This window comes from Labilibaculum antarcticum (genome assembly GCF_002356295.1).
GTDB lineage: Bacteria > Bacteroidota > Bacteroidia > Bacteroidales > Marinifilaceae > Labilibaculum > Labilibaculum antarcticum.
In genome coordinates this window covers 2,364,531-2,595,216 of record NZ_AP018042.1, presented here as the reverse complement: position 1 = coordinate 2,595,216, position 230,686 = coordinate 2,364,531, and the positions used below count along the sequence as shown (strand labels likewise).

Sequence of the window (230,686 nt, the reverse complement as noted above, 5' to 3'; positions counted from 1 at the left end):
GAGTAGCCTGACTTACACGTGCACGGGCTTTTAAAGTCTTCAACTCATTCTCGTAACGGGTAATGGTCGATTTCAATTTCTTAACATTCGAATCTAATTGGCTAATGTTGCCATCAAATTTAACAACTTCTTCCTGCGATCTTGCTACCGTAGAAATTGCATCTTCTTTTTTTGCCAAGGCCTCGGTTGCCAAACGCTCCGCTTCCGACATTTCAATCTCGCCTTTTTCAGCTTTTTGCAATAATAACATTGCCTTTTGCTCGTAGTTTTTCGCTACTGATTTTTGTTCATTCAGTTCTCTCTTGCTACGAATTGCCATCGCTTTAACTTCAGCTAAAGCCTGCAAACTTTTATCCAAATCATTTTTTAGATCTCTGATTCCCTGTTCGGTCATCTTAATCGGATCTTCTAATTTATCTATAGCGGCATGAGCTTCTGATTTACCCACGTTGAATAATCTACTAAAAATTCCCATTTGTATATTGGTTTATTTGGTTATAATTTTGAATATGAAATAATCTCTTCCGAATACTCACTTAATAACAATTCTAATGAGTTAAGTGTTGCCTCTAATTCATTCTGATCTAAATTCTCCAACGGTAGAGTATCTCTAAAAAGAACTTTTTTCCCAGATTCATCCAGAACAAATGCACCATGAACTATTTCTCTGTTCTTTTGAAGTAATGCTTTATAAACTTCAGGTTTCTCAGCATTCAATTCAAATAATACTCCTTCAATAATCAAAATTGGATCCTCACAATCAACAATTAGATTTGCAATTCCACCTTCGGGATTTTCAACCACAAACAGCTCTTCTGCAATATCTTCTTTTACAATATTGAATTCTAAATTCAACAAATAATCTTTAACCTTGTTATAGTATGTGCTCATTTTTCTTTGCTTTTTAATTTACGGATTAAAAATAAAACAATCTGTCAACATAATAAAATATTTATCTTCATTGGCCACACTCAATAAACAAGTTTCTACTATGGTCTTTTTGCTTTGAGTTTGAAATTACTAAATATGATAGTCTCTTCCCACATTTTATCGGGAGAATCTTCATTTTATTCGATAAATGGAAGTTTTTACATGTTTTTCGGTTCGCAAACAGTAAATCATCCGATTTTCATCCCCTCCAGACATCTCAATATTTCAGAAAAATAAAAGATTCAAAACTCTTTTGAATTTACAGCAAATGCCCTTTTTATTTCATGCAGATATTTATATATTTAGGTTCGTCAAAAAACTAAGCATTTAAATAGTAATTGTTACCGACCTGCTTACTTGTTCAAAAACGATAAACACAGATCATTAGCATGTCTTTTCCAAGCCTAACAAAAAATTAGTAAGAATGAAGATTCACGAATATCAAGCAAAGGAAATTTTACGATCGTTTGGTGTACCTGTTCCAGAAAGCAAAATTGCTTTTTCTGTTCAGGAAGCTGAAAAGGCTGCAGCCGAAATTGGTCTGCCCGTAGTAGTAAAAGCCCAAATCCACGCAGGTGGAAGAGGAAAAGGTGGAGGTGTTAAATTTGCACCTACAGCTCAAGATGTAACTCGTTACGCAAACGATATCCTGGGGATGACTCTAATAACACACCAAACTGGTCCGGAAGGAAATTTGGTAAAAAAAGTTTTAATAGAAGCCGCTTCGAATATCGATCGCGAGTTGTATGCCGGAATTGTAATGGACCGAGCTACCTCAAAAGTTACCTTTATGGTATCTACTGAAGGTGGAATGGAAATCGAAAAGGTTGCTGAAGAAACTCCTGAAAAAATTATGAAGGTTGCAGTTGATACAGCTGTTGGTTTACAAGCATTTCAAGCCAGACAAATGGCATTTTCTCTCGGTTTAACCGGAGATGCTTTTAAAAATGGGGTTAAATTCCTAATGGCTCTTTACAATGCATACATAGGAACTGATGCTTCCATCTTTGAAATCAACCCATTGGTTGTAACCAAAGAAGGTGATGTAATTGCTTTAGATGCTAAAGCCAATTTCGATGACAATGCATTATATCGTCATAAAGATATAAGTGCTTTGCGCGATTTAGATGAAGAAGAGCCTTTGGAAATTGAAGCTGGCAGATCGGGCTTAAATTACATTAAATTGGATGGTAATATTGGTTGTATGGTAAACGGAGCCGGACTGGCAATGGGAACTATGGATATTATTAAACTACAAGGTGGTGAACCAGCTAACTTTCTTGATGTTGGAGGAGCTGCTTCAGCAGAAACAGTTGAAAAAGGCTTTCGAATTATCCTTTCGGATGGTAGCGTAAAAGCTGTTCTAATTAATATTTTTGGTGGTATTGTACGTTGCGACCGTGTTGCAAAAGGAGTTATTGAAGCCATTAAGAATATTGATACTAAAGTGCCAATTGTGGTTCGCTTACAAGGAACTAATGCTGAAGAAGGTAAAAAGCTTTTGGAAGAATCAGGAATGAATATTATTGCAGCAACAGAATTGAAAGATGCTGCCGAAAAAGTAGTAGCCACCCTTAAAACAATTTAAGCATAATGAGTGTATTAGTAGATAAAAACACAAAGCTGGTGGTTCAGGGAATCACTGGTTCCGAAGGGACTTACCATACCCAACAAATGATAGAATATGGGACTAATGTTGTAGCTGGAGTTACTCCTGGTAAAGGCGGACAGCTATTTATGGATAAAATACCCATTCACAACACCATGAAAGGTGCTGTTGCAAAAACCGGTGCAAATGCATCTGTAATATTTGTTCCGCCACCATTTGCAGCCGATGCAATTATGGAAGCGGCAGAAGCAGGTATTTCTTTGGTTGTCTGTATTACCGAAGGCATTCCTACTTTGGATATGTTGAAAGTTCATGAATACTTGAAGAAATTTCCTAAAACAACACTGATCGGTCCTAACTGTCCGGGAGTTATTACTCCGGGTGAGGCAAAAATTGGAATTATGCCAGGATTTATTCACAAACCAGGTACAATTGGTATTATTTCCCGATCGGGAACTTTAACCTACGAAGCTGTTCATCAGTTGGGCGAAGCTGGATTAGGTCAATCAACTGCAATTGGTATTGGTGGCGATCCAATTATTGGCACCAAGCACATTGATGCGGTTAAACTTTTAAATGCAGATCCTAAAACTGAAGCCATTGTTTTAATTGGTGAGATTGGTGGATCGGATGAAGAAGATGCTGCGGCTTACATCGCTAAACACGTAGACAAGCCAGTTGTTGCATTTATCGCAGGCCAGACAGCTCCTCCGGGCAAACGCATGGGCCATGCCGGTGCTATTATTGCTGGTGGTAAAGGAACTGCCGAAGAAAAGATGAAAGCTTTGACTGCTGCCGGAATTCATGTGGTAAAATCGCCTGCGGATATTGGTAAAAAAATGAAAGAAGTTTTGGGTAGATAAAGCCTAACTAAAATAAAAAAGGAGTTTGATTCATGTCTGAATCAAGCTCTTTTTTTGCATTATCCTTTTCTACCAAATGAACTTTAGTCTTGGCCATAAAGCTAAATGGTATAATGCCGATGTATGTTGAGTTGGGGGCGTAGATGAGCTCGCGAATTTAGGATTCAAACGAAACAACAATCGGCACGACTTATAATTCAAACAATTTTAAGTATTCCCACAAATAAAAAACTCTATTTCTGCGGGCACCTGCGTATTCCTTAAGCAAACCATGAGTCTCAAATTCCTTCACCAATAAGTTCGCAGATTGAAAGCTCAATTGCAACTTATCCTTAACATCACTTACCGACATAAAAGGATTCGAATAAAACTCAGACAGCAATTGTTTGGCCGACTGTTTCCTTTTTTTGCCCATATTGTCTTCAATAACCGACTCGTAATGCTTAGTGAGGCTTTCAACATTTCCCAAAAGATCCTTACTATGAATTGCTGTTTCCTTTATCCCCGCGAGGAAAAATCTAATCCACTGCTCAATATCATTCTTAGTTCTGATTAAATTCAAACGATGATAATATTCCAAGCGGTTTTTTTCAAAGAAAATTGACAGACAAAATATAGGACGAGCCACAAATTTTAAGCTGATGATTTCAAACAAGATCAATGTTCGGGCTGTTCTCCCATTCCCATCCAAAAAAGGCAGTATATTTTCAAACTGATACAAGGAAATGGCCATTTTAATTAATTGTGGTAATTCCAAATCATCATTTCGCCAGAATTTTTTACCATCATTAATTAATATTTTCAATTCATGTTTATTGGGTGGCGTATAATTCGACTCTTCTTTAAAAGGATTCTCATGAGCCTGAAAAAAAGATCTAATTTTCCCACCAAATTCTTCTTTAGCAGGAAGATCAGCACATAGAATTTTATGTGCCTCTTTTATCAAACGAACAGACAATGGAAACTTTTGCAGTTCATTTACACCCCAACGTATCGCCTTAATATGATTTGCGATTTCCTTTTGTGCGTATTGACTTTTAAACGATTGCGAAATATCTGGAACGAAAGCTTGATACAAATCACTCTTATTGCCTTCGATAAGATTTGATGCAATAACTTCCTGAGCCACAAACAACGGAACATGTTTATCGATTCCAGGAAAAAATTTGGAATAGGCATTTAGCTCCCCTAATTCAAGCATGGCAGCTTCTAAAAGTATATTGATTTGTTTATCGTTCCATTCAAACGAACGATTAATTAAAGAGGGCGTAATACTTTTGTAGCCTTCTTTAAAACTTTGATAAACAAAATCACCTCCCGTTTTTTTATTCACGTTTACGCTCATATAATTGAATAAGGAATTATTATTCAGGTTAAAAGTATTAATAATTTAATAAAAACTAACACGAGTACCAAACCCGATCGTCTTACTTATAAATTTAGATACATCCATACATACTATAATCATTGGTGCACATTAGATTTAAAGTCCTACAAATACAATGTCTTACTTGCAATACATATAAATTGGATTATATTTCCCCCGAATTAATTAATCATCTACTTATGATAAGAAAAATATGTTTAGCTCTTGCAATACTTGCAATGGCGGTAAATGTAAAAGCTGAAGGTTACGCTGTTAACGTTCAAGGCAATAAACAAACTGGTATGGGCCATGTTGGTACTGCATTAAATTTTGATGCTAGTAGTATGCAATGGAATCCCGGGGCTTTAGCCACACTGGATCAAAAATATAGTTTCTCGGTAGGAGGATTTGCTACGATAATTAAGACTGAATTTACTGGAGCTCTAGGAAAAGAAGAAACAGATAACCCAACAGGAACTCCATTCTATTTATATGGATCGATGAAAGTAAATGAAAAGCTTGCTTTTGGTTTAGGTGTTTACACCCCATTCGGTAACAAAGTTGACTTTGGTAAAACCTGGTCTGGAAAATACTTGATTCAGGATATTAGTTTAAAAGCTATTTACATTCAGCCTACAGTTTCTTATCAACTTACTGACTGGATTAGTGTTGGTGCCGGTCTTAATATTGTATACGGCAGTGTAGAATTAAATAGAGCTCTTCCCTTAGCTTCACTTGGAGCTCCAGACGGAGAAGTAAATATTAGCGGTAGTAACATTCAGTATGGCTACAATTTAGGTATCTTCCTTCAACCAACAGAAAAATTAAACATTGGACTTTCATATCGATCTCAAGTAGATGTAGAATTAGAATACTCTGATGGAGACGTTGATTTCACTGTAATTGATCCTGTTTCTCCTTTATTTCCTGACGGTGGTGTAGCTGCAACTCTTCCTTTACCTGCAAGTTTTAATCTTGGTTTAGCGTATCAAATTAATGAAAAATGGTTGGTATCTGCCGATGTAAATTTTGTACAATGGGATGAATACAAATCACTGGATTTTGATTTCGAAACAAATACAACTACTATGGTTTCAACTCCTGGAGGTCCTGTTGAAGTGCCTGTTCTTACAGACTCAAAAAGCACAAGAAATTGGAGTAATTCAGCAACATACAGAATTGGAGCTCAATATTCTGCAAATGAAAAATTAGACATTCGTGCAGGTTTCTATTATGATGAAACTCCAACAAACAAGGCATTTTATACACCTGAAACTCCAGGTGCCAACAAAATTGGTATCTCAGCAGGTTTATCTTATATGCTAACAGATAAATTAAGCGTGGATGCTTCTTTGTTGTATATCAAAGGAGAAAAAATTACTGCTGTTGATGGAAATTCTGGATTTGGCGGAGAATATCAAAACACTGGGTTTTTACCAGGAATCGGTGTTTCGTATAATTTCTAAGTTTAAAATCACAAAATATAGTTACAAAGCCTGATCGTTTGATCAGGCTTTTTTTAGTGCATGTAAAACCTAATACACCAAAGAATAAGTATTGCATACTCCTTACTGATCTGATTTTGATTCATTTTAATTAAAACATTAGTATTAATTATTTAAACAATTTCTTTAATTTACGCAGGAATGAAATCGATAATAACTATTGATTTCCATCACCACAAATTCATAATTATGAAGCTATTGCGTGCTACTCTGATTTTTATATTGATTTCTTGTTATTCCTCTACATTCGCCAATGTATTTAGTCCAAATAATAAGCAAGAAGAAAATCCTGCTACTCAACAAATAACCCACTTTTTAGACTCATCTGTCTATTTACGCAACAGTTCCATAGATAAGAGTATTGCTATTTGCCAAAAGGCCATTGAAATGGCAGAAGAGACTCAGGATCCGAAGCTTCTTTCAAAAGCTTATAAAACACAAGGAATCAATTATTACATTTCCGGAACAACCGATTCAGCTTTCCTTTATTACAATAAAGCAATTCCGCAATTTGAAGCTCTTAATTCAAAATCGGATATTGGAAAAGTATTGGGAAATATTGGCCTGTTATATAAAAGACAAGCCAAGTATGACATGGCTCTGGAGTATTACCTGCGAAACCTAAACATCTATAAAGAAATTGATTACCGCGAAGGTCTAGGAAGTGTTTTCAACAATCTGGGTAACCTTTACTACTTGCAAGAGAATTTAACTACAGCCGAAAGCTATTATCAATTAGCTCTTTCTAACTTTAAAAATTTCAAAAACTCCAAAGAAATAGCGAATGCCTACTGCAACCTTGGCGCAATAGCTGAACAAAACAAGAACTTCACAAAAAGCTTAGACCTTTATACCCAATCACTTCATGAGAATTCTAAAGTTGGGGATGTTTTATTCGACTCCAAATTACTTTTCAATATTGGCTATTTATATCACTCTCAAAACATACTGGATTCTGCCACTGTTTATGTGAAAAAAGCTGAGAAAATTAGAATTCAGATTGGAGATAAGCATGGTTTAATTAGTGCGAAATTAGAACTGGCCAGAATCGCAATGAGCGAAAGAAATACCTATTTGGCGGAAAAATACCTTCAGGAAGCTGACCAATTAGCAGTTAAAAATAACATGCTTAAATGGCGATCTGAAATTCTAAATTCCTTAACGAACATATATCGTGAAAAACAAGATTTTAAAGAGGCATTTGTTAGTCAAAGCAAGATGATTCAAGTAAATGATTCTTTAAATAAGATCTCTTCAAATAATCGTTTTTCAGAACTTTCCATAGCATATGAGACAGAGAAAAGTCAACAAGAGTTGGAACTTTTACAACAAAAAAGCCAAATACAGCATCTTGAATTAGCCAAGAAAAATTCTTGGCTTATTATTCTAACGATAGTCATGATATTGGGTGCTCTTGCCATCATGGTTTCTTTACGAATTAACCGATTAAGAGCAGATCATAAGATCATGGATTTGCGCCAAAAGGTGCTTTTAACTCAAATGAATCCGCACTTTCTATTCAATTCATTAACCGCAATTCAGAGTTTTATTCTTGATAAAAAGAATGAAGAGGCCAACAATTACCTTTCCAGATTGGCCAGTTTGGTAAGAGGTATTTTAGAGAATTCCAGAGAAGAATTTGTATCACTTAGAACAGAGCTTGAAACTTTAAGAGACTACATCGGTCTGCAAAAGTTGCGATTTGAGAATGAAATAAGTTATGAATTTGAAATTGATAAAAATATTGATCAAGATCAGGTTCTTGTTCCACCGATGCTTGCACAACCATTTGTAGAAAACGCTTTAGTTCATGGAATGCTAAGAACCAATCCCAACGCCCAAATACAGGTGAAGATCTCACTTAACAAGAATATGGATTTGCTTCGATTTCAAATTAAAGACAATGGAATTGGTATTGATGAAGCCAAAAAGAACAGACAAAATAGAAACCACAAATCTGTTGCCACATCAATTGCCTTAGACCGAGTTAAGATTTATAATTTTAAATCAGCCAAAAAAATGAAGTTTGAAATCATCGATTTAAAACATCAAGATCCAAAATTACAAGGAACACTTGTCTGTTATTCTATTCCAATAAACCTAAATGGCTACAAAAGCTGATTCCCCAAATTAAATGAGACGCAAAATAAACTCTTGTTGTAACAACTTTTTATAGCACTTTCTATGTTCAACGATATAAAAATAATGCAATAAATATTGTACTTTTTCCTGTAACACCCTTATTTTTACGGCATGAAACATCTACTTCTTCTGGCTCTCATATACTGTTTATCACCAAATCAACTATTCTCAAGCAATTTAAGCTCTGATGATTTAAAAAAGCAAACCTTACAAGAGAAACAGGTAGCGGAAACAGTAAAAAAAGCAGAACACTTACGCGATTCATCTTACGATGCAAGTATTAAAGTTGGAAAACAAGCCCTCGAATTAGCTCTAAAAACTGACAATGCAAATATTTTAGCCGCTACCTACAAGTCTTTGGGAGTTAGCTACTTTTATCAGGGTGTTTTTGATTCATCAGAATATTATTACAAAGAAGCTATAGCACAATATAAAATAGTAGGTGATACACTAAATATTGGTAAAGTAACCGCAAATATTGGAATTATATGCCGCAGAACAAGAAGATACAACGAAGCTTTACAAGAATACATCAAAGCCTTAAACATATACAAATCTGAGCATTATGAAAAAGGAATAGGAAGTGCCTACTTAAATATTGGAGGAGTACATCAAACCTTAGCTGATTTTGACAGAGCTTTAGAGTACTACCAATATGCCCAACAAATTTATGAGAAATTGGGCGACAAGAAAAGACTAACAAACATCTATATTAATATGGGTGTTCTGCATAGTGAACTCGGAAATCAAGATTTAGCACTTTCTTATCGGCTTCGAGCTTTAGACTTAAATAAAAAAACAGGCGATACACAACTCCAGTCAACCATTCTTATGAACATTGGTCAATCGTATCAGGCAATTAACCAAACTAATCAAGCATTGGATTATTACGACCTTTGTGAAGAACTTCGAATTCAACTCAACGACCAATGGGGACTCAGTAAAATATTTTTACTAAAAGCTACTGCTTACGATGAGATTGAGGAAAATAAGAAAGCTGAAGAGTATTATCAAAAATCCATTCAATTAAGCAAAGAAAACCACTTGCCAAACGATTTACTAGAAAACTATTTCTACTACTCGCGTTTTTTAGAAAAAAGGAATCAGCCTGTTCTAGCAATTAATTATCTAAAAAAGCATCATTTAATTAAAGATTCTTTGATTGCGATTTTTCAAAACAGTGCTGTAAAAGAATTAACAGCAAAATATGAGTCGGAACAGAAAGAAAAAGAACTAGAAGTTCTTCAGCAGAAAAGTCAAATACAGCATCTTGAATTGGGGAAAAAAAATTCGTGGATTATCCTTCTAATAGTAGTGATGATTTTGGGCGTTGTTGCCATCCTGTTCTCTTTACGGATTAATCGATTACGAGCAGACCATAAAATTATGGATTTGCGCCAGAAGGTACTGTTAACACAAATGAATCCGCACTTTTTATTCAATTCGTTAACGGCCATTCAGAGTTTCATCTTGGATAAAAAAAATGAAGAAGCGAATAACTATCTTTCACGATTGGCAAGTTTGGTTAGGGGTATTTTAGAGAACTCACGAGAAGAATTTGTCTCGCTTAGAACAGAGCTTGAAACATTAAAAGACTACATCGGTCTGCAAAAACTACGATTCGAAAATGACATTAGTTACAAATTTAAACTTGACCAAAATATAGATCAAGATCAGGTACTTGTTCCACCGATGCTTGCCCAACCTTTTGTTGAGAATGCCTTAATTCATGGAATGTTACGAAACAATCCGAATGCCCAAATACAGATTAATATATCGCTTACTGCCAATAAGGATTTATTACAATTTCAAATTAGAGACAATGGCATCGGTATTGATGAAGCCAAAAAGAACAGCGTAAATAAGAATCACCAATCTATTGCAACCTCAATTGCTATGGACCGGGTTAAGATCTATAATTTTAAATCAGCTAAAAAAATGAAGTTCGAAATCATTGATTTAAAAAATACAGATCCAAAACTAAATGGAACCCAAGTAACTTATAGTATTCCTTTAAATATTGCCTAATACCGATTGTAGTTTCATTTGGGATAAAATAATTTATTACTATTTTTCATTCTCATAAACCGTCACTATATCATATCCCTTTTCCAACAAAAAATCTTTTGTGGTGGAATAATTTCTGGTAAAACCCAGCAAATAACCACCTCCACCAGAGCCACAGAGTTTCAGCCAAAATCTTTTCGTGATTAATCCCTCCTCCCACAAATCCAGAAAATTATCAGGAATCATTGATTTAAAATTGGTCAACTGAAATTTTGATAGTTTACTCAAGTCAGAAAAAAACGAATCAGCATTTCCACTCACCAATTCCTGAATACACTTATCATTCATTGGAATTAATTTTTCTTCCATTAAATTGGAAAACTCTTTATTTTCACAATTCTTCAAAAATGAACGAACCAATGGTTCCGTATTTCCAGATTTCTGTGTATTAATTAAGAATATTGCACTGTCTTCACCAAATTTTTTCCCAGGCAAGCTAACTTGTTCAATTTCATTTTGATTGTGAATTAACAAAGGAACCTTTAGATAGGAATTAAGAGGATCAAGACCTGAGCTTTTACCATGAAAACCAGCTTCCAACTGTGCTAACACAGTCTTTAAGCGAATTATTTCTCCATTTTTCAGTTTCTTACTATTCCCAATTGGTTTGATTCCATATTTCTTGTAAACAGAAGCACACAAGGCACCTGAACTCCCTAAACCATAACTCTCCGGAATACTCGATTCAAAATACAATCCATTTTGTATGTCTTTTTCAAAAGCAAGCAAATCAATTAAGGCATCATATTGACAAGCATTGTCATTAAGGTATTTTAAGAACTTAAGCAGTTCCAAATTTGATCGTTTGGCAAAATTTCGATCGGTATATTTATCATCACCAATAAAACTCAGCTCTCCATTAAAATGAGTATAAGGAATACTTAAACCCATAGAGTTTAGTAAAACACTGTACTCCCCAAAGAGTAATATTTTCGCATAAAATAAGTCAGGATGTATTCTCACAGCGCTCTAAATTTTTATTTTTTGTGGGCCATCCCCTTTTTCATCAACAATATACTTTCCCTTTTCCAGAAACTGAGATAATTCTGAATCAATAAAAGGCACTACTTTTCCCTCTTCCGATTTAGGATACATCAAGTGTATATTTGGTCCAGCATCTAAAGTAAATCCGATAGGAATATGACTACTCAACCGAAAAGATCTAATTCTCTCAATTAATTCAAGAGTATTAGGTTTCAACAAAGTAAACGAAGGTGTGGAATTCATCATTAATCCGTGTAAACTTAAAGCTTCATTTTCCATTATTTCAACAAACTCCTCCAAATCGCCTGATTTTAATACACCCAACATTCTTTCAAAATGTGAATTTGCCTGAGCAAAACGAGCTGTTGCATAAGGATGATTTACCATTAACTGATGACCTGCTGAACTGGAAACTTCTTTCTTTTTAGAACTAACCAATAGAATTGCATCTTGAAAATCCTGAAAAACAGGATGAGTATATTCCGAAAAAGGAACCGCATACTCATCGGAAGATTTGGGAAAAGAATTACTTTCTCCCCAAGCAACAAAACCTCCATAAACAGATCGGGAGGCACTTCCTGAACCTAATCGTGCAATTAGGCTGGCTTTCCGATAAAACTCCGCATTCTCCACTTGCACTCCTGTAATTTCCTCCTCCATGCTACACAAACAAAGAGCCACCGAACTCATTGCTGAAGCAGAACTTGCAATTCCTGTAGAGTGAGGAAAGGTATTTTCTGAAGAAATGGACAATTGAAAATCTTTCAAGAATTTAAATTGACTGGGCAAACTTTCAAAGAATTTAGCAATTCGCTGTTCAAATAACACTTGCCTTTTGCCTTCAAATAAAAAACTCAAATGATCTCCATCACCCATTGTCTTATAGGTAAGCTTTGTACGAGTTAACGAGTTTTTTAGAGACATGCTAATGGAAGGATTGCAAGGCAGCTGATAGCCTTTCTTTCCCCAATATTTAATTAGAGCAATATTTGAAGGACTTTCCCAGCTAACAGATCCTGAATTATTAGTATTTTTCATCGCTTAACAGCAAATAGATTAGTTTGTTCCCAGTATCATTTCTTTCCAGGAAAAAATGGTTCTTAATCCGGCTCTATAAAAATAGGAATGAATTTCTTTTGTACTCAAATCACTTCTTACCATAACAAAATCACCTCCCCAAGCTCCAAGTGATTTTATGGAACCTTCAAAATCAGGAAATAATTTTTCTTTAACACATTCTTGCCCCAACAATTCAGATACTAAAAACTCGTGGAGCTTAATCACCTTATCGAATTCCTGTGAATTTTTAGCTGAAAGCATATCTTTACTCAGTTGAGTTAGCTCGTCCAGTTTTTCTTGCTCACACGTACTATCATTCAAAAAAGCATGAACAGAATCACGGCTCTTTTGCTTTTTACCCAAATAGACAAAGTACAACTGACTCATGAATTTTTCGGGGAAAACGACAGGATATATTAACGGATGACTACCATATCGCCGAAACAGAATCGGTTTGCAGTAATTAGCACAGGCAATATCAAAACCAGATCCATTTGAAACCAAAGAATGCAAATCGTATGGATTTACTTCTGCCCATTGTGCAACATTATTTATTAAAGTGGAACTGCTTCCTAAACCCCAACTTCGATCAAAATCCATTTCAGTCCTTATTTTTAAACGGCTTAGATTCAGAAAGGACGGATTTAATTTCTTGGCTTTATTCAAAAGAAAACAAACAAAATCTTTTTCAGTTTTCCCTTCGTTAGTTTGAATCTCAATTTCCTGATCCGAAATTGAAAATTTCAGCCATAATTTTCCTTTTTCGTAAGCAAGCCATTCCAAATCCGTTTCTTCAGATTCAAAAACTTCCAATACTTGTCCATACTTTAAAGGGATAGCAAGTGCCAAAGCTCCGTGCAATACAAGGTATTCACCTGTAAGCAAAAATTTAGCGTTCGAATAATATTTAAATAAAGGTTTCAAATTCTATTGTAGCTTAGTTCGTAGTGACTTTATAAAGGCTTCCACTTCGCTGTAAGAAACTGTCTTGTGAGCAAAATATTCCAATGCCTGTTTCTTTTCTTCGTAATCGGCTTTTAAAGAATTTAGCAAATTCGACAAATGCATTTTCATATGTCCTTGCTGAATTCCCGTTGTGACCAATGATCGCAAAGCGCCAAAATTATTAGCCAATCCGGCAGCAGCCGTAATCATCATTAATTCTTTAGCCGAAGGTTTCCCAAGCAATTCCAATCCAAACTTTGCCAACGGATGTAAGCTTGTTAATCCACCAACTGTTCCTAATGACAAAGGCATCGTTAACTGATATCGAAATCGGTTATGAGATATACTGGCATGTGTTAAACTCTTATATTTCCCGCTTTGAGATGCATAAACATGTCCGTTTGCTTCAATGGCCCGAAAATCATTTCCCGTGGCCAAGGCTACAGCATCAATTCCATTAAATATTCCTTTGTTATGAGTCGCCGCCCGATAAACATCCAGTTCAGCTATTTTCGAAGCTTTTTGAAATTTAGCTGCAAATTCTTTTCCGCTTAAACCCGGATGAATTTCATCTAACTCATCAAGACTGCATTCCACAGAACACTCAACAAGACAGTCTGGAGTATAATTAGAAAGAATGGACATGATAACTTCACATTCCCGTTCCAGATCTGAAAGACCTTCGTACTGTTTAAAGAATCGTTTCATTTGCTGGGCCATTTTCTCTAAACAAGAGTTGATAAAATTGGCTCCCATTGAGTCGGCAGTATCAAAAGTAACATGCAATTGATAGTAGCTTTCCATTTCATCGGTGCGATTCACCAACTGAATACCTTGAATACCACCACCTCTTTGGCGCATGTTTCTGGTTATTTCTTTCGTTGCCTGATACAAATCGAATTTTAATTCAGGCAATAAATCATTCAACTTTTCCGAATCACCTTTCCAAATAAAATGAACTTGCCCTGATTTCACGACTGAAACAACCCGAGCAGTAAATCCGCCATGACTGGCCCAAAATTTAGCCGATCTTGAAGCTGCTGCGATCACAGAACTTTCCTCAATAACCATTGGGATATGATACAAATGGTTATTTATCAGAAAGTTAGGCGCCACACCAAAAGGAAGATAGAAATTAGAAAGAGTGTTCTCACTAATATCATCCAATAAATCTTGTTGTTCTTTATTTTGCAGACGAAAACTATCTAACTGAGTCTTAATTTGCTCAGCACTACCCGTTAACTCGCCCATTTTCTCCATCTTCTCTTCACGAGATAATTTAGAAAATCCTGAAATGATTGCTTTCCGCTTCATATCTTTTTCATTAACTCTTTCGCTGATTTAGAACAAACCAACAAAATAATAAAATACTTCGAAGTCCTAAATTACATTTTTTCTATCGCTGTCCCAAAAAACAAGCACCTTTTTAGGTGAAACTCTATTTTCTGATGCGCAAGAAACTCTTGGCAAGCTGTAATCCTTTCCTTTGTGATTCTAAATACGCTCTTAATTCTTCATATGATTCTTTGGCATACTTTAACAGAACAGAAGCCTGTCCGTAAATGGCAGGGAGATTAGATTTCTCCATAAGATAGTACCCATCCAGAAAATTTTGAATTCCTCCTGAAATGATTACCTCCTTGCATTTCACCTGATCATCGGTAGCAAGAATCTCATTCACCCAATCCATCATTTGGCTAGCCGAATGACCTATTTGGGCCAAAGGTTCGAATAATTGAGTTTGAGAATCGGGATTACGCATCAACTCAATTTTTGCAAAATTAGTTCCTCCAAATGCCGCAAATTCAATTGCCTGAAGAGGAAGGTGCAGTAATGCCCGTAAACTTTCAGGCCCCATTCCCTGCCCAACTTCTTTTACTATAATTGGAAAATCAACTTCCTCGAGCAAGTATTCCAGACTTTCTATTGGAGATTGCTTTATTTGATCGCCTTCAGGCTGCAACCATTCCTGTAAGGGATTAACATGAATAATCAAACCATCAGCACGTAAACGACCAACAAGCCCAATAATCTTACTTACTTTTTTCTTTTGAATTAATTCTTCGAGTTGACAGATTCCTAAATTTGCATACAAAGGAAGATCATCTCCAATGATTGAACGAACATCAAAATCAGAAAAATTCTCATCACTATTCAAAAGAGACCTGCAAGAACCGAGTCCCATTCCCATTCCAAATTCAGCACAAGCACGAGCCAAATTTTGATTGATTTTGCCAGCCAATTCAGTTCCTCCAGTCATGCTGGAAACCCATATTGGTGTTTGCAGATCTTTTCCTAAGAAAGTAAAAGTGGTATCATCTTCTTTAGGATGAGAACTGAGCATGGGCTCATAATTAAATCGTTCATCCATCAAAGCGTCCTTCATCTGAGAACGAAAAGCCAACTCAATGTGATCTTTTTTTCTGTCTGTCATAATTTAAAATTAACAACCAATATGTCTTGAAATCACCAATCGAAGAATTTCTGATGTTCCTTCGCCTATTTGCAGTATTCGTTGATCGCGATAAAAACGTTCCACTTCTGATTCTTTAATTAATCCGTGTGCACCATGAATCTGAACAGCCTCATTCGCAACTTCCTGTGCCACTTCAGAGCAAAATAGTTTAGCCATGGCAGCTTCTTTTCCAAAAGAATAACCATTATCTTTTAACCAGCATGCATGATATAATAAATGTCGGGCCGCTTCAATCTTTGTTGCCATATCAGCCAATTTAAAACCAATTGCCTGAAATTTTGAAATCGGTTTACCGAATTGTTCTCTCTTTTTTGAGTAGGACAAAGCCATTTCGTATGCTCCCTGCGCCAAACCCAATCCCATTGCCGCAATTGTTAGTCGACCAGAATCCAAAGTTTGAAGCATTATTTTAGCTCCCTCGCCCAAATTACCCAACAAATTTTCCTTCGGAACTTTACAGTTCTCAAAAGTTAACTCCGCAGTATCGGAAGCTCGCCACATCATTTTACCTTTTAATGGCTTCGCCTTAAATCCATCTGTGCTTCGTTCTACTAATATAGCAGATAATTCCTTTTTTCCATTATCATTAGCAGTTACAACCTGCAAAGTTACGCCTAAAGACAAATCGGACGATGCATTTGAAATAAACTTCTTGCGTCCATTAATCCACCAATCCTCACCCTCCAAAATACCACTCGACTCTGTTCCCCTTGAATCTGAACCCGCATTGTCTTCCGTTAATCCAAAAGCCCAAATATTTTCTCCACTTGTTAATTTAGGCAGATATTTTTGTTTTTGCTCTTCACTACCAAAATAATAAATCGGACCAATTCCTAAAGAATTATGAGCGGCCAATGTAGATGCCTGCGATGCATCAACCTTTGCAATCTCCTCAACTGCTATTAATAGGGAAAGATAATCTTTTGCTTGTCCTCCATACTCCTTGGGTAAGTAAATCCCAAACAATCCCAACTCACCCATTCTATTGGTAAGATGAGAACTGAATTTTTCTTCTTCATCCAATTCAAAAGCCAAAGGTTTTACCTCTTTCTGGGCAAATTCCCTTACTTTTTCCCGAATTTTTTCGTGTTCTATTGTTATGTATGGGTTCATCATTCTTTACTTAGTTATGCATTTAGGATCTATAAGTCTTTAATAAGAGCGCAAACCTAATTAAAAAGTTCATTTTATCGAAATTATTTAGAATCATTTTCAATAACGAACTCCTAAGTCAAGTTTACCCGATAGATCAAAAACTTCAGCATCGCAGTAAAACCGCACATTTTCATTCAAAATAAAATTAGAAGTGTTGAATCAACCAAACTTGGCACACTTGACACTTGTTATTAACATATTCGCACCCTAAATTTATGCTTGCATTAAAAAGAATAAAATGGAATTAGAACTTTGGCATATTTGGTTATTACTGGCAGTAGGTCTATTCGTTATTGAAATATTTATTTCGACGTTCGTATCTGTCTGTTTTGGAATAGCTTCCCTAATAACCGGAATAGTCACCTATTGGGGATTTATTATTCCTGAACAATTACTTGTATTTATAGGATGCTCAGCATTGGGACTGCTTATTATTAAACCATATATTAAAAAGCACTTCATAAGTAACAAATACCAACCAGATAACGATTACCAAAAATTGATTGGTAAGGAAACCATTGTTATGGAAGAAATCAACGAGCGCAAAAACACGGGTAGAATAGTTCTTTCCGGATCGACCTGGAAAGCCAAATCTCAGTTCGGTGAAATAATTCCCAAAGATTCATTTGTAAAAGTATTGAATATAGACTACTCAGTTATTACGGTGAAAAATTTATAACAAAAAAACACCCTAAAACCCTAAAGGTTGGATGCTTGCATTCAGCCTTTTTATCATTTTGCCAGGTTCGCAATATTGACTAATTTATTGGATTCAATAATAATTCATAAATCGCAATACCTTATGGAAGAAGGATTTTTATTTAAGGATGTATATAACAAACACCTAATTGAAAATATGGCTTCCAATATGCAGAATTCATGGAGTGAATTCAATATCTCATCATTCGTAAATTCAATTGCACCAAAACTAGATGCTCTAAGCTTATCCAAACGTTCTCAACTGATATGCATAGAATTGTATAATCATCTTCCCAAGGATTACCCTAAAGCTTTGAAGATTCTTTTAAATTCGTTTAATCCGGAAATGGGAACAACCAAAATTCAAGGATTCGAAGGTTTTTACTATATGCCAATTGCCGATTATGTGTCTCGATTTGGATTAGAAAAAGAAGATTTTCAACTTTCTATAAATGCACTGATCGAAATAACAAAAAGATTTACATCTGAGAATGCAATTCGTCCGTTTATTAGAAAATTTCCAGAAGAAACATTTCAATATCTTCATCAATGGACCAATAATGAGAATGTACATGTTCGCAGGTTAGTATCAGAAGGAACCCGCCCAAAATTACCATGGGCATCACCACTCAGAGAATTTCAGAAAGATCCCTCTCCTGTGTTGGAGTTATTAGAAAAATTAAAGGAAGATGATGAACTCTATGTTCGAAGATCTGTCGCCAATAATTTGAATGACATCGCGAAAGATCATCCTGATTTAGTGGTAGAAACATTAACCCGATGGAATAAAACAAATAACAAAGGCACTCAATGGATTATTGGGCACGCTTCCAGAACTTTACTTAAACAAGGTCATCCAAAAGCATTAACTCTTTTAGGATATCTACAAAATATTAAAATTAGAGTAAACAATCTAAGAGTTAACCGCCCTACATGTCAATTAGGCGATGAAATAGAATTCTCTTTTGAGCTTGAATCTTTATCTGCTGACAAGCAAAATTTGATGATTGATTTTATAGTTCATTACATGAAAGCAAATGGCAGGACAGCACCTAAGGTTTTCAAGCTTTCGAAAAAATCAATTCCTGAAAATGGATGTCTTACTTTTAAAAAGAAAATATCTTTTAAACCAATCACAACAAGAAAACACTATTTGGGACAACATGAAATTGAGATCCAGATTAATGGTATGAAGTATGGAAAGGTGAGTTTTGTAGTAGAATGAGATTTTTTTTCCAGATCAATATTTCACAAAATCCTCCCACGATTTAAATTAGTATTACTATTACGCAACCAATCAAATTATTTATATCAATTAAATATAACAGTTATTCTTTGCATCTCGACATGTTCATACTGTATAATTATAGCCTCTGGCGATCTATTATAAATTACTCATCAATAATTCCTTATTTATAAACTTTAAATATTACTTTTAGTCAACCCGTTAATTAAACCTCTAACCTAATGTCCCCTTTCAAACTATTATTTTGTTGTGCTTTGCCATTAATACTGCTAAACACATCTTGTACAGAAAAATTCTATCCGGAAACTGACTCTGATGTTTCAACTTTAGTTGTTGATGGGAAAATTACAAATGAATCAGGCCCTTACGAGCTTAGATTATTCCGAACTGTTGATCTTATAAGAGTTGACAGTTTAAAACCAGAGGTAAATGCTGAAATTATACTGAAAGATGGCTTAGGAAATAGTGAATTTTTTCAGGAGGTTCGACCGGGTATATATCAAACGGAAAACAATATAATCAGAGGAACAGTTGGGCAAACATATTGGATCGAAATTGAAACCCAAACAGGAAAAAAATATGAATCAACTCCTGAAAAAATGCCACCACCTTATGATATTGAAAATATCTATGGAAAAGAAGAAGAAAAAATTACTAGTGCCACAGAAAAACAAAAAGTTGTAAATTTCTACTTCAATGCAAAATCCAATAGTCAGGATGCAAATTTCATTAGATGGGAATATAGAGAAAGTTATGAATGGAGATCTCCTGAAAATTTGAATACTGAAAAATTTACTGAAAACCCAAGTAAAATTTGTTTCCCAGTAACGAATTTCCCCTTAGTAAATATCTACGATGCGTCAGGGTTAAATTCAAAGATAATTTCAAAACAAGCTACCTCAACCATATATACCAATCAAGTAAAACTGTTATACAATTACTTAATTGATATGGCACTCTTTTCAACAACTCCAGAAAATTACAAGTTTTGGGAAAATATCAAATCTGTAAACTTTTCTGAAGGAGGTCTTTTTAGCGCAATGACGGCAAACATAACTGGTAATATGATTGCATGTGATGAAAACTGTCAAATAATTGGATACTTTGAAGTTTCCTCTGTTTCTCGATTACAAAAATTCTTTACAGCTAATGATTTCACTTTAGGTTTCGCAAAATATCCCGAAGAATGTGAAACTATGGAAATTAGAGAGTATCCTCCTGATCCAGCAAAATTTTATATACTCTCAAAAAAAAGAGTACAGGAAACTAACATTTATACAGTTCGCAGAAAGGAATGTTACGAATGTAATGTTGTTCATCCAGTAAACAAACCATCATTTTGGCCATAAATTAAATCCTATTTAAATTAAATGATACCAAAAACACGATACATAGTATTAATCAGTCTTCTTATTCTGAACTCCTGTACAGAAAAGTTTTTTCTTGATAGTAAATCAGAAAATACAATTCTTGTGGTTGATGGGAAAATTACGAACCAATCAGGACCATACGAGCTGAGACTTTTTAGAACTGTAGATTTAATAAAGGCAGATAGCCTGAACCCTGAGATAGATGCAATCATTATTTTAAATGATGCTTCAGGAAACAGTGAACTTTTTCAGGAAATTAGACCCGGTGTTTATCAAACTGTAAACAATATAATCAAAGGAACTGTTGGCCAAACATATTGGATCGAAATAGAAACTATTACAGGAGAAAAGTACGAATCAACTCCTGAAAAAATGCCACCACCTTTTGAAGTGGAATCGATCTACGGAAAAGAAGAAGAGGTGATTATTAGTGCCACGGAAAAACAAAAAGTAGTAAAAATATATTTTAATGCAGAGACTAATAATAAAAATGCCAACTATTTAAGATGGGAATACCGGGAAAGTTATGAATGGAGATCTCCTGAAAATTTAAATACTGAAACATTTACTGAAAATCCAAGTAAAATCTGCTACCCTGTTACTACTTTTCCATCAGTAAATATTTACGATGCCGCAAACTTGGATCTAAAATTTATTTCTCACCAACCAACCTCCACTATATTTACTAATGAGGTGAAATTATTATACAACTATCTAATTGATATCACCCTGTTTTCAACATCACAAAACAATTATGAGTTCTGGGAAAAAATTAAGTCGGTTAACTTCTCTGAAGGTGCTCTTTACGATATCACTCCCGCAAATATTGAAGGTAATATAACTGGATGTAACGAGGAATGCATGGCTATTGGATACTTCGAAGTATCATCCACAAGCAGAAAGCATCAATTTTTCACGGAAAATAATTTCACCCTTGAATTTGCAAATTATCCTGAAGAATGCGAATCTTTCGAAATAAGAATGGAAGAAGATTCTCCTGATCCCGCCAAATTTCACATACTATCAAGCAAGTCTGATGGGCAAGTCATAATATATACCATTCGCAGAAACGAATGTTATGAATGTAATGTTGTTCATCCTGCAAACAAACCATCATTTTGGCCATAAATCAAATCTGATTTCGATTAAATGATACCAAAAACACGATACATAGTATTAATCAGTCTTCTAATTCTGAGTTCCTGTACAGAAAAGTTTTTTCTTGATAGTATATCAGAAGATACAATTCTTGTGGTTGATGGGAAAATTACGAACCAATCAGGACCATACGAGCTGAGACTTTTTAGAACTGTCGGTTTATTAAAGGCAGATAGCCTGAATCCTGAGATAGATGCAATCATTATTTTAAATGATGCTTCAGGAAACAGTGAACTTTTTCAGGAAATTAGACCCGGTGTTTATCAAACTGTAAATAATATTATAAAAGGAACTGTTGGCCAAACATATTGGATCGAAATAGAAACTATTACAGGAGAAAAGTACGAATCAACTCCTGAAAAAATGCCCCCACCTTTTGAAGTAGAATCGATCTACGGAAAAGAAGAAGAGGTGATTATTAGTGTCACGGAAAAACAAAAAGCAGTAAAAATATATTTTAATGCAGAGACTAATAATAAAAAAGCCAACTATTTAAGATGGGAATACCGGGAAAGTTACGAATGGAGATCTCCTGAAAATTTAAATACTGAAACATTTACTGAAAATCCAAGTAAAATCTGCTACCCTGTTACTACTTTTCCATTAGTAAATATTTACGATGCCTCAAACTTGGATCTAAAATTTATTTCTCACCAACCAACCTCAACCATATTTATTAATGAGGTGAAATTATTATACAACTATCTAATTGATATCACCCTGTTTTCAACATCACAAAGCAATTATGAGTTCTGGGAAAAGATTAAGTCGGTTAACTTCTCAGAAGGTGCTCTTTACGATATTACCCCCGCAAATATTGAGGGGAATATAACTGGGTGTAATGAAGAATGCATGGCTATTGGATACTTCGAAGTATCATCCACAAGCAGAAAGCATCAATTTTTCACGGAAAATAATTTCACCCTTGAATTTGCAAATTATCCCGAAGAATGTAATGTTGTCGAATTTAGAGTGTATCCTCCTGATCCCGCGATATTTCATGTACTCAGAGAAATGTCTGATAATGGAACTGCAATTTTTATAGCTCGCAGAAATGAATGCTACGAATGTAATATTGTTCATCCAGTAAATAAACCTTCATTTTGGCCCTAAAAAAAATATCATGAAAACTAAATTACTAAACTTACTCACACTTATTCTGCTACTTGCAGGAATTTGCCCCAATACATTTGGTCAACCCAAATTGTCTACTGACAGTGAAAATATTATAAATGGAAAGATTTGGATACCTAACTACTCGATAGCACAAGCAGAACAATTTTTTCTGAAAAAACTTGAGCTTAATGGGAGCATGGTATTTAAGGGACAAACCTATACTAATTTGAATTTTTTCTATGACATCTCAATAGATCAAATAATAACTCCCATTCAAACAGAGAACAACACGACATGTAATATTGTTGTAAATCCTTATTTATTAGAAGGATTTACTGTATTTGATAACAATATAAATTATCATTTTAAAAGAGGAGATTTAATTCACGAAGAGTTATCCCCAACCAGCTACTATCAGGTTTTCACAAGTTCAAAAATAACCTATGTCGTTAAATATAATCAACTGAGAATTCTTGACTCAAAAAATGGTTCAAAACACTTCAACTATATAGATGACACTAGTATGTATAGTATATACGAAGGCAAGTTGAATAGCGTAAGAAACAAAAATGACATCATTTCTTTCTTTCCTTCCAAAAAGAAAGAAATGAACCAATACCTTCGACTTAAACGGCTAAAAATAAATAGACACAAACCATTAGACGCAATATTTCTACTAATCAAATTTGACCAATAAAATTACGGAAAATGAAAAAAGCACTCCTATTAGTATATAGTTTGTTCATACTTTTCCCATGTTTGGCAATAGGCGAACAAGAAATTAGTATTGGTCATAAAGGAATGACATTCATTGAATTCACAAATGACCTGAATGAAAAATATCAAATAAAAATATTTTTTGATAAAACTTGGATTGAAAATATTCGACTTAAAAAGTCTTATTCAAATGAAAATATCACAGATATTCTCACAGACATTTTCGCTGGCACACAATTAAGGTTCATTGCAAAAGACAATTTAATTGTACTTACCAAATATGAAAATATCAAACAAGAATTCAGTCTTCAGGAAAAAGTGGCTAATACAACAAAAGAAGTCGAATACGTTGAGGAAAATAAAGATATTTCAAACTTGCAGGAACAAGAGTATAAAATTCATGAAATTGGAACTGCCCTTGGCAAGAAAAAAGTAAAATTATTTGGTGAGGTGAGCCATTTTGAAAGCTCTCAACCCCTTAAAGGTGTTGAAATATATCTTCTGAATCTAACAAAAGGAGTAACATCTGATAAGAATGGTTATTTTGAATTAGATCTTCCCCCAGGGTTTTACACTTTACACTTTAAATTTATGGGACTAAAATCCAGTTCCCGAAAAATTAATCTTCGGGGTGATGGTCGAATTGACATTCAGTTAATCAGTGAAACCCAAACTATTAATGAAATACGTGTCTTAGCAAAAGACGACAAAGTAAAGCGAACATCAATGGGTTTAGAATATATTCAGGCAAAAGATATTGAATCTTTACCTTCGGCCCTTGGAGAACCGGATATAATAAAAAGTACAACGATGTTGCCTGGCGTGGAAAGCGCTGGAGAAGGATCAATTGGGTTTAATGTTAGAGGAGGCTCTGCCGATCAAAACCTAATACTTATTGACAATGCTCCTATTTATTATCCAGCTCACTTTTTTGGATTCTTTTCAGCATTTAATAATGACATGATACAGGATGCAAGTTTATATAAATCAAGTATTCCTGTTCAGTTTGGCGGAAGAATTTCTTCAACCTATGATATTCATTCGAATAATCAAATAGATAATAAAATAAATGGTAAAGTTGGAATTAGTCCTATTACAACGAAAGCATTTTTGAATGTGCCATTACTCAAAAACAAACTTTCAATAATGAATTCTTTCCGATTCACCTATTCCGACTGGATAGTGGATAAAATAGACTCAAAAGAATTAGTGGACTCAAAAGCGAACTTTTACGACCTGCATGGAAAAATAAATTATAAACCCAACCCGAACAATCAATTCGAACTTAGTTACTATAATAGTAAAGATGAATTCCAATTGCATTCCGACACTATATATAACTTCAATAATTTTGTTAGCTCATTAAATTGGAGACATCGTTTTTCTGAAAAGCTAAAGATGAATAACAGTGGATACTTCACAAGTTTCTCTTATGACATGAGTGCCACTGAAATTGCAAACAATGCCTTTAAATTAACGCATCGGGTAAATGAAGGTGGTTTTAAGGCTTTCCTCAATTACGAGAAGGATCTATATACAAATATAGACATGGGAACAGAATTGAAATATTACAATATAAGTCCGGGAGACATGAAACCTTATTCTGAAAGTTCTGTTGTGAGTAAAAACAATTTGCCAGAAGAAAGCGGTCTTGAGTCTGCGTTATTCGTAGGTATTAAACACGAATTTATAGGGAGTATTACTGCAGAAGCAGGAATTAGATATTCCTTATATGGTAATATGGGCAAAAGGGAAGAATTAACATATTTGGATGGAATTACAAGTCGTTACAATATTCTAGACACACTAAGCACGTCTGCAGGTTTGAATAATATATATCATGGTCCTGAATATCGTATTTCTATTAATTACGCATTAAATCCAAGCACATCAATAAAAGCAAGTTATAATAGGACACGTCAATACATTCATCTTTTATCAAACACCACTTCTATCTCGCCAACAGATACCTGGAAACTCTCCGACAAGTACTTAAAACCTCAAATTGGAGATCAGGTTTCTTTAGGATTTTATAAAAATATTTTTAATTCCACAATGGAATTTTCAGCTGAAACTTATTACAAAAAGGTTCAAAATGCTAAAGATTACAAAGATGGAGCGCAATTATTTTTAAATAAATACGCTGAAAATGAAGTATTGAATGCCGAAGGGAAAAATTATGGACTTGAATTATTTCTTCGAAAAAACAAAGGCCGTTTCAACGCCATGGTCAGTTATACTTATTCCAGAAGTTATTTAAAATCGAAAGATAAAACCGGCGAGTTTGCGGTGAGTGATGGGGATTGGTATAAGGCACCGTATGACAAACCACATAATATCAAAGCCTTTTTCAGCTTTAAACTCTCCAGAAGATTTATATTCTCGACCAATTTAGTGTATCACACGGGTCGACCTGCTACCTATCCTATCGCCAAATACAGGCTACAAGGAATTCCAATTATTTACTATTCTGAACGAAATGAATATCGTCTTCCAAATTACTTTAGAACCGATATCTCTTTGTTAGTTGAAGGTAATTTGAAAAAGAACAAAGCATATCATACGTCCTGGACCTTTGGTTTGTATAATCTTACAGCGCGTAATAATGCTTACTCCGTTTATTTTAGATCGGAAGATTCTTTTGTAGTCGGATATAAACTATCAATATTTGGAAACGCGATCCCTACCATTTCATATAACATTGAATTTTAAAGCTATGAAAAATAAAATCTCAATATATATAGTTCTTATTTTAATAGCTTCCCAAGCTATTAATTTTACAAGCAAAGCCGAAAATACAAGCCATGAAAGTGAACAAATCCATGTTCATGTTCAAAAAAATGTATTTATAGCCGGAGAATCTGTGCTGTTTAAATTGTACTGTTTAAATTCTGTCACAAAAAAATTATCCAAACTAAGTAAAGTTGCCTATCTGGAGTTAATAGACGAAAATGGTTATGCTGTTGCTCAAAAAGAGGTAATCTTAAATCAAGGAATGGGAAACGGTGGTTTTTTAATTACAGATCAACTATCAACGGGAAACTATGCGATTAATGCATACACACATTGGATGAACACCACCTCAAGAGAACTGACAAGTGTAACGCCAATTTTCGTGTTTAATAACTACAACCTGATAAATAACAGAGTCGATAGTCTAAAATCTACAAAAGGATCAACTCATTTCTATGATTTGAAAGATAATAAGAGAACCCTGCTACAACCTAAAAGCAATACGAGTGAGGAGAATCAATTTACAATTACTTCTTCAGTTGAAGATCTGGATCGATACATCCGATTCACAGTTTCATCAAACAATGATTCATCAGTATCACCTAAAGGCCTTAAATTTCAAATCTGCACAAGTAAAGGAGATATTGTTGATCAGACAATTGAATTAAAAGACAACAAATGGGAGTTTCTAATTCACAAAAAGGAAATTAATTCTCCTAATTGTGGTGTTTCTGTGAAAAATTTAGATGGAGAGATTTTAGCTCAAGCAGTTATTCATTTATCGAACTATGATAAAGGTAGGTTTTTTGAGAACCCACCCATTAATACTAAATCACAGGAAAAAATAAAACTTAATTTAGATCTTACTGATTTTACAAATGATTCCGAAATTGTCTCTCTCTCTGCAAGCATTAAATTAAAAGAACCTTTCCAATTATCGTCAACTATAATCGACTACTTTAATTTATACTCCGCCTTTGGAGCTTCGATGAGCAAATATTTTGACCAATTAAAAAAAATTCCTAAACAAGATTGGATTGAAAAAAATGAATTACAATCTATTTGGGTGAAAATAGAACCCAATTATGTTGTTAATTCTGATCAATATCCTGAAGAGGAAGCTTATATTCTAGAAGGTCAAATTAAAAACCGAAATACTAAAAAGGCTATTGCTGAACAAAATACATATCTGGCAAAAATTGGTGAGTATGCTGACATAAGTACCTTCAGAACAAATCAAGACGGAAAATTTTTCTTTCAACTTCCTTTACAAAAAGGCTTGCATGACATTTCGATTCAGCTTAATGACGGAGTCACTGAAGATTGTACTATTGAATTAAAAGAGAAATTTAATCAAAAAGGTTTTGCTCCTGCTCATTGGAATAAAAAAGATCTTAATGCAGAACAACTCGATTTTCTTAAAAATATTTATGAAAGTTCAAGAATTAGAAACATTTATAATCAAGAAACATTTAACGAATCCAAGGATACCATTTTGTACCGTAGCCAGAGCAATTTCTTTGGGAAGCCTTACTCTTCAATAAAAATTGACAACTTTATTCGTTTGGACTCTTTAGAGGAATATTTTCATGAATTTATTGCGCCTGTAAAAATAAGCTACCACAAGAAAAAAACTTTTTTCAATGTCTATAGTCCTGATCAATTGACTGTGATGAATTCTGCACCACTAGTTCTTTATGATGGATTAATTATATCTGACCCAAGAATTATTCTAAACAAAAGACCCTCGGAAATTGATAAAATTGAAGTAATGCCATATGAATACTATTATGGGAAGGCTCATTTCTATGGAATAATACATGTCATTTCCAATGACAAAGATTGTAAGATAAATCAATTGCCACTAAATACAGAACGATATTATCTTCCATTATTTACCACAAATTATTCTTTAAATAAAAAACCAGATTCTTACGAGCAATATACTCCTGATTTCAGGACTGATTTACTTTGGGAGCCAAATATAACCCTAAAAAAAGATCAGAATTTTGAGTTGGAATTTATTGCCAGTGATGTTAAGGGAGAATATGAATTAACTATTGAAGGTATATCAGACAATGGAGAACCTATCGTGCTAAAGCAAAGTATTTTTATTAAATAAAATCAGCCCCATTTAAATTCAAATGGGGCTACTTTTTTCTATCGATACCTCTGAACCTTTGGATCAACCTCTACCGACCAACGATCGATGCCTCCTTTTAGATTAAATGCACGTGAGAATCCATTTTTTCGCAAATAATTCATAACCTGTTTGCTGCGAACCCCCATATGACAAAAAACGATTAAGTCCTTATTCTTAGGTAAGTCTTCTAATTTATTAGGAATCTGGCCCATGGGAACATGTATTGCATTTTCCAGATGACAAATTTTAATTTCCGTGTGTTCACGGACATCAAGCATCAGAAAATCCTTCCTTTTCTCCATTTCCTGCACCAATTCCAATGGTGTAAAGTCTAATTTATCTGATGGATCATTTTTTAAAAAAATACTCACAGCGCCTCCTTTTATTTGTAATTAATCTTAATAAAGATAAAAAGAATAAACTAAAAAAAGGAAACCTATTAAAAGATCTGTTGCTCCAATTAATAATTTAAATTTTATTTCCCTACCAGTTAGGGAATCTCACAAAAACTCAATTCTCAAAAGAAAGAAGATTAATTTGGCAAAATCTGTAACCTATTCTTCTCATTTCTTGTCTCATACTTTGTATAGAACAGGTAAACTATCCTGTTTGTCGAAAAACGAATTAATGGACTAGTATTGTTAACCATAAATTGTAAATTTGATTGATAGACTATAATTAAACCTTTTCTATTGTCCATAGTCTAATATTCGTCTGCCTTATTTACTTTGAAACCACTATATAGATGCAAATCAATATTCACGACCTAAGTAAAATCTATCCAAACGGTAAAAAAGCTCTGGATACTATTAATCTGGAAATTGGTACTGGAATGTTTGGTTTGCTTGGTCCAAATGGTGCAGGGAAATCAAGCTTAATGCGAATTTTGGTTACGCTAATGAAGCCTAGCGTGGGTTCTGTTTCAATTGATTCATTTGATTTAGAAAAAAACAGGAAAGAAATTAGAAGCATGTTGGGCTATCTACCTCAGGATTTTAGATTTTTCTCACAACTAAAAACATGGGAATTTTTAGACTATGCGGCCTCTCTTTCCGGGATAAGAAAAAAAAGTATTAGAAGAGATAAAGTTGACGAATGGCTTGATAAGGTAGGTTTATTCGATGTTCGGGAAAGAGATGCGAATAAGCTGTCTGGAGGAATGAAACGCCGACTGGGAATTGCCCAAACATTAATCGGCTCTCCAAAAATTATCGTTGTTGATGAACCAACAACTGGTCTTGATCCAGAGGAAAGAATACGATTTAGAAATATATTATCAGAACTGAGTCAACAAGATGTGATCATCATACTATCTACTCATATTGTTGGAGATATTTCAAGCATTTGTAACAATCTGGCCTTACTAAACAACGGACAGCTTGCTTTTAAAGGAAGCCCGGAGGCTCTTATTGAAAAAGCCCGCGGACATGTTTGGCAAGTGAGTACTTCAGGCTACGAATACGATCTGATTAAAGATAAATATGCCGTGGTTTCAACGATTCCAACGCAAGAAGGATGGGATGTTCAGTTAATTGGAGACGGCAGTCAATTTGCCAATGCAATTGAGCTGGAACCAACTTTGGAACATGCATACGTTTATTTCATGGAAATGTCTTCGGCACTAATCTAGCAATTTGAAAATGATCTCTATCCACACCATACGCACTGTAGCCAAATACGAAACCCGAACTCTTCTTCGATCATGGTTTTTTAGGATATTTGCAGGACTTTCCGTCTTATTTATTGGAATTTTTAACGTTGCTGCATTTGTCGAAAATAGTAACGCTCCTTGGATATACAGGGCACTACCCGCAGCAATTCCTTATGCCAACCTCATTATTCTAAATTTAGGCCAGGCAATTGTTGCTGTATTTTTAGCCTCCGAGTTCTTAAAGCAGGACAGTAAAAACGATACGGTAGAAGTAATCTATGCGCGCTCGATGACAAACAGCGAATACATTCTGGGAAAAACTATCGGAATCACAGGTGTTTTCGTCATCCTCAATTTTATTATTCTATTAATGGGAATTGGGTTCTCATTTTTAAGTAATGACTCTTCACAAAGCGCCTGGGTTGTATTTTATTATCCTCTTTTAATATCCATACCAACACTGGTTTATATTCTTGGATTGGCTTTCTTTCTAATGATCCTCTTGAAAAACCAAGCCATCACTTTTATCATTTTGTTAGGATACATTGCGTTAAGTATCTTCTATTTAAACACAAAATTCTATCACCTGTTCGATTACATTGCCTATCAGGTACCAATGATGAATTCTACCATTGGAGGGTTTGGAAATATAGCCGAAGTAGCTATTCACCGAGGAATATATTTCTTTCTGGGAATTGGTTTTATTCTCTTCACTATATCCAAATTAAATCGCCTGCCTCAATCGAAAAGATTGGTTTCACTTCCCATCTATTTGGCAATAATCAGTTTTTTAATCGGAGGGGTTTTAGCCAAGACTTACATCGATATTAATATCGACAATCAGGAGTTTAAAGATGAACTGATTAGCCTGAATAACAAATACGTTTCATTCCCTAAGTCAGAAGTTACATCTTGTGTTATTGATCTTACGCATACCGGTGAAGAAATATCAGTGAAAGCCGAACTTGAAATTTGCAATAATTCAGGTTCGAATTTAGATACTCTTCTTTTCAGTTTAAATCCAAACTTGACTGTAAGTTCGGTTCTTCAAAACGGCAAAGATGTAGATTTCACAAGACAAACTCATTTACTAAAAATAATTCCAAGCAAACCCATTCTGAAAAAAGACAGTTCAAAACTGTATATCATTTACAGGGGCTCAATTGATGAACGAACACATTTTCTAGATTTAAATCCGGAGTTGACAGAAGACAACTTTACAGCACAAATGTTTCGAATCCGTAAGCGGTTCTCTTACTTACAAGATAATTTTGTCTGTCTTACAAGCGATGCTTTATGGTATCCTATTTCAGGAGTTGGCTATTCTTCCAGCAATCCGGCTTTACATTCGCCCGATTTTACAAATTATACTTTAAAAGTTCAAACATCGAAGAATCTGATTCCCGTTTCTCAAGGCGAGTCACGCAAAATTGAAGACGGAGTTTTTGAATTTCAGCCAGAATACGCTCTCCCAAAAATTAGTTTGCTAATTGGTGATTATCGGAAACATAGCATCGAGGTCGATTCGTTAGAATACTCAATTTACAGCATTAGTGGAAATGAATTTTATCTGAAGCATTTTGATGTTATTCAAGATAGTTTGCCTGCCCTTATTCGAGAATTGAAAAATGAGTACGAAAGCCAAATAGATCTGGAATATCCGTTCAAACGATTCGCTTTAGCCGAAGTTCCTATTCAATTTGCATTGGATAAACACATTTGGTCGATAAGCAGTGATGCTGTTCAGCCCGAAATCATTTTCTATCCTGAAAAAGGAGTTGTGATGGAGGAAACTGATTTTAAAAAGCGAAAGAATCGATTCGAAAAAAGGATGAAACGGGATAACGAAGAAGTCTCGGATGAAGAATTGCAAGCTCGTATTTTCAAACGATTTGTGCGCGGAAATTTTATGCCACCCCCAAACGAATGGTATCAATTCGACAATGTTGATAGAAATACCTATTCGCCTTTTCCGAATTACTATGGCTTCTCAACACAAATGTATTCTCAGGAATATCCGGCTCTAAATATTGCTTTGGGTGTCTATCTGCAAGAAAAAAATGCCAGCTCATCGTCACAAAATCGTTGGCAATTTGATGGAATCAGTAAAGAAGAACGCATTAATCTTGAATTAAAGAAAGCGTCATTAATAGACATCACAAAATCAGGAATCAGAGCGTCGAAGGACGATAATGAGCAAATCTATTTAAATGATATTTTTAGAGCCAAAGGGATTCATCTGTTCTCTCTGTTTCAAGCAAGATACGGTGAGGACAATTTCAATTCCCTGCTAAAAGCTTATATCGAAGAAAACCAACATCGCAAATTTAGCTTTAGCAATTTCGACAGTTTACTTCTGGCTCGTAATGGGGAATCAGTTCAGGCTGATGTGAAAAATTGGTATACAACGAACAAACTACCTGGCTTTTTAATTAAAGATCTGGAAACCTATAAAGTAAAAGAAGGCGACCATATTAAATACCAAATTCGATATAAGATCTCAAATCCGGAACCGGTGGATGGAATTGTTTCGGTTAGCATTGAATTAAATGATCAAAATCGAAGACGAAACCGGAGAAATTCAGGGGACGACAAACCTGCTTTTACAAAAAGTATTTTCATCCCTGCGAATTCAGCTCGAGAAGTAGGCTTTGTATTTCCTTCTCAACCAGGAAGAATGAATGTGTCTACACATATTTCGGAAAATTTACCCAATAGTTTGATTTATGATTTCTCCTCATTTGATGAGACCAAAAAAGGCAATTTCTTTAATGATATAAAAGACAGTGAACCTTTCGACGGAATTTTATCATCGAATGAATTCGTGGTTGATAATGAGGACAAAGGCTTTGAATATGTACAGGTATCAAACAAAAGTTATCTGAAACAATGGATTGATGACAAACGAATTACCGAGCATGAATATTCAAGATTGCGTACCTGGAATCCACCTAATGAATGGAAAAACGTTTTACGTTCCGGCTTCTTCGGAAAATACGTAAAATCTGCATTCTTCACCAAATCCGGACAAGGGAATCGTTCTGCAATTTGGACCGCTGAGCTTACAAATAGTGCACAGTATGATGTGTATTGTCACATCGAGAAAGTAGAACATTGGGGAAGAAGAGGAAATCAACAAAAAAAGACTGATTATAATTTTAAAGTATATCATGAATCCGGAGTCGAAGAAATAAATAAAAATGATCAGGAATTAGAAAATGGCTGGAATTACCTGGGTACTTTCTTTATAAATCCGGAAAACGCAAAAGTAGAATTGACAAACAAATCGGCAGGCGCTTTTCTGTTTGCTGATGCAATTAAATGGGTTGAAAACAAATAAAATTTACAAATTATAGAAGGCATGATTACAACTAGACCACAACAAAAATTGTTACGAATATTAATATGTGCCGGAGCAATTCTATTTAGCTCTTTATATACTCAGGCTCAAAAAGATATTACTCTGAATGAAGCTCTTCTCATCGCCTTTGAAAATAGTCCCGATATTAAAAAATCGAGAATCAACATGCAACAAAACAAGGAGCAACTGAATGCCCAATTGGCTTCTCTACGTTCTCGTTTTTCCTTTGATGTCACACCAATATCCTACGACAAAACAGAATCGTACAATGATTATTTCTCTACTTGGAATACCTCCGAAAATAAAAAAGCCAGCGGAACATTTACCGTTTCCCAGCCTATCAAGTTTTCCGATGGTAGATTATCATTGCAGAATGAATTCGGGTATCAGGATAATTATTCAGAGGCAAGCAACTCCAACTATGCCGGATATAACAACTCGCTTTATTTGCAGTATGATCAGCCACTTTTCACCTTCAACAAAACCAAAATGGATTTGTCCCGAAATGAGTTAAATCTTGAAAATGCAACTTTGGCTTACTCCATACAAATGCTAAATATTGAAAGGCAGGTAAATCAGGCATTTTATTCCATTTATCAGAAACAAATGGCCTTAAAAATATCTGAAGAAGAATTTGCAAACCAAATAGTAAGCAAAGATATTATCGCAAGTAAAGTTGAAGGTGGATTATCTGCAAGAGAAGAACTCTATCAGGCCGAATTAAATTACGCAACCAGTAAATCGAATCTCGACAACAATCGGGTAAACCTGGAAAATGCCAAAGATGAATTTAAACTTTTGCTGGGAATTTCCTTGTACGATGACATCGCAGTAAATACAGATATTAAATACGTTCCTGTAGTTGTAAATCTTGAAAAAGCCATTGAAAATGGATTGAGCCAACGATTAGAATTATCACAAAGAGAGATCGATTTAAACAACGCAAAATTTGATTTAATACAAACCTCATCGGTAAACGAATTCAGAGGTAACGTGAGCCTTTCGATTGGTATTATGGGCAATAATGAAAATCTGGCCGATGTTTACGACAAACCAACCAAAAGTCCTCGCGTTGGTGTTACTTTTTCCATTCCTATTTTCGATTGGGGAGAACGCAGAGCACGAATCAGAGCTGCCGAACTGGAAATAGAAAGTCGCGAGATTGACAAAAACAGCCTGCGCAACGACATTACCATTAACATTCGAAAAATCTTCCGAAATCTTCAAAACCTAATACAACAAATAGATATTGCCAAGCAAAATGAAAAGAATGCTAAGCTGACTTACGATATCAATTTAGAGCGATATAAAAACGGTGATTTAACCAGTATTGATTTGGAGCGATTTCAAAATCAATTATCCGAAAAGAAAATGAATATGGCTAACTCTCTGATCAACTACAAATTGGAATTACTAAACCTGAAAATTCAATCGCTCTGGGATTTTGAAAACGACAGATCCTTTGTGCCACAGGAATTACAAGAAAATTTGATCATCGAATAAATACAAACTCAATCATGATATACCATACTAAGTCTATAAATATGAAACGAATCGCATTTTTCATTCTAAGCATTGCTCTATTTTCTGCTTGTAATGATAGGGAAACTGATCTGAACAAAGACATCGCAGTTCAGGTATCCGTTCAGGAAATTACATCCAGGAGTATTGAAAAATTCATCAGCACAACAGGAACCGTAAATCCGATAAAAACAGTTAGTATTAAAAGTACCGTGGCTGGAAAATACCACTTGCAAATTAATCCAACAACCGGTCGTCAATTTGCCCTGGGCGATTTCGTAAAAGAGGGAACCAATGTTATTGTTCTTGAAGACAAAGAATACGAGAACAACATTAAAATTAAGGCTTTGGAACTTCGCTTAGAAATATCACAGCAAGTATCGGAAAAGCAACTATCGCTATATGAAAAAGGTGGTGTTACTCTTTCGGAAGTGAAAAATGCTGAAATCGATCTGATTAATGCCAAATATTCTTACGAAGATGCCATATTCCGATTGGCTAAACTAAAGGTGAAAGCCCCATTTTCCGGAACAATCACCAACCTAATCTACCATACTGATAATACCCGAATTGAAGCCTCATCTGACTTGTTAGACATTATGGATTACAGCAAGCTTCACATGGAGATAAATTTAGCGGAAAAGAACATGACTTCAGTTAAAAAAGGACAACAGGTTAATATAATCAATTACACCATTCCCGGTGATACTTTAATAGGTGTTCTTGCTCAATTATCTCCTGCCATCGATTCGGAAACCAGATCTTTTAAAGCTGTTATCAATATCAACAACTCTAAACTTTTGTTGCGCCCGGGCATGTTTGCCAAAGGTGAAATTGTAGTTGCGAGAGCTGACACGACCATTGTGATTCCAAAGGATGTGATTCTGAACAAACAAAAAGGAAATACCGTTTTTGTAGTAAACAAAGGATTGGCCGAGGAACGTGTCATTGAATTTGGATTGGAAAATCCTAAGGAAGTACAGGTGATTTCCGGATTAAAAAAGAAAGATCGATTGGTTGTGAAAGGCTTTGAAACTCTTCGAAACAGATCAAAGATAAAGGTGATAAAATAATCCGCCACAAATTTCAATTCGCATCCAACATCAAATGGCAGCCTCTGCCATTCAATTATAAATTGCTTTCAAAATGAAGAAAATTACTCAATTTTCAGTCAATTACCCGGTAACAGTATCCATGATTGTTATGGGAATATTGCTTTTGGGATATGTGTCGCTCGGCAAATTAAATGTTGACTTGTTCCCGGAAATGAACGCTCCCCGCATATTTGTGGAAATAAAAGCCGGCGAACGTCCTCCTGAAGAGATCGAAAAGCAATTTATTGAAAATATTGAAGCCCAATCCATCCGACAAAAAGGCGTGAGTCAGGTTTCATCGGTTTGCATGGTTGGCTCGGCAAGGGTGACCGTAGAGTATACATGGGGAAGCGATATGGATGAAGCTTTTCTGGATTTGCAAAAAGCACTTACCTCCTACAGTCAGAACACCGAAATTGATGAATTCACCATTACACAGCACGATCCCAATGCATCCCCGATTTTAATCATCGGAATGCTTCATCCGGAAATTAAAGACATGGATGAATTGCGAAAGGTTGGTGAAAATTATATCCGTAACGAGTTGATTCGTTTAGAGGGAATCGCCGAAGTAGAATTGACTGGTACACAGGAAAAGGAAGTGCGCATAGAAACCAACCAATATCTTTTGGATGCCCACCAAATAACCATCGATCAAATTGTTCAGAAAATAAGAAGCCTGAACCAAAATGTTTCAGGTGGAAGCATTGTTGAGATGGGAACCAAATACATCATTAAAGGGGCAGGTTTAATTCGCAGCGTTCAGGAAATTGAAAATGTAATCGTCGGAACAAAAACAGCCTCATCTCCAACATCAATGAGTGCAGGCAATCAAATTCTGATAAAAGACAAAGTACCCATCCTTTTAAAAGATGTTGCCAAAGTAAGTTTTGTAGCAAAAAAGGCACAAAATATTGTTCGAATCAACGGTGAAAGATGCATTGGTTTATCCATTTACAAAGAAACAGGTTCGAATACAGTTCAGGCAGTTGAAGATTTCGAAAAAACAATGGTTTCTATCCGCAAAGCCTTGCCGGGATATCAGTTTATCGTGGTGCAAAATCAAGGTCTGTTCATTCAGAAAGCAATTGATGAAGTAGAAGAAACAGCACTAATAGGAATTCTAATCGCCATTTTGGTTCTTTTTGTCTTTTTACGAAGAATAAAAGTAACAGCGATTGTCAGTTTTGCAATACCAGTTTCTATCATCGCCACCTTTAATCTAATGTATTTTAACGGACTAAGTCTCAATATCATGACATTGGGTGGTCTGGCTTTAGGCGCCGGTATGTTGGTAGATAATGCCATTGTAGTCATCGAAAACATCTTTCGGAAGATGGAGCTCGGTCTCTCGGTGAAAGATGCGGCCATAGAAGGAACATCGGAAGTTGGAGGTGCTATTGTCGCCTCCACTCTTACCACAATTGTTGTATTTCTGCCAATTGTGTATATGCATGGTGCTTCGGGTGCTTTGTTTAAAGATCAGGCATGGACCGTTGCCTTTTCGTTAATCGCATCGCTTTTTGTAGCCATTTTAATGATTCCCATGTTATTTCATTACGCCTATAAGGGAAAGGGGAAAAACATAAAATTTAAATCAGTAAAAATTGGTTGGTACGGAAGCTTACTGGGCAATTTGCTAAACAAACGAAGCTTGGTAATTGGTGCTGCAGGTATATTGATTGTACTCACAGGTCTTATTTTCCCCTATGTTGGAAATGAATACTTACCCAAAAGCGGAATCGGCGAATTCAGTCTGAATATTCAATTGAAGGAAGGAACTCAACTGGAAAGAACATCTGAAACTGTTGAAGCCATTGAATCCATGCTAAAACAATCCATGGGAGATTATTTCGAAACTGTTTACACGCAAATTGGTCCGGGAAGTAGTTCTGCTACCGATAAAGCTGTATTTCAAAACGAAAATACGGCCAGCATCAAGGTTCGTTTAAAGAGCGAATACACCGCTCAATCGGAAGCCATTCTCGAAAATGTAAGTCAATTAGTCAGTGATATTCCTGATGCTGAAATTTCCATTATTCGTGATGAAACAGCTCTGCAATCGACCATTGGAACAGAAAGTGCTCCAATTGAAGTTGAAGTGAAAGGAAAAGACATGAAAGTTCTGGAACAGCTCTCTATTGAAATTAAGGACCTACTGACTCAGGTTCCCGATTTGACAAATGTAAAAACCAATATTGAAGAAGGAGCTCCTGAAGTAAATGTGGTAATTGATCGCTACAAAGCAGGCATGTTTAACTTGAGCACAGAAGGGATTGCCGGTCAGTTACAAGATGTTTTGATGGGCAAAAATGCAGGTAAATTCGAAAAAGGAGGAGAAATGAATGACATTACCATTCAAATGCCTGAAACAAGTCTTTCCGAATTGCCTACGCTTCTGCTTAAAAGTGGTGAAAAGGAAATCCCACTCTACGAAGTTGCACACATCGAAAAATCATCTTCACCAAAACAAATGATAAGAAGAAATCAGACCAGAATTGGGAAGATAAGTGCCGACATTCGTGGCGAAATTGCTTTTGATCAGGTGATTGACAAAATAAACACAAAACTCTCAAATATTGATTTGCCACAAGGCTATCAGGTAAGTCTTATTGGTGAAGAACAAAAAAGACAGGAAGCACTTTCCAATTTAAGCTTTGCCTTGATGCTTTCTATTATATTGGTATACATGGTTTTGGCTTCTCAGTTTGAATCCCTCATTCACCCATTCACCATTCTTCTAACCATTCCGTTGGCTGGTGTTGGTGCTGTGTGGGCATTTTTCCTTTTGGGAATGCCTCTAAATATCATGGCCTATATTGGTATAATAATGCTCGGAGGAATAGCAGTGAACGACTCCATAATTCTTGTAGATGCCATTAACCAATTCAAAGAACAAGGAAATTCCTTACGCGATTCGATAATTATGGCTGGAGAAAACAGGATTCGCCCAATCATAATGACCAGTATCACCACAATTTTGGCCTTACTGCCACTAACCATTGGTTTTGGTGAAAGTGCTGCTTTACGGGCTCCAATGGCCATAGCGGTAATTGCCGGTTTGGTTACCTCAACGCTTCTAAGCTTAGTTGTTATTCCTTGTGTTTACTATATTTTCGATAACATGCAAAGCTATTTTTCGAAATCGGGGAATAGAACATCAAACAACACAATGGAATAAACAGATTTAGACAATAATACACCCCTCTGTCCTTCGGACATATCCCCTGGAAAGGGAGAACGCCAGAACAAAGGAGTTACTATATATAAGAAAAGAATTTTTAAAAGTCCCCCTTTCAAGGGGGATTTAGGGGGATGTTCATTACATAAAAACACTCCCCTGTATCCCCTCTCAAGAGGGGACTTTAACAGGACTGATTAAAAAGAATAAAATGAACTTCATTATAAAAAGAAAGGTTTTAATTGCAATGCTCTTCACAGCACTTAGCATGTTGGGGTTTTTCTCCTACAAGCAATTGCCTGTTGAATTGCTTCCAAACGCAACACTTCCTATGCTGTTTGTGCAGGTGGGAACTAGTATGGAGGTGGATCCACGCTATATGGAGAGTGAAGCAATTATTCCTTTAGAAGGAGTGGTTGGAGGAATGGAAGGCGTTGAAAAGATAGTCTCTACTGCCGGTCAACAAAGAGGAAGCATCCAAATCTCTTTCGAACAGGGAACCAATCTTAAATATGCTTATTTAAAACTGGCCGAAAAAGTTGCGGCAAAAAGGAAAGATCTTCCACAGGAATTCGGAGTGCAGGTGCATAAAGTCGATATGGAACAACTCACCAACATGTTCATGAATATTCAGGTTCGTGGAGGTGGAGGTGTTGACCGGGTTCGCCAAGTTACCGAAAATGAAATAGTCGATAAAATTCAAAACATTAATGGCATTGCCAATGTTGCTGTTTTTGGAGGGCGCGAAAAATCCGTCGAGATCATCCTAAAAGATGATGTTTGCAAGAGTTATGGCATCAGTCCCTCGGATGTTCGCTCCGTTCTTAATCAAAACAAAAACATGCGGAGTTTTGCTGGGAATGTTATCGAAAACGACAAGATGCACTTTGTTAATGTTGTCTCCGAATTTTCCAACATTTCAGAATTGAATGAACTCGTTGTTAAAGAAGCTGGCAATATCAAACTGAAAGACATTGCAAACATTCATTTTGGAGTTAAAGAAGAAACCTCTTACAGCCGGGTGAACGGAAAAGAAGCCGTTACCCTTCAACTAACACAAGATTCTCAATCGAACATTATCGATTTAGCAGACAATGTAATTGAAAAAATTGAAGAGATAAACGAGGAGTTCGCAGGCAAAGATATTAGCATGGTGGTGCAAACGAACAGTGCCGAAACCATGAAAACAAATATCGATTTAATTATCGAGCTGGCCTTAATTGGGGGAATATTGGCAATTTTCGTTCTTTGGATATTCCTTAAAAATATTCGTTTGGTAGCTGTAATTGCCCTGGCGATACCGATTTCGGTTTATACCGCATTTAATTTTTTCTATGCCTACGATATTAGCATCAACACCCTTACCCTTTTGGGAATGGCGCTCGCAATTGGTATGCTGCTCGATAACAGCATTGTGGTTCTCGAAAACATTTACCGCTTGGCTGGTCAAAATAAAGATCCGGACACGGCAGTTATTCAGGGAACCAGAGAAGTTTGGCGATCCATTTTTGCAGCGACACTAACAACAATCACCGTATTTTTACCCTTTCTGTTTTCATCCAACTTCTTGATCGGATTAATGGGAAAACACATAGGAGTTTCCATCATCTCCACTTTGCTGGTATCCTTAGTCGTTGCTCTGCTTCTGATTCCAATGATTACCCACTCTTTCCTGAAAAGAAAAAAAGCTTCACGTACCCTTAATTTCGAAAACATTTCATTACACAACCGACTGGTACAAATCTATTTAGTAACACTTAAATCGTGCATGCGATTTCCCGGGAAAACTATTCTCGCCGCCTTAGGACTGTTTTTCATTACTTTACTGATCAGTTTAGGCTTAAGCATGATTTCGAACACGGAAGCTGAGACTGAAGATTTGAAACTTTACGTGACACTTCCTGCGGGAACCACACTCGAAAACACCGATTTATTAATTCGGGAAGTAGAACAAAGATTGGATTCAATTCAAGAGAAAAAAGACATCACCAGTCAGGTTTACGAAGAGGAAGCAATCTTAACCATCAAACTTGTTGATGATTACAGGGACAAACAGAATCTTTCGGTGCCTGGAATTAAGAAAAATATTCTGGAACGTGTTGATAATCTACCACGGGCATCCTTTAGTTGGGATCCTCCGGCCACTAGCCGCCGATTTGGCGGAGGAGGTGGTGGAGGATTTGGTGGCGACAATGCTTTCATGCAAATGTTGGGCATGGGAACCCAGAAAGAAAAGCTGATTATTAAAGGTCAGGATTTCGATAAAATGCTCGACGTTTCGGAAGATTTAGAGTACTATTTAGGTCAACTAAGCTCCATTCAAAATGTTTCGGTCAGAAATCCAGCCAAACGTCCCGAATTGGTTCTGGAATTGGACAAACAAATAATGGCTATTTACGATATTCCGGTCAACTCGGTATTGTCGGAATTGAACTCCTTCCAAAAAGAATTTTCAAGTGGTGTAAAATTCAAACAAGGCACCGAAGAGTACGATATCATCATAAAAACACTAGGTGATACGGAGCAGGAAACAAGAGATGCTGCCGATCTGCGTAAGCTTGTGGTAAGAGGAACGCAAGGTGCCGAATTCGAATTGCAAAATATCAGCAATCTGAATTTTACCGACGGCTTGTCGACTATAAAAAGAACAAATCAGGAAAAACAACTCGAAGTTGAATATCGATTTATTGATGAAATAAACGACGAAAAAGATCTCCTAACTGCCTCGCGGGTAGAAATTGACGAATTGGTGGCGCGTATGAATATTCCTTCGGGCATTGCGCTCGAGATTGTTCATGAAGAAAACACATTGGCTGAATTTGGCTTTCTTTTTCTGATGGCGATTATTTTGATATTTATGATCTTAGCTTCCGTATTCGAATCGTTTACGATGCCAATTGTCATGATGTTTTCCATTCCTATGGCCGCCATCGGATCGCTGATAGCATTAATTTTAACCGGAACTCCGCTGATGAACGCGAATGTTTTTATCGGATTAATCATTCTTTTAGGCATTGTGGTGAACAACGGAATTATCATGATCGATTATTCCAATGTGCTTCAAAAAAGAGGATATCGGGAATCTAGAGCTTTAATGATGGCCGGATTGGCACGAATCCGCCCTATTCTGATTACAGCCATCACCACCATTATTGCATTGCTGCCGCTGGCTCTTGGGCGTGGAGAATATGTAACACAATTGGGAGCTCCTTTTGCCATTACCGTTATTGGTGGCCTAAGCTTAAGTACAGTTCTCACCCTGGTTTTTATCCCAACTCTTTACGTAGGCTTGCGAACCAGCTTAAACTGGATACAGAGTCAGCCCGTTTTGGTAAAAGCTGTTCAAATGGCCATTTGGATCATCGGAACGTATTTTATTTACACCGAAGTGGATAGCAAGATTTGGCAGATAATTACTTTCTTACTCCTTCTTTTATCGGTACCGGCATGCATCTATTTTATTCAGACCAGTTTGCGAAAAGCCAACGAAAAGCTGATCGATCCTGATGAAGCACTGCACATCGAGATCAGAAATTTGGTAAAAATATACGAGTGGGATGGTCGTTTTACCCGTGAATGGAAATCGGGACTTAAAATAAGAGAACGATTGGGCTTAAAAGAATCCTATTCTTCCCTGCGTGATTTCGTTACCTTAATTTGGCAATTGCCTCTGGCTGGTTTCTTCATCTTTTTTATTTACTATCATCTCGAAAACAAGTATTGGTTACTGGGCTTGTCTATCCTATTCCAAATTATGCTTTTGCATTTTATGGCGCCGGTTATGGAGTACCGTAATCATCTAAAAAAAGAAAGCAGTAAGCAATGGATACGGCGATTTATTTATGCAATTCATAAAATCATTTACTGGATATTCCCAGTATTCGTATTCGGGTATTTTTATCAGAAATACGAGCTGCTTGGACTCATTATTCCTCTGGCCTTTTTCTGGTATCTGGCTTTGCTGATAAAAGTATCTTCGAATAAAATTTATCGCGAAAAGATAAATGTTAACCGGGTTAAAGGTCGATTCAGCGGGATTCGTAAATTCTTCTACCGCTTCGTTTTAATCATCCCAATCATCGGGAAAAAGAAAATTCCGTTTAAAGCAGTTAAGGGAGTATCCTTCAATATCGAAAACGGAATGTTCGGATTACTTGGGCCGAATGGTGCTGGTAAATCTACCCTGATGAGAATTATTTGTGGTATTCTGGAACAGAGCTACGGACAAATTACCATTAACGGCATTGATGTAATCGAAAAGCGGGAAGAGTTACAAGGACTAATAGGTTATCTGCCACAGGAATTTGGTATGTATGAAAATATGAGTGCCTGGGATTTCTTAAATTACATGGGAATTCTGAAAAAACTGAATAACAATGCCGAAAGAAGGGAACGTGTGGAATATGTTCTGAAAGCCGTTCACATGATCGATCAGAAAGACAATAAGATCGGTTCCTTTTCAGGGGGAATGAAGCAACGAATCGGGATTGCTCAAATTCTTCTTCACCTGCCAAGAATATTGGTGGTTGATGAGCCTACTGCCGGACTTGATCCTCGGGAGCGAATTCGATTCAGAAACCTATTGGTTGAACTTAGTAAAGACAGAATCGTGATTTTCTCAACCCATATTATCGAAGATGTTGCCAGTTCGTGTAACCGCGTTGGTGTAATGAAAAAAGGGGAACTGAAATATTTAGGCGAACCGATTCACATGGCCGGAATTGCCGATAAAAAAGTGTGGATGCTAACAGTATCTCTGGAAGAGTTCGAGGAGTTAAAAACCAAGCACGTCATCATTCATCATATGCGCGACAAAGATCAGATTCGTGTTCGCTGCTTGGCCGATGAATATCCAGGATACAATGCTGTAAATACAAAAGCAAATTTGGAAGATGCTTATTTGTGTTTGCTAAACGAGAAAGAAGAAAAAGCTTAACCACAAAGGCAAACGAAGGATATCACGAAGAACACAAAGGATAATAAGAGATAGGTGAAACAGCTAAAAAAGAATTAATAAAGATGATTTGATCACTAAGAATATTTACAATACAACAAAAAACTTTGTGTGACTTTGCGCCGTACTTTGGGTTCCCTTTGTGGTGAAAAATTAAAAAAGGGTTAACCACGAAGGTAAACGAAGGAATTCATGAAGAACACAAAGGAAAACAAGAAATAAGTCAAACAGCTAAAAAAGAATTAATAAAGATGATTTGATCACTAAGAATATTTACAATACAACAAAAAACTTTGTGTGACTTTGCGCCGTACTTTGGGTTCCCTTTGTGGTGAAAAATTAAAAAAGGGTTAACCACGAAGGTAAACGAAGGAATTCATGAAGAACACAAAGGAAAACAAGAAATAAGTCAAACAGCTAAAAAAGAATTAATAAAGATGATTTGATCACTAAGAATATTTACAATACAACAAAAAACTTTGTGTGACTTTGCGCCGTACTTTGGGCTCCCTTTGTGGTGAAAAATTAAAAAAGGGTTAACCACGAAGGTAAACGAAGGATATCACGAAGTACACAAAGAAAAACAGGCAAGTTCATGGGAAACACATAAAAATAAAGCGTTGCGGTCACACTATTGTGGATACAAAAACTAAAATGACAAAAAACTTTGTGCGACTTTGTGTCGTACTTTGGGTTCCCTTTGTGGTAAAAAAACAATAACAATGAAAGAAAAACTGATACTTACAGCCGATTTTATACGCTATAACATCAAAATTATATTTGCGAATAAATTCATCTATTTCCTGATTGCCGCCTTTGCCTTTTACCTGATGGTGACAGGCATCATGCTGTTTACTGATTCAAGTCCGGATGAAGCAGACATTTACGGAAGCTTAATATTTCCGGGAATTCTGATTTTATTCTACCCCGTTATCTACAACATACAAAGCGATAAGGATAGCCGAATGCTCGAAATTCTATTCGGTATTCCCAACTATAGGTATAAAGTGTATTTGGTCCGTTTTGCACTTAGCGTGTTACTTTTGTTTTTATTAATGTGTCTGATGTCATGGATCACAGTATTTACCCTTATTCGCATATCGGTATTTCATATGGTTTACGAACTGATGTACTGCCTACTTTTTTTAGCCAGTCTGGCATTTTTATTGGCCACTCTTATTAAAAATGCGAGTGGGGCCGCAGTTGTGATGATAATTATCGGCCTCGTCTTTTTTATCCTCTCAGAAACTCTCCAAGCAAGCAAATGGAACATTTTCTTAAACCCCTTCGATGTTCCCGGAGATATGAGTTACAGCATTTGGCAAAATGTACTCTCTCAAAACCGAATGATGCTTGTTGCCGGCTCTGTCATTTCAATTCTTTGGAGTTTAATCAACATGCAAAAACGAGAACGATTTGTGTAAAATTTTTACCACAAAGGCTACTCAAAGTACCTCGATAAGGTACAATAAGCTCATATTACTTTGTGATCTTTGGGGTTTATTTTATTGCCCTTGTTAAAAAGAAAAAAGGCTCAACAACCTAAGTTATTGAGCCTCTATTATATCTTATCCAAGTACTATTCCACCTCAGCAAGTTGGCTTTGATTCTTTTTCATTTCACGATTCCAACGATTCAATCCACCTTTTAGGTTCGCCGCTCTGTGATATCCTACTTTATGCAGATAGTTTCTTACCTGCTTGCTTCTAAATCCTAAATGGCAGAAAATCACCATGTCCTTATCCTTTGGTAAAAGCGGAAGTCTATCTTGAATTTCTCCCATGGGAATGTGCATTGCATTTTCGATACCAGCTTTGGCCAATTCATTTGTTTCTCGAACATCAATCAGCAGGATATCATCACGTTTCGCCATCTCGGTCATTAACTCAAGAGGTGTGTAACTTGTTTTGGGGCCGTTATCGTTATTTTTGAAAAAAATCATATTTCTGATATTTAAATTAGACATTCACTATGAACCAGACTTTACTACTGGCTCCATTCGTGTTGGTTCTAACAAATATAAAAAAATATGTAATTACAGCTTCTTTAAAATCAAAAATATGATCGATTCTAAACTTAAAGTTTGTTAAATAAATCATAAAAAGCACTAGCACAATAACATAAAGCCTTGTCTCAAAAAGTATAGCTCACTCACTTTTCAGCAAATGAGCTATTCATTTTTATAAACTCAGCAGCTACTTATTTTTAAGCCAAGCAGGATTTGGTGTTTTTATTACCAAAATTCGCAATGTAGCATCACTCTCATTCCTCCATCCATGACCAGCATTTGCAGGACTCTCAATTAGGGTATTCGCTTCTACTTCTTTGCTTTCATCACCAATTTGAACAATTCCCTGGCCTTCCAAAACCAAAAAGCAAATATCTAAAGGGGCAGCATGCTTGCTTATTACATCACCCGGCTTTAAATTCAGGTGTATCATCATCATGTGTTCATTTTGGTAAAACTTTCTAGCTTCAACCCCATGATTGTTTATAAAAGCTTCTGTTTCAAATATCTTTCTTATCTCCATGATTTACTGTTTTAACTTGGTTTTGTGTTACTATCTACAAATATCTACCTTCCCAATTGGCTAACTAGTACCAATTTTATTCCAACAGCATCCTATTCGTATTTTATTACCTCAACCGGACAAGCATCCGCGGCCGCTTTTATTCCTGATGCGTACTCATTAAAATCAACATTCAATTTCACGTTAGACACATCGTCTACCACAAAAACTTCAGGACAAATCTCCTCACAAATACCGCAGGCAATACAACCATCTTCAATCCAAACCTTAGCTATCGTCATTTTTTACTCCTTTTTTTATCCGCCACTTTCGTGATCTGTTCACTAGCTAGCTATTTTAATTTTCTCTTTTATTTTGTTTGATCTTTAACAAAGATCTGGCTTTCAAATTAAAAAAACTGTACCATATGGTACAAGTGCCAATAAAAAACCCAAGTGTGTAATTCGATTTGTCTTTTCAAATCATTACTAACCGGATAAATTCGCCATTATATTATTTTCTTTCGTGCTTACAGACCTAGCCTATTTACATCCCTACGGGATTATTAACAGCTCCAGAGGAGCGATAATAGGGTAGATAACGGACAATCAACAAAAAAGAGCCCCGTAGGTGGCGATACCATGCAAAAACAAGCGAATAGAACTCTTTGCTCATGCGGTTTACAGGAAGCAGTATAAAGGCTGTCGATTATAGCATGCAAATTGCAGGAAGGTTTACACAGAGCAACTAAAGTCTAACCCTGGAAATACCACTTACACACTTTGCGGGACAGTGTCTAAAAAAGCAAAAGCCACATAGTTTTAGTAACTGTGTGGCTATATTTCATATTCCTGTAAAGAAGAAGTTCTATTGGAGTAAAATAAAGAAACCGTCAGGCATAAAAAACAAAACGCTTAACTTTTAGCAAGTTAAGCGTTTTTATAGAGGTCTCTGGCGGATTCGAACCGCCGTAGACGGTTTTGCAGACCGTTGCCTAGCCACTCGGCCAAGAGACCTTATTTCCTGTTAAGGCGTTGCAAAGATATAAATTTCTGTTTTACTCCCGCAAACTTTTTTCAGCTTTTGTAATAAAAATATCACTATATTTTGCAATACAGACCTAATCAAAGAATTAACGAGACAAAGTTAGGCTCACTTTTTCAATTTGGCCTCCCATTGGAGGATTCATTTTAGATACTTTTACTGTTGCATGCTCTAATTCGTCGAAATTTTTATACAAAACATCTAAAATTCTCTCGCCAACATGTTCCAGCAAATGAGATTTAATTTGCAATTGCTCCTTAATCATTTCGTAAGCACGCTGATAATTTAAGGCATCACCAATAGAATCTGATTTTACGGCCTTTTCGGCGTTATACTCCATGCGGACATACACGATAAACTTATTACCGACAATTTGCTCTGCCTTAAAACAACCATGATAGGCATAAAATTCCATGCCTTCTAATTCAATAATTCCCATTTTTTTTTGTTGTGTTATTCTTTGGCGAAAATAAGAGATTAAATTACAAGTACAAAATCGCAATTTTTTGTGCTCTTAACGAAACATAGCTAAGTAATATTGAGGGAATTTCTATACTTTTGTTTTTCGTTTAAAAATATAGCTGATCAATCAAATTATTGTAAATTTATTGAATCGCATTTCGAAACGAAAAGCAAGGCAAGATTCATTTCTGAATCTTAGGCAAATACATGTATCATTTAAAATTGAGTAGTATGGATAACAAAAATGTAAAAGAAGAGAATGTTAAAGAAAGCAAATCTCTTAATTTTATCCAGCAGATTATCGAAGAAGATCTGAAAAACAATGTGAATGATGGTAGAGTACACACACGATTCCCACCAGAACCAAACGGGTACTTACACATCGGACACGCTAAGTCGATATGCCTAAATTTTAGCCTTGCCCAGCAATATCAGGGAAAATGTAATTTACGTTTCGACGATACAAATCCTGTTAAAGAAGACACCGAGTATGTAGATTCTATTATGAATGACATCAAGTGGCTAGGATTTAAGTGGGATGGCGAGCCTATGTATACTTCCGATTATTTCCAACAATTGTATGATTGGGCTGTGAAGTTGATTACGGATGGCAAAGCCTATGTGGATGATCAGTCTGCGGCTCAAATTGCTGAGCAAAAAGGAACACCAACTGTTCCTGGAACTGAAAGCCAGTTTCGCAGCCGTAGCGTTGAAGAGAATCTTGACTTATTTCAAAGAATGAAGAATGGCGAATTTAAGGATGGAGAAAAAGTTCTTCGTGCAAAAATCGACATGACTTCATCAAATATGCACCTCCGCGATCCATTGATGTATCGTATCATGCATGCACATCATCACCGTACAGGCGACCAATGGTGCATTTACCCAATGTATGATTATGCTCATGGTGAGTCGGATTATATTGAAGGCATTACACACTCTATATGCACTTTAGAATTTGAAGTTCACCGTCCCTTATACGAATGGTTTGTAAATAATTTAACAGAAACTGAATACCGACCAAAACAGCGTGAATTTGCTCGTTTGAACTTAAGCTACACCGTAATGAGTAAGCGTAAGTTACTCGAATTGGTAAAGGACAATCACGTTAAAGGATGGGATGATCCACGTATGCCAACCGTTTCGGGATTACGAAGAAGAGGATATACTGCTGCTTCAATTCGCAATTTTGCAGATACCATTGGTGTTGCAAAACGCAACAACGTAATTGAGGTATCCTTATTGGAACATTGTGTTCGTGAAGATTTAAACAAGATTGCAACTCGTGTGATGGGTGTTTTAAATCCTGTTAAGCTGATCATCGACAACTATGCTGAAGGCGAAGAAGAATGGCTACGCATCGATAACAATCCTGAAGATGAAAATGGAGGAACCCGCGAAATTCCATTCTCCCGTGAATTGTACATCGAGCGTGATGATTTTATGGAAGATGCTCCAAAGAAATTCTTTAGAATGACTCCTGGTCGCGAAGTTCGTTTAAAAGCTGGCTACATTGTAATGTGCGAGAATGCAGTTAAAGATGCTGATGGAAACATCACCGAAATTCATTGTACTTACGATCCAAAATCGAAAAGTGGTAGTGGTTCGGAAGAAAGCAATCGTAAAGTCAAAGGAACTCTTCACTGGGTTTCTGCAAAGCATGCAGCTAAAGCAGAAGTACGTATCTATGATCGTTTGTTCAATCATGAAGCTCCGGATGCTCAGAAAGAAACAGACTTTAAAGAGTTTATTAATCCTGATTCTTTACAAATTTTGAGCGAGTGTTACGTTGAACCAAGCTTGAAAAGCAGTAACTCTGAAGATCATTTTCAGTTTACCCGATTGGGTTATTTCTCAGTAGATAAAGATTCTACCGCAGAAAAATTGGTTTTCAACCGTACGGTTTCTTTAAAAGATTCCTGGTCTAAAAACCAGAAGAAGTAAATTAAGATAATTGATTATATATAAACCTGTTGGGATTTTCCCGACAGGTTTTTTGTTTCGTAAATCTTTTTACGCCAAATAGAAAAGGCAACATTTACATTTCAAACACCCCTCTAAATCTCCCCTGAAAGGGAGACTTTAAAAAAATCTGTCAGTTTTATTTTATGAATTCCAACAGTCCAAATAATTGCGGTATCACTAAGGACCTCACTTAAAGTGAGACTCTCAGTTTAAGACTCCAACTGTTTTACCGTTTAACTTTTGGTCCCTTCAAAACCTTACTTGACTTTCCTAAAAACAAAAAACCACTCCCCGAAGGAAGTGGTTGAGATATGAGAATTTGTCTCGTTTATTTTTTAATGTTCTCCATTGCGTAATCCAAACGGGCAATGGTTTCCTTTTTTCCAAGTATTTCGATGATATCGAACATGTGAGGACCTTTAGCGGCACCCACCATAGCCAAACGGAAAGGATTCATCACTTTTCCAAAACCAATTTCTTTAGCAGTGATCCATTCTTTTACAATTTCTTCCGAATTAGCAGACGAAAAATCTTCAATTCCTTCCAGAATGCCTTTCAATTCCGCAACCAAAGCCGGTGTATCCTCTTTCCAGCCTTTTTTTACTGTCTTTGCATCAAACTCAGTCGGTGCTTCAAAAAAGTAATTTACATGCTCCCAAAGCTCCGAAACAAAGTCTACACGATCTTTAACCATCCCACAAACCCTATTCACAGTTTCCTGATCAGCCTCAATTCCTTTTACCTTCAATACTTGCTCTGCAAATAATCCACCTATCTCCTCATCCGATTTGTTTACTAAATACTGACGATTGAACCATTTGGTTTTTTCCGGATCGAACTTAGAACCCGATTTACCAACACGTTCCAATGAGAATGCCTGAGAAAGCTCTTCCATGGAGAAGATCTCTTGCTCTGTTCCCGGATTCCAACCTAAAAACGCCAGCATATTTATGAAAGCTTCAGGAAAATATCCGCCTTCGCGATATCCTGATGCAATCTCATTTGTTTTAGGATCGGTCCATTCCAATGGAAATACCGGGAATCCTAATTTATCACCGTCACGCTTGCTCAATTTTCCTTTTCCAACTGGCTTTAAAATCAATGGAAGGTGAGCGAATTTTGGCATATCAACTGTCCAACCAAAAGATCTGTACAACAAAACATGCAAAGGCATAGATGGCAACCATTCTTCCCCACGAATTACGTGAGAAATCTTCATTAGGTAATCATCCACCACATTGGCCAGATGATAAGTCGGCATTCCGTCTGATTTGAACAACACTTTATCGTCTAAAGCGGAAGTATTGAATACCACATGACCACGAATTTCATCATCCAAATGCAATTCTTCACCAACAGGCATTTTAAATCTCACGACATAAGCTTCGCCAGCATCAATTTTCGCTTTTACCTCATCATCTGATAAAGCCAAAGAATTATTTAAGCCACCACGAGTTTCGGTATTGTATGTAAAAGTTTTCTTTTCTTCTTCGTGTTGATTACGAATAGCGTCCAATTCTTCGGGTGTATCGAAAGCATAATATGCATTTCCCGAAGCAATCAGTTGATCGGCATATTCACGATACATTGGCTTACGCTCTGACTGACGATAAGGCCCGTATTCACCACCCACAGTTGCTCCTTCATCAATCTGAATTCCACACCATTTTAATGACTCTGCAATGTAATTTTCCGCACCGGGAACATATCTTGTTTGATCTGTATCCTCTATGCGCAATAGAAAATCACCATTGTGCTTTCTGGCAAATAAATAGTTGAAAAGGGCTGTTCTAACACCACCCATATGAAGAGGCCCCGTAGGACTAGGAGCAAATCGAACTCTTACTTTCTTATCGTTCATCGTAATATCCATTAATTTGGCAACAAAGATAAGAAATAAGAGGAAAAAAGAAGGGGAGAAAAATCAGAATATAAACTTAAAATAAGAATCGATCAATCATATCCTTTAAACCACCAATATCAATTGGTTTAGATACAAAATCATCGCAGCCAGCAGCCATTATTTCCTCATAAGCTTCGCCGTAATGATAGGCTGTTTGAGCAATTATTGGCATATCCTTATTTATTTTTTTGATATTTCGGGTTGCATCATAACCGTTCATTATAGGCATTTGCATGTCCATTAGCACAAGATCTATCTCTGGATCAGATAGAATAAAATCAAGCGCTTCCTGCCCATCTCTGGCACGAATAATCCTGGCTTTGGTATCCATGAGTATTTCTTCCAAAAATATGAAATTAAAATCCTCATCTTCAGCAACCAACAGCACTTTACCTTCCCAGTTATAATTTGTCGAAAAATCCATAAATAACTAAATATATAATCTCACAGTGATTTAAACTCTAAGGTAATTCATTTATCAGTAACATAAAAAGGAAATTCCAAAGATCTAATCCTTTTGTATAAAAAGATGAGTAAGTACGTTCCTTTTAGGGATAACTATGTAATTCTCAATATTAGATTAAAAAAATGGGAAACTTCAATTGAAGTTTCCCAAATAAATAAGTCTTTATTATAATAGATCGGTTATCCACATTTAGATGTACCACAGGATTGACAAATCAAACATCCTTCCTGATAGATGATATGTTCTGACCCACAACTGGCACATACACCTCCCTTAACTTTGGTTCCATTTGGAATGTATTTTTTAAGAGCACGCTCAACACCATTCTTCCATGTATTGATATTCTCACTATCCAACTGCAAACCTGCAACCAAGTTCACAACACCTTCAATTGGCATTCCGTGGCGAAGCACACCAGAAATTAACTTGGCATAATTCCAAAACTCCTTATCAAATTTGTATGATAATCCTTCGAAAGTCGTTTTAAAACCACGCTTATTGCAAAATTGGAAGTCATAACGAGAACTTCCGTCCTCTTCTCTTCTTTTGATAATTACGCCCTTATTTACCGATTTAGGCAATAAGATACCTTCCTCATCGTCAACAATACCCGTAAATACCTCATATGGTTGTCCTTTATACAATCCAATAAAAGCAATCCATTTTTCCTTGTTGTTTTGGAATCGAACAACTTCAGCTTCCAATTCTTCAGGACGCTTTTCCGGCATGCCTAAATTTTCCTCTTTGGCATCATTAGCAAGCAAAACACCCGAACGAGAACCATCGCGGTAAACAGTACAACCTTTACATCCACTCTTCCAAGCTTCAATGTACAATTCACCCACAAGAGATTCAGGCACATCATTTGGAAGATTAACGGTTACACTAATTGAGTGATCAACCCACTTTTGTACTTTTCCTTGCATGCGAACTTTCTGCAACCAATCCACATCGTTAGAAGTAGCTTTGTAGTAAGGCGATTTTTTCACCAATTCTTCAATCTCTTCATTTGTAAAATGCTGTGCTGCATTAATTCCATTAGCCTCCATCCAGGTAACAAACTTGTGATGAAAAACCACAAACTCTTCCCAGCTATCACCAATTTCATCAACGAAATCGATACGAACATTTTTATCGTTAGGATTTACCTTTCTTCTTCTTTTATAAACAGGCATAAACACAGGCTCGATACCCGAAGTAGTTTGAGTCATCAAACTAGTGGTTCCTGTAGGTGCAATCGTTAAACAGGCAATGTTACGTCGACCGTATTTCACCATTTCCTTATAAAGGCCTTCATCCGCTTTTTTTAAGCGTAAGATAAATGGATTTTTACTTTCGCGCTCTTTATTGTAGATTTTGAATGCACCTCTGTCTTTTGCCATATATACAGAAGAACGGTACGCTTCAACAGCAATTGTCTTATGAACTTCTACTGAAAAATCGATAGCTTCATCAGTTCCATAACGTAAATTTAAACCGGCAAGCATATCTCCCTCTGCAGTAATACCAACACCGGTTCTTCTTCCTTCTTCTGCTTTTGATCGTATGTTTCTCCAAAGATTAAGTTCTACTCTCTTGATCTCCGCATCTTCTGGATCATCAATGATCTTTTCGACAATTGCATCAATTTTCTCCAACTCCAAATCAATGATGTCATCCATCATTCTTTGTGCCATTGCTACATGCTTACGAAACAGTTCGAAATTAAACTCAGCCTTCTCAGAAAATGGATTTTCCACATAACTGTATAAATTAATGGCCAACAAACGACAACTATCGTAAGGACACAATGGAATTTCGCCACAAGGATTCGTAGAAACAGTTTTGTATCCTAAATCGGCATAACAATCGGGAACCGACTCTCTTTCGATAGTATCCCAGAATAGAATTCCCGGCTCAGCCGATTTCCAGGCATTGTGAACAATTTTACTCCAAAGTTTGCCCGCATCAACACTTTTGCTGTAGGTAGGATTCTCTGAATTGATTGGATATTGTTGAGTAAATTCGGTTCCATCAACAACCGCCTGCATAAACTCATCGTGCATTTTTACAGAAACGTTAGCTCCGGTAACTTTGCCTTGCTCCATTTTCGCATCAATGAAATCTTCCGAATCAGGATGGCGAACAGAAACACTTAACATTAGGGCACCGCGACGACCATCTTGAGCAACTTCACGGGTTGAATTGGAATAACGCTCCATAAAAGGAACAATTCCTGTCGAAGTCAATGCAGAATTCTTTACAGGTGAGCCTTTAGGACGAATATGGGAAAGATCGTGTCCTACACCACCTCTTCGCTTCATCAGCTGCACTTGTTCCTGATCGATTTTCATAATTCCTCCGTAAGAATCAGAATCACCATCGTTTCCAATTACAAAGCAGTTCGATAAGGATGCAATTTGGAATTTATTTCCAATTCCAGACATAGGGCTTCCTTGCGGTACGATGTATTTAAAATTTTTCAGAACAGCAAAGATTTCCTCTTCGCTTAGTGGGTTTGGGTAGTTTTTTTCAACTCTTGCAATTTCGCTTGCAATTCGTCGATGCATATCATCCGGAGTCTTTTCATAAATATTTCCATAAGAGTCCTTCAACGCATATTTGTTTAACCAAACACGTGCTGCAAGTTCGTCTCCATTGAAATATTGAAATGTTGCCTGAAATGCTTCTTCGGGGTTGAAGGTTTCGTTCATTTCCGTTGCCTGTTGCTTTTGTTCCTGTACTTCCATCAAGATCGTAAAAAATGGGGTTGTTTTATATAAGTTTCTTTGCTTCACTATCAACAATTTACCCTTTCTAACAGGGTCAATTTCGTAATATGCAAGTTACACAAACACATCACATCGAGCAACAATAAATTTAATATTTAAATGAAAGTTATTCACAATGACATGTTAATATATTGAGATACAATAACTTGACTTTTTCAAAATAACAAAAAGTTTTCCAAAAAGAAAATAACAAGCATTTTCTACATAGGGAAACCAATTGATATAACAAAGAATTTAGTCACCACAAAACAACCGTTTATAAAAACAATTCGAACAAAACGTGGCACCCTCAATAAACATTGAGTATTCAGAAATTGGACCCACTGTTATTTAAAATATGATTAAATAAGGGAAAGAATTTGAGCACTTGCTCCTCTTTTTGAGTCAACGTATTTTTTTGATTTCTGACCGGATAATTGGCGCTCGTTTTCATTTTCGAAGTAGTTATCCAATAGGATTTTCAAATCCTCATACTTTTCATAATAAGAGGAAGAGCCCAATTTAATAAGATCTTTTGCCTCTTGAAATTTGCGGTAATTAGGACCAAAAATAATAGGCAAACCAAAGGTAGCCGCCTCTAAAGTATTGTGAATTCCCCGACCAAAACCACCTCCAATATATGAAACATCACCATATCTGTACAATGATGAAAGAACTCCAATACAATCAATCACCAAAACTTCAGCAGCATCAATTTCCTCTTTCGAGGCATTGGTGTAACGAACCCAAGGCTTCTCAATCTGAGCAACAATATTATTTATGTGATTTTCATCTACCTCGTGGGCTGCAATAATGTATTTGTAATTATTTTCAGAGGTATTGATATACTTAATCAGGAACTCTTCATCTTTTGGCCAGGTGCTTCCAGCTATTAAAACCAGTCTCCCCTGACTAAAGCCTTCCACTTCAGGTAAACTTTTAGATCCGGTGGCAATTGAATACACTCTATCGAATCGTGTGTCGCCTGCTATCGACACATTTTTGAATCCAATGCCATTCAATAAATCTTCTGACTCCTGATTCTGTACGAAAAAGTGCGTAAAAGCGGAGAGCATTCTTCTATGAAATCCGCCCCAAGGCTTAAAAAACAGTTGACTAGGTCTGAAAATAGTGGAAAATATGTAAGTTGGAACATTTCTTTTTTTCAATTCTTTCAAGTAATGATTCCAAAACTCATACTTAATAAAGAATGCCATTTTTGGATTTATCAAATCGACAAACTTTCGTGCATACGAAGGGAAATCGGCTGGCAAATAGAAAATAAAATCCGCGCCAGCGTAATTATTACGAACCTCGTAACCCGATGGGGAAAAGAAAGTCAGTACAATTTTATATTCAGGATGCTCCTCTTTGAACTTTTCGATGACCGGACGACCTTGCTCAAACTCACCCAAAGATGCAGAATGAAACCAAACCAGATTCTCTTCATCTTTAACTGCGGCTTCAATTTTGGAAAACAAATTCTTTCTGCCATCAACCCATTGCTTTGCTTTTGGGTTAAAAAAAGCAGCAATTCGCACCACTAAAACATAGAATCGTATCGAAAGGTTGTAAAAGAGAACCATAATTGAAATTTGTTACTGTTAACCGGAATAGCTTCCTTATATTTATTCTCTGCAAAACTAATAATTTTAGGTGTAGAATTTCGTTTTAGCACCAAGCGATTTCATTTTTACAGGCCAGAAACAATTACTAAAAAGACAAACTCATTTGAGATTCCAAATCCTTTTCATATTGCTGATTTTATCTGGTTTTAAAATGCTTGGTCAGACTCAAAGCAATTTAAGAAGCCAAATCGTACATCTGAACCGCGATACAATTCAATTGGATTCGATGATGATATTACCCGGAACCCTTAAGGTGTATCAGCAGAATGAACTGGTAAATAATGATTTGTATCAGATTATTGTCGGCAAAGGAACTTTTATCCCTTCGCAAGAACTAAAACAAAAAAGCGAATCGGTAAAAATAGAATACCGGATATTCGATTACAATATTACACAGCCAAGATACAATCGGGATTTATCGCAACTAAATCTCTCGGGAAACAACCGACCCAATAGCTTTGCAATTAGTCCATCCTATAACAGAAGAGAGTCGTTTTCGGGCGGGCAACTGGAAAAACAAGGCAATTACACCCGCGGTATCTCTTACGGTAACAATCAGGATGTGGTAGTCAACTCGAACCTGAATCTGCAACTATCAGGGAAACTGACTAATGAAATAAGCATTTTAGCGGCCATCTCAGACAATAACATCCCGATACAACCCGACGGAAACACACAAACCATTAATGATTTTGATCGGATTTACATTCAATTGTACGACGACACAAAAGAACTAACGCTGGGTGATTTTGAAATACAATCTCCCACAGGAAAATTCATGCGCTTCTACAAAAAAGTGCAGGGAGGGAAATTCTCCGGTCTACTGGCAAAAGGAAAAAAGAGCAAAACTGAATTCCGTTCGACCATTAGTGCTTCCATTGCCAAAGGGAAGTTCAACAGAATGGAAGTACAGGGTTCGGAAGGAATTCAAGGTCCTTACCGAATGATTGGCAGCAACAACGAAAGCTATATTATTGTTTTGGCAGGAACCGAAAAGGTTTTTGTAGATGGAAAGCTCTTGAGCAGAGGAGAACAAAACGATTACGTGATTAATTACAACACTGCAGAGCTTACTTTTACCACCAAACAACCAATCACCCGAAACTCAAGAATCATTATTGAATTTGAATACTCAGAAGAAAATTATTCGAGGTATTTGCTTTTTAACGGCAATGAACTGAAAACCAGAACGGGAAAATTTTGGTTCAATCTCTACCACGAACAGGACAGCAAAAGTCAATCAATCGATCAATCGTTAAACGATGAAAGCAAACTGCTGCTTAGTGAGATAGGAGATAATCTGGAATTAGCCAAAGTTCCCAATATTGAAGAAGTTGAATACTCGAACGACTTTGTTTTGTACAAAAAAATTACGCGAAGCATCGGGAGCATTGAATACGACATTTACCAATACTCAACCAATGCCGACAGTGCCATTTACCGGGCCAACTTTTCTTATGCCGGAGTAAATAATGGAAACTACCAGCAAGTTAATGGTGCCGCCAATGGTCGGGTTTACCAATGGATTGATCCGGTAAACGGAATTCCGCAAGGAGAATTTGAGCCTCTTGTGCAATTGATCGCTCCTCAAAAACAAGAATTATTTTCCTTTGGCGGAGATGTGAACCTGACCGAAAACCTGAATTCGAAATTTGAATTGGCGCTAAGCAATCGTGACCTAAACACCTTTTCGACGCTTGATGATGGCGATAATCAAGGCATTGCTGTGGATTTTTCGCTGGAAAAAAACTCCACCTTTACGGATACTCTCAAACTTCTGAAAACGAAACTAAGTTTTCATCACATCAACCAAAACTTTTCGGAAATAGAGCCATTCCGATCGACAGAATTTATACGGGACTGGAATTTACAGGATGACTTTACAGATTCGAACGAGAATTTTTATTCGCTAAGCAATGTTTTTTCGAACCAAAATTGGGGACAGGCTGCATACGAATTCTCTGTTTTGAAAAAGGACAGCGATTATCAGGGAAACAAACATTCTTTGGGTTTGCAGTTTTCAAAAAAGAATCTGGCAATTGATTTTACCGGAAATGCTTTAGCTACCGATCAGGAAAGCCTTGAAACAAAATTTTATCGGCACCAGCTGAATACTTCTTATGCACTTGGCTTTGCCAAAATTGGTGTGCAGACCGAAAGCGAAAACAATCAGTGGGAAGATAAAACCAGTCATGATCTGTTGACAAACAGTTCTTCTTTTAATTCCTATAAAGTATATATCACCAACCGTGATTCATCCGAAAATCAATTTCAGGTCTACTATCAGAAAAGAAAAGATTTTCTGCCCAAGGGAAATGACCTGAAAGCACAAAGCGAATCGCAGGATTTTGGTGCACAAGTCTGGCTGAAGAAGAACAGGAATAATCAGCTGAAAGTAGAAACCATTTACCGGAAACTATCCATTTTGGATAACAGCTACACCGACGAGAAGCCCGAAAATACTTTTTTAGGAAAATTGGAACATCGGGCACGAATTAAAAAAGGATTGCTGCAAACTTCAACCTACTACGAACTGGGATCAGGTTTGGAGAGCGAAAAAGAATTTTCTTTTATAGAGGTAAACGAAGGACAGGGAATTTATCGCTGGACGGATTACAACGGAAATGAAGTGAAAGAGATTAATGAATTTGAGATTGCCAGTTTTAAAGACGAAGCCAATTACATTCGTGTTGGCACCAACACCAACAATTATCAAAAGGTGTTTACCAGCGAATTCCGACAGACATTCAATTTGAGATTGAGTCGACTTAAATCAGAACAGAAATTTGTCTCTTTTTTAAAACGATTCAACAACCGCTTTGCCTACCGCATTTCGAAAAAGAGTTTGGTAAATGATTTTAATCTGTATGCGAATCCTTTCCTGGCTCATGCCTCCAACGAAAACCTCATCACCATCAATTCAAGTTTTCAGAATACCTTTTCGTATCGTAAACCCAAATCGAAAACCAATTGGGACATTATTCATTTAAGCAGCAACGGCAAACAATTGCTTACCCAGGGTTTCGAACGCCGAAAATACATGCAGAACGGATTTCGTTTTCAATGGAAAATTGGAGATTCGAACCAGCTGAGCAACCGAACCGATTTTGGCGAGAAGAACTTAAACAACGAATCGTTTACCGATAAAAATTACTCTTTGAAGGAAATTAAAAACGAATTGAAACTTCAGTTTCAACCAACATTGGCCTTTCAGTTCGGATTGAACTACACCTACAACAGCAAGGAAAACGATTTAGCCACTGAAAAATCGAACACGCACAACATAGGCGCCGACTGTCAATATTCCTTGGCCAAAACCGGCCAATTAATGGCCACGCTTAACTATTTACTGGTTGATTTTAATTCCGAATCGAACAGCTCGATAGCCTACGAAATGCTGGAAGGTTTTTTACCGGGCAACAACACAACCTGGAGCCTGGGCTACAACCAACAACTTAGCAAACTATTTCAATTGAGCGTTTCGTACAATGGCCGCAACAGCGAAGGCGGCAAAACCATTCATGTGGGCAGTATGGAGGTGAGGGCTTATTTTTAGGGCTTAACCTTACCCCTGGACTTCTCCACTTTTCTACCCCTAAATGGACTTCATCGATTTCCGCTTCGCTTCAATCCCCTAAAGGGGACTTTTCCAAACGTGCTATATTTAATTTGAGAGAACTCTAAAAAAACGACTACCCTTAAGCCCCTTTAGGGGTTTGGGGTAAGTGGACGAAACATCTAAAATTAACAACAATTTAAGAAGAGCAATAGTTAGGCGCTTAAAATATGCCATAATAAAAGATGAAGAGAATTTCCTTTTAACCTACCCCTAAATCCCTTTAGCGATTTCAAGATAAGCCCCTCAGGGACACAAAGAGGGTCATCCCGGACAAGATGGAGTGTTTCAGGGACAAGAAGTAGATCATCCCGGACAAGACGGAGTGCTTCAGGGACAAGAAATAGGTCTTCCCGGACAGTGGAAAAGCGCTTCACGGACAGAATGGTGGTGCTCAGGGACAGCGGGCAGGCCATCACGGACAGGAATGTTGTACTCATTTTGGGTAGGGAGAAGGTGAAACCTGGTAGAGAACAATATAAATAGGAACCTAACGTACTTCCCTTAGTGTGGACTCAACCACCTCCAGGATGTCTGTGACTTGTGGTCTAAACTAACTCAACTTCTATTAATCTTTTTCCTTTGGCATAATCTCTTGCACTGCTATATTTGTAATGATGCGACTCAGAACTACTTTACAAGTAAGAAAACCCAATGCAATAAGAATTTGTGTAATTGAGATTATTACGTCTCGCTAATCGCCACAGGTCGCAGACTTGCGGGAGGTGGGAGTCTTCTTTTTGAAAATCAAGAAAATGCATTTCCCTATATAACCATCATCTCTTTTCGAATTGTCAATCTAAATCGGTAAATTGAGAATTCTTCCAAAACTTTCGTTTATGACTCCAAAAATAAAAATCGTAGTTACTGATTTAGATGGCACTTTGCTTCCTTCGCAGGGAAGCATTAGCAAAAAAGATTACGATACTCTGGTGAGTCTTCATGATAAAGAGATTATAAGGGTGATTGCCACGGGAAGAACCCTTTATTCAGCTTTGGCGGTATTGCCCGAAGATTTTCCGATTGATTATCTTATTTTCTCATCGGGAGCGGGCATCATGCAATGGGACACCAAGGAATTGATCTACTCTCAACAAATTGAAGCGGAAGAAGTTTTGGAGTTATCGAAAATTTTAATCGATCATGAGATTGATTTTATGATTCTAGATCCCATTCCATTGAATCATCAATTCTGGTACTATCAAACTGGAAATAAAAATTTAGATTTTGACAGAAGACTGGCTCTCTACAAGCAATTTTCTACACCGGTAGGTAAACTGGAAGACACCAAACGGGATGCTTGTCAGATATTAGCCATACTTCCTAATAGAGTAGATTGGTTTGAAGAGTTAAAGACAAAATTTACTGATATCAAGATTATTCGTGCCACATCACCACTCGATCATGAATCCATTTGGATGGAGATTTTCCCTGAGCACATTTCGAAAGGGCAAGGATGCCAATGGCTATGCAACAAATTACAAATTAAAGCCACTGAATCGCTTGCAATAGGCAATGATTACAATGATTTTGATCTGCTCGATTGGGGTGAACACAGTTTTGTTGTAGCCAATGCTCCCAAAGAATTACGATTAAAATATCAGGTAACTGATAGTGTTATTGAAGATGGATTTGCGAAAGCTGTTGAAAGAATCTTAGAAACACCAACTACATCGCAGCAAGCAACAAATCGATATCTTTAGCCAAAATTCCAAACGAATCGCCCAATCGGCGATTGGTTAAGATTCCCCGGTAAATATATGTTCCATGACGCAAGCCAACATCGTATTTAATAAACTGATGAACGCCTCCGTTATGTCCAATTTGCAACAACAAAGGAGAACAAATATTGCTTAAAGCAAGTGAGGCAGTTCGGGCAACATGAGAAGGTACGTTGGGTACACAATAATGCAAAACACCAAACTTTTTAAATACCGGATCTTTATGAGTGGTCATCATTGAGGTTTCGAAACAACCGCCCTGATCGATACTCAGGTCGATAATAATTGAGCCAGGCTTCATCTTGGCAACCATATCCTCGGTAACGATAAAACCACTTATATTTTTTTCGTAGCGCAAGGCTCCAATTACCACATCGGCAGAAGCCAATGCCTTTTCAAGAACATGAGGATGAAAAATTGAGGTGAAAACACGATGTCCTAAATGATCTTCCAATCTGCGAAGGCGATAAATTGAATCGTCGAACACTTTCACCATTGCACCCAATCCGCTGGCAGCTCTCGTTGCATATTCAGCAGCGGTTCCTGCTCCCAAAACAATCACTTCGGTTGGTGTTATTCCAGTAATTCCCCCCAGCATGACCCCTTTTCCTCCATGAGACTTGCTTAAATATTCACCAGCAATCATTACGGCTGAAATTCCTGCAATCTCGGACATGGAACGAACAACCGGGAAAAAATCATGCTCATCCTTCACCAATTCCAGCGCAATCGCAGTCACTTTCTTTTGCATTAACTTGCGAATGTTCTCACCACATTGACTCTTTATTTGGAGAGCAGAAAAAAGGATTTGATTTCCTCGGAGCATATCAATTTCGGCAGACGAAAAAGGTGAAACCTGCATGATCACATCACATTGATAAATCTCGCTCTTTGCATTAACTATTAGAGCTCCATTATCGCTGTACTCTTTATCTGTATAATTTGAAGCAAGACCAGCGCCTCGCTCAACCATTACATCATGGCCATTATTCACCAAAACTTCGACAGACTGAGGTGTTAAACAAATTCGATTTTCGCCTTTATTCTCTTCTTTTGGGATACCGATTGCTAACTGTTTCCGTCGGCGTTCAACTTCCAACATTTCTTCTTTAGGCTGATAAAATTCTTGCCCAATCGGAAAATTCCTTGATCCTTGACTTCGTGGCGCCATATGCAAAATTGTAATATTAAAAGAGATTTTAACAAGTTAATGAATCTACAATTTAAACAATTTTTTGCTATTATGCATATCCCTTGATTAACGAATGGTAATGGTGCGACTACCATCACTTTCTTCTTCAAAAAGAACCGCTACAGCATCATTCGGCAGAATAGATTCAATTTTTTCGGGCCATTCGATAAAGCACATGGCATTACTGTAGAAATAATCCTCGTACCCAAAATCATAAGCTTCTTTCACATCTTCAATCCGATAAAAATCGAAATGATAAATGATATCCTCTTTTGAAGTATGATACTCGTTCACAATCGAAAATGTAGGACTATTGATGGTGTCTTCTACACCCATTTCATCACAAATGGCTTTTACAAAGGTCGTTTTCCCCACTCCCATTGCTCCATAAAGAGCAAATACACGCTTACTTCCCACCAGTGAAAGAAATTCCTTTGCCACGGCATTAATCTCTTTCAGGGAGTTAATTTTTAATACACTCATTTTTAAAATAATTGATATCTAATTTCTAGCGTGGAGTCAGAGTTATCAATGGAACCAAAACTTCCTCGAGTGAAATTCCTCCATGCTGAAAGGTATTTCGATAATAGGAACTGTAGTGGTTAAAGTTGTTCGGATAAACCAAAAAGTCCTCGCCATGTGCAAAGATATAAGAAGAACTTACATTTACCTGAGGCAGAAGTGCTTTTCGTGGATCCGTTACTTCAAAAACATGTTTTGGATTGTAATTCAGATTCTTACCCATCTTGTATCGAAGGTTTGCATTCGTTTGTCTGTCGCCAATTACCTTAACAGCATTTTGAACCCGTATTGAACCATGATCAGTAGTAATTATCAGCTTCACATTCTTCTCGGCCAGCTTCTTAATCAATTCCAATAACATCGAGTGTTCGAACCACGAAAGGGTTAAAGAACGATAAGCAGCCTCATCAGGAGCCAGATCACGTATCATATCGCTTTCTGTACGAGCATGCGAAAGCATATCCACAAAATTGTAAACAAAAACACTCAATTGAGATTCCAGAATAGCGCTAATGTTCTCCATCACTTTAGCGCCCATTTTTTCGTTATTTATTTTCTCGTAATTGTAGCTTACGTCCTTGTAATCACGTTTCAACTGAAAACCAATAAATTCCTCTTCATGAAGATTTTTACTTGTATCCTCATCTTCATGAATCCAATAACCAGGATGCTTCTTTTGAATGTCCAATGGCATTAAACCTGCGAACATAGAATTTCTGGCATATTGCGTTGCCGTGGGTAAGATGGAATAATACATATCATCATCAACCACCGAATAGTAATTGTTAATTACCGGATATAGTGTTTGCCACTGATCGTAGCGTAAATTATCGATAAGAATAAAAGCTACTTTTTGTCCTTTTTCAAGCAAAGGGTAAACTTTTTCTTTGAATACGGAAGGTGTTAACAGTGGCTTTTCTTTACAATCTGGCTCAAGCCATGTCAGATAATTCTTCTTTATAAATCGGGAAAAAAGATTGTTGGCCTCATTCTTTTGCATGCGCAGAATTTCGTCCATTCCCGTCTCTTCAATATTGGAGAGTTCCAACTCCCAGAACACCAGTTTCCGGTACATTTTCATCCAATCGGTAAAATTGCGGCAATCATTAATCTCCATTCCCAACTGTCCGAATCGCGACTGATAAGCTGTGGTTGTTTTTTCCGAAACCAATCTCTTTTTATCAAGATTTTTTTTAATGGCAAGCAATATTTGCTTTGGATTCACAGGTTTTATCAGGTAATCAGAAATTTGCTTTCCAATCGCATCATCCATAATATCCTCTTCCTCATTCTTGGTAATCATCACAACAGGAAGTGCCGAATCGATCGATTTTATTTCACCCAAGGCTTCCAGACCACTCATGCCTGGCATGTTTTCATCAAGCAGAATCAAATCGAAATGATCCTCCCGAACCATGTCTATAGCATCATGAGCGTTATTACATGATTTTACAATGTATCCTTTCCCTTCTAAAAAAATAATATGAGGTTTCAACAACTCAATCTCATCATCCACCCAAAGTATCGTAATATCTTTCACAAACGTTCATTTTAATTTCATCCAGGAAACAACCTGGCTTACTACTAGTGGTAACGAAAAGCACCTGCTTTTATTTCACCAAATTTACCTAAGATACCACTTCTTAAAGAATTCCAGGTAGATAGCAGGATCGCCATCCTTCATAAAAACATCTAAATTTTCATCAGAAATCACAAAATTTCGATAGTTGACCTTCTCTACCGGTTCAAAAAGCATACGATTCGTAACAATTGCTCTGAAATACATCATGGCCTGTTTTTTATTTCGCATGTTGGTAACCAAAAGAATTTCCCGATTCTCATCCAAGCTGCGAACCTCTATTTTTAAGGTTTTTATGTTGTATTTTTTAATTCCGTTTAAAAGCAGTTTTTTATCAACATTATCAGTCGAATAAACCAATGCAAAATAGTGTGGCGTATCCTCTTTATAAGTATAAATACCTTCCTGAACTAATTCTTCAATAGGCTTAACCTCTGAAACCGTCTCATCATTCAGGTAATTTTCTTTGAAGAAATCAAGATATGGAAATAGTGTTTTACTGATATAAAATTTATTAAAATTTTCCTCGGTAATTACAAAATTTCGATATTCCACATTTGCCAATTGAGCATACACTGACTCATCCTTTATCAAATTTCTAAAATAATTCATTGCCTCCGACTTAGAGCCAACATTATTCACAACAATCATATTTAGATCGGTATCATACTGATCTCTTATGACCGTAAAATCTTTATCATGATTAAAAATATCTGTTCGTAATTTGCCAATATTCACTTTTCGTACCGGCACCAAAAGAATAAATTTATGATTGTCGTTAGAATTAACAGCAAACTTTGTTGAATCCAAGTTAGAATTTACGGATACTAATTTATCATTTCTTCTAACGGTAGTTTTGCTTTCTTGTCTGGCAATATTAAAATAGCTTTTGGTATAAAAATCCAGATAACCTTCAACGTCCTGATTTTTTTTGAAGATCTTAAAGTTGGCACCCGAAATCACAAAATTTCGATAATCTACATCCTCTAAGCCAGCAAAAGCCTTATCATTCGTAATTACTCCGTGAAAGTAATTTAAAGCATCTTGTTTGCCCGTTAAACCTTTCACCATAACCATGATTTGATCTTTGTTTAAAGAGAGTCTGTCCACTTTAAATACACGGTCATTGTAACTTTCCGAATTGTATTTTGAGATATTAAATAGAATCCGGTTAGGATCCGCATCTTTCTTATCAAACAGCAATACAAAGTAATGTTCCTCTGTTTCTGCAAATTTATAAATGGGCTTCTCTTTTACATCTTTCTTTGTATCAGCAACTGCAACAGTAGCCTGTTCAGCTTCCATTCGCCAGTTTCTAAGCAAACGATTTTGTCGGGCCTGTTCCATATCCAATTCAGAATACTGCATAGGAACCGCGCCATAATCAAGCGCTTTAAGAATGGCTTTTGCCGTATTTGCAATTTCAGCTGTTGGTTTCGACTCAATCAACTGATCCAGTGATTGTCTAAATTGCGACATGTCTTTTGTTCGGCCAATGCACAAGGCTCTCAAAAATAAAAAGTTAGGACGCAAATCACTTTCCGGATATCTTAATAAACCTTCATTACAGCTCTTTATCACTCTCAGATAGTAGAAATTCTGAAAATCCTCATATGCTGATGCATACAATTGATTTGCCTTTTGACCTTCAGCTTCAATTTTTGCAAAGAAATTAGGATCACTAAGCGCTTTTGCATAATCGCTCCCCTTAAATTCACTTAATATTTTATTTTTATAGTCCTTGGCTTTCGCAGAGTTTCCTAGTGTATTGTTTAACGAATAAGCATGGTAGTAGGCCGATAATAGATATGGATTATCAGGGAATCTATTAATAAGAATTTCCATTGTTTCCAATGCCTTCTCCATATTATCCAATTTCTCTTCGTATACCAGCGCTGCCTGATACAAGCCCATCATGATTCTCTCATTGGATTTTCCGATTCCAGCCTTTGTCATTGGCAAATCAACCAGATAATAATCTTTCGATTTTGGATCTTTTTTTAATGACGGATCCATTGGATCAGCACCTGTATTATCTTCCAAGGTCAATTCGACATCTTCCAGACTCATTGCCGATTTATTTTTCCGTCTCCAATTATCTTCTAACTTTCGTCGTCCCCATTTACGCTGGAAATCTGATTTTCCCAAACCAATATTAGTCGGATTATAAAAGTACCAGTTCCCCTGAGTTGTTGTTCCTCTATTGGAGTTTCCCAACATATTATTCTGACTAAAAAATGCTCTGTCGGAAACCGCCTCTGATTCCTTCAATTTTTGTTCTCTTTCCTTATCTTTAATTTTTTGAATGAATCCCTGAATCAGTTTATCCCTATCTTCAGAACTCATGGAAGCAACATTTTGCAAACTATCTTCTCTTTCAACCAAATTAAGATTGTTCACTAATTCGGTCAAATTTCCAATCCTTACTGATATTTCAGAATAATTTGGATAATCTTTTCCCAGATAGGTCATGGAACTATCATAACACATTTGAGATTTTGGATAATTCAAATCTTCAAAATAGTAATCACCTAATTTTAAAAATGATATTGCTTTTTGATTTTCATTGTAAACCGTCCGTTTCGTCGATTCCCAATAATTAGGGATTGCAGAATCCATGTTCCCATCCTTCACGTCCATTTCCGCAAGAGCGTAGTAAATCTGATCCTGATATTCCGTATTTTTTTCATCACGAAGCATTTTCCTCAAACTCTTCCTGATTTCTGCCCCATTCTCATTGCCTGTGTATGACAATGCTCTGCTAATTTTAGCATTAAAAGTCATCTCGTAAGATGCATTTAAGTCAATCACTTCTTGCAGCGTGCGCGAAGCGGCATCTGGCTCCCCAAGCTTTTGATAAAGTTGTGCTGTTAGATAGTAGTATCGTGCCTTTTTAACTTTAGAATTTACAAGTATAATCGCTCTTCCCAATTCATCAATTGCCCTCCCGTATTCTTCTTTTTGAATTGCACTACTTGCACGCAAGCTTGATATTTCAAGTCTAAAACCTTTAGGTAGTTTGGGATCATCAGCCAAGCGATCCAATATTTCTCCTCCTGCGATCAGCTCTCCTCTGTCGATTAAACTACGGGCTAAACCAAGTTTTGCCTCTGGTATTAATTCTGATTCCGGATATTCTTTCAAAATAAATTCGAATGCTTTTTCGGACACCCGATGTTCCCCTTTGTAAAATTTTGCCTTTCCAATTAACAGGTAACAATCATCTATCCAGTCATTGTATTCCTTCTTTTTTCTAAACTCCTTATATTTTTCCGATTGATTGCCTCTTTTTCGTTTAGGCTTTCGGGTAATTGAATGAATTTTTATTGCCTTAGCAGCTTTTTCAATGGTTCTGTCCATATCGGAAGTCGACAAAGCTCTGGCATTTGGGTCTTGATACTCAAAAACAGGAAGAAGCAAAGAATAATTCTCGATAATTCCGTCTTCAATTTTCTTTTCACCTTTCTTCAGGCTTTCTTTCCCATTAAAATAAACATTGTAATGCGTGGTCATTGCATGATATTGTCTACTTACAAATGTGTTTTTCTGATTGGAACAAGCAAACACAAATAGTAGACAAAAAACAACTACAAACCCTTTTTGAAAAAATTTACTATCCAAGACTTATCGTTTTGTTAGATAACAGTTAAAATCAAGAAATTAGTATACAAAGAAACAATAAAAAGTAAGAATTAACTTCATAATTTCTTCATAAAGTATAATAATCAAACAGTTAATCTAAATCTGATTACTAAAATTAATATACTTGAAAATTATTAAAACTTTCTGAATATAAGCTTATTTAGCCAAAAATAAAAAAGGAGCATCAGATGCTCCTTTTTAAATCATAATATATAATCTCTATCGAGTTATTTCTACACGTTTTGTAGGATCCTTATCGGCATTTCTTTTATCAACAACCGACATTAGCTTAGATGCCAAATCGGCGAAAGCCATACCCGTTACTGTATCTGTATTAACAGCAGCAGGAATTCCATTATCGCCACCTTCTCTAATACTCTGTACAATTGGAATTTGTCCCAACAGATCAATTCCTTTTTCTTCCGCAAGTTTTTTACAACCATCCTTGCCAAAAATGTAATATTTATTCTCAGGTAATTCAGCAGGAGTAAACCATGCCATGTTTTCAACCATTCCCAAAACAGGAACATTTACGCCAGCACCTTCAAACATGCTAATCGCTTTAATTGCATCAGCCAAAGCTACTTCCTGAGGTGTACTAACAATAATAGCACCTGTAACCGGAACTGTTTGCACCAAAGTAAGGTGAATATCACTTGTCCCTGGAGGCAAATCGATCAATACAAAATCAAGATCGCCCCAGTTTCCTTCTTCAATCAGTTGTTTTAATGCATTCGAAGCCATTGGTCCACGCCAAACGGTTGCCTGTGCAGGATCAACAAAGAATCCTATTGACAACATTTTCACACCAAATTTTTCGTGTGGCTCAATTCTATCCTTATCGTCAATCTTTATCAAACTCGGACGGGCAGATTCAGAACCAAACATTTTAGGAATCGATGGACCAAAAATATCTGCATCAATCAAACCCACCTTAGCGCCGGCATTGGCCAAAGCCACAGCCAGATTCGTAGCAACAGTCGATTTTCCAACACCACCTTTACCCGAAGCAATTGCAATAATATTTTTCACATTCGGAAGAACACCCGGTTCATCAACAATATGAACCGCCTTAACTTTAATATTTCCTTTTATTTCAGCCTCTTTATCAACAAATTTCAAAATAGCCGAAACACAAAGTTTCTTTAAAGTAATGATCTGAGGATCATCCGATTTTTGAAAAACCAGATCAAAACCTATTTTCTTACCTTCAATCTTAATGTTACGAACCATATCCAGGGCCATGATATCCTTATCGGAACCTGGAAACTTCACCAAATGCAAAGCATCTGTAACCTGTTTTTGAGTATAACTCATGATATATTAAATTTTAAGTCTTTGAATTTATTACAAAGCACAAATGTATGTATTTAGATTCTATTTAAATAGCATTCCAGTTGAGTTCTTTAAATGGATCCCAAAAAACCTGATCAAAATTTTGAATTTGGTCGTCGAGAACCACAAGTCCTTCACTTTCGAGCAATTCCTGCATTAAATTCTCACCTGGAAAGTGATGTTTTCCTGAAAGTATTCCCAATCGATTTACTACACGATGTGCCGGAGTATATTCTTCATGAGCATGACACTGATTCATTGCCCATCCAACCATTCTTGAACCACGAGGTGAACCCACAAAACGGGCAATTGCACCATAGCTGGTAGCACGTCCTGCTGGAATTAAGCGTACTACATCGTAAATTCGGGAATACAAATCAGACATTTATTATTCTTTTTTTACCCTGCCATAGCTTCGGTACCAATCCAATTCAATTTCTACATCAGGTTCAACAAACTCGGTTTTTCCCTCAAGCATAAATTTATGATACTTAATCGGAATTCCCCGGTTCAAAAACTGTTGCTCGTAGAAAGTTCTGATGGAGAGAATTTCATCCGCTTTGCCGGAAGTATACAAATCGTCGGTATCAACAATAACTTTTAGATTGTTCTCCTTGATTACGTATTTAGTGTATTCATACAGAAAGTTACTATCCGATTTCAAGTGAATAATTCCATCTATAGAAAGGAGTTCACTGTAGAGCTTTAAAAATCGGGTTCCTGTCAATCTTTTGCGCGTTTTTTTCATCTGAGGATCAGGAAAAGTAATCCATATTTCGGCAATTTCTCCTTCTTCAAATATCGATTGAAGCAACTCTGCATAGTTTCTGATGAAAGCAACATTACCCAGACCATTATCAAGTGCTTCTTTTGCACCACAGTAGATACGAGCTCCCTTAATGTCTATGCCAATAAAATTTTTATTTGGAAATTGCTTTGCCAAACCGACTGTATATTCACCCTTTCCGCAACCCACTTCAAGAACGATCGGATTGCTATTCTTAAATACATCCTTATTCCACTTTCCTTTGTATTGATAGTTAGTTTTCCAAACTTCGCTGTGGGTAGGTTCAAAAACATTATCAAAAGACTTCATTTCAGCAAAGCGCTCTAATTTATTTTTCACTAGTAATACCTCTTATATTATTTATCTTCCTTCTCAATGCGAATTCCAACATTCACAATCCCCTGTAATTTCAGGTCGTACATTCCCTGACCAATTTCAAACACATATTTTCCCGATTTCGGGAAAACAACCTTTTGTTTAAACGGTACCTGTAAATCAAAAATATCACCAAATCCTGTACCATACCAATCTCCGGCATCATCCGCTAGGTTGATCTCAATTTTCTTCTCTTCCACCTCATTATCCGGACTTATTATTTTTACAAACAGCCACAAATTACTGTATGCATAATCTCCTGAATTGCGCAAATTAATAAATACATTGTGTGCCTGAATTGTATCTGTAATTTCCACTTCGAAGCGAAGAATATTTTCCTGATTCCACTCGAAATCAGGAATATCCTCATACTGTTCGTACACCCTGTTTGAATCACAGGAAAATGCAGAAATCGCTATTAGCAAAGCACAAATAATTCTTCCTAGTTTCATGATCAAGAAGGGTTATTGTTTTTTCTTGGTTTGCGACGAAATTTTCTCTTCGACTTTTTCGCAGCTGGCTTTTCGACCGAATCGAATCGATTCAAACTATCCTGACCCACTACATTTTCGTATTCCAATGTGTCCTTAGGCTCTTCAACAAATTCCGTTACCAATTTATCAACCTTAATTCCTTTTTTATTTTGACTGATAATATTCTTAACGGTATCAACCGAAAGTTGAACCATATTTATCGTATTGTATTTATCGTACGAATACCACATTAACCTCTTGAAAATATCGGTCTTCTGATGATAAGCAGTACCATCTATTGTTTCCAACTGAATATTTGTGTGTGGAAAATCTTTTTGAGCATCAATGTAACAATCCAATTCGAAATTCAGACAACACTTCAACTTTCCACACTGACCCGCCAATTTTTGGGGGTTCAGTGAAATTTCCTGATAACGTGCTGCATTTGTAGTTACTGACACAAAATTGGTAATCCAGGTAGAGCAACAAAGCTCTCTTCCACAAGGTCCAATACCGCCAATTCGACCAGCCTCTTGCCTTGCTCCAATCTGGCGCATTTCAATTCGGATTTTAAACTGTTCGGCAAGCACTTTAATCAATTGACGAAAATCAACCCGATCATCAGCTATATAGTAAAAAATGGCTTTGGTTTTATCGCCTTGATATTCAACATCACCAATCTTCATATTGAGTTTTAGTTCTGCAGATAACTGACGAGCCTTAATCATTGTTTTGTGTTCCAAAGCAATGGCTTCATGCCATTTTTCAATATCTACCGGCTTTGCCTTTCGATATATTTTTTTAGCCTCGTATGTTTTTGGATTCAGCTTCTGCTTGCGCATTTGCTCAAAAACTAAATCTCCTGTTAATGTAACAATTCCTATATCATGTCCGGGCGATGCTTCCAAAGCAATAATATCACCTCTTTTTAATCTTAATTGATTTGAATTTGAGAAGAATCCCTTTCGGGTATTTTTAAATTTTACCTCAACAATATCTGGACATAATACACTCTCAGGAACATCACCCAACCAATCATAAACATCTAGTTTTCCATCCAGAAGTCTATCATCCTTTTTATTGGATCCACAACTCCCGCACTTCCCTTTTGGTTCCTTATCTTCTATCATATGTATATTGATTATTAGTCGATAACCGACCGCAAAAATAATGAATTTAATTTATAAACCTTTAAAGGTAATAATTCGCCGAATTAATAGCCCCTTATGGTCTTAATAATTTAACTAGCTTCAAACTCAAATCGAGAAAAACAATTTTCGAATTGGCATTTCTTTCAATATCTGAATGCGCTTTTGAGAGCTCATCAGCAAGAATCCAAACATTTTCCTCATTAATAAAAGGGGAAAATCGTTGGGAAAAATTCATTTCTTCACCATTCAAAAAGACCATTTCAGGTTGTTTTAAATTTAAAATAAAATTTTCTCTTACCATACGAACACAGTAGTTCAAAAAACTCTTTTGACGCTCACGACCAATTCCTGCAACCAACTCCGACCATTCCATTATTTCCATCACCTTACGTGCATAGCTTAATCTCATAATGGTAACAAAGTTCTCAAAATTGAAAGCATTCTCATCTGAGTTCTTAATTAATATTCTGGCTTTACGATAGCTTCCCCCGGCCAAACGCACCACATTAGTCAATTCTGTTCCCGACAAATCAAATTCTGAGGTAAGTGCCTTTGACAAATCAGCATCGTCAATTTTAGAAACATTTACAATTTGCGTTCTGGAAAGAATTGTCTGAATAATTTTTTCCGGCTCCTCCGAAACCATTAAAAACAGAGTTTTATTAGGCGGTTCCTCAATCATTTTCAGAAGTTTATTGGCACAAGAGCGATGCATTTTCTCTGGCAACCAAACCACCATTATCTTGTAATCAGACTCGTAAGTCTTCAAGTTTAACTTGCGTATAATCTCATTACTCTCCGAGGAATAAATTAAGCCTTGAGCATTATCCACCCCCAGAGTTTTGTACCATTCACCCAAATCAAAATATTGATCACTTTCAATTTGAGATCTCCAACTGGCAATAAAATTATCACTCACCGGATTTGTAAAACCTTTCCCCGTTACGACTGGAAAAACAAAATGTAAATCGGGATGAATTAATTTCTGATATTTTTTGCAAGACGAACAAACTCCACATGAATCATTCTCTTTTCGATCCAAACAGGACACATATTGTGCAAATGCAATCGCCAAAGGAAGTTTCCCAACTCCAGCCGGTCCAACCAGTAATTGAGCGTGACTAATTCTATTTTCGGTAACTGTTTGTATGAACTGACTCTTAACAGATTCAAGTCCAATTATATCTTTAAATTGCATGAAATTAATTTCGATTCTATTACAGGTATGCTAATGTCATCAACAACTTATCTATTGATTTTTTGGCTGTCGCTAAATCGCAGTGCTTAGCGACAAAAATACATTAGGATATCCAAAGTTAAAAAAATATCCAAGTGCTTTGCTAAAATTAGTCATCTTGAAATTAAGAAGTAATGAAATATGACGTTTTAGCACTTATAATTGGAATTCATTTTTTTACGCAATCGTTTCAAAACAAACATCGAATAGCACCTAAACACCTGTATTAATTGGAGATACAATAGTTACAAGTATCTTTTTTGCACTCATTTACAGAAAAAGCTATCTTTGCTTACACGAAAAAAAAACCTAAAGACAATTATATCATGCAAAGTATTGACACTTACAATTTTTCAGGTAAAAAGGCTATTATCCGAGTAGATTTCAATGTGCCTTTAAACGAGCAATTCGAAATTACTGATGACACACGAATTCGTGCAGCCATTCCTACTATCAAAAAAGTATTAGATGGTAATGGTTCTGCTATTTTGATGTCTCACCTAGGTCGTCCAAAAGGTGTAGATGCGAAATTTTCATTAAAGCACATTGTTGCTCACCTTACAAAATCAATTGGTGTTGAAGTTAAATTTGCTGATGATTGTATTGGTGAAAGTGCAAAAACTATGGCTGCTAATTTGAAGCCAGGTGAAGTTCTTTTACTTGAAAACCTACGTTACTACAAAGAAGAAGAAAAAGGTGATGAAGAATTTGCTAAGAAATTAGCTGGTTTGGCTGACCTTTGGATCAACGACGCATTTGGAACAGCTCACCGTGCTCATGCATCTACTGCTGTTATCGCTAAATTTTTCCCGGAAGCTAAAATGTTCGGATATGTAATGGAAAGCGAATTATCAAGCGTTGATAAAGTATTAAAAGATACTAAGCGTCCATTAACTGCAATTATGGGTGGAGCTAAGGTTTCTTCAAAAATTGAAATCATCAAAACATTAATGTCACAAGTTGATCATTTAATTATTGGTGGTGGAATGACTTACACTTTCGTGAAAGCGATGGGTGGAACCATTGGAAACTCATTGGTTGAAGATGATAAATTAGAGACTGCAAGAGAAATTCTTCAGAAAGCAAAAGAGAACAATGTGAAACTTCACCTTGCTACCGATGCTTTAATTGCTGATGCTTTTTCTAATGATGCGAACACTAAGGTGTGTGATGTAAATGCAATTCCTGAAGGTTGGATGGGATTAGATGTTGCAGATGCGACTATCGAAAGCTTCAAAAAAGTGATCGAAGAATCGAAAACTATTCTTTGGAATGGACCTGTTGGCGTATTCGAAATGGATAATTTTGCCAAAGGAACTAAAGCAATTGCTGATGCTATTGTAACTGCTACTGAAAAAGGTGCTTTCTCATTAATTGGTGGTGGTGATTCTGTTGCTGCAATCAACAAATACGGTCTTGCTGATAAAGTAAGTTACGTTTCTACTGGAGGTGGTGCTTTATTAGAATACATCGAAGGAAAAGAACTTCCTGGTGTAACAGCTATTAGAGGATAATTTAACCAAAAATACTTTCCTTAGGGAAATTCAACGCAGTTCTGTAATGGGGCTGCGTTTTTTTATTCAATGATTTAAAATCCAAAATAATCTGTCAAGCTATTTCAGGAGAAGACACCTGAAACACCTAATTTTATTAGTCCCGAGGCAGGTCACACCCTCCCCTTAGTACTTTCTCGTCTCCAATCAGTAGTTTGAGTGCGTCAATCGGCAACAATTACCCTCCAATTAGCAATTTGATGGCTTCCCGAGGCAATAAGTACCCGTCCATTGGCAATTTGGTCCTTATTATTAGTAGCTACTAAAAGCACGTTCATCTTAAAGTTTTCAATTATCTTTGCTGATAAATCTACTATTTAAGATATCAAGGTAATGAATTGGGAAGAGGAAATATTTAACATTGCGAATGAAAATGATTTTGAAAAAACAGCACTGCGGGTTTTTCAATATCAGGCAACGAATAATAGCGTATACAAAGAATATCTGGAGCATTTAAAATTTGATATTTCTAATGTTAAAACCCTTACTCAAATTCCTTTTCTTCCCATTAATTTCTTTAAATCACACAAAGTGGTTTCTACCGATAAAAAAGAGCAAACCATTTTCACCAGCAGCGGAACAACTGGAAATTTAACCAGCCGACATTATGTGCCGGATCTGAAAATTTATGAAGCCAGCTTTACAAAAGGGTTTGAACAATACTACGGAGCTGTAAGCGATTACTGCATTCTGGCTCTCCTGCCATCTTATTTGGAGCGGGAAGGTTCTTCTCTTATTTATATGATGGAGAAGCTTATAAAGGATAGTAAGCATGAAAAAAGTGGCTTTTACCTTCACAATCATGAAGAATTGATTGCTACGATTACTAATCTAAAAAAACAGAAACAAAAAATCCTTCTTTTAGGTGTCAGTTTTGCTTTGCTCGATTTGGCAGAAAAATTTCAATTGGATTTGGATGACGTAATTGTTATGGAAACCGGTGGAATGAAAGGTCGCCGAAAAGAAATTACGCGTGAGGAATTGCATGCTTTTCTGACCAAACGATTGGGTGTTGAGAAAATTCATTCAGAATATGGAATGACAGAATTGTTATCGCAAGCTTATTCAAAAGGAGACAGTTTGTTTTTCACGCCAAGCTGGATGAAGATTTTAATTCGGGATACTTATGATCCTTTTTCTTACGAACAGCAAGGTAGAAGCGGAGGTGTTAACGTTATTGATCTGGCCAACATTAATTCTTGTTCCTTTATCGAAACTCAGGATTTAGGAAGGATCCACACCGATGGCAGCTTCGAAATTCTGGGTCGCTTTGACCATTCAGATATAAGAGGTTGTAATTTGCTGGTAAATGAATAAAAAAGAAAACACCAAATAGAGTTTAATGAATGTAAACCAACTCTATTTGATGTTTAGAAATTCCCCTACCAAAAGGAATCCAACATTGTATTTTTATAACTTATTGCCCAATATGCCTTGCCTCTTTTATTCGAAAGGCAAGGCTTTATCGAGATTTTTTTAGCAGAACTTATAAATACAAACGTGCTTATATTTCTCTCCTGGCTTTAAAGTAGCATTAGGGAAATGGGCATAGTTTGGAGAATTCGGGAAAATTTGAGTTTCCATAGCTATGCCAGCAGTCTGTTTAATCGGACTTCCATTTTTTCCAATTTCAGAACCATCAAAATGACTCCCTGTATATATCTGAATACCTGGCTGATTGGTATAAACTTCTATTTTCCGACCCGATTCTGGATCTAAAAGTACACCAGCAAGTTTTACAGAACCATCAAAATCATCAATTACAAAATTATGGTCGATTCCATCAACCATATTGATTTGCTCATGATCAGTCTTACAGGCTACTTTTACTTCCTTAGCACTTGTAAAATCAAAAGGAGTATCCTTTACAGGAACAATTTCTCCAGATGTAGTACCCAATTCAGCTGAAATTGGTGTGTATTTAGAAGCATTTAACTGCAGCTTGTGATTCTCTGCTGAAGCTTTCCCTGCTCCACGCAAATTGAAGTAAGAATGACTGGTCATATTAATTACAGTAGGCTTTGTTGTTTCTGCCTCGTACTCAATAACAAACTGATTGTCTGCCGTCAGACCATAAATCACAGATACATCCAATTTTCCAGGATATTTTTCCTCACCATCTTCACTTGTTAGGCTTAATTGATAAGCCTGCACAAATTTATCAAGTACAATTGGACTAACAGCCCAATTTTTAGAATTAAAACCTTCTGCACCACCATGCAAGTGATTGGTTTCATTGTTACAGTCTAATTGAAATTTTTTCCCATCAATTTCAAATTTACCCCCAACAATTCTATTGGCATAACGACCGCATAATGCTCCAAAATATCCATCACCTGCAAGAATTTCATCCATGCTGTCGTAACCAACTACAACATCCTCAATGTTACCTTTTGCATCAGGTACTTTTATTGATGTAATTTGTCCTCCTCTTTCGATGAAGGTAATTTCTATATTATTGTTCTTAAGTGTGTAAGCGCGCATTTTATATTTTTTTTAGTTAATACCAAATTAACATCAAAACTCATTTTATAAAACGTTTCTTTTCAGCTATATCTTCGTTAAAAAAGATCCAAGGTAACTTAGCTATCTTTTACTTTTTTCACCTTGATATATCTAAAAATCTTAGCATTTTAGTAAAGATCCTTTTGAAATTAAATTGGTATAATAATCCGTAAAAAATTAAGCTACTTGTTTTCTGATTTTAGCACCTTTTAATGCAAAGAAAATAATGTATGCATAAAAGAAGAAGAAAAATAGATAAGCAGCGCTGTAATTACATGAAGCAGCATCAATGGTTCCATCAGGCAACAAAGTACCAGTAGCATCTACAACTTTCCCCATAATAAACATCCAAATACCAACAAATACAACACCAGTACAGATAATACCAGAACCTAGTTTTGCAGCAGCGGCAGGAATATCTTTCATCGAAAGATCGAAAAGAACCGACCACATGATTGATAAGAATAATCCCTGAGCAATTAATGGCCAAATTGAGAATGAAGAACCTCTGGTTACAAAGAATACACCTAATAAAGCGACACAAATAATAGAGTTAACGAGCAGTACTTTTGATGATTCGTACTTCTTTAAAAGACCAGCTCCTAATAGACGTCCCACAAAGAAACCCGCAGGATAAAAACCTAAGATCATTGTAGCATATGCCATTGTTTTACCATCAACATTGTACTCTACATAGTTTAAGAAGTAGTTACCAACACCAACTTCAAGTCCCATATACATACCAATGGCTAGAAATCCCAAGATTAAGTGAGGAAAACTCCAGGCACTACGTCCGGCACTTGCATCAGAAGCATCCTCTTCATCACCTTCAATAGAAGGAAGGTGCATGAAAACTAAGATAACTGCTGTTAAAATAGAAATACCAGCCAAAACAAGAAACATTATTTTTGCCATGTTTTCATGAACAACAATATTTCCATCGTTTGATTCAATAATAAATCCGCCAATAATTGGAGCCAATACTGCAGCACTCGAGTTAATAGCCATTGCTAAGGTTAAACGAGAAGCTGAAGTTTCTGGAGTTCCTAAAGCAATCACATAAGGGTTAGCAGCAACTTGCAATACAACCACACCAATAGCTGTGATAAAAAGACCTGCCAGCACCATGTTGTAACCAATTGATAAAGCTGGAATAAAAATAGCACAACCAATACCTGTAATCACCGAACCAATGATTACACTCTTTTTGTAACCAATTTTTTTAACGACTCCTCCAACGGGGATGGATATGATATATGCACTAAAGAAAGCAGCACTTACCAACTGAGCTTGACTTTCAGTGATAGAAAACTGTGTTTTCATAAATGGCACCAAGATGTTATTAATCCAGGTTACAAATCCCAAAAGGAAAAGTAGAAAGGACATAATAGCAAAAGGAACCGCAAAATTCGTTTTTGAATTTCCCATAATATTAGATTTGAATATTTGATAAATTATTTAAGAAGTAAGAACTCAAGAAAGCACTTAGCGTACTTTCTCGAAAACAACTATTTATAAATCCACTTTTACAGAACCTTCTGATCTAATGAAAAGTTTATGACAATTACCTTCTCCAAATACTGATTCAAGCGTTGAGATGTACTCCTCTAATGAATCGTTTGGAACAAAAGCCTGAATAGTTCCAGCAAATCCACCACCATGAACACGCCATGCACCTTTACCCTTAAGAACTTGTTCACTTAGAGCTAATGCAAGAGCCACACTTTGATATTGTGGTTGTCCACCAACATAGATATTTTGGTTGTACATGTATGAGCTATTTCCTGATTCAATTACAAGACCTAAGAATTTTTGGAATTCGTTAGCCTCCAAAGCAGCAACTTGATCAACCACACGAGCATTGTCTCCCTGGAAGTGAATAGAACGTAGAATAGCACGATCACCAACTTTTTCACGAATAGTTGGAATTCCTTTTATAACATCTTCCATAGAAAGCGGACGAAGAACTTCTTGACCTAGTTCCTTAGCTACTGCTTTCATTTCAGCTGGAAGAGAATTGTATTCTGCATCCAATCCTCCATGACTACCACCAGTATTAGTAATTACCAATGAGTATCCTGTTTTAGCAAAATCGAAATCCAAAGCCTTTACAATAGGACTTGCTGGATTTTCAAAATCGATAGTAATGAAACCACCAACTGCACATGCTGTTTGATCCATTAATCCACAGAACTTTTTACAAGCATGCTCTGCTTTCTGACCAATTTTTGCGTTATCTACCGGATCTAATTTTCCATCATTAAATAAATGACTAAAAATAGCACCTATCAAAACTTCAATTGAAGCTGATGAACTTAAGCCAGATCCTTCTGGAACTGCACCATCAATAACTGCATCGAAACCAGCTACTTTTAATCCCAATTCCTTAATACCTGAAGCAATTGAACGAACTAAATTTGTTGGTGTCACCTGAAACTCAGTAACCTCAAGATTAGCTAAATCAACCTCGAATGGAGGAAAACCAACCGAATTAATACGAACTACATTTGTTCCATTAGCTGCAGCAACTGCAATATTATCCAAATTTACAGCACCGGCCAACACTCTTCCAAGTTGATGATCAGTATGATTACCACCAACTTCAGTACGACCTGGCGCACTAAACAATGTTGCATCATCACAGCTAAAAGCAGTTTTAAAATCTGCCAATTGTTTTGTATAACGATCTGCTTGTTGTTTTAATACAGCAGCATCATTACCATATAAAGCATTAAATGCTTTATTATCGCCACCATTAATTTTTTCAATTATTGCACTTATTTTCATCGTATTATATTTAAAAAATTTGTGTTGAATCTATTATTTAATTGATGCTCTATAGTTATTCTCCCAATCCCATGCAGATTTGGTCATTTCATCAAGCGTTTTTTCAGCTTTCCAACCTAAAACGGTATTTCCAATGGTTGTATCAGCCCAAATTTTAACAATATCGCCAGCTCTTCGTGGAGCAACTACATAGTTCAACTTCTTACCGGATGTTTTTTCGAAAGATTTAATAACTTCAAATACCGAAAACCCATTACCTGTGCCGATATTAAACATCTCGTAAGAGGCATTATTTTTACCATTCATCATACGCTCGATAGCAATAATATGAGCCTTAGCCAAATCAACAACATGAATATAATCACGAACACAAGAACCATCTGTAGTATCATAATCGTCACCAAATACACTTAACTGATCACGTAAACCAAAAGCTGTTTGAGTAATGAATGGCATTAAATTAGCAGGAACACCAATTGGCAATTCTCCGATAAGCCCCGAATGATGAGCTCCAATAGGATTAAAATAACGTAAAGCAATTCCTTTAATTTTCGCACCAGATGCAATAGTATCTTTCAAAATACTTTCGTTCACCTGCTTGGTATATCCATAAGGAGATTCTGCGGGTTTAATAGGAGCATTTTCTGTTACTGGCAATTCATCTGGCTGACCATAAACAGTACAAGATGATGAGAATACAAAATTTTCGATTTCATACTTCTTCATTCCCTCCAATAAATTTAGCATGGTAACCAAGTTATTGCGGTAATAATGCAATGGGATTTGCACCGATTCACCTACAGCTTTTGCTGCTGCGAAATGAATAATCCCCTGTAAATCATTATTTTCTGCAAAGAAACCATCCAATTTAACTTGATCAAGCAAATCCATTTCATAGAACTTTGGGCGAGTTCCACTTATTTTTTCGATGCTATCAATAACACCTGCTTTAGAGTTTGATAAATTGTCAATAATAACAACTTCGTACCCCTTATTGATTAACTCAACTGTTGTATGCGAACCAATATACCCAGTTCCACCAGTTACTAATATTTTTCCCTTCATGGTCTATTTTTGTTTGTAGTGTTGCAAAGACAAATCCTTCAATCTTTTAGCTGCACCTTCGGCAGTTATATCTCTTTGTGGAGTACCCAACATTTCATATCCAACCATAAACTTTTTAACGCTAGCCGAGCGTAATAATGGTGGATAGAAATGCATGTGTAAGTGCCATTCAGGGTGCTCTTCTCCATCGGTAGGAGCCTGATGCAATCCTGCTGAATAAGCGAAAGAAACTTCAAATAAATTATCATACATTATTGTCAGTTTCTTATAGATATCTGCTAAATCAGTTCTCTCCTCGTCGGTTAATTCCAATAAGTCAGAAACTGCTCTTTTACTTATAATCATGGTTTCGAAAGGCCAAACAGCCCAAAATGGAACCAAAGCAACAAAAGAATCATTTTCAGCTAAAATTCTTTCCTTTTTTTCCAATTCGCTATTTAAATAATCCAATAGCATTGTTCTGCCATGTTTTTCGAAATATTCTTTCTGAGTTTCAGATTCTTTCGACGTTTCTAAAGGAACTAATCCTGATGCCCAAATTTGTCCATGTGGGTGTGGATTTGAACATCCCATGATAGAACCCTTATTTTCAAAGATTTGCACATAACCAATATCTTCGCGATCTCCCAATTCCTTATATTCCTTGCACCAAAGATCAACTACCTTGCGGATATTCTCCACCTTCATTTCCGGAACGGTTAAGCTATGATCAGGACTAAAGCAAATTACTTTACAAACACCTGATTCGCTTTCTGCTTTGAAAAGATCACCATCTTCAAATTTTCCTTTTGGAGTATCTTGTAATAAAGCACTGAAATCATTCTGAAAAGAGTAAACATCCTCGTAGTTAGGATTTTTCTCCCCACCAATTCTATCGTTTCCGGGACACAAAAAACATTTCGGATCATGAGATGGACGAACATCTTCAATAACTTTCTCAACTTGTCCTTGCCAAGGACGTTTCGATCTGTGTGGTGAAACAAGCACCCATTCTCCAGTTAAAGGATTGTACCTTCTGTGAGGATTCTCGATATAATCAAACTTACTCATAGCTACTTTATTTAATATTTTCGATTCATTTCCCTCCGCTGCCAATTTCTGTAAAAAGGTAACAGACTCTTTAAGAACCATTTTATTTCTATTTTATCTGACTAAAAATTGAATTATGCCGGGCCTAATTCACCCAATTGTGCAATTAACTTTGAGGGGGTAATTGCGTCAACAGCAGCCCGACATTCTTCAACTCGTTCATTGTATCTTTCTGCATCTAAACGATACCAATTACATATGTATTCTTTACTTACCTCAATCCTATTCAAAACAAATCCACAATTAAGTCTCTTACATTTTAAATGTATTGAGTAAACTTTTTTTCCCTTCTCAAAATCTATAAAGAGTAAATAAATTACTCCACTTAAAATAAATCCTGATTTAATAAACAAAACAATCGTTAGCAGTCCATTAAATCAAACAACAAATTTTTACGTTAACAAGTATGAAAATATAACATTAAAACCTGATCAACAGAACATTACATACTAAATTAACATCTTAAACATGATTTACCGACTGGTTGGTACTGGTTGGTGTCCGTAAATATAGTTTTTTTTCATTAAATCCCAAAAAACTATTCGCAAATTGGGCTTAATTCGATCAATTCCAGATTATAAGGATCCTCTCCTTATTAATTCACACTTGTTTTGTATCAATTTTTTTTCACCGCCTAAAACCATTCTTGCTAACAATTCTCCCATTTCCTTAAAATCAGTGCTTATGGTAGTTATTCCACTGGCAACAATTTCTTTAAGTGGAGTGTCGTTATAGGAAATAATCCCTAATTCCTCACCTATTTTAAACTGATTGGCATTCGCTTCTTTAACCAAAGAAACCATATCAATATCATTGGGAACAATATACGCCTCCAATTTATTAATTGTATGCCCCTTTAAACTAGGTATTACATCAAACTCCCACTCGCCTGCAAATTGCTCTGCAAATTTTTTAAATCCCAATAACTGCCCTTCGGGTTCCTTTCCTCCAGGGTAAACCATATACACCTTCTTATATTTCTTTAACAAATCAATCCCAGACGAAAGAGCCTCAAACACATCTTTCTTAAAATTTTGATAAACCGCAGGATAATGCTTTTTTAAAGTAAGGTTTGTTTGATCCAAAATATAAACCTTTTCCTGAGGAAGTTGTTTTAAAACGGAGTAAACATCTTTAAATTTTGCAGGCATTATAACATAGGAAGTATACTTGCCATTATTATTTTCAATCAACTCTTTAAATACTCTTTCATTAAAATGATGAAAATAAATATCAACAGTAGCCTGTCCTTGAAGACTTTCCAAAAATGAATTGTACAGAATTTCTTTAAATACATTAAATTCTTCGAAAAGCAAGAAAATATTGTGCTTAAGCTGAGTAATATTGCTCTCCAAATAGTAACCTTTCCCAGGAACTGATGAGATAACTCCACGTGCTTTTAATTCATTAAAAGCAACCAGTACAGTATCTCTGGACAACTTAAATTCTTTACAAATTGCATTAATTGAAGGCAACTGATCACCAATGGTAACATCCCCATTTTCAATGGAATGATACAAAGAATTTATTAGTTGCTTGTATTTTGGAACTCCTGACTCGCTAGAGACTGCAAAGAGGCTTGAAGGCATATAGTATTGATATTTAAATCGTAATTGAAAAAAACAAATGTAATCATTTTTTCAACTGTTAGGTACTGGTTGGGTTTTAACCGATTGAAAAATAAAAAATGTTGTGAAAAAAAAGAGTATCCATTTTTTGAACAGCCTATTAATTATTGTCTTGTTCAAACACAACTTCAGATACTATTGTTCTGTTGTTCCAATTCTTTATCCCTTTCTCTGAGTTCAGGAGTTCTCGGAGTTTTTGTGTGTATACAAAATTTTAAAACCTCGAATCTAGCACAACAAAAAATCCAGTGAAGCTAGCCTCACTGGATCATATAATAATTTATAAAGATTGTCAGCCTATTTAAGGACGACTCATAATGCCTTATTTTTTCAAAACCCAGCAAAAAGCTTTTGGATTTTTGCCAATAACTTTCTTTTTAAATGAATCTGCATCTGCTCTTTTTTCAAACTGATTGATAGCAACGGAATACAAATTCTTATTTTTAATTATCAGCGCAGGATATGATTTACTAACCAATTCCTGTTTCAATATTTCCGCATTTTGTATCGATGTGAAACTTCCTGAAATTAAATAGAATTTTCCCTCTTGTACCAGATTCACCTCAGTATCAAGCTTTATCTTAGGTTCGAATGCTACCAACTCCTCTAGTGGAGAAATAACAGGTTTTAATTGAACTATTTTCTCAGTTATTTCCTTTTTACTTTCCATCATTCCCATGGAAGCCTCGTTACCCAAAAATGAACGTTCCGAATTCATTGGTAGTAAAGCTATTGTCAATACAAAAGGAATAGTAGCTGCTGCATACCACAATCGTTTTGCAGTAAATAGAGATCTCACCTTAGTCTGAGAAATAACTACCGGATTATTTTTTTCTGCTCCTAATACTGAAAGTTTAGGTAGCTCAAGCTGTTCCAATCCAAATGCATCTGCTAAATAATTTAATTCCTTGGATGGTTCAAAAAGAAGATTATGCCTTCTATCATTATAAAAGCAACCAAGCTGAGCAAGATTTACTCTTTCTCCGCGTTGAATTCTAACACCTATATCTTCCGTAAAAAACTGAACTGACTTTTCAGCTTCTGAATAACTCAAATTTTCCGATTCAGCCAATCTATTAATCAGTAATCCATCATTTTTAGACAAATTACGATTGAATCCAATAGCTTTGGATGGCGGGAAACCCACATTCAAATTATCATCAATATTAGCTGGCTTATAATTGGCAACGAAACCACCAAACCCAGGCAATATCACACAATCGTGAATAAATAAAAGTTCTTTTATATATTTTGATACATCAAGCATAGTAGACAAATATAATCAAAAATACACACCACTCAAATCGAATTCACGGTAAAAAAATTAATCAGCTATAAACCAAGCTTTTCGAAATGCAAAAAGAAATATCTGTCCCCTTATTCCGATCGGTTATCGTGGAAATAATTGTATTTTTGATATATAGTGCATCTCAACTTGTTTTAATTACGAAATGATTTAACAAGAAACTGTTTACTTATTTTAACTCTTTACTAATTATGAGTATTTTAAGATAGAAAACAACAATTAATTTAACCGAACGTGAAAAAAAATATATTAATTACAGGAGGAGCCGGATTTATAGGTTCACATGTAGTTCGTTTGTTTGTAAACAAATATCCTAACTATCAAATCATTAATCTGGATGCCCTTACTTATGCCGGCAATTTAGAAAATTTAAAAGATATCGACACCGAATCGAATTACACTTTTATTAAAGGTGATATTACAGATTTGGCATTTGTTTCGCGCTTATTCAAAAAATTCAAATTTGAAGGAGTTTTACATTTAGCGGCTGAGTCGCATGTAGACAGATCAATTTCTGATCCTTTAGCCTTTATCATGACAAATATTGTGGGAACCGTAAACCTTCTTAATGTGGCTAAAGAATGCTGGGAAAATGATATGGAGGGTAAAAAGTTCTACCATATTTCTACCGATGAAGTATATGGTTCTTTAGGAAAAACAGGGAAGTTTACAGAAGAAACATCCTACGATCCAAGAAGTCCTTACTCCGCTTCAAAAGCTAGTTCTGATCATTTGGTCCGAGCTTATTTTCACACCTACAAACTGCCTGTTGTCTTGTCGAATTGCTCTAATAATTATGGCGCAAATCAGTTTCCCGAAAAACTCATTCCTTTGGTAATTAACAACATTAAAAATTCCAAACCATTGCCTATTTATGGCAAAGGGGATAACATCAGAGATTGGCTGTTTGTTGAAGATCATGCTTTAGCAATTGATTCAATTTATCATGATGGGAAAATTGGTGAGACCTATAATATCGGTGGAAATAATGAATGGTCTAACCTCGATTTGGTGAAAAAGTTATGCGATATAATGGATCATAAATTAAATCGGCAAATGGGTAGCTCTCGGCAATTAATCTCTTTCGTTAAAGACCGGGCAGGTCATGACCAACGTTATGCCATTGATGCTTCAAAAATTGAGAAAGAATTGGGTTGGAAACCAAGCATACGATTCGAAGAAGGATTTGAACAAACAGTTGATTGGTATTTGAAGAACTTGGACTGGCTGGAAAATATCCTGTCGGGCGACTACGAAAAATTTTACGAACAACAATATACCAACCGATAAAAAGAAAAGCGATGTGAATTAATCACATCGCTCTTTTTATAGTATTTCAAAACTTACATTACTCTACAGTAACAGATTTAGCTAAATTTCTTGGTTGATCAACATTACACTCTCTGTAAACAGCAATGTAATAGGATAGTAACTGGAAAGGAATTACAGTTAACAATGGAGCCAATGCTTCCAAAGTCTCAGGAATTTCAATTACGTGATTGGCCATTTTACTAATCACGGTATCACCTTCAGTTACAATAGCAATTACATGACCTTTTCTGGCTTTTACTTCCTGAATATTGCTTACTATTTTATCGTAAGATTTATCCTTTGTTGCAACAACGAAAACTGGCATTTGCTCATCAATAAGTGCAATTGGTCCGTGTTTCATTTCCGCGGCAGGATATCCTTCAGCATGTATATATGAAATCTCTTTTAATTTTAGAGCACCCTCCAGAGCTACAGGAAACAAGAAACCACGTCCTAAGTAAAGTGCATTAGTCGAATTCATATACTTCTTCGACAATTCTTTAATATCATCAGCCTTATCTAAAATCCTCATGATCTTCTTAGGAAGATTCGCGATCTCTGCAATCAACTCTTCATACAAATCTTTAGCTAATGTTCCTTTACGGTATCCAACTAGCATTGCCATCATAGTAAGAACAGTTACCTGAGCTGTAAATGCTTTTGTAGAAGCAACTCCAATTTCTGGTCCGGCATGAGTATAAACTCCTGCATGTGTTTCACGAGGAATACTTGAACCAACAACATTACAAATACCTATAACGGTAGCTCCAGCCTCTTTGGCTAATTTAATAGCAGCCAAGGTATCAGCAGTTTCACCACTCTGACTGATTGCCAAAACGATATCATCCTTAAATATTACAGGGTTTCTGTAACGAAACTCTGATGCGTATTCAACTTCAACAGGAATTCTGGCAAATTCTTCAAACAAATACTCACCTACCATTCCCGCATGCCATGATGTTCCACATCCAATAATTAATATTCGACGCGCATTCACCAATTGGGGAATAACATCATTTATCCCACCTAAAAAGACTTCTTTATTTGTTGTTGAAATTCTTCCTCGAATTGTATCGTGTATAGAACTGGTTTGCTCAAAAATTTCTTTTAACATGAAATGATCGTAACCACCTTTTTCAATTTGCTCGATATCCAAATCCAATTGTTGAATGTGTGGAGTCAACTTATCATTCTGTATGGTTTTCAAAACCAACTCATCCCTGCTTATAATAGCAACATCATTATCATTCAGATAGATAACGCTATTGGTATATTCAATAATCGGAGTAGCATCCGATGCAAGAAAGTATTCTCCATTACCAACTCCAACTACTAAAGGACTTCCTTTTCTGGCAGCAATCAATTTATCAGGTTCGTCTTCACAAATAACAACCAAACCATAAGCCCCAACCACTTTTGTTAAAGCCAGTCGAACAGCAATTTCTGCAGAAACTTCACCTTTCAAATAGATATACTCAATCAAATTTGCAAGAACTTCCGTATCAGTATCACTTTGAAAGGTATATCCCCTTTTAGTAAGCTTCTCTTTTAAAAGTGAGTAATTTTCAATAATACCGTTATGAATAATTACAAACTTATTATTCATCGAACTATGAGGATGAGCATTTTCATCATTAGGCTCTCCGTGAGTCGCCCAACGCGTATGTCCAATTCCAATTGTTCCTGAAACATCATTTCCTTTAACATGATTTTCCAAGTCCTGAACTTTTCCCTTGCACTTAAATACCTTAGTTTGATTTGTACGAAGGGCAACTCCGGCAGAATCATACCCTCTGTATTCCAATCTTTTCAGACCATTTATAAGTATAGGATAAGCTTGCTTATTCCCAATGTAACCAACTATTCCACACATAATAATACAAATATTTCAGTTTCGGTACCACTCGAAACTTGTTAAAACAATTCATTCAACAAGACACTAGTTTTACTTTCAATACGTTAACACCATACCAGTATCATCGATTGAATTATTATAAATTCAGCTAAAAATACTATAAGTTAGAAAGCTCTCCAAACTTCTTGAAGAATATTGCAAAAAGGATAAAAAATAAAAGGTGTAAATAAGCCAACGCTTACTTACACCTTTTTATAATATTGTAATCAGTAACTATTGTGCTACTAATTCATCGTAAAGTTCTGAATAAGCTGAAACATATTCATCCTTGTTCTTATACTCAACCAAAGGCTTCCCTGAAGCAATGGCATAAGCCATAACTTCTTCATTTATTTGAGGACTACCCATAATCAAAGCATCAGACTGATCAATTGCTAATTTATGAAGTGCTACATAATTTGCATCTTCTAAAATACTTACATCTTCCAGGCTAACTCCTTCAATAATTGATTTTTCTCTAAACTGACTACTGAAATGAGTCGGGAATTCATCATCATACATCGAGAAAACCACTTTTGTATCTGTAAATAATGGATCCTCATTAAATGCTTTTTTCATGTACAAAGGTACTAAGCCAGTAAACCAGCCTTGACAATGCACAACATCTGGTGCCCATCTCAATTTTTTTACCGTTTCAAGCACACCTCTAGCAAAGAAAATAGCTCTTTCATCATTATCTTCGAATGCATTGCCATTTCCATCTATCAGAATCTCTTTTCTATGAAAATAATCCTCATTATCAATGAAGTAAACTTGCATGCGAGCCGCTTGAATAGAGGCAACTTTAATAATTAACGGATGATCAGTATCATCAATTATTAAATTCATTCCAGAAAGACGGATTACCTCATGTAACTGATTTCTTCTCTCGTTGATACAGCCATATCGAGGCATAAAAGTTCTGATCTCTTTTCCTTTTTCTTGGATTCCTTGAGGTAGATGCCTACCTATTTCAGACATTTCAGTTTCAGGAAGATAAGGGGTAATTTCTTGTGAAACAAACAATACTTTTGTCTTTTCCATAGTCGCTAATAATTTATCTGCGCAAAATTAATAAAAATAATTAACAAAACTGTTCGAAACTGAGCCTTAAAGATCCTACAAAACAATTAAATGCAATAATAATTTCTCAATTTGTATTTATTTATTTTATTTGCAGTCTCAAATGAAAATCAATCAGATTTTACAGAACACAATTAAAGAAATGGAAATAGTAAAACTTGTTGCTGAAATTAAAAGTAAAATCAGCAAGTTTAAGTCGGAAGGAAAGACAATCGGATTTGTTCCAACAATGGGAGCACTTCATCAGGGACACTTGTCTCTAGCCGATGCGTCTGTAAAAAACAACGACATAACTGTTGTTAGTATTTTTGTGAACCCCACTCAGTTCAATAATCCAGAGGATTTATCATCTTATCCTAGAACTATTGAAAATGATTTAGAAAAACTTTCAGTCTACAAACCAGACCTGATTTTTATTCCTGATGTGAGTGAGATTTATCCTGAACAAGACACAAGAATATTTGAATTCGGATTACTGGATAAAGTAATGGAAGGAAAAAATCGTCCAGGGCATTTCAATGGTGTTGCACAAGTTGTCAGCAAACTTTTTGACATTGTAAGCCCTAACAACGCCTATTTTGGACAAAAAGATTTCCAACAAATAGCTGTTATTAAGCAGATGACAAAAGACCTTAAGTTAAGTGTAAACATTGTGTCCTGCCCTATTATAAGGGAGAAAGACGGTTTAGCAATGAGCTCACGAAATGTTTTACTTACTGAGGAGCAACGAAAAAATGCTTGCAAAATCTCTGAAACTTTATTTAAAGCTCGTAACTTAGCACCAGAATTAAGTGTATCTCAATTGAAAGAATGGGTTGTTGACGAAATCAATAAAAACATTTATCTTTCGGTCGAGTATTTTGAGATTGTTAACGATACAACTCTTGAGGTGATTAAAGACTGGAATGAGTCAAATAATAAAATAGGTTGTATTACGGTTCAGGTTGGAAAAACCCGCCTGATAGATAATGTTACTTTTAAATATTAGTAAAAAACGATATGTACATTGAAGTTTGTAAATCGAAAATTCACAAAGCGTCAGTAACTGGTGCTAATCTTCAGTATGTTGGAAGCATAACCATTGATGAAGACTTAATGGATGCAGCCAATTTGATTGAAAATGAAAAGGTTCAAATTGTTAACGTAAACAATGGAGAACGTTTAGAAACCTACGTTATTCGTGGTGAAAGAGGATCGGGAATCATTTGTTTAAATGGGCCTGCTGCCAGAAAATGTGCTGCTGGTGATGTTGTTATCATCATCTCTTATGCATCTATGGATTTTGAGGAGGCAAAATCATGGGAACCAAGTTTGGTTTTTCCAGATACTGCCACTAACAAATTGATTTAAACTAACTTATTTTATAAGTGCAGGGCTGTTCTAACCGATCAGCCCTTTTTTTATGGCCTTGTGTCAAAAATATTTAATTCAAAATAATGTTGAAACAATTTCATCCCGAATCTTGATCCTTTATTTCAGTTACTTTATACTTGTAAATTACTACCTTCAAAAAAATCAGTTAAATGAATAAACTTGATATTGTAAAAAATAAAATCATTACAGAGAAAGAAAATGCTTTTAACTTACTGCAAACTTGGCGTTTTAAAGAAAAGAAAATTGTTTTCACTAATGGTTGTTTTGATCTTGTTCACCGAGGTCATTTAGATTATTTAGCTACTGCAGCCTCAATGGGTAACAAACTTGTTATTGGTTTAAATACCGATGCCTCCGTTCAAAAACTTAAAGGTCCTGACCGACCAATAATTGATGAATATTCAAGAGCCTTTCTATTAGCATCATTGGGCTTTGTTGACATGGTAATTTACTTTGGTGAACAAACACCTTATGAATTAATTAATTTTGTACAGCCTGATATTCTTGTGAAGGGAAGCGATTACGATGCTGAAGATATTGTTGGGTACGATATTGTTAAAGCTAAAGGCGGGGAAATTAAAACTCTTGATTTCCTAGAAGGATTCTCGTCAACAGGAATCATTAAAAAAATAATCAACTCAACCAATAAATAATAATTCAGATTTATGGCCACCAAAGCAAAAACAAAAAGTGCCTGGTTTTGTCAAACTTGTGGAGTAGAATCTGCAAAATGGGTAGGGAAATGTCCTTCATGCGGAGAATGGAATTCCTTTGTCGAGGAAGTTGTGGTAAAATCAAGCCCCTCACAAATTATTGGATCCAATGGACAAGGCAAGAAAAACAAGCCACAAAAAATATCTGAAATATCTTCATCTGAAGCATCAAGATTCGACACCAAAAATGAGGAATTAAATAGAGTTTTAGGAGGAGGATTAGTTCCCGGATCATTAATATTAATTGGCGGTGAACCTGGAATTGGGAAATCAACACTTGCGCTTCAAATTGCTTTAAACTTAAAAAATTACACCACTTTATATGTTTCAGGCGAAGAGAGCGCTCAACAAATAAAACTTCGTGGCAATCGCATTAACTCGGATAACGAAAACTGTCTGATTGTAAGCGAAACCTCAATGGAGAATATTTTTTCTCATGTGAAAAATACCTCTCCGGATATCATCGTTATTGATTCCATTCAGACACTTGCAACCGAATCGATAGAAGCGGGCCCTGGCAGTGTATCGCAAATTAGAGAATGTACATCTCAGTTACTGCGCTTTGCTAAAGAATCGTCTACACCCGTTATTCTCATTGGTCACATCACCAAAGATGGAAATTTAGCAGGTCCAAAGATTCTGGAACACATGGTAGATACTGTTCTTCAATTCGAAGGAGATCAAAACCACATGTATCGAATTTTGCGATCCACAAAAAATCGATTTGGCTCTACCTCTGAAATGGGAATTTACGAAATGCAACACAACGGACTTCGAGAAGTCTCGAACCCATCCGAGCTTTTGCTTTCTCAAGATGATGAAAGCCTAAGTGGTGTTACTATTTCGGCATCAATAGAAGGAATGCGCCCTTTTCTTATAGAGACACAAGCATTAGTTAGTTCTGCTGCTTACGGGACTCCTCAGCGCTCTTCAACAGGTTTCGATCTTCGTCGATTAAATATGCTTTTAGCCGTATTGGAAAAAAGAGCAGGCTTTAAACTATCAACCAAGGACGTATTTTTGAATATTGCCGGAGGAATCAAAGTAAATGATCCAGCCATCGATTTGGCTGTAATTTTGGCCGTATTATCTTCAAGTACAGATATCTCTATTCCAAAGGAGGTCTGTTTTTCCGGAGAAATCGGATTATCAGGAGAAATCCGACCTGTTAGTAGAATTGATCAGCGAATTAGTGAGGCTGAGAAACTGGGATTCAAACAAATTTTCATTCCAAAGCACAATTCCAAAGGACTTGACACTTCAAAATTTAAAATAAAAATTCATTTGGTTAGCAAGGTCGGGGAAGTATTTCAGACCCTTTTCAGATAAAAATAAAGGCCGAAACTTAAGTCTCGGCCTTATAAACAGTTACTATGAATTTTGTCGATTCGAGTATGGCAGCTCGAACCAGATAGCGTCGGAATAGAAAGAAATAAACTGAATCTTTCCGCTTTTTCCACCGAAAGCTAAAATCCATGATCTCAGGCAGGTCTTCTGGCTTATTCCAATTTTAAGTGCCTTCCCATTCTACAGAACAGTGGTCTAATGACTTAAAATATTGATTCGAAAAACGAACCGGAATCTACAGCTGCGGGGACAGCTCCTGCTTTAAACAGGATTCCCTATTATTCCCTTTCGGGAACCTAAACATCTTTGCAATTTTAAGAAAATATATCGATCTTCCAACTATAATTTTAAAAGAAATCGTCATTCTCCGACTCAATTAATTCATTCGTATTTGAGTCGTCATCACAATCAAGATTTATACTTACACCTCTTGGTTTTTCAAAATCTCCCTGAGTAAGTCCTAAACTTTTATCGGCATAAACCTTCTGCATATAAAGAGCCCAAATTGGCAATGCCATATTCGCTCCCTGTCCCAGTCTAATCCCCTCAAAATGAACAGAACGATCTTCTGCACCAACCCATACGCCGGATACTAATTCGGGAGTAATCCCCATGAACCAGCCATCTGACTGATTCTGAGTAGTTCCGGTTTTACCCCCAATCGGATTATTTAAACCGTAAGTAAACCGTAATCTCACCCCTGTACCTCTCTGAACCACACCTTCCAATAAATTCGTCATTAAATAGGCTGTTCGTTCATCCATCACCTCGCGTTTTCGAGGAACCGATTGAGCAAGCAAATTTCCCTTGTGATCTTCTACTTTTGTAATGAAACTTGGTTTGATGTAAACCCCTTTATTTACAAAAGTTGAGTACGCACCAACCATCTCATATACCGTAATCTCTGAGGTTCCTAAAAAGATAGATGGAACCGGATCAATTTCACTAATAATACCCATTTTATGAGCCATTTCAACAACCGATTCTGGTGTGGTTTGCTTCAACACCCAACCGGATATATAATTCACCGAATGAGCCAATCCCCACTTTAAAGTCACCATTTCACCGCTCCTGGCATCAGTAGAATTTTTTGCTGTCCATGGAGAACCGTCAGGCAAAATAAATGTTTGTGGAATGTTTGGCACCCTATCACAAGGACTTAGACCTTCCTTCATCGCGAGTGTATACAAAAACGGTTTTATCACTGATCCTACCTGGCGTTTACCAACATTAACCATATCGTACATAAAGTGCTCAAAATTCGGTCCTCCTACATACGCCCGTACTTCTCCGGTCTGAGGTTCCATTGACATAAATCCGGCACGTAAAAATCCTTTCATGTAAAGCATGGAATCATTAGGGCTCAAAATGGTATCTCTTTCTCCTTTCCATGTGAAAATTTTCATTTTCGTTGGATCCTTAAATACCAATCGAATGGAATCCATACTCATGCCATTTTTCTTTAAAACACGATATCTTTCACTTCTTCTCATGGAAGTTTCAATATTTTGCGCGACATCCTCGTCAGTTAAATCATCAGAAAAAGGAGGATTCTTATGATTCTCTTTCTCGCGGTTAAATGCCATCTGTAAATCCAAGCCCAGATGCTCAACCACAGCCTCTTCCGCATATCGCTGCATTCTGGAATCAAGGGTTGTATATATTTTCAGTCCATCCGTATATATATTGTATGGAGTTCCATCTACTTTCACATTTTTATTGCACCATCCATAAAAAGGATTACTTTCCCATTCTAAAGAATCTTTATGAAATTGCTGATATGCATAGGATGGATATTGATTTCTTAACGGTTTATTTGCTGTAAAAGAAGCACGTAAGTACTCTCTAAAATAGGGTGCCATTCCTCTTTTATGATCCACTTTCTGGAAATCTATTTCTAATGGAATATTTTTTAAAGAATCGAACTCCATCTCCGATAAGTAATCATACTTGACCATCTGCGATAAAACAACATTTCTTCTATCCAATGTCAATTCAGGCCTACGTAAGGGATTAAAATAGGATGGATTCTTTGCCATGCCCACAAGCATAGCAGCCTGTTCAACACGAAGAGAATCGGGTGTCGTATTAAAATATACGTTCGCAGCCGATTTAATTCCCACAGCCAGGTTTAAAAAATCAAATTTATTAAAATACATTGTCATGATTTCCTCTTTAGTATAGCTTCGCTCCAACTTTACCGCAATCACCCATTCACGAAATTTTCTAAAAACGATATCAAATTTTTTCTCAAAACTCTCACGTGGAAACAACATTTTCGCCAATTGCTGAGAAATTGTACTTCCCCCTCCCGCACTTCTATTTCCAGTTACCAATCCGATAGCAACACGACCTAAACCGCGAATATCAATTCCTGAATGATCATTAAACCGAACATCCTCTGTAGCTATCAAGGCATCTACTAAAAATGAAGATAAATCAGGATATTCAACAAAAGATCTATTTTCAAAATAGAACTTACCAATCAGGTTACCATCTACGGTATACACTTCGGTAGCCAAACTATTATCTGGATTTTCCAGCTCTTCAAATGAAGGCATAAAACCAAATGTACCATTTGAAACACCGGCAAAAAATAAAATAACTAGTAAGACACCAATCAAAAAAACCGACCAGAATATAATGAGAGGTTTTTTAAAAGTTCTTAATTTCGATTCCTGTTCGATAATCGGATTAGTCTCGATATTGTTTTCTGACATTTTAAATCAATTAATTTAATTGTGCTGTAAAAATAGCAAATATTATTCGAACAATTAAAGGAGGTACATCATCTAATTATATCAAATTATTTAAGATATCTGAAATAGCTAATTTCAAAATAATCATCATAAATTTTGAAATTAGAATCCTTATTGTTTTACTTTGCAAAAATTTAAACCTAAACTTTCCAAAGTAAAGATACAAGTATGGTAGAGAATTTAGTTATAGTTGAGTCCCCAGCAAAAGCAAAAACTATCGAAAAGTTTTTAGGTGAAAACTTTGTGGTAAAGTCTAGCTTTGGGCACATTAGAGACTTAGAGAAGAAAGATTTTGGAATTGATATCAAGAATAATTTCGCCCCAAATTATATCGTATCCACTGATAAAAAAAAGGTGGTTGCCGAATTGAAAAAATTAGCAAAAGAAGCAACTACTGTATGGATCGCATCTGATGAGGATCGCGAGGGAGAAGCAATTGCTTGGCACTTATTCGAAGTCCTTAAGCTTAAAAAAGAAAACACAAAACGGATTGTTTTCCATGAAATCACAAAAGATGCAATCTTAAATGCAATCAAAAGTCCACGTGATATCGATGTGAATCTGGTTAATGCTCAGCAGGCACGAAGAATTCTAGACAGATTAGTTGGTTTTGAGGTTTCTCCTGTTTTGTGGAAAAAAGTCAAACCTCAATTATCTGCTGGACGAGTACAATCGGTAGCTGTTCGATTGATTGTTGAAAGAGAAAGAGAAATTATTGACTTTAAATCTGAATCTTACTTCAAAGTTGTTGCACATCTTACAGTCACGGATAATAATGGTGATGAAAGAACACTAAAAGCAGAACTCCCTAAAAGATTTTCAACAAAAGAAGAGACTCTTGCTTTTTTAAACAGTTGTAAAAATGGTGAATACCGAGTTAGCGATATCGAGAAAAAACCCTCGACGCGTAAACCGGCAGCACCTTTTACAACTTCTACATTACAGCAGGAGGCAAGTAGAAAACTTGGCTTTTCTGTTGCACAAACAATGACCGTTGCTCAACGCTTGTATGAAGCGGGAAATATTACATACATGAGAACTGACTCCTTGAATCTATCTGAAACTGCACTTAATGGAGCAGAGGAAGAAATCACCAGACGTCATGGTTCTGAATATGTAAAAATTAGAAGATATAAAACAAAAAACAAGGGAGCGCAAGAAGCTCACGAGGCTATTCGTCCAACAAATTTAAATAAGGATAGTGTTTCTGGAGAATCAAATGAAATTCGTTTATACAATTTAATTTGGAAGCGAACCATAGCCTCTCAAATGGCTGATGCTAAATTAGAAAAAACAAACATCAAAATTAGCATCTCTACGAACGACAAATTACTTGTAGCATCGGGTGAAATGATTAAGTTCGATGGATTCTTCAAAGTATATATGGAATCTTCGGATGATGAAAATCAAAAAGAAGAAGAAGCTCTTCTGCCAACTGTTACAGTTGGTGATTTGCTAAGCGAAGAAGTAATGAATGCCACTCAGAACTTCACCTACCGTCCTGCAAGATATACCGAGGCGAGTTTGGTGAAAAAACTGGAAGAATTAGGAATTGGCCGACCATCTACCTACGCACCAACAATTACAACCGTTCAAAATCGGGGATATGTTGTTAAGGAATCTAGAGATGGAATAGAAAGAAACTTTGAAGTACTTACTCTTCAGGAAAATAATATTTCAGAAGAAACCAAGACTCAAATTACCGGAGCCGAAAACAAAAAACTTTTTCCTTCGGATATAGGAATGGTTGTTACTGACTTTTTAAATAAGCATTTTACAAAAATCATGAATTATAATTTCACTGCTGACGTGGAAAAAGAATTTGATGATATCGCTATTGGGAAATTGGTATGGTACGAAATGATCGGGAAATTTTACAATCCATTTCATGCTAACGTAGAGAAAACTCTTGCGGAATCTGAAAGAGAAACAGGAGAACGAATTATTGGAAATGATCCAGTAACTGGAAAAGTAATATTGGTACGTATTGGAAGATATGGTCCAATGGCGCAATTAGGTGAAAGCTCGGAAGATAAGGAAGCAGAAGCACCAAAATTTGCAAGCCTACGCACTGGTCAGCACTTGGAAACAATCACTCTTGAAGAAGTTATCGATTTATTTAAACTTCCCAGAGACCTTGGTCTGTATGAAGATAAGAAAGTTGTGGTTGCTATCGGTCGATTTGGCCCTTACGTTCGTCACGATGGGAAATTTGCATCTTTACAGAAAGATGTAGATGATCCAATGGAAATTGATTTGGAGCGGGCAATTGTCCTTATAGAGGAAAAAAAGGAAAAAGATCGTTTAAAGCATATCAAATCCTTTGATGAAGATGCAGAATTGCAAATTCTTAACGGACGCTGGGGACCATACATATCATTTCAAAAGGAAAATTACCGACTTGCTAAAGATATTGAAGATCCTAAAACGCTTACCTACGAGGATTGTTTGAAAATCATTAAATCAGCACCAAAAAAGAAAACTACTAAAAAGGCGCCAGTTACAAAGAAAGCGCCTGTTAAGAAGAAAGCAACAACTGCAAAAAAGACCTCCACAGCAAAGAAGGCAAAAAAATAAAAATATCTAAAAAAAAAGTTAAGGGTTGTCTATCTACACAGACAGCCCTTTTTTATTGCTTTACAATTGAAATCAAACCCTCCATAATCCGTCCTTATTGTTAACCCCTCATTAAAAAACCTGAAAATTCTTAACAAAACAATAAAACCCTCGTAAATAAGACTTACAATTAAGTACCTGAATCAACGATTAACTAGTTAAGTCTGATTTCATGTTATTTAATCTAATATTATAAGTCCTAAAATTAAGTTTCAAATAGAAACATCAAAATTAATGATTAATGTACCTGAACCTCTGATAAAACTTGTAAGGAACGTTTATTTTTATTTACTTTACTTTTCACAGTTTTTGACCGTTACTGAACCATAATGTTATACATGAAAAAATTTATTTTCTTCATATTCCTAGCTTGTTTTTCCTTATCAATAAAGGCTCAACAGGATCCACAGTTCAGTCAAAACATGTTTAATATTCTTTCTGTAAACCCTGCTTTTGCTGGTGCAGACAAGGATATAGTTGTATCGGCGATTAATCGTCAACAATGGGTTGGTTTCGAAAATGCACCCGTTACCACAGTGTTTAATATAAGCACACCCATTACATTTATGGGAGCAGATCATGGAGTTGGCTTAACTATATTAAGTGATAAATTAGGCTTCGAAAAGAATACCGGCATGCGTTTTAGTTATGCATATCAAAAAAAAATAGGTGAAAGTTCTTTAAATATTGGGTTTAGTTTCGGGTTTCAAAATAATTCCTTAAAAGGAGAATGGTTTGTTCCAGATGGAGATGGTTTCTCAAGTCCTGAAGACGATCTTGGCTCTGCTAGCGTAGACGATAGTAAAATGGTTTTTGATTTAGGATTAGGAATTTATTATAAAACAGACAACTTTTATGTTGGAACTTCCGTAAGCCATCTGAACAAACCAAATATTGGATATAATGAAAATATTGAAACCTATCTTGCTCGTCATTATTATGCCATGGCAGGATATCGATACGAATTAGATGAATCGTGGGAAGTTTTACCATCGATTTTTTATAAAACTGATGCCGTAGTATCTCAATTTGATATAAATACGAACATCAGATACAATAAAAAGATTTGGGGAGGCGTTTCATATAGGGTTGATGACGCCATTGTCGGATTGTTGGGCGTTTTGTTTAATAATGGTATCCAAATTGGATATGCTTACGACATTTCAACCTCAAAAATTGCAAAAGGATCGCATGAGTTTTTATTAGCTTATCGATTCAATACGAAATTGGAAAAACGAAACCAGAAATATAAGAGTATTCGATTTTTATAATAATTAACAAGAAATCTATACAATTAGTATAATCTATAAAACCACTATGAATAAACTACTTACAACACTTTGTGTAATTGTTTTATTGTTCTTGTCCGGTTGTGGTAAAAACACTGGAAATGGAGAACTTATTGGTGCAGGTCAAAGAGGCAAATGGTTTGAACCTAAACCTTACGGGATGGTGTTGATTCCACGTGGAAGCTTTACCGTAGGTCCAAATGATCAAGATGTAGCTTGGGCACTTAACGCTACTGCTAAAACTGTATCTGTTGAATCCTATTGGATGGATGAAACTGAAATTACAAACAATGAGTATCGTCAATTTGTTTATTGGGTAAGAGATTCAATGGCGCGTGAATTACTAGGACAACAATTCGAAGAATTCTTAATTGCCGAAGATATAAATGGCAATCCTATAGATCCTCCTTTTCTTAATTGGGAAGAAAGATTGGAATGGGATAATGAAGAATATTCTGAAATTCTTGAGGACATGTTTCTGCCTGTTCACGAAAGATTTTTCAGAAATAAAGAAATTGATTCTCGTAAATTAAAGTATCAGTACGAATGGGTTGATCTTCAACAAGCAGCAAAAAAATCGAATCGTTACAATTACGAAACGGGAGAATATGAAGGTATGGTTGATGATTACAAAGGTGGTCACAAACAAATTGAAGACCGTTCTTCTTTTATCATGAAAGAAGCCCTTAATATTTACCCTGACACATTGTGCTGGATTCAGGATTTCACCTATTCATATAATGAACCCTGGACAAAACAATATTTTTGGCATCCTGGTTACGATGATTATCCTGTAGTTGGCGTTTCCTGGAAACAAGCATCTGCATTTTCTATATGGAGAACCCGCTTTCACAATTCGGCATTAAAAGCTGAAGGGGATTATCCTGTTCAGGATTATCGATTACCTACCGAATCAGAATGGGAATATGCCGCTAGAGGAGGAATCGCATTAAACATGTATCCTTGGGGTGGTCCTTATACTAGAAACGACCAAGGATGTTTCCTTGCAAATTTCAAACCTCTACGAGGAAATTATGTAGATGATGGAGGACTTGTAACCCTACCTGTTGGTAGTTATGAACCTAATGAATTTGGACTATATGACATGGCTGGTAATGTTGCGGAATGGACTTCTGGAGCTTATGATGAGTCAGCCTATTCATTTACACATGATATGAATCCGAATTATGAATACAATGCATTACCAGATGATCCTCCAGCTTTAAAAAGAAAGGTTACCAGAGGAGGATCATGGAAAGATATAGGATACTATTTACAATGTGCAACCCGAACTTACGAGTATCAGGATACTGCAAAATCCTATATTGGCTTCCGTTGTGTTAGAACTCACTTAGGTAGATAATATATCACCTGTAAACAATTTATTTTAGACCTTTTTTCAAACTTAACTGATCATGAATATTACCGAACTTGTTCAATCTCCTAGATGGAAGAAATTTATGGGCTATGTGTATGGCTGGGGTGCTTCCGTAGTTTTGATTGGGGCACTATTTAAAATACAACATTACCCATTTGCTGGAGAACTACTTACCGTTGGTATGTCTGTGGAGGCTATAATCTTTTTCTTCTCAGCATTTGAGCCACCACACGAACAACCAGACTGGAGTTTGGTTTATCCTGAATTAATTGGATTGGAACCAAGAGAAGGTAGTTTTGGAGGTGGTGTTCAAGTTGAAGGACTGGAGCAGTTACAATCACTCTTAGAGAAAATGAGTGTGCAACCTGATAAACTATCAAATTTAAGTCAAGGTCTTGCAAAATTAACCAATGCAGCAGAAAACCTTTCCAACTTATCAGAAGCCGCTGTTGCTACTAATGGTTATATAGAAAATATTCAAAAAGCATCCACCTCTGTTGGTGAATTCTCTAATAAATATGCTGAGTCAAGTGAAGAGATAGCAAATTCAGCTCAAAAATTGAGTAATTCTTATCAGGAAACAGCAAATATTGTTTCTTCATCAGGTGAAGGATTTGCTAACAACGTAAACGAATCAGGAAATAAATTGGTAGAGTCTTATCAAGAAACTGCAAAATCAATTTCCTTATCCGGTGAAGGATTCGCTAAAAACGTGAACGATTCAGGAAATAAGTTGTTAGATTCTTATAAAAATATGGATAAATATTTGCAAAGCGGATTTGATAAAATCTCTGAAAACAGCAATACATTTAATGGATCAATGACTTCCTTGAATGACAACCTGTCTTCCTTAAATGCGATTTACGAGTTGCAACTAAAACAAAGTAACGAGCAAATAACTAATTCGAAAACTGTACAACAGGATTTGAGTAAAGTTCTTGAAACGCTGACTACAACACTACAAAACGCACAAGCTTACAAGAAAGAAACAGAACAGTTAAACGAAAACCTTTCGGCACTTAATACCATTTACGGTAACATGCTAAGCGCTATGGATGTAAAAAAGAAAAATTAATTTAACTGTCAAGCTGAAATGGGAGCATCGAATTGTAAAGAAACGCCACGGCAAAAAATGATTGGAATGATGTATTTATTCCTAACAGCAATGTTAGCGATAAATGTATCAAACGAAGTGCTTAATGCGTTTACGATTATTGATAATGGTTTAGCAAAAACCATTCAAACATTTGAAGATAAAAATGAGTCCAAATATTCTGAATTTGAAAATGCATTGGACGCAAACCCCACTAAAGTTCAGGACTCCTGGGATAAAGCGAACATCATAAAATCAGAATCAAATGAATTGTCAGATTTAATTGATTCTCTAAAACATCGAATTGTAAAATCAGCAGATGGCATTGAATATGACATGGATAACATTGAGAGTAAAGACAATTTGGATGTTCCTGCTGAAATTATGATTGTGTTAGGTCAAGGAGAAAGATTAAGAAAATCGATAGATACTTATCGTAATTTGGTTTTAAGTCAAATTGCAGAAAAGGACTCAACTCTTCGCAGAGCGATTTTAAAAACTCTGAATACTGAAAAGCCGAAAAAGCAGACCAAAGGTGATCCTAATTATTCGTGGGAATCAATACAATTTTCACACACACCATTAATTGGGGCAATCACTCTACTCTCTAAAATTCAAACAGATATCCGAAGTACAGAATCAGATATTGTAAGCTATTTGTTTAATCAAATTGAGGCTGAGTCTTTTAAATTCAATAAATTAAGAGCTGAAGTTTTCTCACCGTCAAACTATATTTTAAAAGGTGACACATACCAAGCTCAGGTTTTCCTTGCTGCGATTGACACAACGCAAAATCCTAAAATAGTTGTTGATAGAAGAGGTGCAATTACAACTTTTAAAGATGGCAGAGGAATTTATTCTGCAAAAGCGGATCAGGTTGGTGAAGTAAAATGGGGAGGGATTATCACATATAAAAGTCCATCTGGAATAGAAACACCATACGAATTTGAATCAAGTTATATTGTAGCAGAACCTAATGTAGTTGTATCGGCCACTAAAATGAATGTGTTTTATGTTGGTGTTGATAATCCCGTAAGCGTTTCAGCTCCTGGATTTTCTTCAGATAGAGTTCGAGCTACCATGAATAATGGCCGTTTGATTAAAAAGGGAGATGCTTATGTTGCCAGACCTAAAGTAGCATTTAAGAATGCTAAAGTACTTGTTGAAGCGCAATTTGAGGACGGTTGGAGACCATTACGAACTGTAGATTTTAGGGTGAAACCAATTCCTGATCCAATTGCAAAAGTTGCTGATTTAAGTGGAGGAAAGATTAAAAAGAATTTACTGATGGCACAAACCGGTGTAGATGCCGTAATGGATAATTTTGATTTTGACTTAAAATTTAAAATTACCGCTTTTACAGTTTCAACACTCGTTAAAGGTTTTACGGTAGATCAAGAATCCCGATCAGATATGTTTTCAACTGAACAGCTAAGGATGTTCAGAAATTTAAAAAGAAGTCAAAAAGTATATATTGAAGATATTAGGGCAGTTGGTCCGGATGGCGTGACTAGAAACTTACCTACAATTTCATTTAGAATAGAGTAATAAAATTTATATATGATGAAAAAAAGCTTATTACTAATAATTGGTCTTGTTTTGATTTGTACTTCATATTCGGGTGCACAAACAAATGCTACAAGTGTTTATTCAAAAGATCACATTAAAAACAGAAAGCCTATTCCTTATTCGAATATACGTGAGTCGGATGTAATGTGGTCGAAGTTGGTGTGGAGGTTTATGGATTTACGTGAAAAAATGAACCTTCCCATGTATTATCCAACAACACCTGAAGATGATCGTTACAGTTTGATCGATCTTTTGATGTATGGCATTGAAAACGAAGGCTTAACTGCTTACGAAACGAATGACGATGAATTTAAGGTTCCTATGACCATTGATCAGATACGTTCGAAGTTTGATGCACAAAACGATACCATTATGCAACGAAACAGATTGACTGGAGAGCTGGAGCAAAAGATTCTTCCAGGTGAGATGCATACTGATGATGTAAAAAGATACATGGTAAAAGAACAATGGTTCTTTGATAAACAAACATCTACTTTACAGGTTCGAATTATTGGGATTTGTCCAATTCGTGAATACGTTAAAGATGGTGATTCGGATTTAGATGGTATCCAACAGAAAAAACTATTTTGGATCTATTTCCCTGAAGTTAGACCTTTGCTTGCTTCTCATGAGGTATTTAATCCAAATAACGATGCCGCTCGTTATTCATTCGATGATCTCTTCTTAAAAAGACATTTTTCCAGTTTTATTTCTCAGGTTTCTAATGTGCACAACAATCGTCAGATTAGCGAGTATACTGTTGGTTTAAATTCAATGCTTGAAGCTGAACGTATTAAGAATGATATATTCATATTTGAACACGATCTTTGGGAATACTAAAGAAAATATATGCCACAAAAAAAGGACCTCTTGAGGTCCTTTTTTTTATATAAACTTTTTCCCTTTTGTTATTTTAACATCATTTACAATTTTCTTGATTTCCTGTTCATCCCGTTTAGGACAAATAAGTAAAGTATTATCCGTTTCTACAACAATATAATCCTTCAATCCCTGTACAACAACTAATTTGCCATTAGATACGTTTACCAAACAATTTTTCGATTCGTAAAGCATCACATTTTCGCCCTGAATTGCATTCTGGTTACTATCCTTAGCCGTATGCTCGTAAAGTGAACCCCAAGTTCCTAGATCGGACCAGCCAAACTCAGAACAGTAAACAAATACATTTTCTGATTTCTCTAAAATTCCATAATCAATAGATATATTCTGACATTCCGGATAAATTTCATCAATCACCTCTTGCTCCTGTGGAGTATCCAACTTTTCGAAGATACTCTCAAATAATGCATTAACATCTGGCAAATACTTATTAAATTCCTCCTGAATCGCAGACAATTTCCAAATAAAAATTCCCGAATTCCAGAAAAACTCCCCTGATTCCTGAAAAATTTTAGCCAATTCCAGATGTGGTTTTTCCGTAAAGGTTTTTACTGGATAAACATTTGTGTAATCCTTAACCGCTTTATTTGCAACCTGAATATATCCATAACCTGTTTCTGGTCTGGAAGGATGTATCCCCAAGGTTAATAATTGATTTCCAGCTTGCACAAATTGAATTCCTTCAGACAAAACACTTAAAAACTTAGTCTCATTTAATATTAAATGATCTGCAGGCGTTACAATAATCGATGCCTTTGGGTTTCGTTTCTGAATTTTATGATTGGCATACGCAATGCATGGAGCCGTATTTCGCCTAATTGGTTCCAATAAAACCTGATCCTCTTTAATATTAGGAAGTTGTTGCAATACAAGATCTTTGTAGTTTGCATTGGTAACAATGAAAAAGTTCTCAACAGGACAAATAGAAGCAAAGCGTTCAAAGGTCATCTGAATTAAAGTTTTTCCTGTTCCAAGAATATCAAGAAATTGTTTGGGCTGTTTGTGTTTACTTAAAGGCCAAAATCGAGAACCGACGCCGCCAGCCATTATTACACAATAATTATTTTTATCCATTGGGAAATATTTATCTGAACTCATACTTTTAGCTTCGAATTCAAGAGTAGTAAAATTATACTCTAAAATACAGAAAAGCCTTCTCAATTCAAAAAAGAATAGAATATTCAATAGATACAATTAAGCTAGAAGATGCTAAACAAATAATTTGTAATTTTATCGTAAATAAAATAACTATGAATCTGTTTGAAAACGTAGGTAAATTCTCTAGATTTCTTGTACTGGTATTTTCAAAGCCAGAAAAAGGCAAGACTTTATTTTCGCAAATATTACGTGAAATTGATAAACTCGGAATCAATTCCATTGGAATTGTTGTAATTATATCTTTGTTTATGGGTGCTGTAATAACCTTACAGACTGCGTATAATATGCAGAATCCATTACTCCCTGATTATTTGGTTGGTTATACAACCAGAGAATCGATGATTCTTGAATTCTCATCAACGATAGTTGGTTTAATATTAGCAGGAAAGGTAGGCTCCAATATTGCTTCAGAAATTGGCTCGATGCGGGTAACTGAGCAAATTGATGCATTGGAGATTATGGGTGTGAATTCTGCGAATCATTTAGTCTTACCTAAAATTATAGCGGCAATATTTATTAATCCTTTTCTATATGTGCTAAGTGTATTTGTTGGTATTACAGGAGGTTTACTGGCTGGTTACTTATCAGGCACCGTTAATTTCACTGATTATATTGATGGTGTGCAATTTGCTTTTGTACCTTATTACATTACCTATTCTCTGATAAAAACAGCAGTATTTGCGTTTATTATTACTGCAATACCATCTTTCTACGGATACTATGTAAAAGGTGGCGCGCTGGAAGTAGGTAAAGCCAGTACAAAAGCAGTTGTAAACAGTAGTATTCTTATTCTTCTCGCGAATGTGATACTCACACAAATCCTTTTAAAATGATCACTCTAAATAATGTCAATAAATCTTTTGCCAACTTACAGGTATTAAATGATATCTCGATTACTTTTGAAGCTGGCAAAACCAATCTTATTATAGGACAAAGTGGTTCTGGTAAAACAGTTTTGTTGAAATCCATTATTGGTTTGCATGATGTTGATTCAGGCAGCATCTTTTACAATGACAGAGATTTTACATCGATGAATTTGAAAGCGAAAAAAGAAATTCGCAAAGAAATGGGTATGGTTTTTCAGGGTGGTGCATTATTTGATTCAATGAGTGTCGAAGAAAATGTACTTTTTCCATTGCAGATGTTTTCAGATTTGAGTGAAAAAGAAAAAATAAATCGTGCAAACTTTTGTTTAGATCGTGTAAATATTCAAAATTCGAATCATTTGTTTCCTGCCGAAATTAGTGGTGGTATGCAAAAGCGTGTAGCAATCGCAAGAGCAATTGCTCTTAATCCAAAATACCTATTCTGTGATGAACCTAATTCTGGTTTAGATCCCGTAACCGCAATTGTAATTGATAATTTGATTCACGAAATTACAAAAGAGTACAATATGACTACCATTATTAATACTCACGATATGAATTCGGTTATAGAAAATGGTGAAAAGATCATTTTTATAAGCAATGGGTACAAGGCTTGGGAAGGAAATAAAGACGAAATTTTTAATACTGATAATACTGAATTAAATAATTTTGTTTTTGCTTCGGAATTGTATAAAAAGATTAAAAGTCTCAGCTAAAAACAAACTACTACATTCTATTCGATTTATTATCTTTGCTACCAGATAAACAAGAAAAAATTTCATGAATAAACTACTAATTTTCTTTATTTGCTGTGGATTCACATTTTTAATTTCCTGCAAAGACAACAAAAAGAACACTCCACCACTTAATGAAGATCAATTCACTAAGATGCTTATTGATATTCATATTATTGATGGCACATTAAGCTCCCAGAATATATATCGGTCGGGTGATAATTATCGACCAAGCTATTATTACAATTCGATATACAAGAAATACAATATTACACGCGAACAGTTCGACTCATGCATATCATATTACTCTTACGACACTAATAAATTCACCCAAATTTATGATGTTATTATCGATTCGTTAAACCATCTTGAAACAAAATATCACATTGAAATTAAGAATAAACGACTGGAACTGGATACAGTGAATCTTTGGAAGAAAAAACAAAATTGGAGAGTGACTGAAAGAGCTAAAAATAACCTTGAATTTGCTATTCCAATTAAGGAACAAGGAATCTACACTCTTAAAGCTTCCATTAAAATATTTAAAGATGATCAGACCGACAATCCTAAAATAGAAGCCTATTTTTGGAAAAAAGATAGTTTAGGAGAAGAGCAGATTGTTAGTTTCAGGCCACAACCGATTGCCCAAGACATGAAATTCAACACCTATGAATTAATAATGGAATATCCGGATTCCACCTATACTGAATTACGTGGCAATTTATTTACCGGAGAAAACGACCTTGTTGACTTTACGCAACATTTCGAAATTAAAGACATTATGATTTTTAATCCGCAAATAAGACCTGATTCTTTACAAGTAATGAAAGAATTAAAGGAGGAGGAACAAATGCAACTTAGAAGGCGATGAGAAAAATAGCTGCAAACTATATTTTTCCTGTTAGCTCTACTCCATTAAAAAATGGAATTATTGTTCTTGATGAGAAAAACTATATCGTTGATATTATAGATACCAAAGGCGAAATTAAAGAAATTCAGAATCTCGAATTCTACAGTGGCTTAATCGTTCCTGGTTTTATTGATGTATTTACATTACTAAATTTTTCCTCCTTTTCTAAAAAGGATTTTGAAAACTGTTTGCATGCTAACTTTGGTTCTGCCCTTAGAGAGAACCTATTGCATAAACCAACAACTCCTGAAACCATACAGAGAGGAATTAATCAATTAGAAGCATATGGAACTGTTGCGGCCGTTGACTTTTATTTTAAAAATACTCTCGTTGAACAGAAGCAAAAGTCTAGAATTACTTTTTCAGATATAAATTTATCCCTGCGTAGTTCGTCACTCCAAATACCTTCCATTGGGGCACAGTTTAAAAGGGAAGAATCCATTCTACTTAATCGACTGATCCTTGAAAACAGAACAGATTTTAAGCCTTTGGAGAGTGAAATGAATAGATATTGTGTTGGAACAGGATCTCTTGGAACACATTTGAAGCTATCAGTTTTTGATGAGTTAAAAGCTCTGCAAGGACTTCTTCCAGAATTCACTTTCTGGGAATTAATTAAATGGGGAACAATTAACGGAGCAAAACATTTACAGATTGAAAAAGAATTTGGAAGTATTGAAATCGGTAAGAAACCAGGCCTAAATCTACTTACAAATCTTGACTATCCAAACCAGAAGTTTAGCGCGAATAGTGAGTTAAAAGTACTCGTTTAAACCGGCTAATTTAAGAAATGAAGAATTGTATAAATGACAACTGGTTTCCTTAATAAAAACAAAATCAGTCTTGCATGAAGTATAATTAGGTAGTGAGTTATTGCCATTTTTTAGGCGATAGAAGCTAGTGAAAAAGCTGTTACAATCGTTTAGTTCTAGCGGTTTCAACTGCACTTCTACGTCTACAAATCTCTTTTGTTCCTCCATTTCAGGAGTTTTTTTCCAATTAGAGTATATATTTCTTTTTTGTTTGCATTCTATACCTAAAAGTATAACTTTAAGTTTATTACATCTTAAAACCTAAGAGAAAACAATAAATCTATGTTTAAAACATCTATCAAAATAAGCTGTTTCATTCTTTTTTTCACCACATCGTTACTAACTTTTGGTTGTCAAAATAAGAAACCATCTGTCGAAAAACAAACTGAGGTTGAAGCGCCACAGCAACAAAAATTAAAATCGGTTAAAACATTGTTTTACAATGTTCCAAGTCCTCTTGAAGTAACGGAAATCATTAAAAAAATGGATCTGCCATACCAACGAGACTTGATGAATTCTGTTAGTAATGCTGATAATTATTTATCTCAAGCTGATATTGCCATCAACATTGGAATTTATGGTGCCGATTTAAGTTACATTCGAATTTATAACCAGTTTCAGGATGCTGCAAGATATTTAGCCATAATCAAGAAATTCACCCGTGAATTAGGGATTCCTGAAGAGCAGGAAAAAATTACAGCTCGAAGAATGGAAGCGAATATTGAAAACCAAGATTCCTTACTCAATATCATTACCGATACGTTTACAAAATCAGACAGTTATCTGAAAGAAAACCAAAGAGGTGGGGTTGCCGCTTTAATTATTTTTGGTGGATGGGTTGAGACCTTGTATTTGGCCACAAATATTGTAGATTTAAAAAATCCTCAAAAAGAAATGGTTAATTTGATTACACAGCAAAAACATTCTGTGAAAAATTTAATTGGCTTACTAAATCAGTACCGAGACAATTATAAAATAAATCAGATTCTTCCAGATTTAAAGAGACTGGACGCAAAATTTCAGGAAATATCTCAAACGAAAGGGACAGCTACAAAAATTAAAACAAAAAATGGTAAGACGATAATTAAAAATCAAGTTACATTAACTGCTTCAAATCAAACCTTGAAAGAAATAAAAGAAATTAACAACAAAATAAGAGAAACCATTACTCAATTATAGGTTTTTAGTGAATTTAAAATGATAGAATGAAAACGACTATAAAAACCATTTTAATTATATTTTACTTGACTGCATTGCCAGCTATTTTGTTTGCGCAGTGTAACGAATACACCAAAAATGAATGTATTCCTCAACTTACACCCTACACATTTAACGGACAGATCAATAATGCGGTTCTTTCAGAAGGTGAAACAGCTGAATTGCAACTTACCTTTTATAAGGATCAGGAATATCGAATTCTAGTTGAAGGTGAAAACAATCTTGGAAAAATTCAATTTCAGCTATTTGATACTGATTACAACTTATTGTATGACAATTCGGAAGAAGATCACACCAACCTTTGGGACTTTATGGTTGAAAACACAGATGACTTTATAATTCGTATAGTGATACCTGAAGATCAACAAAAGAACAAAGTTGAAAGTGGTTGTGTTTCAATATTAATAGGCTTTAGAGCATTTGGATCGAGAACAATTTTCAATTAATCATTTTACTGAAAGGAAATTACAAAATACAAAAAAAACCATCCCGCAAAGGATGGTTTTTTCATTCCTATATTTTCATCAATTATTTCAGCAAAAATTTAACTGAACCAATATGGTTTCCTTCTGCAAAAACATCCACTTTATATTCTCCCTCAATAAGACTTCCATCGTTATCCCAAAATATGGCAACTTCAAGTTGTTGGCCTTCATACTCAACTTCACGTTTAGCAGTATAGCTTAATTTCGTATTCTCATAATCGAATAAAAGATTTTGCGGATTTCCCAATACAATTTCATCTGGCCGGGCAATGCGAATAAATATTTCTTTTACTCCTGTAGATGCAGTTATATTCTTTTGCAGGGTAAAATTGGCTACTAATTTCTCTGTTTTGGAAATCTTTTTCACCTCCTTGCCTTTTCTATTTATTGGTGTACAGGTAAGGTCTGTAAGAGAAAGAGTAGCCGCCTTACTGATCACCTCCTTCATCGATTCGCTTGATTCCTCCAGTTTAGTATTACGGTTTTTCACCCAATCGATTTGTTTTTTAACCCTTTGATTTTCTGCCGTTAACAACTGGTTACGCGTATTTAAGGAATCAATTTGAACAATATAATCTCTTAGAACTCCTTTTAGTGTTCCTAATTCCCTTTTGTATTTATTGATTTCGAAATAAGAATTGTTTCTAAAAACTTTCATTCTCTCTAAAAGCTCTGAAATCTTTTCCTGTTCCATTTTTAGCTGAACATTCAAGGTATCATTACTTGTTTGTAAAGAATCGTAATCCTGGGAAAGCAATTTCAATTCATTTTCCAAATTTACTTTCTCAGTAGTAATTTCAGATATATAGCGTTTATTATCTCGATGCTCCATGTAATACATTACTGCTACAATCACAAGAATTACTCCTAAAGATGCCAACACTCCAATATAAATGTTGTCTTTTTTACCGTTCCCTATACTCTCAGCCATAAAAAATCTACTTATTTAATTCGCACAAATTTACTTATCTTTTTTTTAAATAGTATTCTCTGATTCATATTAGTTTGAACACATACTACTCATCAATAATAAAATGAACACAATGCATTGAGAAATTAAATACAATGATTTGGTAACAGTAGCAATAAGTAAACCAAAAACTGAATATTACAAATACTTAACAAAAATAATGGGGCTAACATTCTGTTAAAGAATGCGCCCCGTTTTAAAACTAAGCCTACTGCTTATTTTTTATGACGTAGATTTTTTCTACAATATGTTTCCCAATTTCACACCCAAATAAATTGTTCGTGGGTTTAAAGGACCGTATACATAACCTGCATCGCGGGCAGATCCGTAATCAAAATCATCCTGAAAAGAATTGAAAATATTTTTTACGCCTAAATCGAACTGTAACTTAACATCTTTTCCCAGGTCAAAATGATAGGAAATATTAACTCCCAAATCCATAAAGTCAGTTGTCTTTACTAAACTTTCCGGAATCTCGTTTCCATATTGATCCAATGCACCCACAATTTTATTGCCACCATCATCTAAACCTGCTCCTAAATGAACCAAGGTCATTGGACCTGTGTACGAACCAGACAGAGTTGCTGTAAATTCATGAAGAGGTTTCCAGTTCATGGCAAAATACCCGTAATGATGCGGTGTTCTTAATATTTCATCGGTAGTTGTACTTAGCTTATCAGCATCATTTCCCTGATCAACAGCGTCGTCATATTTGCTCGATTGAATCGTCATTCCCATCTGGAAATCGAGCTTATAAGAAGGAGCTAACTTGAACTCAAAATTCATTCCCTTAACAACTGCTCCATTGGCATTTTTTCGAATCATGACCATATTTCCAGCCTCATCAACATCACTAAACTCATTAAAAAATGGATTTATTAATTGGGTATAGAATCCTTCGGCAAGGAAGTAAGCCTGCATTTTCCCAAAAGATTTGGAGTAATCCCATGATGCAGTGTAACTATTAGAGGTTTCCTCGGTTAAATCATCAGCCAATTCGTGAGTAATTCTTCTGGCTGTAGAAGCTTCGATGTGCAAATCCTCATCGAAAATTTGCGGCGCTCTAAAACCTCTTGCATAGCTCATGCGAAACTGAGCAGCTTCAGTGATGTTTACTAATACATTAGTCCTTGGACTAAATACTGTATTTGAATAATTAGAGCCATCAGCAGAGTTTTCGATCTTATAAGAATCCATTCTTACGCCCAAAAGGAATTTAACGGCACCCAGGTCCCATTTACTTTGAGCAAAAGCACCTAGAGTATTCGATGTTTGATCGGCAATATTGGTTGTCTCCACAAACTCACTGCTTGTAAAATCGTAATAGCCCAATTTATTATCTTTCAGACTGTTGTAAACATTCTCTACGCCAAGCGTGATATCCGCAGGAGCGAACAGTAAGTTATTAGCTTTTGTGAAGAACTGTACGCCAGTTGAAATGGCCAAATCATCGGTTTGACCGTAAGCGCCATAATCTGGAAGTGGTGTAGATAACTCAATACCGTTTTCATCTAGAGTAGTGGCGGCACCATAATAACTGTTTCTGTCGATGCTTTGTCCTGATGCATAAATTGACAGCTTACTGATTCGTTCTTGACTAAAGAATTGATCCCAGGACAATCCTCCTGAATTAATACGATGACTCACCTCTTCGGCAACTGTTGCTTCATGCGCTTTCACGTTCAACTGATCTCCACCCCTTCTGTACTCATCAACTACATGGTATTCAATAGTCAATTTAGCCAAATCGGAAACCCGATGATAGGCACGCAAACCGGCACTTAAATTCTCCATTTCAACCAATTCGGAATAGCCATCATTATTAGCATCCCAAGCATCCCGCTGACGGTTCATACCAAAAATAAATATTCCACTTTTGTGATCTTCGGATACAACGGATGCGTTAAAATCTGCAGTAATGTCCCTCGCACTGCTTCCACTACCCTTTGTCCCAAATCCTACGGCTCCGTATTTTACACCTGCCTTAAATGAGTTGGTAATCGGATCTTTTGTAATGATATTAATTGTTCCGGCAATTGCATTTCCTCCAAAAAGAGCAGAACCTCCGCCACGCACAACCTCAACCCGTTGAATCATACTGGCAGGAATGTGTTCCAAACCATAAACGCCGGCCAAGCCACTAAAAATAGCCCTACTATTAATCAAGATCTGAGTGTATGGTCCTTCCAGTCCATTCATTCTTACTTGTGAAAAGCCACAATTTCCGCAATCATTCTCAACCCGCAAACCGGGTGAGAAAACCAAGCCATCAGCTAAAGTGATAGCCGAAGTTTGTTCCAATAATTTGGTAGATATCGAATTCACAACAACCGGAGCATCTTTGCGCTGAATTTTGTTTCGGTCGGCAGTAACTACCACCTGATCCAATCCGATAAAATCTTCGGCTATTTTAAATTCGAGAACAGAGTTCTTTCCACCCTTTAGTTCCAATTCTTTCTTGTCCAATTTGTATCCCACACAAGTAGCAATTATATGATAGTGTCCAATAGGAACATTTTCGATTACAAATTCGCCGTCGAAATTTGTTACCGCTCCCATACTCGATCCTTCGAGAGCAACACTTGCATAAGGAATGGGTTGCTTACTATTGCTGTCAATAACTATTCCCTTTACGCTGGAAGTAATATTTTCGGCCGAAACAGAAAATGCAAGACCAATTAGCATAGCAATGCTAACAGATAAATGAGTTAATAACCTCATAGTCAGATGTGTTTTTTTGATGTTTGTTGATATACATATCACTCCCTACTACTATCAACTAGTACCAGGAAACAATAATACATTCTAATTTGAAGAGAACCTTTTCAGGTGATAATAAAGGGATTACGAGAAGGCAGGCGGGGCCCGCTTTGGTAGAAGAGTATCCAGAACTCCTCCTTTTACAAAAAGATGATAGAGATTAGTGATCTTAAAAGCTTTCCCAATTAAGCCTGCCAAATAGAATATCGAAGCGAGCGCAAACAGGAAGCCTGTTATTTGATGCAGTGAAAAACATTCGTGAGAAGAATGATGATGATTTGCAGTACCATTGGTGCTCCCCGATTTTTGATAAGGGTGAGCGTGAACCATTACAGTTCCGTCAGCTTGTTTATGAACGTGCCAATTAAAAACAGTATTACTTGCCAACAATATCATTGCTGGAAATAATATACTTAAAACTGCTATTTTTATTTTTCTGAAACCGTTCATGTACAAATCAAAATGATAGTAAGATTACGGTTCAAAAGTAGTTTGTGTGTATTTATTTAACAATACCTAAATGTTGGTATACGGTAAGGATAATGGTGTTACTTAACATGTTTACCCGCACACAAATCAAAATATTTTTGAATGTCATCGTCTGAAGCAACTAAGTCTGAATCTATTATCGGTTTTTCTCCCCGAATTCGTGAAATGTAATCTTCTTTTGTACAAATCATCTCATTTTGATACAAATACCAAAATTGCACATAAACCCACAAATCATTTCCGGGTCCGAATTCAGGTCTTAATTCGTATGCTTTTTCGGTAAGCTCTTCTATTTCGGAACCAAATCGGTAAAACATATTTTTGAACGGAGTTGGATGCACTCCTGTTTGTTTTGCCTCATCGAAACGGTAATCTCCAAATTCGATTAGTTGCTGTATTTCCGTTTTCCCTTCAAAATTACCATCAAAAACGGGAATTGAAGCTATTTGTTTAAGCAGTTGAGACGATGACATTGAAAGCTTATTTTTAACAATTTCAGCAAGCGTTTCCAATTGATTTATTAATGAATCAGTACCAGTTGTCTCCACTATTTTTGAACTGATGATGTCATCTTCACTAAATTCATCGTCCCATTTCACCAATCGGTTTATTTCCTGAATAAGCTCTCGAACAAATAGTTGGTTGTTTGTCTGAGAATCACAAACAATCAAAAAGTAATCCTGATACCGTACCATTCTCACCAAAACCCCATCGATCATGAACTTTAAACTTCTTTTTAAAAACAGGCCTTTTTTACTCAGGTAGAAATGAATCTCTTTCTTTCGTTCTGTTTCCTTTATCTCTGAAAAAGAGAGCAATGAATTATAGTTTAGGCTATGCGAGTTAGAATTTGGATTGAACTTATCGCTGAGCACAAGTTCGGTCTTGCTTTGTACTTCCCAATCTACATGATTTAAAACCACGGCACCTTGTTGAACGGCACTTTTTATCAGCGAAAGCAGCAAACGATTTGTTGAGATTTTAAATTCCTTATCGATATAAACAGCATCTTCCTCTTCTGTTGTAAGAGCTGATTCATATTTAGCAATGTCCTTATCGCGCACACTTCCGGGAAGCATTTTTTTCCATTTCGAAGTATTTCGTTTTACATTCAAATATTCATCGGGCAAAATTAAATGAGGAAATTGATTTCGAAATGCAAGGACTAATGAGCTGTTGCTCGCTGAAGCATCAACAATTGGGTGTAAAAATTCTTGAAAATCGTTTGCAGCTAAAACAGCACATTTATATCCTTTAGAAATAGCCAAAAGAGCAAACAATACCTCCTTTACACCAACATTCAACATCACAAAATCGAAGTGAGTATTTGCTGCAGTTTCAAGAAATTTATTTCTTTTTAACACGGAAAATAGCAAGGAGTCATCCATTTTAGTTTTATTAACTTATTTTTGTTTTGATTCTTTGTAATTTTGTTGTCAATAATCAATTATCAAAACCGATCCACTTGAAAAAATTAGCTTTTAAGATCCTTCTAGGATTTGCAGTTTCAACTTTACTATATGCTTGTGCCCGAAGAGGAATACCTACTGGAGGACCACTTGATTACACTGCGCCTAAGGTTACACTTACAAAACCCCTTAATTTCTCAACAAATTTTAAAGGTGGAAAAGTAGAAATTTTCTTTGATGAATTTGTTCAATTTAAAGAGATAAGTGAAAATTTCACAATTTCGCCACCACTAAAAAAGAAACCTTTGGTAAAATTAAAAGGTCGCTCTATTTATGTGAAATTAGAGGAGAAACTTCGCGAAAACACAACCTATACCCTCGATTTTGGGAAAGGTATTGCCGATAATAATGAAGGAAATCCTTTGGGAGAATATCAATTTGTTTTCTCAACCGGCGATCTTCTGGATTCACTAAGCATTAAAGGGAAATTAGATAATTCCTTCAATCAGTTACCCGTTGAAAAGGCGATGGTAATGGCTTATTTAAATACGAATGATTCTGTTCCCTACTCGGTAATTCCAAGTTATGTTGCCAAAACTGATTCTGCAGGTTATTTTCAACTAAATAATCTGAGTCCGGGAGACTACAAACTATTTTCAATTGTTGATGGAAACCGAGATTTCTTTTACAATGGTCCGGGCGAAATGATTGGTTTTAACGATGACCTAATTACCCCATCGATTCACACTTTTGAACAATTGGACAGCATTACTGCTGATTCTGTAGCTGTGCGACAGGTAATGACAACGGAACCTACAAATATTTACATTAGAATGTTTGATGAAGAAAATCCGCTTCAATACCTCACCACCTACAAAAGAGATCGCAGAGAAAAAGTGTATTTCGAATTTAATTCGAAAAGAACTGATAGTCTGACAATCGATTTTATTGATGTGGATGAAAATCCGGATTGGTTTCTGCTTGAAAAAAACAGAACAAATGACACTCTTTCCTACTGGATTACTGATTCGACGATCTACATGAGAGATACTCTGCTGGCCAAGCTGGAATACTTAAAAACAGACTCGCTAGGACAACTAACAAATTTTATCGATACACTAAAGTTAAACTATAAGGATCCTAAAAAAGCAAAGGTCTCGAAACACAAAAAGAATCAGATACAAATCAAAATTCCGATGTATGGCTTTAGTTTAAAAACCAGTAGTTCTCAGGATTTAAATAAGGATGTTCTTCTTGATTTTAATGAGCCTCTTGCCAAAATGAATACCGATAGCATTCACTTTTATCAACTGCAGGACACCATTCAAATACCCATTGAGTATACGATGGAACAAGATTCAGCTAACCTTCTTCGTTATCATGTGAAAATTGATTGGAAATCGGATACTCAATATAAAGTAGAGTTTGATTCCACCGCATTTCTCAATATATACGGATTATACAGCGATAAATACACAGGGAAAATTAAAACCCGAGAGCAAGAATATTACGGAAGAATATTACTGAATGTAAGCAATGTAAAAAAGCCAACACTCGTTCGACTCTTAAAATTTAGTAAGAGTGAAACCGTTGTTCAAACAAAAAAGATTTATTCCGACCAGACGGTTATATTTGATTATTTAGATCCCGAGACCTATATGATAAAACTAGTAGTTGATGAGAATGACAACGGGAAATGGGACACGGGTAACTACAAAGAAGGACTCCAGCCGGAAATGGTTCACTATTTCAGAAAAGAAATTAAAGTTCGTTCGTACTGGGATGTTGAAGATCGAATTTTTATTCCGGAAGGTGGACCAGAAGTTAATTTCAATCAGCATTTAATTGATCTTGAAATCAAACGAGAAAAGGAGCTAAAAAAAGCATTGCTGAAAGATGCTGAAAAAAATAAGAAGAAAACAAGAACCAAAAAGAACAACTAGATATGTCAGTACTTATGGAATTTGCTATTTTCCCAACCGACAAAGGGGATAGCGTAAGCAAACAAGTTAGTAAGGTTATTGGGCTGATCCGCGAAAGCGGTATTAACTACCAGCTAACAGCAATGGGAACACTGATTGAGACTGATGAGTTACCGGAAGCTTTAGCGCTTGTAAATAGCTGCTACGAAGTTTTAGAGAAAGACTCGGATCGTGTTTATTGCACCCTAACAATGGACATTCAAAAAAACAAACACAATCGCCTAACAAGCAAAGTAGAATCTATCGAAAATAAGATTGGTAAGGTTAAGAAGTAAGGGACAAGTGACAAGTTTCAAGGAATAACAAGGGTCAAGGACAAGGAATAAGGGACAAGTTTCAAGGAACAAGGATTAAGGAACAAGTAAAAAGTTAAGGGACAAGGATTAAGGAACAAGTAGTAAGTATCAAGAAAATTCACGAATGAAATTTTTAGCCTCACTTAAGTATCGTATTTTTTCAAGAAGAACATTTATGGTTCTGCTTTTGCTGATGGGAACATTTGGTACGAATGCACAATGTGTGGTAAAAAATTTCGCCTTTCAATCGGGTGAAAAATTAGTATTTAGAGGATACTACAACTGGGGATTTATTTGGGTGGCTGCCGGTGAAGTAGAGCTGTCGGTTGAAACGGATCAATTTCAAAACAAAGAGGTTTATAAAATAAAAGGAGAAGGCCGAAATACAAAAGCATTTGACTGGTTCTTTAAACTTAGAGATACCTTAACCTGCTATACCGATATTAAAACTCTTGCTCCCATCTACTTCGACAGGCGAACACATGAGGCCAAATACGATGCGCATCATGAGTACTGGTTCGATTACGGAAAAAATCAAATCACCTCTAAAATTCAGAAAAGAGACAAGCCAGTCAAGCTGGATACCCTAAGCAATAAGCCTTGTACTTTCGATATTTTATCGGTGGCTTACTATGTGCGGAATATCGATTTTTCGAAATACAAGAAAGGTGACAAAATCCCTCTTTCGATGTTGGTTGATAACGAAGTTCACTCCCTGTACATCCGATATCTTGGATTGGAAACCATCAAAGCAAATTCGGGCGAACGTTTCGAATGCCTCAAATTCTCTCCCCTTTTGGTGGAAGGCACCATGTTTAATGGCGGCGAAGACATGACCGTATGGCTAAGCAATGACGACAACCGAATTCCGATTATGGTGGAAGCAAAAGTATTGGTTGGCAGCGTTAAGGGACTTTTGGAAAGCTACGACGGCTTGCGAAACACCAAAAATTCTTTCTTTAAGGATAATAAAGGGAATCTGGATATTGCGGAGTAAAAAGTGGGTAACTAAAAAAATCACGAGCTAAACTTGCAGTAGACTAGGTGTTTCTCTACATCCACGATGCCTTATTTTTACAGAAGTGATACCCTTTCGGTACTTGCAATGCACTACTTTTCCAAAAGTGATACCCTTTCAGTACTTGCAATGCACTACTTTTCCAGAAGTGATGCCCTTCGTGTAACTTACAATGCGTCTACACCTACTGCAAATACACGACTTGTAGTAATGGCTACATACAATCCTGATATCAGGACCCATTAGAAATAAGTCAGAGCCTGACGAGTTTTAGATTTTAAGAAACTAAATTTGAATTTTGCGGCGGCATTGTACAACTCTGTTTATCCTTTATTCGGAACTATTTTGAGAAGAAAAAATCAGTGTTCTAAATAATGTTTTATTAATTTTAAAAAACGAAAAGATAAAATACTTTTACCTTATATGGCATTCCCCACATCTCGCAGAATTAACAAGATTAAATTCTTAAGCTAACGATAGATTTTAAAGGGAATAAGAAATTTAAAATTTGACCTTAGTCACAATCTTAAAAGACAAAACTAGCATAATTAGTATTCAATATTAAAGTGATAAATTATGAAAATTAAAAATTTACTATTAACCACATCTTTACTGATATTATCGACCATTTTATCCATTGCTCAGAGTAGAGAGAATAAAGTAACCGTTCAATTTAGCTCAAAATCTGAAAAATTGACTGAAGCGACTGGTTGGGCACAAAATAAAGAGACAGGAAAATGGATTGAAAATAAAAACGTAATAAACGATAGAGATTGTCCATCCGATTGGGTTAGTCATATTTCACAAAATTTCAAATGGATTCAATTTGCAACAATATTAAATAGCGGACAAAAATACTATGTATTCCTATATGAAAGATTAGGCGGAGAATACAAAAACCCTAACATGCAAGAAAATTGGGAAGCTGATAAACGCACTTATTTTTTGATACAAACATCGACAGAATACGAAAATCTTAAACAGAAAATTGACTTAAAATCTGCGGAAAATATAAAAGTTACAAGTAAAATGAGCGGATATATAACAGACAAAAACGAAATTTTAGGTGGAGAACATGTATATAACGAAGAAAATTTATTAGCTAAAATAACCAACACAATAGAAAAACCAGGATATTTAGAAACTTGTTTCATTCTAAACTCCCAAGTTATAGATGGACAAGAAATAGTAAGATTTCGGCTTCCTGGAAGTTGTTATTTAGCAGAAGATCATATGAAAACAACATACTTTGAGGTTAAGACAACTGCTTTTAAAACTATCTTGACTGAATAAAAACAAAACAATTAAATACCCATAGAGTTCCGGCGGCATTGTCCCCCCACCTACCGCAAGTCTGTGACTTGTGGCATTGTCTACATCCAGTTCTGATATCAGACCCAATTAGAAATAAGTCATAGCCTGACTTTTACAGCTTGCTTACAATCGGAGCATGATTGGCTTGAGATTTTAAGAAAAGAACCCCCTTTCAAAATTCTCAAACACCAGCTCTACTTGGGCATAACGCTCTGTAAGATATTGTTGGGTATTATTCCCATTTCTTAATAATTAAATCCAATTAAATTGTAATACATCAACCAAGGAATAAAAAGCAAAGCTGCAACAAGAATTACAGATTGATAAATTAAACCTAAAGTTTTCAGCTCCTTATATCTAAAGGCTTTTATCAATAAGTATACTGAAACAAATTCCAATGGAATAATTAAAAAAGGCAATACTAATGCCATTTTAATGAGCAAAGGTATACCATAGAAAAATTCTTGGGGATCTGTCTTTATTAAAACAAAAGCAAGCATTGCAAGGAAAAGAACGATTAAAGAGGCAAGCGAAAAATTAATTTTTTTAAGCAAATGACTATTTCTTTTGCGCACAAATAGTTTACGCACTACACTGGTAATTATAAAAATTAACAAAATTAGGATAATACCACCCATCCAATAAATCTGAAATTTAACAGGCTCATACCACTTTAATTTATTAAATGAAAAGGTGTCAACAAAGAAATAAGAAATTTCTCCTTTCGTATTTCTGCCAAAAGCTAAGTATCTGTCATATTTTGAATGAAATGTTAAATCGGAGATAGGAACAAGTTTATCGTTCCATTCTACTACCTCAAGTGTACTATCATTTGATACAATCTCTATCTCGAGAGAAAATCCTATCAAAGTAGCCAATTTACCTAAAGTTGTATGTGCATATCTAGTAGACCTATACTTACCGGTGAACATCTCCAACGGTTCATCTACAGAACCTATCTTAGTTGATACTTTTGTCCTTTCTTTTTCGACAATACTACCTGGCATAAGGCGTGGTAGTAGATCATAAATAAATTTGTCAATAAATACTCGACTATTACTATTTGGCATACTCGAAGAATTAGCACAAATAAAGAAACCTATGTTTTTTTCAGGAATCAATATTAATTCACTAACAAAACCCTGAATAGCACCAGCGTGTCTTACCAGTCTTATTCCATTCCATTGCGATTCATAAAAACCTAAAAGCCATCCATTCTCAGATTTTTCATATTGTCTAAATGCTGTTTGATGCATTTTAACTACCGTTGAGGAATCTAAAATTTGAATTCCTTTAAAATGGCCATTATTCAGGAACATAGATATATAGTGTCCCATGTCTGATGCTGTTGAGCTCATTGAACCTGCGGGATAATAGAGTTGAAAATTAGGTTTGTATGGGATTAATTGCTCATCCTTTTGCAAGTAACTGGTAACGTAGTTTTCTTTGAGTTCGGCTTGGCTTCTATAACCACTATAATTCATTTCTAATGGTTGCAAAATCTTTTTTCTGACGTACTCATGAAAAGGCAATCCGGATACTTCTTCAACAATAAGCCCCAGTAAGGCATAACCATGATTGGAGTAGGTTATGACTTCACCAGCTGGTCTTATTTGTGGTGGCATTCTTTTTTTTAAATATCGAGATAAGGAAATTACATCTTTCTCAGTCCGAACTGCAGTGCCAATATTGCGTTCATCAAAACCAGCCGTATGCGTTAAAAGATGTTTTACAGTAATTGAATCGTTGAATTTATACCTAAGTTGAAATGTTTTGAGATAATTATTAACATCACGATCAAGTTCTAACTGTCCATCCTCAACTAATTGCATAATTGCTGTACCCACAAAAGTTTTTGAAATAGAGGCTATTCCAAATATAGAAGAGCTACTACCCACAGGAATATTGGATTCAATATTTTGTACTCCATAACCGTTCATATGAAGAATAGAATCTCCCTGCATTAAAACAATGGAAGCCCCTGCAATATGAACAGAATTCAATGCTTCTGTAAATGTAGAATCGATCCAGGCATTTAATTCAGATGTTTGTGTATCTATATTTTGAGAATATATTTTAGTCTCAGATGAAATAAAAGAACATATTGTTAAAAATATAAGGAGTAAATGTTTCATATAATTTGATTTGAATATTAAATGGCAAGTAACGTACGTCGGATCAAGGCAAGATATAGTTCATAACCGTAGTTGGGTGCTATTTTTATTCTTTCGTAAATTTAATTCGCCTGCCATCATGAAATAATATCATTGTTTTTTCTGTTGGATTAAATTCAAATTTTGCTCCTACTTGGTCAACCTTAAATTTGTCTTTATCTGTTGCTTCAAGTGGAAATGCTGGTTGTCCTGTTCCTTGTGCAATTAAAGTGTTTCCGTCTTTTGTGGTTATAATTTTCAAAGGGATTTCGTTAGAAGTGTAAACGCCCAAATATTTATCTAAGTCTTCCGAAGTCAAGTTGTAAGTTGTGAATACCGGAATTTCGTATGGTTTGTCGTAAACTGCACTTAAAACCGCGATAGAAATATCGTTGTTATTTGTATTTATTCCGTTTGAAGTTAAGGCATACGAAATATTGTCGTCAGGAAAGTGAGAATATGCAGAACTAAAACCGTCTATTCCGCCTGTGTGGCCGAAGCCAACACTATCGTAAAAAGGAATTTGAAACAACCCACTTCCGTAACCTTCTTGTACGGTTTTCATTATTTCAAGACTTTCAGTAGTCAAAAGTTGTCCACCAAACAAAGCGTTAGCAAATTTTGTCAAGTCGCTTGGTGTAGACGTAATAGCACCTGCACCTAACGGAATTGTAAAGTCTGTTTCGGGTTGTTCTTTCCAGGAACCAACAAATCTGTATGATTTACATTCGTTATTGCTTGTATTGATTTTTCCAAAAACATAAGTGTTTGTCAAACCAATTGGTTTAACAATGTGTTCTTGCAACAATTCTGAATACGATTTTATAAAAGTCTTTTCAAGAATGTAAGTCAACAGTACAAAATTTGAATTGCTGTATTCTGCTTTGCTGTCTGGATCAAAATCGCTACCGCCTTTTTCAATTATTTCAACCATTTCTTTTTCAGTCTTTGGTTGCGTATTCCAAGTCACGTAGTCAGAGTCATTTGTAAAGTTGTGTATTCCACTTCTATGGCTTAGCAATTGTTTTACAGCTATTTTCTTTGCGTTTGTGATTGTAGGAAACCATTTGTCAATAGTTTGATTTAAATCTAACTTTTTTTCTTCAACTGCTTTTAAAACTAAAACTGCCGTGAAGGATTTAGAAATTGAACCAATTTTATATTTAGTATTTTCAGATGCTTTCACGTTGTTTTCAACATCAGCAAGTCCTATTGATTTTGTATAAATAATTTCTCCGTTTTTTGAAACGGCAATGCTTCCCATAAACTTATTATTTTCTTCAAGCACTTTGAAGTATTCGTCCAACTTTACTTTGTCAAAGTGTGTTTGAGTAAAGCCAATTTGGCTTAATGTCAAAAATAGAAAGGTTATTAAGATTGCTTGTGTTATTTTCATTTTAATTTGTTGTTAAGGATTGTTCTAAAATTCTGACTAACGATAAAATTTTAAACTTCATTTTCCCACTAAAACTTCTGCCGTTTGCTTGAAAAATAAATGGTTTCACTATAGGGCGAATAGCACCCAAAATTTAGCTTCAGCCAAGTAAAATAATTAGGAAAGTAAGATCTTGTAACTTTTCATTATACAGATTCAGTTGCTTTGAAATTAAATCTTAAATAGCTATTGGATATAACTATACTTTTATCAACATAATGATCTAATTGTCCTGTTTTTTTGCATTTAAATATCGTAAGATAAACCAGTATATCCCAGCGATTGAGAATAGGATGGCACCTGTTAAAGGAGCGATCATACTAACTCTTATTCCTCTAGCAACTGCTGCTGGTGAGACACTAGATAAACCTTGAATGGATTCAAAAGCATCTGTTAAACCAATGCCTTGTCCAAGAATACCGATGAAAAAACTTAGACTACCTAGGAATAAAATGGCATCAAGGTGTCGTTTTGTAATAAAACCGACTTTTATGAATTTAATTAATGAGAATAAAGACCATAAAATAGCAGCAATTCCAGTAAGCATGACAACTGTCATGAATGAAACACCACCCTGAAAGAAAAGATCGATCATGTTTTATAAAGTTTAGGTTAAACAAAAATACAAATCAAACCTATCGATTGTTAATTTATTTTCAAATTTATTGCGTTTAACCGTTCAGGAATTAAGTTGAATGACATTTAGATAAGGCTAAGTCGTTTTTTATATCAAGCCAATCGTGTTTATTGCAGAGCTGGTATCATGAAGGTCTGTTTTAAGTCTCTGTTTTATTGATATTTGTATGTGAGGTATGTAAAAGGCATTTTTAATTAAGTGAATAAGATTGATTTGTCGTTGAGCTTATAATTTGGTTTGTTTGTCGTATATCATAAGTAAAAGGTTTTAGCTTCAGACTAAAATATCTATTTTCGTAACTGCTATGAAGAAAATATCAAATTTGGCTAAAATAGTTTTTGGAGACTGGAGGAGATCTGCATTATCAGTTCTGACTTGGTCTATGGCTTTATTTTTTATTTCTATCTTTTTCAGATTGTATAGCCAAGACTATTACAGTGCTTTTATATTCTGTCTTTGTTTTGTTCCTCTTGCTTATGCTTGTACTCGTGTTCTAAACGATTTTTTAATACCTCGCTATTTATTAACAAAGCGTTATTTTCGGTTTTGGTTGTACTTAGCCTACTTGTTATTTTTGTCTCTAAGTATAGAGACAATGATTATAACAGGACTTCTTGTTTTAGTATGGAATTGTTCACTTGAGGGAATAGATCCAGCTACAATCGATGTGCGTTTTCTGCAAGTGGGTTTGTTTTTTATTATTCTTGTTGGGGTTGCCTATCGCCAACTTCAACGAAGTTTAAAGGAACAAAATTTAAGGGAACAACAAGATAAAATAAAGATAGAGACTGAATTGCGATTAAAAGAAGCCGAACTGAGTTTGCTAAAAGCCCAAGTTAATCCTCATTTTTTATTCAACTCTTTGAATAGTATATACGGTTTGAGTCTTGAGAAATCGGAAGAGACTCCTCGTATGATTATGCTCTTGTCCGAAATTCTAGATTACACCTTATATGGTTGCAGTAGCGAATTTGTACCCATCTATAAGGAACTTGAATTGGTTGAGAATTATGCAGCTATTCAGAAAGGTCGTTTTGGAGATACTATTGATTTGAATATCAACTTAGAAAAAGGTAAGTTGATACATGAGCTTATATCACCTTTGCTGCTTTTGCCTTTGGTAGAAAATGCTTTTAAGTATACTGATAGAAAGGATAACGAGGCAAGTGTTATCTCTATAAGCCTTAATTTGGATGAAGATTTCTGTTTTAGGATTAAAAATCCAATTAACTATACTGAGGAATCAAAACGACATGGTGGAATTGGTCTAGAGAATCTTAGAAAACGCCTCGAATTGATTTACCCCAATAAGTTTAATCTGACCATTAAAAAGGATGAAAGGTATTTTGAAGTGGAATTGAGATTGATGATTTTAAATAGAGAGTTATGCGAAAAATAAAATGCCTTCTACTAGATGATGAACCCATTGCCATTCGCATAATCGAAAGGCATTTGGAGAACTTCCCAGAAATGGAAATTGTGGGGTGCTTTAATTCTGCCCCTGCGGCTATGAGTTTTCTTAGAGAGAATGAGGTTGACTTAATCTTTTCAGATATTGAAATGCCTCAGATGAATGGTTTGCAGTTTTTAAAGTCTTTAACCAAAGCGCCAGCTCTTATTTTCACTACGGCTTATCGAAATTATGCGGTTGAAGCATTCGATTTAGATGTGGTTGATTACCTGATGAAACCAATTTCCTTAGAACGAATGGCGCGTGCCATAAATCGTTATCACGATAGGGAAGATGCACAGTCTGAATCAATTGTCGCAAAATTCGTTGCAGAAGAGATTATTAATTTGAAAGTTGATAAAAAGATAGTGCGTTTAGCTTTAGATAAAATTGATTATTTCGAAAGTTTTGGTGATTATGCCATTTGCAGACATGATGGAGGAAAACTTGTCACCCGAGAAACTCTTGCGCATTTATTAGAACTCCTTCCATCAGATCGATTTATTCGCATACATCGCCAGTTCATCGTTCCTTTGGCAAAAATTGAATCCATATCTGGAAACACAGTTCACCTTAAAGAAAAGGAATTGCCTGTAGGTCGTTCTTACCGAAGTGCACTCAAAGTTAAAATGAACTTATAGATAAAGCCTAAGAAAACCTTACTTAGTTAAGTGGATTTTCCGAATTTTGTGCCTTTAGACCTTTAACTTCTTTTCTACCCAATTTAATATCTCTTGATATCAGTATCGTTCAAGTTTACCAAAACCAGGCATGCTCTTAGCCTTAATTGTTGTGAATTTTGGTGTGCAAATACCGCATAAGAATTTTGTGATTAATTCTGGGCTTTCATTTTCCTTCAAGCTGTCGATGAGCTTTTGAGTCAGTTCTTTAAAATCGTAGTTTCCTATCTTAGGAAGAGAATCAAGTCATAACATTTACAGCTTAATTATAGGCAGAAGATGACTGGATCAGGCTTGTTGATGGTCGGGAGGGTAAGAATTTGATATTGGACCTCAAACAATTGAATGATTGCTAAGCTTATCAAAGAATCTAAAGAGGATAAGAATACTTCTTTTTTGCAAAATGTGTATTTTATGAACTGAGACGTACATTCTATGAACTGAGATGAGTATTAAATACGATTCTTTCATTTTTCTTTGTCATTATTCTACATCGAAAAAAACATGAAATTATGAGAGTATTACTATTATTACTATTGCTTATTTCCACTAGTTGTTTTGGTCAAATTCAAGAAGATGATTCTTTTTATTTCAATCCTGATGAAGGAAAGGGATTTGCTGAAATAGAAGCAACAGATGTAAATTATTCAAAAGGAGAAGCTGTTAATAATCTTATCCAAAAGGAAATAAATAAACTCACTACGTCTGGTGGAGTATTAAAAATTAAATCGGGTACCTATAAAGTAGAAGGAGGAATTGTTTTTAAGAGCAACGTACATATTAAAGTCGAAGCTGGAGTTGTTTTTGAATTGGATGGTACTGGAACTATATTTTCAGCTCAAAGTGGCTCAGAAAAACCGCTGACAAATTTTAGTCTTCAGGGTTTAGGAACAGATAATAGAATATCTGGATGTACCGATGATCGGTTTGTTATTAAATTTAAGTACGACAATAAGAGTGCTAATACTAAGAAAAGTGCTGTTATTCGAATAGGAAATGCCACTAATTTTAAGTTGTCAAACTTTATAATAATTGATCAATATACGCAACCATCATCTATTGTGCTATCTCCAGAGTTTAGTACTGTAAGCATATTCCCCGGAGCAAAAGGAGATCAAAAAGCAAATAAAACAGCGGCTAGATCCAATCTAATAAATAAGGTATATGGTGCACCGAATAAAGGAATTATTGAAAATATAGATAATTTAAATGGCGCTTTTGGGTATGGATTGGTACAAATGCAAGCAGGTAAAAATATTATTTACAGAAATTTAGAAGGTACAGGTGGTATTATTGTAAGATTAGAATCGGGCTTAAATATAATTCAACTATTTAGGCCTATTGGTTCTGCTCCCATATATAAGCGAGGAGGCATAGATCTGCCTTTAACGATTGATAATCAACCAAAAATTGATTTAGTTTATCTGGATAATATATCCTGTAAAGATGGGCATTCAGCTTTTTCTATGTCTCCACATACCATAGATCAAGGACGGGTTTTTATTAAGAATATTCACGTAGAGGGCTGTCAGGATGCAGGCTATGTGGGTGATGGATTTATAAATAATTTCAAAAGAGAAGAGGCTGCTGGCCTAGACGTAGCAGCTTTCGGAATTACACCAGGTTCTTTTTCTGGTGAGTCTACTGTAGAAAATGTAACAGCCATTTTTGGTCAAAATGCTCAAATAAAATCAAAGAATTTTCCTTATATCCCTTGTGAATTAAGAATTGATAAAGGAGCAGACCCTACTGATCCTGAGAAAGGTTTAGCTGTAGATATCAGTTTGGATTTTGAAAGTTATCGAGGACCTTCCTTACATTCAATAAAAAACGGCAACACTACTGGTATAAAGATTAGTAATGTAAAAGCTATTGGTTTTCCTAGTTCAATTCCTCCTGATGGAGTAGTATCACCAAGTTTTAAAAATAATTTTACAGACTGTGAAAGTATTGGTACATTTTCAAAAGAAATCAATCCTCGTGGAGGCCATAAAAAGAAGTAAAATGATCTAAACACTAGTAAATAAAATAGTATTGGGTATTCTTTGTGTACAGATTATTGTTTTGTAGATTCACATGCTGAATATAATAAATGTTCATTACTGCCCTACATGGGTCGGCAAATAGATTTCTGAAAACAGAATAATTCAGAATTATCAACAGTAGACCGAAAATATAAGACAATTAAAATACAATATGAAAACACTTTTAACACTCACATTTGCCTTTTTATCTCTTGTCGTAAATGCGCAGAACCCCTATGTCACATTTTTACAAAAGAATACTACGCGACCAATAGATTATTTAGAAAGTCTGTTTCAAGAAAAAGATTTAGTGATGATTTGTGAAAGAGATCATCGGGAAATCACTCAATATGATTTGTTCTTTGACATCATATCCCAAGATTGGTTTTCTGATCATGTGAAAAATATTATTTTCGAATCTCCTTCTCTCAGTATTCAGAAAGAATTAGATGATTTGCTCTTTGCCGAAGATCTTTCGGATGCTCAAATTAAATCAAAAACAAAACATATCTATCAAAACTTAAACTATGGTCCACTCTGGGAAAAAACGAATCTGTATACATTTATAGGAAAAGTTGCTCGCTTAAACAGAGAGCGTAGCAGCGACAAAAAGATCAGGATAATTGGTGCTGATGTTAAGTTTTCTTGGGATAGCATTAAAAATAAAGACGAGTATAAGGAATTCCAAAAAACACTAAATAACAGAGACCGGAACATGGCTAAAAACATTAGTGATTGGTATCAATCAAACGCTAACAATAAGGCACTGATTATTATGAATTATCGTCATGCTTACACCAATATTTACTGGAAAAGGAAAAAAAAGACAGATAATGTTGGTCGATATTTAAAAGAAGAGTTTCCGAATGAATTAACCAATGTTTTTCTAAATAGTTATGCCAACCGTCGTTATTCTTGGAATGGTAAATTTCATGCAAAGAAAAAATGGGATCTTGCATTTCAAGAAAATGATAACAAAGCTGTTGCTTTTAGTATGAAAAAATCGCCATTTGGGAACGACCGTTTTGATGATTATCCATACATCACAACAAATCTTAAATGGTATAATGTTTTTGACCATTTAATTTTTTACAATCCTTTAAGCGAGCATATAAACTCAAGTGGTATGGATAATATTATTAATGCAGAATTCCGGAAAGAGTTAGAGAGAAGATACAGGATTATAGGTAACGAATTGACCGAGGGTCGTATCAACTATCTGAATAAGGTAAGACTTTATCATGAAAAGCGTATCCCTAGTCTTAAATAATAAAACAAGTATAGTACTGTTTTTTAATTAAGTCAGAGTCTGACGGGTTTTGGTTTTTGCGGAATAAAAAATGGCAGACCGCACTCAGTCAATAAGCCTAAGAGTGCAATCTGCCACCACCTATACTAGCCTGCTTTATTTTAATTTATAAATTAGTAATCGCGAACTCTTCCGCTGATTTTTCGAGGTAAACAAAAGCGTTTTGAATTGAATCTTCGGTGCTGCTGGCGTAAGAAGCCATTTCGGCAATGTGCTCAATTTTCAACTCCTTTACTCTATCATCCTTCAAATCAAGCAATCCGCAAAAAATCGCGAGCTTTTGATCAGTAATGGAATCCAATACGCCGCGAATCACTTTTCCCGAGAAGGTTTGATCGTCCAGCTTTCCTTCTCCGGTAATTATCCAGTCGGCACCTTTGATGTGGGTATCAAAATTCGCTTCTTTTTTAATTAAATCGATACCTGAATTCAAGATCGCATTTAGGAACAGAATACAACCTGCTCCCAATCCACCTGCTGCGCCTGCACCACTAATTTCCTGCAAATCGGCCTCGAATTGCTTCTTAACCACTTCATTAAAATTCTGCAGTCCGGCATCCAATTTCAATACCATTTCGGGTGTTGCTCCTTTTTGCGGAGAGTAGATATATGCCGCTCCGTTTTCTCCATAAAGTGGATTATCAACATCGCAGGCAACTTCGAATTTCACCTCATTTAATCTTGGATGAATAGCCGAGCTATCGATAGAATTTAGCAGAATTAAATCTGCACCAATCCCTTTCAATCCTTCCTTCTTTTCGTTTAAAAAAGTATATCCCAAGGCTCTCGCCATACCCAAACCAGCATCGTTGGTAGCACTTCCTCCTATACCAAGTATGATATGATTCACTCCTCTGTTCAGCGCGTCGTTAATCAGCTCGCCAGTTCCATAAGTACTCGTTAGCATAGGATTTGCCTCATCGCCTTTCAGCAAACGAATTCCCGAGGCTTCAGCCATCTCGATGTAAGCAGTCTTCTTCCCTTCAGAATACAAATAGGAGGCAGTAATTTTTCGATGTAAGGGATCGTGAACCTCAATGGATATCATCTCTCCTTCCAGGTAAAAGTTCAGAACTTCAATCGTTCCATCGCCACCATCAGCCAATGGAAGTTTGATGATCTCAATATCTGAAGTATGTTTTCTGATCCCTCTCTCAATGACATCGCAAAATTCCATACCGGTTAATGAACCTTTAAATTTATCCGGAGCAAGTATTATTTTCTTCATTCGTTTCTACTTAAAAAAGGTTTCTATTACGATGCTTTCTACCCAAACCAAATGAATCGCTAATAGCATCACAATAGAAACCTACATCTAACTAACTATTCTAACTTAAAGTGTTCTTACTCAACAACAATTACCAATTCGTAATTGAATCTATTTCTGATCCGGATCTTTAAATTTTTTGATATAGTCATAAACCCGTCTCTGAACCCGAGCCTCGTTTAATCCATATCCCAGTTCCGTAATTCTCTTTTCGTTGAATCGGTGCTGCGCCAAAATTGCCGACAATTGAGCTTCTAAAGCAGTTCTTCTCCACATTGGAAGATGCGACCTGTCCTTTAATGCTTCCGCTCTGTTCAACTCAGATTGAATCTCTTCTTGACTTACATAGCTCGCGTACTCAAAATTCTCGAATTCTTCGCGTTTGCGGTCATATTCATAAACCAAATCGCAATCATCACTCACCTGATTATCTTCACGAACAATTTGCAATCTTAGCGTAAATATCTTCTTCGCTTCCAAATCAAAAGAGACAGCGTTTCCGGCTACTTTCAATGCAGTATTTTGCTCCTCTAACAGATTTGACAAACCAGCTTTTTCGATCTTAAATAAACTTGAAACCTCAACTTTACTTGCCGATTCACCTGAATTGTATCCTCGAATCACAACCGATTTCCCATCTTCACTTCGCTTCAAAGCTGTTATCTTAACCAGATTCGAGCTATCGGAAACTGAAAAGTATGAATTTTCGCTTGCCAATTCTCCTTCGTGCTTATCGGTAGTAAAACACACAATTTCGGTATTGTACAAATTCGATAACTGACAAACCTCCGCTTCCTCGGTATTTCCCTGATGTGGATATACTGCGTACTCAAATTCCATTTCCCGTAAACACTGAGCATCCGGAGTAAAAATCTCTGGACCTGCATCACCAATTCTTGAATTAATTTCTTTGGCAATCCATCCCACCGATCTGAACAAGGTTAATGCAATGGTATCTTTATTGATGATCTGATATTCCGGCAATCCTTTCGAGAATACCGCTAATCCATCCTTATCATCTGTTAAATCGACAAACTCGCGATTCAGGAAAATTGTATTTGGCTTGGCCTCACGAGCACCAACAATCACCTTTTTCACGTCTTCAGGAATCGATGATTCATCGTAATCCTCAATCGTAATTACTCTTTTCACCACATCGAACGGACTGCCTGCATTGGCAAATTCGGTTTGAACACCAGAAGCAAACAATACTCTCATGATGTGATCCTTCACCGTGTTTCGCAATGCAGTTTTGCATTTTACGATTGGCGAATCTACTTCGATTGTAATGTAGCTAACCACTGGTAAGTCGCGCATAACCGTACTTCTGGTGGTATGCTTATCGGTATCCGATTCAGGCAAATTCATCACCATATTTGTTCGTACCACAACTTTGCCAGCCGATTGCTCAACCACTACAATATTTGCCTTGCAATTTTCACTGCTAATTATAACATCCTTATCGGGATAAGAGTAGTTGTACTCATCACCCGTATCCGCACGATCGTCGATGATTCCCTGATTGGCAAACAATTTTCCTGATTTCTTATACAGAATATTAAACGAACCATTCGAATTAAAGGCTACTTCAATTAAATCGTTACTCACCTTTAATCCATCTACCACCAACTTACCATCGGGAATATCGGAACCTTCAACTATTTTATATCCCAAAGCTGGAATATTTTTCACGTAATAAGCGCCATTTTCAAATGTAATGTTCTCCGATCTTTCCTGAAATGATGGATTAAATATCAACTTCACTTCCTTATCCTTGCATTTCGAAGTATCAATCAAACTGCAAAGCTCTTTCAGTTTTTGCTCCGTTAATGATTGAGTCAGCTGATTCACAACTCGTGATCTGTTCTCCATATCGGTATGAACATCATCGATACTTACACCGCAAATACTATCGTGAGGATGATTCTTGAGTAAGGTTTTCCAAGCCTCTTTTATTTGCGTTTTTTCGTATTCGCCACCCAGTGCCCAAACCAAAGTTGACAATGGTTCAACACGTTTTTCGAGTGCTTTTTGTTGCTGGTCGTTTTGTAATTTTAGATACATACGTGCCGACATCACTCCTGGGAATACTGAAATAAAACGTCCGCTATACAAAGCTCCGTTTAATGTATTCAACTTCGGATTTTCGCTCATTACATCACGAATGTATTTTTCAGGATTACTTTGAATCACCCTGAATTTATCGGTATCCATTTTGCAATTAGAAATATAGGGCTGAATATCATCCGGCACCATTTCCTGATCGTATCCGTTCATTAAAAGTACATGGCTTGTTGTAGCAAAAGGGGTTAATTTTTCAATTTCATCGTGAACCCTAGCCTGCATAATATCGTTGAATTCTGCCAATCGCATTACATTTCGGTAACTGTCGAGCAGATACATGGACGGAATTGAAGTTCCATCCGGCGAACGCCATAAAAACTCTGACTGCACATCATTAGGATCCATTTCGACACCACGCCAAACGTACAAACCTTCCAGTTTACACTGATCATGAATTTGAGAAGTCTGAGAAATTTGTCCAAAATTATCAAGCATCCAACCCACTTTCATGGCTCCGCCTAAATCTTTAGCCGCCATTATTCCGTACATCAGATTACGTACCAAGGATTCATCGCTCAGCAATTGCCAATCGGGTTGTAGGTAGTAAGGCCCAATAAAAAGCCTGTTCTGCTTCACATACTTGCGGATTTTTCTTTTGTGCTCATTTACATTGTAATTGTGCTTATCCAACTCCTCGAAATAATCTTCAACCATGGCCATTTGACCATCTAAAACGAAAATATATTCTGGCTCCTTCTCGAACATTTTAAACAAATTGTCGAAAAAAGGTATTAACCATTCGTTTGTGTATTTACTGTTTAAATACCACTCTCTATCCCAATGCGTATGCGATATAATATGCGCTGTCTTCTTTTTCATATCCTTACAATTAATTCATTAAACCGAATTAAAACTTCTAAGCTGTTTACTAATCTATTACTATTTCAACCACCTAAACTCATAGGCTTTAAGAATGGTATTACTTTTATTTCCTGAAATCACATCCGTTCTTCCAGCTGTTACCTCTCCTGCATTTTTCTCTTCGCCGCTAAAATTGTGCAGACAATAAAGAGTATCATCACCCCATGTTCTCTCAATAATAAAAACGCCATCAACATTTGAAAAATTAGCTTTCCCCATTGGATTAAACGCTTTTTCTGCCGATCGTATCTTTAGCAATTTGCTATAACAATCAAATATTTTAGCACTCAGCGATTCCGAATCTTCGAGTCTTTCCTTTAGCTCGGAATAATACAGTTTTTGACGATTTATTCTTCTGTTAATTCCTGATTCAATGGCTCCCTTCACATCATTCCCCGAACCAAAAACAGAATGGTAATAAACCCCGGGAACTCCCGGCATACATAACATCGCCGATTGTGTGAGCATGAATCTCTGCATCCTTATCTCATCCGATTCCTTCGGATTTGTAAGAAGATCCATATAGTTACAATTCAGCTCATAAGGTGATTTTGAACCATCCGGATTTGATTTATAGGATACAAATCCTCCGTGTTCTTCAGCCTTTTGAGCCAAGTCATTTATTTCATCTCCCTCAATAATTCCCTGCAAAGGTCGAACACCAATTCCGTCGTGACTAGCTGTAAAATTGAAAAAGCATGTCTTTTCGGATGGCAACTGAAGCGAATTTGCCCACTTGGTCAACACATCAATATTTTCCTTGTGCAAACTGTAAGCAAGCAATGGTGGCAAAGAGAAATTGTAAACCATATGTGCTTCATTAAACCCATCACCGAAGTAGGAAATGTTCTCTGCATGCGGCACATTGGTTTCACTAATAATTACTGTTTGTGGAGCTACCAAATCGATGATTTTTCGATAGGTCTGAATAATACGATGCGTTTCTTCCAAATGAATACAATCCGTACCCAGCGTTTTCCACATAAAAGCAATCGCATCCAATCGAATTAATTTTGCCCCTTGCGAAATGTAAAAAAACAATACATCCAGCACTCTCAGAAAAACTTCCGGGTTCTTATAATTCAAATCAACCTGATCCTCAGAAAAGGTAGTCCATACAAAAGCATCTTTCCAATTCTTGTTGTACTTATGCAGTAATGGCAGTGTTCTTGGACGCACAACCTTATGCAATTCCGGATTGTTAGGATCTTCCTCAATAAAGAAATTCTCAAATTTTGGATTCTCTCTTAAATATCCCTGAAACCAATCAGATGACTTTGATATGTGATTAATCACGGCATCAAACATCAAATAAAATGATTGGGACAAATCTCCAACATCAATCCAATCTCCAAATTCAGGATTCACTTCTTTGTAGTCAACCACAGAAAAGCCATCGTCCGAAGTAAATGGGTAGAATGGAAGAATATGTACGCTGTTAATACTTCCTTTCAGATATTTTGAACATACCTTATTTAAAGTTTCTAATCCTTTTTCCTTCTCATCCTTAAAGCTATCCGCGTAAGCTATCAATACAATGTCGTCTTCCTTTAATTCAAAATTACCTTTGGGGATAACTTTCCGATAGTGATTGACGATTTTATCAATCTCAGAAAGAATTACCTCCTTACGATTCGGATATAGGAATTTTATATTTTCTTTAATTTCTTTCATCACCCAACACTTTACTCAACATTTCCTGTAAACTATTTACTGATAACTTCTCCGATGCAATCTTATAATTAAAATTGACCTTCGCATTTCGATAATCCGAATCCAGCAAATAAGGGATCGCCTCATCGGCTGCACTCTTCACTATTTCCTCATGAACCTTCACCCATCCATCCTGTAAAACATGTTTACTCCCAAGTGATATAACATTGAAGTTAAAACTCTCGATATCAGTCAAATAAACTGGATACTTATAAACTACAACTGGCAATTTTGCCACTATTGCTTCCAAAAACTGATTTCCCCAACCTTCCAAAATGCTTGGATAGGTAATCATGTCGGCAATTGAGTATGCATCCCACAATGAATAAATCTTATTTCCCGATTTAAACGATCTTTTGTGACTAATATTTTCGCTACTATCAAGAACATTAACTCCCTTTTGTTCGGCATATTCCATGAGCCTCTCATAGTAATCCGGGGATTCATTTTTCCCGGCAAACACTAAATAAATCTCACTATTTGATTCAAATTTATGCCCACTATAAAGTATTTTATTTACTAAATTCTCTTTCTGATTCCCTATTTCACTAACAAAATCGATTGCTAATTCAATAGCTTTCCGTTCAACAAGCCTGGTTGCCTGCATAAAAACCAAATCGCCAGGATTTACTCCTAAGACTTTTCTCAGGTCTTTATTGTATTCATCAGCAACGATTACCTCCTCCTGAAAATCAAATACATTTGGAACCACATCGGCTTCGACACCGTATCGGGCTTTCAATTCTCCTTTTGCAATATGATTGATGCAAACATGCGAGATTCTCTCGTGAACAGGAGGAAAATATTCTTTCAGTAAATCAGCTGCAAAATCCACTTTTGGATTTGAATACAAATCTCGCTCCCAATGAAAATCGTGATGATGACAAAGAGCTCGTACCCCGGTTTTTTGAATGGCTTTTGTAAAAGCAATTCCTGCCGAAAGTCCCCATCCAAGGGATAGTATATTGTTTGGAACAATCAGATCAATATTATTTTTCTCAATCAAATTAATTAGATCACGCTCAATGGAGTCGGCCAAACTGAAAATCTCTTTTTTGAGGTCTTTTTCAGAACAATAGGACACCAAATTTTTGTATACATTCTCAACAATCCTATTATTTATAGGATGTTGGTAATGCAAATCAGGAATAATTTCAGCCTCACAATTCCCAGCACTTCCGGCAATATAAATCACCTTGTGACCGAGCTGTTCAAGTGCTGCTTTCCACTTGTCCATCTCCAAAGAAACACCATCGGTTTCCCCAACTCTAAAATGACAGAGAGCAATATTCATTATCCGAAAATTTGAGGGATGTATAAACTAAAAATCACGATTGCAATGAAGAAGGCAACAAGTATATAAGTTTCCTTAATCAGGATGTCCTCTTTTGTTATCTTGAATGTAACATCAGGAACCTTGTTGTTTGGATCTGGAATTAACAGACTAACGGAATAAGCCAATCCCGTACACATTGCGAATCCGGTAAAGTTCAGCCAAATCCAAAATATTTCTACTCCTGGATCAAAACCAATTATCCCTTGCATTGTTTTAGAAAAAATCAAATTAACCAGAACTGATATAATGATCCCTACATTCATTCCGTACTTATTAACTTTCTTGGAATAAATAGCCAATAGAAAGGTTGCTAAAACCGGACCATAGAAAACAGAACCAATGGCATTAATAATCTCGATTACAGAACTTTGACTGCCACCTAATAGAAATGCACAAGCGATACACACCACACCCCAAAAGACAACTGCCATTTTCGAAATCATCATGTACTTTTTTCCTGTCAATTTAAATTTCCCTCTGTTAAAGAAATCTTCAACAGTTACTGCGGATAATGAATTAACGGTAGAACTTAATGAAGACATTGCTGCAGACAAAATTCCTACCATTAAAATACCAATCAGACCATGTGGTAAATATTTTACAATAAATACCGGCACCATTAAATCAGGCTTTATACCATAATTTGCATATTCCTCAGGAAAATATTTTTGAGTTACCATAGCAATTTCTTCTAAGAAATCAGGAGCAACAAGTATGAAAGCACCCAAGACTAATCCCATGGTACAGTACACTAAAACAACTGGTAATCGAAGCATTCCATTGGCAAAAAGTAAGGTTCTTACGGTTTTTTCATCTTTAGCCGATAACAATCTTTGCGCCTGAGTTTGATCACATCCGTAGTAAGAAACATACAGAAAGAAACCACCAATTAACATTGGCCAGATACCGTATTCATTTCCTTCACCAAAGCCAAAGTTGCTTTGAATCACAACAAGTCTCTCTGGATCAACACTTGAAAGTGAACCACCATGCTGTATCATTAAATCGTAACCATACACCAAACAAATAAGCAGACCTGCAAACAGAATAAGCATCTGAATGGCATCGCCCCACACAACAGCTTTCATTCCACCTTGCCACGAATAAATAATGGTAACTACACAAATCAAAGGAATTGTATAGATAAAGCCAATATCCAAAACGGCTTGTAAAATAATGGCTATTGTATAAACCATTACTCCTGTTCCCAGGGCTCTGCTGATTTGGAAAACAATACTCAAAATCATTCTAGTCGATGTATCGAATCGTCTTTCTACAAACTCATAAATACTAACAACACCTGAACGAAATAGAGGCGGAATTACCACAATCATGATAAAAAACATTGCCAATGGTACAGCAAACTCAAAAGAGAGCCATTTCATTCCACCACCCACTTTTAAGGCAACAAACGCTGGTGCAGATACAAAACTAATGGCCGATAACTGAGTAGCCATAGTCGATAAGCTTAAAGGAAACCATCCCAAACTTTTTCCACCCAAAAAGTAATCTGTAGAATTCTTATTCTCTTTAAAGAAATATCCCATTCCTAAAAAGCCAACAAAATAGAAGAATATAATTAAGTAGTCGAGCCAATTCATCAAATACAGGTTTTTCGTTTAAATATGGAATCGTATTATTTTTTTGCCTACTGTGTTACCAATTGACACTTGCAATAAAGGAAGAGGTTACCCTCTTCCTTTTATTTATTATTTCAGCATTTCAATTTCACCAAGTGCATTTATCTGCATTCAATATTAATTTCAAATGTCTTTTAAATTAGAAACTAAATGTTGTTCTGAAAAATATTCTTCTAGGAAGAATAGGACGGCCAACAAAGTATTCTCCTGCATCAGCTTGCGTAGCATCTCTAGGATTACCCTCTGTAATTCCATTATCATCAAACACGTTGAATACCGCTACTCCAAAACGTAATGTTTCACCATCATCACCTAAATCCATTGTGTAACCAGCATCAAATCTAAAGATGTTGATTGCATCCAGTTCCACTGTATTGGCTATATTGGCAAACTTTTTACCTGTATAGCTCCATGAGAAACCAGCATCGAATGCGTCATTGTCATACTCTAATGCGGAATAAGACATTATATTTGGTTGTCTTTCTAACTCGTTACCAACAATTTCTGGATTGGCTTCACTTTTATTATACTCATGCTCCTGGTAAGTAATACTACCATTAAAATTAAGGTTGTCAGCTAAGTCATATCTCCATGTTGCTTCAATACCAATAGCTTTTGTACTTAATGTAGTAACAGTTTCGATAGTAGTACCCGGATTGTTTGGATCATCTCTAAGGTCAACATTTCGTCTGTCGTTCAAATCAACATAGTAACCAGCAAAAGTTCCTCTAAATCTTTCAGAACCATATTTAATACCTAGTTCACCCTGATAAATCTCTTCAGTTTCGTAGGAACCAACAGTACCATCCGCCGCTATCTGAATTCCTCGGGGTTGAGGGAAGAAATAACCTTTGGTAACATTACCGTATAAGTTAATTTTATCGTTTAGCTCGTAGTTAGCTGCAATAACTCCAGCCCAGTCAGAATCTTTTCCTTTTCCTGTCAGGTAAGCGTTATTACCCCATTTCACTGTTTGAAGATTAGAAGAAAGACTGGCATCGCCATCCATCAAATAACTTGCATTTCCTTCGCGGGAAACCGTTGCTTCAATCGTTTCGAAACGTAAACCAACATCAATTCTCCAACGATCCATTTTCATTTCATCTGTGAAATAGATCGCTTTTTTGTTCGCTGTAATAAAGTTGTTTGCGTAAGCAGCACCCGGGTTATACAAGCCATTTTTACTCAAAATCATTTGATTTCCCCCATTCATATAACTAATATCCAGCAAATGAGGTTTTGAAGCAAATTCTGTAATATATGTAGTTTGAACATTCTGATCGTCAGCTTCAGTTCTTGATAAGAAAATACCTGCTGTAATATTGTGCTCAACTGAAACTCCTTCCAGTTTCTTAGTCACATTAATTTCTGTTGCCATATCCGTCATTGGACGATTACGATCTAATAAAGTATTTTCATAAACCAAATCACTTCCACTTAAAGTACTGGAAAGTCCTGTTTTAGTAGCCACAATATCAGTAGCCGCTGCATCCATACCGGTAACAAAATTATTCAATGAAATAGGATTATTCGATCCAGCAAGAAACAAGTTAAATTGGTGAGCATATCTTGCATAACGCATTTTAGCGTCCATTTTCAAATTATTGTCGAATTTGTGCTTGTAATTGGCCATAAAATATCCACCTTTTGTAACAACACCATCTTTAATTGGAGTTCTATACACTCCATCCGGAGTTTGGTAAGATAGGTTTTGAGCATGCATGGTTTGAACTGTTTTCACATCCTTACCATCGTTTCCTTTGGCATAATCACGAGAATTTCCATCCAAAGGAAGAGGTAAGAAAAACTGCACACGGTCATCAATAAACTGACCTGATACGATTAATTCACCATTATCGAATTCTTGCTTGATATTACCGCGCAACTGCATACCTTGAGTTGGAAGACCTGTATCCAAAGGCCCTTCATCGTAACGGTAGAATCCGCTTAATGCATAATAAGTTCTTGAATCTTCGCCACCTAATTTTCCTCCAGAAAAGAAATCCGCTCTTACTCTGCCTTTGTCAGCAACTTCCATTTGAATGATATTCTCAGGTTTATCGGTACCTGTTTTTGAAATGTAATTGATTACACCCGCAACAGAACCTGCACCGTAAAGAATCGCAGCACCACCACGAGGAAAATCAAGAGACTTAATTCCCATATCGTTTCGAACGTAAACATCATGAGCTGATGAATTCAATCCAAACGTACTTATAACCGGCATTCCATCGTACTCAAGAGGATTAAATACATACTGACCACCAGAGGGAAGACCACGAACAAATACATTGGTAGCTACTTCACCACCACCACCTTCTGCAGTAATACCAGGAACTGATCTTAAAATATCAGCCTGACTACTTGCAGCTTTTTGCTGAATTTCTTCAGCCTTCATAGAACTCATAGACATTGCTGATTGTTTTTGAGAACGTATGGTTCTTGTACTTGTAACCATGATCTCATCTAAACCAACACCTTCCGACAAGATAATTGTAACTTGTTCTGCAGAAGTTATTACGGTTTCTTTTGTTGTAAACCCTACAAAACTTGTAACCAAAGTTACGGGGAGAGACTCTACTTTCAGTTCAAATATTCCGTCCATATTGGTTACAGTACCATTGGTCGTATTTTGAACGATAACACTCACACCGGGAATTGTAGCTCCGGCAGCATCCTGAACTAATCCTGTTACGGTTGTTTGCGCCTGACTTGTAAATGCGAAACATGCTAAAACCAACAAGATTAAAACTCTAAATTTTTTCATATTATCAATGGTTTAGAAATTAGATTTGAAACAAAGTAATGCCATTAATAAACACTATGCAAACGTTGAAGTGTTACGTAAACGTTTACGGTTAATAACTTTTTATACCTATATTAGCATTTTAGAAAGAATACAAATAAGATACTGATTATCAATGAAAAAAACAACCTTAAAAGATATCGCCAAAGCGTTAAACACCACTATTGCAACTGTTTCAAGAGCGTTACATGATAATTCTGAGATTAGTTCGGAAATGAAAAATAGGGTGCGGGAAGTTGCTAAACTGTACAATTACAAGCCGAATTCAACTGCACTTTCCCTTAAATTTCAGAAATCTTACACCTTTGGAGTAATCTTTCCAACATTGGCTCATTATTACCTTACACAGATACTAAGCGGCCTTTTACAAGAGGCTACAAAAAATGGATATAAGCTAATTATCGCTGAGAGTAACTATGATCCTAAAAAGGAACTGAACCTAATACAGGAATTCTACGAACAAAATGTTGACGGGGTAATTATACTCCCCAGTAGGAAGCTTAATATGATGAAAGAAAAGCTGGAGCAACAAATTCGAGATGATATTCCTTTTCTAGTAATGGATAGAATTCTCTACCTGAAAAATAGAAAGCTTCCTTGTATTTCATCCAATGATTATGTTGGAACAAAAGAAGGAATTAACCATCTAATTAAGCAAGGCTATCAAAAAATTGCTCACATAAAAGGTGTCGACACTTCATCCATATCAAATATAAGGCATGAAACCTATCTTGAAATACTAACAAAAAACAAGATGGAGATGAGAGATGAATGGATTGTATCGTGTCAGATTTTCACAAGGGAAGAAGGGGAGGATTTAGCTAAACAGCTGATGTCATTAGAGAATAAACCCGATGCTATTTTTTGCATCAACGATCACATAGCTGTTGGTGTTATTAGAGGTTTGCTAAAGTTAGGTTACAAAATCCCTGAAGAAGTGGGCGTATTGGGATTCAGTAATTCTGATATTTCTGAAGTATGTACACCACAACTATCTACAATTCATCAGCCAGGAATAGAGATTGGAAAAAAGGGAATTAAGCTCATTTTATCAAATATCAATCAGAAGAAAGATATATCGAACGTAAATATTGTACTAAAAACGAGGTTAATACAACGTGAATCAACTTTAAAAACCAGCTAAAAAAAACCGCCGTCAGTCATCTATTTCTTAGCTATTTTAATCTCGAAAAGTTTAGGCCATCTTTTCCCCGTAACGAACAAACGATTATTAGTGGAATCCCAAGCGATACCATTCAATACCTCGTCTCCCTCTATCAGTATTTTCTTGTCGGCTAATTTTAAAATCTTACCTAAGTTTAAATTTCCTTCAACTCTTCCCGTTTCCGGATTTATAATTACAATACGATCGGTAAGCCACACATTAGCGTATATTTTCCCATTTATGTATTCCAATTCGTTCAGATTGGTAACCTTTCCTGAATTATCGTACACTTCAACCATTCTCTTCCTACTGTAGTTGTCCGCATCAAGAACGGTAAGTACATTGGTTCCATCCGAAATAATCAACTCATTATTAGCAGCAGTAACACCCCAGCCTTGATTATTGGTTGTGTTTGGCTCAAAAGTATCCTCCTGATCAAAAGTTAAGGGATCTACTACAAAGGCTTTTTTTGAATTCCAGGTCAACTGAATAATTTTTCCCTTGGAATAAGCAATCCCTTCCCCAAAATATTCCTGTTCTAAATTCTTAACCGAAATAGCCTCTCCATTTTCAAGTTTTACTTTTCGCAAAGTAGACTCTCCTCTTTGCCCCGTTCCCTCATAAAGGAATCCTTCATGATAAAATAAGCCTTGTGTGTATGAGCCCCTGTCATGAGGAAACTCATTAATTATTTCATATGAATATTCAGTAGGAGGCAAATTTGTTTTTAGATTCACAAAGGTAGAAACCACTCCAATTGTCCCATCCTCATGATAAGCCATCACCTTCAGGTTTTGTTTGCCCATATTTTCATCCATAGGAATCCACGTCACAATCCATGGCTCATCGGCAAGCTTTCCAATTAAAGTCTCATTAGCCCAAAACTGAACAGAATCAATGTCGGCCGCCCTATTTCTCGGAGTCATTTCTATTTCAACATCTCCCCCCATGGTAAATAAATCGCCACGATGCGGTTGTTTTAAGCGCAAACTATTAACAAATACTGTCGTTTTTTCCGTTTGCGTTTTCACAGATTTACTGGAAACCTTATTACTGTTTACGCTACTCCCGTTACAGGAAATAAGCAGAAAAGCTAAAACAAGTGACAAAAAGGAATGAAATTTCATTTTGGTAATTTTGGATAACAACATCAATATATTTTAAGCTAAAACTTTAGTACAAGTCCTAAATTTAGACAAAAAATAAAAAACTGCCCTGATAAGTCAGGACAGTTTATATTATTTTAAGATTTCCCACTCATGACCATCTTTGGTGTCTTTTACAACAATTCCCAAATTGGTTAGTTCATCTCGTATTTTATCGGCAGTAGCCCACTCCTTATTCTTTTTAGCCTCATCGCGGGTTGAAAGCAACAAACGAACCACTTTATCGAGAATTTCGTTATTCTCTCCTGTTTCGCCTTCATCTTTCAAGCCCAATACATCATACACCAAAGTGTGATACATATCCTTTAAACTTGCAAGATCAGAACCAGTAATTGTTTCTTTTCCAACAGCTAATGAATTAATCATCTTCACCCCATCAAACAAGTGAGCAATTAATATCGGTGTATTTAAATCATCATTTAATGCCTCGTAACACTTGGCTTTCAATTTCTCAACAGAATTGGAAGAAGAATCTGATGCTTGTATTTTATCTATCGTTGCAATAGCCGTCATTAAACGTTTAAAACCTTTTTCTGCAGCCTTTAGTGCATCATTCGAAAAATCCAACGGACTGCGGTAATGTGCCTGAAGAATGAAGAATCGAATTGTCATCGGACTATAAGCTTGTTCCAAAACATCATTATCGCCAGCGAAAAGTTGATCAAGAGTAATAAAATTACCCAATGATTTTCCCATTTTCTGTCCGTTAATCGTAATCATGTTATTATGCATCCAGTAGCGAACTGCTTCGTGACCATGAGCACCTGTCGATTGTGCAATTTCGCATTCGTGGTGAGGGAATTGCAAATCCAATCCACCCCCGTGGATATCAAATTCAGCACCCAAGTATTTTTGACTCATAGCTGAACACTCAAGGTGCCATCCTGGAAAACCATCGCTCCATTTTGATGGCCATCGCATGATATGCTCAGGATTCGCTTTTTTCCAAAGTGCGAAATCGAAACTATTTTTCTTTTCGCTTTGTCCTTCCAAATCACGGGTGTTGGAAATTAGATCTTCAATTTTTCTGCCCGAAAGCTTGCCGTAATCATACTTTTTGCTGTAAGTTTCTACATCAAAATAAACAGAACCATTGCTTTCGTAAGCAAAACCATTCTCGAACAATTTATCGATTACTTCCATCTGCTCGATGATATGACCTGAAGCACGAGGTTCGATACTCGGTTTCAAAACATTAAGATCATCCATGTTTTTATGGTAACGATCCGTAAAATACTGAACCACTTCCATTGGCTCTAACTCTTCCAAACGAGCCTTTTGAGCAATTTTATCTTCTCCTTCATCAGCGTCATTCACAAGATGTCCAACATCTGTAATGTTGCGCACATAACGCACTTTATAACCTGAATGCTTTAAAAAACGGAATAATATATCAAAAGTAATTGCTGGACGGGAATGCCCTAAATGCGCATCACCATAAACCGTTGGACCACAAACATACAATCCAACATGGGGAGCACTAATGGGTACAAACAATTCTTTTTTACGACTTAGTGTATTATAAATGAACAACTTATTTTCCATAACTGTAATATAATCGAAATTCTATTGGGAGTGTAAAATTATAAAAAATTATTGCTCTCCATAAACTATATTGCGAATAACTTTCAAATTCTGATAGATAGCCTCAATTTCCTCACTATTTACAAGTTTTAAAAGCGAATGCAACACAATTAATACTATTGCTTCAAGTCAAAAATCTGAGAAATCATCATCATTATTAGAATAATTTACTCATAATCTCTTCTTTTTATTGTCTATTTAGATTCCTTCACTATCTTTGTGACATAAAATATTCTATCCAATATCCTTATTTGCGATTACCGTCATCAGCAATATTAGTAGAATACATTCACCTTCCTCTTTTGAATGTATAGGAAAATCAACAAAGGAAACAACAACAAAATTAACTGGAAATTGATCTGATTTGGATAAAATAGACAGAGAACATAGACAGATAAGGAAATCTTAAGAATGTATTAGTGATTGTAACATTCAAAATACATTTTTTATTCTTAATTTAATCTATGAACTCATACAGGATCAACCCAATAATAAAATTACAAAATTTAAGAAATGTCAAAAAAAAATAAAAAAGAACATAAAAAAGATCATCAAAAGGAAAGCCCAAAATATAACCGCCAAAATTTGGCAAAATTAATTGATGGGATATTTGCCCAGAATCCTACGAAAACGCTCAATTACAAACAAATTGCAAGCGAATTAGGAATTAAAGACATGGGGACGAAACAACTCGTAGTCGTAATTCTAAGCGATTTGGTTGATTTAGATGTTTTGAGTGAAATCTCAACAGGGAAATATAAATTAAAATCAAAAATTGGAAATATAACCGGTAAAGTGGACATGACTGCCCGTGGATCCGCATTTATTGTTTCCGATGAAATTGAAGAAGATGTTTTTGTATCACAAGCAAATCTGAATCGGTCTTTGCATGGCGACATCGTTAAAGTTGCTCTGTATGCACGTAAGAAAAGCAAGCAACCGGAAGGTGAAGTTGTTGAAATCGTTAAAAGGAAAAAAACCACATTCGTTGGAATCGTAGATGTTTCTAAAAACTACGCATTTCTGGTTTCCTCAGGCAGACAAATGCCATACGATATATTTATTCCTTTAGCCAAGTTAAATGGAGCTCAAAATGGGGATAAAGCAATTGCACAGATTATTGAATGGCCTAAAAAATCAAAAAATCCGGTTGGGCAAATCACTACCGTTTTAGGTAAACCTGGTGATAACAATACCGAGATGCATGCCATACTTGCTGAGTTTGATTTGCCACATATTTTCCCTGAAACTGTAAATGAAGCAGCAGAGGAAATATCAGATGGAATCACAAAAGAAGAAGTTGCGCTTCGCAGAGATTTCAGAAATGCTACCACCTTCACCATTGATCCGCACGATGCGAAAGATTTCGATGATGCGTTATCAATTAGTACTCTTGAAAATGGAAATTGGGAAATTGGAGTTCACATTGCAGATGTAACGCATTACGTTAGAAAAGGAAGTATCATTGAACAAGAAGCTTTCGATAGAGCAACTTCAGTTTATTTGGTAGACAGAGTAGTTCCAATGTTACCGGAACGTTTATCGAACGGAATTTGTTCATTGAGACCCAATGAAGATAAATTGACTTTTTCTGCTGTTTTCGAGATCGATGATAAAGCAGATGTTATCAATACCTGGATTGGTAAAACTATTATTAATTCGAACAGACGCTTCTCTTATGAAGAGGCTCAGGATATAATTGAAACTGGCGAAGGAGATTTTAATGAAGATGTTCTTACCCTTGATAAACTAGCTAAACTTCTTCGTAAAAGAAGATTTAAAAAAGGAGCTATTAATTTTGAACGTTCCGAAGTAAAATTCGAACTTGACGAAACAGGAAAACCTACACATGTGTATTTTAAAGATTCGAAAGATTCGAACAAGCTGATCGAGGAATTTATGCTTTTGGCAAACAGACGTGTTGCTGAAGTGGTTGGACGAGTAGCCAAAGGAAAATCTGCCAAAACCTTTATTTACAGAACTCATGACCAGCCAAATCCTGAGAAGCTGAATACCTTTAATCAATTTATTCAGAAGTTTGGATATAGTCTTAAAACGACGAATCCGGGAGCAATATCCTCTTCGTTAAATGCATTACTACACGATGTGAAAGGCGAAAACATTCAAAATTTGGTTGAAACATTGGCAATTCGCTCTATGTCGAAAGCTGAATATTCCACAGTAAATATTGGCCATTACGGATTACACTTCGATCATTACTCACACTTTACTTCACCAATTAGAAGGTATCCCGATATGATGGCTCACAGATTGTTGGAGAAATATTTCTCGGGTGCTAAATCGGTGAACAAAGATAAGTACGAAGAGTATTGCCGTCATTGTAGTGAGATGGAGCAAAAGGCAGCACAAGCTGAACGGGCATCTATAAAATACAAGCAGGTGGAGTTCATGCAAGAGCATCTTGGCCAAGAGTTTGTTGGAACTATATCGGGTGTTACCGAATGGGGTTTTTACGTAGAATTGGAAGAAAACAAATGCGAAGGAATGGTTTCTATTCGTGAATTGGAAGATGATTTCTACGAATTCGACGAAGACAACTATTGCATTGTTGGACGCAATCACCGCAAAATTTATCAACTGGGCGATAAGGTTGATGTTTTAGTTGCTAAAGCAAATTTGGTCGCTAAGCAACTTGATTTTGTATTAGCTGATTCAGAAAAAAAAATATAATTCATAGATTGTAAAGAAAAGCAAGGTCGGATTTCAGGTTTGAAACCCGACCTTTTTCTTCTGTTATTCAGCAAGATAGATCACATTCCTTAATAAATCATAAAATGAGAGAGATCATTTCATTCATACACTCTTTTTATGTAATTTTGATTGAAACCATTATACACTAACAAAGGTCAGGTTACGCATGAAGAAGATTTTAATAATTGATGATGATCCAACTATATGCATGATGCTGCAAGGTTTACTGAAACGTAAAAACTTTGATGCCGATACAGTGTTTTCTGCTGGAGAAGCCTTAAAAAGGCTAGAGAACAATCAATTTGATCTTGTTTTAAGTGATTTCCGCTTGCCTGATTTTGATGGATTAGAACTTCTTCAGAAAATCAAATCCATGCATCCCCAAGTTCCTGTTATCATCATGACATCTTATGCTGATATAAGAACTGCTGTGAATGCAATTAAAATGGGTGCTTTCGAATATGTAACCAAACCTCTTAATCCTGATGAGATTCTATTACTCATCAATTCGGCATTAGAAAAAGCGGAAGATTCGAAGAATTCAAAAAAAGCAAAAGAGAAAAAAAATAAAGAAGAGATTGAGTTTGTTCGTGGAAACAGTTCCAACTCATTACAAATTGACCAATACATTAAATTGGTAGCACCTACCGATATGTCTGTTATTATTGAAGGTGAGAGTGGAACAGGTAAAGAAATTGCGGCTCGAAGAATTCATTTTGACAGCAAGAGAAAAAAGAAGGCTTTTGTTGCTGTTGATTGTGGTGCCTTATCTACAGATTTGGCCGGAAGTGAACTGTTCGGACATATAAAAGGATCTTTTACAGGAGCAATAAACGATAAAGAAGGACAATTTGAATCCGCACAAGGAGGAACTTTGTTTTTGGATGAAATAGGAAATTTATCTTATGAAATTCAGATGAAGTTATTAAGAGCTTTGCAAGAACGTAAAGTTCGAAAAATTGGCAGCAATAAAGATGTTGATGTTGATGTTCGGATTTTAGTTGCGACCAATGAAGACTTAGCCGTTTCGGTAAATAAGGGAGACTTTAGAGAAGATCTTTATCATCGCTTAAACGAATTTAAAATTACTGTTCCTTCTTTGAGAAATCGTATTGAAGACATCGAAATATTTTCAAATTATTTTCTTGAGCTATCCAATAATGAGCTCAATAAAGATATCTCCGGATTTAGTTCTGAAGTTCTGGACAAATTCAAAACTTATTCTTGGCCAGGCAACTTACGAGAACTTCGAAATGTTATACGAAGATCAGTATTATTGAGTCCTGACAGTAAAGTGGAACTGGTTAGTTTACCCAATGAAATCTTAAATAACAATCCAAGTAACAATATAATTGTAGAAGGTTCTAATCTTAAATTGATTCAGGCAGCTAATGAGAAAGAATTGATTGTATCAACTCTTAAAAGGGTAAATTACAACAAATCAAAAGCAGCCAGATTGCTTAATATTGATAGAAAAACTCTATACAATAAGCTTAAGCAATATGGAATTGACATGTAGAGTTAGGCTAAAATATCATCCTGAATGGATGATATCACCAATTCCGAATTCGCACTAACTGCTACAATCAAATCACTTATCTCTTCGTGATTTATAACCATATTTTCCTGTTTATGCAGAATAGATTCTAATTGGCTTAAAATAGGAACCACATTAATTACTCGGAGCTGATTAAAAGAAGAAAGCATTTTATGTGCAATTTCGCCAATTTCCAAATAATTCTTATCTGCTAAGGCATTATTTAGTAAGCCAATATTTTCATTGGCCGAGGCAATAAACTGCTCCAAAATCTGATTAACCAATTCCTGATCGTCTGAAATAAATTGCTTAATTTGAGTTAAGTCGTAAAGAGCATCAGAATCAATTTGATCGGAAGTAATCAATTCTATACTTTTCTCTTCTCCTACTCCCCCAAATAAATCGCTAAGCATATTAATTAGAATGGCCTCATCGAATGGTTTCACAAGGCATTCTGTCATTCCGGAATCTATGTATTCCTTTAAATCTGATTCTCGCACATTTGCTGTTAATGCAACAATTGGAATTTCTGATTTTGCAATTTGCTCCAACTGTCGAACCTTCTTACACAACTCAATTCCTCCCATTATAGGCATATGAATATCCGTAAGAATCAGATCGTAATCGTTTTGTCTTATTAAATCATAGGCTTTAGATCCATCTTCAACAAAATCGGCATGTAGTCCCCAACCGCCAAAAATGGTTTTTAATAGTAATAAACTGTATGGATCATCATCAGCGATTAAATACCGTTTTTCCTTTAGACAGTCAGAAATTTGAATCTCTTGTATTCCCTTTAACTCAGCAGCCTCCTCTTTCGATTCCAATAGTGGTATTCGCATCGTAAAACAAGAACCTTCACCAAGCTTACTTTCCACATCTAAATCACCACCTAATAGTCTTGCTAATCTTCGACTAATTGCCAAACCAAGTCCAGTTCCTCCGTACTTCCGCGCGGAAAATGAATCTGCCTGACTAAAATCCTCAAATATGGTTTCCAATTTACTTTCATCAATTCCAATTCCGGTATCAATAACGCTTACTTCAAATACAAAATACTTATCAACCGGAATAACCGACGATTTAATATTCACAGATCCTGAAGAAGTAAATTTTATAGCATTACTTCCCATATTCAGCAAAATCTGCTTAATCCGAAATGGATCACTAACCAAATTTATTTGGGCATCTCCTTCGTATTCCCACGTAAAATCAATATCTGTATTCTCAGTATTAACCTTCAATACATCAAAAGCATCAAAAACAAGTGACTGCGGATGAAAAGGAATATTTTCAATGTGTAGTTTTCCTGCTTCGATTTTCGACAAATCAAGAATCTCATTGACCAAGCCCAATAAATGTTTCGATGAATTTTTAAGAACACGAACAAATCCTTGTTGCTGCTCCTCCAGTTTTGTTTTATTTAGCTGATTGGTAAAACCTATTATTGCATTAAGGGGAGTTCTTATTTCATGACTCATTATCGCTAAGAAATCCTCTTTTACTTTCGCCAATTTTTCAGCATTTCCTTTCGCTATAATTAATTCTCTTCGATAGAAATTACTCTTTGAGATATCCGTAAGGATGAAAATAATAAATAGGATACCCAACACAAATCCTACAATTATAATCGCCGAAATAATAAAGATTGAATTGCTGGCAGTCTCTTTTGCACTATCCGATTCCTGAGTTAATTGCTGCAACCTTTCTTTCTCTAATTGGTGTAATAAAATTTTAATTTTATCCCACATTACAGAGTTTTCCTCAACCAGCCGCAATTCTTCATTCGACACAATCTCTCTGTTCAATCGTTCTTTAGCTTGTGCAACAAGTAACATATTCTCCAGACTTCGTAACAAACTATCTGCCTGAGGCAAGTAGCTTGTATCAATCTGGATCTGCGTGCGTTTAATCACCGTTTCTATGGAATCTATTTTGGTCTCACTCTTTTTATTACTAAAAAGTCTTGCTACAAATCCTTTCTTTTTAGCCTTTTCCGTCACTTCTGCCGGACTTACAACAGTATCTAAAAAGGTGGTGGTAGTTGTGGTGGTTTTAATTTTTGTTTTTGCCGAATCAGAAACTACACTCAGCTTCTCCATTGCTTTTTGTGAAAGATTCTCCTTTTCTTTTGATCTTTTTAATTGAACGAACTTCTCTAATTTATCAGACCGTTCCTCCAACAAATAGTTCATTGAATCAATTAAAAAAAACGATTTACTCGTATCAACACTATAATATCGTAATGAATCTAAATCGTTTTGAATTTCAATTATATTTTCGGCGTAATTAGCCAGGTAGCGTTCCTTTTTTGTCAAAGAATAAATTCTGATTTTATTTTCAGCTTCCGATAAATTGGTCAGTATTCGGTTCATTCTCGCAATTTCAGCATCTGGTTTGGATAAGAACAATACAGAATCAAGAAGTTTGTTGTAAGATTGATAAGCAATTACCACAGAAGCAATAATAGCTACGAACACAAAAATATATCCTAATACAACCTTAGCCTTAATATTGCTTTTATTCTCAGATACCATGCAAATAGTTATTTTCAATTGAATGGAAGACTCTTACTCCATTGAGGTAAAGTTAGTAAGAATTTTTTTAGTCAGTTTTATATAGTCCACACACAATACTTAGACTGTAATTACGTTTTGTGGGGATTATATACCCAAAAAGTGTGGAGATATTCTACAAATTCAAAATACAGATATCATTCACCCTTAATTTCCACCAAATGCACCAAGCTCTATTTATCACTGATAACATGATAGTTACGAATTCGATTAAAACAATATCATTGATAAATTCATTTTGGCATGATATTCACATATGTAGTAGAAACAAGATAATGAAACCTAATCTCTAAAAATTTATTTATGAAACGTATTATAATAGCATTGCTGATTGTTCCTTTGTTTATCTCATGTAATCAAAAAGAACTAAAACAATTAAGAGAGCAAAATCAGCAACTTACTGTAATGGCTCAGGAAAAAGATTCTTCAATTAATCAATTCATTGGGTCATTAAATGAAATTGAAGAAAATCTTGAATTAATAAAACAAAAAGAAAATATCATTGCAGTTAACTCTGAGAATCCTAATCAGTCTCAAAAACAAAAAATTGCCTCTGATTTAATTTCAATCAATAATTTAGTAGAACAAAATAAATTAAAAATTGAAAATCTTGATAAAAAACTAAATAATAGCTGGTACCAGAACTCGAAGCTACGCAAATTAACTGATCGTTTAAAAACCGAATTAGACACTAAAGAAGGTGAAGTTATTGTTTTGAATGACAAAGTAGGAAAATTGAACATTGAGGTTGATAACTTGAATGGACAAGTAGGAGAGTTGAGCGGAACTGTGTTGGCTTTGAATACTGAAAACGAGATCAAAACTAAAGTAATCGAAAACACCACAACCGAATTGAATACTGCTTTCTATGCATTTGGAACCAGCAAAGAATTAGAAGAAAAAAATATAATTACCAAAGATGGTGGATTTATCGGAATTGGTAAAACTGAAATTCTTAATAAAGATTTTAACACAAGTGAATTTGAAAAAATTGATATCACCAAAGTTACCACTATTCCTGTCATCGGGAAGAAGATTAGTTTTGTAACAAATCATCCAAGTAGCTCTTATAAGGTTGAGGGAGTTGAAACAGTTGAGGGAATTACAATTCTAGATCCAGTTGAATTCTGGAAATCTTCAAAATATTTGGTAATCACGGTAAGATAATCAATACATGGTTGAGTTTTAAGGTTGTCCAAGAAAGGCTGTCAGGAGTGACGGCCTTTCTTATGCTTCTTTTACTACTAAGGAACACAAAATCATACACTTATTTCGTTTTTAAAAATTGAACTTGACACAGTATCAATTAGTAAATCTATTTTGAATGTTCATGAGTTTTTGTATTTTAGTATTTAAATTCAGTTTAAATAAAAATAGAGCTCATGAAAGAAGCATTTCAAATCAATAAAATTTATTCAATAATCCTTTTACTTGCCGGATTAATTGGATTTACTGCAAGATATCTTGAAGTTGGAGATTGGCAATTCACAGCCTTAATTCCAGCTTTTTTTGGTCTTATACTCTTCTTTTGCACTACAGGTATACAGAAAGAAAATGCGGCAATAGGACATGTTGCTGCACTTGTCACAAGTTTACTAATTGTGATGTCGGTTGTGATGTTAACGAAAGGTATTTTTGGAGATGCAGGATGGGGACGAAAACAATGGATATTCCTAATCATCATTGCTGGAGGAATATGGAGTTTACGAAGTCAGATATTGTATTTTAAAGCACAACGAAAAAGAAAAGCCAATCAGGCTAAGTCATAAAAAAAGCCCTAACGGGCTTTTTTTATTTGTGTTCTTTCATGAAATATTTTCGCTGAAACAAAAGGATAGAAATAACACCAATTGTTATGTATGAATCGGCAATATTAAAAACCGGGCGAAAGAAAACGTAATGTTCTCCGCCCCACATAGGCAACCAATCGGGGAATCTTCCATCCAACAAAGGGAAGTAAAGCATATCAACTACTTTGCCATGTAAAAAAGAGGCATAACCACCTGCTTCGGGCATAAAAGTTGAAACCTGATAGTAGCTATCATTAAAAATTAATCCGTAAAATGCACTATCGATAATATTTCCCATTGCACCTGAAAAAATCAAAGCAATTGAAATAACTAATCCCAAAGGAGCCTTCTTGGTCGAAATATCATGCAGATACCAACCAATACCGCAAACAGCAAAAATTCGAAACAAACTTAAAAGAATTTTACCCCATTCACCTTCCAATTCCATACCGAAAGCCATTCCATTGTTTTCGATAAAATGGATCAGGAACCAATCTCCGAATACCGAAAATTCTTCCCCAAGCATCATATGGGTCTTAATCCAAACTTTTAGTACCTGGTCCAAAATGAGTAGTACCACGATAAGTGCTGCCGATTTCTTAAATAAAGACATATTGATTGTTTAAACGTTAACTATTACTCTATATTCAGATTTCAAATAAATAAAATCTGATAATAGTAAACAAAAATGATTGGAAGATTATTCTTCCAATCATTTAATATATTCTATAAAAGATCTTACTGTTTGTTTTTAGCCTCGATACTTAATGTAGCATGAGGAACAGCACGAAGTCTTTCTTTAGCAATTAAAGAACCTGTTTCGCGGCAAATGCCATAAGTTTTATTTTGAATTCGAACTAAAGCTAATTCTAAATGAGAAATAAACTTTGCCTGACGCTCAGCTAAACGCCCAGCCTCTTCTTTAGACAATACGGATGCTCCCTCCTCTAACACTTTAAAAGTTGGCGAAGTATCTTGAGTATCATTTCCAGAACTATTCGAGATTACTTCTTTTAGAGTCACGTAATCTTTTTTGGCTTTCTCAAGTTTTGCTTTAATCAAATCTTTGAATTCCTGTAACTCCTCGTCTGTATATCGCTTCTTTTCTGTCATTGTTTCTATTTTTTTTAAAGATAACAAAAAATCAATTATTCACTAACTTTTTCAATCTTAATAAAGCTCTCTATCCCCTGCTCAATCTCTACTGCTTTGGCTTCATTCTTGGATAATTTCTTAACTAATTCTAAACTGACAGCTAAAGTCTGACTCCCAATGTATTCTTTATGAGCAAGTACCGCATCATTAATAGAATCGTGCATCATAATTTCGAGCTTGATTTTATCAGTTACTTCAAAATCACTTTCTTTTCTTAAATTTTGAATTCTATTGATAAACTCCCGTGCTATTCCTTCTTTACGTAATTCATCAGTTATGTTTACGTCCATTGCCACAGTAAGTTTCCCTTCATTAGCAACTAACCATCCTGGAATATCCTCCGAAGCAATTTCTACATCTTCCGGTGCTAATACAACAGTTACATCATTTACAATAATTGAATAGCTGCCGTCTTTCTCAAAAGCAATAATGTTTTCCTGATTCATTTTACCGATTTCAGCAGCAATTTGTTTCATTATCTTACCATGCTTTGGACCCAAGGTCTTAAAGTTAGGCTTGATGCTTTTAACTAAAACTCCTGATGTGTCAGTAATAAATTCCATTTCTTTCACATTAATTTCAGAAAGAACGATGTTTTTAATTGCCTCTAACTGAGGAACCATTGTTTCATCAAGAATTGGAATAATAATCTTTTGTAAAGGCTGACGAACACGGATTTTCACCTTACGACGCAATCCTAATGACATTGAAGAAATCTTCTGAGCCATATCCATTCTTTCTTCCAAAGCAGAATCAATTACTTCCGCATCATATTTAGGGAAATTAACCAAATGAACCGATTCTTCGCTAAAGCGACCACTAACTGAATTTAGATCTTTAAACAACTGATCCATGTAAAATGGAGCAATTGGTGAAGCCAATATCGAAATGGTCTCCAAACATTTGTAAAGAGTCTGGTAAGCCGAAATCTTATCGGTAGAATAGTCTCCACCCCAATATCTCTTACGACACAAGCGAACGTACCAGTTTGAAAGATTTTCATTTACAAAATTCTGTATTGCCCGACCCGCGCGAGTTGGCTCATAGGTTTCATAACACTCTTCAACTTCCTTAATTAAGGAATTCAAAAGAGAAAGAACCCAACGATCTATTTCAGGGCGGTTTTCCATTGGAACATCAGCTTCAGAATAATCAAATCCATCAACATTTGCATACAATTGGAAGAAACTATAAGTATTATAAAGAGTTCCGAAGAATTTACGACGAACTTCTTCAACACCACCCAAATCGAATTTTAAATTATCCCAAGGTTGCGCATTTGTAATCATGTACCAACGCAATGGGTCTGAACCATATTTCTCAATGGTTTCAAAAGGATCAACAGCATTTCCATGTCGTTTAGACATTTTATTGCCTTTTACATCCAATACCAAACCGTTAGAGATGATGTTTTCAAAAGCAACACTATCAAAACACATTGTTGCAATAGCATGTAAAGTAAAGAACCATCCACGTGTTTGATCCACACCCTCAGCAATAAACTGAGCTGGGAACAGCTTGTCGAAATTCTCTTTGTTTTCGAAAGGATAATGTTGCTGTGCATATGGCATAGCTCCTGAATCGAACCAAACATCAATCAAATCGAGCTCACGAAACAATTTCTGCCCCGTTTCACTCACCAAAATCAAACCATCAACGTATGGACGGTGTAGATCGAATTTCTCGTAATTCTCTTTGCTGTTATCTCCTTCGATGTAATCAGCAAGTATATTTTCGGTCATGAAACCGGCAGCCATCGACTTTTCAATCTCAGCTTTTAATTCGGCAACAGAACCAAGACATTTAATTTCTGTACGATCTTCACTCGCCCAAATTGGAAGTGGAGTTCCCCAATAACGGGAACGGGAAAGGTTCCAATCTTGTAAATTCTCCAACCATTTTCCGAAACGACCTTCACCAGTTGATTTAGGTTTCCAGTTAATGGTTTTATTGAGTTCGATCATACGATCGCGAACTTTTGTTGTTTGGATAAACCAAGAATCCAATGGATAGTAAAGAATTGGTTTATCTGTTCTCCAGCAATGTGGATAGTTGTGAACGTGTTTCTCAACTTTAAAAGCCAAACTCTCTTTCTTCAATGCAACAGCGATATCAATATCCAGAGTTGCATCCTTATCGGTTAAAGTTGGATCGTAAGCATTCTTTACAAAACGACCAGCATACTCGCCGTAAGCCTCAACATTCACAAATTCTTTTACAAACTCTTCGCTCAAATCTTCAATTTTGAAGAATTTACCGGTACGATCAACCATTGGTTGCATTTTACCTTCTTTATCGCGAAGAATTAATGGAGAGATACCAGCACTTTTAGCTACCCTGTCATCATCGGCACCAAAAGTTGGAGCGATATGAACGATACCTGTACCATCTTCTGTGGTGACAAAATCACCAAGAATAACACGGAAAGCATCACCTTCAGGTTTAACCAAAGGCATAATTTGCTCGTAACGAACACCTTCCAAATCTGCTCCTACATGTTCCGAAAGAGTCTTGAAAGTTAAACGCTTGTCGCCAACTTCATATTCCCCCAATTCAAGTCCTTCGTATTTTTTATCAAAGAAATTATAGAACAGTTTTTTTGCCAAAATAACCACACAAGGAATTCCTGTATATGGATTAAAAGTTCGAACACGAACGTATTCAATTTTTGATCCAACAGCCAAAGCTGTATTCGAAGGAAGTGTCCATGGCGTAGTTGTCCAGGCAATAAAATAAGCATCACAATCTAATCCTTCGTAAATGAATTCGCTTTTTTCATCGCGAGCCACCTTAAACATACCAACTGCTGTGGTATCTTTTACATCCTTATAACAGCCTGGCTGATTCAACTCATGAGTTGATAAACCAGTACCTGCCGCAGGAGAGAACGGTTGGATGGTATATCCTTTGTAAAGCAAATCTTTCTCGAACATTTGCTTTAACAACCACCAAAGTGTTTCTATGTAACGGTTATCGTAGGTAATATATGGCTCTTCCATGTTTACCCAGTATCCCATTTTAGAAGTCAGATCTTCCCACTCACGGGTATATTTCATAACATTGGTACGGCATGCCTGGTTGTAATCATCAACCGAGATTTTCTTTCCAATATCTTCTTTAGTAATTCCCAATTCTTTCTCAACAGCAAGTTCTACCGGCAAACCATGAGTATCCCAACCCGCTTTACGGTTCACCTGAAATCCTTTAAGAGTTTTGTATCTGCACACAATATCCTTAAGAGCACGTGCCATAACATGGTGAATACCCGGCATACCATTTGCAGATGGAGGTCCTTCATAAAAAACAAAAGTAGGATTGCCTTCACGAGTCTCCAAACTTTTCTCAAATGTGTTATTTTCTTTCCAATCTTTTAGAATATCCTTATTGACCTGTGATAGATCAAGTTTCTTGTACTCTGGGAATTTAGTGCTCATTTATTGTAATATTTATCTTGAATTCGCTAACACCGATTAGTATTTGCATTCATCATTATCTGTGCAAGCCCGATAGCTATCGGGGTGATACTGATTGACAAATGTTTCTCGGCATTATATCGACTTAAATTATCTTATTTTGTATTAAAAGTTTACAAATATAGAAAAAATACAAGAATTGATGGTCATAGTGATTGTAGAATCAAGGATCTAAGCTCTATTTAATCAGTCAATAAAAGTTGACTGATTTAGAGACATTGCAGATTGCTTATAATTTGAAATTAATAGAAGAATATATCTTCATATTTGAAAGCAATAAAAAAAGATACCTCAATGCAAAAATGCCTGAAGTATCTTTTTAGCAAGTATTTATTTACGTGGTTAGAATCTCAACCTGCAGAATTTTTCTTCTTATACGAAGACACAAATTTCTTGAAAAATGAAAACAGTAAAACTAACAGTAAGACCAATTAAAAAAATCCATAAATATCTTACATACTGAACTAAAAATCATTTCTGATGCAATTGAAAAAATATAAGAATAAACAAGAAATTAAACTTCTAATTCGATATATTCCAACTAGAGTAAATTTTATTATCTAACTCGTATGAAGATTTTACTATCTATTTTATAATCCTTAAATTCACAGAACCAAAATTGCTTACTACACTTCACTAAATAGATAAACAGCATGATAACTATCAAATCAAAATACCTTGGTGATTTAAGAACCGAGTGTGTTCATTTGCAATCGGGCAATAAAATTTTCACCGATGCACCAACTGATAATCAAGGAAAAGGAGAAGCATTTTCGCCAACCGATTTATTAGCGGCCTCACTTGGGACTTGCATTATGACCATTATGGGAATTGTTGCTCGAGATAACAATATTGATATTACTGGAACCGAGCTGGATATCACTAAAATTATGGCCAGCGATCCCCGAAGAGTTTCTGAAGTAATCGTTGAATTTAATTTTCCAAATAGGAATTACACGGCTGAAGAAAAGAAAATTATAGAAAGTGTTGCAGGAACCAGTCCGGTACCTTTAAGTGTACATACCCAAATGACACAAAGTATTAAATTAAATTGGGCTCAATAGCCCTCTTTTTTTTATATCAAATTTACAATCCCTTCTTTTTTTTAGGGATGATAATTAATTAACAGTTTATGATTTTAGTTACTGGAGGAACAGGTCTTGTTGGCTCGCATTTATTATTTGATTTACTTTCGAAAGGCAATAAAGTTCGTGCCTTGAAAAGGGAAAACAGCAATATCGAGTTCGTACGCACTACTTTTACTTACTACTCTAACAATGCCAACGAACTTTTTAAATCCATTGAATGGATAGATGGAGATATGATGGATCCTTTTTCGTTAGAGGATGCACTTAAAGACATTGAAGATGTATACCATTGTGCTGCGCTCGTTTCTTTCCAGAAGGAAAACCGCAAAAATATGCAGGACATAAATGTAGAAGGAACCCGCAATTTGATAAATGCCTGCCTGGAAGCCAACATCCGAAAATTTTGCATGATAAGTTCTGTTGCAGCTTTGGGTTCGCCTGAGGAAGGAGAAAATTCTGTTACTGAGAAAACACCTTGGAGCCCTGAAGAAAAAAGATCAGGTTATTCAGCCAGTAAATTCAGATCGGAATTGGAGGTATGGAGAGGAATAGAAGAAGGATTAAATGCAGTTATCGTGAATCCATCGATTATTCTTGGGCCCGGACAATGGGACAAAGGAAGTTCTCTTCTGTTTAAAACCGTTGCCAAAGGTTTAAAATACTACACCAAAGGAATTACGGGCTATGTTGATGTTCGTGACGTAAGCCGTTCGATGATTGAGTTGATGGAAAGTGATGTTGTAAATGAACGTTTTATACTGAATAGTGATAATTGCAGCTATGAAATTATTTTCAAAACCATTGCGAAATATTTGGGAATTGCCAGTCCACAAAAATATGCTGGTAGAAAATTGACCGAACTTGCTTGGCGATTAGCTTATTTGAAAACAATATTTCTATTTAAACCAGCAGTACTTACAAAAGAAACAGCCCGGGCATCTCACAATATAAAATACTACTCGAACCGGAAAATAAAAGAGGCTCTGAATTTTGAATTTATTCCTGTTGAGAAAAGTATTGAAGATACGTTGAAGCACTATCCTAAAAAGATTTAACTTCAAAAGCACCTAGGGCAGTCAGGAGGAATCATAAAATACAATTCAGTTTTGTGTTTCACCATCAAAGACAATGAGCACAAAAAAAAAGCCCGATTATAAGATCGGGCTTCAAAAATATTTTATCTTAAAAAAATCTACTGCAAAACTGCGTGTCCGAAACTTACTCTAAATTCGACACACCAAACAATCACGTATTTTAAGCTTTCCAACTCAGTGCCTTCAGGAATACTGTACTGATAATTTCCGTTGAGTCCTTTTAAGTCACCCAGAGAAACGTAGGTTTTAGCTGATAAATCGGTCGCTAAATAAAGCTCTAGCAAAGGCCCGTCGTCCGATTTAAAATTGCTTAAAGATAGTGTTAAGCCATCTTCACTAATACTTGCAGTTCCTGATGTTGGATGAGCATCGGAAACAAAATTTGCCGATGTTTCTTCTTCCTCCATCATTTCTTCTGATTTATTGGGAAGTTCATCCATTTCATCGATCATATCTCCGCTGCTAGAGCAGGCTGTAAACAGAAGTAGTGCTATGTATAAATACCAATTTTTCATTTTTAAAATTTAGAGTAAATACTATGCTTAGGCTGCTCTTTTTTAATAAAAGACCTTAGAGTCTTAATTTAGTGATTGTCGCCGGAATTTACAAGTATTACTCAAGTATTTTATTATTTACTGCTTCCCAATAGTTGAATTACTTCTCGAAGCATTTTATTTTCTTGTTGCAATTGATCCATTTGAGGATCGACAGGATTAGTAATGTTTATTTCATCAGCCAGAACTTTAAAGAAATTCAATTGCAGTGCTTCACAAACCTCCCAAAGACGATCAATTTGCATGCTTGGTCGTTTTAGAATATGATACATGGAGTTTAGACCAATGTTCATTTTTTGTGCAAGTTCAGGAGCGCTTAATCCTTGTCGTTTCATTTCGAACCTAATTAGTTCGTTAATAGCAACTGAATTTTTAACTTTTCGTCTCATAATGATTCATTTATGAATTAGCTTGACAACGCAATATTCTTATTGTAACAGGAATAAAGCTAACAATAATTAGCTGATATTGCTACATATTGGTATCAGATTATTATTTATTGGGAATAAAATAGGGTTTAATTTCGATAAAATATTATTTGAGAGTAGTACTATTTTAGTTGAGAGTGGTAATATTTTATTTGAAGATTACATATTATTATTTGACATCTGTGAATTGTTGCTATTTGGTAATAGTTTATTAATTTATTGTGACTTACTGCCATATGCTTAACAAAGCTTACTTTAAATGGGGAGGAAAAATGTTTGGTGCCATGTTGAAACTGGGTTTTGGGTTAGGGATTACAGTGGAAACCCCGCAACGAGGTACGAGTGAGGAGTTGGAACGGAAAGCCCGCCCCGCAGGGGGACCCCCCAAATAAATTTTACGCTTTAAATAATTGGCAATAAAAAAGCCATTCCAAATAAATGGAACGGCTTTGCATATATTGTATTTGTTGTTGTTTACAAATTGAAAGCTTCTTTTACTTTCTCGATATAATCTAATTTCTCCCAAGTGAATAATTCCACCTCAAGCTCTAATCCTTCAAAATAGGGAGATTCGAATTTTTTAACAACGGTACGAGGAGTTCGCCCCATGTGACCGTAGGCCGCTGTTTCTTCATATATTGGATTACGCAATTTCAATCGTTGCTCGATAGCAGCCGGACGTAAGTCGAAAAGCTCGGTAACTTTATCGGCAATTTGACCATCGGTAAGGCTTAGGTTCGATTTTCCGTAGGTATTTACATAAATTCCTACAGGCTCGGCAACTCCAATTGCATACGAAAGCTGAACCAACAACTCCTCTGCAACACCTGCAGCAACCAAATTCTTGGCAATATGACGGGCTGCATAGGCCGCAGAACGGTCAACTTTCGAAGGATCTTTTCCTGAAAATGCGCCACCACCGTGAGCCCCTTTTCCGCCGTAGGTATCCACAATAATTTTACGACCGGTTAAACCGGTATCGCCGTGAGGTCCTCCAATTACGAATTTTCCTGTTGGATTTACGTGCAAAATGAAATTTTCATCGAACATAGCCTGCATACGCGCTGGTAATTGTTTAATTACACGAGGTATTAATATGTTTCGAACGTCTTTTTTAATTTTTGCCAGCATCAATTCATCATTCGGGCCAAAATCATCGTGCTGAGTGGAAACCACAATAGTGTGCACTCTTTCGATGGTATCATCATCGGCATATTGAATGGTAACCTGCGATTTTGAATCAGGACGAAGGTATGTCATCTCTCTTCCTCCGCGACGAATAGCTGCTAATTCGATCAATAAGCGATGGGAAAGTTCAAGAGCCAAAGGCATATAATCATCAGTCTCTTTACAAGCGTAACCAAACATCATTCCTTGATCACCTGCTCCCTGTGCCATTGGATCTTCACGATCGACACCACGATTGATATCAGGCGATTGTTCGTGAATAGCTGATAAAACGCCACATGAATTGCCATCAAATTGATATTCGCTTTTTGTATAACCAATGCGGCTAATTACCTCACGAGCTACTTCCTGAGCATCGATATAGGTATTGGTTTTTACTTCACCAGCAAGAATAACCTGCCCGGTAGTAACCATTGTTTCACAAGCAACTTTCGAATTTGGATCGAAAGCTAAAAACTTATCTAATAAAGCATCTGAAATTTGATCCGCTACTTTATCTGGATGTCCTTCAGAAACAGATTCTGATGTGAATAAATATCCCATAATAATTTAATAATAATTAGTTGTGATGTCGACATCATGAATTGCATCCATTAAATCGACAGGCAATGTTGTTTAAGTCCGCTAAGTAAATAACGGAGTCACGATACGGGAAAGCAATGGTTGGTTGTCTATGCGCCGAAAAGCACATAGTTCACCATTTAGCATTTTTTTCCGTGGTTGCAAGCAGCCAAATCTTTCCACATAATTCGGGGCAAAGGAAAGTATTATTTCGGAAATAAACAAAACTAAACACTTGCTTTTACAACATTTAAACAAATGCTTGAACTGAAAAACAGGGACTTCCGAGCCAATAAAGAGTTGTAAGTCTTAATTATAGTGGGAATTTAGGATATCTTTTTTCACCCCTGAAGAACTTTAAAGCTAAATAATTTCAATATCATTTGAACAAACTTAATTTTTACCACAGAGAACAATGAGGGAAACAGAGGGCAAAACTGCCATGATTCATTTTTTTTCTAGGTGGTAAACATTATTTAACTCTACAGAACCAATTTTTTCACCACAGAGGGCACTGAGGTACACAGAGGATGAGCAAGACTTAGAAAAATTGGAAGTATGAGAATTAAACTGATTCATTTTTTCTAGGTGGTAAACATTCTTTAGCCCTACAGAAACAATTTACAACATGTTTTTTCTACCACAGAGGGCACTGAGGCACACAGAGGGTAAAAAAGCACAGAGATTCAAATATTTTATAAACGAAGACGGTATTAAAAGAAGAAAGTTTTTTTCTCTATGAAACTCCGTGGTCTCTGTGGTCGATTTTTTAAACTCGCAAAAAACTATTTTATTCTACCACAAAGAGCCCTCAGAAACATTAGTAACCATTAACAACTCTCTTGATACCGTACTTTAACTTTTCAACGTTGAAATTAATCATCAGTCCAAGCCTTCTATCTGCTAGTTTTAAATAGGTTAGTGTTTGTGCTAAATGAATATCCTTAAATGACTCAATTGATTTTAGCTCAACAATTATCTGATTCTCAACAAACAAATCGAGTCGATAACCGCAATCTAGTTTTACTCCGTCATAAATTATCGGAAGTGCTTTTCCTTTCTCTACTTTTAAACCAGCTTTTTGCAATTCATAAAACAGGCATTCATGATATGCTGATTCTAATAATCCTGGCCCAAGAGTAGTATGCACTTTCATTGCAGCCTTAATTATCTTTTCAGTAATCTCATTTTCCTTCATATTGTTTTTTTTGTAAACTTAAAGCTACATCAAAACAGATAAAATTACAAAGTGAGTTGGTGGAAAATATCCTCTAAATTTTCCGATCGGGTTTTCATCTCCAAAATCACCAGATTTTTCGATACAGCAAATTGAAATACTTCTTTACGGATATCCGTTTTGGAAACAAAACAATACCGGTTTTCACCAAGAGCGTCGATTTCAACCACTCCGTTAATTTCCTGTAATAAATCAGCAGAAACTTCCGAAGAAAATTCGACATCAATTCGTTGTGCTGATTTGTTAGCAGCCAGAAAATCAATACTTCTATCAGCAACCAGTTTTCCTTTATTTACAATTAAAACACGCTTGCAGCAAGCTTCTACTTCCTGCATGATATGCGTAGAAAGCATCACGGTTTTTTCTCTGCCGATATCCTGAATCAATTTTCGAATTTCCAAAAGTTGGTTCGGATCCAATCCGGTAGTTGGCTCATCTAATATCAATACTTTAGGATCATGAATTAATGCCTGAGCAATCCCGACTCTTTGGCGATATCCTTTCGAAAGAGATGCAATTTTTTTATTCTGTTCCACACCTAATCCGGTCAAATCGATCATCTCGGCAATTCGCTTTGCTTTGTTTTTACCCAATTTATAAATGGATGCCACATGATCGAGATATTCTTTTACATACATTTCCTGATACAATGGATTGTTCTCGGGCAGATATCCAATTTGCTTTCTTATTTCTAATGAGTCAGTACTCACATCAAGTCCATTCACCTCTACCAAACCTGAAGTTTGAGGAATATACCCGGCAATTATCTTCATCATTGTTGATTTCCCTGCACCATTTGGCCCTAAGAATCCAACAATCTCACCTTGATTAATTTCAAAACTCAAATTATCCAAAGCCTTTTGTTTACCGTATAGCTTGCTTACTTCCTGAACTTTTACTGACATAAAATCTATTTCATTTTTACTACAAATAACAACCAAGTACATCACAAAAGTTCACAAATAAAATTAGTGCATATCTTGCAAAGCTTCCTGTAAAGGTTCATCAAATTTATAAAATTTATCCCTTACCTTTGTACTTCAATATTAAAACCTAATAAATGAGTTTCTCGAAACATAAACTTTTTTGCAAAGATATATTTAACTACTCTCGTCGTTTATCATCAGAATCGAAAATAGGCGATACTCCGCTTGGTGCTAAAAATCCCATTCGAATTCAATCAATGACCAACACTGATACCAATAACATTGAAGCCAGTATTGAGCAATCCATCAGAATGATAGAATCGGGAGCAGAATATGTTCGATTAACTGCCCAAGGAACTAAGGAATCTGAAAACCTGAGGTTCATAAAAGAAGAACTGGTTAAAAGAGGATACAATACCCCTTTAGTTGCTGATATTCATTTTAATCCTGCAGCCGCATTAATTGCAGCAAAATATGTGGATAAAGTACGTATAAACCCAGGAAACTTTGTTGATAAAAGAGCCGATTTTAAGACTCCTGACTATGGAGAAGCTAAATATCAGGAGGGACTTGAAAAAATAAAAGATAAATTCATTCCCTTTCTTCGTGTTTGCAAAGAACACAACACTGCTATTCGAATAGGAACAAATCATGGGTCTTTATCAGACAGAATCATGAGCAGATATGGCGACACACCCAGAGGAATGATTGAAGCGACTTTGGAATTTCTGCGAATTTGCAAAGAACAAAATTTTGAAAATGTTACTATTTCCATTAAATCGAGCAACACGGTAATGATGGTGAAAACCATTCGTTTGCTAGTTAGCGAAATGGAAAATGAGAACATGCATTACCCTTTGCATTTAGGCGTAACCGAAGCTGGTGAAGGTGAAGACGGTAGAATTAAATCGGCCGTTGGAACAGGAGCACTTTTAAATGATGGAATTGGCGATACGGTTCGGATATCACTAACTGAAGATCCGGAAATAGAATCTCCGGTAGGAAAAAAACTAGTTGATTATATTTCGGAAAAAATTGGTCATGCTCCAATTTTGCCCATTGAAAATACAGACATTAATCTTTTTGATTTTTACAAAAGATCGACATTACTGCTTGGGAATATTGGCAGCGGTAAAGTACCTGTTGTGGTAACTGATGCAAGTCATGAAAAATACATTTCGTCAGAACTTCCCGAAAAAGCAGGTTTCATTCTGAATCAGGATACATTTGAATGGGAGAAAGGCAAACTTGCCAGCGATTATCTGTTTGTGAATGGTTTCGACCCTATTTTTGCCGATTACCCAAAAGAATTAGGAATAATTGTTGACCAGGTATGTTGGGAAATGGCAAATAATTTTGCGGAAAACACCTATCCTCTTTTTCAAGCTAAGGAGTTTTCGAACGCGAATTTAGCCTTCTTTCACACCGATATCCTTTTTGTTGAATGTGCCTATTCCGATTTATCTGATGAATTTATTAGGCAAATCATCAAGAATCCAAAAGTCGTTTTGGTATGCTCTTCAAAGCATCAAAATGCATTTGCAGAACAAAGAGCTTTTGCTTTCCGGTTGGTTCAATCTAAATGCAAAACGCCGATAATTTTTAAGAGATCATTCGAAGAATCGAATCTGGAAGATATTCATTTAAAAGCATCAGCTGATTTAGGAAGTTTGTATTTTGATGGATTCGGGAATGGTATCTGGCTTGATAATAAAGGTAAACTCTCCCATGAAGAGATTAACTCAACCGCATTTGGAATTTTACAAGCCGCAAGGGTAAGAACAAGTAAAACAGAGTTTGTCTCCTGTCCGGGTTGCGGAAGAACCCTTTTCCAGCTTCAGGATGTTGTTGCAGAAGTAAAAAAACAGTTTTCACACTTAACTCACTTGAAAATTGGAGTAATGGGTTGCATTGTAAATGGTCCTGGCGAAATGGGTGACGTTGATTACGGATACGTAGGTGCCGGACCCGGAAAGGTATCTTTATACAAAGGTCGTGAATTAATTAAAAAAAACATCCCCAGTGAGAGTGCCATTCATGAGCTTACAGAGATCATTAAAGGTCACGGAGATTGGATTCATAAATAATCCATTTCAAACTTTTTTTTATCACTCTTTGTTTTAGTATCTTGCATCTAGACCAACATGATTTTACATAGTGAAGAACAAAGTCACACTACTCATTTTTCTTTTCATATTTAATTTTGCTAATGGAGAAAAACTCGAATTAAATGGGATTTTCCTTGGCAAAAATATCTATGTAATGAATCCATTTTCGGATTCGGGAGTGGGATTTTGTGTGTACGAGGTGACTGTTAATGGAATGACCTCAGCTGATGAAATTAACAGCAGTGCTTTTGAAATTGATTTATCTAAATTTAATTTTCCTATTGGAGAGAAAATAAACATTACTCTTCATTATAAAAATGGATGTTTGCCAAAAATCATTAATGCTGAATCCATTAAACCCGTTAGTTCGTTCAACCTGCAAAGCGCCGTTGTTGATAAAAAAGGATTCTTGAATTGGACTACCAAAGATGAACTAGGTTCATTACCATTTATCGTTCAACAATATCGTTGGAACAAATGGATCACGATAGGAGAAGTTGAAGGTGTTGGCCTCCCTCAAATAAATAAATATCAGTTAAATGTACGCCCACACTCAGGCGAAAACAAATTCAGAATTTATCAGTTAGATTATACAGAAACACCAAATTATTCTTCGGAAATAAAACATCAGTCTGCTTTACCAGCCATTACATTTGGTCCCGAAAAAGTAAAAGATGAGTTACTATTCACCAATGAAACTCTTTACGAGATTTACGATAACTACGGTAATATCGTTTTTAAAGGCTTTGGTGACAAAATTAAATTGGAAGGGCTTCAAAATGGATTGTATTACATCAATTATGACAATACAATGGGAAGTTTCCGTAAGAAATAACTTTCCTTTCCAATTTAAAACAAATCCAAAACAGTTTCTCCATTTTCCAGATCAAGAAAGTGAGCCTGCATTCCTACCGATTTTGCGGCTTGGTAGTTTGCATACATATCATCAATAAATAAAGTTTCCGAAGCAAGTAAGCCTTCATTTTTAAGAAGAGCTGTATAAATCTCAGGATCGGGTTTTCTCAGGCCCATATTGTGAGAATAATAATCTTTTTCGAAAAAGTCGGAAAGGCAAACACCATGAACTTTTTGAATCATTCCCATATAAGCTTCCCAGTGAATTATATTTGTATTACTCAAAAGGAATATTCGATGGCTCTTTTTAAGCTTTCCCAATAGCTCTAAACGTTCATAAGGCAGATCTAAAAGCATGGAATTCCACGCACAATCAATTTGCTCATCGCTAACTTCGGCCTTAATATACTCTCTTATTTCGAGGCGAAACTGATCAGCACTTATTGTACCTTTTTCCAAACGATCAAACAAACCATTGGTTTGATATTCTTTTTTCACCAAATCAGTATCAACTAAACCAATCTCTTTAAAACTCTTAACTGCCTGACTCGTATCAATATTAAGGAGCACACCTCCAAAGTCGAAAATTATATTTGGTATGGAATTGTATTTTTGCATAAAAAAATGGTTTCAAGTATTGAATAATTCAATACAAATATGTAACATTGCACTCGCAAAACAAAGGTAATGAAATACTTTTACCGTCTTGTTTTCATCGGGCCTATAGCTCAGCTGGTTAGAGCACCTGACTCATAATCAGGGGGTCCATGGTTCAAGCCCATGTGGGCCCACCCCCTAATAACAAAGCACTTATATCATTACGATGTAAGTGCTTTTTTTTGCTGTTGCACACAATTTGCACACAACTCGGATTAAGTAGAAAATTTTACTGCTAAAACAAATGATTAGGAACTTGTATGCGTAATCTATTTGTAGTAGCCTAAATAAAATGAATTTATAACTAGAATTGTTTGGATTATCCATAGAACTCGGGATATAAACTTATCAGCACAAAAAAACAGGCTAACAAAATGTTTTCTTTTAACGAAGAAGATTCGATAACTAAATTAATTTGTATTTTTGATGTTTAATTCACAGACTTTTAGATAGAAAAGCAATAGCATTTAACTGTTATATTCATAAAAACTATGTCATATAAGAAAGAGCCAATAATAAAATCAATTACTGACAATTTAGCGTTCTCTTCCAAAAGTACGACCTTAAACAATGTAATTGGATTATTTGATAGCAACAGGCTTGCACAAGATTTTTTCGCCTCATTGTTCAGTCTAATATTTGGCTATACAGATCTTAAGGATTTGGACAAATTGAATGATGTTGTTAATTATCCTGCCATTGATTTAGGGGATGAAACTGCAAGAATCGCATTCCAGATAACTACTCAGTCAGATAGCCCCAAGATAAAAGACACGATATCAAAATTTCTATCGCATAAGCTATACGTGAAATATGATCGTCTAGTCGTTTTTATAATCGGCAAGAAACAGTCGTACACAACAACTTTTGAGACAAAAGGGAAATTTAATTTTGATAAAGAAGCTGATATTTGGGATGACAATTCTTTGGAGAAAGAAATTGATAAACTGGATATTAAAGTTCTTGAAAAAATTCAGTGTTTTCTTGAAGAGAACCTAAAGGAATTTAAACTACCTGAAAGATTATTTGAGAATGACATTAAAAATTGTATTAGTATATTGAAACGAGACTTTGGCAGTAGTGAAAAAGTTTCTAGTATAGTTAACCGAAATGATAATGCTTTTATAGATAAGAAGAATGAACTAAATAATATCTCTTGGGTTTTCTTCAAGAGTAAGATTAGGGGACACTTGCAGTATAATGAAATGATTGGTAACTTTCTCAGAAACCCCATTAATTATGAATCTCAAAAGGCGTATTTTGGAGTAGCAAACGCAATTCAAGATTATTATATCAAAGAGAAGGTTAAATTTTCTACTTTTGAAGAAATGTTTAAGGAAGTATTCAATGCAATCAATACATATGATGATGAAATTCAGGGCATAAATGTAAAGATTAAGATTTTACTACATAACATGTATTTTAATTGTGATATTGGAAATAATCCCATAATTGATGATTAAACCAACAAAATATACAAATATTGATTTATCAATTCTTGGCTTAAGTTCAGAGATACTAAGACTTTTGATAGTTGATGGTTCGCTAAAGTACAACCAAATTCTTGGCAAGATTATTCACAAGAAAGGTGAAGAAGCAAAGGAAAATTTTCTTCTTGCGTTAAGTTTTTTGTTCCTACTTGGTAAAGTTGACTATTATCCAGAAGAAGATGTAATTATATTAACCTCCGTTAATAAATAAAATGAAACTATCCAAAATATATGCAAACGACTCAAAATTTAAACCAATTATTTTTAATGAGGAATTAAATGTAATATATGGAAATGTAGAGAGTCAAATTGACAATGGGACAGGAAGAGTTCAGGAACATAATTTAGGAAAGACGTCATTAGTGTATTTAATTGACTTCTTACTTTTAAAGAAAGTTTCTAAGACTAACTTTTTCGGAAAATATGGAGGTTATTTTTCGGATTGGGTTTTTTATTTAGAAATAATGCTAAATGATGGCAAATTTCTTACGATTAAAAGAGCAATTCATCCTAACACTAAAATCTCTTTTAAGGAACACTTTTCAAAAAATCAAGACTATACTAAAGAAACTTCGTGGGATTATGAGAATTTATTGCTAAACGCCAAAAGCAAGGATGATAATCCGAAATCTATTTTAGAAGATAAATATTTGAGGTTTAATGTAAGTCCCGAATTCGATTATCGCAGTTTTTTACCTTATCTGTTAAGAACTCAAAATGACTATAGTCAGGTATTCTTATTATCTGAATCTTATTCGCATAAATCAAGAAAACCTCTTTTGTTTGATCTATTAGGTTTTGAACCTTCACTTCTTAAGAGGAAATATGATCTTGATGACGAAGCGAAAGATGAATCCAAACAGATAACCAAACTAAAAAAAGAAGGTGCTTCGGATGAAGTATATAAAATTAAAGCCGCTATCGAGGTAAAAACGATTGAAAGAGATGAATTAAAGAAGAAGTTAGACGATTTCAATTTTTATCAAAAGGAACAAAAAATTAATTTTGACTTAGTAAAAAAAGTTGAAACAAAAATTTCCGAATTAAATAAAGAACAATATTCTCTTGATTATAGTATTGAACAGATACATAAATCACTGGACTCAAAGAATACGCCCACACTTCAAGTTTCTGATATTGAGCAGCTTTTTAAAGAGGTTAAAATATATTTCCCTGACAGTTTAGCTAAGGACTATAAAGAAGTTCTAAATTTCTCTTCCCAAATAACAAAAGAACGTAGCAAGTATTTAAAAGATGAGCTAGAAGAGTTGTTACGCCGAAAGAATAAAGTTAATAGGCGATTAGAGGAACTCAATGAAGTTCGTAGCCAATCTCTAGCTTTGTTACAGGAAAAGGATACCTTTTTGAAATATAAAAAATATCAAGAGGAATTAATTCAGTTAGAGAATGAGATTTTTCATTATAACAAATCTCTTGAAGGTGCTAAGACTATAGAAAATCTTGAATTTTCATTAAGTAATACCAAAGATAAGATAAAAGATCTCTCTGTTGACATTAAAAAGGAAATTGACGAAGACAGTTTAGAGTATAAGGCAATTCGTCAAATTTTTCAAAATATTTATAAAACCACATTTGAATACACCGCATTATTGATTGTTGAACCTAATACGGTAGGAAATGTAAATTTTGAAACCACTGTCTTAAATCAATCTCAAAATCTAACAGGTAAAGCCGATGGTTATACATCTACAAAAGTTTTGTGTGCTAGTTTTGTTTTATCGATTTTGATTCATTATTCATCCTCATCATTTTACAGATTTGCTTATCATGATGGAATTATGGAGAGTTGGGGTGATAACCACAAAGTTCATTTTATCAATCTCATGCGTGAATATTGTAAAAAAAACAATATTCAATATGTCTTTAGTTTAATTAAGAGTGATGTTCCAAGTGGATTTCAACTAAAGGCAAATGAAATTGTTAGAACCCTAAGTAAAGATGATTATTTATTCGGATTTGAATTTTAGCATTTATAAATACAAATGCTGAATATTAAACAATAAGCTTCACAATTAATATATGATTCATACTAAAAAAAACACCTAATCATTTGATTAGGTGTTTTTTTTCATACTGTAAATTGGTTTTATATTATTTTGCATTGTGCCTATAAATATCTAAATCTCTTTGTTTTGCCTCTAATTTATCCTTCAATTCTTCAATAATATCGACATAAGACTCTATATCCGTTTTTGCATCCTCTAAATTAAGCAATTCAATTTTAGCCTCCTTCAGTTCAAGATAAGTCAGAATAATATTATTATACATTCCAACATGCGAAGTACTGTCTCCTGCAATAAACTTGGTTCTCATTACGGCTAATTCTGTTGAAATTAACTGATCTGTAAATTCAATATTAGTTCCTTTGATCCCAATCGAATCAATCAAGCCTTTCACCTTATCCATTTTATCGGCAAAATTGTTAGTCTGAGTCTTTTCTATACTCAGATAATTAAGCCTATTATGCAGATATCTATTTTCCTTTTCGGGAACTTTCAAATTAAAGAACACAATAACAACAACTAGCGAAGAGGTTAGTAGAAACAATAAAAGGAAACTAATAAATGCCTTTCTGCGTTGTTTTACATTAAGTGATTTCATATGTTTATAATTTTATGTTTTTGCCATATGGTCCCGAAAGTTTTCGGGATTACCATGCTATGATAATCATCTCCCTGTGTGTCAAAATCACTTTGGCATGGACGTTTCATATTTTAATATGCTTTACTATTTTAAACTCAATTCCACTAAACATTATTCTCTCCCAAAGAAAAACGGTCTCTTTTTCTTTGCCGTGGTGCTACCTTCTATTTCTTCTTCCATCAGCGTTTCTTCCTTAACAAACAAGTCAGTATCTATCTTTTTACCGATATAATCTAATCCTGATAGAATGTGAAGCATTTGCTTTAACAAACTAAGTAGTTTTACGATCCTATCAACAGATAAATCTATTTTATTATGATCGTAACGATGCTTGACAACTTGACTTAACGCATCCTCAAATTCGCCTTCATTTACATTACACCAATCCGAAATGTAAGTCAAGAATTCATCCTTACCGCAACCTTGCCAACCATCTAATGTATTCTTTACAATACGAGCCAAATCCATCACCAATATGACCATCTCAACCGGAATACTGTAAGGCGTTGAAATTCTATATTTAGAAAGACTAACGCTCATTAAATCCAGGAGTTTGCAACAAATCTCATTCAAGGCTTTTGCTAGCGGATTATCTTGTTTTTTTAGGCGGATTTTATTAACAATTAAACCCGAATATTTCTCAATGGAACTCAAATAAATCTCAACCTGCTTATAAACATCAAACAAAACAGGATTGGAAGAAATTAATGTTGAGGCTACGATATATTCCGAATCGATGTTCCAAACGGTATCCTCCCTTGTTATCCGACCAATTACCAAATGGTTAAGACCCAATAAAATCTCCGACAATTCATCCTCTTCTGTTATAGAGATTTTGATTTCAGGAGTTACAAAAGGCTTTCTTATCGGACTTTCGGCGGCATCAGCCAATCCAAAGGGCTGCCGCGAGAATGGATCTACCGATAAAACGACATAATACACAGCATCACTTTCAGCCTTAGGTAAATCACACTTAAATTCCCTCTTAGAATCTTTTCCTTCAGTAATTTTATATTGAAACCCACTCGGCAAAATAATATCTACAGGCTTAAAATTTACCAATAGCTGAATATCGTTATCAATATCCATCCACAAAAAATCTCTCTCACTCTTAACGAGACCAAAACTTAGGGGAGATACAGACAAATTAGCCAAACCCATGCTGTTCTGTATGAACGAATTTTCCTGGGCAATAAAGTGTTTTTTATTAATATTCATGCCGTCCACCCAATTCACAGGTAAATGCATTTCTTTTTCGTTTATCATAGTAAATCGTTTATGAAACCCCTTTTTTTCTTGTATCGAATAATAACATTTACAATTCGGGTACTATCTCTTCGTTCTGTAGAAAATTCCTTTATAACAATGTTACTCCGCTCAACATCCTTTATTAATTTTTCAAAGGTTATTAGATCTCCATTGCATCTAGCCATCAGGTTTTTGTTATTTTCATTGAAATACGTCAAGAACTTCTCTTTATCACCACTGCCTTTTGCAATTTTCAGAAGCATAACTGTTAATTCTTTATCAGTAGGAAATGGTTTTTCTTTTACACTTTCCTTTTTAATATTGTTTAAAACGGTATAGACCTCTGGTGTTTCCGGGATATAAACCTCTTCCTTTTTAACCGTTGAATTATTGGTTGCTATAAATTTTTGTTTTTCAGATGGCTTAATGCGAACATATATTTTCTTTTGCACAGTAAACTCCCGGTTTCCATCAACAACCAAACTAATTGTTTTATAGCCTGGTTTCGAAAAGGTATATTTTACTGATTTCTTTTTTGAATACACCTGCCTTGATCCATTCACGCGCCATTCCCAGGAATTTCCGCCTTTTGTACTACAGGTAAATATGGCCGAAGCACCTACGAACATTTGTTTAGGACCTGCTATTCTTGGAATAATAATCATCGGCTTCTCATCTTTAAGTCGCTCTACGCTAATTAATTCGTGAAACTTATATTGACCATCAACTAACAATGTTATCGTATAATCACCAGCCTCACTATAAATATGAATTGGAGAATCATCCTGACTAATTTCGGTGCTGTCACCAAAATTCCATTCGTATGAATGATCACCCGCAGTATTGTTTCTAAATTTCAGCATTTCATTCTCCATGTGCTCATCACCCAATACATCAAAACTAACTTCTGGCGGAGCTTGCTGAGTATAAAATTTAAAGCCCAACAATGCGACTAGAGGGATCATAATAAATATGAAAAAATTAGAAATCATCGAATCAATCCTAAACTGACGAGGTTTAACAGTATTTTTTGCCATTATTGTTTGAATATTTGCATTCCATTAATAAATAAACAGTAAGGATAAATATTACTTCCTCTCTCTTCTAAAGCATGCAAAACTTCACGCCCTTCGAGCACTATTCCTTCATCTTCTACTATTTCCCGTTTAATACTTAATTTAATATCGATAGTTCTTACAAAACCGGTATTAGAATCCGGGCTCTCCAGTAATCCTTTTTCAATATCAATTTGCTCAACCATCTCCCCAAAAACATTACAGACCAAAGCTTTAACATCTTTTTTAGTTACAATTCGCCCTCCAGACAACATCATATACCTATTGTTATATAATTGTTCATCAGAGTTCAGAACATTTCGAGCCCCCGTCATAGCTGTAATAAAATAACCACCAGCTTGTTGGATAGATGCACCTTTGTATGGTAATATTGGAGTGTTCGGTTTTATTCCTTTTAAAAGCTTACCTGCTGTAGTATAATATTTTACAAAAATGGTATCTGCAATTTCCCTGTATTTTAAAAACATATACACCGGACTATGATATCTTTTCTTCTGATTTAATGATTGTTGCAAACGAGAAACGATTTGCCCAAGTACTTTTAAATCCTCTGCAAATTTGCCATTATCGAGCATGGCAAATGCAGCACTTTCATTCCTCAACTTTCCGATTAAAAAATTAATTGCCTCATTAGCATTCTCTGTTGACATACCAGCCACTCCATCGCGTCGCAATAGAAAAGTGCCATTTTCCCACTCACTTCCGTTTTGCACTCCGTATTCTTCATAAATAACACCATCATCCCCTTCAACCACTTCAAGAGCAAAAAAAGCTTCCTCGTCCTGTAAACTAATTACCGATAAATTTTCACTACTCTTAAAAACTTTCTCCCGTTCGGTAAGATTAACAACAGGTAAGGCATTCGCAAAACAATTAACCGCTGACAGTATGCTTGAATCAAACCCCTCTTTAAAGCAGATTCGTAACCAACAGATATTATCATCGTTCAAAGAACTGTTAGCATGAAAATCCTGTATTGACTCCGGATTTCTTTTTAGACTTAGAAATTGTCTCTCGTAGTAGGATAAAACTCTTTTTTTCATTCCGTAAAGCTCACTATTTGAACTTCCCCAATCTACAGTCAGCTCTTCGTCATCTTCAGAAAACAATCCAAAATCAACATCTAATTTTTCGTCGTCAAAATAAAATTTTGCATTTTTTAATTGTCGATAAAAGGAATCTCTAATCGCATCATTTCCTTTATAATCTAAAAACAGTTGAAAGCTGTTTAACCCATCCGTATTTACCGGGATTTCAATCCCTAATAGCACCTCGTTTTTTTCAACTGTAATATTCTTAAGCACATCAGATTCAATCCGCGACTTAAAACGATAATCAGTCATTTGATAATAGGCGGAATTTGAAAGTACATACTTAACACCTCCTTTAAACAGACTTGTTTCCTGCAGAGAAATAAATTGCAACTCCCGAAGTGCATCAAACTCATTCCGAACTCTGCTGAGAAATTTATAATTTGCCGGCAGACAAGTAACTGAATCGGTAGGATTTATAATAACAACAGAATGCCCTGGTTGCACACCTCCATGGATATGAGGAATCAACTGATTCATTAATTTTTTGGCAACACGATCCTGCACCTGATCCATTTCATGGTAGATCGATTCACTTTCCGCCGCAAGTGCCGAAATTAAAATTCGTACCAAGGGATCAAAAGAGGACTCGTCATACACTTCATCAATGGCCCACATTCGTGATGCCTGCCTCAACATTCTCTCTTTTATTAACTCTTTATGCTCCATTACTTATAATCAATTTAATAGTAGGACAATGGCCCCATGAAAAAGTACCCCGAGAATGCAAAGGGTTCATCTGTTTGTGCCAACGTTCCTGTTACCACCAAATCCAACTTCTTCTTCATACTTGTTACATTCTCTCCAACACCAACCAATGCTTGCGAAAAAGATATTTCCACCCCCAAATCATCCAATCTATTTTCATGATTTTTAATCGATGAATACAATCCATATTTAATTTGCTCCTTCAGTCTGCTGTCATTAATTTTATTATCAAAGTCACTATCCCAGATGGAACACCCGAAAGTTTCATCATACAAACAATCGCCTAAAGCCGTTGTTATAATTAAATATAAATGCTGAGATATAGACTCTTTTAACATGCAATGTTCAAGATCTTTTTTTTCGCATAATCGGCCAAACCTTAACGGTAATGTATAGTACGGTTTATTCAAAATTTTATTATTAACACAAAACTACAATTAAATTTTAATTACTGCTTACTTCTAGATTATCAAATAGTAAAGAAGATACGAATTTATCAAAAAAATTAGCTACTTCCATTATAATTTAACTAAAAAACATTTTCAATGAATAAATTAATAGAATATAATAATTATATTTGTTATTCTTAATAAAGAAATACTTATAATTTTATGATGTCTTAGGGCTTAATTAATAACCTCAATTATTTCATAATGTTAAACGACGTAATGTATCATGATAAAAATCGAAAATGGCTTACTAAAATTATCTGAAGAAATTAAAAACGCCATAATAGTAGCGCAATCTTACGCCAAAGAATATAGCAACCCATGCTTTTCTCCCGCTCACCTATTAAAAGGACTTCTGCACAAAGACAGCGGAATACGTGAAGAACTATTTGCAATGGATGTTGATGTTTATTACATGGAAGAATGGGCCGAAGTTCGCATGGAAGGCTGTCCTAAGGGCACAAAGTTGTCAAACCCAATTCCGGCCGATGATGGCGTAGAAAATATTTTTCAGGAAGCAGAGGAACTTAACTTGCTAACAGAGCAATTCGAACTCACTTCATTAAGCGTACTCACCGCATTAACAACACCGGGGGTAGGTTTCACTTTTGATCAACTAAAAACATTTCCTCTTCAGCGCAACCAGCTACTTGACAAATTATCTACAAAAAACATTACCAGCACAAGCGAAACAAATAAGAAGAAATCAAAAGACGAATTTGAATATCTGAGTGATCTCACGCTTTTGGCGAAGAACAATCAACTCCTGCCTGTTGTAGCAAGAGATCTGGAGCTATTAAACATTACCGAGACCATTGGTCGATTCACAAAACCTCATGTACTCATTACAGGGGAATCGGGTGTCGGTAAATCCGTTATGATAAACGGATTGGCGAGTATCATTTCACAAGGAAAAGCTCCGGAACTACTAACTCAATCAAAAGTATTTAAGCTTCAAATGGAAAATATTCTGGCTGGAGCAACCTACAAAGGTGAAATAGAAGACAGACTTCGTAAAGTTTTCAAACAACTGGAACCATTAAATCGGCCCATACTATTTCTAGATGATCTTCAAACATTAATAGATGACAAATCAGGTAATTCCGGCGTAACACATCTTTTAAAATCGGAACTAAACAAAGGATACTTTGTACTTATCGCAACCATTCCTAATGATTCATTTCGTAAATTAATTGATAGCGACAGTGCATTAAAAAGACTTTTCGAACACGTAAACATAGAAGAACCAGATAACACTCATGCTGTCGAAATGACCTTAAGCGCTGTCTCCCAACTTCAGGATCATCATAAATTAACAATTCATTTGGATCAAATAGCGGAGGCTGTTACTCTTGCCTCCCGGCACTTCAGCGAGAGAAAATTACCCGATTCCGCAATTGATCTTATTGACCGATCGATGGCCGGTACACGTGCTCAAATGGACACTTTGCCGGGAGAAATCGACCAATTGGAAAAACAATTAGATGCAACTGATTGTGAATTGTGCGATCTCAATGTTATTGATGCCGGACTTAGAAAATTCCTTACCTATATCGGTCAGCCCCAAGATGAATCAACTAATGATATCGATACAGCTACCAACTGTCGCAACATGATTTGTCTTTTACGCCAAGAAATCTCAAATCAATCCAACAAAATAAATTTTCACAACTTAGCTACAACTGTTGCCAGAGTAAGTGGGATTCCCGTAGGTAAGATCATGACTCGTGAACGAGACAGATTACTAGGCATGGAAGACACCTTGAAATCCTCAGTTGTAGGCCAAGATCAGGCAGTAACTGCGGTCTGTGAATCAATTCTTGAATCTCGCTCAGGACTTAACAGACCTGGTCAACCAATAGGTTCATTTTTCTTCTTAGGTCCAACAGGAACGGGGAAAACCGAACTTGGGAAACAACTTGCAAACTTTCTGTTTCAATCATCAGCTTCTTTAATTCGTTTCGACATGTCTGAATTTAAAGAAGAGCATTCGGCCGCTTTACTGTATGGAGCCCCTCCGGGATACGTTGGATACGAAGAAGGAGGTATGCTTGTAAATAAAATCAGACAAGAACCCTATTCCGTTGTTCTTTTTGATGAAATAGAAAAAGCACACCCTTCCGTATTCGATATCTTTCTTCAAATACTTGACGAAGGAACAATTCATGACCGTTTGGGAAAAACAGGAGACTTTTCAAATGCAGTTATCCTATTCACATCAAACATAGGAAGTCAATCAATAGTTGATCAATTTACCGAAAAACAAACATTACCTGCTTCGGATAAACTGATGGAAAACATGGCGAAATATTTTCGGCCTGAATTCCTTGGCCGACTAACCGGCATTGTTCCCTTCGCGCCAATAACTAAAGCAAACATCACAAAAATATTTAATCTGCAACTGCGCGAGTTAACCGAAGCACTATATCAGCAGGAAATTGAATTGGAAATCGACAACAAAACAAGAGAAAAACTCGCAGAGGAAGGATACTCTCCACAATACGGAGCTCGTCCCCTGAGAAACATTATACGCACCCGTCTTCGAACTCCCCTATCAAGAATGATCATTGGAAATGAACTTGGAGCAGGACAAAAAGTAACGGTATCATTCGACAAAAAAAATAAATTAAAACTAAAGGTTAAATAAAACAGATGGATTTTCATAGAGCAATGATTTAAAAGCTCGAAATCTGACAATTATATTTTACTATAGAAAACCTATTAATTAATAATTTAAAAAATACAGAGCATGAACGGAAATTTTGAGCTTGGTGGATCAGAAGTAAAATTAGATGCCGGTGAGGCTATCCAGGAAATTCCACAAAACAAAACTCTTCTAATTGAAAAGTTAACTTACGACGCACCTATTAAACCAGACATTGTAAAAGGACTTACTACGGTAGAAGCGGTATTTGAACACTACAAACCACAAATCGAAGTAAATTTTGAAACCTCTGATGGAACTTCACAAAAAGAAACACTTGGATTTAAAAACTTAGGTGATTTTGGTATAAAAGGCATAACTGCACAAAGTGAGTTTCTAAAAAATTTAACGACCGAAAAAGAACAGCACAATAAAATCATTAAACAGCTAAAAACGAATAAAATTCTGAAAACTGCACTTACCGATCCTGAAGCAAAAGCGGCTCTTTCGGCTGCTATCATTGGATTAATTGAGGAATTAAACGAATTGGAGAGATAATAAGATGATGCAAAATAAAGAACAATTGGCGAATTCGGTAGCAGCTAGCGAATTACCTTTAAAAGAAAATGTTGCCAAATTGGCAAAATATGGTGGATTTGATCTATTGGAAACTGCCATTGAAGGAATACAAAACATGAACCCTGAGCGTAAAGCCAGAAAGAAAATATTCCTCACAGAAAACACTAAAAAAGAGGAGCGCGATCAGCTAAAAAGAACTCTTGAAATATGGTCTAAAGCTATTAATAGCTCGAGCGATATTAATGAGATGATTGACAACAGCAAAGAAAAAGCTACAGAAACAACAAAAACTCTAAAGAAAAACCTTGGTGCGGTAATTGAACAATCCCGTGATCTAGAACGATCATACCGAAGCACTGCTCTGTTCTATAAAAATTCAGAACAAGATAAAGTTAAAAATATATCCATCATGAATGCTGAACCAGATCAAATTAAAGATTTGGACAACACAAGATTCATTGACGCTGTCTCATCTGAAATAAAAAACACTTACGATCGCCTTGACTTAAGTGACAACTACGGTTTATTAGTTTTGCCAGGCTACCTTGGATCCAATATGCTTATTGAAAAATGGGGTAAAATTGCTTACGACAACAAAGTAATGATGGTAACCGATTTTGAGCATTTGGACGAAGCTGATGATGTAATGGAAATGTTTAGTGCAGCCAACCTTACTGGCGGAGATATGTTTCGATCTAATGTGATGATGACCTGTAATTGGCTTGTTGGTCGTGGTAAATTCGATGAAGTAAACGAAGAAGATGATCTTTACGTGCCACCTGCAGGAGCATTGGCCGGCAAGGTATACCAAACACTTATGTCGCAGGTTACTGCTGGTAAAAAGTTTGGAGGAATCAACGAAGTACAGGGAGTTAAATTCGACCTTCGAAAAAGCGAAATATCCAGTCTTGAAAAAATGGGATTGATCCCAATGGTAAACGAATATGGAAAGGTTATGGCTTTCTCTGCCAAAACACTTTTTAATGGAGCTAATTTAGGCCTTCAAACTTATTCGGTAGTTCGAGTATTCGATTACGTAACCAAGGTGATGATGGATTTCCTTAACCGTCGGGCTTTCGAAAACTTCAATGCAAAAACACGTAAGGAGCTTCTTAAGCAAATCATTCAATTTTTAGATACCATCTCTGGTCCCGATAAATTGATTGAAAATTTCACGATTAAACGTTTCGAGCAAGATCCAATTCAAAAAGATCGTGTTCATCTTGATATTCATATGAAACCATACTTTCCTGCTAAAAACTTCTTGATAAAAATGGAAGGACAAAAAGGAGATGATGGAAATGAATGGGATAGCGAATACGAACAAAAATAACCCATATTACTAAATAAAATAAAACAGGCTTGCTAATTATCAGCAAGCCTGTTTTATTTTATTCTCATCAACGAAAAACCTAATCAGTTAGCCTGTGACACAAAATTACATTGTTTTCTTTTATACTGTTTCGATATACTGTTTGTTCTGTATTAACTTGCTTCCACCTTCCGATAAACCTAGGTCTTCGATAAAAAATCCAACTTTGTAATTTATCTTCATTGATACCATATTGAATTACTTCTTCGGGATGCTTCTGATTGTAATCGTTTATAAAATGATAAAAGAACATTCCAAAATCCATATTCTCGGGCGCTCTTACTCTAAATCGAGACACATACTCTGCATCTTTGGATTTCAAAAATTCCAAGGTTATAATATAAGGATTCTTTAAATCTTCATACTCTGGTCTCACATATTTTTTATTGACCGGATATTCCCACTTCCTGTAAATAGCTAAAGGAATATCCATTGCACTATTAAACAAATGAAGAAACAACCAGGGAAATATCACACCAATTGTAGCAGACAGGAAGAAATAATGCAGTCCGACAATTCCAAATCGACCGGCAATTTGAATAAAAACTATAAAACCGATTAAAATAGAAATAAGTATAAACAACAATTGTGCTAACCACTTATGCTTTTCTGGCCATTCAAAATACTTCTCCAAGGCCACAACCATGAGGTAACCAAATAACAAACTCATCACCATTATCGCAATGTAGTTTGATGATATTCCGTAAAACATCAGATTTTTAATTGTGAACAATGAGCAAATAGCATAAGCCAGTGCTGCAACAAGAAAATAAAGAATCATTTTCTTCCTGTCATGAGCGAATAGCTTTTTTAAACTCTTTGCAAAGGCAAAAATCAAAGCTCCAAAAAATATAAATAAAATAGAGACCGCATTAACATCCCCGGATAATAAACTTTTTAATATCATAATACAGATCTGTTTTTTTTAGGAATTTAATACGGATGAATAACCAAGTACACCAAAACCTATAGGCGTATAACTTCTATTCGTTTTGCAAATAACTTCTAACTCATATTCTGCAGGCAATAAATACTCAAGAAACTCCATTATAAATTTATGAATAGAACCACCTTTTAGGTAATCCTTAACCTCGGTATCCTTCACTCCTTCAACCTGAAATTGAATGGAAGGAAGTTCTTCTGTTGAACTACCAACTATAAAATTATGCCCTAAAATAATTTCCTTATTCTTGTCCAAAATATTACTTATGACACAAGAATACACTCTTTTATAAGAAACTGGTTTTGATAAAAACACCTGTAATATTTTACAAATTTTGACAATGTTTCCTTTTACTGAATATGCCAAAGGAGCAACTTTAAGAAGAAATTGCTTTTGACTTTCTGTTAAGTCTTGATTAATATCCCAAAATCGAATTAAAAAACTTTGAAATTGATGATCCTGATTTTTAAGCAAATCAGCTTCTTGCCGTTCAATTCTAACCAGAATCGCAAACAATTCATTTTCAAAAGGTTTAAAAAAAAGCCTTGCCTCTTTTTCTTCTCTTTTCTGTTTTTGATGAAGCTGAATTAATTGCTGAATATTTTCTTTCCCATTGCCTTGATTCCTTTCGTGAACAACTCCTTCAGGCAATAAATCGTAAATCCCATTTCGTGAGAGAAGCAAAGTCACCTGATCCCACTCATCATCTATACCCAATTGAGCTTTCTCAACATCTCTCCTAAACGGACGATTAAAAGAACTATTCATATGTATTGTCAGATTTTCTGAAGATACACCACGATCATACAACTGGCTAGCAATTATTTCAGCTTTTAAATTAAAGGGCATTACCTTTAAGTCATTTATGCGTTTACGTAATGTTTTCTCATTTAACATCCCTAACAATTTTAGCGTTTGAAATCACATGAAACTTTGTGATTGAATCTCGCAAATGATGAAAACACAAGTCACCCCCTGCATCGGCAGCAACAAAAATATTATTATCCAAATAAAAACCGACCTCCTTAACAGTTCTGTATTTCTCCTTAAAAAACACCAAATCTCCTTCCTCTAAGAAATGACAATCTTTAAAAAGATAGGTTTTACGAGCCTTGTAAAGCTCATCAATCCCCACCGGCAACTTAGTTTTAAGATTTAAATAGTACAAATATTGAATAAAACCAATATTTAAAGATCCCAGCGCAAGCATGTTGGAATCCCTAACAGTCAACCATTTATCAATATTTCGATAGAGCGCAATGTTTCTAATATCTTTATTCTCAACATGAAGAATCCCGGCATACTTTTCTTTTAATGCTACAACAGCAGGTGCATCATTATAAATGGTATTGTGAACTATTTTTTTAGAACCACAAGAAATAATACAGCAAAAACCAATAATCAGACAAAGCAAAACCATCGCTTTCTCATATCGAATTCGCTTAAAAATTGAACTATTAGTTGTCAGCATTAATTTAAAATAAAAGTTAATGTGTCTATTTCGAATTCAAAACACGTTAACAAAATTATGAAACATTCTAATTAAGAAAAAATATTAAACAGTAAATATTCATTAAAATGGAAAAATAAATCTAAACCCCCCATGTTCATTACAAAATTATGTATGCGTTACACCAAGCAGGAAAAATATGATTATTGATTTAAAACTCATTTAACCCGCACAAATAAAGAGGCGCATCATATTTTACGTTTAATTAATTAGCAATTTTAAGCATTAAATCAATAACTCACTGAGAAACACAATTAAACGAACTATTAAATTAATGTTATTTTTTTTAAAAAAAAATAAAGAGGTACATAAATCTCAAAAAGCTCAATAATACTAGGCATACAGATGTTAATTTATATGTTAATTCATCATGAACATTGTCTAAGTCACAACTTTTGGAATGAAAGTTTGTTGCATTTCTTAATTACTATTCATAATTTTACAATTGTATTATTATTATTATTAACATTAAATTTTATCATTATGTCGTTTAAAGCGAAATTAAATGTAGGTGGAAAAACAATGAATGTTCTTTCCTGTAATTACGATTTAACTCAAGAAGTTGATGCAACAGGACGTCCTTCTTCCATTACACGTGGAGGTCGTATCATGTTAACCGTAGAAAGTACTGGTGATACTGATATGTTCGAATGGATGTGTAACAACTTTGAGAGAAAAGATGGCACAGTAACTTTCTTAAAGCGAGATACCGACGCTAAACAGAAAGAATTGTCTTTTACAGAAGGTTACCTTGTGAAATATGAGGAGAAATTTAATGCCTTTGATAATATGGCAATGGCTGAATCGTTTACCATTTCTGCCCGTGAAATTAAAATGGGTAGTGGTGAGCACGTTAACGATTGGGTTTAATTTTGCTTAGGGAAGAGGGACGACATAGATATGTCGTCCTTCCCAACTAAAATCAGGATACCATCACGTATTCCGAATAAGGTAAAAGTACAAAATTACCTGAAAAAAGAATAAAAGAATCCTGATAAAGAAGCTATCGTTACTTGCGATAGCTTCACTATTTTTCAATTTACAAACTCCGTTTATCCGTTTATAGATACAATTGCGAATAAATAAACGGACATGCCTGTTTTTCAACCCTACTAAAACGTAATCCTTATGTCATTTTTGGCTGAATTTATTATCGACAACTCTGTTGCAAAAGTTATTAGTTGTCATTTTGGGATGGATCAATCCATCACGGTGAATGGACGAGCTTCTCAAAAGCCTGTTGGTGGAGGAATTATCGAACTTGAACTTGAATCTACTTCCAGTACGGAATTCTTCGACTGGATGGCCTCACCCGATCAACGCAAAAGTGGGAGTGTGACTTTTTACCGTCGTGATGCAATGTCTCGCTTAAAAAGACTCGATTTCACTGATGCTCTTTGTGTTTCCTACCATGAGTATTTTCATGCTGAAGGATCACACCCAATGATTACTAAAATGAAATTATCGGCTCGTGAAATAAGCCTTGAAGATGTTTCTGTAGTGAACGACTGGAATGCCGAAGCCTAGAAACAGAATTCATTCTATCGGAGAATTTAATAAAAACATTGAATTTATTTTAGAACTATGTCCCGAGTGAATATCGATTTAGGCTATTGCCAAAGAATTCTTATTCCTATAAAGAAATCAATCCCACCAAATTAAATACTAGTTAAAACTCAACCAGCATGGCACTGCAAACAAATACAATCATAAAAGTAAATGGTGTACAATATCCTAATTTTCTTGATTTACAGATCATTCAAGGGATAAATTCACATCACTATTTTGACATAAGCATTTTATGGGAGCAATTTACCGAAGAAGGCAATGCAATCATCGATAAAACACAATCATTTATTGGACAAAAATTAGAAATTCTAATTACTGATAATGTTGAGGGATCAACTATTCCGGAGGGAACATTTATTGGAATCATCACAGAAGCAGAAACTGTTAAATCAGAATTTTCATCGGTTGGCGATCACATTCGAATAAAAGGTTACAGTCCTACCATTTTATTGGACGATGGACCTCATTGCATTGGCTACGAAGAAAAAGACTTAGCCGAAATTGTTCGTTTGGTTACTGCTGCTTACCAAATCGAAACTCCCCCAATAATCAATCCAATTACACGAGATGTTTTTCCATACATCGTACAATACAATCAAAGTGCTTTTGGTTTTTTAAGTCAGTTGGCTTCGCGTTTTGGTGAATGGTTTTACTACGATGGACAAAAAATAATTTTCGGATCGGAAAGCACAGAACCTTTGCCTTTAAAATATGGCATCGATCTGATGGATTTTAACCTAAAAATGGTTACTCATCCAAAAACATTTAACTATGTAACAAGGGATTACTATACCAATGAGAAATTAGAAAGTTCGATTGCTGCCGGAACTGAACTTACCGGATATCATGCCTTTATGGCTGAAAAATCGGAAGCCATGTTTGGGCAGGAAACTATAGTTGATTTTCACCGACACACTGCTGACGGAGATTTAAATCAGGCTCTGGAAAATTCAACTGTAAAACAAGGTGAAGCAAATGTTTCGCGCATGGTTATTTTAACCGGAAGCACAATGAATCCAGGACTTAAAGTGGGTGGATTGATTTCCATTGCGCAAAGAACAGCCAATGGTGAAACGGCCTATGGTACGTACCTTGTTACCAAATTGTCGCATACCTGTCAAATGTCGGGCGATTACAAAAATAATTTCGAAGCAATTCCAGAAAACGTTGTTTATCCTCCATATACTAATGTAGCACTATTCCCTCAATGTCAAACTCAAACGGCAATGGTTGTAGCTAATGCCGATCCTCAGAGTATGGGAAGAATACGAGTTCAATTTAGCTGGCAGTTAACTGCTCCTTCCCCATGGATTCGAATGACTCAACCTCATGGTGGCGCTGATAAGGGATTCCATTTTATTCCTGAAATTGGAGAAGAAGTAATGGTTGGTTTTGAAGCTGGAAACGCCGAGAAACCATTCGTAATTGGAACCCTATACCATGGAGCAGCCAAACCGGAAAGCTTTGCAAGTGATACAAATGATGTAAAAGTCATTAGAACACGAAGCGGACATACCATTGAATTGAATGATTTGGAAGGCGAAGAAAAAATTAACATTTACGATAACGAAGGCAGTATCATCACTTTCGATACACAAGCAAAATCACTAACGATTAGCTCAGTCGAAACCATTGATATCAGCGCAAAAAACATCAATATATCTGCCGAAGAAAACATACAGATTGCTGCACAACAGAATATTGGAATCGCTGCTCAAGCCGATGCGAGTATGCAAGCTGAAGGAAATCTTGCGCTTCAATCGACGGGTGACACTACGGTAAATAGTAGTGCCGCTTTGACTCTTGCCGCAACTACCGATGCCGCTTTAAGTGGACAAAATGCAAGCATTTCGGGACAAGCAGAGGCTGGCTTATCGGGTATGCAAGTTAAAGTAGAAGGCCAGATCACAGCTGTACAGGGTGCTAGTGGGAAAATTGAAATCATGTAAACCAATAATCCTACATAAACAATGGGCTATATCTCAAAATATACCGATGAAATGGATATTCATATTGAAGAATATCGAAATACCATATTGGTACAGCAAAAATGGAAGTATAATTGGCTAAATGAGGAAGGAACCAGTCCATGGAGATATATTGAAAAGAACGAATTTCACAATCAGGCAGACAAATTGATTTGATCAATCTGGGGAAATCATTTCAAAATAAAAGTAAAAGGGAGCTCTGAATTTACTCAACGCAATAAGGACAAAGTGTTCCTGTAAATTTTGATATAAAATGGGGTCGTTGATGGAGAACATTGGGTAGTCGCAGCATGGAAATAGAATTGCAACAAAATATGATACAAAAAGATTAGGCTGCCAATTTGTAATAAGCTCTTAATTCAATTTCTTTCTCTAAAGGTGTTTTATATCCTAAACTTGAGTGTATTCTTTTAATATTATACCAATAAATGTAGCATGTCCATATAAGACTTATGAGGCGGTTAGAACTTTGATGCTACCAAAGGCTGAATCAGTATAGAACAAGGCTTAAAAATAGTTTAAAGGTATATAATCTGTAGTTTTTTGAGAATTACCACCATCGCTAAATAGACAGTTCCCTCATTTCTCATAAATAGATTATTACATTTATAGTATTACTAATGCACAAAAGCATTACTACCAGACTTTAGGGCACAAAAAAAGAGTCTTACTCCTAGTTGGAATAAGACTCTTTAAAAGTTGGCGTCGACCTACTCTCCCACCAGTCGGCAGTACCATCGGCGCAATCGGGCTTAACTTCTCTGTTCGGAATGGGAAGAGGTGGAACCCCGATGCAATAGACACCTAAAATCATTAATCTATATTGGACCATAGCCCTTACAGATAATATCATAGACATATCGAAAAATTAAAGCAAAAATAACATTGAAAAGATTCAATGATGAACCCCGCACTCAGAAGTATTAGGGTAATTAGTATTGCTCGGCTTTGGTGTCACCACCTTTACACCTGCAACCTATCAACGTCGTAGTCTCCAACGACCCTTAAAGGAAATCTCATCTTGAGGTAGGCTTCGTGCTTAGATGCTTTCAGCACTTATCCCTTCCGAACGTAGCTACTCTGCAATGCAGCTGGCGCCACAACAGATGCACTAGAGGTTCGTCCAACCCGGTCCTCTCGTACTAGAGTCAGATCCTCTCAAATTTCCAACGCCCACAACAGATAGGGACCGAACTGTCTCACGACGTTCTGAACCCAGCTCGCGTGCCACTTTAATGGGCGAACAGCCCAACCCTTGGGACCTTCTCCAGCCCCAGGATGTGACGAGCCGACATCGAGGTGCCAAACCGCTCCGTCGATATGAGCTCTTGGGAGCGATCAGCCTGTTATCCCCGGCGTACCTTTTATCCTTTGAGCGATGGCCCTTCCATACGGAACCACCGGATCACTATGCTCTACTTTCGTACCTGATCGACTTGTCTGTCTCACAGTCAAGCACCCTTGTGCCATTGCACTCTACACACGATTACCAAACGTGTTGAGGGTACCTTTAGAAGCCTCCGTTACTCTTTTGGAGGCGACCACCCCAGTCAAACTACCCACCACACACTGTCCGTCGTTAGACGTTAGACTCCAGATAAGCAAAGGGACGTATTTCAAGGTTGACTCCACAACCCCTAGCGAGGCCGCTTCGTAGTCTCCGTCCTATCCTACACATTACTTACCCAAAATCAATGTGAAGCTGCAGTAAAGGTGCACGGGGTCTTTCCGTCCCGTTGCGGGTAATCGGCATCTTCACCGATACTACAATTTCACCGAGCTCATGGCTGAGACAGTGCCCAGATCGTTACACCATTCGTGCAGGTCGGAACTTACCCGACAAGGAATTTCGCTACCTTAGGACCGTTATAGTTACGGCCGCCGTTTACTGGGGCTTCATTTCAATGCTTCGCCGAAACTAACATCTCCACTTAACCTTCCAGCACCGGGCAGGTGTCAGGCCTTATACTTCAACTTTCGTTTTTGCAAAGCCATGTGTTTTTGATAAACAGTCGCCTGGGCCATTTCACTGCGGCTCTCATCGCTGAGAGCGTCCTTTCTCCCGAAGTTACAGGACTATTTTGCCGAGTTCCTTAGCCATGAATCACTCGAGCGCCTTAGTATACTCTACTTGACTACCTGTGTCGGTTTGAGGTACGAGCAGCACCAACCTGAAGCTTAGAGGTTTTTCTTGGAAGTAAAATTAGGCACACTATCTGCGCTGCCGTAGCATTGCAGTACTATCGACTTTCAGCTCAAGATGCGGATTTGCCTACATCTCTCATCACGTACGGTCTTCAACGAACTATTCCGTCAGTTCGCGGTGCTTTCATCTCTTCGTCACCCCATCGCAGTTGGCGCCGGTACAGGAATATTAACCTGTTGTCCATCGAGTTCGCCCTTCGGCTACCCCTTAGGTCCCGACTAACCCTGATCCGATTAGCGTTGATCAGGAAACCTTAGTCTATTGGCGTGCGGGTTTCTCACCCGCATTATCGTTACTTATGCCTACATTTGCTTTTCTAGAAGCTCCACAATGCATTACCACACTGCTTCTGCGCCGCTAGAATGCTCCCCTACCAGTTAGAATAAATTCTAAATCCATAGCTTCGGTAGTATGTTTTATGCCCGATTATCATCCATGCAAGATCGCTCGACTAGTGAGCTGTTACGCACTCTTTAAATGAATGGCTGCTTCCAAGCCAACATCCTAGCTGTCAATGCAATCTCACCTCGTTAGTTCAACTTAACATACATTTGGGGACCTTAGCTGATGGTCTGGGTTCTTTCCCTCTCGTCCATGGACCTTAGCACCCATGGGCTCACTGCCAGATATAAGTTATAGCATTCGGAGTTTGTCTGGATTTGATAGGCGGTGAAGCCCTCGCATCCAATCAGTAGCTCTACCTCTATAACTCTCGACTCTGACGCTGCACCTAAATGCATTTCGGGGAGTACGAGCTATTTCTCAGTTTGATTGGCCTTTCACCCCTACCCACAGTTCATCCCAAGACTTTTCAACGTCAACGGGTTGGGCCCTCCACTCTGGATTAACAGAGCTTCAGCCTGACCATGGGTAGATCACCAAGTTTCGCGTCTACCCCCACTAACTTTACGCCCTATTCAGACTCGCTTTCGCTTCGACTACGCACCTGAAGTGCTTAATCTCGCTAGTGAGGAGTAACTCGTAGGCTCATTATGCAAAAGGCACGCCGTCACTACACAAGGTAGCTCCGACCGCTTGTAAGCGTATGGTTTCAGGTACTATTTCACTCCTCTATTCGAGGTGCTTTTCACCTTTCCCTCACGGTACTTGTTCACTATCGGTCTCTCAGGAGTATTTAGCCTTACCGGATGGTCCCGGCAGATTCACACAGAATTTCTCGTGTTCCGCGCTACTCAGGATACTGCTAGATTCATTTTGCTTTCGTGTACGGGATTATCACCCTCTGTGATTTGTCTTTCCAAACAATTCCACTTCACGCCACTTCTCATATCGCAGTCCTACAACCCCTACATTGCCGAAACAATATAGGTTTGGGCTGATCCCCGTTCGATCGCCACTACTAGGGGAATCACTTTTGTTTTCTTCTCCTCCGGGTACTTAGATGTTTCAGTTCTCCGGGTTTGCTTCCCTTGCGGGATATCTATAAATAGATGGGTTGCCCCATTCGGAAATTCACGGGTCAAAGGTTATTTGCACCTCTCCATGACTTATCGCAGCTTATCACGTCCTTCATCGCCTCTGAGAGCCAAGGCATCCGCCATACGCTCTTAATTACTTCTTATTGTGTTAACAAAAATAAATCTCGTTACCGAAATTCATCTATGTCTCTTTACTTGTTACTTCTACTTTAATTTTGTTTCAATATGTCAAAGAACTTTAAATACACCATAGTATTTGTGTGGAGAATATCGGAGTCGAACCGATGACCTCCTGCGTGCAAGGCAGGCGCTCTAGCCAACTGAGCTAATCCCCCATATCGTTTCACTTCAATTAATAATGAATAATTAACAATTAATAATAAAATATTACCAATTATTAATTTATAATTACCAATTAAATAGTAGTCCTGCGCAGATTTGAACTGCGGACCCCTACATTATCAGTGTAGTGCTCTAACCAACTGAGCTACAGGACTAAATACCTATCAGCTTAGCGGTGAAAACACCCTAACGCTATGGGTTATGGTATAAATAAATTAATGAAAACAGTCAGTTAGGAAATACAGATAAAACCATTATCTGAATTACAATATCTATATACAATACTTCCAATCTCTAGAAAGGAGGTGTTCCAGCCACACCTTCCGGTACGGCTACCTTGTTACGACTTAGCCCCAGTTACCAATTTTACCCTAGGACGCTCCTTGCGGTTACGTACTTCAGGTCCCCTCGGCTTCCATGGCTTGACGGGCGGTGTGTACAAGGCCCGGGAACGTATTCACCGTAGCGTTGCTGATCTACGATTACTAGCGAATCCAACTTCACGGAGTCGAGTTGCAGACTCCGATCCGAACTGAGACCAGCTTTAGAGATTAGCATCCAGTCACCTGGTAGCAGCCCTTTGTACTGGCCATTGTAACACGTGTGTAGCCCTGGACGTAAGGGCCGTGCTGATTTGACGTCATCCCCACCTTCCTCTCACCTTACGGTGGCAGTCTCGCTAGAGTCCTCAGCTTAACCTGTTAGCAACTAACGATAGGGGTTGCGCTCGTTATGGGACTTAACCCGACACCTCACGGCACGAGCTGACGACAACCATGCAGCACCTTGTAAATTGCTCCGAAGAGAAGACCTATTTCTAAGCCGGTCAATCTACATTTAAGTCCAGGTAAGGTTCCTCGCGTATCATCGAATTAAACCACATGTTCCTCCGCTTGTGCGGGCCCCCGTCAATTCCTTTGAGTTTCATTCTTGCGAACGTACTCCCCAGGTGGATTACTTAATGCTTTCGCTCAGTCACGCACGGTGTATTGTGCACAACGAGTAATCATCGTTTACGGCGTGGACTACCAGGGTATCTAATCCTGTTCGCTCCCCACGCTTTCGTCCATCAGCGTCAATGTTAGTTTAGTGAGCTGCCTTCGCAATCGGTGTTCTACGTTATATCTATGCATTTCACCGCTACATAACGTATTCCGCCCACCTCAACTAAATTCAAGACTTTCAGTATCAATGGCAGTTCCAGAGTTGAGCTCTGGGATTTCACCACTGACTTAAAAGCCCGCCTACGGACCCTTTAAACCCAATAAATCCGGATAACGCTTGGATCCTCCGTATTACCGCGGCTGCTGGCACGGAGTTAGCCGATCCTTATTCTTACAGTACCTTCAGTTCACTACACGTAGCAAAGTTTATTCCTGTAAAAAAGCAGTTTACAACCCATAGGGCCGTCATCCTGCACGCGACATGGCTGGTTCAGGCTTGCGCCCATTGACCAATATTCCTCACTGCTGCCTCCCGTAGGAGTCTGGTCCGTGTCTCAGTACCAGTGTGGGGGACTATCCTCTCAGACCCCCTAAGCATCATAGTCTTGGTGAGCCGTTACCTCACCAACAAACTAATGCTACGCATGCCCATCTTTTACCTCCGAAGATTTAATATTTAAACCATGCGATTCAAATATATTATGCGGTATTAATCCAAATTTCTTTGGGCTATTCCCCAGTAAAAGGTAGGTTGCATACGCGTTACTCACCCGTGCGCCGGTCTCTAAGTAGCAAGCTACTTATACCCCTCGACTTGCATGTGTTAGGCCTGTCGCTAGCGTTCATCCTGAGCCAGGATCAAACTCTTCGTTGTAAAAAAACTTTTATTATAATTCTGCTCATGGATGTATTGAAGTTATCGTAATTTTTATTGACAAGGTTTTATTCTTGTATTTACCTAACTTGTTGTTTTCAATATTTTCAAAGAACTTGTGTCGAAAGTTTCAGCCGAAGCTGTCCGTCTCTGTTCTAAAATTTCATTTCTAAAAAGACAGTCGTTACTGTCTCTAAAAGCGAGTGCAAATATAAGGAATTAAATCCTACAACTGCAAATCTTTTTTCACTTTTATTTTCAAGCTAATTTCACTCTCAAACCCTTTGTTTCCTAGTGGCTCAGTGAGTTCGTTAACTCTTAAAGCGGGTGCAAAGATAATCGATTTAAATCAACATATCCTAATCCCAAAGCAAAAAAATTTCAAAAAAAATAAACTCCGGTTTTTGTGAGATAAAAATTACTCCTCAAATCACTCAAACCCTTGCACACCTTCCGTTGAAAGCGGTGCAAAGATAAACGATTATTTTCCCCACTTCCAAATGCTTTTTGAAACTATTTGGAAACATTCGCTTAACTATCTGGTAACCTGATGGCATATTTTGAAAATAAACTCAGAAAAGGAAACATTCACTAATGATAGCCAGGAAAACACTAGTGGCTAACAATACAAAACAGCATCCATTAGGGATAGAAGCGATATCCTTTTACCGAGGTACGAGATAAAAGATTTAGCGAATAGCCCGACCAATTACCTGTTTTTATAACTGGTAATTGGGAATGGACAGAATAAAATCAAACATCAACTTAATTAAAGAGACATCAATTAGGAATTATTTGTCCTTAATGGTCTACCTGGGAATGATAAAACAAGGAAAGGAAAGCGCGTGGGTACAAATACCTTTAAATCCTATTTGATCTTTAAAGCTATTGTAACGAACTATTTTCTATGGAAGATTGGGAAGGATAACTTACGGGTTTTATAATTGTAAAAGAGGATGCTAATAGAAATTGACTCCTTTTGTGTTTATTAGGTTGACACTCGAAGCAACACATGATCGTTAATGGCATGATTTTTCGGTTAAAAAAGAGAAGTGATCAAATAGTACCACAATAAAAATCCTATTTAGTTTGATCCAGGTCAAGTTTGAGTTGGTATCGATGTAATATTTTCGATTATCGAACGGAGTTTAACTCAAATAAAGTTTTTAAGAAGATTCTTTAAGAAGTTGTTAGACCAATTCTCTCATTCCAAATTTCTGAACATTACTATCAAAACAACATAACTTCCCAGATCTGAGAAATAATATTAAAAAACAGTCAGATTTCAATCCTAATTAACACATTCAAATCCTATCGTTTCGTATCAATATCGTCAACAAATCAAATTCGTTTTAATTTTAGTGCATAAAAAAAAGAGTCTTACTCCGCTTGGAATAAGACTCTTTAAAAGTTGGCGTCGACCTACTCTCCCACCAATCGGCAGTACCATCGGCGCAATCGGGCTTAACTTCTCTGTTCGGAATGGGAAGAGGTGGAACCCCGATGCAATAGACACCTAAAATCGTTTAATCCAATTTGACCTTAAGCCAGTATGGATTCAAATATTTTTGATTGTAAAAGAATAATCCTTCACAAGATAAAATCATAAAAAAAGAGTCTTACTCCTAGTTGGAATAAGACTCTTTAAAAGTTGGCGTCGACCTACTCTCCCACCAGTCGGCAGTACCATCGGCGCAATCGGGCTTAACTTCTCTGTTCGGAATGGGAAGAGGTGGAACCCCGATGCAATAGACACCTAAAATCGTTTAATCCAATTTGACCTTAAGCCAGTATGGATTCAAATATTTTTGATTGTAAAAGAATAATCCTTCACAAGATAAAATCATAAAAAAAAAGAGTCTTACTCCTAGTTGGAATAAGACTCTTTAAAAGTTGGCGTCGACCTACTCTCCCACCAGTCGGCAGTACCATCGGCGCAATCGGGCTTAACTTCTCTGTTCGGAATGGGAAGAGGTGGAACCCCGATGCAATAGACACCTAAAATCATTAATCTATATTGGACCATAGCCCTCAAGATAATATCATAGACATATCGAAAAATTAAAGCAAAAATAACATTGAAAAGATTCAATGATGAACCCCGCACTCAGAAGTATTAGGGTAATTAGTATTGCTCGGCTTTGGTGTCACCACCTTTACACCTGCAACCTATCAACGTCGTAGTCTCCAACGACCCTTAAAGGAAATCTCATCTTGAGGTAGGCTTCGTGCTTAGATGCTTTCAGCACTTATCCCTTCCGAACGTAGCTACTCTGCAATGCAGCTGGCGCCACAACAGATGCACTAGAGGTTCGTCCAACCCGGTCCTCTCGTACTAGAGTCAGATCCTCTCAAATTTCCAACGCCCACAACAGATAGGGACCGAACTGTCTCACGACGTTCTGAACCCAGCTCGCGTGCCACTTTAATGGGCGAACAGCCCAACCCTTGGGACCTTCTCCAGCCCCAGGATGTGACGAGCCGACATCGAGGTGCCAAACCGCTCCGTCGATATGAGCTCTTGGGAGCGATCAGCCTGTTATCCCCGGCGTACCTTTTATCCTTTGAGCGATGGCCCTTCCATACGGAACCACCGGATCACTATGCTCTACTTTCGTACCTGATCGACTTGTCTGTCTCACAGTCAAGCACCCTTGTGCCATTGCACTCTACACACGATTACCAAACGTGTTGAGGGTACCTTTAGAAGCCTCCGTTACTCTTTTGGAGGCGACCACCCCAGTCAAACTACCCACCACACACTGTCCGTCGTTAGACGTTAGACTCCAGATAAGCAAAGGGACGTATTTCAAGGTTGACTCCACAACCCCTAGCGAGGCCGCTTCGTAGTCTCCGTCCTATCCTACACATTACTTACCCAAAATCAATGTGAAGCTGCAGTAAAGGTGCACGGGGTCTTTCCGTCCCGTTGCGGGTAATCGGCATCTTCACCGATACTACAATTTCACCGAGCTCATGGCTGAGACAGTGCCCAGATCGTTACACCATTCGTGCAGGTCGGAACTTACCCGACAAGGAATTTCGCTACCTTAGGACCGTTATAGTTACGGCCGCCGTTTACTGGGGCTTCATTTCAATGCTTCGCCGAAACTAACATCTCCACTTAACCTTCCAGCACCGGGCAGGTGTCAGGCCTTATACTTCAACTTTCGTTTTTGCAAAGCCATGTGTTTTTGATAAACAGTCGCCTGGGCCATTTCACTGCGGCTCTCATCGCTGAGAGCGTCCTTTCTCCCGAAGTTACAGGACTATTTTGCCGAGTTCCTTAGCCATGAATCACTCGAGCGCCTTAGTATACTCTACTTGACTACCTGTGTCGGTTTGAGGTACGAGCAGCACCAACCTGAAGCTTAGAGGTTTTTCTTGGAAGTAAAATTAGGCACACTATCTGCGCTGCCGTAGCATTGCAGTACTATCGACTTTCAGCTCAAGATGCGGATTTGCCTACATCTCTCATCACGTACGGTCTTCAACGAACTATTCCGTCAGTTCGCGGTGCTTTCATCTCTTCGTCACCCCATCGCAGTTGGCGCCGGTACAGGAATATTAACCTGTTGTCCATCGAGTTCGCCCTTCGGCTACCCCTTAGGTCCCGACTAACCCTGATCCGATTAGCGTTGATCAGGAAACCTTAGTCTATTGGCGTGCGGGTTTCTCACCCGCATTATCGTTACTTATGCCTACATTTGCTTTTCTAGAAGCTCCACAATGCATTACCACACTGCTTCTGCGCCGCTAGAATGCTCCCCTACCAGTTAGAATAAATTCTAAATCCATAGCTTCGGTAGTATGTTTTATGCCCGATTATCATCCATGCAAGATCGCTCGACTAGTGAGCTGTTACGCACTCTTTAAATGAATGGCTGCTTCCAAGCCAACATCCTAGCTGTCAATGCAATCTCACCTCGTTAGTTCAACTTAACATACATTTGGGGACCTTAGCTGATGGTCTGGGTTCTTTCCCTCTCGTCCATGGACCTTAGCACCCATGGGCTCACTGCCAGATATAAGTTATAGCATTCGGAGTTTGTCTGGATTTGATAGGCGGTGAAGCCCTCGCATCCAATCAGTAGCTCTACCTCTATAACTCTCGACTCTGACGCTGCACCTAAATGCATTTCGGGGAGTACGAGCTATTTCTCAGTTTGATTGGCCTTTCACCCCTACCCACAGTTCATCCCAAGACTTTTCAACGTCAACGGGTTGGGCCCTCCACTCTGGATTAACAGAGCTTCAGCCTGACCATGGGTAGATCACCAAGTTTCGCGTCTACCCCCACTAACTTTACGCCCTATTCAGACTCGCTTTCGCTTCGACTACGCACCTGAAGTGCTTAATCTCGCTAGTGAGGAGTAACTCGTAGGCTCATTATGCAAAAGGCACGCCGTCACTACACAAGGTAGCTCCGACCGCTTGTAAGCGTATGGTTTCAGGTACTATTTCACTCCTCTATTCGAGGTGCTTTTCACCTTTCCCTCACGGTACTTGTTCACTATCGGTCTCTCAGGAGTATTTAGCCTTACCGGATGGTCCCGGCAGATTCACACAGAATTTCTCGTGTTCCGCGCTACTCAGGATACTGCTAGATTCATTTTGCTTTCGTGTACGGGATTATCACCCTCTGTGATTTGTCTTTCCAAACAATTCCACTTCACGCCACTTCTCATATCGCAGTCCTACAACCCCTACATTGCCGAAACAATATAGGTTTGGGCTGATCCCCGTTCGATCGCCACTACTAGGGGAATCACTTTTGTTTTCTTCTCCTCCGGGTACTTAGATGTTTCAGTTCTCCGGGTTTGCTTCCCTTGCGGGATATCTATAAATAGATGGGTTGCCCCATTCGGAAATTCACGGGTCAAAGGTTATTTGCACCTCTCCATGACTTATCGCAGCTTATCACGTCCTTCATCGCCTCTGAGAGCCAAGGCATCCGCCATACGCTCTTAATTACTTCTTATTGTGTTAACAAAAATAAATCTCGTTACCGAAATTCATCTATGTCTCTTTACTTGTTACTTCTACTTTAATTTTGTTTCAATATGTCAAAGAACTTTAAATACACCATAGTATTTGTGTGGAGAATATCGGAGTCGAACCGATGACCTCCTGCGTGCAAGGCAGGCGCTCTAGCCAACTGAGCTAATCCCCCATATCGTTTCACTTCAATTAATAATGAATAATTAACAATTAATAATAAAATATTACCAATTATTAATTTATAATTACCAATTAAATAGTAGTCCTGCGCAGATTTGAACTGCGGACCCCTACATTATCAGTGTAGTGCTCTAACCAACTGAGCTACAGGACTAAATACCTATCAGCTTAGCGGTGAAAACACCCTAACGCTATGGGTTATGGTATAAATAAATTAATGAAAACAGTCAGTTAGGAAATACAGATAAAACCATTATCTGAATTACAATATCTATATACAATACTTCCAATCTCTAGAAAGGAGGTGTTCCAGCCACACCTTCCGGTACGGCTACCTTGTTACGACTTAGCCCCAGTTACCAATTTTACCCTAGGACGCTCCTTGCGGTTACGTACTTCAGGTCCCCTCGGCTTCCATGGCTTGACGGGCGGTGTGTACAAGGCCCGGGAACGTATTCACCGTAGCGTTGCTGATCTACGATTACTAGCGAATCCAACTTCACGGAGTCGAGTTGCAGACTCCGATCCGAACTGAGACCAGCTTTAGAGATTAGCATCCAGTCACCTGGTAGCAGCCCTTTGTACTGGCCATTGTAACACGTGTGTAGCCCTGGACGTAAGGGCCGTGCTGATTTGACGTCATCCCCACCTTCCTCTCACCTTACGGTGGCAGTCTCGCTAGAGTCCTCAGCTTAACCTGTTAGCAACTAACGATAGGGGTTGCGCTCGTTATGGGACTTAACCCGACACCTCACGGCACGAGCTGACGACAACCATGCAGCACCTTGTAAATTGCTCCGAAGAGAAGACCTATTTCTAAGCCGGTCAATCTACATTTAAGTCCAGGTAAGGTTCCTCGCGTATCATCGAATTAAACCACATGTTCCTCCGCTTGTGCGGGCCCCCGTCAATTCCTTTGAGTTTCATTCTTGCGAACGTACTCCCCAGGTGGATTACTTAATGCTTTCGCTCAGTCACGCACGGTGTATTGTGCACAACGAGTAATCATCGTTTACGGCGTGGACTACCAGGGTATCTAATCCTGTTCGCTCCCCACGCTTTCGTCCATCAGCGTCAATGTTAGTTTAGTGAGCTGCCTTCGCAATCGGTGTTCTACGTTATATCTATGCATTTCACCGCTACATAACGTATTCCGCCCACCTCAACTAAATTCAAGACTTTCAGTATCAATGGCAGTTCCAGAGTTGAGCTCTGGGATTTCACCACTGACTTAAAAGCCCGCCTACGGACCCTTTAAACCCAATAAATCCGGATAACGCTTGGATCCTCCGTATTACCGCGGCTGCTGGCACGGAGTTAGCCGATCCTTATTCTTACAGTACCTTCAGTTCACTACACGTAGCAAAGTTTATTCCTGTAAAAAAGCAGTTTACAACCCATAGGGCCGTCATCCTGCACGCGACATGGCTGGTTCAGGCTTGCGCCCATTGACCAATATTCCTCACTGCTGCCTCCCGTAGGAGTCTGGTCCGTGTCTCAGTACCAGTGTGGGGGACTATCCTCTCAGACCCCCTAAGCATCATAGTCTTGGTGAGCCGTTACCTCACCAACAAACTAATGCTACGCATGCCCATCTTTTACCTCCGAAGATTTAATATTTAAACCATGCGATTCAAATATATTATGCGGTATTAATCCAAATTTCTTTGGGCTATTCCCCAGTAAAAGGTAGGTTGCATACGCGTTACTCACCCGTGCGCCGGTCTCTAAGTAGCAAGCTACTTATACCCCTCGACTTGCATGTGTTAGGCCTGTCGCTAGCGTTCATCCTGAGCCAGGATCAAACTCTTCGTTGTAAAAAAACTTTTATTATAATTCTGCTCATGGATGTATTGAAGTTATCGTAATTTTTATTGACAAGGTTTTATTCTTGTATTTACCTAACTTGTTGTTTTCAATATTTTCAAAGAACTTGGGTCGAAAGTTTTCAGCCGAAGCTGTCCCTCTCTGTTCTAAATAATCTTCTTGTAAAAGACAGTCGTTACTGTCTCTAAAAGCGAGTGCAAATATAAGGAATTAAATCCTACAACTGCAAATCTTTTTTCACTTTTATTTTCAAGCTAATTTCACTCTCAAACCCTTTGTTTCCTAGTGGCTCAGTGAGTTCGTTAACTCTTAAAGCGGGTGCAAAGATAATCGATTTAAATCAACATATCCTAATCCCAAAGCAAAAAAATTTCAAAAAAAATAAACTCCGGTTTTTGTGAGATAAAAATTACTCCTCAAATCACTCAAACCCTTGCACACCTTCCGTTGAAAGCGGTGCAAAGATAAACGATTATTTTCCCCACTTCCAAATGCTTTTTGAAACTATTTGGAAACATTAGCTTAACTATCTGGTAACCTGATTGCATATTTTTAATATAAACTCAGAGTGGAAAAACACCCTGGTATTTTCCTCTCAAAACAATGACTTTCTTCTCCTGGAAATGAAAACACTTTACTCTTTGAAATAAAGATAGAGCTTGTATTTGTAATGCCGTATGAAGTATTATTCCTAATAATTGAAACAACAAAACTTGAAATGTCGTGCGTTAAGGATTGAAGAGGATACCCCACAGCGCTGAATAAAATCATTTGATAGGCTGAAAGAGGAAGGTTAATTAATTTACCTGATACTATATATTAGTAGAGTAAAGCGAGGAGTAGGAACGGAAAGCCTGACCCGAATTTATGAGGGAAACGCCCTAAGCTAAAAAAAAAACCTTCCCGAGATGAGAAGGCTTGCTATATTATTGATCTTTTTGAGATTCTTTATTGTCTCGTTTCATTTGCCAGGGGAATTCGTTGCCATGTTCTGCTCCAAACTCTTTGGCGGTGAGTTCGTCAATTTTCATACGGTATACTTCTACATTACGAACGGCTGGAGTATTGTAGGTAAATTTGTGATCGGTATAATTGGCCATGGTAAGGTTTAAGGCATCTACCTTTTGATCCATATCGATGACAAATTCGATAGCACCGCGTGCAACCACACTTTTTGCCTTCATGCGATAGCTGCACGCCATGTGGGCATCCTGAAAGGCTAACTCAGGAGGTGTGCAAAAAGTAATACATGCTTCGGCATTCAATTTCAAACAATCAATCAGTTTTCCAAAGCCTGCTCCATGTAAATAAATGTAATTATCGTGAAAGCCAAAGTTCATTGGTATAACATATGGCTTATTTTCAGGATCAATTACTCCCAAAAAACAGGTATCGCATGAGTTAATGATTTCGTCGATTTGTACTTTGGATTCAATAAATATGGTCTTCATTTATATAATTTTAATAGATTCTATGATATGGTTCGATTTCCCAGTTCTTTTGAAATGGCATTTTTAATTTGATCCAACACCATTTTTTGCTTCATTAGCTCCATCATTCGATCGGAATTACCGGTGTCCTGAGCTTTCTGCATTTCCTGCATTACATCTTTCATTAAAAGACGAACCTTTTTTCCTTTGTATTCATTCACCAATTTAGGAACAATTAAAACCAACTTCTCTTCCTCGGTTTCAATAACGCTTTCCTTGCGAGTCCATAAACCACTTAGTTGATGGGGTTCACTTAGGATATCAGCAGCTAACTGGTTCACTTTTTCGTTGGAGTGATCGCGAAAGAATGTTTTTGCATTGAAAGTTTCCTTTTCCATGTTTTCACCATATTGATCGAATACCAATTGATACAATGGATTAATAGATTCCAATTCATCATTGGTCAACTCAGCGATAATATACTGTCCTACTAATAATTTCTCCTCATTTCCAGCTTCATCTTTTTGGCTAAACAGAATTTCAGAACCAAAATTAAGCAAGGTACGAACCAATGCCCGTTCTTCCCCATCGCATTCATTGGCCGAACGAAGAAATGCTGAATTATCTGGTAACTTCTCCCGCTCCTGATCTGAAGGTAAGTTAGATCTCTGTTCGTTCTTCCAGGAATCTGCTTTTACTTTATGAATTATTTTATTGATTTCGGTATACAATACTCTTTCATCAACGTTTAGAATATTACTACATTCTCTCACATAAACTGCCCGAATAATACCATCGGGAATTATTGCAATGGAATGAACGATTTCAATAATAAGATTGGCCCGCTTCACCGGATCGTCTTTTGCGTCTTTTAAAAGCAGATTGGTTTTGAATACAATAAAATCGCTTTCGTTTTTTTCGATGTATTCCATTAATTCACTAGCACCCATGGTTCGCGAAAAAGAATCAGGATCCTCGCCTTGTGGCAACAGCAGAACTTTTACATTTACTTCTTGTTCCAACACCAAATCGATTCCGCGAAGAGAGGCTTTAATACCTGCCGCATCGCCATCGTATATAATAGTAATGTTATTGGTGAATCTTTTAATCAGGCGAATTTGATCGGCAGTTAGTGCGGTTCCTGATGAAGCAACAACATTTTCGATTCCTGCCTGGTGGAATGAAAGTACATCGGTATATCCCTCTACCAAGAAACATTTTTCGTTTTGAACAATGGATTTCTTAGCCTGAAAAATACCGTACAATATTCGGCTTTTGGAATAGACTTCGGATTCTGGTGAATTCAGATACTTGGCGGACTTCTTATCGTTCTTAAGAATTCTTCCTCCAAATGCCTGAACCCGGCCTGCTATACCATGAATTGGAAAAATCACTCTGCCACGAAAGCGATCGAGTAATCGGTTTTCTTTTTCGATACTTAATCCGGTTGTTACCAGGTATTCTTTTTTGAAACCGCATTCTTGAGCATGATTCGAAAATGCATCCCATCCTTCCAAACAATAACCAACCTGAAATTTCTTAATTATTTCGTCACGAAATCCACGTTCCCGCATGTATCCCATCCCAATGGCGATACCTTGCGAATTCTCATGTAAATTCTCAGTGAATGATTTTTGTGCAAAAGAATTCACAATCATCATGCTCTCGCGATCGTTCTTTTTCTTTTCCTGTTCGGGCGAAAGTTCTTTTTCAACCACTTCGATGTGGTATTTATTTGCCAGATATTTTAATGCACCAACGTAATCGAGATGCTCGTGTTCCATAATAAAGTTCACAGGATTCCCACCTTTTCCGCAACCAAAGCACTTGTAAATGCCTTTGGCAGGAGAAACGGTAAAGGATGGTGACTTTTCGTTATGAAAAGGGCACAATCCCAAGAAATTAACGCCTCTTTTTTTAAGAGTCACGAAATCGGAAACTACTTCGGAAATTTCAGCAGAATCGAATATTCGTGCAACTGTTGACTGATCAATCATACCAACAAAAATAGGAAACAAGATTGATATAAATCGAAAGATTCGCAGATTTTAAAAATTCTAAATTATAACAAGACATAAAAACAGCTCATTATAAATATTTTGGGAGATCAGTACTATTAGAAACAACAAAACGTTCTATTTTTTGATGGACATAATTAAATTGATTAATTTCAATTAATAAATTTTCTTTTGACGCAAAAATAGAGAAATGCGAATCGTATTGTTGGAAAAAAAATTAAGACTATGAAAACGATAATTGTAACAATATTAATCTGTTTTGCAGGCTTCACTCTATATTCTCAGGCACATCTGCCAACTGCATCTGATTACACCAGATTTTATAAAACCAAAACCCTGGTAGTTTTGGAGGATAAGCTGTTTTCTGATTTTAATGACAAGATAAAAGAAGCGGTTAAACAAAACTGGACTCTTACCGAGTATGAATTTATTTCAAACGCAGAATTTCAAAAGCAACGATTCGATCCTAAGTATTCATTTTTAGTAACAAGCATTGTTACTTTTAATAAAGACAAAACCAAAGCCAAGTATAATTTCTTAAGTCTAGTTTTGGGTGGACAGGCAAAACAAATTGGAGATATGCCCGATCTTTGTTCCATTCCCTTATCGTATGTTCAGGTTGATGAAAAAAATTACATTTATAAACTAACGGCTTTGGTTCAATTTATGCAAAACCATATTGCATTGGTGAGTGCAAACCCACAAATTATTTCGGAAAATGTTCTTAGATATTACAATAAAAACAATGCGGAGACTAAAGACAAAACTATTTATGTACTAAAGAACGAGTTGGAATACGACATTAACTCTTTAGAAAAAATAAGAAACGTATATCCTGGGAAAGTAAAATTGGTAGAAGTTGAAGAAATAGAGAACGCAATTAAAAATAAGGACACTAATGTGATTTTTTTGCATAAGGTTGGTCCTGAGAACACAAAGAACAAAGCCCGATGCTTTAAAATACTAATTGGTGCAGGCGACGCAATGTTTTATTATTTCGATTACCATATGGTAAAAGGAAAGCAAACTGACAGTTTTTTACTGAGTGACTTTAGAAAATTAGCAAGGTAAATTTCGAATATAATCCCTCATTTTATATTTAAGCGTAAAAATACTAGAACTGATAATTTTGAACAGTCTAATTTTAGGATTAAATTGGGTCGAAAAGCGATATTTACGATATGAAAAAGTTGGTTGTTTTAAGTGGAGCTGGCATGAGTGCTGAAAGTGGTATCCTAACTTTTCGGGATATGGGCGGCTTTTGGAAGCAATACGATGTTATGGAAGTTGCGAGCCCTACTGCATGGGAAAAAAATCCTAATTTAGTGCACCAATTTTACAACGAACGCCGTAAACAGTTGTTTGATTGTTTACCGAACAAAGGTCATTTGCTTATTGCTGAACTGGAAAAATACTTTGAGCTTAAAATTGTAAGTCAAAATGTTGATGACTTGCACGAACGTGCGGGCAGTTCAAATGTATTGCATTTGCATGGTGAATTAAAAAAAGCACGTAGCACATGTGATCCTGAATTAATTTATGAATTGGATCATTGGGAACTCACATTAAATGATACCTGTGAAAAAGGTTCCCCATTAAGGCCTCACATTGTGTGGTTTGGTGAAAGTGTTCCAGCTATTAGCGAAGCTGCATCTATTGTATCTGAAGCCGATGTGTTCCTGATTATAGGTACATCATTAAATGTGTATCCGGCTGCCGGTTTAATCGATTATATTCCTGATGAAACTCCTGTTTATGTCATTGATCCTAATCAGCCAGCATTGCACTCAAGCAAAAATATTACTTATATTAGAGAAAAAGCAAGTGTTGGAATGGAAAAACTATTCGAACTTCTTACATTAAAAAACGTTGTGTTATGAAAAGACAGATGCTATTACTATTATTCGGACTATTAGTTTTGACTTCTTGTAATCATTATGAATCGAAAGTACCAATTTCCTCTTCGGACAATTCTGTTATCGAAAAGGCTTTATTAGGAGAGTGGATTTTAACTTCCGAAAATAAGAAAGATGACACATCGGGTTATCTTGAAGTGCTTCCTTTTAATGATACAGAATACCTTGTTCAATTAAAAGAAATTAAAGATTCTACTCAATATATCGAATCCATTATCAACATTCGTATGTTTTCGTCGGAGATAAATAAAGATATTTATTTGAATTTACAGTTTGTTGGTTCCGACAGCGAAAAAGACTTTATGATTTATCGCTTCAAATCTATTTCCGGGAATCGTTATAAGGTCTTCTTTCTATCAAAAGATCTATTTAGCAAGACTTTTACAAATTCATTAAGCTTCCAGAAATACATTGAAAACCACCCTAAAGAATTTGAAAAAGCTTTTGAAGTAGAAGGGGTTATCGAACGAAAAATAAAATAAAAGATCAGCGGGAAAGTAAAAGGGTATCCAATTTGGATACCCTTTTTATGATGTTGTATAAAGATCTGAATTTGCCTAGATGTCTTCATATGTCTCTTCACCGTTCATTGTGGTGAAATCTCGTGATGCCTTCAGAAGATTACCTGAGTAAAGCACAAGGTTCTTAGTTTCATTAATGATACCTAAATATAGAACAGAATTTCTGGTTCCTACTTTTTCAGCCTTAATTCTTCTAATTTGCTCTTTTCTATACTTGCGTAAAGATTTCAATAAATCTTCCTGTTTAGAGAATGCACGCTCGATTTGATCCAACTCATAGTTATTGTCCTTTAACAAGCGATTAATCGTCTTAAAGAAATCTTCCAGCTTAGCATGAATAGTATTTAACTCTTCAATTTGCTCGGGAACCAATGATTTGTGATTGTTATCCACATATTCGAAAACAGGTTCGGCTATAAAATTAATAGAGTGAGCAATTTCCCGAAGATAATCAATCAGCTGTACATAGAATGGACCCGTTGAGATACTGTCTTCGGTTAATTTTTGAACAACCAAAGGCACTTGATCCTTTAATGATTTAGCTTCTTTGTCGAGTTTTCTTACCTTTTTTAGAGATTCTTTTAGTGTATCCCGTTCTTCAAAGGCCAATCCGTTCACAATTTTAGCATATACTTTAGGTATTTTAATTGTCACAACGGCTACTGCATGAGTAAGTTGTTCTAGTAATTCACCTTTAATAATGATTGAAGCATCTTCATCATCAGCTTCCATCATTTTTTCCAGATTTTGAGATTTGCGATTATGAAATACGTGAGAACGTACAACAAAAATGATAGCCATAGTCAACAACCCAGCAATTGCATATCCTCCTAACCAGTTAATTAAACTAGCGAATACAAATGCTGCGGTAAAAGCACTAAAGGCTGTGAAAAACCAACCTCCAATTACGGTAAGTACTCCAGTAATACGATATACGGCTGAATCTCTATCCCAAGCTCTATCTGAAAGTGAGGATCCCATAGCTACCATGAAAGTTACATAAGTGGTTGACAATGGTAATTTTAATGAGGTTCCAATAGAAATTAAGATACTTGCTACCGTAAGATTTACCGAAGCACGAATCATATCGAAAGCAGGTACATCTTTTTTATCTATTCCAACAGGAGCAGGAGCCTTCTCAAATCGTTTCTGAATACCTTCTTGAAACTTAACAGGTAAAATATTTTTAAAGCTACTATTTGCAGACAAAGAACGTCGAACCAAAAGACGGGCAAAAAATGAAGATCCAAATTTTTCCACTCCTTCATTTTGACTACTCAATCCGATTTCTGTTTCGGTAACATTTCGGGCTTTTTTAGAAAACCACAACGTAATTGTCATTATTAAACCAGCAATGATCAGCAAGTAGGTTTCTGTTTTTACTTTGTCGCTTAGTATCTCCATCGTCATTCCATAAGGATCCGTTCCCGGAGTAGCTATAAATGCCTGGAAAGATTTAAATCCCGCCAAAGGAACACCAATAAAGTTTACTAAATCGTTACCCGCAAAAGCCATTGCCAAAGCAAAGGTTCCTACCAGAACAATTACTTTTAAAATGTTTAAACGAACAAACCACACCAAAGCTTGCAGAATTACAGTCCATCCTACAAAACAAACCAGAATAATGGTTAATGTATTGTCTTTGATCCAGCTAAGAGTTTCTTTCGAGATAAAAGAAGAACCTTTCGCTCCTTTAATTAAAATGAAATAGGTAATTGCAGTAATTGCAAATCCACCAAAAATGGCTCCGAAATACTTGAAAGTTTTATCAAACTTATAAGTGAAAATCAGGCGACTAATATACTGTACGAGAGATCCGGATAAGAATGCTATTACAACACTCAGCAGAATACCCGTAATAATCGCTAACGCCTTAGCAGAATTGATGTAACTTCCCAAATCAAGCATTGTTTGATCGGAAGAGTTCATGATTTTCACCATAGCCACAGCCACAGCAGCACCTAGTAATTCGAATACAATCGATACGGTTGTTGATGTTGGCAAACCAATGGTATTGTAGAAATCCAACAGAATAATATCTGTCAGCATAACTGCAATAAAAATAATCATGATTTCTGCAAAGTAGAATTGATCAGGGTGAAATATCCCTTTACGGGCTACTTCCATCATTCCACTAGAGAAGGTTGCTCCAACCAAAATTCCAAGACTGGCAATTGTCATAATCACCCAACGTGGGGCTGCCTTAGAACCAAATGCAGAGTTTAGGAAATTCACGGCATCATTACTAACCCCAACAATAAGGTCAGAAATAGCCAGCGCGAAAAGCACTACTACAATAATTAAATAAAAGTTCTCCATGATATTAAGTTCGTAAATTCTTCGCAAACATACTAACACATGGAGACCCTAATATTTCGGAAACATTATCTTTGTGTTAAGTTAATGTTAAAATTTTATTTCGTTTCGGATATGTTCAGCTTTACCAGATAATCCGCAGTAGCTTCATTTAGTGCCATTGGAACATTATTTATCACACATGTTCTTATTAAAGTTTGAATATCATGTTCATGACCGTGTGGTGTTTCAGCATCAATTAAAAAGATTACTTCGTCTACTTTTCCTTCCAATATTTGAGCAGCTAGAAGAATATCACCACCATTAGGACCATGACCAAAACCTTTAACTTCAAGATCTAAAACTGAATTAAGTAATTCTGATGTATTCGTAGTACCAATTAACTTGTGTTTTTTTAGCTCATCTCTATGTCTTTTAACCCAAGCAAGCATTACACTCTTCTTTTCATTGTGAGCAACCAAAGCGATTGTCTTCATAAATTTATTTTTTAATTGATTAGTAATTTAATATATTTCACAAAAGTATGACTTGATAATCTTTTTAAGATTCAATAGCTCATACTTTTCTTCGTGTTTCACTATAATATTTGTGTTATATTTAAACGATGTAAACCAATACTCAACTTGGATGAATCGATCCATCGCAATTGAAAGAACAAATAAACAAAGTATTATTGAAATCATTAATAAAATTGTAAATTTGTTACTATAATATTAATCCTAGCCTTATGAGAAGATATATTAAAATTGTATTTATTGTTTCACTTATTCTTTCGGTTGGAGTATCGTCGTGTAAAGATGAAGCAATAACTCCTGTAAAAAAAGAAGTAACTGAAAAAGTGAAACCCAAGAAAGAGACTGCAAAGCCTAAACCAAAGGCAGAAACTGTTGCAAAGAAGAAACTAGAACCAGTGGTTGAACAGGTACCCAACAAATATTTCTTAATTGTAGCTAGCTTTCAAAATATAGGCTATGCCGATCGCTTACAGCAGAAATTAACTAAAGAGGGTTATAACTCTGAAGTATTTGATGCCGCAAATGGGTTTCACAGAGTTTCTTACAAAGCTTTTTCAGATCGAAATAGTGCTTTTCAAGAACTAAAATCAGAAAGAGCATCTGAAAAGACTAAAGAACATTGGCTTTATATTAAACGATGATTTGAAACTCAAACTCGAAATGGTAAAATTTAACTTCTTTTTAATTCTTGTATTTCTTCTTTTTTCCGGATGTAAAGATAAAAAAACAGTAACTCCGGTTGAAAAGGGTAATATTGCTGAACAGACAGTAAAAAAATCGGTTCCAGAATTAACACCAGCACCGGAAAAACCAGAACCAAAACTGACAACCGAACAAATTGCAGAAAGTAGAAATTCATTTGATTATCACATTGTAGCCGCTAGTTACAATAATATAACTCAAGCGAACAATTTTAAGAATAGATTGTACAAGAAAGGATATCCAAGTCTTGTTCTGGAACAAAAAGGAAAGTTCCGGGTTGTAATGCAGTCATTCAATAAAAAAGAAACTGCACTAAAAGAATTGATTCGATTACGAAAATTGAATAAAACACCTGATTTATGGTTGTTGCATCAGTAAGTTAAATTTGCATCAGCAACAAACATGAACAAATTGTTACTAAACCCACAATAAAACCTGCGTAAACCTGAGATGGAGTATGCAGGTTTAATTTTAATCGGGAATAGCCAATTAAGCCAGCAAAAATAATTCCTATCATAAATACGAATTTTAAAGAACTGGAGTAAAGAATTGTAAATGCTATTAGCATTCCCAAAAAACCACCAATACCTGCCATGTGCAAACTAATTTTCCACTTTAGTGAGATAAGAGTAACAATAAATATGGAGATAATTGCTGCGAGTTGCAGGTGAGCAATTATTTTGGTAATTGGAAATTTAAGCAACATGTAATAGCCCAAAAAGTAGAATATAATTGTTAAAACCAAGGGAAGGAGTCTCTCCTGGCGTTTTTCCAATCCAATATCAGAAATTAGATTCTGGTTCTTCAGTAAAGGCAAAATACTAATGGGTAGTAATATGGTCGAAATTGCCACAATCATATAAATTACGCGTACCAACTGATGGGGTGTAAAGTCGAGGTAGGTTCCTGAGTGAAATATTACAAATACTGAAATTAGTGGCATTAGCATTGGATGCGCTACCCCTGATATTATTCGAGAAAAATTCATTTTATATTTTATGAGATTTGAGATTAAAGATTTCTGATGTTCTAAGTAAACTTTAAATACTTGTTCATTCACACCATTAATCTTCTCATCTGTTGGTAAAATAAAAGTGCAAAGATAATTCTCCTTGCACTACTGTTATCGTATTTTTACTACTCTGCATTATAATTCTTTTCTTAATCTGGCCACAGGAATATTAAGTTGTTCCCTGTACTTTGCCACAGTTCTTCGAGCAATCAAGTACGATTTTTCTTTCAAGATAACAGCTAACTTATCATCTGTCAGTGGTTTTTTCTTATCCTCCTTATCAATACACTCTTGTAATATCTTTTTAATTTCCCGTGTTGATACCTCTTCTCCCGAATCGGTTTGCAAACCTTCTGAAAAGAAATACTTCAAAGAAAATATACCAAAATGAGTCTGTATGTATTTTGAATTTGATACTCTTGAAATGGTCGAAATATCTAGATTGGTGATCTCAGCAATATCTTTCAGAATCATTGGGCGCAACTTACGCTCGTCCCCTTCGATGAAATATTCACGCTGATACTGAATAATTGCATTCATACTTTGCAGCAAAGTATTTTGTCTTTGTCTGATCGCATCAATAAACCATTTTGCCGAATCAAGCTTTTGCTTCACAAACATAACGGCATCCTTATTCTCTTTCGACTGATTTTTTTTATTGCCGGAATAATCCTCGATCATTTCAGAATATGATCTACTAATATGCAATTCGGGAACATTTCGGGAATTCAAACTCAATAGTAAATCACCGTCTTCTTCTTCCAGAATAAAATCCGGAATAATAGTAGGCGAAGCTTTATCTAAAGGGTTACTAAATGTGCTACCCGGCTTTGGATTTAATTTTAAAATCTCGTCAACAGCACATTTAAAATCTTCATCAGTAGCACCCACTCTTTTCTGAATTTTATCGTAATGCTTTTTGGTGAACTCTTCAAAATTCTTTTTCAGAATCAACTGAGCTAATTTAACATCCGGATTAAATTTTCCTTTGCGTTCAATTTGTAGCAGCAAACACTCTTGCAAATCACGAGCACCAACTCCTGCAGGATCAAAATCCTGGATCACGCGCAACAATTCCACTAATTCCTCATAGGAAGTCTCGACTCCCATAGAGAATGCCAAATCATCTACAATACTTTCAATTTCTCTTCGCAGATATCCATCTTCATCAATATTCCCAATCAAATACTCAGTTAAAGCATGCTTCTCCGGACTTAGAATACGTAAGCCTAATTGTGATATCAGTAATTCATGAAAAGTAGTTCCTCCCGAAAAAGGAATTTCTTCATGTTTATCGTCTGCGGAATAATTTTGTGCCGAAAGTTTATAAGATGGAGTGTCTTCATCATTCATATAATCTTCCAAGGAAAATTCATCTTTATCTTTGTCCTTTTCAGGAGTCTCATCCGAGTAATTTTCCTCTTGATATTCCTCTTCATTGCTTCCTTCTTCTAAAACAGGATTCTCTTCCAACTCCTTTTTAATTCGCTCTTCGAGTTGCAAAGTTGGAAGCTCCAACAATTTTATCACCTGTATTTGTTGCGGTGATAATTTTTGTAGTAATTTTTGCTGTAAACTCTGCTTTAGCATACTGTTTCCGTTCTTTTTTGAATGAAGCAAGATACATATTCTGTAGTGAACTTACAAGAAGATCAGTGCACAAGTAGCAATTTTCAAGCCATAATAGGTAAGTATCAAAATCTTAAGGATAAAAGGCTGGGGAAAAAGAATCAAAATAGTAAGCTTTCGCAGCTAATTTTTTTATAAATGACTCAACAAAATATCACTTAAATGATATGAAAGATTCACATAAATTGCGAAAGTCAAATCCAAAAAGAAAGTCCTGAAACAAAAAAAAACCGTACTACATGAAGTAATACGGTTTATATATCATTGGGTTTTAATTATTAAAACTCAGCATTTTTGGGTGATCTAGGGAAAGGAATTACGTCACGAATATTACCCATTCCGGTAACAAACAACAGCATTCTTTCAAATCCCAATCCAAAACCACTATGTGTGGCTGTTCCAAATCTTCTGGTATCTAAATACCAGTCCATTTCGTCAGTAGGCACTCCCATTTCTTTCATTCGAGTCACCAATTTATCGTAGTCTTCCTCACGCTGCGATCCGCCAATAATCTCACCAATTCCAGGGAATAGAATATCCATAGCAGCAACCGTTTTTCCATCCTCGTTTTGTTTCATGTAAAACGATTTAATTTCCTTTGGATAATCGGTAAGAATAACTGGTTTCATGAATTTCTTCTCTACCAAATATCTCTCATGCTCCGACTGCAGATCAGCTCCCCAACCATCAATCACATATTTAAATTTCTTCTTCTTATTTGGCTTAGAATTACGAAGAATTTCAATTGCTTCAGTATAAGTTAAACGAACAAAATCGTTTTCTAAAACAAATTTCAATTTCTCAATCAATTCCATTGATTGCTCATCAGCTTTCTTCCCTTTTTCCTCTTCTATCAATCTCTTGCTTAAGAATTCCAGATCTTCCATACAGTTTTCCAAAGCATACTTGATCATATACTTCAAAAACTCTTCAGCCAAATCCATGTTATCGGTGATATCATAGAATGCCATTTCCGGTTCAATCATCCAAAACTCGGCCAAGTGACGGGTTGTATTTGAATTTTCAGCTCGGAATGTAGGACCAAAAGTATAAATCTCGCCCAAGGCCATTGCACCAAGCTCGCCTTCTAACTGACCAGAAACTGTTAGATTAGTTTCTTTACCAAAAAAATCTTCTTTATAATTTATGCTTCCATCCTCGTTCAAAGGAGGGTTTTTAGGATCTAGAGTACTTACTCTAAACATTTCGCCAGCACCTTCAGCATCCGAACCGGTAATAAGTGGCGTATGCATATAGAAGAATCCTTTTTTATTAAAAAATTCGTGCACAGCAAAAGCCATTGCATGGCGAATACGAAAAATTGCACTAAATGTACTGGTACGGAAACGCAAATGTGCTTTTTCTCTTAAAAACTCCAAAGAGTGTTTTTTGGGTTGAAGCGGATATTTTTCGGGATCGGCAACACCTAAAACCTCAATTTCTTTTGCTGCAATTTCAACGTTTTGGCCGCTTCCTTGAGATGCTATAACTTCTCCAACAACAGAAATAGCTGCTCCGGTAGAAATTTTCTTTAGTAAATCCTCATTAAAATTTGGAACATCAACAACAATCTGAAGATTATTAATAGTAGAACCATCATTTAAAGCTACGAAATTAATTTGCTTATTCCCGCGCTTTGTTCTAACCCAACCTTTCACATTTACCTCACTACCAACTTCGTTCGAAGCCAATAGATCCTTGATCTTAATTCTTTTCTGTTCCATTTTTATTATATACTTAATGAGATAATAACTGTTGTTTGATCATCAGATCAGACAATAAGCTTACAAAAATATAAAAATGGATTCAATTATGGTCTTATTAAATAAATAATCACCTAAAATCGTAAGGTATACCAGGTGTTTTTCTTTTTAGAATCTGCAATAGCTATTTTTTTCAACATTAAAACTTCGATGCAAACGATTGATTTGATGACACTTATTTGTATCTGAAAGGAATTTAATAGGACTATGGTTATGATTTTTTAATAGGATTAGTATCTTTAGCCCCTGCAAATAATCTAGTAACTATATGAATCAGAATAAGTTAATACATTCAATTAGCAAAACTATAGATAAAAACTGGGAACAACCAGCTTTTACCAATTATCAAAAAGACACCATAACTTACCAGGAAGTTGCCCAAAGAATACAATGGATGCATCTCCTTTTTAAAGAGTTAGGAATTAAAAAAGGAGATAAAATTGCAGTTATTGGTCGTAATTTGAACAATTGGGCGGTTACTTATTTAGGAACCATTACCTATGGAGCTATTATTGTGCCTATTCTACCCGATTTTAATTCCAGTGATATTCACCATATCATAAATCATTCGGAATCGAAATTACTTTTTACGACTGAAAATATTTTCAATAAAATTGACGATTCAAAAATTGAAAAACTAAAAGGCATTATTTCATTGGATGACTTTGAAGTATTTTGTTCTTCCTGTGATAAATTGAAAAAAGCAGTTACAAAATCCAAGGAAGAATCACTTAAAAAAGAGCTAAATAAAGACAAACTGGATTATGCCAATCCGAAAAATGAAGATATTGCAGTTTTATCCTACACATCAGGAACATCTGGTTTTTCAAAAGGCGTAATGTTAGCTTACGAATCGCTGTATTCTAATGTACAAATAGGTTTCGATTATATTGATTTACGACCTGGAGACAAGGTGGTTTCTTTTTTACCCCTGGCGCATGTTTTTGGCTGTTTGTTCGAATTCTTAACTGAATTTTGTTGTGGTTGTCATGTTACATTCCTTTCAAGAGTCCCAACTCCTCAATTAATTACGAAGGCTTTTCAAGAAGTACAACCTCGGTTAATCTGTTTAGTTCCTCTTATTATGGAGAAGATCTATAAAAAAAGGATTTTGCCTGTATTGGAAAGCAGAAGAGTGAAACTGATGCTTAAGATCCCATTGTTGGAAAAGAAAATCTACAAAAAGATTAGAAATTCCCTAATAGAAACCTTTGGTGGAAATTTTATAGAAGTAATAATTGGAGGAGCTGCTCTCAATAAAGAAGTTGAAGATTTTCTCATGAAAATTGAATTTCCTTTTACTATTGGTTATGGAATGACAGAATGTGGTCCGCTAATTAGTTATAGTCCAAATACCAGTTTTCGCTCTCATTCTTGTGGCAAAATAGTTGACCGAATGCAAGTTAGAATCAAGTCTGACGATCCGTTCACTATTGTTGGTGAAATTCAGGTGAAAGGCTCCAACGTAATGAAAGGATACTATAAAAACCCAGAAGCAACAAAAGAAGTTCTTTCTAAAGATGCTTGGTTAGGTACGGGCGACTTAGGCATCATTGATAAGGACAACAATATTTACATAAAAGGACGGAGTAAAAATATGTTGCTTGGATCATCTGGGCAGAATATCTATCCCGAAGAAATTGAAGCAAGTTTAAACAACATGCCCTTTATTCAGGAATCAATTATTACCGATGATAAAGATCATAAGTTAATTGCACTGATTTATCCGGATTATGAAGCTTGCGATGCAGAAGGATTAACCAAAGATGAAATTACAGAAGCACTTAATAAAGACACGCAGATTTTGAATAAAAGCTTTCCAGCTTATATGAAGATATCCAGAGTAATTGTTTTTCCAGAGGAATTTAAGAAAACACCTAAAAGAAATATAAAACGATATTTATACACTAGTTTGTATCACGAATAATACCGATTGGATAAATAGTAAGCTATTTGTTACATATTAGACCGAGCTTTTTTCGTTCGATATGGCTCACTAATTATTTAAAATAGTATAATATAGAAAGTCATTCTTAACCGGAATGACTTTTTTATTTTTTAAACAAGCCATTCTGTAAGCGGGTTCGGTGATTCAATTTAAAAACAAAATCGATTACCGGCATGGCTAAAAGCTGAGTTCCGTAGTTGCTACTTAAATAGTACATTTTATAGCCGCCCGAAACGGAAAACTTACTATCACGGTGCCAATGAATTTTCCCTTGACTTTCTGCAGCCCACTCTCCATTAAAATCGATGGAATAATAATCTGCATTGATAGAAAAGTTAAAATTCTTATACGCGTTGCCATCCAACTCTACTCCCATAAAATAAAGCTTTTGGCTATTGTGATAGGATGCTGTTCTGTGATATAAAAAATGATAATCAAGAAGTGGAAACTGAGAGTCACCTGCGACTAGCGAAAAATCAAAACCAAGTCTTCCTGTCAGAACTAAATCCGGAACTTTAATAAAGCAATCTTTAGGCTGTGGATTAATTATATGGCTTACGATCAGTTCATTTCTAAAAGTGAAAATGTGAGGAACCTCTGATGATTCCGGAATTTGATCTTGAAAACCACTATTTTTTGCCCAATTAAGACCTAAAGTAGGATAATAGAAAGTATGCTGAGTAGAGACAATGGTATTTTCACCAAACCATTCATGTTTAACTCCAATATTTGGTGCAAATGGAAAAAGTAGTAACTGAGAATTAATTTCCGTTTTAGGATAATTCCCATATCTACTTACAGCTAATGCACTTAGATGAATCTCGCCATAAGGAACAACTTTTGCGGATCGTTCAGTCCATGAACTATAATAATCAACCTGGTTACCTCCAATCAAAGGTGCTTGTGCAAACATCTGGCATGGAATTACCAGCAAAAGAAGACAGAAAATATTTTTCATCGTATTTGGCTTTGCATTAATAACCACAAAAATAAAATTTTATTATTCAAAGATCAAAATTACACAAATCCCATCAGCAATCCATTTACCGATAAAATTGCAATAGTTACCTAATAAGATGAGTCAAAAAAGAACAAGATATTTACTTTTATTGTCATTAGATGGATATTAAAATTTAACTCGAAACGCGGAAACTTTTAATGCTAAAATAGTTTCCAAGGTTTTTTATTGATTTATATTTACATCATGAGTGAGCCAAAAGATAAAATTTTAGCAGTCAGTTGGGAAATGTTTTTCCAATTTGGTATCAAAAATGTAACAATGGACAGTATTGCTACTAAAATGGGAATTTCTAAAAAGACTCTTTACAAATACTTTGCAAATAAAACAGAATTGGTGTCTCAGGCGTGTGGATGGAAATTGAATCACCCTGAATTCTCTTTTAATGTTAATGAATTAAAGAATCTGAACGCATTGGATCAATATTTCAAATTTTTCAATTTTGTAAATGAAAGAATACAACGAAGTTGTGATTCTCTTGATTACGATTTTAAAAAATACTATCCTGAAATTTGGAGTAAATTCAAAAATACAAGAATAATAGCCTTTCAAAATCAATTAATAATAAATTTAAAGCAGGGTGTTGAAGAAGGTTTTTATCGACCAGAATTAAACATTAATTTTATAAGTAAAAACCTAGTGAACTTTTACTTAAATCTAAATTCAATCGAGTATCAAGTTTTCACTCCCGACGAAGTATTTAACAAAGACATGCACCGTGAATTAACTCTTTACCATCTTCACGGAATATGTACACAAAAAGGAATAGAATATTTTAAAAATAAATTTAAATAAAACAATGAAAAACATCCTATTCACATTGATGGTGATTTTTATTGGTCTCAGTAATCCCACAAAAGCACAAACTGAATCCAATTTAAAATTCACCTTGGCCGAAGCACAACAGTATGCATTGGAAAATTCATATGCAGTTAAGGGAACTGAATATGATGTACAAGTAGCCAGAAAAAAGGTTTGGGAAACAATTGCCGATGGTTTACCACAAATTGACGCCTCGGTTGATTACAACAATAATCTTAATTTATCAGTATCTCTGCTTCCTGCTGAATTTTTTGGAGGTACACCAGGAACTTATACTCCAATTAAATTTGGTCAACGATATACTAGTTCCGCATCCATTAGTGTGAGTCAGAAAATTTTCGACGGATCGTACATCGTGGGAACAATGGCCGCAAAAGTTTTTGTTCAACTTTCCAATGATCAAAAAAAGAAAACTGAAATTGACATCCTAAATTCAATCTCTCTGGCATATTTTACTGTATTGGTAGCCGAAGAAAATTACATAACCATTCAGGAAAATCTGAAAATTAATGAGAAACTCTTAACCGAAACCAATGCATATTATCAGAATGGTTTTAGAGAAGAGTTGGATGTAGATCAAATTCATTTGCTTCTAAATACAAGTAAAAATCAATTAGCAGATGCGAAAAGAGCAATTCAAACTTCCCGCATCATTTTAAAATTTGGCTTAGGAATAGAAATTGATGAAGGTCTTGAGTTGACAAATAGTTTGGATGAACTAGTTGATCCTGCAAGAACAGAATCACCGGTACTATCAAATTTCGACATCTCAAATCATATAGATTTTAGAATTGTTGAAACACAATTAAAAGCACAAGAGCTAATCATTAAAAATGAAAAGGCATCTTATTTACCAACTATTTCGGCCTTTTATAACTATGGAAAAAACACCAGTTCCGATTTCACCAATGTTTTCAAATCTGATGTTCCATGGTTTAAATCATCCGTACTTGGATTTCAATTGAAAATGCCGATTTTTTCGGCAGGCCAAAAACGCTCAAGAGTGCAGCAAGCGAAAATTAATTTTATGAAACTGGAAAATCAGCAGGAAATGACGGAACAGAATCTTAAAATGGATGCTACTCTTTCCTTTTCGAACTTGTTGAATGCACAGGAAAAATATGAAAATGATGTTGAAGGTTTAGAAATTGCCAAAAGAATTTTCGACAGAACCCGAATAAAATTCAAAGAAGGAATTTCTACAAGTACTGAATTATCTGAAAATGAAAAGCAATACTTGGATTCACATTCCGCATATATTAATTCAACACTCACACTTTTAAATTCGAAAATTGCGTTCGAAAAAGCTTTGGGTAAATTATAGTACTAACATCCTACAAAAACCATTATACAATGAAAAAGTTACTAATCGCCTGCATTATTCCATTACTTATTGCCTGTTCTGCTAAAGATGCAGAAAAAGATATGGACAAACCGGAGCAATTAAAACTCTATAAATCGGAACTTGCTGTATTAAAAACAAAAATTTCTGATCTAGAAACAGAAATTCGCAGTACCAATAAAGAGGAAGAAACAATAAATGTATCCATTGAGAAATTATCAACTTCTAAATTCGAACATTTTATACAAGTAACCGGTAATGTTCAAGCTGACAAAAACATAACAATTACCCCGGAAACAGCTGGAAATATTATTTCTATTGATGTTATCGAAGGTCGACATGTGAACAAAGGAGACATTTTAGGAAAACTGAATACTTCTCAGATACAAAGAAGTATTGATGAAGTAAAAACGAATCTTGCTTTAGTCACAACGATCTTCGAAAGACAAGAACGTTTATGGAATCAAAAAATTGGTTCTGAAATAGAGTACCTGCAGGCAAAAGCCAATAAAGAAGGACTGGAGCGTAACTTAGAAGGCTTAGAAGCTCAAAAGGATATGGCGATTATTACTGCTCCTTTTAGCGGTATTGTTGATGAAATCCATCAGAAAAGAGGAGAGTTAGCAAGTCCTTCCATCGCATTTGCTCAGTTGGTAAATATCGATAAGGTTTATGTAGAAGGCTATGTTTCAGAGAGCTTTTTAAATTATATAAAAACAGGTGAAGTTGTTGAATTGGATTTCCCAGCTATTAATTATCAGACCAAGGCTGTGATTAACCAAACATCAAATGTAATTGATCCGGGAAACCGAAGTTTTAAAATTAGGATTAATCTGAACAACCCAAAACACATGATCAAACCTAATTTAATTTCAGTAGTGAAAATTAAAGATTATGAAGTTAAAGAAGCCAGGGTTGTTCCTTCAATCATTATTAAAAAAGACTTTGAAGGAAACTACTTATATGTAGCTAAACAAGAAGGTAAACATCTTGTGGCGAGAAAAACCTATGTGAATGTATCTAAAACTTACAACAATATATCAATGATCGAATCTGGACTTTCACTTGGTGATCAGATCATTACAGAAGGATATTCTCAAGTTGTGAACGGATCGTTGATTAGCACCAAATAATTTTGAAAGAAATGGATAAAATTAAAGATACAAGCTCTGCCAACCACAATAAAAGGCAGTTTAAACCCACATTTGGAGCATTAAAGAATAAGAATTCCATTTATATTCTTACTGCGATTCTATGCATGTTTGGCTGGTTTTCGTACCAAAGTATGCCAAGAGAATACTTCCCCGAAGTTGTGATACCAAATATCATGATAACAACTCCCTACCCTGGGAATTCGCCAGTTGATATCGAGAATTTGGTGACAAGACCAATCGAAAAAGAATTAAAATCTCTGAAAGGAGTTAAGAAAATGTCTTCAGCCTCCTACGAGGATATGAGTGTAATTGTAGTGGAATTTAACACCGATGTAAACGTAAAACAAGCCCTGCAGGACACCAAAGACAAGGTAGATAAATCCTTAAGCGAATTGCCTGACGATTTGGATGTGGATCCAATAGTTGAAGACATTGATATAGCTGATTTTCCAATTTTAAATATCAATTTATCCGGTGATTTTGGTTTGGACGACTTAAAAGGATTTGCCGAAGATCTTCAGGATAAATTTGAAGCCTTACCCGAAGTATCTGAGGCTGATATCAAAGGTATTGATGAAAGAGAAATAAGAATCAATGCCGATTTGCACAAGATGGAAGCAAATGGTGTTTCGTTTCATGATATTGAAATTGCAATTGAGGATGAAAATGTAACTGTAAGTGCCGGTACTTTAATAACTGATAACACAAGACGTAGTATCAGAACAAGTGCCGATTACACGAATATGGAACAAATCGAAAATACCATTGTAAAGGTTACAAACGGTAGAGTGGTTTATCTGAAAGACGTTGCCGAAGTTGAGGATGGATATGAAGAACTTTCATCCATTTCGAGATTGAATAACAATCCTGTTGTTTCCCTTTCCATTTCGAAAAAATCAGGTGAAAACCTATTGGCGGCAACCGATGAGATTTACAAAATTATCGCAAAAGAGAAAGAGTTAGGCAATTTGCCAAGTGGCCTGATCGTAATTGTTACCGATGATACATCAGAAGATGTTCGCGGTCAGGTGAGCGATCTTGAGAATTCCATTATTATGGGTATGCTATTGGTAATACTCATTCTTTATTTATTTATGGGATTACGCAATGCCCTCTTCTCTGGTTTGGCAATTCCAATGTCTATGTTCATCTCATTTATTGTACTAAATCAAATGGGATACACAGTCAATCAAATGATTCTGTTTTCGTTGATATTGGCTTTGGGAATGTTGGTAGATAATGCCATTGTGGTGGTTGAAAATGTATATCGACTGCACGAAGAGGGATTATCGAAATTAGAAGCAACCAAACAAGGAGTGAGTGAAATTGCAGGACCAATTATTTCATCAACAGCAACAACTCTGGCGGCTTTCTTCCCCTTGCTACTTTGGGGTGGAATCATGGGTGAGTTCATGAAATACTTACCCATTACATTAATTATTGTGTTATCATCCTCTTTGTTTGTTGCACTAATTTTAAATCCTGTATTTACAGCCACTTTTGTTAAAGTTGATGATATTTCAAAAAAGATTAATTCGAAAAAATTTCTAATTCTTTCAGGATCTTTCTTTGTTGCTTCAATTCCATTTTATGCATTTAAAGCATTTGGAATGGTAGATACCTTTGTAATGGCAAATCTGCTTTCGTGTATAGGTATGCTTATACTAGTAAATTTATTGGTGTTAAAGCCATTCGCACGTTGGTTCCAGTTAAAATTTTTAGTCGCACTTGAAAATTCTTATGAAAAAACACTTAGGTACGCCTTAAAAGGAATTCGACCTTTGCTTTTCTTCCTGGGAACATTTTTATTGATGATTTTTTCTATTCTGTTCTATTTCAAAATTGGCAGTGCGCCTAAGGTCGTTTTCTTTCCCGATAACGAGCCCAAGTCTGTTTATGTAACTATGGAACTTCCTTTGGGAACTGATATTCATAAATCAAACGAAATTTCTGTTGAGATCGAAAAAATTGTTAAAAAAACAATGGAACCATATAAGAATATCATTCGTTCCATTTCCACCAATGTTGGATCTGGAAAAGGGGGGATGTTTGAAGGTTCCCGTTCGGCAAATAAATCATTAACAAGTATTTCTTTCGTTGAATACAAACAAAGAGGCGGAGTTAGTACCTCAGAATTAATGAAGAAACTAACTGCTAATTTTAAAGGTTTTGTTGGCGCAAAGATTTTCGTTGAAAAAAATTCGGACGGACCTCCTGTTGGATATCCAATTAACCTTGAGGTTTCTGGTGATAATTTTGAACAATTATTGATTCAGGCAAATCGTGTGAAACAGAAATTAGATGACGAAAGAATTGCCGGAGTTGAGCAATTGAAACTCGATCTAGATCAGGGAAAACCCGAAATGCTTATTAATATCGATCGTGATAAAGTGAGACGATTTGGTTTATCAACTAACCAGGTGGCACGTGCTCTTCGTAATTCGTTGTATGGTTTAGAAGTTTCAAAATTTAAAGATGGCGAAGATGAGTATGATATCATGCTTCGGTTAGCTGATGAATATCGTTACGATGTTCCTTCTTTAATGAATCAGAAAATAAATGTGATGAGTCCGATTAGCAACCAAATGGTTCAAATTCCGATTTCGGCAGTTACAACTTACAGCTACGGTTCAACCTACGAACGAATCAATAGAATTGATAATACTCGTGTTGTTACCATATTTTCAAATGTAGAAGAAGGTTTTAATGCCAACGAAATAAATGCAAAAATAAGGGCGGTTTTAGCCGATTTTGAAATGCCAAAAGGCTACACTCATAAATTAACTGGTGAGCAGGAAGAACAGGAAGAAACGTCCGCTTTTTTAACGCAGGCTCTACTAATTGCCCTTGCATTAATCACTTTGATATTGGTATCACAATTTAATTCTGCAATTAAACCATTAATTATAATGATTACCGTACTATTTAGTACCATCGGTGTATTTCTTGGTTTAGGAATTTTTAACATGCCATTCGTAATTCTAATGACTGGAATTGGTATTATTTCTTTGGCTGGTATTGTTGTTAACAACGGAATTGTACTTATCGATTACATTGATTTGTTGCGGAAGCGGAAAATTGAAACAACAGATATGAGCAATCGTAAATACTTAACTTCTGCTGAAGAGATTGAATGTATTGCCAGCGCCGGTAAAACCAGATTGCGTCCGGTTATGCTTACTGCAATTACAACAGTTCTGGGATTGTTTCCTTTGGCACTGGGTATGAATTTCGATTTCTTCACTCTGTTTAGTGAATTCAATCCACATTTATCTTTTGGTAGTGATAGTACAGCATTCTGGGGCCCAATGTCATGGACAATAATCTTTGGACTAAGTTTTGCAACCTTTCTAACGCTAATTATTGCACCAGTAATGTTTCGACTATCTGTTCAAATAGAACATCGTTTCTATGCATTATTTTCTAAAAAATAGTTGCTATTATTAACCCAATTAAGACCGACCAAAGAGTCGGTCTTTTTTTTTTACTGAAAAACCGTATCTTGCAATATTTAATTCCAAGTCATCAACAGATCTATTCCAAGCTTAAAATTTAAATTGAATTTCGAAAAAAATAATAAAAATTCAAATAGACAAACATTATTCTTAATGATCTGATTCTATTGAATTTACTGAATTAGTTATTAAAACTTAAAATCAATTTTTAGTCCTGAAAAACAGTCTGTTTATCCAACAAAAACATGCATAAATAAAAACAGACATTCATGTTTTGTGTAAGAAAATTAGAATTTGTAAATTTCTAATTACAAAGTTGTTACAAGGGTTTCACTTTATTAACCATATTTATAAAATACGACACATGGAAATCGCTTCGATCATATTACAGATATTAAGCTTGGCGGCACTCGCTTTTGTAATTTCCTATTTAATTCAGGAAAAGAGAAATACCATAAGGGATTCTGGTGAAATTGAAATAAAAGATGAATCGAGCGAGTCCCATCCATCAAAAAGCAATTCAAACGAAAAACGTGAGGAGTTTCTCCGAATCAATGCGTTCTTCATGAAGATATTATGCGAAAAAAAGAGTAAAAGCAATTTTAAAAAGCTACAGAAAGAATTTTTAGAATTGGGAACCAGATTGTATTATTTAGCCTCAGAAAGAACCATTAAGAAATTTTTGGAGTTCAAATCCTTAAGTTCTTTTGTTGAAGGGACTGTTCACGAGCACAAAATAGCCTTGCTGTGGTTTGCCGAGTTCAATCTATTACTTAGAGACGACTTAGATCTTGAAACATCTCCCGGACTAATTAAGGACTACCTTAATATCATTCTTACTTATTGGGATGAAGAAGAAATGGAAAAAGAAGAATTGGATGACCTAAAATCTCAACTTGCCGATTCAATAGATAACTACTTTAGTGTATTTAATGTCGGTACTTCATTAAATTAAAAAAGTGCCCACAACCGGGGCACTTTTTTTATTCCTTTATTTTATAGCATCTGACCCAATCAATTTCGAGCGATGCATTCACACTTTGTTGTTCTTTGATAATCCCCATGCTAAAATTTAAATACATTGGATCGTGTGGAACTCCTTCGGTCTGTGTTTTCACGACCACATCATTTATCTTCCAAACCAACTCATTTTTATTCCAATCCAAACTGTAAATAAAGTGACCTTTCGAAATGTCAATTCCTTTTATTTTGAACTGCTTCGAATTTATTTGATTATCAGTTCCCCAATAGTTCCCCATTAGTAGTTTACCATCACCCGAAGTCTTTAAAACATCAATATGAGGCAAATTTTTATCAGCTACCATCCAAAATGAATGGCTCACTTGATTTGGGTTTGTAAGCTTAATTTTAGCTTCGAAACGACCATATTTTTGGCGAAACGATTTTCCAGTATTGATAATGGCCGATGTGTAATCAAATTCTTTAGGAACAAAACCCATTGCAGGATTCCATAACAACCCATTGTGTTTCTCCTTTCGTGCCTGCAATACAATTGAAGAATCAGAATAACCAATATTTTTACCATCGGTAAACGTATGTAAATCGGAATTTAAACTGTATCCTTTATTCAACAACTTATCACCCCAGAAATATTTATTAATCCACTTCTCTTCGTTTAAAGATTTAGAATCAAATTCATCGGAGAAGGTTAATTCCCATTTTTTCAATTCACCAAACGGATTTTTATTTTTAAGAGCAAAGTACTTTTTATACTTATCAGATTCTTTTAATCTAAAATATTCCTGATGTTTCTTAAAATCTTCCGTCTTTTCGAATCTTTTTTTATCCAGTAAGTCCAATTTTTCTTTCTGGAATTCGTCGGAACTAATCTTTTCTTCCAATTTTAAATAGTCTTCCAGTTCTTTTGAACCCTCAAGCTCTTTATAAATCTTATAAGACTTCGATTTTTCAAATTTAAAGAAGTCTTTAATGTGCTGATAATTTTTTATCAGCTTAAACTCCTTTAATTCCTCGGCTTGTTCCTTTTTATTGAAATTAACGGAGTGTACAAGAGCATCCAATTCCTTAAAACGCTCAATTTCCGGTGATACTTTCGTCAGTTCGAAAGTAGATAATTCACTCGATCCCTTCAATCGAAAATAGATTTTGAATTTCTTTGATCTTTGAAAACGTTTAAAATCTTTTTCGTCTTTAAAAAGCTCACTCTTTTTATAGCTCTTGCCTTCTATCAATTTTCTGTTCGATTTAAATTTTTCAGACAGAACATAAGCTTCAAGATCAAAATAATCCTTTAATTCTTCTGAAATTGAAAAAGCTTCAAATTCCTCGAAGTTCTTTCTAAGTGCATCTCTTTTGTTTTCAACACTTACAGTATCAGAAGCTTTACGAAGTTTGTATGCTAAAAAAAAGTTCATAGTGAAATTATTTTTTTTAATAAAAACGAGTTCCCAATTTAAATATTATTGCTTAATAATCAATAATATATTTTTATGCTACATCAAGACATTGATAGAATTCCATTTATTGCCTAACAAACTGATAGGTTATTTTACCAATTTGCTCCTCAGGACTACTAGGGCTTACGTTAAATCTGGTTTTTCGGGAAGCATTTAGTGCAGCCTCAAATAAACAATCATCCTGTACGCCCGACTCCTTTTCCAATATCTTAGACTGAATTACTCTACCTGCTTGACTAACCCATATCTGAACTACAATTAAGCCTTCTCCTTCACATTTAAAGACAGGAATTGGCAAATAAATTTTATGTCGACCTTCTAAACTATAATAAACACTGCTTGGTCCACTGTATTCAATACTCTCCAAGGCATCTAAAAGTTTTTGTTTTTCCTTCGCCTCAGCAGCTGTCAAACTATCCTTTTTAAATTCTTTTAAATCTTCGGAACCATTAGGCGCATCATCGGAACCATACTCATCCAAATCCTTCCGAATCTCCTCAATCATCTTCTCGACATTTTGTTTAGGATCGGGGTTCGATTTTGCAACGTTTTGGTTTACGGCAATTGATCGAAGAAGTTCGTCTACACTTTTAGATATTTCAGAATTTTTTTCTTCAATCGCTTCTTCCATCTTTTCCTTTTCTTCTTTCAAAAATTGTTCCGCCATTTCTGCTGGGATATCAAAAAATATTTCCGATTCCAAAAATTCTCTCTTCGTGTTTAATTTAAAGGACAAAAGGATAATAATCAAGAGCATGTGAAAAGAAATCGTTCCCATAACTCCATATTTATTCCTTCTTAAAAAGCCTATAAATTCTGATAAGAGCATGCTGAAAAACTGAACGAGCCAGTTTTTTACATTACGTACTATTTGATAAAAGGAATTCATTAAATATTATTCTGTTTTCGCATTACAATTACTATAGTAACGCTTCTTTTACAAAATTATTAACATTTTTCATGTATTCCTTACAATCAAATAGAATAAACAGAAAAAGCCGCTTAATTTATCATTAAGCGGCTTAAGAGAACTATTATTATTGAATTTACTAAAACTTACGTTCTTTTAGAAGGTTTCCATCTTCATCCCAAATATACCAGGTTCCAACTTTTTCACCCTCCTTGTATTCCATTTCATATCGTTTAACACCATTGTCGTCCCAGATATACC

The 230,686-nt window shown here is 36.0% G+C and carries 165 protein-coding genes, 6 tRNA genes, 8 rRNA genes and 1 riboswitch (2 of these 180 only partly in view); of the genes, 81 read left to right on the top strand and 98 right to left on the bottom strand.

Features of this window, described 5'->3' with window-relative positions:
• Together ALGA_RS10215 and ALGA_RS10210 are read right to left on the bottom strand one after the other, a co-directional pair.
• Nucleotides 1-475, bottom strand: partial view of a PspA/IM30 family protein gene (locus ALGA_RS10215; RefSeq protein WP_096429220.1) — the 5' portion only. The gene continues 230 nt to the left of window position 1, outside the view; 475 of the gene's 705 nt are visible here — the first part of the coding sequence; its start codon is at nt 473-475; its stop codon lies beyond the left edge, outside the window.
• A 20-nt stretch (nt 476-495) separates the two neighbouring features.
• A complete protein-coding gene (locus ALGA_RS10210) occupies nt 496-891 on the bottom strand; it encodes a YbjN domain-containing protein (RefSeq protein ID WP_096429219.1) in 396 nt (131 codons plus the stop codon).
• 463 nt (nt 892-1,354) lie between these two features.
• On the opposite strand from ALGA_RS10210, the gene sucC reads away from it, so the two are divergent.
• Nucleotides 1,355-2,518 (top strand): ADP-forming succinate--CoA ligase subunit beta, encoded by a 1,164-nt coding sequence (gene sucC / locus ALGA_RS10205; protein ID WP_096429218.1) that lies wholly within the window; start codon nt 1,355-1,357, stop codon nt 2,516-2,518.
• Between the two features lie 5 nt (nt 2,519-2,523).
• Complete coding sequence (gene sucD / locus ALGA_RS10200; RefSeq protein WP_096429217.1) at nt 2,524-3,402, top strand: succinate--CoA ligase subunit alpha; 879 nt, start codon at nt 2,524-2,526, stop codon at nt 3,400-3,402.
• Between the two features lie 190 nt (nt 3,403-3,592).
• Here the strand turns inward: sucD and ALGA_RS10195 are convergent, their stop codons facing one another.
• A complete protein-coding gene (locus ALGA_RS10195) occupies nt 3,593-4,735 on the bottom strand; it encodes a Fic family protein (RefSeq protein WP_162845428.1) in 1,143 nt (380 codons plus the stop codon).
• A 233-nt stretch (nt 4,736-4,968) separates the two neighbouring features.
• On the opposite strand from ALGA_RS10195, the gene ALGA_RS10190 reads away from it, so the two are divergent.
• The 3 genes from ALGA_RS10190 (at nt 4,969) to ALGA_RS10180 (ending at nt 10,443) form a co-directional block, all read left to right on the top strand.
• Nucleotides 4,969-6,234, top strand: coding sequence for an OmpP1/FadL family transporter (locus ALGA_RS10190; RefSeq protein ID WP_096429215.1), 1,266 nt, complete (start codon nt 4,969-4,971; stop codon nt 6,232-6,234).
• Between the two features lie 180 nt (nt 6,235-6,414).
• A complete protein-coding gene (locus ALGA_RS10185; protein WP_096429214.1) occupies nt 6,415-8,394 on the top strand; it encodes a tetratricopeptide repeat-containing sensor histidine kinase in 1,980 nt (659 codons plus the stop codon).
• 132 nt (nt 8,395-8,526) lie between these two features.
• On the top strand, nt 8,527-10,443 hold the full coding sequence (locus ALGA_RS10180; RefSeq protein ID WP_096429213.1) for a tetratricopeptide repeat-containing sensor histidine kinase: 1,917 nt from the start codon (nt 8,527-8,529) through the stop codon (nt 10,441-10,443).
• Nucleotides 10,444-10,482: 39 nt separating this feature from the next.
• Here ALGA_RS10180 and ALGA_RS10175 read toward each other — a convergent pair whose 3' ends face one another.
• From ALGA_RS10175 to ALGA_RS10150, 6 genes are all read right to left on the bottom strand, one after another.
• Nucleotides 10,483-11,445: a GHMP family kinase ATP-binding protein gene (locus ALGA_RS10175; protein ID WP_145957609.1), complete on the bottom strand. Its 963-nt coding sequence runs from the start codon at nt 11,443-11,445 to the stop codon at nt 10,483-10,485.
• A 6-nt stretch (nt 11,446-11,451) separates the two neighbouring features.
• Nucleotides 11,452-12,504 (bottom strand): diphosphomevalonate decarboxylase, encoded by a 1,053-nt coding sequence (gene mvaD / locus ALGA_RS10170; protein WP_096429211.1) that lies wholly within the window; start codon nt 12,502-12,504, stop codon nt 11,452-11,454.
• A gap of 18 nt (nt 12,505-12,522) precedes the next feature.
• Entirely contained in the window at nt 12,523-13,449 is a 927-nt protein-coding gene (locus ALGA_RS10165) for a GYDIA family GHMP kinase (protein WP_096429210.1), read from the bottom strand.
• 3 nt (nt 13,450-13,452) lie between these two features.
• Complete coding sequence (locus tag ALGA_RS10160) at nt 13,453-14,784, bottom strand: hydroxymethylglutaryl-CoA reductase, degradative (protein ID WP_096429209.1); 1,332 nt, start codon at nt 14,782-14,784, stop codon at nt 13,453-13,455.
• A gap of 124 nt (nt 14,785-14,908) precedes the next feature.
• Complete coding sequence (locus ALGA_RS10155) at nt 14,909-15,904, bottom strand: beta/alpha barrel domain-containing protein (RefSeq protein WP_096429208.1); 996 nt, start codon at nt 15,902-15,904, stop codon at nt 14,909-14,911.
• Nucleotides 15,905-15,913: 9 nt separating this feature from the next.
• The gene (locus tag ALGA_RS10150; RefSeq protein ID WP_096433570.1) at nt 15,914-17,059 is read right to left on the bottom strand and encodes an acyl-CoA dehydrogenase family protein; all 1,146 of its coding nucleotides are present in this window, start codon (nt 17,057-17,059) and stop codon (nt 15,914-15,916) included.
• Nucleotides 17,060-17,339: 280 nt separating this feature from the next.
• On the opposite strand from ALGA_RS10150, the gene ALGA_RS10145 reads away from it, so the two are divergent.
• From ALGA_RS10145 to ALGA_RS10110, 8 genes are all read left to right on the top strand, one after another.
• Nucleotides 17,340-17,780: an NfeD family protein gene (locus ALGA_RS10145; protein WP_096429207.1), complete on the top strand. Its 441-nt coding sequence runs from the start codon at nt 17,340-17,342 to the stop codon at nt 17,778-17,780.
• Between the two features lie 123 nt (nt 17,781-17,903).
• On the top strand, nt 17,904-19,025 hold the full coding sequence (locus ALGA_RS10140; RefSeq protein WP_096429206.1) for a DNA alkylation repair protein: 1,122 nt from the start codon (nt 17,904-17,906) through the stop codon (nt 19,023-19,025).
• A gap of 242 nt (nt 19,026-19,267) precedes the next feature.
• Nucleotides 19,268-20,395, top strand: coding sequence for a DUF4249 domain-containing protein (locus ALGA_RS10135; protein WP_096429205.1), 1,128 nt, complete (start codon nt 19,268-19,270; stop codon nt 20,393-20,395).
• Between the two features lie 21 nt (nt 20,396-20,416).
• Nucleotides 20,417-21,544 (top strand): DUF4249 domain-containing protein, encoded by a 1,128-nt coding sequence (locus ALGA_RS10130; RefSeq protein WP_096429204.1) that lies wholly within the window; start codon nt 20,417-20,419, stop codon nt 21,542-21,544.
• A 21-nt stretch (nt 21,545-21,565) separates the two neighbouring features.
• Nucleotides 21,566-22,687 carry a DUF4249 domain-containing protein gene (locus ALGA_RS10125; protein WP_096429203.1) on the top strand — a complete coding sequence of 374 codons (1,122 nt, stop codon included), beginning with the start codon at nt 21,566-21,568 and terminating at the stop codon, nt 22,685-22,687.
• A 10-nt stretch (nt 22,688-22,697) separates the two neighbouring features.
• Nucleotides 22,698-23,387 carry a hypothetical protein gene (locus ALGA_RS10120; RefSeq protein WP_096429202.1) on the top strand — a complete coding sequence of 230 codons (690 nt, stop codon included), beginning with the start codon at nt 22,698-22,700 and terminating at the stop codon, nt 23,385-23,387.
• 11 nt (nt 23,388-23,398) lie between these two features.
• Nucleotides 23,399-26,119, top strand: a complete 2,721-nt coding sequence (locus tag ALGA_RS10115) for a TonB-dependent receptor (protein ID WP_096429201.1) — start codon at nt 23,399-23,401, stop codon at nt 26,117-26,119.
• A 4-nt stretch (nt 26,120-26,123) separates the two neighbouring features.
• A complete protein-coding gene (locus ALGA_RS10110) occupies nt 26,124-28,262 on the top strand; it encodes a hypothetical protein (protein WP_096429200.1) in 2,139 nt (712 codons plus the stop codon).
• A 38-nt stretch (nt 28,263-28,300) separates the two neighbouring features.
• On the opposite strand, the gene ALGA_RS10105 is transcribed toward ALGA_RS10110, so the two are convergent.
• Nucleotides 28,301-28,654 carry a rhodanese-like domain-containing protein gene (locus ALGA_RS10105; protein ID WP_096429199.1) on the bottom strand — a complete coding sequence of 118 codons (354 nt, stop codon included), beginning with the start codon at nt 28,652-28,654 and terminating at the stop codon, nt 28,301-28,303.
• A gap of 374 nt (nt 28,655-29,028) precedes the next feature.
• On the opposite strand from ALGA_RS10105, the gene ALGA_RS10100 reads away from it, so the two are divergent.
• The 7 genes from ALGA_RS10100 (at nt 29,029) to ALGA_RS10070 (ending at nt 45,469) form a co-directional block, all read left to right on the top strand.
• Complete coding sequence (locus ALGA_RS10100; RefSeq protein WP_096429198.1) at nt 29,029-29,913, top strand: ABC transporter ATP-binding protein; 885 nt, start codon at nt 29,029-29,031, stop codon at nt 29,911-29,913.
• A 10-nt stretch (nt 29,914-29,923) separates the two neighbouring features.
• A complete protein-coding gene (locus tag ALGA_RS10095; RefSeq protein ID WP_096429197.1) occupies nt 29,924-33,274 on the top strand; it encodes a golvesin C-terminal-like domain-containing protein in 3,351 nt (1,116 codons plus the stop codon).
• Nucleotides 33,275-33,295: 21 nt separating this feature from the next.
• On the top strand, nt 33,296-34,798 hold the full coding sequence (locus ALGA_RS10090; protein WP_096429196.1) for a TolC family protein: 1,503 nt from the start codon (nt 33,296-33,298) through the stop codon (nt 34,796-34,798).
• A 41-nt stretch (nt 34,799-34,839) separates the two neighbouring features.
• Nucleotides 34,840-35,889, top strand: coding sequence for an efflux RND transporter periplasmic adaptor subunit (locus tag ALGA_RS10085; protein WP_162845427.1), 1,050 nt, complete (start codon nt 34,840-34,842; stop codon nt 35,887-35,889).
• Between the two features lie 73 nt (nt 35,890-35,962).
• On the top strand, nt 35,963-39,091 hold the full coding sequence (locus ALGA_RS10080) for an efflux RND transporter permease subunit (RefSeq protein WP_096429194.1): 3,129 nt from the start codon (nt 35,963-35,965) through the stop codon (nt 39,089-39,091).
• 211 nt (nt 39,092-39,302) lie between these two features.
• Nucleotides 39,303-44,027: an efflux RND transporter permease subunit gene (locus ALGA_RS10075; RefSeq protein WP_096429193.1), complete on the top strand. Its 4,725-nt coding sequence runs from the start codon at nt 39,303-39,305 to the stop codon at nt 44,025-44,027.
• 740 nt (nt 44,028-44,767) lie between these two features.
• Complete coding sequence (locus ALGA_RS10070) at nt 44,768-45,469, top strand: hypothetical protein (protein ID WP_096429192.1); 702 nt, start codon at nt 44,768-44,770, stop codon at nt 45,467-45,469.
• Nucleotides 45,470-45,624: 155 nt separating this feature from the next.
• On the opposite strand, the gene ALGA_RS10065 is transcribed toward ALGA_RS10070, so the two are convergent.
• From ALGA_RS10065 to folB, 5 genes are all read right to left on the bottom strand, one after another.
• Complete coding sequence (locus ALGA_RS10065; RefSeq protein ID WP_162845426.1) at nt 45,625-45,987, bottom strand: rhodanese-like domain-containing protein; 363 nt, start codon at nt 45,985-45,987, stop codon at nt 45,625-45,627.
• Between the two features lie 253 nt (nt 45,988-46,240).
• Entirely contained in the window at nt 46,241-46,576 is a 336-nt protein-coding gene (locus ALGA_RS10060; RefSeq protein WP_096429190.1) for a cupin domain-containing protein, read from the bottom strand.
• 92 nt (nt 46,577-46,668) lie between these two features.
• Nucleotides 46,669-46,857 carry a ferredoxin gene (locus ALGA_RS10055; RefSeq protein WP_096429189.1) on the bottom strand — a complete coding sequence of 63 codons (189 nt, stop codon included), beginning with the start codon at nt 46,855-46,857 and terminating at the stop codon, nt 46,669-46,671.
• A 643-nt stretch (nt 46,858-47,500) separates the two neighbouring features.
• Nucleotides 47,501-47,571, bottom strand: a tRNA-Cys gene (locus ALGA_RS10050).
• 116 nt (nt 47,572-47,687) lie between these two features.
• Entirely contained in the window at nt 47,688-48,038 is a 351-nt protein-coding gene (gene folB, locus ALGA_RS10045) for a dihydroneopterin aldolase (protein WP_096429188.1), read from the bottom strand.
• A gap of 254 nt (nt 48,039-48,292) precedes the next feature.
• Here folB and ALGA_RS10040 point away from each other — a divergent pair, with 254 nt between their 5' ends.
• Nucleotides 48,293-50,005, top strand: a complete 1,713-nt coding sequence (locus tag ALGA_RS10040) for a glutamine--tRNA ligase/YqeY domain fusion protein (RefSeq protein ID WP_096429187.1) — start codon at nt 48,293-48,295, stop codon at nt 50,003-50,005.
• A gap of 349 nt (nt 50,006-50,354) precedes the next feature.
• On the opposite strand, the gene gltX is transcribed toward ALGA_RS10040, so the two are convergent.
• From gltX to ALGA_RS10020, 4 genes are all read right to left on the bottom strand, one after another.
• A complete protein-coding gene (gene gltX / locus ALGA_RS10035) occupies nt 50,355-51,887 on the bottom strand; it encodes a glutamate--tRNA ligase (RefSeq protein WP_096433568.1) in 1,533 nt (510 codons plus the stop codon).
• 76 nt (nt 51,888-51,963) lie between these two features.
• Nucleotides 51,964-52,353 (bottom strand): response regulator, encoded by a 390-nt coding sequence (locus ALGA_RS10030; RefSeq protein WP_096429186.1) that lies wholly within the window; start codon nt 52,351-52,353, stop codon nt 51,964-51,966.
• A gap of 221 nt (nt 52,354-52,574) precedes the next feature.
• Nucleotides 52,575-55,172: an adenosylcobalamin-dependent ribonucleoside-diphosphate reductase gene (locus tag ALGA_RS10025; protein WP_231706112.1), complete on the bottom strand. Its 2,598-nt coding sequence runs from the start codon at nt 55,170-55,172 to the stop codon at nt 52,575-52,577.
• A 335-nt stretch (nt 55,173-55,507) separates the two neighbouring features.
• Nucleotides 55,508-56,731 carry a 3-deoxy-D-manno-octulosonic acid transferase gene (locus tag ALGA_RS10020; protein WP_096429184.1) on the bottom strand — a complete coding sequence of 408 codons (1,224 nt, stop codon included), beginning with the start codon at nt 56,729-56,731 and terminating at the stop codon, nt 55,508-55,510.
• 145 nt (nt 56,732-56,876) lie between these two features.
• Here ALGA_RS10020 and ALGA_RS10015 point away from each other — a divergent pair, with 145 nt between their 5' ends.
• Together ALGA_RS10015 and ALGA_RS10010 are read left to right on the top strand one after the other, a co-directional pair.
• The gene (locus ALGA_RS10015) at nt 56,877-60,329 is read left to right on the top strand and encodes a hypothetical protein (RefSeq protein ID WP_145957608.1); all 3,453 of its coding nucleotides are present in this window, start codon (nt 56,877-56,879) and stop codon (nt 60,327-60,329) included.
• An 899-nt stretch (nt 60,330-61,228) separates the two neighbouring features.
• Entirely contained in the window at nt 61,229-62,092 is an 864-nt protein-coding gene (locus ALGA_RS10010; protein ID WP_096429182.1) for an HAD family hydrolase, read from the top strand.
• On the opposite strand, the gene ALGA_RS10005 is transcribed toward ALGA_RS10010, so the two are convergent.
• The 10 genes from ALGA_RS10005 to ALGA_RS09960 all read right to left on the bottom strand — a co-directional run bounded on the left by ALGA_RS10005 (nt 62,058) and on the right by ALGA_RS09960 (nt 74,364).
• A complete protein-coding gene (locus ALGA_RS10005) occupies nt 62,058-63,281 on the bottom strand; it encodes an alanine dehydrogenase (RefSeq protein WP_096429181.1) in 1,224 nt (407 codons plus the stop codon). The two genes, ALGA_RS10010 and ALGA_RS10005, sit on opposite strands and share 35 nt — an antisense overlap.
• Before the next feature lie 87 nt (nt 63,282-63,368).
• Nucleotides 63,369-63,785, bottom strand: a complete 417-nt coding sequence (gene tsaE, locus ALGA_RS10000; protein ID WP_096429180.1) for a tRNA (adenosine(37)-N6)-threonylcarbamoyltransferase complex ATPase subunit type 1 TsaE — start codon at nt 63,783-63,785, stop codon at nt 63,369-63,371.
• 25 nt (nt 63,786-63,810) lie between these two features.
• Nucleotides 63,811-65,364, bottom strand: a complete 1,554-nt coding sequence (porX, locus tag ALGA_RS09995) for a T9SS response regulator signal transducer PorX (protein WP_096429179.1) — start codon at nt 65,362-65,364, stop codon at nt 63,811-63,813.
• An 84-nt stretch (nt 65,365-65,448) separates the two neighbouring features.
• Nucleotides 65,449-69,024: a type IX secretion system periplasmic lipoprotein PorW/SprE gene (gene porW / locus ALGA_RS09990; protein ID WP_145957607.1), complete on the bottom strand. Its 3,576-nt coding sequence runs from the start codon at nt 69,022-69,024 to the stop codon at nt 65,449-65,451.
• Nucleotides 69,025-69,264: 240 nt separating this feature from the next.
• Nucleotides 69,265-70,362 (bottom strand): Mrp/NBP35 family ATP-binding protein, encoded by a 1,098-nt coding sequence (locus tag ALGA_RS09985; protein ID WP_096429177.1) that lies wholly within the window; start codon nt 70,360-70,362, stop codon nt 69,265-69,267.
• A 64-nt stretch (nt 70,363-70,426) separates the two neighbouring features.
• Nucleotides 70,427-70,765: an MGMT family protein gene (locus tag ALGA_RS09980; RefSeq protein WP_096429176.1), complete on the bottom strand. Its 339-nt coding sequence runs from the start codon at nt 70,763-70,765 to the stop codon at nt 70,427-70,429.
• Between the two features lie 3 nt (nt 70,766-70,768).
• Entirely contained in the window at nt 70,769-71,506 is a 738-nt protein-coding gene (gene trmB / locus ALGA_RS09975; protein WP_231706110.1) for a tRNA (guanosine(46)-N7)-methyltransferase TrmB, read from the bottom strand.
• 17 nt (nt 71,507-71,523) lie between these two features.
• Nucleotides 71,524-71,994 (bottom strand): gliding motility lipoprotein GldH, encoded by a 471-nt coding sequence (locus ALGA_RS09970; RefSeq protein WP_096429174.1) that lies wholly within the window; start codon nt 71,992-71,994, stop codon nt 71,524-71,526.
• A 2-nt stretch (nt 71,995-71,996) separates the two neighbouring features.
• Nucleotides 71,997-73,145, bottom strand: a complete 1,149-nt coding sequence (locus ALGA_RS09965) for a PSP1 domain-containing protein (protein ID WP_096429173.1) — start codon at nt 73,143-73,145, stop codon at nt 71,997-71,999.
• A gap of 94 nt (nt 73,146-73,239) precedes the next feature.
• On the bottom strand, nt 73,240-74,364 hold the full coding sequence (locus ALGA_RS09960; RefSeq protein WP_096429172.1) for a DNA polymerase III subunit: 1,125 nt from the start codon (nt 74,362-74,364) through the stop codon (nt 73,240-73,242).
• Between the two features lie 365 nt (nt 74,365-74,729).
• Between ALGA_RS09960 and ALGA_RS09955 the strand changes: the two genes are divergently transcribed.
• The gene (locus ALGA_RS09955; protein ID WP_096429171.1) at nt 74,730-75,917 is read left to right on the top strand and encodes a phosphoglycerate kinase; all 1,188 of its coding nucleotides are present in this window, start codon (nt 74,730-74,732) and stop codon (nt 75,915-75,917) included.
• Between the two features lie 372 nt (nt 75,918-76,289).
• Complete coding sequence (locus ALGA_RS09950) at nt 76,290-77,273, top strand: LuxE/PaaK family acyltransferase (protein ID WP_096429170.1); 984 nt, start codon at nt 76,290-76,292, stop codon at nt 77,271-77,273.
• Nucleotides 77,274-77,432: 159 nt separating this feature from the next.
• On the opposite strand, the gene ALGA_RS09945 is transcribed toward ALGA_RS09950, so the two are convergent.
• From ALGA_RS09945 to ALGA_RS09910, 8 genes are all read right to left on the bottom strand, one after another.
• Nucleotides 77,433-78,440, bottom strand: coding sequence for an aldose epimerase family protein (locus tag ALGA_RS09945; RefSeq protein ID WP_096429169.1), 1,008 nt, complete (start codon nt 78,438-78,440; stop codon nt 77,433-77,435).
• Nucleotides 78,441-78,638: 198 nt separating this feature from the next.
• Nucleotides 78,639-79,889, bottom strand: coding sequence for an MFS transporter (locus ALGA_RS09940; protein ID WP_096429168.1), 1,251 nt, complete (start codon nt 79,887-79,889; stop codon nt 78,639-78,641).
• Between the two features lie 84 nt (nt 79,890-79,973).
• Nucleotides 79,974-81,248 carry a galactokinase gene (locus ALGA_RS09935; protein ID WP_096429167.1) on the bottom strand — a complete coding sequence of 425 codons (1,275 nt, stop codon included), beginning with the start codon at nt 81,246-81,248 and terminating at the stop codon, nt 79,974-79,976.
• A 33-nt stretch (nt 81,249-81,281) separates the two neighbouring features.
• Nucleotides 81,282-82,313, bottom strand: coding sequence for a UDP-glucose 4-epimerase GalE (gene galE, locus ALGA_RS09930; protein WP_096429166.1), 1,032 nt, complete (start codon nt 82,311-82,313; stop codon nt 81,282-81,284).
• Between the two features lie 3 nt (nt 82,314-82,316).
• Nucleotides 82,317-83,444 carry a UDP-glucose--hexose-1-phosphate uridylyltransferase gene (locus tag ALGA_RS09925; RefSeq protein ID WP_231706101.1) on the bottom strand — a complete coding sequence of 376 codons (1,128 nt, stop codon included), beginning with the start codon at nt 83,442-83,444 and terminating at the stop codon, nt 82,317-82,319.
• 32 nt (nt 83,445-83,476) lie between these two features.
• Complete coding sequence (locus tag ALGA_RS22950; RefSeq protein ID WP_153244845.1) at nt 83,477-83,632, bottom strand: hypothetical protein; 156 nt, start codon at nt 83,630-83,632, stop codon at nt 83,477-83,479.
• Nucleotides 83,633-83,977: 345 nt separating this feature from the next.
• Entirely contained in the window at nt 83,978-84,991 is a 1,014-nt protein-coding gene (locus ALGA_RS09915) for a GntR family transcriptional regulator (RefSeq protein ID WP_096429164.1), read from the bottom strand.
• Between the two features lie 361 nt (nt 84,992-85,352).
• Nucleotides 85,353-86,297, bottom strand: coding sequence for an HU domain-containing protein (locus ALGA_RS09910; protein WP_096429163.1), 945 nt, complete (start codon nt 86,295-86,297; stop codon nt 85,353-85,355).
• Between the two features lie 273 nt (nt 86,298-86,570).
• Between ALGA_RS09910 and rfbB the strand changes: the two genes are divergently transcribed.
• Entirely contained in the window at nt 86,571-87,626 is a 1,056-nt protein-coding gene (rfbB, locus tag ALGA_RS09905; RefSeq protein ID WP_096429162.1) for a dTDP-glucose 4,6-dehydratase, read from the top strand.
• A 58-nt stretch (nt 87,627-87,684) separates the two neighbouring features.
• Here rfbB and glmS read toward each other — a convergent pair whose 3' ends face one another.
• Both glmS and ALGA_RS09895 read right to left on the bottom strand, forming a co-directional pair.
• Entirely contained in the window at nt 87,685-89,520 is a 1,836-nt protein-coding gene (gene glmS, locus ALGA_RS09900) for a glutamine--fructose-6-phosphate transaminase (isomerizing) (RefSeq protein WP_096429161.1), read from the bottom strand.
• Between the two features lie 255 nt (nt 89,521-89,775).
• Entirely contained in the window at nt 89,776-90,585 is an 810-nt protein-coding gene (locus tag ALGA_RS09895; RefSeq protein WP_096429160.1) for a glycogen/starch synthase, read from the bottom strand.
• Between the two features lie 142 nt (nt 90,586-90,727).
• On the opposite strand from ALGA_RS09895, the gene panC reads away from it, so the two are divergent.
• The 4 genes from panC to radA all read left to right on the top strand — a co-directional run bounded on the left by panC (nt 90,728) and on the right by radA (nt 94,040).
• The gene (panC, locus tag ALGA_RS09890) at nt 90,728-91,612 is read left to right on the top strand and encodes a pantoate--beta-alanine ligase (protein WP_231706099.1); all 885 of its coding nucleotides are present in this window, start codon (nt 90,728-90,730) and stop codon (nt 91,610-91,612) included.
• Between the two features lie 11 nt (nt 91,613-91,623).
• Complete coding sequence (gene panD / locus ALGA_RS09885) at nt 91,624-91,974, top strand: aspartate 1-decarboxylase (RefSeq protein WP_096429159.1); 351 nt, start codon at nt 91,624-91,626, stop codon at nt 91,972-91,974.
• A 173-nt stretch (nt 91,975-92,147) separates the two neighbouring features.
• On the top strand, nt 92,148-92,651 hold the full coding sequence (gene rfaE2 / locus ALGA_RS09880; RefSeq protein ID WP_096429158.1) for a D-glycero-beta-D-manno-heptose 1-phosphate adenylyltransferase: 504 nt from the start codon (nt 92,148-92,150) through the stop codon (nt 92,649-92,651).
• A gap of 12 nt (nt 92,652-92,663) precedes the next feature.
• The gene (radA, locus tag ALGA_RS09875) at nt 92,664-94,040 is read left to right on the top strand and encodes a DNA repair protein RadA (protein ID WP_096429157.1); all 1,377 of its coding nucleotides are present in this window, start codon (nt 92,664-92,666) and stop codon (nt 94,038-94,040) included.
• A 138-nt stretch (nt 94,041-94,178) separates the two neighbouring features.
• A riboswitch (cobalamin riboswitch) is annotated at nt 94,179-94,373 on the bottom strand.
• Between the two features lie 32 nt (nt 94,374-94,405).
• Here the strand turns inward: radA and ALGA_RS09870 are convergent.
• Nucleotides 94,406-96,778: a penicillin-binding protein 1A gene (locus ALGA_RS09870; protein ID WP_096429156.1), complete on the bottom strand. Its 2,373-nt coding sequence runs from the start codon at nt 96,776-96,778 to the stop codon at nt 94,406-94,408.
• Nucleotides 96,779-96,985: 207 nt separating this feature from the next.
• Between ALGA_RS09870 and topA the strand changes: the two genes are divergently transcribed.
• From topA to porN, 6 genes are all read left to right on the top strand, one after another.
• Nucleotides 96,986-99,394, top strand: coding sequence for a type I DNA topoisomerase (topA, locus tag ALGA_RS09865; RefSeq protein WP_096429155.1), 2,409 nt, complete (start codon nt 96,986-96,988; stop codon nt 99,392-99,394).
• A 377-nt stretch (nt 99,395-99,771) separates the two neighbouring features.
• Nucleotides 99,772-100,704, top strand: coding sequence for a PorP/SprF family type IX secretion system membrane protein (locus ALGA_RS09860; protein WP_162845425.1), 933 nt, complete (start codon nt 99,772-99,774; stop codon nt 100,702-100,704).
• Nucleotides 100,705-100,750: 46 nt separating this feature from the next.
• A complete protein-coding gene (gene porK, locus ALGA_RS09855; RefSeq protein WP_096429153.1) occupies nt 100,751-102,085 on the top strand; it encodes a T9SS ring complex lipoprotein PorK/GldK in 1,335 nt (444 codons plus the stop codon).
• Nucleotides 102,086-102,137: 52 nt separating this feature from the next.
• Nucleotides 102,138-103,175: a type IX secretion system motor protein PorL/GldL gene (gene porL / locus ALGA_RS09850; protein ID WP_096429152.1), complete on the top strand. Its 1,038-nt coding sequence runs from the start codon at nt 102,138-102,140 to the stop codon at nt 103,173-103,175.
• A gap of 18 nt (nt 103,176-103,193) precedes the next feature.
• Nucleotides 103,194-104,741: a type IX secretion system motor protein PorM/GldM gene (gene porM, locus ALGA_RS09845; RefSeq protein WP_096429151.1), complete on the top strand. Its 1,548-nt coding sequence runs from the start codon at nt 103,194-103,196 to the stop codon at nt 104,739-104,741.
• Between the two features lie 15 nt (nt 104,742-104,756).
• Nucleotides 104,757-105,602, top strand: coding sequence for a type IX secretion system ring subunit PorN/GldN (gene porN, locus ALGA_RS09840; protein WP_162845423.1), 846 nt, complete (start codon nt 104,757-104,759; stop codon nt 105,600-105,602).
• Nucleotides 105,603-105,647: 45 nt separating this feature from the next.
• On the opposite strand, the gene ALGA_RS09835 is transcribed toward porN, so the two are convergent.
• The gene (locus ALGA_RS09835) at nt 105,648-106,736 is read right to left on the bottom strand and encodes a mannose-1-phosphate guanylyltransferase (protein ID WP_096433562.1); all 1,089 of its coding nucleotides are present in this window, start codon (nt 106,734-106,736) and stop codon (nt 105,648-105,650) included.
• A gap of 176 nt (nt 106,737-106,912) precedes the next feature.
• Between ALGA_RS09835 and ALGA_RS09830 the strand changes: the two genes are divergently transcribed.
• The 6 genes from ALGA_RS09830 (at nt 106,913) to ALGA_RS09805 (ending at nt 111,806) form a co-directional block, all read left to right on the top strand.
• Nucleotides 106,913-107,653, top strand: a complete 741-nt coding sequence (locus tag ALGA_RS09830) for an MlaE family ABC transporter permease (RefSeq protein ID WP_096429149.1) — start codon at nt 106,913-106,915, stop codon at nt 107,651-107,653.
• Nucleotides 107,650-108,402, top strand: coding sequence for an ABC transporter ATP-binding protein (locus ALGA_RS09825; protein ID WP_096429148.1), 753 nt, complete (start codon nt 107,650-107,652; stop codon nt 108,400-108,402). The genes ALGA_RS09830 and ALGA_RS09825 overlap by 4 nt, the downstream gene beginning before the upstream one ends.
• Before the next feature lie 64 nt (nt 108,403-108,466).
• Entirely contained in the window at nt 108,467-109,291 is an 825-nt protein-coding gene (locus ALGA_RS09820) for a DUF4296 domain-containing protein (protein WP_096429147.1), read from the top strand.
• Complete coding sequence (locus tag ALGA_RS09815) at nt 109,288-110,103, top strand: amidohydrolase family protein (RefSeq protein WP_096429146.1); 816 nt, start codon at nt 109,288-109,290, stop codon at nt 110,101-110,103. Before ALGA_RS09820 ends, ALGA_RS09815 begins: the two co-directional genes overlap by 4 nt.
• A gap of 321 nt (nt 110,104-110,424) precedes the next feature.
• Nucleotides 110,425-111,321, top strand: coding sequence for a hypothetical protein (locus tag ALGA_RS09810; RefSeq protein WP_096429145.1), 897 nt, complete (start codon nt 110,425-110,427; stop codon nt 111,319-111,321).
• 26 nt (nt 111,322-111,347) lie between these two features.
• Nucleotides 111,348-111,806 (top strand): hypothetical protein, encoded by a 459-nt coding sequence (locus ALGA_RS09805; RefSeq protein WP_096429144.1) that lies wholly within the window; start codon nt 111,348-111,350, stop codon nt 111,804-111,806.
• An 82-nt stretch (nt 111,807-111,888) separates the two neighbouring features.
• On the opposite strand, the gene ALGA_RS09800 is transcribed toward ALGA_RS09805, so the two are convergent.
• The 4 genes from ALGA_RS09800 to ALGA_RS09785 all read right to left on the bottom strand — a co-directional run bounded on the left by ALGA_RS09800 (nt 111,889) and on the right by ALGA_RS09785 (nt 117,452).
• Nucleotides 111,889-112,776 (bottom strand): hypothetical protein, encoded by an 888-nt coding sequence (locus ALGA_RS09800; protein WP_096429143.1) that lies wholly within the window; start codon nt 112,774-112,776, stop codon nt 111,889-111,891.
• 279 nt (nt 112,777-113,055) lie between these two features.
• A complete protein-coding gene (locus tag ALGA_RS09795; protein WP_096429142.1) occupies nt 113,056-115,536 on the bottom strand; it encodes a TonB-dependent receptor in 2,481 nt (826 codons plus the stop codon).
• A gap of 123 nt (nt 115,537-115,659) precedes the next feature.
• Nucleotides 115,660-116,025, bottom strand: a complete 366-nt coding sequence (locus tag ALGA_RS09790) for a hypothetical protein (RefSeq protein WP_096429141.1) — start codon at nt 116,023-116,025, stop codon at nt 115,660-115,662.
• 98 nt (nt 116,026-116,123) lie between these two features.
• Nucleotides 116,124-117,452, bottom strand: coding sequence for a SurA N-terminal domain-containing protein (locus ALGA_RS09785; RefSeq protein WP_096429140.1), 1,329 nt, complete (start codon nt 117,450-117,452; stop codon nt 116,124-116,126).
• 77 nt (nt 117,453-117,529) lie between these two features.
• On the opposite strand from ALGA_RS09785, the gene ALGA_RS09780 reads away from it, so the two are divergent.
• The 4 genes from ALGA_RS09780 to ALGA_RS09765 all read left to right on the top strand — a co-directional run bounded on the left by ALGA_RS09780 (nt 117,530) and on the right by ALGA_RS09765 (nt 122,062).
• Entirely contained in the window at nt 117,530-119,416 is a 1,887-nt protein-coding gene (locus ALGA_RS09780) for an Ig-like domain-containing protein (protein WP_162845422.1), read from the top strand.
• A 2-nt stretch (nt 119,417-119,418) separates the two neighbouring features.
• Nucleotides 119,419-119,730, top strand: a complete 312-nt coding sequence (locus ALGA_RS09775) for an MTH1187 family thiamine-binding protein (RefSeq protein ID WP_096429138.1) — start codon at nt 119,419-119,421, stop codon at nt 119,728-119,730.
• A gap of 145 nt (nt 119,731-119,875) precedes the next feature.
• The gene (locus tag ALGA_RS09770; RefSeq protein WP_096429137.1) at nt 119,876-120,748 is read left to right on the top strand and encodes a DUF3108 domain-containing protein; all 873 of its coding nucleotides are present in this window, start codon (nt 119,876-119,878) and stop codon (nt 120,746-120,748) included.
• A 597-nt stretch (nt 120,749-121,345) separates the two neighbouring features.
• On the top strand, nt 121,346-122,062 hold the full coding sequence (locus tag ALGA_RS09765) for a hypothetical protein (protein ID WP_096429136.1): 717 nt from the start codon (nt 121,346-121,348) through the stop codon (nt 122,060-122,062).
• 266 nt (nt 122,063-122,328) lie between these two features.
• Here the strand turns inward: ALGA_RS09765 and ALGA_RS09760 are convergent, their stop codons facing one another.
• From ALGA_RS09760 to ALGA_RS09750, 3 genes are all read right to left on the bottom strand, one after another.
• Nucleotides 122,329-124,218 (bottom strand): serine hydrolase domain-containing protein, encoded by a 1,890-nt coding sequence (locus ALGA_RS09760; protein ID WP_096429135.1) that lies wholly within the window; start codon nt 124,216-124,218, stop codon nt 122,329-122,331.
• A gap of 85 nt (nt 124,219-124,303) precedes the next feature.
• Nucleotides 124,304-125,632: a serine hydrolase domain-containing protein gene (locus ALGA_RS09755; protein ID WP_096429134.1), complete on the bottom strand. Its 1,329-nt coding sequence runs from the start codon at nt 125,630-125,632 to the stop codon at nt 124,304-124,306.
• A gap of 262 nt (nt 125,633-125,894) precedes the next feature.
• Complete coding sequence (locus ALGA_RS09750; protein WP_096429133.1) at nt 125,895-126,266, bottom strand: MotA/TolQ/ExbB proton channel family protein; 372 nt, start codon at nt 126,264-126,266, stop codon at nt 125,895-125,897.
• Between the two features lie 637 nt (nt 126,267-126,903).
• On the opposite strand from ALGA_RS09750, the gene ALGA_RS09745 reads away from it, so the two are divergent.
• The 4 genes from ALGA_RS09745 to ALGA_RS09730 all read left to right on the top strand — a co-directional run bounded on the left by ALGA_RS09745 (nt 126,904) and on the right by ALGA_RS09730 (nt 131,732).
• On the top strand, nt 126,904-127,707 hold the full coding sequence (locus ALGA_RS09745; RefSeq protein ID WP_162845421.1) for a sensor histidine kinase: 804 nt from the start codon (nt 126,904-126,906) through the stop codon (nt 127,705-127,707).
• Entirely contained in the window at nt 127,695-128,399 is a 705-nt protein-coding gene (locus ALGA_RS09740; RefSeq protein ID WP_096429131.1) for a LytR/AlgR family response regulator transcription factor, read from the top strand. The genes ALGA_RS09745 and ALGA_RS09740 overlap by 13 nt, the downstream gene beginning before the upstream one ends.
• A gap of 551 nt (nt 128,400-128,950) precedes the next feature.
• A complete protein-coding gene (locus ALGA_RS09735; RefSeq protein ID WP_096429130.1) occupies nt 128,951-130,441 on the top strand; it encodes a hypothetical protein in 1,491 nt (496 codons plus the stop codon).
• 193 nt (nt 130,442-130,634) lie between these two features.
• Nucleotides 130,635-131,732: a hypothetical protein gene (locus tag ALGA_RS09730; protein WP_096429129.1), complete on the top strand. Its 1,098-nt coding sequence runs from the start codon at nt 130,635-130,637 to the stop codon at nt 131,730-131,732.
• Between the two features lie 145 nt (nt 131,733-131,877).
• On the opposite strand, the gene ALGA_RS09725 is transcribed toward ALGA_RS09730, so the two are convergent.
• From ALGA_RS09725 to ALGA_RS09700, 6 genes are all read right to left on the bottom strand, one after another.
• On the bottom strand, nt 131,878-132,999 hold the full coding sequence (locus tag ALGA_RS09725; RefSeq protein ID WP_096429128.1) for a glycerate kinase: 1,122 nt from the start codon (nt 132,997-132,999) through the stop codon (nt 131,878-131,880).
• Between the two features lie 150 nt (nt 133,000-133,149).
• Nucleotides 133,150-135,981 carry an alpha-mannosidase gene (locus ALGA_RS09720; protein WP_096429127.1) on the bottom strand — a complete coding sequence of 944 codons (2,832 nt, stop codon included), beginning with the start codon at nt 135,979-135,981 and terminating at the stop codon, nt 133,150-133,152.
• Between the two features lie 60 nt (nt 135,982-136,041).
• Nucleotides 136,042-137,697, bottom strand: coding sequence for an alpha-amylase family glycosyl hydrolase (locus ALGA_RS09715; protein WP_096429126.1), 1,656 nt, complete (start codon nt 137,695-137,697; stop codon nt 136,042-136,044).
• Complete coding sequence (locus ALGA_RS09710; RefSeq protein ID WP_096429125.1) at nt 137,684-139,030, bottom strand: glycosyltransferase family 4 protein; 1,347 nt, start codon at nt 139,028-139,030, stop codon at nt 137,684-137,686. The genes ALGA_RS09715 and ALGA_RS09710 overlap by 14 nt, the downstream gene beginning before the upstream one ends.
• Complete coding sequence (locus ALGA_RS09705) at nt 139,030-140,673, bottom strand: sodium:solute symporter family transporter (protein WP_096429124.1); 1,644 nt, start codon at nt 140,671-140,673, stop codon at nt 139,030-139,032. Before ALGA_RS09705 ends, ALGA_RS09710 begins: the two co-directional genes overlap by 1 nt.
• A 178-nt stretch (nt 140,674-140,851) precedes the next feature.
• Nucleotides 140,852-143,479: a TonB-dependent receptor gene (locus ALGA_RS09700; protein WP_096429123.1), complete on the bottom strand. Its 2,628-nt coding sequence runs from the start codon at nt 143,477-143,479 to the stop codon at nt 140,852-140,854.
• A gap of 154 nt (nt 143,480-143,633) precedes the next feature.
• Here ALGA_RS09700 and ALGA_RS09695 point away from each other — a divergent pair, with 154 nt between their 5' ends.
• Nucleotides 143,634-144,662, top strand: a complete 1,029-nt coding sequence (locus ALGA_RS09695) for a LacI family DNA-binding transcriptional regulator (RefSeq protein ID WP_096429122.1) — start codon at nt 143,634-143,636, stop codon at nt 144,660-144,662.
• 20 nt (nt 144,663-144,682) lie between these two features.
• On the opposite strand, the gene ALGA_RS09690 is transcribed toward ALGA_RS09695, so the two are convergent.
• Together ALGA_RS09690 and cysS are read right to left on the bottom strand one after the other, a co-directional pair.
• Nucleotides 144,683-145,810, bottom strand: coding sequence for a glutaminyl-peptide cyclotransferase (locus ALGA_RS09690; protein WP_162845420.1), 1,128 nt, complete (start codon nt 145,808-145,810; stop codon nt 144,683-144,685).
• Between the two features lie 111 nt (nt 145,811-145,921).
• Nucleotides 145,922-147,394: a cysteine--tRNA ligase gene (gene cysS, locus ALGA_RS09685; RefSeq protein WP_096429120.1), complete on the bottom strand. Its 1,473-nt coding sequence runs from the start codon at nt 147,392-147,394 to the stop codon at nt 145,922-145,924.
• A 552-nt stretch (nt 147,395-147,946) separates the two neighbouring features.
• Between cysS and rnr the strand changes: the two genes are divergently transcribed.
• Both rnr and ALGA_RS09675 read left to right on the top strand, forming a co-directional pair.
• Complete coding sequence (rnr, locus tag ALGA_RS09680) at nt 147,947-150,124, top strand: ribonuclease R (protein ID WP_096429119.1); 2,178 nt, start codon at nt 147,947-147,949, stop codon at nt 150,122-150,124.
• Nucleotides 150,125-150,311: 187 nt separating this feature from the next.
• Nucleotides 150,312-151,664, top strand: a complete 1,353-nt coding sequence (locus ALGA_RS09675; protein ID WP_096429118.1) for a sigma-54-dependent transcriptional regulator — start codon at nt 150,312-150,314, stop codon at nt 151,662-151,664.
• Nucleotides 151,665-151,666: 2 nt separating this feature from the next.
• On the opposite strand, the gene ALGA_RS09670 is transcribed toward ALGA_RS09675, so the two are convergent.
• Entirely contained in the window at nt 151,667-154,219 is a 2,553-nt protein-coding gene (locus ALGA_RS09670; protein WP_096429117.1) for an ATP-binding protein, read from the bottom strand.
• Nucleotides 154,220-154,561: 342 nt separating this feature from the next.
• Here ALGA_RS09670 and ALGA_RS09665 point away from each other — a divergent pair, with 342 nt between their 5' ends.
• Entirely contained in the window at nt 154,562-155,425 is an 864-nt protein-coding gene (locus ALGA_RS09665) for a Cbp1 family collagen-binding glycoprotein adhesin (RefSeq protein WP_096429116.1), read from the top strand.
• A gap of 215 nt (nt 155,426-155,640) precedes the next feature.
• Entirely contained in the window at nt 155,641-156,027 is a 387-nt protein-coding gene (locus tag ALGA_RS09660) for a hypothetical protein (protein ID WP_096429115.1), read from the top strand.
• Between the two features lie 22 nt (nt 156,028-156,049).
• Here ALGA_RS09660 and ALGA_RS09655 read toward each other — a convergent pair whose 3' ends face one another.
• The 3 genes from ALGA_RS09655 to ileS form a co-directional block, all read right to left on the bottom strand.
• Complete coding sequence (locus ALGA_RS09655; protein ID WP_096429114.1) at nt 156,050-156,661, bottom strand: lipoprotein signal peptidase; 612 nt, start codon at nt 156,659-156,661, stop codon at nt 156,050-156,052.
• A gap of 125 nt (nt 156,662-156,786) precedes the next feature.
• Nucleotides 156,787-157,161, bottom strand: coding sequence for a TraR/DksA family transcriptional regulator (locus tag ALGA_RS09650; protein WP_096429113.1), 375 nt, complete (start codon nt 157,159-157,161; stop codon nt 156,787-156,789).
• A 35-nt stretch (nt 157,162-157,196) separates the two neighbouring features.
• Nucleotides 157,197-160,637 (bottom strand): isoleucine--tRNA ligase, encoded by a 3,441-nt coding sequence (gene ileS, locus ALGA_RS09645; protein WP_096429112.1) that lies wholly within the window; start codon nt 160,635-160,637, stop codon nt 157,197-157,199.
• A 692-nt stretch (nt 160,638-161,329) separates the two neighbouring features.
• Here ileS and ALGA_RS09640 point away from each other — a divergent pair.
• A complete protein-coding gene (locus tag ALGA_RS09640; RefSeq protein ID WP_096429111.1) occupies nt 161,330-161,740 on the top strand; it encodes an OsmC family protein in 411 nt (136 codons plus the stop codon).
• Nucleotides 161,741-161,808: 68 nt separating this feature from the next.
• Complete coding sequence (locus tag ALGA_RS09635) at nt 161,809-162,819, top strand: NAD-dependent epimerase/dehydratase family protein (RefSeq protein WP_096429110.1); 1,011 nt, start codon at nt 161,809-161,811, stop codon at nt 162,817-162,819.
• A gap of 137 nt (nt 162,820-162,956) precedes the next feature.
• Here ALGA_RS09635 and ALGA_RS09630 read toward each other — a convergent pair whose 3' ends face one another.
• The 5 genes from ALGA_RS09630 to gldA form a co-directional block, all read right to left on the bottom strand.
• Nucleotides 162,957-163,373, bottom strand: coding sequence for a DM13 domain-containing protein (locus tag ALGA_RS09630; RefSeq protein ID WP_096429109.1), 417 nt, complete (start codon nt 163,371-163,373; stop codon nt 162,957-162,959).
• A 113-nt stretch (nt 163,374-163,486) separates the two neighbouring features.
• The gene (locus ALGA_RS09625) at nt 163,487-163,801 is read right to left on the bottom strand and encodes a hypothetical protein (RefSeq protein ID WP_096429108.1); all 315 of its coding nucleotides are present in this window, start codon (nt 163,799-163,801) and stop codon (nt 163,487-163,489) included.
• Between the two features lie 513 nt (nt 163,802-164,314).
• Nucleotides 164,315-165,571: a methionine adenosyltransferase gene (metK, locus tag ALGA_RS09620; protein ID WP_096429107.1), complete on the bottom strand. Its 1,257-nt coding sequence runs from the start codon at nt 165,569-165,571 to the stop codon at nt 164,315-164,317.
• A gap of 838 nt (nt 165,572-166,409) precedes the next feature.
• The gene (locus ALGA_RS09615) at nt 166,410-166,787 is read right to left on the bottom strand and encodes a GxxExxY protein (protein ID WP_096429106.1); all 378 of its coding nucleotides are present in this window, start codon (nt 166,785-166,787) and stop codon (nt 166,410-166,412) included.
• A 44-nt stretch (nt 166,788-166,831) separates the two neighbouring features.
• Nucleotides 166,832-167,731 carry a gliding motility-associated ABC transporter ATP-binding subunit GldA gene (gene gldA, locus ALGA_RS09610; protein WP_096429105.1) on the bottom strand — a complete coding sequence of 300 codons (900 nt, stop codon included), beginning with the start codon at nt 167,729-167,731 and terminating at the stop codon, nt 166,832-166,834.
• 155 nt (nt 167,732-167,886) lie between these two features.
• On the opposite strand from gldA, the gene ispG reads away from it, so the two are divergent.
• Nucleotides 167,887-169,839, top strand: a complete 1,953-nt coding sequence (gene ispG, locus ALGA_RS09605) for a (E)-4-hydroxy-3-methylbut-2-enyl-diphosphate synthase (RefSeq protein WP_096429104.1) — start codon at nt 167,887-167,889, stop codon at nt 169,837-169,839.
• A gap of 175 nt (nt 169,840-170,014) precedes the next feature.
• Nucleotides 170,015-170,695, top strand: a complete 681-nt coding sequence (locus ALGA_RS09600; RefSeq protein WP_231706097.1) for a hypothetical protein — start codon at nt 170,015-170,017, stop codon at nt 170,693-170,695.
• Nucleotides 170,696-170,709: 14 nt separating this feature from the next.
• Here ALGA_RS09600 and ALGA_RS09595 read toward each other — a convergent pair whose 3' ends face one another.
• Complete coding sequence (locus tag ALGA_RS09595) at nt 170,710-171,333, bottom strand: HAD family hydrolase (RefSeq protein WP_096429102.1); 624 nt, start codon at nt 171,331-171,333, stop codon at nt 170,710-170,712.
• Between the two features lie 99 nt (nt 171,334-171,432).
• Between ALGA_RS09595 and ALGA_RS09590 the strand changes: the two genes are divergently transcribed.
• From ALGA_RS09590 to ALGA_RS09575, 4 genes are all read left to right on the top strand, one after another.
• A tRNA-Ile gene (locus tag ALGA_RS09590) sits at nt 171,433-171,506 on the top strand.
• Nucleotides 171,507-171,863: 357 nt separating this feature from the next.
• Complete coding sequence (locus ALGA_RS09585; protein ID WP_096429101.1) at nt 171,864-172,835, top strand: ABC-three component system protein; 972 nt, start codon at nt 171,864-171,866, stop codon at nt 172,833-172,835.
• Nucleotides 172,828-173,073 (top strand): ABC-three component system middle component 8, encoded by a 246-nt coding sequence (locus tag ALGA_RS09580; RefSeq protein ID WP_096429100.1) that lies wholly within the window; start codon nt 172,828-172,830, stop codon nt 173,071-173,073. Before ALGA_RS09585 ends, ALGA_RS09580 begins: the two co-directional genes overlap by 8 nt.
• 1 nt (nt 173,074) lies before the next feature.
• On the top strand, nt 173,075-174,850 hold the full coding sequence (locus ALGA_RS09575; RefSeq protein ID WP_096429099.1) for a DUF2326 domain-containing protein: 1,776 nt from the start codon (nt 173,075-173,077) through the stop codon (nt 174,848-174,850).
• Nucleotides 174,851-174,974: 124 nt separating this feature from the next.
• Here the strand turns inward: ALGA_RS09575 and tssO are convergent, their stop codons facing one another.
• From tssO to ALGA_RS09550, 5 genes are all read right to left on the bottom strand, one after another.
• Nucleotides 174,975-175,484, bottom strand: coding sequence for a type VI secretion system TssO (tssO, locus tag ALGA_RS09570; protein WP_096429098.1), 510 nt, complete (start codon nt 175,482-175,484; stop codon nt 174,975-174,977).
• Between the two features lie 153 nt (nt 175,485-175,637).
• Nucleotides 175,638-176,792 (bottom strand): hypothetical protein, encoded by a 1,155-nt coding sequence (locus tag ALGA_RS09565; protein ID WP_096429097.1) that lies wholly within the window; start codon nt 176,790-176,792, stop codon nt 175,638-175,640.
• Entirely contained in the window at nt 176,789-177,811 is a 1,023-nt protein-coding gene (locus ALGA_RS09560; protein WP_096429096.1) for a PKD domain-containing protein, read from the bottom strand. Before ALGA_RS09560 ends, ALGA_RS09565 begins: the two co-directional genes overlap by 4 nt.
• Nucleotides 177,811-179,610 (bottom strand): type VI secretion system baseplate subunit TssF, encoded by a 1,800-nt coding sequence (locus ALGA_RS09555; protein WP_096429095.1) that lies wholly within the window; start codon nt 179,608-179,610, stop codon nt 177,811-177,813. The genes ALGA_RS09560 and ALGA_RS09555 overlap by 1 nt, the downstream gene beginning before the upstream one ends.
• Nucleotides 179,611-179,624: 14 nt before the next feature.
• Nucleotides 179,625-179,987 carry a GPW/gp25 family protein gene (locus tag ALGA_RS09550; RefSeq protein WP_096429094.1) on the bottom strand — a complete coding sequence of 121 codons (363 nt, stop codon included), beginning with the start codon at nt 179,985-179,987 and terminating at the stop codon, nt 179,625-179,627.
• Nucleotides 179,988-180,324: 337 nt separating this feature from the next.
• Here ALGA_RS09550 and ALGA_RS09545 point away from each other — a divergent pair, with 337 nt between their 5' ends.
• From ALGA_RS09545 to ALGA_RS09535, 3 genes are all read left to right on the top strand, one after another.
• On the top strand, nt 180,325-182,745 hold the full coding sequence (locus ALGA_RS09545; protein ID WP_096429093.1) for an AAA family ATPase: 2,421 nt from the start codon (nt 180,325-180,327) through the stop codon (nt 182,743-182,745).
• Nucleotides 182,746-182,847: 102 nt separating this feature from the next.
• On the top strand, nt 182,848-183,300 hold the full coding sequence (locus tag ALGA_RS09540) for a hypothetical protein (RefSeq protein ID WP_096429092.1): 453 nt from the start codon (nt 182,848-182,850) through the stop codon (nt 183,298-183,300).
• Between the two features lie 4 nt (nt 183,301-183,304).
• Nucleotides 183,305-184,654, top strand: coding sequence for a DUF5458 family protein (locus tag ALGA_RS09535; RefSeq protein ID WP_096429091.1), 1,350 nt, complete (start codon nt 183,305-183,307; stop codon nt 184,652-184,654).
• Between the two features lie 79 nt (nt 184,655-184,733).
• Here ALGA_RS09535 and ALGA_RS09530 read toward each other — a convergent pair whose 3' ends face one another.
• The 3 genes from ALGA_RS09530 to ALGA_RS09520 are packed head-to-tail and all read right to left on the bottom strand — an operon-like array spanning nt 184,734 to nt 187,107.
• Nucleotides 184,734-185,600, bottom strand: coding sequence for a TssN family type VI secretion system protein (locus tag ALGA_RS09530; RefSeq protein ID WP_096429090.1), 867 nt, complete (start codon nt 185,598-185,600; stop codon nt 184,734-184,736).
• 18 nt (nt 185,601-185,618) lie between these two features.
• Entirely contained in the window at nt 185,619-186,533 is a 915-nt protein-coding gene (locus ALGA_RS09525) for a hypothetical protein (RefSeq protein ID WP_096429089.1), read from the bottom strand.
• On the bottom strand, nt 186,523-187,107 hold the full coding sequence (locus tag ALGA_RS09520) for an NlpC/P60 family protein (RefSeq protein WP_096429088.1): 585 nt from the start codon (nt 187,105-187,107) through the stop codon (nt 186,523-186,525). The genes ALGA_RS09525 and ALGA_RS09520 overlap by 11 nt, the downstream gene beginning before the upstream one ends.
• A gap of 522 nt (nt 187,108-187,629) precedes the next feature.
• Between ALGA_RS09520 and tssD (ALGA_RS09515) the strand changes: the two genes are divergently transcribed.
• From tssD (ALGA_RS09515) to ALGA_RS22945, 4 genes are all read left to right on the top strand, one after another.
• A complete protein-coding gene (tssD, locus tag ALGA_RS09515) occupies nt 187,630-188,016 on the top strand; it encodes a type VI secretion system tube protein TssD (RefSeq protein WP_096433560.1) in 387 nt (128 codons plus the stop codon).
• 258 nt (nt 188,017-188,274) lie between these two features.
• The gene (gene tssD, locus ALGA_RS09510) at nt 188,275-188,673 is read left to right on the top strand and encodes a type VI secretion system tube protein TssD (RefSeq protein WP_096429087.1); all 399 of its coding nucleotides are present in this window, start codon (nt 188,275-188,277) and stop codon (nt 188,671-188,673) included.
• A gap of 158 nt (nt 188,674-188,831) precedes the next feature.
• The gene (locus tag ALGA_RS09505) at nt 188,832-190,664 is read left to right on the top strand and encodes a type VI secretion system Vgr family protein (RefSeq protein ID WP_096429086.1); all 1,833 of its coding nucleotides are present in this window, start codon (nt 188,832-188,834) and stop codon (nt 190,662-190,664) included.
• A 21-nt stretch (nt 190,665-190,685) separates the two neighbouring features.
• Nucleotides 190,686-190,859 (top strand): hypothetical protein, encoded by a 174-nt coding sequence (locus tag ALGA_RS22945; protein ID WP_153244844.1) that lies wholly within the window; start codon nt 190,686-190,688, stop codon nt 190,857-190,859.
• Nucleotides 190,860-191,031: 172 nt separating this feature from the next.
• On the opposite strand, the gene ALGA_RS23585 is transcribed toward ALGA_RS22945, so the two are convergent.
• The 15 genes from ALGA_RS23585 to dnaG form a co-directional block, all read right to left on the bottom strand.
• A complete protein-coding gene (locus tag ALGA_RS23585) occupies nt 191,032-191,133 on the bottom strand; it encodes a hypothetical protein (RefSeq protein ID WP_394339914.1) in 102 nt (33 codons plus the stop codon).
• A gap of 267 nt (nt 191,134-191,400) precedes the next feature.
• Nucleotides 191,401-191,511, bottom strand: a 5S ribosomal RNA gene (gene rrf / locus ALGA_RS09500).
• Nucleotides 191,512-191,615: 104 nt separating this feature from the next.
• A 23S ribosomal RNA gene (locus tag ALGA_RS09495) occupies nt 191,616-194,491 on the bottom strand.
• A 118-nt stretch (nt 194,492-194,609) separates the two neighbouring features.
• Nucleotides 194,610-194,683 (bottom strand) — tRNA-Ala (locus tag ALGA_RS09490).
• Between the two features lie 88 nt (nt 194,684-194,771).
• Nucleotides 194,772-194,845, bottom strand: a tRNA-Ile gene (locus ALGA_RS09485).
• A gap of 143 nt (nt 194,846-194,988) precedes the next feature.
• Nucleotides 194,989-196,508 (bottom strand): 16S ribosomal RNA (locus ALGA_RS09480).
• 1,409 nt (nt 196,509-197,917) lie between these two features.
• Nucleotides 197,918-198,028: ribosomal RNA gene (gene rrf / locus ALGA_RS09475) — 5S ribosomal RNA — on the bottom strand.
• Between the two features lie 129 nt (nt 198,029-198,157).
• A 5S ribosomal RNA gene (gene rrf, locus ALGA_RS09470) occupies nt 198,158-198,268 on the bottom strand.
• A 131-nt stretch (nt 198,269-198,399) separates the two neighbouring features.
• Nucleotides 198,400-198,510 (bottom strand): 5S ribosomal RNA (gene rrf, locus ALGA_RS09465).
• Between the two features lie 103 nt (nt 198,511-198,613).
• Nucleotides 198,614-201,489, bottom strand: a 23S ribosomal RNA gene (locus ALGA_RS09460).
• 118 nt (nt 201,490-201,607) lie between these two features.
• Nucleotides 201,608-201,681: transfer RNA gene (locus ALGA_RS09455), tRNA-Ala, on the bottom strand.
• Nucleotides 201,682-201,769: 88 nt separating this feature from the next.
• Nucleotides 201,770-201,843, bottom strand: a tRNA-Ile gene (locus tag ALGA_RS09450).
• Nucleotides 201,844-201,986: 143 nt separating this feature from the next.
• Nucleotides 201,987-203,506, bottom strand: a 16S ribosomal RNA gene (locus ALGA_RS09445).
• The 16S, 23S and 5S rRNA genes sit together here with 4 tRNA genes alongside, the layout of an rRNA operon.
• 936 nt (nt 203,507-204,442) lie before the next feature.
• Nucleotides 204,443-204,967, bottom strand: a complete 525-nt coding sequence (locus tag ALGA_RS09440; protein ID WP_096429085.1) for a pyridoxamine 5'-phosphate oxidase family protein — start codon at nt 204,965-204,967, stop codon at nt 204,443-204,445.
• Between the two features lie 20 nt (nt 204,968-204,987).
• The gene (dnaG, locus tag ALGA_RS09435) at nt 204,988-206,943 is read right to left on the bottom strand and encodes a DNA primase (RefSeq protein WP_096433558.1); all 1,956 of its coding nucleotides are present in this window, start codon (nt 206,941-206,943) and stop codon (nt 204,988-204,990) included.
• 246 nt (nt 206,944-207,189) lie between these two features.
• Between dnaG and ALGA_RS09430 the strand changes: the two genes are divergently transcribed.
• The 3 genes from ALGA_RS09430 (at nt 207,190) to ALGA_RS09420 (ending at nt 209,362) form a co-directional block, all read left to right on the top strand.
• Nucleotides 207,190-208,035, top strand: a complete 846-nt coding sequence (locus ALGA_RS09430; RefSeq protein ID WP_096429084.1) for a hypothetical protein — start codon at nt 207,190-207,192, stop codon at nt 208,033-208,035.
• Between the two features lie 110 nt (nt 208,036-208,145).
• A complete protein-coding gene (locus tag ALGA_RS09425; protein ID WP_096429083.1) occupies nt 208,146-208,844 on the top strand; it encodes an SIR2 family NAD-dependent protein deacylase in 699 nt (232 codons plus the stop codon).
• Complete coding sequence (locus ALGA_RS09420) at nt 208,841-209,362, top strand: hypothetical protein (RefSeq protein ID WP_096429082.1); 522 nt, start codon at nt 208,841-208,843, stop codon at nt 209,360-209,362. Before ALGA_RS09425 ends, ALGA_RS09420 begins: the two co-directional genes overlap by 4 nt.
• Before the next feature lie 75 nt (nt 209,363-209,437).
• Here the strand turns inward: ALGA_RS09420 and ALGA_RS09415 are convergent, their stop codons facing one another.
• A complete protein-coding gene (locus ALGA_RS09415) occupies nt 209,438-211,720 on the bottom strand; it encodes an inorganic phosphate transporter (RefSeq protein WP_096429081.1) in 2,283 nt (760 codons plus the stop codon).
• Between the two features lie 95 nt (nt 211,721-211,815).
• Complete coding sequence (locus ALGA_RS09410) at nt 211,816-212,193, bottom strand: methylglyoxal synthase (RefSeq protein WP_096429080.1); 378 nt, start codon at nt 212,191-212,193, stop codon at nt 211,816-211,818.
• Between the two features lie 251 nt (nt 212,194-212,444).
• Here ALGA_RS09410 and ALGA_RS09405 point away from each other — a divergent pair, with 251 nt between their 5' ends.
• Both ALGA_RS09405 and ALGA_RS09400 read left to right on the top strand, forming a co-directional pair.
• On the top strand, nt 212,445-212,873 hold the full coding sequence (locus ALGA_RS09405) for an SPOR domain-containing protein (RefSeq protein ID WP_096429079.1): 429 nt from the start codon (nt 212,445-212,447) through the stop codon (nt 212,871-212,873).
• 19 nt (nt 212,874-212,892) lie between these two features.
• The gene (locus ALGA_RS09400; RefSeq protein WP_096429078.1) at nt 212,893-213,312 is read left to right on the top strand and encodes an SPOR domain-containing protein; all 420 of its coding nucleotides are present in this window, start codon (nt 212,893-212,895) and stop codon (nt 213,310-213,312) included.
• A gap of 1 nt (nt 213,313) precedes the next feature.
• On the opposite strand, the gene ALGA_RS09395 is transcribed toward ALGA_RS09400, so the two are convergent.
• From ALGA_RS09395 to asnS, 3 genes are all read right to left on the bottom strand, one after another.
• The gene (locus ALGA_RS09395; RefSeq protein ID WP_096429077.1) at nt 213,314-213,922 is read right to left on the bottom strand and encodes a phosphatase PAP2 family protein; all 609 of its coding nucleotides are present in this window, start codon (nt 213,920-213,922) and stop codon (nt 213,314-213,316) included.
• 159 nt (nt 213,923-214,081) lie between these two features.
• Nucleotides 214,082-215,536 (bottom strand): RNA polymerase factor sigma-54, encoded by a 1,455-nt coding sequence (gene rpoN, locus ALGA_RS09390; protein ID WP_096429076.1) that lies wholly within the window; start codon nt 215,534-215,536, stop codon nt 214,082-214,084.
• 317 nt (nt 215,537-215,853) lie between these two features.
• The gene (asnS, locus tag ALGA_RS09385; RefSeq protein WP_096429075.1) at nt 215,854-217,299 is read right to left on the bottom strand and encodes an asparagine--tRNA ligase; all 1,446 of its coding nucleotides are present in this window, start codon (nt 217,297-217,299) and stop codon (nt 215,854-215,856) included.
• A 307-nt stretch (nt 217,300-217,606) separates the two neighbouring features.
• Here asnS and ALGA_RS09380 point away from each other — a divergent pair, with 307 nt between their 5' ends.
• Nucleotides 217,607-219,265, top strand: a complete 1,659-nt coding sequence (locus ALGA_RS09380) for an AMP-binding protein (protein WP_096429074.1) — start codon at nt 217,607-217,609, stop codon at nt 219,263-219,265.
• 124 nt (nt 219,266-219,389) lie between these two features.
• Here ALGA_RS09380 and ALGA_RS09375 read toward each other — a convergent pair whose 3' ends face one another.
• The gene (locus tag ALGA_RS09375; protein WP_096429073.1) at nt 219,390-220,244 is read right to left on the bottom strand and encodes a hypothetical protein; all 855 of its coding nucleotides are present in this window, start codon (nt 220,242-220,244) and stop codon (nt 219,390-219,392) included.
• A gap of 246 nt (nt 220,245-220,490) precedes the next feature.
• Here ALGA_RS09375 and ALGA_RS09370 point away from each other — a divergent pair, with 246 nt between their 5' ends.
• The 5 genes from ALGA_RS09370 (at nt 220,491) to ALGA_RS09350 (ending at nt 228,032) form a co-directional block, all read left to right on the top strand.
• A complete protein-coding gene (locus tag ALGA_RS09370; protein WP_096429072.1) occupies nt 220,491-221,099 on the top strand; it encodes a TetR/AcrR family transcriptional regulator in 609 nt (202 codons plus the stop codon).
• A gap of 4 nt (nt 221,100-221,103) precedes the next feature.
• Nucleotides 221,104-222,450 (top strand): TolC family protein, encoded by a 1,347-nt coding sequence (locus tag ALGA_RS09365; RefSeq protein WP_096429071.1) that lies wholly within the window; start codon nt 221,104-221,106, stop codon nt 222,448-222,450.
• A gap of 29 nt (nt 222,451-222,479) precedes the next feature.
• A complete protein-coding gene (locus tag ALGA_RS09360) occupies nt 222,480-223,601 on the top strand; it encodes an efflux RND transporter periplasmic adaptor subunit (protein WP_096429070.1) in 1,122 nt (373 codons plus the stop codon).
• 11 nt (nt 223,602-223,612) lie between these two features.
• Nucleotides 223,613-227,056, top strand: a complete 3,444-nt coding sequence (locus ALGA_RS09355) for an efflux RND transporter permease subunit (protein WP_096429069.1) — start codon at nt 223,613-223,615, stop codon at nt 227,054-227,056.
• A gap of 385 nt (nt 227,057-227,441) precedes the next feature.
• Nucleotides 227,442-228,032: a hypothetical protein gene (locus tag ALGA_RS09350; protein WP_096429068.1), complete on the top strand. Its 591-nt coding sequence runs from the start codon at nt 227,442-227,444 to the stop codon at nt 228,030-228,032.
• A 28-nt stretch (nt 228,033-228,060) separates the two neighbouring features.
• Here ALGA_RS09350 and ALGA_RS09345 read toward each other — a convergent pair whose 3' ends face one another.
• The 3 genes from ALGA_RS09345 to ALGA_RS09335 form a co-directional block, all read right to left on the bottom strand.
• Complete coding sequence (locus ALGA_RS09345) at nt 228,061-229,473, bottom strand: glycoside hydrolase family 16 protein (RefSeq protein WP_096429067.1); 1,413 nt, start codon at nt 229,471-229,473, stop codon at nt 228,061-228,063.
• 106 nt (nt 229,474-229,579) lie between these two features.
• Nucleotides 229,580-230,293: an energy transducer TonB family protein gene (locus tag ALGA_RS09340; protein ID WP_096429066.1), complete on the bottom strand. Its 714-nt coding sequence runs from the start codon at nt 230,291-230,293 to the stop codon at nt 229,580-229,582.
• Nucleotides 230,294-230,564: 271 nt separating this feature from the next.
• A protein-coding gene (locus tag ALGA_RS09335; RefSeq protein WP_145957606.1) for a toxin-antitoxin system YwqK family antitoxin crosses the window boundary here: on the bottom strand, nt 230,565-230,686 show its final stretch. The gene runs 346 nt beyond the window's last position; only the last 122 of its 468 coding nucleotides appear in the window; its start codon lies beyond the right edge, outside the window; its stop codon occupies nt 230,565-230,567.

Bases quoted from the DNA above. Each gene is read 5' to 3' on its own strand.
- ALGA_RS09600 (WP_231706097.1), top strand. From the start codon at position 170,015: ATGAATCCATTTTCGGATTCGGGAGTGGGATTTTGTGTGTACGAGGTG.
- ALGA_RS10060 (WP_096429190.1), bottom strand. From the start codon at position 46,576: ATGGAGATAAGAAAGATATTTGAAACAGAAGCTTTTATAAACAATCAT.
- ALGA_RS09675 (WP_096429118.1), top strand. From the start codon at position 150,312: ATGAAGAAGATTTTAATAATTGATGATGATCCAACTATATGCATGATG.
- ALGA_RS09870 (WP_096429156.1), bottom strand. From the start codon at position 96,778: ATGTCAGAAAACAATATCGAGACTAATCCGATTATCGAACAGGAATCG.
- ALGA_RS09775 (WP_096429138.1), top strand. From the start codon at position 119,419: ATGTCAGTACTTATGGAATTTGCTATTTTCCCAACCGACAAAGGGGAT.
- ALGA_RS09970 (WP_096429174.1), bottom strand. From the start codon at position 71,994: ATGAAACTAGGAAGAATTATTTGTGCTTTGCTAATAGCGATTTCTGCA.
- ALGA_RS09370 (WP_096429072.1), top strand. From the start codon at position 220,491: ATGAGTGAGCCAAAAGATAAAATTTTAGCAGTCAGTTGGGAAATGTTT.
- ALGA_RS09625 (WP_096429108.1), bottom strand. From the start codon at position 163,801: ATGAGACGAAAAGTTAAAAATTCAGTTGCTATTAACGAACTAATTAGG.
- ALGA_RS09810 (WP_096429145.1), top strand. From the start codon at position 110,425: ATGTTTAAAACATCTATCAAAATAAGCTGTTTCATTCTTTTTTTCACC.
- ALGA_RS09750 (WP_096429133.1), bottom strand. From the start codon at position 126,266: ATGATCGATCTTTTCTTTCAGGGTGGTGTTTCATTCATGACAGTTGTC.
- ALGA_RS10085 (WP_162845427.1), top strand. From the start codon at position 34,840: ATGAAACGAATCGCATTTTTCATTCTAAGCATTGCTCTATTTTCTGCT.
- ALGA_RS10120 (WP_096429202.1), top strand. From the start codon at position 22,698: ATGAAAACTAAATTACTAAACTTACTCACACTTATTCTGCTACTTGCA.
- ALGA_RS09525 (WP_096429089.1), bottom strand. From the start codon at position 186,533: ATGTTAAATGAGAAAACATTACGTAAACGCATAAATGACTTAAAGGTA.
- ALGA_RS10160 (WP_096429209.1), bottom strand. From the start codon at position 14,784: ATGAAGCGGAAAGCAATCATTTCAGGATTTTCTAAATTATCTCGTGAA.
- ALGA_RS09540 (WP_096429092.1), top strand. From the start codon at position 182,848: ATGAACGGAAATTTTGAGCTTGGTGGATCAGAAGTAAAATTAGATGCC.
- gltX (WP_096433568.1), bottom strand. From the start codon at position 51,887: ATGAACGATAAGAAAGTAAGAGTTCGATTTGCTCCTAGTCCTACGGGG.
- porM (WP_096429151.1), top strand. From the start codon at position 103,194: ATGGGAGCATCGAATTGTAAAGAAACGCCACGGCAAAAAATGATTGGA.
- ALGA_RS09835 (WP_096433562.1), bottom strand. From the start codon at position 106,736: ATGGATAAAAATAATTATTGTGTAATAATGGCTGGCGGCGTCGGTTCT.
- ALGA_RS09925 (WP_231706101.1), bottom strand. From the start codon at position 83,444: ATGGTTCTTAAAGAGTCTGTTACCTTTTTACAGAAATTGGCAGCGGAG.
- ALGA_RS09955 (WP_096429171.1), top strand. From the start codon at position 74,730: ATGCAAAGTATTGACACTTACAATTTTTCAGGTAAAAAGGCTATTATC.
- ALGA_RS09860 (WP_162845425.1), top strand. From the start codon at position 99,772: ATGAAAAAATTTATTTTCTTCATATTCCTAGCTTGTTTTTCCTTATCA.
- ALGA_RS09815 (WP_096429146.1), top strand. From the start codon at position 109,288: ATGAGAAAAATAGCTGCAAACTATATTTTTCCTGTTAGCTCTACTCCA.
- ALGA_RS10125 (WP_096429203.1), top strand. From the start codon at position 21,566: ATGATACCAAAAACACGATACATAGTATTAATCAGTCTTCTAATTCTG.
- ALGA_RS09535 (WP_096429091.1), top strand. From the start codon at position 183,305: ATGATGCAAAATAAAGAACAATTGGCGAATTCGGTAGCAGCTAGCGAA.
- ALGA_RS09800 (WP_096429143.1), bottom strand. From the start codon at position 112,776: ATGGCTGAGAGTATAGGGAACGGTAAAAAAGACAACATTTATATTGGA.
- ALGA_RS10075 (WP_096429193.1), top strand. From the start codon at position 39,303: ATGAACTTCATTATAAAAAGAAAGGTTTTAATTGCAATGCTCTTCACA.
- ALGA_RS10150 (WP_096433570.1), bottom strand. From the start codon at position 17,059: ATGAACCCATACATAACAATAGAACACGAAAAAATTCGGGAAAAAGTA.
- sucC (WP_096429218.1), top strand. From the start codon at position 1,355: ATGAAGATTCACGAATATCAAGCAAAGGAAATTTTACGATCGTTTGGT.
- ALGA_RS09565 (WP_096429097.1), bottom strand. From the start codon at position 176,792: ATGATAAACGAAAAAGAAATGCATTTACCTGTGAATTGGGTGGACGGC.
- ALGA_RS09550 (WP_096429094.1), bottom strand. From the start codon at position 179,987: ATGTTAAAAGAGTCTATATCTCAGCATTTATATTTAATTATAACAACG.
- ALGA_RS09365 (WP_096429071.1), top strand. From the start codon at position 221,104: ATGAAAAACATCCTATTCACATTGATGGTGATTTTTATTGGTCTCAGT.
- ALGA_RS09440 (WP_096429085.1), bottom strand. From the start codon at position 204,967: ATGAAGACCATATTTATTGAATCCAAAGTACAAATCGACGAAATCATT.
- ALGA_RS09585 (WP_096429101.1), top strand. From the start codon at position 171,864: ATGTCATATAAGAAAGAGCCAATAATAAAATCAATTACTGACAATTTA.
- panD (WP_096429159.1), top strand. From the start codon at position 91,624: ATGTACATTGAAGTTTGTAAATCGAAAATTCACAAAGCGTCAGTAACT.
- porL (WP_096429152.1), top strand. From the start codon at position 102,138: ATGAATATTACCGAACTTGTTCAATCTCCTAGATGGAAGAAATTTATG.
- ALGA_RS09985 (WP_096429177.1), bottom strand. From the start codon at position 70,362: ATGAGTTATACTCAAAAACAGGTTACAGATGCTTTGCATTTGGTGAAG.
- ALGA_RS10020 (WP_096429184.1), bottom strand. From the start codon at position 56,731: ATGGTTCTCTTTTACAACCTTTCGATACGATTCTATGTTTTAGTGGTG.
- tssD (WP_096429087.1), top strand. From the start codon at position 188,275: ATGTCATTTTTGGCTGAATTTATTATCGACAACTCTGTTGCAAAAGTT.
- ALGA_RS10070 (WP_096429192.1), top strand. From the start codon at position 44,768: ATGAAAGAAAAACTGATACTTACAGCCGATTTTATACGCTATAACATC.
- ALGA_RS09635 (WP_096429110.1), top strand. From the start codon at position 161,809: ATGATTTTAGTTACTGGAGGAACAGGTCTTGTTGGCTCGCATTTATTA.
- sucD (WP_096429217.1), top strand. From the start codon at position 2,524: ATGAGTGTATTAGTAGATAAAAACACAAAGCTGGTGGTTCAGGGAATC.
- ALGA_RS09630 (WP_096429109.1), bottom strand. From the start codon at position 163,373: ATGAAAAATTGGTATTTATACATAGCACTACTTCTGTTTACAGCCTGC.
- ALGA_RS09945 (WP_096429169.1), bottom strand. From the start codon at position 78,440: ATGCGCGCTTACACACTTAAGAACAATAATATAGAAATTACCTTCATC.
- ALGA_RS10030 (WP_096429186.1), bottom strand. From the start codon at position 52,353: ATGGATTTTTCGACAAATTATAACTGGGAAGGTAAAGTGCTGTTGGTT.
- ALGA_RS09420 (WP_096429082.1), top strand. From the start codon at position 208,841: ATGAAAAGACAGATGCTATTACTATTATTCGGACTATTAGTTTTGACT.
- ALGA_RS10110 (WP_096429200.1), top strand. From the start codon at position 26,124: ATGAAAAATAAAATCTCAATATATATAGTTCTTATTTTAATAGCTTCC.
- ALGA_RS10090 (WP_096429196.1), top strand. From the start codon at position 33,296: ATGATTACAACTAGACCACAACAAAAATTGTTACGAATATTAATATGT.
- ALGA_RS09665 (WP_096429116.1), top strand. From the start codon at position 154,562: ATGAAACGTATTATAATAGCATTGCTGATTGTTCCTTTGTTTATCTCA.
- ALGA_RS09915 (WP_096429164.1), bottom strand. From the start codon at position 84,991: ATGCCTTCAAGCCTCTTTGCAGTCTCTAGCGAGTCAGGAGTTCCAAAA.
- ALGA_RS22945 (WP_153244844.1), top strand. From the start codon at position 190,686: ATGGGCTATATCTCAAAATATACCGATGAAATGGATATTCATATTGAA.
- ALGA_RS09980 (WP_096429176.1), bottom strand. From the start codon at position 70,765: ATGTCTGATTTGTATTCCCGAATTTACGATGTAGTACGCTTAATTCCA.
- ALGA_RS09700 (WP_096429123.1), bottom strand. From the start codon at position 143,479: ATGAAAAAATTTAGAGTTTTAATCTTGTTGGTTTTAGCATGTTTCGCA.
- ALGA_RS09755 (WP_096429134.1), bottom strand. From the start codon at position 125,632: ATGAAAATAACACAAGCAATCTTAATAACCTTTCTATTTTTGACATTA.
- ALGA_RS09825 (WP_096429148.1), top strand. From the start codon at position 107,650: ATGATCACTCTAAATAATGTCAATAAATCTTTTGCCAACTTACAGGTA.
- ALGA_RS09360 (WP_096429070.1), top strand. From the start codon at position 222,480: ATGAAAAAGTTACTAATCGCCTGCATTATTCCATTACTTATTGCCTGT.
- ALGA_RS10185 (WP_096429214.1), top strand. From the start codon at position 6,415: ATGAAATCGATAATAACTATTGATTTCCATCACCACAAATTCATAATT.
- ALGA_RS09790 (WP_096429141.1), bottom strand. From the start codon at position 116,025: ATGAACGGTTTCAGAAAAATAAAAATAGCAGTTTTAAGTATATTATTT.
- dnaG (WP_096433558.1), bottom strand. From the start codon at position 206,943: ATGATTGATCAGTCAACAGTTGCACGAATATTCGATTCTGCTGAAATT.
- ALGA_RS09695 (WP_096429122.1), top strand. From the start codon at position 143,634: ATGAAAAAAACAACCTTAAAAGATATCGCCAAAGCGTTAAACACCACT.
- ALGA_RS09660 (WP_096429115.1), top strand. From the start codon at position 155,641: ATGAAAGAAGCATTTCAAATCAATAAAATTTATTCAATAATCCTTTTA.
- ALGA_RS09345 (WP_096429067.1), bottom strand. From the start codon at position 229,473: ATGAACTTTTTTTTAGCATACAAACTTCGTAAAGCTTCTGATACTGTA.
- tssD (WP_096433560.1), top strand. From the start codon at position 187,630: ATGTCGTTTAAAGCGAAATTAAATGTAGGTGGAAAAACAATGAATGTT.
- ALGA_RS09805 (WP_096429144.1), top strand. From the start codon at position 111,348: ATGAAAACGACTATAAAAACCATTTTAATTATATTTTACTTGACTGCA.
- metK (WP_096429107.1), bottom strand. From the start codon at position 165,571: ATGGGATATTTATTCACATCAGAATCTGTTTCTGAAGGACATCCAGAT.
- ALGA_RS09410 (WP_096429080.1), bottom strand. From the start codon at position 212,193: ATGAAGACAATCGCTTTGGTTGCTCACAATGAAAAGAAGAGTGTAATG.
- ALGA_RS09770 (WP_096429137.1), top strand. From the start codon at position 119,876: ATGAAATTTTTAGCCTCACTTAAGTATCGTATTTTTTCAAGAAGAACA.
- ALGA_RS10080 (WP_096429194.1), top strand. From the start codon at position 35,963: ATGAAGAAAATTACTCAATTTTCAGTCAATTACCCGGTAACAGTATCC.
- folB (WP_096429188.1), bottom strand. From the start codon at position 48,038: ATGGGAATTATTGAATTAGAAGGCATGGAATTTTATGCCTATCATGGT.
- ALGA_RS09400 (WP_096429078.1), top strand. From the start codon at position 212,893: ATGGTAAAATTTAACTTCTTTTTAATTCTTGTATTTCTTCTTTTTTCC.
- ALGA_RS09950 (WP_096429170.1), top strand. From the start codon at position 76,290: ATGAATTGGGAAGAGGAAATATTTAACATTGCGAATGAAAATGATTTT.
- ALGA_RS09560 (WP_096429096.1), bottom strand. From the start codon at position 177,811: ATGGCAAAAAATACTGTTAAACCTCGTCAGTTTAGGATTGATTCGATG.
- ALGA_RS09520 (WP_096429088.1), bottom strand. From the start codon at position 187,107: ATGCTGACAACTAATAGTTCAATTTTTAAGCGAATTCGATATGAGAAA.
- rfaE2 (WP_096429158.1), top strand. From the start codon at position 92,148: ATGAATAAACTTGATATTGTAAAAAATAAAATCATTACAGAGAAAGAA.
- ALGA_RS09425 (WP_096429083.1), top strand. From the start codon at position 208,146: ATGAAAAAGTTGGTTGTTTTAAGTGGAGCTGGCATGAGTGCTGAAAGT.
- asnS (WP_096429075.1), bottom strand. From the start codon at position 217,299: ATGGAACAGAAAAGAATTAAGATCAAGGATCTATTGGCTTCGAACGAA.
- ALGA_RS09505 (WP_096429086.1), top strand. From the start codon at position 188,832: ATGGCACTGCAAACAAATACAATCATAAAAGTAAATGGTGTACAATAT.
- ALGA_RS10010 (WP_096429182.1), top strand. From the start codon at position 61,229: ATGACTCCAAAAATAAAAATCGTAGTTACTGATTTAGATGGCACTTTG.
- ALGA_RS09340 (WP_096429066.1), bottom strand. From the start codon at position 230,293: ATGGGAACGATTTCTTTTCACATGCTCTTGATTATTATCCTTTTGTCC.
- ALGA_RS09895 (WP_096429160.1), bottom strand. From the start codon at position 90,585: ATGGAAAAGACAAAAGTATTGTTTGTTTCACAAGAAATTACCCCTTAT.
- ALGA_RS09785 (WP_096429140.1), bottom strand. From the start codon at position 117,452: ATGGATGACTCCTTGCTATTTTCCGTGTTAAAAAGAAATAAATTTCTT.
- ALGA_RS09820 (WP_096429147.1), top strand. From the start codon at position 108,467: ATGAATAAACTACTAATTTTCTTTATTTGCTGTGGATTCACATTTTTA.
- ALGA_RS09375 (WP_096429073.1), bottom strand. From the start codon at position 220,244: ATGAAAAATATTTTCTGTCTTCTTTTGCTGGTAATTCCATGCCAGATG.
- tsaE (WP_096429180.1), bottom strand. From the start codon at position 63,785: ATGAGTGTATTAAAAATTAACTCCCTGAAAGAGATTAATGCCGTGGCA.
- gldA (WP_096429105.1), bottom strand. From the start codon at position 167,731: ATGTCAGTAAAAGTTCAGGAAGTAAGCAAGCTATACGGTAAACAAAAG.
- porN (WP_162845423.1), top strand. From the start codon at position 104,757: ATGAAAAAAAGCTTATTACTAATAATTGGTCTTGTTTTGATTTGTACT.
- ALGA_RS09740 (WP_096429131.1), top strand. From the start codon at position 127,695: ATGCGAAAAATAAAATGCCTTCTACTAGATGATGAACCCATTGCCATT.
- ALGA_RS10210 (WP_096429219.1), bottom strand. From the start codon at position 891: ATGAGCACATACTATAACAAGGTTAAAGATTATTTGTTGAATTTAGAA.
- ALGA_RS09670 (WP_096429117.1), bottom strand. From the start codon at position 154,219: ATGGTATCTGAGAATAAAAGCAATATTAAGGCTAAGGTTGTATTAGGA.
- ALGA_RS09650 (WP_096429113.1), bottom strand. From the start codon at position 157,161: ATGACAGAAAAGAAGCGATATACAGACGAGGAGTTACAGGAATTCAAA.
- ALGA_RS09710 (WP_096429125.1), bottom strand. From the start codon at position 139,030: ATGAATATTGCTCTCTGTCATTTTAGAGTTGGGGAAACCGATGGTGTT.
- ALGA_RS10135 (WP_096429205.1), top strand. From the start codon at position 19,268: ATGTCCCCTTTCAAACTATTATTTTGTTGTGCTTTGCCATTAATACTG.
- topA (WP_096429155.1), top strand. From the start codon at position 96,986: ATGGTAGAGAATTTAGTTATAGTTGAGTCCCCAGCAAAAGCAAAAACT.
- ALGA_RS09830 (WP_096429149.1), top strand. From the start codon at position 106,913: ATGAATCTGTTTGAAAACGTAGGTAAATTCTCTAGATTTCTTGTACTG.
- ALGA_RS10040 (WP_096429187.1), top strand. From the start codon at position 48,293: ATGGATAACAAAAATGTAAAAGAAGAGAATGTTAAAGAAAGCAAATCT.
- ALGA_RS09730 (WP_096429129.1), top strand. From the start codon at position 130,635: ATGAAAACACTTTTAACACTCACATTTGCCTTTTTATCTCTTGTCGTA.
- rnr (WP_096429119.1), top strand. From the start codon at position 147,947: ATGTCAAAAAAAAATAAAAAAGAACATAAAAAAGATCATCAAAAGGAA.
- rpoN (WP_096429076.1), bottom strand. From the start codon at position 215,536: ATGCTAAAGCAGAGTTTACAGCAAAAATTACTACAAAAATTATCACCG.
- ALGA_RS09415 (WP_096429081.1), bottom strand. From the start codon at position 211,720: ATGGAGAACTTTTATTTAATTATTGTAGTAGTGCTTTTCGCGCTGGCT.
- ALGA_RS09580 (WP_096429100.1), top strand. From the start codon at position 172,828: ATGATTAAACCAACAAAATATACAAATATTGATTTATCAATTCTTGGC.
- ispG (WP_096429104.1), top strand. From the start codon at position 167,887: ATGAGTTTCTCGAAACATAAACTTTTTTGCAAAGATATATTTAACTAC.
- galE (WP_096429166.1), bottom strand. From the start codon at position 82,313: ATGAAGGGAAAAATATTAGTAACTGGTGGAACTGGGTATATTGGTTCG.
- ALGA_RS09640 (WP_096429111.1), top strand. From the start codon at position 161,330: ATGATAACTATCAAATCAAAATACCTTGGTGATTTAAGAACCGAGTGT.
- panC (WP_231706099.1), top strand. From the start codon at position 90,728: ATGAAAATCAATCAGATTTTACAGAACACAATTAAAGAAATGGAAATA.
- ALGA_RS09595 (WP_096429102.1), bottom strand. From the start codon at position 171,333: ATGCAAAAATACAATTCCATACCAAATATAATTTTCGACTTTGGAGGT.
- ileS (WP_096429112.1), bottom strand. From the start codon at position 160,637: ATGAGCACTAAATTCCCAGAGTACAAGAAACTTGATCTATCACAGGTC.
- ALGA_RS10115 (WP_096429201.1), top strand. From the start codon at position 23,399: ATGAAAAAAGCACTCCTATTAGTATATAGTTTGTTCATACTTTTCCCA.
- mvaD (WP_096429211.1), bottom strand. From the start codon at position 12,504: ATGAAAAATACTAATAATTCAGGATCTGTTAGCTGGGAAAGTCCTTCA.
- ALGA_RS09735 (WP_096429130.1), top strand. From the start codon at position 128,951: ATGAGAGTATTACTATTATTACTATTGCTTATTTCCACTAGTTGTTTT.
- ALGA_RS09935 (WP_096429167.1), bottom strand. From the start codon at position 81,248: ATGAAAATAAGTGCAATAATTGAAAAAATTAATGGTGGCGATAATAAA.
- tssO (WP_096429098.1), bottom strand. From the start codon at position 175,484: ATGAAATCACTTAATGTAAAACAACGCAGAAAGGCATTTATTAGTTTC.
- ALGA_RS09690 (WP_162845420.1), bottom strand. From the start codon at position 145,810: ATGAAATTTCATTCCTTTTTGTCACTTGTTTTAGCTTTTCTGCTTATT.
- ALGA_RS09940 (WP_096429168.1), bottom strand. From the start codon at position 79,889: ATGGGAAATTCAAAAACGAATTTTGCGGTTCCTTTTGCTATTATGTCC.
- ALGA_RS09615 (WP_096429106.1), bottom strand. From the start codon at position 166,787: ATGAAGGAAAATGAGATTACTGAAAAGATAATTAAGGCTGCAATGAAA.
- ALGA_RS09530 (WP_096429090.1), bottom strand. From the start codon at position 185,600: ATGATATTAAAAAGTTTATTATCCGGGGATGTTAATGCGGTCTCTATT.
- ALGA_RS10155 (WP_096429208.1), bottom strand. From the start codon at position 15,904: ATGACAGACAGAAAAAAAGATCACATTGAGTTGGCTTTTCGTTCTCAG.
- ALGA_RS09765 (WP_096429136.1), top strand. From the start codon at position 121,346: ATGAAAATTAAAAATTTACTATTAACCACATCTTTACTGATATTATCG.
- ALGA_RS10100 (WP_096429198.1), top strand. From the start codon at position 29,029: ATGCAAATCAATATTCACGACCTAAGTAAAATCTATCCAAACGGTAAA.
- ALGA_RS09910 (WP_096429163.1), bottom strand. From the start codon at position 86,297: ATGCTTGATGTATCAAAATATATAAAAGAACTTTTATTTATTCACGAT.
- ALGA_RS10130 (WP_096429204.1), top strand. From the start codon at position 20,417: ATGATACCAAAAACACGATACATAGTATTAATCAGTCTTCTTATTCTG.
- ALGA_RS09350 (WP_096429068.1), top strand. From the start codon at position 227,442: ATGGAAATCGCTTCGATCATATTACAGATATTAAGCTTGGCGGCACTC.
- ALGA_RS09715 (WP_096429126.1), bottom strand. From the start codon at position 137,697: ATGAAAGAAATTAAAGAAAATATAAAATTCCTATATCCGAATCGTAAG.
- ALGA_RS10095 (WP_096429197.1), top strand. From the start codon at position 29,924: ATGATCTCTATCCACACCATACGCACTGTAGCCAAATACGAAACCCGA.
- ALGA_RS10005 (WP_096429181.1), bottom strand. From the start codon at position 63,281: ATGGCGCCACGAAGTCAAGGATCAAGGAATTTTCCGATTGGGCAAGAA.
- ALGA_RS10140 (WP_096429206.1), top strand. From the start codon at position 17,904: ATGGAAGAAGGATTTTTATTTAAGGATGTATATAACAAACACCTAATT.
- ALGA_RS10055 (WP_096429189.1), bottom strand. From the start codon at position 46,857: ATGACGATAGCTAAGGTTTGGATTGAAGATGGTTGTATTGCCTGCGGT.
- cysS (WP_096429120.1), bottom strand. From the start codon at position 147,394: ATGGAAAATAAGTTGTTCATTTATAATACACTAAGTCGTAAAAAAGAA.
- ALGA_RS09720 (WP_096429127.1), bottom strand. From the start codon at position 135,981: ATGAAAAAGAAGACAGCGCATATTATATCGCATACGCATTGGGATAGA.
- ALGA_RS09760 (WP_096429135.1), bottom strand. From the start codon at position 124,218: ATGAAACATTTACTCCTTATATTTTTAACAATATGTTCTTTTATTTCA.
- ALGA_RS09545 (WP_096429093.1), top strand. From the start codon at position 180,325: ATGATAAAAATCGAAAATGGCTTACTAAAATTATCTGAAGAAATTAAA.
- ALGA_RS09705 (WP_096429124.1), bottom strand. From the start codon at position 140,673: ATGAATTGGCTCGACTACTTAATTATATTCTTCTATTTTGTTGGCTTT.
- ALGA_RS09430 (WP_096429084.1), top strand. From the start codon at position 207,190: ATGAAAACGATAATTGTAACAATATTAATCTGTTTTGCAGGCTTCACT.
- ALGA_RS09395 (WP_096429077.1), bottom strand. From the start codon at position 213,922: ATGAATTTTTCTCGAATAATATCAGGGGTAGCGCATCCAATGCTAATG.
- ALGA_RS10145 (WP_096429207.1), top strand. From the start codon at position 17,340: ATGGAATTAGAACTTTGGCATATTTGGTTATTACTGGCAGTAGGTCTA.
- ALGA_RS10065 (WP_162845426.1), bottom strand. From the start codon at position 45,987: ATGATTTTTTTCAAAAATAACGATAACGGCCCCAAAACAAGTTACACA.
- ALGA_RS09555 (WP_096429095.1), bottom strand. From the start codon at position 179,610: ATGGAGCATAAAGAGTTAATAAAAGAGAGAATGTTGAGGCAGGCATCA.
- ALGA_RS09655 (WP_096429114.1), bottom strand. From the start codon at position 156,661: ATGTCTTTATTTAAGAAATCGGCAGCACTTATCGTGGTACTACTCATT.
- ALGA_RS10190 (WP_096429215.1), top strand. From the start codon at position 4,969: ATGATAAGAAAAATATGTTTAGCTCTTGCAATACTTGCAATGGCGGTA.
- radA (WP_096429157.1), top strand. From the start codon at position 92,664: ATGGCCACCAAAGCAAAAACAAAAAGTGCCTGGTTTTGTCAAACTTGT.
- ALGA_RS09960 (WP_096429172.1), bottom strand. From the start codon at position 74,364: ATGCAATTTAAAGATATAATTGGACTTGAATCTGTTAAGAGTCAGTTC.
- ALGA_RS09745 (WP_162845421.1), top strand. From the start codon at position 126,904: ATGATTATAACAGGACTTCTTGTTTTAGTATGGAATTGTTCACTTGAG.
- glmS (WP_096429161.1), bottom strand. From the start codon at position 89,520: ATGTGTGGAATAGTTGGTTACATTGGGAATAAGCAAGCTTATCCTATA.
- ALGA_RS09965 (WP_096429173.1), bottom strand. From the start codon at position 73,145: ATGATAGAAGATAAGGAACCAAAAGGGAAGTGCGGGAGTTGTGGATCC.
- ALGA_RS09405 (WP_096429079.1), top strand. From the start codon at position 212,445: ATGAGAAGATATATTAAAATTGTATTTATTGTTTCACTTATTCTTTCG.
- ALGA_RS09795 (WP_096429142.1), bottom strand. From the start codon at position 115,536: ATGAGGTTATTAACTCATTTATCTGTTAGCATTGCTATGCTAATTGGT.
- ALGA_RS10180 (WP_096429213.1), top strand. From the start codon at position 8,527: ATGAAACATCTACTTCTTCTGGCTCTCATATACTGTTTATCACCAAAT.
- ALGA_RS09380 (WP_096429074.1), top strand. From the start codon at position 217,607: ATGAATCAGAATAAGTTAATACATTCAATTAGCAAAACTATAGATAAA.
- ALGA_RS09725 (WP_096429128.1), bottom strand. From the start codon at position 132,999: ATGAAGAAAATAATACTTGCTCCGGATAAATTTAAAGGTTCATTAACC.
- ALGA_RS09575 (WP_096429099.1), top strand. From the start codon at position 173,075: ATGAAACTATCCAAAATATATGCAAACGACTCAAAATTTAAACCAATT.
- porK (WP_096429153.1), top strand. From the start codon at position 100,751: ATGAATAAACTACTTACAACACTTTGTGTAATTGTTTTATTGTTCTTG.
- ALGA_RS09355 (WP_096429069.1), top strand. From the start codon at position 223,613: ATGGATAAAATTAAAGATACAAGCTCTGCCAACCACAATAAAAGGCAG.